General features: G+C 46.1%; 205 protein-coding genes, 2 tRNA genes, 1 riboswitch and 1 other annotated feature (2 of these 209 only partly in view). Of the genes, 114 read left to right on the top strand and 93 right to left on the bottom strand.

Going from position 1 to position 230,686, the window contains the following annotated elements:
* From AOT11_RS01225 to AOT11_RS01215, 3 genes are all read right to left on the bottom strand, one after another.
* Positions 1-1,206, bottom strand: the 5' portion of a protein-coding gene (locus AOT11_RS01225) for a Y-family DNA polymerase (protein WP_026060838.1). Its footprint begins 192 nt before the window's first position; only the first 1,206 of its 1,398 coding nucleotides appear in the window; it begins with the start codon at positions 1,204-1,206; its stop codon lies off the left edge, out of view.
* A gap of 2 nt (positions 1,207-1,208) precedes the next feature.
* The gene (imuA, locus tag AOT11_RS01220; RefSeq protein ID WP_017422293.1) at positions 1,209-1,892 is read right to left on the bottom strand and encodes a translesion DNA synthesis-associated protein ImuA; all 684 of its coding nucleotides are present in this window, start codon (positions 1,890-1,892) and stop codon (positions 1,209-1,211) included.
* Between the two features lie 128 nt (positions 1,893-2,020).
* Entirely contained in the window at positions 2,021-2,764 is a 744-nt protein-coding gene (locus tag AOT11_RS01215) for a YciK family oxidoreductase (RefSeq protein ID WP_013572058.1), read from the bottom strand.
* A gap of 130 nt (positions 2,765-2,894) precedes the next feature.
* Between AOT11_RS01215 and sohB the strand changes: the two genes are divergently transcribed.
* From sohB to AOT11_RS01145, 14 genes are all read left to right on the top strand, one after another.
* Positions 2,895-3,956 (top strand): protease SohB, encoded by a 1,062-nt coding sequence (gene sohB, locus AOT11_RS01210; RefSeq protein WP_017422291.1) that lies wholly within the window; start codon positions 2,895-2,897, stop codon positions 3,954-3,956.
* A 192-nt stretch (positions 3,957-4,148) separates the two neighbouring features.
* On the top strand, positions 4,149-4,829 hold the full coding sequence (cmk, locus tag AOT11_RS01205; protein WP_011080798.1) for a (d)CMP kinase: 681 nt from the start codon (positions 4,149-4,151) through the stop codon (positions 4,827-4,829).
* Positions 4,830-4,938: 109 nt separating this feature from the next.
* Positions 4,939-6,609 (top strand): 30S ribosomal protein S1, encoded by a 1,671-nt coding sequence (gene rpsA, locus AOT11_RS01200; protein WP_017422289.1) that lies wholly within the window; start codon positions 4,939-4,941, stop codon positions 6,607-6,609.
* A 250-nt stretch (positions 6,610-6,859) separates the two neighbouring features.
* Positions 6,860-7,141: an integration host factor subunit beta gene (gene ihfB / locus AOT11_RS01195; RefSeq protein ID WP_008078046.1), complete on the top strand. Its 282-nt coding sequence runs from the start codon at positions 6,860-6,862 to the stop codon at positions 7,139-7,141.
* A gap of 138 nt (positions 7,142-7,279) precedes the next feature.
* Entirely contained in the window at positions 7,280-7,546 is a 267-nt protein-coding gene (locus tag AOT11_RS01190) for a LapA family protein (RefSeq protein ID WP_011080795.1), read from the top strand.
* 15 nt (positions 7,547-7,561) lie between these two features.
* Positions 7,562-8,731 carry a lipopolysaccharide assembly protein LapB gene (lapB, locus tag AOT11_RS01185; protein WP_011080794.1) on the top strand — a complete coding sequence of 390 codons (1,170 nt, stop codon included), beginning with the start codon at positions 7,562-7,564 and terminating at the stop codon, positions 8,729-8,731.
* Positions 8,732-8,815: 84 nt separating this feature from the next.
* Positions 8,816-9,514, top strand: a complete 699-nt coding sequence (gene pyrF, locus AOT11_RS01180; RefSeq protein ID WP_017422288.1) for an orotidine-5'-phosphate decarboxylase — start codon at positions 8,816-8,818, stop codon at positions 9,512-9,514.
* Between the two features lie 542 nt (positions 9,515-10,056).
* Complete coding sequence (locus AOT11_RS01175) at positions 10,057-11,079, top strand: ABC transporter permease subunit (RefSeq protein WP_011080792.1); 1,023 nt, start codon at positions 10,057-10,059, stop codon at positions 11,077-11,079.
* Positions 11,079-12,122 carry an ABC transporter permease gene (locus AOT11_RS01170; protein ID WP_011080791.1) on the top strand — a complete coding sequence of 348 codons (1,044 nt, stop codon included), beginning with the start codon at positions 11,079-11,081 and terminating at the stop codon, positions 12,120-12,122. Before AOT11_RS01175 ends, AOT11_RS01170 begins: the two co-directional genes overlap by 1 nt.
* Positions 12,123-12,148: 26 nt before the next feature.
* Complete coding sequence (locus tag AOT11_RS01165) at positions 12,149-13,990, top strand: extracellular solute-binding protein (RefSeq protein WP_017422287.1); 1,842 nt, start codon at positions 12,149-12,151, stop codon at positions 13,988-13,990.
* Positions 13,991-14,008: 18 nt separating this feature from the next.
* Complete coding sequence (locus AOT11_RS01160; protein WP_011080789.1) at positions 14,009-14,875, top strand: ABC transporter ATP-binding protein; 867 nt, start codon at positions 14,009-14,011, stop codon at positions 14,873-14,875.
* Between the two features lie 2 nt (positions 14,876-14,877).
* Positions 14,878-15,708, top strand: coding sequence for an ABC transporter ATP-binding protein (locus AOT11_RS01155; RefSeq protein ID WP_011080788.1), 831 nt, complete (start codon positions 14,878-14,880; stop codon positions 15,706-15,708).
* Positions 15,709-15,937: 229 nt separating this feature from the next.
* Positions 15,938-16,804 carry a TonB-dependent receptor gene (locus AOT11_RS01150; RefSeq protein WP_026060837.1) on the top strand — a complete coding sequence of 289 codons (867 nt, stop codon included), beginning with the start codon at positions 15,938-15,940 and terminating at the stop codon, positions 16,802-16,804.
* Between the two features lie 29 nt (positions 16,805-16,833).
* The gene (locus tag AOT11_RS01145; protein ID WP_017422285.1) at positions 16,834-20,478 is read left to right on the top strand and encodes a zinc-dependent metalloprotease; all 3,645 of its coding nucleotides are present in this window, start codon (positions 16,834-16,836) and stop codon (positions 20,476-20,478) included.
* Positions 20,479-20,548: 70 nt separating this feature from the next.
* Here AOT11_RS01145 and miaE read toward each other — a convergent pair whose 3' ends face one another.
* Together miaE and AOT11_RS01135 are read right to left on the bottom strand one after the other, a co-directional pair.
* Positions 20,549-21,322 (bottom strand): tRNA isopentenyl-2-thiomethyl-A-37 hydroxylase MiaE, encoded by a 774-nt coding sequence (gene miaE / locus AOT11_RS01140; protein WP_017422284.1) that lies wholly within the window; start codon positions 21,320-21,322, stop codon positions 20,549-20,551.
* Positions 21,323-21,393: 71 nt separating this feature from the next.
* Positions 21,394-22,158 carry a hypothetical protein gene (locus tag AOT11_RS01135; protein WP_011149997.1) on the bottom strand — a complete coding sequence of 255 codons (765 nt, stop codon included), beginning with the start codon at positions 22,156-22,158 and terminating at the stop codon, positions 21,394-21,396.
* 336 nt (positions 22,159-22,494) lie between these two features.
* Between AOT11_RS01135 and cysB the strand changes: the two genes are divergently transcribed.
* Both cysB and AOT11_RS01125 read left to right on the top strand, forming a co-directional pair.
* On the top strand, positions 22,495-23,469 hold the full coding sequence (gene cysB, locus AOT11_RS01130; protein ID WP_011080770.1) for an HTH-type transcriptional regulator CysB: 975 nt from the start codon (positions 22,495-22,497) through the stop codon (positions 23,467-23,469).
* 58 nt (positions 23,470-23,527) lie between these two features.
* Positions 23,528-24,730: a methyltransferase gene (locus tag AOT11_RS01125; protein ID WP_017422283.1), complete on the top strand. Its 1,203-nt coding sequence runs from the start codon at positions 23,528-23,530 to the stop codon at positions 24,728-24,730.
* A gap of 115 nt (positions 24,731-24,845) precedes the next feature.
* Here the strand turns inward: AOT11_RS01125 and ald are convergent, their stop codons facing one another.
* Positions 24,846-25,970: an alanine dehydrogenase gene (gene ald / locus AOT11_RS01120; RefSeq protein ID WP_017422282.1), complete on the bottom strand. Its 1,125-nt coding sequence runs from the start codon at positions 25,968-25,970 to the stop codon at positions 24,846-24,848.
* A 155-nt stretch (positions 25,971-26,125) separates the two neighbouring features.
* Between ald and lrp the strand changes: the two genes are divergently transcribed.
* The 5 genes from lrp to serS all read left to right on the top strand — a co-directional run bounded on the left by lrp (position 26,126) and on the right by serS (position 33,146).
* On the top strand, positions 26,126-26,620 hold the full coding sequence (lrp, locus tag AOT11_RS01115; protein ID WP_011080767.1) for a leucine-responsive transcriptional regulator Lrp: 495 nt from the start codon (positions 26,126-26,128) through the stop codon (positions 26,618-26,620).
* A 144-nt stretch (positions 26,621-26,764) separates the two neighbouring features.
* Positions 26,765-29,722, top strand: coding sequence for a DNA translocase FtsK (locus AOT11_RS01110; protein ID WP_017422281.1), 2,958 nt, complete (start codon positions 26,765-26,767; stop codon positions 29,720-29,722).
* 72 nt (positions 29,723-29,794) lie between these two features.
* On the top strand, positions 29,795-30,391 hold the full coding sequence (lolA, locus tag AOT11_RS01105) for an outer membrane lipoprotein periplasmic chaperone LolA (protein ID WP_017422280.1): 597 nt from the start codon (positions 29,795-29,797) through the stop codon (positions 30,389-30,391).
* Between the two features lie 6 nt (positions 30,392-30,397).
* A complete protein-coding gene (locus AOT11_RS01100) occupies positions 30,398-31,747 on the top strand; it encodes a replication-associated recombination protein A (protein ID WP_017422279.1) in 1,350 nt (449 codons plus the stop codon).
* 91 nt (positions 31,748-31,838) lie between these two features.
* Positions 31,839-33,146 carry a serine--tRNA ligase gene (gene serS / locus AOT11_RS01095; RefSeq protein ID WP_017422278.1) on the top strand — a complete coding sequence of 436 codons (1,308 nt, stop codon included), beginning with the start codon at positions 31,839-31,841 and terminating at the stop codon, positions 33,144-33,146.
* A 60-nt stretch (positions 33,147-33,206) separates the two neighbouring features.
* Here the strand turns inward: serS and bioA are convergent, their stop codons facing one another.
* Positions 33,207-34,484 (bottom strand): adenosylmethionine--8-amino-7-oxononanoate transaminase, encoded by a 1,278-nt coding sequence (bioA, locus tag AOT11_RS01090; RefSeq protein ID WP_026060836.1) that lies wholly within the window; start codon positions 34,482-34,484, stop codon positions 33,207-33,209.
* Positions 34,485-34,624: 140 nt separating this feature from the next.
* Here bioA and bioB point away from each other — a divergent pair, with 140 nt between their 5' ends.
* The 4 genes from bioB to bioD are packed head-to-tail and all read left to right on the top strand — an operon-like array spanning position 34,625 to position 38,307.
* Positions 34,625-35,677 carry a biotin synthase BioB gene (gene bioB, locus AOT11_RS01085; protein ID WP_017422276.1) on the top strand — a complete coding sequence of 351 codons (1,053 nt, stop codon included), beginning with the start codon at positions 34,625-34,627 and terminating at the stop codon, positions 35,675-35,677.
* Positions 35,661-36,818, top strand: a complete 1,158-nt coding sequence (bioF, locus tag AOT11_RS01080) for an 8-amino-7-oxononanoate synthase (RefSeq protein ID WP_017422275.1) — start codon at positions 35,661-35,663, stop codon at positions 36,816-36,818. The genes bioB and bioF overlap by 17 nt, the downstream gene beginning before the upstream one ends.
* Complete coding sequence (bioC, locus tag AOT11_RS01075; protein ID WP_017422274.1) at positions 36,818-37,627, top strand: malonyl-ACP O-methyltransferase BioC; 810 nt, start codon at positions 36,818-36,820, stop codon at positions 37,625-37,627. The genes bioF and bioC overlap by 1 nt, the downstream gene beginning before the upstream one ends.
* Positions 37,624-38,307 (top strand): dethiobiotin synthase, encoded by a 684-nt coding sequence (gene bioD, locus AOT11_RS01070; RefSeq protein WP_017422273.1) that lies wholly within the window; start codon positions 37,624-37,626, stop codon positions 38,305-38,307. The genes bioC and bioD overlap by 4 nt, the downstream gene beginning before the upstream one ends.
* Positions 38,308-38,357: 50 nt before the next feature.
* Here bioD and AOT11_RS23555 read toward each other — a convergent pair whose 3' ends face one another.
* Positions 38,358-38,525 carry a hypothetical protein gene (locus AOT11_RS23555; RefSeq protein ID WP_013572034.1) on the bottom strand — a complete coding sequence of 56 codons (168 nt, stop codon included), beginning with the start codon at positions 38,523-38,525 and terminating at the stop codon, positions 38,358-38,360.
* Between the two features lie 352 nt (positions 38,526-38,877).
* On the opposite strand from AOT11_RS23555, the gene htpX reads away from it, so the two are divergent.
* From htpX to AOT11_RS01020, 9 genes are all read left to right on the top strand, one after another.
* A complete protein-coding gene (htpX, locus tag AOT11_RS01060; RefSeq protein WP_017422272.1) occupies positions 38,878-39,744 on the top strand; it encodes a protease HtpX in 867 nt (288 codons plus the stop codon).
* A gap of 241 nt (positions 39,745-39,985) precedes the next feature.
* Positions 39,986-40,405: a nuclear transport factor 2 family protein gene (locus AOT11_RS01055; RefSeq protein WP_017422271.1), complete on the top strand. Its 420-nt coding sequence runs from the start codon at positions 39,986-39,988 to the stop codon at positions 40,403-40,405.
* The gene (locus AOT11_RS01050) at positions 40,402-41,127 is read left to right on the top strand and encodes an SDR family oxidoreductase (RefSeq protein ID WP_017422270.1); all 726 of its coding nucleotides are present in this window, start codon (positions 40,402-40,404) and stop codon (positions 41,125-41,127) included. The genes AOT11_RS01055 and AOT11_RS01050 overlap by 4 nt, the downstream gene beginning before the upstream one ends.
* A gap of 16 nt (positions 41,128-41,143) precedes the next feature.
* Positions 41,144-42,436 carry an NAD(P)/FAD-dependent oxidoreductase gene (locus AOT11_RS01045; protein ID WP_017422269.1) on the top strand — a complete coding sequence of 431 codons (1,293 nt, stop codon included), beginning with the start codon at positions 41,144-41,146 and terminating at the stop codon, positions 42,434-42,436.
* Positions 42,437-42,438: 2 nt separating this feature from the next.
* On the top strand, positions 42,439-43,206 hold the full coding sequence (locus AOT11_RS01040) for a DUF1365 domain-containing protein (RefSeq protein WP_228745971.1): 768 nt from the start codon (positions 42,439-42,441) through the stop codon (positions 43,204-43,206).
* Positions 43,207-43,241: 35 nt separating this feature from the next.
* The gene (locus tag AOT11_RS01035; RefSeq protein WP_017422267.1) at positions 43,242-44,498 is read left to right on the top strand and encodes an SAM-dependent methyltransferase; all 1,257 of its coding nucleotides are present in this window, start codon (positions 43,242-43,244) and stop codon (positions 44,496-44,498) included.
* Positions 44,499-44,502: 4 nt separating this feature from the next.
* Positions 44,503-45,018, top strand: coding sequence for a DUF2878 domain-containing protein (locus tag AOT11_RS01030; RefSeq protein WP_017422266.1), 516 nt, complete (start codon positions 44,503-44,505; stop codon positions 45,016-45,018).
* Positions 44,975-45,538, top strand: a complete 564-nt coding sequence (locus tag AOT11_RS01025; RefSeq protein WP_017422265.1) for a chalcone isomerase family protein — start codon at positions 44,975-44,977, stop codon at positions 45,536-45,538. Before AOT11_RS01030 ends, AOT11_RS01025 begins: the two co-directional genes overlap by 44 nt.
* 1 nt (position 45,539) lies before the next feature.
* The gene (locus AOT11_RS01020; RefSeq protein WP_017422264.1) at positions 45,540-46,073 is read left to right on the top strand and encodes a DUF3833 domain-containing protein; all 534 of its coding nucleotides are present in this window, start codon (positions 45,540-45,542) and stop codon (positions 46,071-46,073) included.
* A 209-nt stretch (positions 46,074-46,282) separates the two neighbouring features.
* On the opposite strand, the gene purB is transcribed toward AOT11_RS01020, so the two are convergent.
* The 3 genes from purB to mnmA form a co-directional block, all read right to left on the bottom strand.
* On the bottom strand, positions 46,283-47,653 hold the full coding sequence (gene purB, locus AOT11_RS01015) for an adenylosuccinate lyase (RefSeq protein ID WP_017422263.1): 1,371 nt from the start codon (positions 47,651-47,653) through the stop codon (positions 46,283-46,285).
* Between the two features lie 148 nt (positions 47,654-47,801).
* Positions 47,802-48,419, bottom strand: a complete 618-nt coding sequence (hflD, locus tag AOT11_RS01010) for a high frequency lysogenization protein HflD (RefSeq protein ID WP_011080746.1) — start codon at positions 48,417-48,419, stop codon at positions 47,802-47,804.
* A 10-nt stretch (positions 48,420-48,429) separates the two neighbouring features.
* Complete coding sequence (mnmA, locus tag AOT11_RS01005) at positions 48,430-49,554, bottom strand: tRNA 2-thiouridine(34) synthase MnmA (protein WP_017422262.1); 1,125 nt, start codon at positions 49,552-49,554, stop codon at positions 48,430-48,432.
* Positions 49,555-49,743: 189 nt separating this feature from the next.
* On the opposite strand from mnmA, the gene AOT11_RS01000 reads away from it, so the two are divergent.
* On the top strand, positions 49,744-50,013 hold the full coding sequence (locus AOT11_RS01000) for a hypothetical protein (RefSeq protein WP_017422261.1): 270 nt from the start codon (positions 49,744-49,746) through the stop codon (positions 50,011-50,013).
* Between the two features lie 116 nt (positions 50,014-50,129).
* Complete coding sequence (locus AOT11_RS00995) at positions 50,130-51,434, top strand: inosine/guanosine kinase (protein WP_011080743.1); 1,305 nt, start codon at positions 50,130-50,132, stop codon at positions 51,432-51,434.
* Positions 51,435-51,479: 45 nt separating this feature from the next.
* Here AOT11_RS00995 and AOT11_RS00990 read toward each other — a convergent pair whose 3' ends face one another.
* Positions 51,480-51,887, bottom strand: a complete 408-nt coding sequence (locus tag AOT11_RS00990; protein WP_017422260.1) for an H-NS histone family protein — start codon at positions 51,885-51,887, stop codon at positions 51,480-51,482.
* A 489-nt stretch (positions 51,888-52,376) separates the two neighbouring features.
* Positions 52,377-52,556, top strand: a riboswitch (Lysine riboswitch).
* Positions 52,557-52,662: 106 nt separating this feature from the next.
* Here AOT11_RS00990 and tet(35) point away from each other — a divergent pair.
* From tet(35) to hisIE, 9 genes are all read left to right on the top strand, one after another.
* A complete protein-coding gene (gene tet(35), locus AOT11_RS00985; RefSeq protein WP_017422259.1) occupies positions 52,663-54,264 on the top strand; it encodes a tetracycline efflux Na+/H+ antiporter family transporter Tet(35) in 1,602 nt (533 codons plus the stop codon).
* A gap of 180 nt (positions 54,265-54,444) precedes the next feature.
* Positions 54,445-54,581 (top strand) — a sequence feature (His leader region).
* Positions 54,582-54,624: 43 nt separating this feature from the next.
* A complete protein-coding gene (gene hisG, locus AOT11_RS00980; protein ID WP_017422257.1) occupies positions 54,625-55,521 on the top strand; it encodes an ATP phosphoribosyltransferase in 897 nt (298 codons plus the stop codon).
* A gap of 5 nt (positions 55,522-55,526) precedes the next feature.
* Positions 55,527-56,822, top strand: a complete 1,296-nt coding sequence (gene hisD, locus AOT11_RS00975) for a histidinol dehydrogenase (RefSeq protein WP_017422256.1) — start codon at positions 55,527-55,529, stop codon at positions 56,820-56,822.
* Between the two features lie 10 nt (positions 56,823-56,832).
* On the top strand, positions 56,833-57,873 hold the full coding sequence (gene hisC, locus AOT11_RS00970) for a histidinol-phosphate transaminase (RefSeq protein WP_017422255.1): 1,041 nt from the start codon (positions 56,833-56,835) through the stop codon (positions 57,871-57,873).
* A gap of 69 nt (positions 57,874-57,942) precedes the next feature.
* On the top strand, positions 57,943-59,016 hold the full coding sequence (gene hisB, locus AOT11_RS00965) for a bifunctional histidinol-phosphatase/imidazoleglycerol-phosphate dehydratase HisB (RefSeq protein WP_017422254.1): 1,074 nt from the start codon (positions 57,943-57,945) through the stop codon (positions 59,014-59,016).
* A 26-nt stretch (positions 59,017-59,042) separates the two neighbouring features.
* Positions 59,043-59,657 (top strand): imidazole glycerol phosphate synthase subunit HisH, encoded by a 615-nt coding sequence (gene hisH / locus AOT11_RS00960; RefSeq protein WP_017422253.1) that lies wholly within the window; start codon positions 59,043-59,045, stop codon positions 59,655-59,657.
* Between the two features lie 12 nt (positions 59,658-59,669).
* Complete coding sequence (gene hisA / locus AOT11_RS00955; RefSeq protein WP_017422252.1) at positions 59,670-60,407, top strand: 1-(5-phosphoribosyl)-5-[(5-phosphoribosylamino)methylideneamino]imidazole-4-carboxamide isomerase; 738 nt, start codon at positions 59,670-59,672, stop codon at positions 60,405-60,407.
* Positions 60,389-61,162 (top strand): imidazole glycerol phosphate synthase subunit HisF, encoded by a 774-nt coding sequence (gene hisF, locus AOT11_RS00950; protein ID WP_017422251.1) that lies wholly within the window; start codon positions 60,389-60,391, stop codon positions 61,160-61,162. Before hisA ends, hisF begins: the two co-directional genes overlap by 19 nt.
* A complete protein-coding gene (gene hisIE, locus AOT11_RS00945) occupies positions 61,159-61,794 on the top strand; it encodes a bifunctional phosphoribosyl-AMP cyclohydrolase/phosphoribosyl-ATP diphosphatase HisIE (RefSeq protein WP_017422250.1) in 636 nt (211 codons plus the stop codon). The genes hisF and hisIE overlap by 4 nt, the downstream gene beginning before the upstream one ends.
* 189 nt (positions 61,795-61,983) lie before the next feature.
* On the opposite strand, the gene AOT11_RS00940 is transcribed toward hisIE, so the two are convergent.
* The 4 genes from AOT11_RS00940 to AOT11_RS00925 all read right to left on the bottom strand — a co-directional run bounded on the left by AOT11_RS00940 (position 61,984) and on the right by AOT11_RS00925 (position 65,169).
* Positions 61,984-62,487: a YchJ family protein gene (locus AOT11_RS00940; protein ID WP_039467871.1), complete on the bottom strand. Its 504-nt coding sequence runs from the start codon at positions 62,485-62,487 to the stop codon at positions 61,984-61,986.
* A 75-nt stretch (positions 62,488-62,562) separates the two neighbouring features.
* Entirely contained in the window at positions 62,563-63,777 is a 1,215-nt protein-coding gene (locus tag AOT11_RS00935; RefSeq protein WP_017422248.1) for an EAL and HDOD domain-containing protein, read from the bottom strand.
* Positions 63,778-63,884: 107 nt separating this feature from the next.
* Complete coding sequence (lpxH, locus tag AOT11_RS00930) at positions 63,885-64,616, bottom strand: UDP-2,3-diacylglucosamine diphosphatase (protein WP_017422247.1); 732 nt, start codon at positions 64,614-64,616, stop codon at positions 63,885-63,887.
* Between the two features lie 58 nt (positions 64,617-64,674).
* Positions 64,675-65,169, bottom strand: a complete 495-nt coding sequence (locus AOT11_RS00925; protein WP_017422246.1) for a peptidylprolyl isomerase — start codon at positions 65,167-65,169, stop codon at positions 64,675-64,677.
* Between the two features lie 205 nt (positions 65,170-65,374).
* On the opposite strand from AOT11_RS00925, the gene cysS reads away from it, so the two are divergent.
* Positions 65,375-66,757, top strand: coding sequence for a cysteine--tRNA ligase (cysS, locus tag AOT11_RS00920; protein ID WP_026060834.1), 1,383 nt, complete (start codon positions 65,375-65,377; stop codon positions 66,755-66,757).
* A gap of 79 nt (positions 66,758-66,836) precedes the next feature.
* Positions 66,837-67,415 (top strand): thymidine kinase, encoded by a 579-nt coding sequence (locus AOT11_RS00915; protein WP_011150030.1) that lies wholly within the window; start codon positions 66,837-66,839, stop codon positions 67,413-67,415.
* A gap of 101 nt (positions 67,416-67,516) precedes the next feature.
* Here AOT11_RS00915 and AOT11_RS00910 read toward each other — a convergent pair whose 3' ends face one another.
* From AOT11_RS00910 to AOT11_RS00900, 3 genes are read right to left on the bottom strand one after another with little or no spacing between them, the layout of a single operon-like run.
* A complete protein-coding gene (locus AOT11_RS00910) occupies positions 67,517-68,155 on the bottom strand; it encodes a YdcF family protein (RefSeq protein WP_017422244.1) in 639 nt (212 codons plus the stop codon).
* A complete protein-coding gene (locus AOT11_RS00905) occupies positions 68,152-68,982 on the bottom strand; it encodes an SDR family oxidoreductase (protein ID WP_017422243.1) in 831 nt (276 codons plus the stop codon). Before AOT11_RS00905 ends, AOT11_RS00910 begins: the two co-directional genes overlap by 4 nt.
* Before the next feature lie 2 nt (positions 68,983-68,984).
* A complete protein-coding gene (locus AOT11_RS00900) occupies positions 68,985-69,860 on the bottom strand; it encodes a LysR family transcriptional regulator (protein WP_017422242.1) in 876 nt (291 codons plus the stop codon).
* An 89-nt stretch (positions 69,861-69,949) separates the two neighbouring features.
* Here AOT11_RS00900 and AOT11_RS00895 point away from each other — a divergent pair, with 89 nt between their 5' ends.
* Positions 69,950-70,375 carry a PACE efflux transporter gene (locus AOT11_RS00895; protein WP_026060833.1) on the top strand — a complete coding sequence of 142 codons (426 nt, stop codon included), beginning with the start codon at positions 69,950-69,952 and terminating at the stop codon, positions 70,373-70,375.
* A 137-nt stretch (positions 70,376-70,512) separates the two neighbouring features.
* Here AOT11_RS00895 and AOT11_RS00890 read toward each other — a convergent pair whose 3' ends face one another.
* Positions 70,513-70,746 (bottom strand): TIGR02647 family protein, encoded by a 234-nt coding sequence (locus AOT11_RS00890; RefSeq protein WP_013572011.1) that lies wholly within the window; start codon positions 70,744-70,746, stop codon positions 70,513-70,515.
* A gap of 360 nt (positions 70,747-71,106) precedes the next feature.
* Here AOT11_RS00890 and AOT11_RS00885 point away from each other — a divergent pair, with 360 nt between their 5' ends.
* Entirely contained in the window at positions 71,107-72,495 is a 1,389-nt protein-coding gene (locus tag AOT11_RS00885; RefSeq protein ID WP_026060832.1) for a DNA repair protein, read from the top strand.
* A gap of 299 nt (positions 72,496-72,794) precedes the next feature.
* Entirely contained in the window at positions 72,795-73,637 is an 843-nt protein-coding gene (gene focA, locus AOT11_RS00880; RefSeq protein ID WP_011080720.1) for a formate transporter FocA, read from the top strand.
* 417 nt (positions 73,638-74,054) lie between these two features.
* Here the strand turns inward: focA and AOT11_RS00875 are convergent, their stop codons facing one another.
* Positions 74,055-74,849 carry an ABC transporter permease gene (locus AOT11_RS00875; protein ID WP_026060831.1) on the bottom strand — a complete coding sequence of 265 codons (795 nt, stop codon included), beginning with the start codon at positions 74,847-74,849 and terminating at the stop codon, positions 74,055-74,057.
* A 578-nt stretch (positions 74,850-75,427) separates the two neighbouring features.
* Here AOT11_RS00875 and torE point away from each other — a divergent pair.
* From torE to AOT11_RS00850, 5 genes are all read left to right on the top strand, one after another.
* Entirely contained in the window at positions 75,428-75,607 is a 180-nt protein-coding gene (gene torE, locus AOT11_RS00870; protein WP_011080718.1) for a trimethylamine N-oxide reductase system protein TorE, read from the top strand.
* Between the two features lie 50 nt (positions 75,608-75,657).
* Positions 75,658-76,842, top strand: a complete 1,185-nt coding sequence (torC, locus tag AOT11_RS00865) for a pentaheme c-type cytochrome TorC (RefSeq protein ID WP_017422237.1) — start codon at positions 75,658-75,660, stop codon at positions 76,840-76,842.
* Between the two features lie 24 nt (positions 76,843-76,866).
* On the top strand, positions 76,867-79,329 hold the full coding sequence (gene torA / locus AOT11_RS00860; RefSeq protein WP_017422236.1) for a trimethylamine-N-oxide reductase TorA: 2,463 nt from the start codon (positions 76,867-76,869) through the stop codon (positions 79,327-79,329).
* A gap of 271 nt (positions 79,330-79,600) precedes the next feature.
* Positions 79,601-80,170, top strand: coding sequence for a DUF6795 domain-containing protein (locus AOT11_RS00855; RefSeq protein ID WP_017422235.1), 570 nt, complete (start codon positions 79,601-79,603; stop codon positions 80,168-80,170).
* A gap of 364 nt (positions 80,171-80,534) precedes the next feature.
* Positions 80,535-81,524 (top strand): porin, encoded by a 990-nt coding sequence (locus AOT11_RS00850; RefSeq protein WP_017422234.1) that lies wholly within the window; start codon positions 80,535-80,537, stop codon positions 81,522-81,524.
* 89 nt (positions 81,525-81,613) lie between these two features.
* Here AOT11_RS00850 and AOT11_RS00845 read toward each other — a convergent pair whose 3' ends face one another.
* Positions 81,614-82,531 carry a sulfotransferase gene (locus AOT11_RS00845; protein ID WP_017422233.1) on the bottom strand — a complete coding sequence of 306 codons (918 nt, stop codon included), beginning with the start codon at positions 82,529-82,531 and terminating at the stop codon, positions 81,614-81,616.
* Positions 82,532-82,767: 236 nt separating this feature from the next.
* Between AOT11_RS00845 and AOT11_RS00840 the strand changes: the two genes are divergently transcribed.
* Positions 82,768-84,507, top strand: a complete 1,740-nt coding sequence (locus tag AOT11_RS00840; protein ID WP_017422232.1) for a glycoside hydrolase family 36 protein — start codon at positions 82,768-82,770, stop codon at positions 84,505-84,507.
* A gap of 101 nt (positions 84,508-84,608) precedes the next feature.
* On the opposite strand, the gene AOT11_RS00835 is transcribed toward AOT11_RS00840, so the two are convergent.
* The gene (locus AOT11_RS00835; RefSeq protein WP_017422231.1) at positions 84,609-85,823 is read right to left on the bottom strand and encodes a putative manganese transporter; all 1,215 of its coding nucleotides are present in this window, start codon (positions 85,821-85,823) and stop codon (positions 84,609-84,611) included.
* Between the two features lie 178 nt (positions 85,824-86,001).
* On the opposite strand from AOT11_RS00835, the gene AOT11_RS00830 reads away from it, so the two are divergent.
* Both AOT11_RS00830 and AOT11_RS00825 read left to right on the top strand, forming a co-directional pair.
* A complete protein-coding gene (locus AOT11_RS00830; RefSeq protein ID WP_026060830.1) occupies positions 86,002-86,907 on the top strand; it encodes a manganese-dependent inorganic pyrophosphatase in 906 nt (301 codons plus the stop codon).
* A gap of 131 nt (positions 86,908-87,038) precedes the next feature.
* Positions 87,039-87,428 (top strand): DUF2750 domain-containing protein, encoded by a 390-nt coding sequence (locus AOT11_RS00825; RefSeq protein ID WP_017422229.1) that lies wholly within the window; start codon positions 87,039-87,041, stop codon positions 87,426-87,428.
* A 101-nt stretch (positions 87,429-87,529) separates the two neighbouring features.
* Here the strand turns inward: AOT11_RS00825 and AOT11_RS00820 are convergent, their stop codons facing one another.
* The 7 genes from AOT11_RS00820 to pspF all read right to left on the bottom strand — a co-directional run bounded on the left by AOT11_RS00820 (position 87,530) and on the right by pspF (position 94,825).
* On the bottom strand, positions 87,530-88,312 hold the full coding sequence (locus AOT11_RS00820) for a DUF2927 domain-containing protein (protein ID WP_017422228.1): 783 nt from the start codon (positions 88,310-88,312) through the stop codon (positions 87,530-87,532).
* Positions 88,313-88,381: 69 nt separating this feature from the next.
* Positions 88,382-89,167: a peptide ABC transporter ATP-binding protein gene (locus AOT11_RS00815; RefSeq protein ID WP_017422227.1), complete on the bottom strand. Its 786-nt coding sequence runs from the start codon at positions 89,165-89,167 to the stop codon at positions 88,382-88,384.
* The gene (locus AOT11_RS00810) at positions 89,164-90,159 is read right to left on the bottom strand and encodes a peptide ABC transporter ATP-binding protein (RefSeq protein ID WP_026060829.1); all 996 of its coding nucleotides are present in this window, start codon (positions 90,157-90,159) and stop codon (positions 89,164-89,166) included. Before AOT11_RS00810 ends, AOT11_RS00815 begins: the two co-directional genes overlap by 4 nt.
* A complete protein-coding gene (gene sapC / locus AOT11_RS00805) occupies positions 90,159-91,046 on the bottom strand; it encodes a putrescine export ABC transporter permease SapC (RefSeq protein ID WP_017422226.1) in 888 nt (295 codons plus the stop codon). Before sapC ends, AOT11_RS00810 begins: the two co-directional genes overlap by 1 nt.
* The gene (locus AOT11_RS00800) at positions 91,033-91,995 is read right to left on the bottom strand and encodes an ABC transporter permease (protein ID WP_026060828.1); all 963 of its coding nucleotides are present in this window, start codon (positions 91,993-91,995) and stop codon (positions 91,033-91,035) included. Before AOT11_RS00800 ends, sapC begins: the two co-directional genes overlap by 14 nt.
* Complete coding sequence (locus tag AOT11_RS00795) at positions 91,995-93,611, bottom strand: ABC transporter substrate-binding protein (protein ID WP_017422224.1); 1,617 nt, start codon at positions 93,609-93,611, stop codon at positions 91,995-91,997. The genes AOT11_RS00800 and AOT11_RS00795 overlap by 1 nt, the downstream gene beginning before the upstream one ends.
* Positions 93,612-93,787: 176 nt before the next feature.
* The gene (gene pspF / locus AOT11_RS00790) at positions 93,788-94,825 is read right to left on the bottom strand and encodes a phage shock protein operon transcriptional activator (protein ID WP_026060827.1); all 1,038 of its coding nucleotides are present in this window, start codon (positions 94,823-94,825) and stop codon (positions 93,788-93,790) included.
* A gap of 230 nt (positions 94,826-95,055) precedes the next feature.
* On the opposite strand from pspF, the gene pspA reads away from it, so the two are divergent.
* The 7 genes from pspA (at position 95,056) to AOT11_RS00755 (ending at position 102,370) form a co-directional block, all read left to right on the top strand.
* Positions 95,056-95,727 carry a phage shock protein PspA gene (gene pspA / locus AOT11_RS00785; protein WP_017422223.1) on the top strand — a complete coding sequence of 224 codons (672 nt, stop codon included), beginning with the start codon at positions 95,056-95,058 and terminating at the stop codon, positions 95,725-95,727.
* Between the two features lie 15 nt (positions 95,728-95,742).
* Positions 95,743-95,976, top strand: a complete 234-nt coding sequence (gene pspB / locus AOT11_RS00780) for an envelope stress response membrane protein PspB (RefSeq protein WP_011080700.1) — start codon at positions 95,743-95,745, stop codon at positions 95,974-95,976.
* Positions 95,939-96,358 (top strand): envelope stress response membrane protein PspC, encoded by a 420-nt coding sequence (gene pspC, locus AOT11_RS00775; RefSeq protein WP_017422222.1) that lies wholly within the window; start codon positions 95,939-95,941, stop codon positions 96,356-96,358. Before pspB ends, pspC begins: the two co-directional genes overlap by 38 nt.
* Positions 96,359-96,521: 163 nt before the next feature.
* Positions 96,522-97,553, top strand: a complete 1,032-nt coding sequence (locus AOT11_RS00770) for an efflux RND transporter periplasmic adaptor subunit (protein WP_026060826.1) — start codon at positions 96,522-96,524, stop codon at positions 97,551-97,553.
* Positions 97,525-98,640 carry an efflux RND transporter periplasmic adaptor subunit gene (locus AOT11_RS00765; RefSeq protein WP_017422220.1) on the top strand — a complete coding sequence of 372 codons (1,116 nt, stop codon included), beginning with the start codon at positions 97,525-97,527 and terminating at the stop codon, positions 98,638-98,640. Before AOT11_RS00770 ends, AOT11_RS00765 begins: the two co-directional genes overlap by 29 nt.
* A complete protein-coding gene (vmeI, locus tag AOT11_RS00760) occupies positions 98,633-101,740 on the top strand; it encodes an efflux RND transporter permease subunit VmeI (RefSeq protein ID WP_017422219.1) in 3,108 nt (1,035 codons plus the stop codon). Before AOT11_RS00765 ends, vmeI begins: the two co-directional genes overlap by 8 nt.
* 60 nt (positions 101,741-101,800) lie before the next feature.
* Positions 101,801-102,370, top strand: a complete 570-nt coding sequence (locus AOT11_RS00755; RefSeq protein WP_017422218.1) for a DNA-3-methyladenine glycosylase I — start codon at positions 101,801-101,803, stop codon at positions 102,368-102,370.
* Positions 102,371-102,441: 71 nt separating this feature from the next.
* Here the strand turns inward: AOT11_RS00755 and AOT11_RS00750 are convergent, their stop codons facing one another.
* Both AOT11_RS00750 and cls read right to left on the bottom strand, forming a co-directional pair.
* The gene (locus tag AOT11_RS00750; protein ID WP_026060823.1) at positions 102,442-103,650 is read right to left on the bottom strand and encodes a cystathionine beta-lyase; all 1,209 of its coding nucleotides are present in this window, start codon (positions 103,648-103,650) and stop codon (positions 102,442-102,444) included.
* A 124-nt stretch (positions 103,651-103,774) separates the two neighbouring features.
* Complete coding sequence (gene cls, locus AOT11_RS00745) at positions 103,775-105,229, bottom strand: cardiolipin synthase (protein WP_017422217.1); 1,455 nt, start codon at positions 105,227-105,229, stop codon at positions 103,775-103,777.
* A 352-nt stretch (positions 105,230-105,581) separates the two neighbouring features.
* Here cls and AOT11_RS00740 point away from each other — a divergent pair, with 352 nt between their 5' ends.
* From AOT11_RS00740 to AOT11_RS00725, 4 genes are all read left to right on the top strand, one after another.
* A complete protein-coding gene (locus tag AOT11_RS00740; RefSeq protein ID WP_026060822.1) occupies positions 105,582-107,009 on the top strand; it encodes a sodium-dependent transporter in 1,428 nt (475 codons plus the stop codon).
* Between the two features lie 127 nt (positions 107,010-107,136).
* Positions 107,137-108,753, top strand: a complete 1,617-nt coding sequence (locus AOT11_RS00735; protein ID WP_017422215.1) for a methyl-accepting chemotaxis protein — start codon at positions 107,137-107,139, stop codon at positions 108,751-108,753.
* Positions 108,754-108,856: 103 nt separating this feature from the next.
* A complete protein-coding gene (locus AOT11_RS00730; protein ID WP_017422214.1) occupies positions 108,857-109,552 on the top strand; it encodes a TIGR01621 family pseudouridine synthase in 696 nt (231 codons plus the stop codon).
* 20 nt (positions 109,553-109,572) lie between these two features.
* Positions 109,573-110,505, top strand: a complete 933-nt coding sequence (locus tag AOT11_RS00725) for a class I SAM-dependent methyltransferase (RefSeq protein ID WP_017422213.1) — start codon at positions 109,573-109,575, stop codon at positions 110,503-110,505.
* A gap of 71 nt (positions 110,506-110,576) precedes the next feature.
* Here the strand turns inward: AOT11_RS00725 and AOT11_RS00720 are convergent, their stop codons facing one another.
* From AOT11_RS00720 to AOT11_RS00685, 8 genes are all read right to left on the bottom strand, one after another.
* A complete protein-coding gene (locus AOT11_RS00720) occupies positions 110,577-111,620 on the bottom strand; it encodes an FAD-binding oxidoreductase (RefSeq protein ID WP_026060821.1) in 1,044 nt (347 codons plus the stop codon).
* 61 nt (positions 111,621-111,681) lie between these two features.
* A complete protein-coding gene (gene hcp / locus AOT11_RS00715) occupies positions 111,682-113,343 on the bottom strand; it encodes a hydroxylamine reductase (RefSeq protein ID WP_017422212.1) in 1,662 nt (553 codons plus the stop codon).
* A 202-nt stretch (positions 113,344-113,545) separates the two neighbouring features.
* Complete coding sequence (gene norR, locus AOT11_RS00710) at positions 113,546-115,075, bottom strand: nitric oxide reductase transcriptional regulator NorR (RefSeq protein WP_017422211.1); 1,530 nt, start codon at positions 115,073-115,075, stop codon at positions 113,546-113,548.
* A gap of 105 nt (positions 115,076-115,180) precedes the next feature.
* Positions 115,181-115,804 carry a CDP-alcohol phosphatidyltransferase family protein gene (locus tag AOT11_RS00705; RefSeq protein WP_026060820.1) on the bottom strand — a complete coding sequence of 208 codons (624 nt, stop codon included), beginning with the start codon at positions 115,802-115,804 and terminating at the stop codon, positions 115,181-115,183.
* Positions 115,794-116,444, bottom strand: a complete 651-nt coding sequence (locus AOT11_RS00700; RefSeq protein WP_017422209.1) for an ATP-binding cassette domain-containing protein — start codon at positions 116,442-116,444, stop codon at positions 115,794-115,796. Before AOT11_RS00700 ends, AOT11_RS00705 begins: the two co-directional genes overlap by 11 nt.
* Entirely contained in the window at positions 116,410-118,110 is a 1,701-nt protein-coding gene (locus AOT11_RS00695) for an ABC transporter permease (RefSeq protein WP_026060819.1), read from the bottom strand. Before AOT11_RS00695 ends, AOT11_RS00700 begins: the two co-directional genes overlap by 35 nt.
* A gap of 38 nt (positions 118,111-118,148) precedes the next feature.
* Positions 118,149-119,294, bottom strand: coding sequence for an ABC transporter substrate-binding protein (locus AOT11_RS00690; RefSeq protein ID WP_017422207.1), 1,146 nt, complete (start codon positions 119,292-119,294; stop codon positions 118,149-118,151).
* A 277-nt stretch (positions 119,295-119,571) separates the two neighbouring features.
* The gene (locus tag AOT11_RS00685) at positions 119,572-120,018 is read right to left on the bottom strand and encodes an META domain-containing protein (protein WP_017422206.1); all 447 of its coding nucleotides are present in this window, start codon (positions 120,016-120,018) and stop codon (positions 119,572-119,574) included.
* A 196-nt stretch (positions 120,019-120,214) separates the two neighbouring features.
* Here AOT11_RS00685 and AOT11_RS00680 point away from each other — a divergent pair, with 196 nt between their 5' ends.
* Positions 120,215-120,463 carry a DUF1289 domain-containing protein gene (locus tag AOT11_RS00680; protein ID WP_011080680.1) on the top strand — a complete coding sequence of 83 codons (249 nt, stop codon included), beginning with the start codon at positions 120,215-120,217 and terminating at the stop codon, positions 120,461-120,463.
* Positions 120,464-120,530: 67 nt separating this feature from the next.
* Here the strand turns inward: AOT11_RS00680 and AOT11_RS00675 are convergent, their stop codons facing one another.
* Positions 120,531-120,752 (bottom strand): hypothetical protein, encoded by a 222-nt coding sequence (locus AOT11_RS00675; RefSeq protein ID WP_011150071.1) that lies wholly within the window; start codon positions 120,750-120,752, stop codon positions 120,531-120,533.
* Between the two features lie 691 nt (positions 120,753-121,443).
* Between AOT11_RS00675 and AOT11_RS00665 the strand changes: the two genes are divergently transcribed.
* Positions 121,444-123,042, top strand: a complete 1,599-nt coding sequence (locus AOT11_RS00665) for a diguanylate cyclase domain-containing protein (RefSeq protein ID WP_017422204.1) — start codon at positions 121,444-121,446, stop codon at positions 123,040-123,042.
* 14 nt (positions 123,043-123,056) lie between these two features.
* Here the strand turns inward: AOT11_RS00665 and AOT11_RS00660 are convergent, their stop codons facing one another.
* The 7 genes from AOT11_RS00660 to radD all read right to left on the bottom strand — a co-directional run bounded on the left by AOT11_RS00660 (position 123,057) and on the right by radD (position 131,185).
* The gene (locus AOT11_RS00660) at positions 123,057-124,370 is read right to left on the bottom strand and encodes a DUF1501 domain-containing protein (RefSeq protein ID WP_017422203.1); all 1,314 of its coding nucleotides are present in this window, start codon (positions 124,368-124,370) and stop codon (positions 123,057-123,059) included.
* Entirely contained in the window at positions 124,364-125,989 is a 1,626-nt protein-coding gene (locus AOT11_RS00655) for a DUF1800 domain-containing protein (RefSeq protein ID WP_017422202.1), read from the bottom strand. Before AOT11_RS00655 ends, AOT11_RS00660 begins: the two co-directional genes overlap by 7 nt.
* Before the next feature lie 509 nt (positions 125,990-126,498).
* Positions 126,499-126,777: a 50S ribosomal protein L25 gene (gene rplY, locus AOT11_RS00650; RefSeq protein ID WP_017422201.1), complete on the bottom strand. Its 279-nt coding sequence runs from the start codon at positions 126,775-126,777 to the stop codon at positions 126,499-126,501.
* Between the two features lie 180 nt (positions 126,778-126,957).
* Positions 126,958-128,307, bottom strand: coding sequence for an ATP-binding protein (locus AOT11_RS00645; protein ID WP_026060818.1), 1,350 nt, complete (start codon positions 128,305-128,307; stop codon positions 126,958-126,960).
* Positions 128,297-128,956: a response regulator transcription factor gene (locus tag AOT11_RS00640; RefSeq protein ID WP_011150077.1), complete on the bottom strand. Its 660-nt coding sequence runs from the start codon at positions 128,954-128,956 to the stop codon at positions 128,297-128,299. The genes AOT11_RS00645 and AOT11_RS00640 overlap by 11 nt, the downstream gene beginning before the upstream one ends.
* 11 nt (positions 128,957-128,967) lie before the next feature.
* The gene (locus AOT11_RS00635) at positions 128,968-129,357 is read right to left on the bottom strand and encodes a PepSY domain-containing protein (protein WP_026060817.1); all 390 of its coding nucleotides are present in this window, start codon (positions 129,355-129,357) and stop codon (positions 128,968-128,970) included.
* 85 nt (positions 129,358-129,442) lie between these two features.
* Positions 129,443-131,185: a DNA repair helicase RadD gene (gene radD, locus AOT11_RS00630; protein ID WP_017422199.1), complete on the bottom strand. Its 1,743-nt coding sequence runs from the start codon at positions 131,183-131,185 to the stop codon at positions 129,443-129,445.
* 73 nt (positions 131,186-131,258) lie between these two features.
* On the opposite strand from radD, the gene rsuA reads away from it, so the two are divergent.
* The 3 genes from rsuA to AOT11_RS00615 all read left to right on the top strand — a co-directional run bounded on the left by rsuA (position 131,259) and on the right by AOT11_RS00615 (position 134,060).
* Entirely contained in the window at positions 131,259-131,960 is a 702-nt protein-coding gene (gene rsuA / locus AOT11_RS00625; protein WP_017422198.1) for a 16S rRNA pseudouridine(516) synthase RsuA, read from the top strand.
* A 238-nt stretch (positions 131,961-132,198) separates the two neighbouring features.
* A complete protein-coding gene (locus AOT11_RS00620; protein ID WP_013571975.1) occupies positions 132,199-133,401 on the top strand; it encodes a Bcr/CflA family multidrug efflux MFS transporter in 1,203 nt (400 codons plus the stop codon).
* Positions 133,401-134,060: a DUF2913 family protein gene (locus AOT11_RS00615; RefSeq protein WP_017422197.1), complete on the top strand. Its 660-nt coding sequence runs from the start codon at positions 133,401-133,403 to the stop codon at positions 134,058-134,060. The genes AOT11_RS00620 and AOT11_RS00615 overlap by 1 nt, the downstream gene beginning before the upstream one ends.
* 28 nt (positions 134,061-134,088) lie before the next feature.
* Here the strand turns inward: AOT11_RS00615 and AOT11_RS00610 are convergent, their stop codons facing one another.
* Positions 134,089-135,519 carry a DUF2867 domain-containing protein gene (locus tag AOT11_RS00610; protein WP_026060816.1) on the bottom strand — a complete coding sequence of 477 codons (1,431 nt, stop codon included), beginning with the start codon at positions 135,517-135,519 and terminating at the stop codon, positions 134,089-134,091.
* A gap of 238 nt (positions 135,520-135,757) precedes the next feature.
* On the opposite strand from AOT11_RS00610, the gene AOT11_RS00605 reads away from it, so the two are divergent.
* The 7 genes from AOT11_RS00605 (at position 135,758) to fabV (ending at position 146,237) form a co-directional block, all read left to right on the top strand.
* Positions 135,758-136,429: an ABC transporter ATP-binding protein gene (locus AOT11_RS00605; protein ID WP_020480155.1), complete on the top strand. Its 672-nt coding sequence runs from the start codon at positions 135,758-135,760 to the stop codon at positions 136,427-136,429.
* Positions 136,410-138,863 carry an ABC transporter permease gene (locus tag AOT11_RS00600; protein WP_017422194.1) on the top strand — a complete coding sequence of 818 codons (2,454 nt, stop codon included), beginning with the start codon at positions 136,410-136,412 and terminating at the stop codon, positions 138,861-138,863. The genes AOT11_RS00605 and AOT11_RS00600 overlap by 20 nt, the downstream gene beginning before the upstream one ends.
* The gene (locus AOT11_RS00595) at positions 138,864-139,988 is read left to right on the top strand and encodes a lipocalin-like domain-containing protein (protein ID WP_017422193.1); all 1,125 of its coding nucleotides are present in this window, start codon (positions 138,864-138,866) and stop codon (positions 139,986-139,988) included.
* Positions 139,989-140,263: 275 nt separating this feature from the next.
* On the top strand, positions 140,264-141,409 hold the full coding sequence (gene nhaA / locus AOT11_RS00590) for a Na+/H+ antiporter NhaA (protein ID WP_017422192.1): 1,146 nt from the start codon (positions 140,264-140,266) through the stop codon (positions 141,407-141,409).
* Between the two features lie 470 nt (positions 141,410-141,879).
* On the top strand, positions 141,880-142,506 hold the full coding sequence (gene psrA, locus AOT11_RS00585) for a TetR family transcriptional repressor PsrA (protein ID WP_026060815.1): 627 nt from the start codon (positions 141,880-141,882) through the stop codon (positions 142,504-142,506).
* Between the two features lie 62 nt (positions 142,507-142,568).
* Complete coding sequence (locus tag AOT11_RS00580; RefSeq protein WP_017422190.1) at positions 142,569-144,854, top strand: acyl-CoA dehydrogenase; 2,286 nt, start codon at positions 142,569-142,571, stop codon at positions 144,852-144,854.
* Between the two features lie 180 nt (positions 144,855-145,034).
* Positions 145,035-146,237 carry an enoyl-ACP reductase FabV gene (gene fabV / locus AOT11_RS00575; protein WP_017422189.1) on the top strand — a complete coding sequence of 401 codons (1,203 nt, stop codon included), beginning with the start codon at positions 145,035-145,037 and terminating at the stop codon, positions 146,235-146,237.
* Positions 146,238-146,405: 168 nt separating this feature from the next.
* Here fabV and AOT11_RS00570 read toward each other — a convergent pair whose 3' ends face one another.
* From AOT11_RS00570 to AOT11_RS00555, 4 genes are all read right to left on the bottom strand, one after another.
* Positions 146,406-147,842, bottom strand: a complete 1,437-nt coding sequence (locus AOT11_RS00570; RefSeq protein ID WP_017428762.1) for an IS1182 family transposase — start codon at positions 147,840-147,842, stop codon at positions 146,406-146,408.
* Positions 147,843-147,962: 120 nt separating this feature from the next.
* The gene (locus AOT11_RS00565) at positions 147,963-149,645 is read right to left on the bottom strand and encodes an aspartate:alanine antiporter (protein WP_026050378.1); all 1,683 of its coding nucleotides are present in this window, start codon (positions 149,643-149,645) and stop codon (positions 147,963-147,965) included.
* Between the two features lie 163 nt (positions 149,646-149,808).
* Entirely contained in the window at positions 149,809-151,146 is a 1,338-nt protein-coding gene (locus AOT11_RS00560) for an IS4-like element ISVvu3 family transposase (RefSeq protein ID WP_011149570.1), read from the bottom strand.
* A gap of 111 nt (positions 151,147-151,257) precedes the next feature.
* A complete protein-coding gene (locus tag AOT11_RS00555) occupies positions 151,258-151,521 on the bottom strand; it encodes a GrxA family glutaredoxin (protein ID WP_011080656.1) in 264 nt (87 codons plus the stop codon).
* A 274-nt stretch (positions 151,522-151,795) separates the two neighbouring features.
* Between AOT11_RS00555 and AOT11_RS00550 the strand changes: the two genes are divergently transcribed.
* Entirely contained in the window at positions 151,796-153,043 is a 1,248-nt protein-coding gene (locus AOT11_RS00550; protein WP_017420183.1) for an iron-containing alcohol dehydrogenase, read from the top strand.
* 63 nt (positions 153,044-153,106) lie between these two features.
* Here the strand turns inward: AOT11_RS00550 and AOT11_RS00545 are convergent, their stop codons facing one another.
* The 5 genes from AOT11_RS00545 to AOT11_RS00525 form a co-directional block, all read right to left on the bottom strand.
* Positions 153,107-153,961 carry a MurR/RpiR family transcriptional regulator gene (locus AOT11_RS00545; RefSeq protein ID WP_011080654.1) on the bottom strand — a complete coding sequence of 285 codons (855 nt, stop codon included), beginning with the start codon at positions 153,959-153,961 and terminating at the stop codon, positions 153,107-153,109.
* A gap of 310 nt (positions 153,962-154,271) precedes the next feature.
* Entirely contained in the window at positions 154,272-155,933 is a 1,662-nt protein-coding gene (gene panP / locus AOT11_RS00540; RefSeq protein WP_026050252.1) for a pyridoxal-dependent aspartate 1-decarboxylase PanP, read from the bottom strand.
* 115 nt (positions 155,934-156,048) lie between these two features.
* Positions 156,049-156,561: a hypothetical protein gene (locus AOT11_RS00535; RefSeq protein ID WP_017420181.1), complete on the bottom strand. Its 513-nt coding sequence runs from the start codon at positions 156,559-156,561 to the stop codon at positions 156,049-156,051.
* A gap of 197 nt (positions 156,562-156,758) precedes the next feature.
* A complete protein-coding gene (locus AOT11_RS00530) occupies positions 156,759-157,664 on the bottom strand; it encodes a LysO family transporter (RefSeq protein ID WP_017420180.1) in 906 nt (301 codons plus the stop codon).
* A gap of 346 nt (positions 157,665-158,010) precedes the next feature.
* The gene (locus AOT11_RS00525; RefSeq protein ID WP_011150094.1) at positions 158,011-158,931 is read right to left on the bottom strand and encodes an HDOD domain-containing protein; all 921 of its coding nucleotides are present in this window, start codon (positions 158,929-158,931) and stop codon (positions 158,011-158,013) included.
* A gap of 359 nt (positions 158,932-159,290) precedes the next feature.
* On the opposite strand from AOT11_RS00525, the gene AOT11_RS00520 reads away from it, so the two are divergent.
* On the top strand, positions 159,291-159,878 hold the full coding sequence (locus AOT11_RS00520; RefSeq protein ID WP_011080649.1) for a TfoX/Sxy family DNA transformation protein: 588 nt from the start codon (positions 159,291-159,293) through the stop codon (positions 159,876-159,878).
* A 325-nt stretch (positions 159,879-160,203) separates the two neighbouring features.
* Here the strand turns inward: AOT11_RS00520 and AOT11_RS00515 are convergent, their stop codons facing one another.
* The 3 genes from AOT11_RS00515 to AOT11_RS00505 form a co-directional block, all read right to left on the bottom strand.
* Positions 160,204-160,752: a hypothetical protein gene (locus AOT11_RS00515; protein WP_011080648.1), complete on the bottom strand. Its 549-nt coding sequence runs from the start codon at positions 160,750-160,752 to the stop codon at positions 160,204-160,206.
* A 207-nt stretch (positions 160,753-160,959) separates the two neighbouring features.
* The gene (locus AOT11_RS00510) at positions 160,960-161,457 is read right to left on the bottom strand and encodes a response regulator (RefSeq protein ID WP_017420179.1); all 498 of its coding nucleotides are present in this window, start codon (positions 161,455-161,457) and stop codon (positions 160,960-160,962) included.
* Positions 161,450-163,393, bottom strand: a complete 1,944-nt coding sequence (locus AOT11_RS00505; protein WP_017420178.1) for an ATP-binding protein — start codon at positions 163,391-163,393, stop codon at positions 161,450-161,452. Before AOT11_RS00505 ends, AOT11_RS00510 begins: the two co-directional genes overlap by 8 nt.
* 189 nt (positions 163,394-163,582) lie before the next feature.
* Here AOT11_RS00505 and AOT11_RS00500 point away from each other — a divergent pair, with 189 nt between their 5' ends.
* Together AOT11_RS00500 and serC are read left to right on the top strand one after the other, a co-directional pair.
* Complete coding sequence (locus AOT11_RS00500; RefSeq protein ID WP_017420177.1) at positions 163,583-164,845, top strand: DUF945 family protein; 1,263 nt, start codon at positions 163,583-163,585, stop codon at positions 164,843-164,845.
* 123 nt (positions 164,846-164,968) lie between these two features.
* A complete protein-coding gene (serC, locus tag AOT11_RS00495) occupies positions 164,969-166,063 on the top strand; it encodes a 3-phosphoserine/phosphohydroxythreonine transaminase (RefSeq protein WP_026050253.1) in 1,095 nt (364 codons plus the stop codon).
* A gap of 126 nt (positions 166,064-166,189) precedes the next feature.
* Here the strand turns inward: serC and cydC are convergent, their stop codons facing one another.
* The 3 genes from cydC to trxB all read right to left on the bottom strand — a co-directional run bounded on the left by cydC (position 166,190) and on the right by trxB (position 170,758).
* Entirely contained in the window at positions 166,190-167,911 is a 1,722-nt protein-coding gene (gene cydC, locus AOT11_RS00490; RefSeq protein WP_017420175.1) for a heme ABC transporter ATP-binding protein/permease CydC, read from the bottom strand.
* Positions 167,904-169,691: a heme ABC transporter permease/ATP-binding protein CydD gene (gene cydD / locus AOT11_RS00485; protein WP_017420174.1), complete on the bottom strand. Its 1,788-nt coding sequence runs from the start codon at positions 169,689-169,691 to the stop codon at positions 167,904-167,906. Before cydD ends, cydC begins: the two co-directional genes overlap by 8 nt.
* 107 nt (positions 169,692-169,798) lie before the next feature.
* Positions 169,799-170,758: a thioredoxin-disulfide reductase gene (gene trxB, locus AOT11_RS00480; RefSeq protein ID WP_026050254.1), complete on the bottom strand. Its 960-nt coding sequence runs from the start codon at positions 170,756-170,758 to the stop codon at positions 169,799-169,801.
* 509 nt (positions 170,759-171,267) lie between these two features.
* Between trxB and AOT11_RS00475 the strand changes: the two genes are divergently transcribed.
* Complete coding sequence (locus tag AOT11_RS00475) at positions 171,268-171,927, top strand: 2OG-Fe dioxygenase family protein (RefSeq protein WP_017420172.1); 660 nt, start codon at positions 171,268-171,270, stop codon at positions 171,925-171,927.
* Complete coding sequence (locus AOT11_RS00470) at positions 171,911-173,155, top strand: cysteine desulfurase-like protein (protein WP_017420171.1); 1,245 nt, start codon at positions 171,911-171,913, stop codon at positions 173,153-173,155. Before AOT11_RS00475 ends, AOT11_RS00470 begins: the two co-directional genes overlap by 17 nt.
* A 109-nt stretch (positions 173,156-173,264) precedes the next feature.
* Here the strand turns inward: AOT11_RS00470 and AOT11_RS00465 are convergent, their stop codons facing one another.
* The gene (locus AOT11_RS00465; RefSeq protein WP_017428762.1) at positions 173,265-174,701 is read right to left on the bottom strand and encodes an IS1182 family transposase; all 1,437 of its coding nucleotides are present in this window, start codon (positions 174,699-174,701) and stop codon (positions 173,265-173,267) included.
* Between the two features lie 107 nt (positions 174,702-174,808).
* Positions 174,809-175,633: a DUF2797 domain-containing protein gene (locus AOT11_RS00460; protein WP_172840591.1), complete on the bottom strand. Its 825-nt coding sequence runs from the start codon at positions 175,631-175,633 to the stop codon at positions 174,809-174,811.
* A 329-nt stretch (positions 175,634-175,962) separates the two neighbouring features.
* On the opposite strand from AOT11_RS00460, the gene AOT11_RS00455 reads away from it, so the two are divergent.
* The gene (locus AOT11_RS00455) at positions 175,963-177,291 is read left to right on the top strand and encodes a GGDEF domain-containing protein (RefSeq protein WP_017419935.1); all 1,329 of its coding nucleotides are present in this window, start codon (positions 175,963-175,965) and stop codon (positions 177,289-177,291) included.
* Between the two features lie 321 nt (positions 177,292-177,612).
* Here AOT11_RS00455 and AOT11_RS00450 read toward each other — a convergent pair whose 3' ends face one another.
* From AOT11_RS00450 to AOT11_RS00440, 3 genes are all read right to left on the bottom strand, one after another.
* Complete coding sequence (locus AOT11_RS00450) at positions 177,613-178,983, bottom strand: SLC13 family permease (protein ID WP_017419936.1); 1,371 nt, start codon at positions 178,981-178,983, stop codon at positions 177,613-177,615.
* Positions 178,984-179,190: 207 nt separating this feature from the next.
* The gene (locus AOT11_RS00445; RefSeq protein ID WP_017419937.1) at positions 179,191-179,928 is read right to left on the bottom strand and encodes a SanA/YdcF family protein; all 738 of its coding nucleotides are present in this window, start codon (positions 179,926-179,928) and stop codon (positions 179,191-179,193) included.
* 133 nt (positions 179,929-180,061) lie between these two features.
* Positions 180,062-181,750 (bottom strand): NAD-dependent malic enzyme, encoded by a 1,689-nt coding sequence (locus AOT11_RS00440; RefSeq protein ID WP_026050251.1) that lies wholly within the window; start codon positions 181,748-181,750, stop codon positions 180,062-180,064.
* Between the two features lie 249 nt (positions 181,751-181,999).
* Here AOT11_RS00440 and AOT11_RS00435 point away from each other — a divergent pair, with 249 nt between their 5' ends.
* The 3 genes from AOT11_RS00435 to AOT11_RS00425 all read left to right on the top strand — a co-directional run bounded on the left by AOT11_RS00435 (position 182,000) and on the right by AOT11_RS00425 (position 185,943).
* Positions 182,000-184,345 carry a helicase-related protein gene (locus AOT11_RS00435; RefSeq protein WP_017419939.1) on the top strand — a complete coding sequence of 782 codons (2,346 nt, stop codon included), beginning with the start codon at positions 182,000-182,002 and terminating at the stop codon, positions 184,343-184,345.
* Positions 184,346-184,546: 201 nt separating this feature from the next.
* The gene (locus AOT11_RS00430; RefSeq protein WP_017419940.1) at positions 184,547-185,314 is read left to right on the top strand and encodes a phospholipase A; all 768 of its coding nucleotides are present in this window, start codon (positions 184,547-184,549) and stop codon (positions 185,312-185,314) included.
* A gap of 239 nt (positions 185,315-185,553) precedes the next feature.
* Entirely contained in the window at positions 185,554-185,943 is a 390-nt protein-coding gene (locus AOT11_RS00425; protein ID WP_017419941.1) for a hypothetical protein, read from the top strand.
* 93 nt (positions 185,944-186,036) lie between these two features.
* Here the strand turns inward: AOT11_RS00425 and AOT11_RS00420 are convergent, their stop codons facing one another.
* The 6 genes from AOT11_RS00420 to AOT11_RS00395 all read right to left on the bottom strand — a co-directional run bounded on the left by AOT11_RS00420 (position 186,037) and on the right by AOT11_RS00395 (position 191,337).
* The gene (locus AOT11_RS00420) at positions 186,037-187,140 is read right to left on the bottom strand and encodes a phosphoribosylaminoimidazolesuccinocarboxamide synthase (RefSeq protein WP_017419942.1); all 1,104 of its coding nucleotides are present in this window, start codon (positions 187,138-187,140) and stop codon (positions 186,037-186,039) included.
* 202 nt (positions 187,141-187,342) lie between these two features.
* Positions 187,343-187,735 (bottom strand): SulA-like leucine-rich domain-containing protein, encoded by a 393-nt coding sequence (locus AOT11_RS00415; protein WP_017419943.1) that lies wholly within the window; start codon positions 187,733-187,735, stop codon positions 187,343-187,345.
* Between the two features lie 311 nt (positions 187,736-188,046).
* Positions 188,047-188,724 carry an LrgB family protein gene (locus AOT11_RS00410; protein WP_017419944.1) on the bottom strand — a complete coding sequence of 226 codons (678 nt, stop codon included), beginning with the start codon at positions 188,722-188,724 and terminating at the stop codon, positions 188,047-188,049.
* Between the two features lie 2 nt (positions 188,725-188,726).
* Positions 188,727-189,098 carry a CidA/LrgA family protein gene (locus AOT11_RS00405; RefSeq protein ID WP_044666526.1) on the bottom strand — a complete coding sequence of 124 codons (372 nt, stop codon included), beginning with the start codon at positions 189,096-189,098 and terminating at the stop codon, positions 188,727-188,729.
* A gap of 45 nt (positions 189,099-189,143) precedes the next feature.
* Positions 189,144-190,565 carry an exodeoxyribonuclease I gene (sbcB, locus tag AOT11_RS00400; RefSeq protein ID WP_017419946.1) on the bottom strand — a complete coding sequence of 474 codons (1,422 nt, stop codon included), beginning with the start codon at positions 190,563-190,565 and terminating at the stop codon, positions 189,144-189,146.
* Positions 190,566-190,638: 73 nt separating this feature from the next.
* A complete protein-coding gene (locus tag AOT11_RS00395; protein ID WP_017419947.1) occupies positions 190,639-191,337 on the bottom strand; it encodes an oxidoreductase in 699 nt (232 codons plus the stop codon).
* A 537-nt stretch (positions 191,338-191,874) separates the two neighbouring features.
* Here AOT11_RS00395 and cobT point away from each other — a divergent pair.
* The 8 genes from cobT to btuD all read left to right on the top strand — a co-directional run bounded on the left by cobT (position 191,875) and on the right by btuD (position 199,847).
* Positions 191,875-192,903 carry a nicotinate-nucleotide--dimethylbenzimidazole phosphoribosyltransferase gene (cobT, locus tag AOT11_RS00390; RefSeq protein ID WP_017419949.1) on the top strand — a complete coding sequence of 343 codons (1,029 nt, stop codon included), beginning with the start codon at positions 191,875-191,877 and terminating at the stop codon, positions 192,901-192,903.
* A gap of 1 nt (position 192,904) precedes the next feature.
* A complete protein-coding gene (locus AOT11_RS00385) occupies positions 192,905-193,672 on the top strand; it encodes an adenosylcobinamide-GDP ribazoletransferase (RefSeq protein WP_017419950.1) in 768 nt (255 codons plus the stop codon).
* Positions 193,673-193,674: 2 nt separating this feature from the next.
* A complete protein-coding gene (cobU, locus tag AOT11_RS00380) occupies positions 193,675-194,235 on the top strand; it encodes a bifunctional adenosylcobinamide kinase/adenosylcobinamide-phosphate guanylyltransferase (RefSeq protein ID WP_026050249.1) in 561 nt (186 codons plus the stop codon).
* Positions 194,236-194,244: 9 nt separating this feature from the next.
* Positions 194,245-194,883, top strand: coding sequence for an alpha-ribazole phosphatase (gene cobC, locus AOT11_RS00375; RefSeq protein ID WP_017419952.1), 639 nt, complete (start codon positions 194,245-194,247; stop codon positions 194,881-194,883).
* A gap of 24 nt (positions 194,884-194,907) precedes the next feature.
* The gene (locus tag AOT11_RS00370) at positions 194,908-196,707 is read left to right on the top strand and encodes a M3 family oligoendopeptidase (RefSeq protein WP_017419953.1); all 1,800 of its coding nucleotides are present in this window, start codon (positions 194,908-194,910) and stop codon (positions 196,705-196,707) included.
* A 242-nt stretch (positions 196,708-196,949) separates the two neighbouring features.
* Entirely contained in the window at positions 196,950-197,978 is a 1,029-nt protein-coding gene (locus tag AOT11_RS00365) for a succinylglutamate desuccinylase (protein ID WP_017419954.1), read from the top strand.
* A 119-nt stretch (positions 197,979-198,097) separates the two neighbouring features.
* Positions 198,098-199,093, top strand: a complete 996-nt coding sequence (btuC, locus tag AOT11_RS00360; protein ID WP_026050248.1) for a vitamin B12 ABC transporter permease BtuC — start codon at positions 198,098-198,100, stop codon at positions 199,091-199,093.
* Positions 199,083-199,847, top strand: coding sequence for a vitamin B12 ABC transporter ATP-binding protein BtuD (gene btuD, locus AOT11_RS00355; RefSeq protein WP_017419956.1), 765 nt, complete (start codon positions 199,083-199,085; stop codon positions 199,845-199,847). Before btuC ends, btuD begins: the two co-directional genes overlap by 11 nt.
* A 54-nt stretch (positions 199,848-199,901) precedes the next feature.
* Here the strand turns inward: btuD and AOT11_RS00350 are convergent, their stop codons facing one another.
* The 4 genes from AOT11_RS00350 to AOT11_RS00335 form a co-directional block, all read right to left on the bottom strand.
* The gene (locus tag AOT11_RS00350; protein WP_011149570.1) at positions 199,902-201,239 is read right to left on the bottom strand and encodes an IS4-like element ISVvu3 family transposase; all 1,338 of its coding nucleotides are present in this window, start codon (positions 201,237-201,239) and stop codon (positions 199,902-199,904) included.
* Between the two features lie 155 nt (positions 201,240-201,394).
* Positions 201,395-201,970 carry a nucleoside triphosphate pyrophosphohydrolase family protein gene (locus AOT11_RS00345; RefSeq protein WP_013571938.1) on the bottom strand — a complete coding sequence of 192 codons (576 nt, stop codon included), beginning with the start codon at positions 201,968-201,970 and terminating at the stop codon, positions 201,395-201,397.
* A gap of 149 nt (positions 201,971-202,119) precedes the next feature.
* Positions 202,120-202,680, bottom strand: coding sequence for a DUF1415 domain-containing protein (locus tag AOT11_RS00340; protein WP_017422188.1), 561 nt, complete (start codon positions 202,678-202,680; stop codon positions 202,120-202,122).
* Between the two features lie 72 nt (positions 202,681-202,752).
* On the bottom strand, positions 202,753-203,961 hold the full coding sequence (locus AOT11_RS00335; protein ID WP_017422187.1) for an MFS transporter: 1,209 nt from the start codon (positions 203,959-203,961) through the stop codon (positions 202,753-202,755).
* A 94-nt stretch (positions 203,962-204,055) separates the two neighbouring features.
* Between AOT11_RS00335 and AOT11_RS00330 the strand changes: the two genes are divergently transcribed.
* Positions 204,056-204,925 (top strand): LysR family transcriptional regulator, encoded by an 870-nt coding sequence (locus AOT11_RS00330; RefSeq protein WP_017422186.1) that lies wholly within the window; start codon positions 204,056-204,058, stop codon positions 204,923-204,925.
* Between the two features lie 6 nt (positions 204,926-204,931).
* Here the strand turns inward: AOT11_RS00330 and AOT11_RS00325 are convergent, their stop codons facing one another.
* Entirely contained in the window at positions 204,932-205,162 is a 231-nt protein-coding gene (locus tag AOT11_RS00325) for a glutaredoxin family protein (RefSeq protein WP_011080612.1), read from the bottom strand.
* Positions 205,163-205,296: 134 nt separating this feature from the next.
* Between AOT11_RS00325 and AOT11_RS00320 the strand changes: the two genes are divergently transcribed.
* From AOT11_RS00320 to AOT11_RS00310, 3 genes are read left to right on the top strand one after another with little or no spacing between them, the layout of a single operon-like run.
* A complete protein-coding gene (locus tag AOT11_RS00320) occupies positions 205,297-205,809 on the top strand; it encodes a YgjP-like metallopeptidase domain-containing protein (RefSeq protein WP_026050708.1) in 513 nt (170 codons plus the stop codon).
* Positions 205,809-206,903 carry a 23S rRNA (adenine(1618)-N(6))-methyltransferase RlmF gene (rlmF, locus tag AOT11_RS00315; protein WP_017422184.1) on the top strand — a complete coding sequence of 365 codons (1,095 nt, stop codon included), beginning with the start codon at positions 205,809-205,811 and terminating at the stop codon, positions 206,901-206,903. Before AOT11_RS00320 ends, rlmF begins: the two co-directional genes overlap by 1 nt.
* Positions 206,904-206,959: 56 nt before the next feature.
* A complete protein-coding gene (locus AOT11_RS00310) occupies positions 206,960-207,175 on the top strand; it encodes a hypothetical protein (protein ID WP_017422183.1) in 216 nt (71 codons plus the stop codon).
* 92 nt (positions 207,176-207,267) lie between these two features.
* Here AOT11_RS00310 and pilW read toward each other — a convergent pair whose 3' ends face one another.
* From pilW to AOT11_RS00290, 4 genes are all read right to left on the bottom strand, one after another.
* Positions 207,268-208,002, bottom strand: a complete 735-nt coding sequence (gene pilW, locus AOT11_RS00305; protein ID WP_017422182.1) for a type IV pilus biogenesis/stability protein PilW — start codon at positions 208,000-208,002, stop codon at positions 207,268-207,270.
* 155 nt (positions 208,003-208,157) lie between these two features.
* Positions 208,158-209,099 (bottom strand): homoserine O-acetyltransferase MetA, encoded by a 942-nt coding sequence (gene metA / locus AOT11_RS00300; RefSeq protein ID WP_017422181.1) that lies wholly within the window; start codon positions 209,097-209,099, stop codon positions 208,158-208,160.
* 159 nt (positions 209,100-209,258) lie between these two features.
* Entirely contained in the window at positions 209,259-211,163 is a 1,905-nt protein-coding gene (locus AOT11_RS00295) for a bifunctional metallophosphatase/5'-nucleotidase (RefSeq protein WP_017422180.1), read from the bottom strand.
* Positions 211,164-211,395: 232 nt separating this feature from the next.
* The gene (locus AOT11_RS00290) at positions 211,396-212,502 is read right to left on the bottom strand and encodes a M20/M25/M40 family metallo-hydrolase (protein WP_026050707.1); all 1,107 of its coding nucleotides are present in this window, start codon (positions 212,500-212,502) and stop codon (positions 211,396-211,398) included.
* A gap of 410 nt (positions 212,503-212,912) precedes the next feature.
* Here AOT11_RS00290 and hppD point away from each other — a divergent pair, with 410 nt between their 5' ends.
* Genes hppD through AOT11_RS00265 form a run of 5 tightly spaced genes read left to right on the top strand, consistent with a single transcriptional unit; the run spans position 212,913 to position 217,701 of the window.
* Entirely contained in the window at positions 212,913-213,986 is a 1,074-nt protein-coding gene (gene hppD, locus AOT11_RS00285; protein ID WP_017422178.1) for a 4-hydroxyphenylpyruvate dioxygenase, read from the top strand.
* On the top strand, positions 213,979-215,115 hold the full coding sequence (locus tag AOT11_RS00280; RefSeq protein WP_017422177.1) for a homogentisate 1,2-dioxygenase: 1,137 nt from the start codon (positions 213,979-213,981) through the stop codon (positions 215,113-215,115). Before hppD ends, AOT11_RS00280 begins: the two co-directional genes overlap by 8 nt.
* A gap of 40 nt (positions 215,116-215,155) precedes the next feature.
* Positions 215,156-216,175 (top strand): fumarylacetoacetate hydrolase family protein, encoded by a 1,020-nt coding sequence (locus tag AOT11_RS00275; protein ID WP_026050706.1) that lies wholly within the window; start codon positions 215,156-215,158, stop codon positions 216,173-216,175.
* 7 nt (positions 216,176-216,182) lie between these two features.
* A complete protein-coding gene (gene maiA, locus AOT11_RS00270) occupies positions 216,183-216,851 on the top strand; it encodes a maleylacetoacetate isomerase (RefSeq protein ID WP_017422175.1) in 669 nt (222 codons plus the stop codon).
* Positions 216,852-216,885: 34 nt separating this feature from the next.
* Entirely contained in the window at positions 216,886-217,701 is an 816-nt protein-coding gene (locus tag AOT11_RS00265) for a substrate-binding periplasmic protein (protein WP_017422174.1), read from the top strand.
* 61 nt (positions 217,702-217,762) lie between these two features.
* Here the strand turns inward: AOT11_RS00265 and AOT11_RS00260 are convergent, their stop codons facing one another.
* Entirely contained in the window at positions 217,763-217,942 is a 180-nt protein-coding gene (locus AOT11_RS00260) for a hypothetical protein (protein WP_011080599.1), read from the bottom strand.
* A 238-nt stretch (positions 217,943-218,180) separates the two neighbouring features.
* On the opposite strand from AOT11_RS00260, the gene AOT11_RS00255 reads away from it, so the two are divergent.
* From AOT11_RS00255 to AOT11_RS00240, 4 genes are all read left to right on the top strand, one after another.
* A complete protein-coding gene (locus AOT11_RS00255; protein ID WP_011080598.1) occupies positions 218,181-218,846 on the top strand; it encodes a DUF2726 domain-containing protein in 666 nt (221 codons plus the stop codon).
* 65 nt (positions 218,847-218,911) lie between these two features.
* The gene (locus AOT11_RS00250; protein ID WP_017422173.1) at positions 218,912-219,703 is read left to right on the top strand and encodes a hypothetical protein; all 792 of its coding nucleotides are present in this window, start codon (positions 218,912-218,914) and stop codon (positions 219,701-219,703) included.
* A 147-nt stretch (positions 219,704-219,850) separates the two neighbouring features.
* Positions 219,851-219,927, top strand: a tRNA-Val gene (locus AOT11_RS00245).
* A 35-nt stretch (positions 219,928-219,962) separates the two neighbouring features.
* Positions 219,963-220,039, top strand: a tRNA-Val gene (locus AOT11_RS00240).
* Positions 220,040-220,159: 120 nt separating this feature from the next.
* On the opposite strand, the gene AOT11_RS00235 is transcribed toward AOT11_RS00240, so the two are convergent.
* Complete coding sequence (locus tag AOT11_RS00235) at positions 220,160-221,215, bottom strand: GGDEF domain-containing protein (RefSeq protein ID WP_223848421.1); 1,056 nt, start codon at positions 221,213-221,215, stop codon at positions 220,160-220,162.
* A 685-nt stretch (positions 221,216-221,900) separates the two neighbouring features.
* On the opposite strand from AOT11_RS00235, the gene cspE reads away from it, so the two are divergent.
* Complete coding sequence (gene cspE / locus AOT11_RS00230) at positions 221,901-222,113, top strand: transcription antiterminator/RNA stability regulator CspE (protein ID WP_011080595.1); 213 nt, start codon at positions 221,901-221,903, stop codon at positions 222,111-222,113.
* A gap of 122 nt (positions 222,114-222,235) precedes the next feature.
* Positions 222,236-222,586 (top strand): DMT family protein, encoded by a 351-nt coding sequence (locus tag AOT11_RS00225; protein WP_011150137.1) that lies wholly within the window; start codon positions 222,236-222,238, stop codon positions 222,584-222,586.
* 63 nt (positions 222,587-222,649) lie between these two features.
* On the opposite strand, the gene katG is transcribed toward AOT11_RS00225, so the two are convergent.
* The 7 genes from katG to AOT11_RS00190 form a co-directional block, all read right to left on the bottom strand.
* Complete coding sequence (katG, locus tag AOT11_RS00220) at positions 222,650-224,821, bottom strand: catalase/peroxidase HPI (RefSeq protein ID WP_017422171.1); 2,172 nt, start codon at positions 224,819-224,821, stop codon at positions 222,650-222,652.
* Between the two features lie 228 nt (positions 224,822-225,049).
* Positions 225,050-225,757: a glycerophosphoryl diester phosphodiesterase gene (locus AOT11_RS00215; protein ID WP_017422170.1), complete on the bottom strand. Its 708-nt coding sequence runs from the start codon at positions 225,755-225,757 to the stop codon at positions 225,050-225,052.
* Between the two features lie 25 nt (positions 225,758-225,782).
* Positions 225,783-226,556: a DeoR/GlpR family DNA-binding transcription regulator gene (locus AOT11_RS00210; protein WP_017422169.1), complete on the bottom strand. Its 774-nt coding sequence runs from the start codon at positions 226,554-226,556 to the stop codon at positions 225,783-225,785.
* Positions 226,553-227,734, bottom strand: coding sequence for a sn-glycerol-3-phosphate import ATP-binding protein UgpC (locus tag AOT11_RS00205; protein WP_017422168.1), 1,182 nt, complete (start codon positions 227,732-227,734; stop codon positions 226,553-226,555). The genes AOT11_RS00210 and AOT11_RS00205 overlap by 4 nt, the downstream gene beginning before the upstream one ends.
* A complete protein-coding gene (gene ugpE / locus AOT11_RS00200) occupies positions 227,724-228,566 on the bottom strand; it encodes a sn-glycerol-3-phosphate ABC transporter permease UgpE (protein WP_017422167.1) in 843 nt (280 codons plus the stop codon). The genes AOT11_RS00205 and ugpE overlap by 11 nt, the downstream gene beginning before the upstream one ends.
* Positions 228,567-228,575: 9 nt before the next feature.
* Positions 228,576-229,457 (bottom strand): ABC transporter permease subunit, encoded by an 882-nt coding sequence (locus tag AOT11_RS00195; protein WP_026050705.1) that lies wholly within the window; start codon positions 229,455-229,457, stop codon positions 228,576-228,578.
* 67 nt (positions 229,458-229,524) lie between these two features.
* Positions 229,525-230,686 carry the 3' portion of an extracellular solute-binding protein gene (locus AOT11_RS00190; RefSeq protein ID WP_017422165.1) on the bottom strand. The gene runs 143 nt beyond the window's last position, so 1,162 of the gene's 1,305 nt are visible here — the last part of the coding sequence; its start codon lies off the right edge, out of view; it ends in the stop codon at positions 229,525-229,527.

Here is a 230,686-nt window from a genome sequence, read left to right as displayed (position 1 = left end):
AAAACTTGGGCGTAGTAGCTGGCATTCAATCTCTTCGCTTGGAGCTTCCGTTAATGTTGATTGGTAACGGGTTGCTTTTTCTGGTCTAGGATCATGATTCAAGCTCAAAGTGGCTATGGAATCTGCGCCTAATTTTGCTTGCAACAGTGAGTACAACTCGAGGCGAGAGAGTTGCCCAGTTCGATGAGAAAAGAGATCCGTTGGGTGAGCGTTGGGCTCTCCTTCCCGGATGACCTCTAGTTGCAGACGTGTAACGGGAGCCTGAAGAACCGTGGATTCTAAAGTTAGAGCGGAGAGCTTTCGCCATTGTTGGCTACGATACTCACCTTGCGCGGAGTGAAGAGAAATAGCCTCGCTTAAGTCATTACGTTGGAATAAGGTGAGTTGCAGCTCATGCGCGGTTTTATTGCGTATGGTGAGGTAGCTCTCTAACTGCCTAAATAGCTTCTCTAGCGGCTTTTCCAGCCATTGGACATTGTCTAACTCAAACAGCAGTTCTAATTCCTGTTTAAAACGAGAAGGTGGATGATAAAAGTCCACTGGGTGCTTGAGTTGGCCAGTTAACTTTCCAATGTAATTAACCAGCTCGATATCGAAACGTCGAGCGAGCTCTTGTAAAGGAAGCGTCAGCAGTGCATCGAATGTATGAATACCAATACGTTGCAGTTTTTCGATAGTGGTGGCTTTCAATTCGCTAAATGTGAGTGGGTGTTTTTTTACTTTTGTGAGTAGATCCGTTTGGTTGTCGCTAATGATCGGATGTCCTGCCTTGGCAAGTAATTTCGCCGATAGGGGAGAAAACCCCGTCGAAGCGTGGTAGCTGACTGCCAGTGTCGCTAGGTGTTCACTGAGAGTGTGCCAGTAATTATCAAGCCCTTGATAGAGATTCAGCATATGGCTGACACGTACCCATATACCACTCGGAGGATCTAACACGAGGTCAGCCGTCATAAAATAGAGCCATTGTGCGATCTCTTTGAGTTTGCGATGTTCCAATTTTTCATCATAAACAATAACTTGTAGCTGGGAGCAAAGTGTGGCGGCACTGGCTAATCCCATACCGACAGCAAGACCCACATCTGAGGCCAAATCGTTTATTTGAACCACTTGGTGTGACTGAGGATGCACCACAGCAAGGGGATGTTGTGTCGCCAGCATAGAGTCTGTTTGCAGTCGAGGAAACGACAGATATAACCATAAGTGCATGTTCACCCCTGCATAACGGCAGGAAAAGGAATGACAGTGTGGTTTGGTATTTGGCTTGCCAGTGTCAGCTGGGGATACTGACGGTGGTAATCAATATCAACCGCTCCTTGTCCCCATCCCCCTCGGCGTTTTAAGAGTTCGACATGTATGCCGTGCTCAGTAGGCGAAAGACGCAAGCTTAAGGACAGTGGTAAAGAAAGGCGATGTGATTGATAAGGGCGGAATATAAACAGTACACAACCCCCTTGCTCGCTGGCCACTTGTAAGCGTTTGACTTGATGAATCTCCATCTCATCTTGCCAAAGGATAACGGTACGACACACTCCGCTTTTTAGGCATTGCTCGGTGGCCCATAATGCTTCTTTGGTTGACACTGAGTGGATCACGAGACAATTGGCTAAGGGAAAATCCATATTACGCCAAAAAGCGGCATTCAAAACGGCAGGGGGATGGATCAGCACGATCAGATCCTGCTGCTGTTTAAGATAATTAGCCAGTAAGCGCAATTCACCGATGCCGAGTGCAGATTCCATTTCCACCACACCATGCTGTGGGAATCCACCACCAAGCAGTTTATCTAACTCATCAATACCAGAAGTTTGGTAACGAGATTCATTAGCGCACCTTGTTGAATTTGCATGCCAAATCAACTGTTGGTTTTTTAAGGTCTGAATGATGTTCTGCATAATAAAATACCTGTATATACATACAGTATATTTAACTGCCAGAAAGGCGCAAGATTTTTATCGTACAGAAAATGAAAAAAGGCAGCGTTTGCTGCCTTTCTAATCAATGGAAGTAGCGAGAATCTGCGCTAGCGCTTTGGTTGTGCGTCAATGCATTGGCCATTCACGTCGGTGGTTGCTGGATCCATTAAATGGAGATAAAGCGGCATCAAATCTGCTGGTGTTTTCAGTGTATTTGCATCTTCACCAGGGTAGGCTTTTTCACGCATTCGTGTGCGTGTGGCACCTGGATTAATGGCATTAACACGAATTGGAGAATTGCTGAATTCGTCGGCTAGGATCTGCATCATACCTTCAACCGCAAATTTAGAAATGGCGTAGGTACCCCAAAATGCGCGGCCAGAATGGCCTACGGTGGATGAGGTGAATATGATGCGACCCGCTTGTGCTTTACGCAGCAATGGCAATAACGCTTGGGTCATCAAAAATTCGGATTTGACATTGATTTGTAAGATGTCATCAAAGTCTTCTTCGCTGATTTGATCGAAAGGACTTAAGGTGCCCAAGACGCCTGCGTTATGCAGTAAACCGTCCAAGCGACCAAATTGGCCCTCAATGGTTTCAGCCATATCGATGTAGTTTTGTTTGGTGGCACCTTTGAGATCAAGAGGGATGATTGCCGCTTGTGGGTAACCAGAGGCTTCTATTTCATCGTAGACGGATTCGAGGTTCTTAACGTTACGGCCTAAGAGAATTACGGTGGCACCATGTTTTGCGTAGGTCAATGCAGCTTGACGACCGATGCCAGCACCAGCACCCGTCACCAGTATAACTTTATCTTTCAGGGCATCTGTAGAGATTGAATAATCCACTGTGCTCAATCCTTATATTTCTATTTGTTCTATCCTGCGTTGCAAAATCAAACAGATATGCAACGGAAAGTCTTGGTAATCGTGACAAGATGGTTACAATACACCAATTCACACTCTAGGGGATATTACATTGGAATTTTTATTAGATTACGGCTTGTTTTTAGCGAAAGTCGTTACCTTTATTGTGGCCGTTGTCGTGTTACTCATACTGGCCAAATCTGTGAGTGGAAAATCTTCCGCAATCAAAGGCGAGTTAGAAATTACTGACTTGTCGGAGTTGCACAAGAGCAATGTTGAACACTTGGAGCATTATCTTCACGATGAGGCTTATCTCAAAGCACGTCATAAAGCTGAGAGGAAGGAAGAAAAAGAGAAAGATAAGCTGCGTGAAAAAGAGATAAAAAAAGCCGCTAAAGAAGGTAAATTGGATCACAAGCGTGAACCACATCTGTTTGTATTGGATTTCAATGGCAGTATCGATGCGAAAGAAGTGAAATCATTACGCGAAGAGATCACCGCCATTCTAGCCGTTGCAGGGGAAGGAGATGAAGTATTGCTGCGTCTAGAATCTGGCGGCGGCATGGTTCACGGTTATGGCTTGGCCTCGTCACAATTGGATCGTATTAAAGCCGCGAGATTACCGCTCACTATTGCGGTTGATAAAGTGGCAGCCAGTGGGGGTTACATGATGGCTTGTGTTGCGGATAAAATTGTTTCTGCCCCTTTTGCCATCGTTGGCTCAATCGGTGTCATTGCCCAGATTCCAAACTTCAACAAGCTATTAAAGAAGCATGATATTGAGTTTGAACAAATGACGGCCGGTGAATACAAACGCACCTTAACCATGTTTGGTGAAAATACCGACAAAGCTCGAGAGAAATTTAAGCAAGAATTGGAAGAAACGCATGATCTGTTTAAAGATTTTATTCGTGAACGTCGCCCTGAATTAGAGCTTGAAAAAGTCGCAACAGGGGAGCACTGGTTTGGAACGCAGGCCCATGCGTTAGGATTAGTGGATGAGATTGCGACTTCCGATGATCTCATTGTCGCGGCATGCAAAGAAAAAACCGTTCTGGCAGTACATTATGTACAAAAGAAAAAACTGGCAGATAAATTAGCCGGTAGCGCGGCACAAGTGGCAGACAGTGTGATTCTTAAACTGGCTGAGCGTGGACAAAAGCCAATCGTTTAATGCGTACGCGCAGGCAGCCATCATTACGGCGAAGGTTTTCACTTTCGCCGTTTTTCATTGTGGTCAATTAGATCGTCAATGTAATCGATTACTTAGGGATTTCTCCTCGCCCCAATTAGCGATTCCCTTTATAATACGCGCCTCTGAAACTGGGTATTAACCCGAGAAAGAAAACAAAAGGTGGAGAAAAACATGTCGTCTCAGACTCCGGTAGTGACCGTAGATGGACCAAGTGGTGCGGGTAAAGGTACCCTTTGCATGCTGCTGTCAAAGAAACTCGGCTTTCAATTATTAGATTCTGGTGCGATCTACCGCGTACTAGCACTGGCTGCTATTCATCATGGCGTAGACACAGAGTCTGAAGATGCATTAGTCCCACTTGCCACTCATTTGGACGTACAGTTTGTTGCTGAAGGCGACTTGGTTAAAGTGATTCTTGAAGGCGAGGATGTCTCTAAAGAATTGCGTAAAGAAGAAACGGGCATGGCGGCTTCAAAAGTGGCAGCATTGCCTCGTGTTCGTGAAGCTTTGCTGCGTCGTCAAAGAGCATTTGAAGCAGCACCTGGCCTGGTGGCCGATGGTCGTGATATGGGAACGGTTGTTTTTCCAAATGCCAAAGCTAAAATCTTTCTTGATGCGAGCGCGGAAGAACGTGCACATCGTCGCCTTAAACAGTTGCAAGATAAAGGGTTAGATGTTAGATTTGACGACCTTTTAAGCGAGATCCAAGAGCGTGACGATCGCGATCGTAACCGCCCAGTGGCACCATTACGCCCTGCAGAGGATGCGCTTGTGCTAGATTCTACCTCGATGAGTATCGACGAAGTGGTCGAAAAGGCACTACAATATATCGAATCTAAGCTGGCTGAGTAATTTCACTCAGGCAGGTAAGAACGTCGATCGCAAGGATGATGATTGGCGAATTTAATAACCCCATGCGGTAGGATACCCATGGAAGTTTAATTTTTTGAAGATTAAATAAATGACTGAATCTTTTGCTCAACTCTTTGAAGAGTTTCTAAACGAGACTGAATTCCAACAAGGTACTATCGTTAAAGGTACTGTAGTAGCTATCGAAAACGGCTACGTTCTTGTTGACGCTGGTCTTAAGTCTGAGTCTGCAATTCCTGCTGAACAGTTCAAGAACGCTGCTGGCGAACTTGAAGTTGAAGTTGGTTCTGAAGTAGACGTTGCTCTGGACGCTGTAGAAGACGGTTTCGGTGAAACTCAACTTTCTCGTGAGAAAGCGAAGCGTCACGAAGCTTGGATCGTTCTTGAGAAAGCTTACGAAGAAGCTGCAACTGTTGTTGGTATCATCAACGGTAAAGTTAAAGGCGGTTTCACTGTTGAACTAAACGGTATCCGTGCTTTCCTTCCAGGTTCTCTAGTAGACGTACGTCCTATCCGTGACACTGCTCACCTAGAAAACAAAGAGCTAGAGTTCAAAGTAATCAAGCTTGACCAGAAGCGTAACAACGTAGTTGTATCTCGCCGCGCAGTTATCGAATCTGAAAGCACAGTAGAACGTGACGAGCTTCTAGAAACTCTACAAGAAGGTTCTGAAGTTAAAGGTATCGTTAAGAACCTAACTGACTACGGTGCGTTCGTAGATCTAGGTGGCGTTGACGGTCTTCTACACATCACTGATATGGCGTGGAAGCGTGTTAAGCACCCATCTGAAATCGTTAACGTTGGTGACGAGATCCTAGTTAAAGTTCTTAAGTTCGATCGTGACCGCACTCGCGTTTCACTAGGTCTTAAGCAGCTAGGTGAAGATCCATGGGTAGCAATCGCTAAGCGTTACCCAGAAGGTCACAAACTATCTGGTCGCGTAACTAACCTAACTGACTACGGCTGTTTCGTTGAAATCGAAGAAGGCGTTGAAGGTCTAGTACACGTTTCTGAAATGGATTGGACTAACAAGAACATCCACCCATCTAAAGTTGTTAATGTTGGCGACGAAGTTGAGGTTATGGTTCTTGAAATCGACGAAGAACGTCGTCGTATCTCTCTAGGTCTGAAACAGTGTAAAGCTAACCCATGGCAGTCATTCGCTGAAGCTCAAGCTAAAGGCGATAAAGTAACTGGTAAGATCAAGTCAATCACTGACTTCGGTATCTTCATCGGTCTAGACGGTGGTATCGACGGTCTTGTTCACCTATCTGACATTTCTTGGAACGTAGCTGGCGAAGAAGCGGTTCGCGAATTCAAGAAAGGCGACGAAATCTCTGCAGTAGTTCTAGCAGTAGACGCAGAGCGTGAGCGTATCTCTCTAGGCATCAAGCAAATGGAAAACGACCCATTCAATGCTTACGTTGCTGACAACAAGAAAGGTGCTCTAGTTAACGGTACTGTAACTGCAGTTGACGCTAAAGGCGCAACTATCGAGCTAGAAGATGGCGTAGAAGGTTACATCCGCGCGTCTGAAGTTTCACGTGATCGCGTTGAAGACGCAACACTGATCCTAAGCGTTGGTGACAAAGTTGAAGCGAAATTTACTGGTGTTGACCGTAAGAACCGCGTAATCAACCTTTCAATCAAAGCGAAAGACGAAGCTGAAGAGCAAGAAGCAATGGCAAGCATCAACAAAGCAGACGATGCTGCGTTTGGTAATGCTATGGCTGACGCTTTCAAAGCAGCTAAAGGCGAATAATAGACGTCTTAAAAAAGGAGCCGAAAGGCTCCTTTTTTTTACACGAAAGTCTGCTATAAGTTTTAATGGTGACTGTAGTAGTAATTTCACTGAATATTGCCGCCTAGCTTTTGGCTGGGGCTTAAATGAAATTTCCCCAAAAGGATTACATCCAAGTAGCGGATTTTTCACTACAATTTGTAGCAAGTATTTGGTGTAATTGATATTACTTACTATAATAAGTGATAAAAATGACTCGAAGAGGGAAACTATGACTAAGTCTGAACTGATTGAAAGACTCTGCGCTGAACAGACACATCTTTCAGCCAAAGAGATAGAAGATGCTGTCAAAGATATTTTGGAGCATATGGCTTCAACCTTAGAAAGCGGTGATCGTATCGAGATTCGTGGTTTCGGTAGTTTCTCGCTTCATTTCCGTGAACCGCGTGTTGGTCGTAATCCAAAGACTGGCGATAAAGTGGAACTAGAAGGTAAATACGTACCGCACTTCAAGCCAGGTAAAGAGTTGCGCGAGCGCGTAAACATTGGCTGATTTACATAAATCGTGATTTAAAAGCGGCATACCTAGAGTATGCCGCTTTTTTATCGTCAGATAATTGTTATTATCCGTGGTCGGCAGGTGGGTTTTCCTGCATAATTGTATCGGCTGATATCTTCAAGGTGATGACAGATGAAAATTATAAAAATCATTGCTGTAATAGCTCTCTTTCTTATTGCACTGGCGTTAGGTTCTCAGAATCAAGAAGTTGTTACTTTCAACTACTTACTGGCAAAAGGGGATTTTCATTTGTCCACTTTGCTGGGTGGTGTGTTTGTCGCAGGCTTTGCATTGGCGTGGGCTATTTTTGCTAGCTTGCAGTTTAAGATGCGATTAAAAATCAGAAAGCTAAACAAACAGATCAAAAAGCAAAGCACACAGGTCGAAAAACAAGCGTAAGGGCGAATCGGTTTAATGCTTGAATTACTCTTCTTGTTACTTCCTATTGCCGCTGCGTATGGTTGGTATATGGGCCATCGCAGCGCACAGGATGACAAGCAGAAGCACTCCAATCAGATCTCTCAACAATATGTGACGGGGCTGAACTTACTGCTGTCTGATCAATCGGACAAAGCGGTAGATCACTTTATTGAGTTGCTTCAAGTCGATAACGACACGATTGATACTCATCTGGCGTTAGGAAATCTCTTCCGTTCTAGAGGGGAAGTTGATCGTGCCATTCGTATACATCAAAATTTGATTTCTCGTTCCGGCTTGACCATTGAACAAAAAAACATCGCGCTACAACAATTGGCGAAAGACTATATGGTGTCGGGTTTTCTGGACCGCGCGGAAAAAATATTCGAGCAGTTAGTTGAAGAGCCAGAACATCGTGATGCTGCTTTACAGCAATTAGTCTTAATCTATCAGCAGACACGAGAGTGGGACAAAGCGATTCACTATGCCCACCTTTTAGTGAAGACTGGAAAAAAATCGATCAGAAAAAACATCGCCCATTATTGGTGTGAGCTAGCGATGTTAGAACAAGCGGATGGCAATAAAACCAAGTCCATCAGCCATTTCAAAAAAGCACTGCAAGAAGATCCTAAATGTGTGAGAGCATCGATTTCTCTTGGGCGTATTTACCTCGAGATGGAAGAATATCGCAAGACGATCGAGTATCTAGAACATGTTCTAGAACAAGATGCGGATTTCGTTAGTGAAGCGTTGCCTATTCTTGCTGAGTGTTACCACCATCTAGGCCAAGAAGATCAACTTGTCGAATTTCTGCGCGCGTGTATTAGTAAAAAAGCAGGTGTGTCTGCTGAGCTAATGCTGGCCCAACTGGTTGCACATCACGAAAGTGTTGGTGCTGCCCAAGAGTTGTTAACAAGGCAATTAATTAAAAACCCGACGATGAAAGGTTTTTATCGATTGATGGACTATCATCTTGCAGAAGCGGAAGATGGAAGGGCCAAAGAAAGCTTAACAACGCTGCAGGCAATGGTCGGAGAGCAGCTTAAAATTAAGCCTCATTACCGATGTCGCAAATGTGGTTTTTCTACGCATTCCCTTTATTGGCATTGTCCTTCCTGTAAAGGGTGGGGGACGATCAAGCCAATCCGAGGATTGGATGGCGAATAGTTTCAATGCAGCTGACAGAGTTTCTGTTCGCTGCATTTTTTTAACCTTTTATTTAATAAGAACCAAAAACAGTTAGGAGATGAAATGATCGACCAAAAAGTTATTGTCGCACTGGATTACGATAATAAAGCCGATGCACTGGCCTTCGTAGATAGAATTGATCCTGCGTCATGTCGCCTAAAAGTAGGCAAGGAAATGTTTACGCTATTTGGTCCTGATTTCGTACGTGAGCTTCATAAACGTGGTTTTTCTGTCTTTCTAGATCTGAAGTTTCATGATATCCCAAATACATGTTCAAAAGCCGTTCGAGCAGCCGCTGAGTTGGGTGTCTGGATGGTGAATGTACATGCAAGTGGTGGCGAACGGATGATGACAGCATCTCGTGAGATTCTTGAACCTTATGGTAAAGATCGCCCGTTACTGATTGGTGTGACCGTACTTACCAGCATGGAGCAAAGCGATCTAGTAGGCATTGGTTTGAACGTTGCACCACAAGATCACGTGATTCGCTTGGCTACGTTGACGAAGAATTCTGGTTTGGATGGTGTTGTTTGTTCTGCTCAAGAATCCTCGCTTCTGAAGAATGCGCTGGGCAAAGAGTTTAAATTGGTTACGCCGGGTATTCGCCCACTCGGCTCAGAACAAGGTGATCAACGTCGTATCATGACACCACTTGAAGCGGTACAAGCAGGTTCTGATTATCTTGTTATCGGACGGCCAATTACGCAGGCAGTAGATCCTGCGGCAGTCTTGCAAGCTATAAATACAAGCCTAACCAAATAGCTTGAGCTCATAGATTGATACTTATGCTGTTTTTATTGTGATTCTTGTCGCAAAATAAATGGCGCGTTATGAAAATATTTATATTGAATTTTTATGCACTCTTTTTGACTATCAAAGAGTGCATTTTTATTTGGTAGGGCAAGTAAAATCAAATGAATTTTGGATTGTTGAGTTTTCTATTGGTTCGGTGAATGGGTTTGTTATGCGGTAAAGTGAATGGGAGTCGACTATCTATGCATGTTTGGAGCCGTAACGCGCTCTATATTAGAAAAGCCGAATTTGATATCACCCTAACATTTGGTTTTTAATTGATGCTTGTGTGTTAATTATTCGTAATCATAACCACACTTTCATACGTTTTACCGTGTGATTGACTAAAAAATATATGTAAGACTGAACGTTCAAATGTTGCGGATTGTAACTGAGAACGTACTTATTGATACTTTTGTGATTATATATCATCAAAAATTATCGTTTGGCCGCAACAAGGTCGTTGTGGTCTTAAGACAATCAATTTGTCACAGCATGGAGTTAGAGCGTAGGTGTTATCTTATATCCTCAGACGTATGGCGTTAATCGTGCCGACGTTTCTTGGCATTACCATCTTAATTTTTGCCATTACCCGTTTTGTGCCTGGTGGCCCTGTAGAGCGTATGCTGGCAAGTATGCATTCTGGCAGTGATAGCGCTACGGTCAGTGTCGCTGGCAACAATTCTGCCCTTTCCGAAGATCAAATGGCAGAGCTAAACGCTTTCTACGGTTTAGATAAACCGGTTGTTGAAGCTTATTGGGATTGGTTGACTCGTCTTCTTGTCTTAGATTTTGGTGAATCCACGCGCTATTATGAGCCTGTTGGGACTATGATCGCCGAGCGTCTTCCTGTTTCCTTATTTTATGGTGGCATGACGTTTTTTATCAGTTATTTTATTTCCATACCCTTAGGTTATTACAAAGCTATAAAGCACGGTTCTGTTTTTGACTCAGCATCATCGATAATGATTTTTGTTGGTTATGCTTTGCCTGGTTATGTTGTTGGCGTATTTTTGATCACCGTTTTCGCCTATAACCTTGAATGGTTTCCTATGGGTGGTTTTGTCGGCGATGACTTTGATGACTATGAAACCTTCTGGCTTCAATTTAAAGATATTATGTGGCACGCAGTCTTGCCGCTTATTTGTTATTTGATTGGCGACTTTGCAACGTTAACAATGACGATGAAGAATAGTTTAATGGAAAACCTTTCTTCAGATTATATCCGTACCGCGATTTCTAAAGGGCTGCCTTTTAAAAAAGCAGTTAAAAAGCATGCTTTGCAAAATAGCTTAATTCCAATCGCAAGTCATTTTGGTAATTCTCTATTGTTCTTTATGACAGGTTCATTTTTGATCGAAGTTATTTTTAATATTGATGGTATAGGGCTTCTTGGTTACGAATCTATTATTGAGCGTGATTACCCCGTTGTAATGGGTATTGTTGCTATTAATGCTGTTATGTTGATGGTGGGCAATATTCTTTCAGATCTTTGTGTGGCATTAACTGACCCACGAGTAAGGTTTGGTGCCTGATGTTTACTGTAAGTCCATTAACTCAAAAGAAAATTAAGGCATTCAAGAATATTAAACGTGGCTATTGGTCATTTATTGTTCTCGCGACTTTACTGGTTCTGTCTCTATTCGCTGAGTTATTAGTTAATAGCAAAGCTTTAATCGTAAAGTACCAAGGGGATTGGTTTTTCCCAGTGATTAGTGATGTGCGCTCAGGAACAGATTTCGGTTTGGATTATGCTAGTGAAGCAGATTATCGAGTGCTGCAGAAAAAGTTTGCCCAAGCGGATGAAGGCAACTTTGTACTCATGCCAATCGTTCCTTGGAATCCATACGAACAAGATTTCTCGGGTGACTTTCCTCCAACAGCGCCCAATGCAGAGACGAAGCATTATCTAGGAACTGATGTCATTGGACGAGATATTTTGGCGCGCTTGGTGTATGGCTTCAGAACTGCGATGGGATTTGCGCTGGTTACGATGGCGATATCCTATGCAATTGGCACCGTAGTCGGTTGTGCAATGGGATTCTTTGGTGGCAAGTTTGATCTGTTCGTCCAAAGGCTGATTGAAATATGGTCTATGGTGCCGTTCCTCTATGTCATTATGATTCTCGTTTCTATCACCCAACCAACCTTCGCGTTATTTGTCGCTATAAACGTGTTATTTGGCTGGATGGGGATGACTTGGTACATGCGCACCATGACATATAAAGAATCTGCTCGAGAGTATGTGATGGCTGCGAAAGCGCTAGGTGCCTCGACCATGCGAATTCTATTGCACCATATTTTGCCGAATACAATGGTGATGATAGTAACCCTAGCTCCATTCACTATTGCGGGTAACATTACAGCGCTAACCGCTTTGGACTATTTAGGGCTAGGCCTAATGCCACCAACGCCAAGTTGGGGTGAATTATTACAACAAGGTAAATCGAACTTAGACTCTCCTTGGATCGTGTCATCTGTCGTTACGTCTATCGTAGCGGTATTAGTTATGGTGACTTTTATTGGTGAAGCGATCCGCGCAGCCTTTGATCCAAAGAAATTTACTCGATACGTATAAGTATCAGTTTCAAGGAAGATACACAGATGCAATACACAAAAGTAAGTCTCGCTACATTAGCTGCTTTGTCTGCTTTTAGTTTTCAGACATTCGCACAATCTCTGCCTAGTGACCTTAATTGGTTAACGAATAAAAACGAGCCGCTATTTGCTTCAGAAGAAGCCAAACGTGGCGGTACGCTAACGACCTATATGGTGAGTTTCCCTCAGACACTGAGAAGTGTTGGTCCTGATGCCAACTCTGGTTTACGCCATTACTTTATGGATGGCGCGCCAAAACTCGCGCAGCGCCACCCTAATACAGGTAAGTGGATTCCTCAATTAGCAGACTCTTGGGCTTTTGATGCGGACAACAAAACTGTCTACTTTAAGCTGGATAAGAACGCAAAGTGGTCTGATGGTGAAGGTGTTACCGCCGACGATTATGTGTTTATGATGAAGTATTATCAGTCAAAGGACATCATCGACCCTTGGTATAACGATTTCTTCACCAACAGCATAAAAGAAGTCGTCAAGTATGACGACTACACCATTGCTATCAAAACGGCCACTGCGCAGAGTGATGATGCCTTGATGGTGCTGATCAACATGCCAAGTAATGGTGTACAGCCCCGTCCGGAGCACTTCTTTAAAGGCACTAAAGACGACAATAAAGATGGTATGCCAGACAACTTTGTTCGTGCATTTAACTTTAAGGCAGAACCCACTACAGCAGCTTATTACATGGAAAATGTAGAAAAAGGCAAACGCGTTACTTTTAAGCACGTTGGCGAGGATTGGTGGGGCTACAGTAATCGCTACTACCAAAACCGTTACAATGTTGACAAAGTTCGCATTAATGTCATTCGTGATCAAGATATTGCCTTGAAACATTTCGAAAAAGGCAGTCTTGATTTCTTCGATATGATTCTACCGGAGTATTGGCACAGCAAAGCCGATTCTGAAGGCTTTGAGAAAGGGTATATCCAGAAATTTTGGGGTTATAACCAAGCTCCACAGGGCGCTGGTGGTTTGTGGATGAATACTGCTATGCCGCTACTGGATGACATCAATGTTCGTAAGGGGATCATGCTTTCAACAGACTATGACGGTATGATCACGAACATCATGCGTGGCGATTATTCACGTAAGCCTCATGGTCTTGGTTTCGGTCACGGACAATATGACAAGCCAGACAATAAAGCGCCTGAATTTGATGCAGAAAAAGCCATCGCTTATTTTGAGAAAGCAGGCTTCGACAAAATCGGTGCTGATGGTATTCGCGTGAATGAAAAAGGGCAAAGATTGTCTTTTGCCATTACTTACGGCTACCAATCGTGGACTCCTCGAATCGCCTTCTTAAAAGAGCAAGCTAAACTCGCTGGCTTAGAGTTTACTTTGAACCTGGTGGATGGCTCTTCAGCGTTTAAATACATCCTTGAAAAGAAACATCAACTGGCATTTCTAAATATGGGCTCAGGTGAAATCCCTGCATATTGGGAGTATTTGCATTCAGACAACGCCAATAAACCTCAAACCAACGCTCATACCAATTACAGCAGTCCTGAGTTAGATAAGTTGATCGAAGCATACGATGCTGAATTTGACCAAGAGAAGCGTTTCGCACTTTCTCACCAAATTCAAGAGTATGTAGCAGACGCCAATATTATTGTCCCTGGTTATATGGTTCCTTACACCCGCGCAGTTCATTGGCGTTGGTTGAAAACACCTCAAACAGCAATGACTAAGGCGACAGAAAACATCTTCCACCCAATGGATATCGGCAATTTCTGGATCGACAAAGAGCTCAAAAAGGAAACTGAGAAAGCGATGAAGTCAGGTAAGACATTCCCGAAAGTTGCCGTTGTTGATGACAGATACAAGATGTAATTAAGTAGGATCAGGAAGATGAACAGTGAAGTAGTTCTAAGCGTTAAAAACTTAGAGACTGAGTTTCAAACGGATGATGGTGCTGTACAAGTACTCCATGGTGTCAGTTTTGATGTAAAAAAAGGACGTACACTAGGTTTGGTTGGCGAATCTGGATGTGGAAAAAGTGTCACGTCCATGTCTATCATGGGCTTGTTGCCTAAGCCGTACGGACGAGTTATTGGTGGCGAAATCCTCTATCGAGGCAAAGATCTCGTCACTCTTCCTGCGGATGAAATGTATGCCATGCGCGGAGATCGTATTTCGATCATCTTCCAAGATCCTATGACAGCACTCAATCCTGTCCATACGGTAGGTAAGCAGCTTATGGAAGTATTGAAGCTTCATCGACCTGATTTGGATAGAAAAGCCCGTCGTGAACAGGCGTTGGAAATGTTGAAAAAAGTTCGCATCCCAATGCCTGAAAAGCGTTTAGATGAGTACCCACATAATCTATCTGGTGGTATGAGACAGCGAGTCATGATTGCAATGGCGTTGGCTTGCAAGCCTGAGATTCTGATTTGCGACGAACCCACAACCGCTCTAGATGTTACCGTTCAGGCCTCAATATTGGAGTTAATTAATGAACTGCAAGAAGAGACAGGCATGGCGGTTATCTTTATTACCCATGACCTCGGTGTCGTAGCAGAGATATGTGATGATGTAGCGGTCATGTATGGCGGCAAGATAGTCGAATATGCCGATGTTTTTGAATTGTTTGATGCCCCTAAACACCCTTATACAGAGCGATTAATGGGATTGATGCCAAGTTTAGAGCATGAACCTAAACAATTGATCGAAATTAAGCCAATTGACGTTTCAAAATTTCCTGAATTTCGAGGTTAATTATGGATGAGATACTGAGAATCGAAGGATTGAAGCAGCACTTTGTTTCCGGGAAAAAACTTTTTTCCAAGGGATATACTGTAAAAGCCGTTGATGGTGTTTCCTTAACAGTGAAACGAGGAGAAACGTTAGGTCTGGTGGGTGAGTCGGGGTGTGGGAAAAGTACGCTTGGTCGCACTATTCTCAAGCTATTTGAGCCAACCGACGGAAAGATCTTCTTTGAAGGACGTGATATTACGAAACTCTCTGCAAAAGAGATGCGCCCTTTGCGTAAAGAGATGCAAATTGTCTTTCAAGATCCACTTGAATCGTTAAATCAGCGACATACGATTGGTATGATTTTGGAAGAGCCTTTCATTATTCACAAAGTAGGAACGCAGCAAGAAAGAAAGCAATGGGTATTGGAGTTACTCGAGAAGGTGGGACTCCCTGCGAACGCGATCAATCGGTATCCACATGAATTCTCCGGTGGACAGCGTCAACGTATTGGTATCGCAAGAGCGATTGCATTAAAACCAAAGCTGCTTATCTGCGATGAATCGGTTTCAGCGCTCGATGTCTCTGTCCAAGCACAAATCATTAACTTGCTTTTAAAATTACAGCAAGAAATGAATTTAGCCATTATCTTTATTTCACATGATTTATCAGTAGTGAGACAAGTGTCAGATAATGTTGCAGTGATGTATTTTGGTGAAATAGTGGAATATGGTAAATCAGTAGAGCTATACAATAATCCACAAAATGACTACACAAAAAAATTACTTTCGGCGATACCAATAACGCATCCAAAATACAGAGTTAAAAAAAGAGAAGTGACTCGAAAAATATCATAATTTGTTACATATAGGAAAAGTGAATTTTTTAGAATTTAATATTATTTTCCATAAAGTAGCACAAGCGTTAAATTGAAAAATAAATATGGATTTAACCGTAAAGAGAACTCTTTACGGTTAATAGGCTTATCGGAACAATTTGTTACGAAGGACACGTGCAAATGTAATTCGGTAAACCGTTTAACTTAAGTTTATTCAAATAAACTTAAATCTCATGGAAGTTAACAATATGCAGCACACAACAAAGTGGAAGATAACGCCGCTCGCTATTCTATTAGGTGCATTATTTTCTTCTTCTATATATGCAGAAGAAAATAGTCAAACTAATGGCGAAAGCAACACGGAATCGACCTCAGAAGCACAGTCTTCGTGTATTTGGTGTAATGTCAGCGGTTCAGCTTCACTTGCCTATGACAGTAATCTATACGACACGAATGATTATCGCTCGGTTAGAAACTTTTCATGGAATGGAACTCTTAACTACAAGTTATCAGATAAGACGGGGCTATATTTTTCTACAGGTGGCTATAGAGCCTTAGAAGATAAAGTCGGTACTTATGCAACAGACTCTGTTTTTGGAGCAAGTTACTCCAATATCTACGAGTTTGGTGAGACAGGTAAGATAGGGTTAAGTGGCCAGCTAACCATTCCTACGTCAGAAATATCACAAGACACCAAGCTATATACAGCGATTCGGATATCAACCCCAATTCGTTTTCAAATGCTAGGCGGAAATTATTCCGTTACGCCTAGAGTGAGAAAAAACTTTTACAAATATGAAACCATGAATGGCCGAGTTTTAACCGAATGGGTTTACTCCATATCTGTAGGCGGTAGTTATAGTTTTGATGATCTAACGATTGGAGCTTCGGCTTTAGGCGGTAATGGCATGAGTTACAAAGGAATTCGCAGTCGTCAGTTTACTTATGGGGCGTCAGCATATGCCTCATATGGGATTACGGATAACTGGTCTACGTCATTCACGGTCTCAACGGCAGGTTTCTATTCAGACGCAGAGCGAGGAACGCTAGGCAATATCGATTTGTTCGATACTGATAAAGCGACCTATATTGCACAACTAACGTTCTCTTTCTAGGGAAAAAAATATTATAACAGGACGATAATATGCATTTTAAAAAAGTAGCATTAGCGTCTGCAATAACAGCTATTTTAGCCGGCTGTGGCGCAGATGACCAAGCATATGACACACTAAGCAAACCAGAAAATTCGTTTGAAAAAACGAATGTAAAAACAGACCAAGTTTATCTTTATATGCCATCTATGGCGAATGCTCCTAAGTTTGCAGGCTCAATGGCCCCGTTTATGCAGGGACAAGAAAAGCTTGTAACTCTGGCGTTTGAAGCGAGCCAGGATAACTCGGGATCTGGTGAGTTGAAGGTACGAATGATTAGCCCTGATGTTATTAGCCAGGGAGAAATTGATAAAGGTCAATTAGGACGTTGGATCAATAATCCAGACGACACAAGTCTAGTTCTTTCCATTCCAGTTGACTACGTAGACTACCAATGTCGTGAAAATGACTACGGGGAGTGTACGAATAAAGAAGAAAAAGTAGATAACAATGAAGTGCGTTGGCAAGACCGCCGCTTTTTTGAACCTAGCTTTGATGATGTAAAAGTTGCTGAAGCAACATGGAACCAGTTATTCACATTCGCAAGTGGATGCTATACGAAAGTGGGTAGCCCTCGAGTTGCTGCAAACGCCAACACGGGTTGGAAAGGATACGAAGTTACAGCCGATGGCGTAATTAACTTTGAAGTTAAACAAGATTATCGTATCGCAAACAACTGGCGCTGCATGATTAACTCCCTAAGTAGTAACGGCTTTGACATGGATAAGTTGTCGTTTACGGCATCTCAATTCTATTCTCTTGTGCCTCTCGACCTTGTTCGCTCTTCATCGACAGAATATGAACCAGTGATGTATCTGAAAGGTGATGAGGATACTTTTGGCTTCTTTGCTAATGAAGTAGGCCGTCCTGATCCATCGTATGTAGATGGACAATTTGATCAGAAGTTTAGCTATCTTCACCGTTTTAACCCAAGCCTAGAATTTATTGATTACCATCTTTCGGACAGTTTTGACCAAAACGAAGAAACACGGTTCTTTAAGCAGGTCACGAAAGATGTTATTGACCGAATTAATCCACAGTTAGAGAAAGTGGGTGTTCCCAAAATTCGTCTTCACGAACCTTCCGGTAAGTTGTCAGGTGATTTGAGATACAATGTTATCAACTTGATTGATGAGCCGCTAGACAATGGTTTGGCTGGGTATGGCCCCTCAGCGGTTAACCCGTTGACAGGCGAAATTGTTCACGCACATGTAAACCAGTACTCAGGTGTTTTGCGTTCAATCTCTGATTGGCTATGGGATCGTATTGCTCAAGATTATAACAAAGGGCGAGTTGAATTAGTTGCAAAACCGGATGCGGGTTCTACATCTAACGCGACAAACAGCACTGGAGAATCAACTACATCAAACTCTGTCGCCTCTATTACTGAAGCGTCTCAGTCTACTGAAGTTGTTTCTTTGGGAGATATGGTTGCGTTTGAGCAATCTCCAATGGCGAATGAGTCTATGGCCGATGTCATTGCCGCTGTTAAAGAAGAACTTGAAGCCAATGATGAGAATGTTTCATTTGAAGATTTAAGTGCCATCAAAGAGTTGGAGCGTCGCCTGTGGGCTGAGAACAATATGTACCCAGTTTCAGCGCTTCGATCTGGTGCTACATTGAAGAGTCTGCCAAGTTCTATTGGTGGTATGAGCTTCAACTTCCAAGATGCATCTCTTTGGAGCAATGGTCAAATAGGCGAAGTTGGTAGCCTAAAAGAATGGGCTGATTTGACGGAGAAACAACAAGAAGAGCTGAGTCTGTTCATTGTTGGCGTATTCTATGCGAAAACGCTTGTACATGAGCTAGGCCATAACTTTGGTCTTCGTCACAACTTCAAAGGTAGTAATGATGCTTCAAACTACTTTAAAGATCATGAGCTTGCCGAGCACGGTCTGAAAGTAGTACCTGGGTATTCTTCGATCATGGATTACAACCCATCGCTATTAAATGCACTACCGGTTTTTGGTCCTTATGATTTGGCCGCTTTACGTTTTGGTTATAAGCGTCAAGTTGAAGCTACTGAAACGGTAGTGAATCAAGCAGACAATACCACGAGCGAGCAAACTGTTTATCTCGATGCTGGCCAGTATGATGCGCAGCTTCGCGAGGAGATTCTTGATCCTTACAAGGCTCCTTCGGATCTTCTAAGTGACGGTACAATCAAAGCACTAGTATCGGAAAACCCTGCGATTCCGATGAGAGACTTTGCGTTTTGTACTGACGGAAATGTAAGTTTAAATGATGACTGTAACCGTCATGATGAAGGGCGCAACCGTTCTGAAATTATGTCTTACAAGTTAGAAACTTACGATGACCTGTACTACAAACGTACAGTACGTGGCATGAGAGAGAACTTCTCTGAAGGGACGATGATGAGTTACACAGTTCGTCGAGTTCAAGAGTTCCAAGATTGGCGTAATGCCCTACATGTATACGATCGCTACCGTGAGTTAGTATTCTCTAGCCCTCTTTCACATATCCAAATGCAGGGCTTGCCAAAAGCACAGGAAGCGTTCTGTAGTGACGAAGCAAATGCAACTCGTTGGCCATTTGCCGTTTACTGTGGTGCTCCATTGGCTGTTGATAAAGCGCGTGATCAACTTGTAAACATCCTGATTACTCCAGACCATACGTGTGAGATTGAGAAAGCTGACGGTTCATTTACTTACAAGAAACTTGCAGAGATCATGGGCAATTATTCAATGCGTAATAATTTCCCTATCAACTTTGTCCCGACGACATGTTTTGATGACACTATCAAAGCGTCATTAGCAACAGGGGAAAAAGTTGTAGGTGAGATAGGTAAGTTCCTAAACAGTGGCAAGGCTCCACGTCCTGCTCCAGTAAATAACTACTCTAACTACATCGATTACATCGGTCATTGGCCAGATAAACTAGCGGCATCTGTGGCACTAGTTGATCGTGTTGGTATGCGTCGTTCAACTGATCGCTCTACGACATCACTGTTAGAACTACCAGAAACGACAGGCTTAGCAAATGGATTTTTCCAGTTCTATCCGAAAGGGGATCTCTTGCTAGATACTTTGATTTTGGGTGAAGAGTTTCTTTATCTGAACTTCAAAGATGAACAAGGTAATTACTCTCGACCAAAAGGTGACTTCACTGCAATAACATGGAACGATAAAATCGAAACTATGCCTTATTACGGTAGTTGGAGTGTACGTAATTACTTTGCACTTCCTCGTTTCGAAGAAGTTCCATTGACCAAAGCTATTTTGACGGCAATGGTTTGGCATTCAGCAGGAAATATGGTGGATCAGCGTGATGAAGTATTAGCTCGCAAGATCAGTATGCGAAGTGAACCTGTTGGCTCAATGAGCGATTTACGTACATTTAAACGCTCAAACGGCACTACTTACTACGCTACACCAGAAAACAGCTACGCTTGGAATATGATTGCATTCACGAATGACATTAAAGCGTTGCAAGAAGCTGAAGCAGCCTCTGTTGATTTGACAACGGTGACTTTAGAAGCTGTGGTGCTTGCAGATTATCAAGATGCTGAAAAACGAGCTGAGTTGCTTAAGAAGTATGCCTACCAGTTGAAGTCTCTGGAGAATTTACCAGTATATAACCGTACTAGTTACTTATCTGATGACTTACACGCACACTAATCATTGATAAATAACTCAAAGCCCGCTAACCAGCGGGCTTTTTATCATTTTAATCAATACACAATATTTTTCAGCGAGTAGGCACGCCACTATGAAACTTAAAGTCGTTGTCTTTTGAGCAAATCAGCTGTGCTTCTATTTGGCCAAAATAGGCGACTCGCTCGCTGATGTCTTTGCCAGCGATCTGCTCTGCGAGGGTGAGGTAATCTTGGTAATGCCGTGCTTCTGAGCGCAGCAGAGAAACGTAGAACTTGGCAATGTCATCGTCCATGTGAGGAGCGAGCTTTGCAAACCGCTCACAAGATCGTGCCTCGATATACCCTCCGACAATAAGCTTATCGATCAGTGTCTCAGGCTCATGTGTCTTCATGTGTGAGAGCAAACCTTTTGCGTAGCGGCTTGCGGTCACGTTTTCGTATTCAATCCCTCTGGAACACATGATTTCCAGAACTTGGTAAAAGTGGTGTAACTCTTCTTTAATGAGTAAGACCATTTTATCAATGAGCTCTTGGCTATAAGGTGAGTCTGACTTAGCCATAATGGCTTTAGAAAAGTTACTTTTGCCCTTTAGTGTCTCAATGGAGCCAATTCCACGATAGGCAAAATCTTCGTATGGCTTAAACCAATCGAGTAGGGTATGCGAGCTTTCTTTATCCACCGCATATTTACGGATCAAATACATCGCTGATTGCCCAGCTTTCAGCTCGCAAAGCAAATGATCTATCAAGATGGTGGGAAGATTTTCAGGCTTTTTGGCCTCTTCGACCCATTCACTAGGTGTTTCACATTGTAGAAAATGGTTAATGGGGCCAAGCAGATCTTGGTACGCTTCGAGAGATATCATAAATCAGTTTAACTAGTGATGAAAAAAGGCCGCGTTTGCGACCTTTACAAAGAGAATCGTAGTGGTAAATCTTACCACTTTTTCTTATCACCGAAGAGTGCATCCATGTCGTTGTTACGCTCTTTTTCTTCCATTTGCTGCAGTTCTACCGCGTTTTTATCTGAACGCTTCTTATCAACCTCATTAAGCATTGTTTCTAGCTTTTCTTTGGCTTGGACTGAGTAAGCATCGTTTTTTGTGCTCAGTACATCAATACCTTTACGAAGCAATTGAACCGCGGTGCCTGCTTGACCGCGAGCAATAGAATCATGCGCACGCTTGATGACGTTTTCAATGTTAATTCGAATCTGCATAGTCTCAAGGCGAGCATTTTCTTCAACGTAAGCTTGAGTATCAAAGCGACCTTTGTTGTGCTCGTTACGAATGGTGTCTCTCAGGCGTTTGACAAGTTTCAGCATCACAATCGCTTGCTTATCACTGTTCGGAACTTTAAAGGCTGTGCTTTCACCACCTTGGTAATTGTTTTTAAGGTGTTCGATTTGCTGCTTCATGGCTTCGACCCGTTGAGCAAGTTGCTTGCTCTTGGGATCAAGTGCCGCCATATTTTCTAAAGCATCTAGGATACGGTTATTTAAGCAGACGAGTAGGTCTTTACTGTAGGGGATATGGTGAGCGTGTCCGATCAACTCCTCTGTTGCATCTATAACGGCAACATAACGCGCTGACTCCTGTCTTTTCGCGGTTTCTGCCTTTACTTTGTACTGCAACATAACGTTGTAACCAATAACAAGTACAAGTAAAACGGCGACCAGAGCGATGATTAAACCAATATTCATATCTGTTTTGTCTGCTTTATTTATTAACGGCTAACGAGTAAGGATACACGATTCCTTTAATGACATGCACCTATTAATCATATTCTTAGTGATTATTGCTGTTATTTAAAGCTTTAATAATCAAAAGTTGCTAATCCGATTGAAGAATGAGGTATGCATTACAAAAACCATCGTTGATGAGATCTCCAGTTAAGTAATGACAGAGAAAACTATCAATTTCGCTGTTCATTTTTAACGTTACACGTTATAACTAATAATTATATTTGAGAACTTAGTATGCGCAAGTTCTGCTCAAATGAGTGAGATTTGTTATTAGTAACGGATTACGGGGCCAGTATGAAACTGCAACAACTGAAGTACATTGTTGAAGTCGTTAATCACAATCTAAATGTCTCGGCGACCGCCGAAAGCTTGTATACCTCTCAGCCAGGGATCAGTAAGCAAGTCAGGCTTTTAGAAGATGAGTTAGGCATTCAGATATTTGAACGAAGTGGTAAACACCTCACTCAAGTGACTCGAGCTGGGGAAGATATCGTGCGAATTTCGCAAGAAATTTTAGCTCGAGTTGAGAGTATTAAAGCTGTGGCAGGTGAGCATACTCATCCTGAGATGGGCACACTGAACATTTCTACCACCCATACACAGGCTCGTTATGCTTTACCGGATGTCATTAAAGGGTTTGTAAAGCGTTACCCGAAGGTCTCCTTGCACATGCACCAAGGGACGCCAAGTCAAATGTCCGAAGCGATTGCAAAAGGCACGGCGAATTTTGCGATTGCGACAGAAGCTCTGCATTTGTACCAAGATGCGATTATGTTGCCTTGTTACCACTGGAATCGTTCGATTGTTGTACCTAAAGAGCATCCATTGGCTAAGAAGGAAAAAGTGACTATTCAAGATTTGGCTTCTTATCCATTAGTGACTTATGTGTTTGGTTTTACCGGTCGCTCGGAGCTTGACACCGCATTTAATAGAGTAGGATTAACGCCGCGAGTAGTGTTTACTGCAACCGACGCTGATGTTATCAAAACTTATGTACGTATGGGGATTGGTGTGGGTGTGATTGCCAGCATGGCGGTAGATAAAGAGCAGGATAAAGATCTGGTATCGATCGATGCGAGCCACTTATTTGGCGCAAGTACCACCAGTATCGGCTTCCGACGAGGTACGTTCCTACGTTCATATATGTTTGATTTTATGGAAAGATTTGCCCCTCATTTGACAAGACCAGTAGTAGAACAAGCGATCTCGTTGAAATCAAATGCTGAGATTGATGAAATGTTTAAAGACATCGTTCTTCCCGTTCGTTAAAGCGCTTTCCTCCACCGCTTCTTCCCCCTAAAATAGCGTCGCAATTTTAGGGGGATACATGCAAAAACAATTTCAATTGCTCGATGAATGGCTTACTGAGCACCAAGGATTCTGGCGTTTTGAACCATTTCATCAAAGTTTGCATGAACAACTTCCTTGGGTAGACACGCATCCTGACATGTGTGCGTGGTTAAACTCTCTCTCAGTGCAAGAGTTATCACAATACAAACTCGATCCCACTAGTTTGATTACAGATCTTGGCAGGTTTATTCCAGATAGCAAAACGGTATTAGCGAACATTGCACTGACACCACACTCGACAACGACCATAAAACTCGCTGAGCGTTTTGACGTCGGAATCCCAGGACGAAAACTTAAGCAAATTGAAGCAATGGGCTCTTATAGCCTAACTCGTCATCAAGGGAGCGAATGGCTAGAATGGTGCTCGGGGAAGGGATACCTAGGCCGAGTTCTTTCTTCTCAAACTAGGCAACGCGTGACGAGTTTTGAGTATCAGTTACCCTTGTGTCAAAGTGGTCAATCCGAAGCGGATGCACTGAATCTGCCCATGCATTTTGTTCAAGGCGATGCTCTTGAATGTGAATCTAAACAATACTTTAAGCCAGAACAGCATGCTGTCGCCTTACATGCCTGCGGAGATTTACATGTTCGAATGATGCAGTATGGTTGCGAGAAAGGCGTAGCAGCGATGACGATTGCTCCTTGTTGTTACCACCTCATTCAGAGCGACGCTTACCAAGTATTGTCGAGTGTGGCCAAGCTCTCGAGAATACGTCTTAGTCGAAGTGAACTGCGAATTCCATTGCAGCAGACGGTGACTGGTGGAAGCCGGGTTCAGCGACATCGACAATTAGAGATGACTTTTCGTCTTGGTTTGGATCTGCTACTAAGACAAGAATGTGCTTTTAAAGAGTATGCGCCTGTACCGAGCATTAAAAAGTCACAGCTTTCGCTAGGCTTTGAGGCGTTTTGTCGTTGGGCTGCGGAGCTAAAAGAATGGAGCTTGCCTCAAGTGAACTTCGAGCTGTATGAGGCTGAAGGGGCGAAACGTTTTTGGCGTATGGAAATGCTAAGCTTGGTGCAGCAAATCTTTCAACGTGCAATTGAAATGTGGCTTATTTATGACAAAGCCATGTATCTCCAAGAACAAGGGTATCAAGTATCGCTAAGTGAATTTTGCGATCGAGATATTACTCCGAGAAATATTCTTATTCACGCATCTGACAGAAAGAACACCTAAGAAATACTTATTTGGGAGTGTTACATATAGAATTTGTTGTTATAACTTAGATTATTTTGTAATAAAAAGCTCGCGTTTATGCGAGCTTTTTACTGAGAGCATAAGAATCTGCAGCTTAGTTAAACATGCGAATGGCTTCTGCTGGATCTACGTATTCTAGGTTAAAGCTTTCTGCAACCTCTTTGCAGGTCACTTTACCGTGAATCACATTTAGACCCAGTAGGAAGCCTTTATCTGCCGTCAATGCTTCACGATATCCTTTGTTTGCAAGCTTCACAATGTAAGGTAGAGTCGCGTTATTAAGGGCAAAAGTAGAAGTGCGAGCGACGGCACCTGGCATGTTAGCAACACAGTAGTGTACGACATCGTCAACAATGTAAGTCGGCTCTGCGTGTGTGGTTGCGTGAGAAGTTTCGAAACAACCGCCTTGGTCGATTGCAACGTCAACAACTGCAGCACCAGGCTTCATCTTCGCGATGTGCTCTTTTGTGACCAGTTTTGGTGCTGCTGCGCCTGGGATAAGCACCGCACCGATGACAAGATCGGCTTCTAGAACGTGCTTCTCGATCGCATCTTCTGTAGAATAAACGACTTTAGCGCGGCCTTGGAATTCTTCGTCTAATTTACGAAGCGTATCCACGTTACGGTCAAGGATAGTAACATCAGCACGTAAGCCAACAGCCATACGAGCAGCGTTAGCACCAACGACACCGCCGCCAATAACAACGACTTTAGCTGGTTCAACGCCCGGTACACCACCAAGAAGTAAACCACGGCCACCGTGAGATTTCTCTAGAGTTTGTGCACCAGCTTGGATAGACATACGACCAGCAACTTCAGACATTGGAGCAAGTAGTGGTAAGCGACCCATATGATCTGTTACAGTCTCATAGGCAATGCAGACAGCTTTGCTCTTGATTAGCTCTTCAGTTTGTGGAAAATCTGGAGCTAGGTGTAAATAAGTAAATAATATTTGCCCCTCTTTGAGCATGGCTCGCTCAACAGCTTGAGGTTCTTTTACCTTTACAATCATTTCTGCTTTCGCGAAGACGTCAGCAGCAGTAGGAAGAATGGATGCGCCTACAGCGATGTAATCATCGTCTGAAAAACCGATGCCTGCACCGGCATTAGTTTCAACAAAAACTTGGTGACCATGTGAGATAAGCTCTCTCACACTGGCTGGGATCATACCAACACGGTATTCGTGGTTCTTGATTTCCTTTGGAACGCCAATAATCATCCTGACTCCTCGTTTTATTCTGGTTGTATTGACTATGTGTAGGGTGTAATGTCGAATTTGTGCCTAGTATAGATGTGATGTGGCAAAATTTGATACTGAATATTAAAAAGTTGTAGTATATTTTTTTGCAAGGAAGTAATAAGGTGGAATAAAAAATGGTAGATAACTACAAAAAGCCGTCCAAGGATCTAGACCGTATCGATCGCAATATTTTGAATGAATTGCAGAAAGATGGTCGAATTTCAAACGTTGAACTCTCTAAACGCGTGGGGCTTTCTCCAACTCCATGTTTAGAGCGTGTTCGTCGCTTAGAGCGTCAAGGATACATTACGGGTTATACCGCATTGTTAAACCCTCAGTACCTAGATGCCTCGTTGCTCGTGTTTGTTGAAATAACGTTAAATCGTGGTGCGCCCGATGTATTTGAACAGTTTAATGCCGCGGTTCAAAAACTGGATGATATCCAAGAGTGTCATCTTGTTTCTGGTGATTTCGACTATCTATTAAAAACGCGTGTATCTGATATGGGTGCTTACCGTAAATTGCTCGGTGATACCCTGCTTCGTTTACCAGGTGTAAATGACACTCGAACCTACGTTGTAATGGAAGAAGTGAAGCAAACCAACCAACTTGTGATTAAAACACGTTAAATTCTTGTAAGGAAAGCGGCTTATATCGCTGCTTTCACCTTCCAAGCGTTGGGTTTTTCCTTTCGATATGGTTAAATCGACTTATGAATCCGAGCGGCACAGGCCGCTCGGAATGTTTCAGTTACTGTTGATTCAAGTTGATTTATGTTCAAAGAGAACGCTAAAAAAGTACAAACCATTATTAAAACAAGCGAAGAGGCTCAGTCTTCTCGTCTGAACGGTTTTCAACGTCTCAAAGAGTGCTGCCTTATTCTAGGCGTACTGACTTCTGCTTTCCTTTCAATTGCCCTAATAACCTTTAGCCCAGCTGACCCTTCTTGGTCTCAAACCTCATGGGGTGGAGACATCAGCAATGCAGGTGGACAATTTGGTGCTTGGGTAGCGGACACTCTCTTGTTTACATTTGGCTTGTTGGCTTATCTGTTGCCAGTGCTATTGGTGATTGTGACATGGGTCTTTTTCCGAACCAGAGACGAAGATGAACGCATTGACCTCATGTTGTGGGGAACGCGTTTGCTCGGTCTGGTGATACTAATTTTAACCAGTTGTGGTTTGGCGGACATCAATTTCGACGATATCTGGTATTTCTCTTCTGGTGGTGTGCTTGGTGATGTTCTTAATAGTCTAGCGTTACCCACACTGAACCTACTGGGTACAACGTTGGTTTTGCTGTTTGCTTGGGGGGCGGGTTTAACTCTACTTACCGGCATCTCATGGCTCTCGATTGTCGAATGGATCGGTAGCTTGTTTCTCGATGTTTGTCAGTGGGCGCTTAATCGTCTTCGCGGTGAAAAAACAGAAGTTATCGCACCAGAATTACAACCAATGGCATTGTCTGACGATGAGCCTAAAGCTCAGCCACAAATAGAAGCACAACAAGATGAGATTGTTGAGGAAGAGCGTATTCCTGATCCGCTACCAATGGAGCCTGTGGTTCAAATACGCAGAGAATACCCGATCCATATGCCACAGACAGTGAGCTACCAAACGGTCGCTGACGAGCTGGATGAACTGGAGGATAGCTCCTTTGAGCGAGCGAAAAAGCTTAACGCCACAATTGAAGAGTTAGAGCAAGAAGCACTGTCGGTGAATGACCTGCCTGATGACGCCATGAGTGCAGAACGTGCACGTTATAATGTTGCCGACATCGCTCAAGTTTCTGCAGAACACTCTCAAACAACACAAGTTGAACATGCGCAAGATTTCAGTGTAGATGTGGAAGAGTTTGATCACGTTATCTCACTTTCCGAACTGGATAAGATATCAGAAGAAATCGATGAGCCTGTCATGGTCGGTTTTGCTGAAGAAGCACCATTGCATCGCAATGAGGCGCAGAGCGTTGCAATCGCAGAGTCGAGAGAGCCAATGTTCTCTCACCCAGGAGTAGAATCAACTACTCAACATACTACTCAAGAAGAGAGCGTGGAGTTGCCTGCTGCTGACAGTGTGGGTGATGTGAATCCAGAAGTGGAAGATTATGTGGAAGAGAATGAAGAGCAAGATCAAGATGTCACCGCCTTCCAAAACATGGTCTCCAAAGCGCAGCAAAATATGGCGGCGACACAAAATCCGTTCTTAATGAAGCAAGATACAACGCTACCAGTCCCTAAAGAGCCGTTACCAACGCTTGAGCTACTTTATCACCCTGAAAAACGCGAGAATTTCATCGATAAAGAAGCACTAGAACAAGTAGCAAGATTGGTCGAATCTAAACTGGCCGACTACAAGATCACCGCGGAAGTGGTTGGGATCTTCCCTGGTCCTGTGATCACCCGTTTTGAACTTGATTTAGCGCCGGGTGTGAAAGTAAGCCGTATTTCGAGCTTATCCATGGACTTAGCGCGTTCACTTTCCGCCATCGCTGTTCGAGTCGTGGAAGTGATCCCTGGTAAACCCTACGTGGGGCTTGAGCTGCCAAACATGAGCCGTCAAACGGTTTACCTTTCAGACGTAATTGATAGCCCACAGTTTAAGAATGCAACGTCACCGACCACGGTGGTTCTAGGGCAAGATATTGCTGGTGAAGCATTGGTCGCAGATTTGGCGAAAATGCCTCACGTGCTGGTGGCAGGTACCACGGGCTCGGGTAAATCTGTTGGGGTAAACGTCATGATTCTTAGCATGCTCTATAAAGCAAGCCCAGAAGATGTGCGTTTTATTATGATCGACCCGAAAATGCTGGAGCTTTCGGTGTACGAAGGCATTCCACACCTATTAGCGGAAGTGGTTACTGACATGAAAGATGCCTCCAACGCGTTGCGCTGGTGTGTCGGGGAGATGGAGCGTCGTTACAAACTGATGTCTGTGATGGGCGTGCGTAACATTAAAGGTTTTAATGAGAAACTGAAAATGGCGGCAGACGCGGGCCATCCTATTCACGATCCCTTCTGGCAAGAAGGGGATAGCATGGATACGGAGCCACCATTATTAGAAAAACTGCCGTATATCGTTGTCGTTGTGGATGAATTTGCGGATCTCATGATGGTGGTCGGCAAAAAAGTGGAAGAGTTGATCGCACGCTTGGCGCAAAAAGCGCGTGCCGCGGGTATCCACTTGATCCTAGCGACACAACGTCCATCGGTAGATGTCATTACCGGTCTGATCAAAGCGAACATTCCAACACGAGTCGCATTTACCGTATCCACCAAAACCGACTCTCGTACCATCCTCGATCAAGGTGGTGCTGAATCGCTATTGGGCATGGGTGACATGCTTTACCTTCCTCCGGGTTCGAGTCACACCATCCGAGTGCATGGTGCCTTTGCCTCAGATGATGACGTGCATGCAGTTGTGAACAACTGGAAAGCGCGTGGTAAACCAAACTATATTGACGAGATCATCAGTGGCGACCAGGGGCCAGAAAGTTTGCTGCCAGGTGAACAAATGGAGAGCGATGAAGATCTTGATCCCCTTTTCGATCAAGTGGTTGAACATGTTGTTCAGTCACGTCGTGGTTCGGTTTCTGGTGTTCAGCGCCGTTTCAAAATTGGCTACAACCGTGCGGCGCGTATTGTAGAGCAGTTGGAAGCTCAAGGTATTGTGAGTGCACCGGGCCATAATGGCAACCGAGAAGTGCTGGCTCCTGCACCTCCAAGAGAATAATGAACTTTCGTTTAGAAGGAGGAGTCAAAACGTGCAACTCCTTTTAAACCTTAGCCGTGAATAGGTATAAAAATGAAAAAATGGTTAGTTGTATTTTTCCTTAGCGCGTCAGCATTGGCAAATCCACAGCAAGAGCTGAATCAGAGATTAGGCATGAATGATGGCTTTAGCGCAAACTTCAACCAAACGGTGACAAGCCCAGATGGTGAAGTCGTGATGGAAGGGGAAGGCAGCGTTGATATTGCCAGACCAAGCCTGTTTCGCTGGAGTACCTCTTTACCGGATGAAAACCTGTTGGTTTCGGATGGAAAAACCTTATGGTATTACAGCCCATTTATTGAACAGGTGAGTATTTACTGGCAAGAACAAGCCGTACAACAAACACCGTTTGTTTTACTCACTCGTAATCAGTCCAGTGATTGGGAAAACTATCAAATCACGCAAGATGGTAGTGTATTCACTCTCGTGCCGAAAGCGGCAGACTCTACCCAGGGGCAGTTCCAAATTGATATTGATGAAAAAGGGATTGTGCATGGTTTTAATGTCATTGAACAAGATGGGCAAAAAGGCATCTTTAAGTTTACGGATATCAAGTTAGGAAAGCCTGCTGCTGCCCGCTTCACCTTTAACGTCCCAGAAGGGGTTGAAGTGGATGACCAAAGGAACTAATCGCCAGTGTCAAATTACACCTTAGATTTTTCAGGGGACGAAGATTTTCGTCCCCTTGCTGCTCGTATGAGACCGGAAACGATCGAACAGTACATCGGTCAGCAGCATATTTTAGGGCCTGGTAAGCCATTGCGTCGCGCGCTTGAGGCCGGCCACATTCATTCAATGATTTTGTGGGGACCGCCAGGTACAGGCAAGACAACGTTAGCAGAAGTGGCTGCAAACTACGCCAACGCGGAAGTTGAACGCGTGTCTGCGGTCACGTCTGGCGTCAAAGAAATTCGTGCCGCAATTGAAAAAGCACGCGAGAACAAAATGGCGGGTCGTCGCACCATCTTGTTTGTGGATGAGGTACATCGCTTTAATAAATCACAGCAAGATGCCTTCTTACCGCACATTGAAGATGGAACAGTGACCTTTATCGGCGCGACCACAGAAAACCCATCGTTTGAACTGAACAACGCATTATTGTCACGTGCTCGTGTGTATAAGCTTACGTCACTCAACAAAGAAGAAATCTCACTGGCATTAAACCAAGCGATCAACGATAAACAACGTGGTCTGGGTAATACACCAGCACACTTTGCTGATAATGTCTTGGATCGTCTGGCTGAGCTCGTCAATGGTGACGCTCGAATGTCTCTGAACTATCTTGAGTTGCTGTATGATATGGCAGAAGACAATGCTCAGGGCGCAAAAGAGATCACACTAAAGTTACTGGCGGAAGTGGCGGGGGAGAAGGTCTCTCGCTTTGATAATAAAGGCGATATTTGGTACGACTTAATCTCTGCCGTGCACAAATCCATTCGTGGATCAAACCCGGATGCTGCGCTTTATTGGGCAGCGAGAATGATCTCTGCTGGTTGTGATCCACTCTATATCGCGCGACGTTTACTGGCCATTGCCTCTGAAGATGTGGGCAATGCGGATCCGAGGGCAATGCAAGTGGCACTTTCCGCGTGGGATTGCTTTACCCGTGTTGGGCCTGCAGAAGGCGAACGCGCAATTGCACAGGCGATCGTTTACCTTGCGTGCGCACCGAAAAGTAATGCGGTCTACACCGCTTGGAAGCAAGCGCTGTCGGATGCGCATAATCTTCCAGAGTTTGAAGTGCCTTTCCATTTGCGTAATGCGCCGACCGGATTGATGAAAGATCTCGGTTATGGGGAAGGTTATCGATACGCTCATGATGAGCCTGGAGCCTACGCCGCTGGTGAACAATATTTGCCTGCCGAAATCGCTGATCGCAAGTACTATCAGCCAACAAATCGAGGCTTAGAGAGCAAAATCGCTGAAAAGTTAGATTACTTGGCTAATTTAGACGCAAATAGCCCACAAAAGCGCTATGAAAAGTAGGCATTTTTGGATACATTTGTTCGGTTAATTTTTTCAACGTGCTCGACAGGATTGGGTGCGTACCTTCACAACAAAAAGCATAGGATTAACAATGCTGGATTCTAAATTACTTCGTACAGAGCTGCATGAAACAGCTGCTAAACTGGCACGTCGTGGCTTTAAGCTAGACGTAGAGACAATCGGTAAACTTGAAGAACAACGTAAGTCCATTCAAGTAGAAGTTGAAAATTTACAATCCACGCGTAACTCCATCTCCAAGCAAATCGGTCAACTGATGTCGGCTGGTGACAAAGAAGGTGCAGAAAAGATCAAGCAACAAATCGGGTCATTAGGCTCTGATTTAGATGCGAAAAAACTCGAACTTGACGCACTGATGGCGCAGTTAGATGACATCATCCTTTCTGTTCCAAACATTCCTGCGGATGAAGTGCCAAATGGCAAAGACGAGAACGATAATCTTGAGATTTCGCGTTGGGGTGAGCCAAAGTCTTACGACTTCGAATTAAAAGATCACGTTGACCTAGGCGAAATGGGTGACGGTCTAGATTTCGCAAGCGCAGTTAAGATCACTGGTGCACGTTTCATCGTGATGAAAGGTCAATTTGCTCGTCTACACCGTGCCATCGCTCAGTTTATGCTTGATCTTCACACTGAAGAGCATGGCTATACGGAAATGTATGTGCCTTACCTTGTGAACGCAGACAGCTTGTTTGGTACGGGTCAACTACCAAAGTTTGGTAAAGATCTTTTCCACACAGAGCCACTGACAGAAAAGGCAAGTGATGAAGAGCCACGTAAACTGTCTCTTATCCCTACAGCCGAAGTACCAGTAACGAACTTAGTTCGCGACACGATTTCTGATGAAGCAGATCTGCCGCTTAAGATGACCGCTCATACGCCATGTTTCCGTTCAGAAGCTGGCTCGTACGGTCGTGACACTCGAGGTCTGATTCGTATGCACCAGTTTGACAAAGTCGAGCTGGTACAAATCACCAAACCAGAAGATTCAATGAATGCACTAGAAGAGCTGACTGGCCATGCTGAGAAAGTGCTTCAGCTTCTAGAGTTGCCTTACCGTAAGGTGCTATTGTGTACAGGTGACATGGGCTTTGGCTCGCACAAAACTTACGATTTGGAAGTGTGGGTTCCGGCTCAAAACACTTACCGCGAAATCTCATCTTGTTCAAACATGTGGGATTTCCAAGCGCGTCGTATGCAAGCGCGTTTCCGTCGTAAAGGCGAGAAGAAACCTGAACTTGTACACACACTAAACGGTTCTGGTCTAGCGGTAGGTCGTACCATGGTTGCTATCCTAGAAAACAACCAAGAAGCAGATGGCCGCATTGCCATTCCGACCGTACTTCAGAAGTACATGGGCGGCGCAACGCACATCGGTTAATTGATTAACCATAAAAATATCAAAACCCAGCCACTGCGCTGGGTTTTTGTTATCTCGTGGCTAAACAAAACACTCTGGACGCTGAAGTGCGGTTTCAATGGCGTTTACCAATTGTTCTATATGATCCGGCTCGCTGATAAATGGCGGCATCATATAGATCAGTCTACCAAAGGGGCGAATCCACACGCCTTGCTCAACAAACAGGGCTTGGATGGTTTCCATATTCACTGGGCGATGTGTTTCTACGACGCCAATCGCACCTAACCAACGGGTGTTTTTCACCAAGTCGTGTTCTTCAAGTTTTGGCAGTAACTCAGAAAACAGCGATTCGATTTGCTTGGTTTGCTGTTGCCATTGGCCTTGCTCTATCAACTCTAAACTGGCGGTCGCGACGGCGCAGGCGAGTGGATTACCCATAAAGGTTGGGCCGTGCATGAAACAACCTGCTTCACCGCCACAAACCGTATCGGCGACGTGTTTGCTGGTTAAGGTCGCGGAAAGGGTCATGTATCCCCCAGTCAGTGCTTTACCCACACACAGAATGTCCGGTTGGATATCGGCATGCTCGCAGGCAAACAGCTTGCCAGTACGGCCAAAACCAGTCGCGATTTCGTCTGCTATTAGCAGTAGACCATACTTATCACAAAGTGCTCGAACGCCTTTCAGAAACTCTGGATGATAGATACGCATTCCTCCCGCACCTTGAACGATGGGTTCGAGAATCACTGCCGCTAATTCTTGATGGTGCTGCTCAATCTTCTGCGCAAAGTCAGTGAGATCTTCTTGCTTCCACTCATCCCAAAAACCACCAGTCGGCGACTTCGCGAAGATGTGCTCTGGTAAAAAGCCTTTGTAGAGTGAATGCATCGAGTTATCGGGATCGGTGACCGACATGGCTGCAAAGGTATCGCCATGGTAGCCATGTTGTAATGTCAAAAATTTCGGCCTGCGCTCACCTTTTGCGTGCCAGTATTGCAAGGCCATCTTTAAGCTCACTTCAACGGCTACTGAGCCCGAATCAGCGAGAAAGACATGCTCTAGGTTGTTTGGCACCAAGGACAGTAATTTTTTACACAAACTGATCGCTGGCTGATGAGTGATACCACCAAACATCACATGGGATACTTGATCAATTTGACGATGTGCCGCTTGATTCAAATGAGGGTGATTGTAGCCATGAATGGTCGACCACCATGAAGACATGCCATCGATGAGCGTGGTTCCGTCTTCGAGTTTGATATACACACCACTTGCGGAGTTCACGGGGTAGCAGGTCAGAGGTGTCAGTGTTGAAGTGTACGGATGCCAGATGTGCTGGCGGTCGAAGGCCAAATCCATAATAAAATCCAAGTGAGAATAGATTAAAAATAAACCAGATGTAAACTTTGAATTACTTATCAATGTTGACAGTTTATCGGGACTCGGTAGACTGTCAACAAAACAAAAATAGCAAGTTAACTATTACGCAAGGAATACACGTGGAAGTACGTCATAACTGGACTCATGCGCAAGTTCGTGAGTTGATGGAAATGCCTTTTATGGATTTGTTGTTTGAAGCGCAGCAAATCCATCGTCAATACCACCCTAAGAACTATGTGCAAGTGAGCACCTTGCTTTCGATTAAAACCGGTGCTTGTCCAGAAGATTGCAAATACTGCCCGCAAAGCGCTCGTTATCAAACGGATGTTGAAAAAGAGCGATTAATGGAAGTGGAGCGTGTTCTGGACGCCGCGCAAAAGGCTAAAAATGCCGGTTCGACTCGTTTTTGTATGGGAGCAGCTTGGAAGAATCCGAAAGAACGCGACATGCCGCTGCTGACTGACATGATCAAAGGCGTCAAAGATATGGGGCTGGAAACCTGTATGACTCTGGGCATGTTAACTCCAGAACAAGCTAAGCAACTGGCAAGCGCGGGTTTGGATTATTACAACCACAACCTCGATACCTCACCGGAGTATTACGGTAACATTATTACCACACGCACTTATCAAGATCGCCTAGATACCTTATCTCATGTACGTGACGCAGGCATGAAGATCTGCTCTGGCGGCATCATCGGTATGGGTGAAAGCGCTAATGACCGCGCTGGGTTGCTTGTTGAGTTGGCCAATCTGCCTACTCATCCAGAAAGTGTTCCTATCAACATGCTGGTTAAGGTGAAAGGGACACCTTTGGAAACGGCTGAAGAGGTTGACCCGTTTGACTTCATCCGTTTAATTGCCGTTGCTCGTATAATGATGCCGACCTCAGCCGTTCGTTTGTCGGCAGGGCGTGAAAACATGAATGAACAAATGCAAACCTTGTGTTTTATGGCGGGAGCCAATTCTATCTTTTACGGCTGTAAGCTGCTCACAACACCAAACCCTTCTGAAGATAAAGACATGCAGCTGTTTAACAAGTTGGGCATTAACAGTCAGCAAGTCTCACAAAAACCCGATGAAATTACAGAAAACGAATTGTTAGATCGTGTAGTCGAAAGCGTGGCTGCTCGCCCAACAAAAGACGATCTGTTTTATGACGCAAGCCTTTAACGAAAGAATAGCACAAGCCCTGAAGCAGAGACGCAAACAGGGCTTGAATCGCCAAAGTGAAGTGATTTTCTCGGGAAATCAAGCGGTTTTAGAACATCAAGGGAAGCGCTATCTCAATTTTTCTGCCAACGACTATTTGGGATTGGCGAACGATCAATCTTTAGTTCGAGCTTGGCAGCAGGGTTTGAGTTTATATGGTTGTGGCAGCGGGGCATCTCCATTGGTGACGGGTTACACCCCTGCGCACAGCAATCTCGCGGCTTCCTTATGTGATTGGCTAGGGTATGAAAGTGCCACTTTGTTTGGATCGGGATTTTCGGCCAATCAAGCGCTGTTGTTTGCACTGCTTGAAAAAGGTGATCTCCTAGTGCAAGACAAATTAAATCACGCTTCTTTAATCGAGGCGGGGCTTTTTTCTCCTGCAACTATGAAGCGATTTAAGCATAATGATCTTAAAGCACTAGATACGATTTTAAACCGAGCTGATTGCCCAAGTTTGGTGGTGACGGAAGGCGTATTTAGCATGGATGGTGATTGTTCACCATTAGCTGAAATGCACGCACTCACCCAACGCCATTCGGCAAGCTTAATGGTGGACGATGCACATGGCGTTGGCGTACTGGGTGAAGAAGGTCGCGGAAGCTGTGCGCTCGCTAATGTGAAGCCAGATTTTTTGGTGGTCACTTTTGGTAAAGCATTCGGCTTATCGGGGGCTGCACTTCTAACGGATAAATCCAGCGGTGATTTCCTTGCTCAATTTGCTCGTCACCACGTTTACTCTACCGCGCTTCCGCCAGCACAAGCTTTCGCGTTGACGCATGCGGTAGAGCTGATTCGAACGCAGCAGTGGCGACGAGACAAACTTAATGAGCTGCAAACCCTTTTTGCGGAATATTTGGGGGAGCATGATAGTTATGTATCCACTCAAACGCCGATCAAACCGTGGCTCATTGGAGAGACACAACAAGCCGTGACGGTTGCACAGCGTTGCCGAGAACAAGGCATTTGGTTGACAGCGATCCGTCCGCCGACGGTACCCCAAAACACCGCGCGCCTGAGAATAACCTTGTCTGCTAATCACACCAAAGAACAGATGCACACACTGGCACAAGTACTGCTGACAGTCACAGGAGAGCACTAATGGAAATGGCTAAAGTATCCTTTACTGTGGAAGAAGCGTATGTGGATAAGCTGGCTATTGCTCAAGCATTCGGTAAGGCAGCAAAAAGCTATGACCAGCATGCTGCATTTCAACGAGAGGTTGGACATAAGTTATTAGATAAACTGCCCCAAGATTTATCGGGTCTGCGTGTTTTGGATCTTGGTTGTGGCACGGGGTATTTCTCGTGGCAACTTTTGCAACGAGGCGCTGCAGTCGTATGTGCCGACTTGTCGCATGAGATGCTTGAGCAGGCAAAGGCGCGTTGTGGGCAAGAGTCGGTGTCGTATCGCGTTGCCGATGCGGAGTCTCTGCCATTCGAGCAAGATGAGTTTGACATTGTCTTCAGTAGCTTAGCCTTGCAATGGTGCGAGGATTTATCGCGGCCTTTACGTGAAATGAACCGTGTTGTAAAACCGCATGGGCAAGTGCTGTTTTCCACATTACTAGATGGCTCACTCAATGAGCTAAAGCAAGCCTGGGCAAAAATTGACTCATATCAACACGTCAACCGTTTTATCTCTGCCAATCAGGTAAAAATTGCGTTAGCGCAATCTCATAGTCATAACCATCATCTAGACTTGACCGATATCACAGTCTGGTACGAGTCTGCGTTTGCTGTTATGCGTGATCTTAAGGGTATAGGTGCGAACCATGTAAGCGGGCGCTCACATGGTTTAACGACAAGACAAGCATTAAAACGAGTGGAAAGAGAGTACCAGACATTTCAGAACCATTTAGGTCAAGTACCGGCAAGTTATAAGGTTTGTTTAGGGGTTATACAGTTATGATGAAAGCATTTTTCATTGCAGGTACGGATACCGATGTGGGCAAAACCGTGGCATCTAAAGCGATTCTTCACGCATTAGCGGCCAAAGATCTACGTACTATTGGTTATAAACCAGTGGCAGCAGGCAGCGATAAAACGCCAGAAGGTTGGCGTAACTCAGATGCCTTGCATCTGCAGAAGGCGGCAACAGTGGTCGTTGATTACGAGGACATCAATCCATATGCCCTTGAGTTGCCAGCGTCTCCGCACATTGCAGCAAAACATGAAAAAGTAGAGATTGACTATGCTGTGCTGAGCAGCAAACTTGCGCAGCACAAAGAGAATGCAGACGTCGTGCTGGTTGAAGGTGCGGGTGGTTGGCGAGTTCCAGTGTCAGACACTGACAGTCTGTCTACTTGGGTTAAGCAAGAAGATCTGCCTGTTGTGTTGGTTGTTGGTATCAAATTGGGTTGTCTCAGCCACGCGTTGCTGACCGCTGAAGTGATCAAAGCCGATGGCCTCAATTTGGTTGGATGGGTTGCAAACCGAGTGAATCCTGGCACGGAGCATTACGCAGAGATCATTGATATGTTGGAAGAGCGTTTGGAGGTTCCAAAGCTGGGTGAAATTCCTTATATCCCAAGCGCTAAGCGTAAAGACCTCGGTAAATACATCAATGCGGATGTGTTACTCGAGCTTTAAAACATCAAAAGGGCTGCCATTGGCAGCCCTTTCTTTATCAGGTCTTGTGCTTATTTGTCTTGAACTAAGCCCATAAGCGCCTGTTGAGTATCCGAGATTTGCTTTGCAACTTGCTGCTCAGTCGAAATGCCGAGCTGCTGTTTTGCCTCTTCTTCAGAAATCCCTAGGTGACAGCACAATAAATCAATAGCCATTTGATAGTTGTTAGCTTCTACCATGATCATGTCCTTTGTTAACATGGGTTTATTTCTGCTCTGTTTGAAACGCTTTTCGTTGGCACAGATAAGACGATTCGATCTAGTTCAGAGCAGTATTGAATATCTGAGACTGAAAATAGCACGAAGCCGAATAAGCACAATAAGACAAAAGTCTAACGCGTGAGAGGACGTTTGAAACAAAACGATGCAGAGAATTTCGATGGTGTTGATTTCTAACAGATAAGCAACTTGGTAAACAAATGTTGCAATTTATCGCTTAACCTTGTTTTTAAACAAATTAGACTATATCTATTAGCAAAAGAGGCCAGTGTTACTGGCGTTCAATATAAATAAGCTTCTTTGGAGAAAAGTAATGAAGCGAGTCATGTTGTTTTTGATTACCAACCTTGCTGTGGTTTTAGTCCTCAGTGTTGTGTTGAACATTGTTTATGCTGTAACTGGAATGCAGCCAGGAAGCCTCTCAGGTTTATTGGTAATGGCTGCGGTATTTGGTTTTGGTGGTGCATTTATCTCCTTGATGATGTCAAAGGGGATGGCACTACGCTCTGTCGGTGGAGTGGTGATCGAGAGCCCTCGTAACGAGACAGAGCACTGGTTATTGGAAACGGTGAGCCGCCAAGCTCAGCAAGCGGGTATTGGTATGCCAACCGTTGCTATCTATGATTCACCGGACATCAACGCATTTGCAACTGGTGCAAAGCGTGATGATTCACTGGTCGCGGTTTCGACGGGTCTGTTGCACAACATGACGCGTGATGAAGCAGAAGCGGTGCTGGCGCATGAGGTGAGTCATATCGCCAATGGTGACATGGTGACCATGACGTTGATGCAGGGTGTCGTGAACACCTTCGTTATCTTCTTATCTCGTTTTATTGCCAACATGGTGGCCTCTAATAACAGTGATGAAGAAGGTGAAGGTTCAAACATGATGGTGTATTTCGCGGTTTCTATCGCGCTTGAGCTGGTGTTTGGTTTCCTCGCGAGCTTCATCACCATGTGGTATAGCCGTCATCGTGAATTCCATGCCGATGCGGGTGCCGCCCGTCTAGTTGGTAAAGAGAAAATGATTGCGGCTCTAGAGCGTCTAAAAATGAGCCAAGAATCAAAACTGGATGGCACCATGATGGCGTTTGGTATCAACGGTAAGCAATCTCTGACTGAGTTACTGATGAGTCACCCACCGCTAGACAAACGTATTGCAGCGCTACGTAACTTCTAATGTTATTGATTAATCACGAGCGTGGATAATCGCTTCCAATGTGAGCAAACATCTTGTGAGTAATGATGAACGAAAGGCTTGGAGAAAACTCCAAGCCTTTTTTGTTGGTGGCATGATCCAAATAGTCTTAGTTAACGTATTACCGCATGATATACAAATTTAATTGTGTAACTGTTGTAGGCTAGTCTACGTTTTATATGTGGCTAATTTTTAATACTTTAACTCTTGTGGGATTGGCAATATGGATGTGATAGCGGTCAGCAATGTCTACCGGTCATTGAGTAAATCAAATTTAGAAATTTTAGCCGATGTCTATCACCAACAGGTCGTATTTGAAGACGCAGCGCATCGGCTTGAAGGTTGGTCTGCGCTTAAGGACTACTTCCAATCGTTGTATGAAAATGTCATCGACTGTCGCTTTGATATTCATGAACACCAGCAAGTCGACCAGTCAGGCTTTCTTACTTGGACGATGACCTTAAAACATCCGAAGTTGAAAAAAGGGGAGGCGGTAAGCGTGAAAGGCGTCTCCCATTTGAAGTTTCATGAGGGAAAAGTGATATACCACCGTGACTATTTTGATTTGGGTGAAATGCTGTATGAGCATCTTCCCATTCTCGGCTCGGTTGTTAGAAGCATTAAGCAGAGGCTAGGGCAATGAACTCGGTACTGATCACTGGTGCGACATCAGGCATCGGAAAACAGCTCGCGCAAGATTATGCTGACGCGGGTGCAAAAGTGATTGCATGCGGACGCAATCGTCAGGTTCTCCAAGAGCTAGAAGATTATTCCCCCGCCATAGCAACGATCAGTTTTGATGTCACCGATTACCAGCAAACGCGAGAAGCATTATCGGTGCTGCCCTTTATTCCAAACGTGTGGCTATTTAACGCTGGTGATTGTGAGTACATGGACGATGGCATCGTTGATGCCCAATTGATGCAACGTGTGTTCAGCGTCAATGTTTTTGGTGTGGTGAACTGTATCGAGGCGAGCCAAGCCCATTTTCAACCTGGACACAAAGTGGTGATTGTCGGCTCCATTGCTTCGGAACTCGCCCTGCCAAGAGCGGAAGCGTATGGCGCGTCTAAGGCCGCGGTTGGGTATTTTGCGCGTAGCTTGTCGCTGAATCTTCAGACCAAGGGCATTGATGTTGTCACTGTCTTTCCTGGTTTTGTTTCCACTCCGCTGACGGACAAAAACACGTTTGCCATGCCGATGATCATCACGGTTGAACAAGCCTCAAAGGCGATTCGGCAACAACTGGCTTCCGGGAAGCAGCACATCTATTTTCCCGCTCGGTTTACCGCGCTCATTCGGTTACTTGCGTTACTGCCTTACCGTTGGCAGAAGGCGTTAGCTTCAAAATTAATTGCCCAATAAATTCAAAGGATAATGTATGAAAATTGCAATTATAGGTACAGGCATCTCCGGATTAACATGTGGCTACCATCTGCACAAAGCGCATGACATTACGCTGTTTGAAGCCAATGATTACATTGGAGGGCATACGGCGACGATCGATTTTAAACTCAACGGTAAAGACTACTCGGTTGATACGGGGTTTATTGTCTATAACGATCGAACCTACCCCAATTTCATCAATATGATGGATGAAATTGGCGTGACCGGGCGAGCAACCCAAATGAGCTTTAGTGTTCGCAATGACAGCAATGGACTGGAGTACAATGGCCACACGCTGGCGACACTGTTTGCCCAAAAAAGAAACTGGTTTAAACTGCAGTTCTACGGTTTTATTTTTGAAATTCTGCGTTTTAACAAACTGGCGAAAGCGTCTGCACACGATGACCAGATTGCCCAACAAACACTTGGGGAGTTCTTAGATACGCATGGTTTTAGTGACTATTTTAGCGACAACTATATCCTGCCGATGGGGGCTGCGATTTGGTCATCGACCTTAGCGGATATGCGTGCATTTCCACTTACGTTTTTTCTACGTTTCTTTCTCAATCACGGCCTTCTTGATGTCACCAATCGACCACAGTGGTATGTGATTGATGGCGGCTCAAAAGCTTATATCCCGCCACTAACGAAGGGCTTCTCTGATCGCATTCGTTTGAACTGTCCCGTTGAAAAAGTGATCCGTGACTCAACGGGTGTCACATTATATGTGGCAGGAGAAGCACAACGTTTCGATCACGTTATTTTTGCCTGTCATAGCGATCAAACGATGTCGTTATTAGAGGATGCCTCCAGTGATGAAGCTTCGATTTTGTCGCGTATGGCATATCAAGCCAACGAGGTTGTTTTGCATACTGATGATAGCTTGCTGCCTCGTAGAAAGGCGGCTTGGGCGTCGTGGAACTATTTACTCGATGGTAAGGAAGGAGAAGAAACACGCCTACCTTCGTTAACCTACAACATGAACATTCTTCAACACATTGAAGCAGAACATACGTTTTGCGTGACGCTCAATAGCAGCGATAAGATAGACGAAAACAAAGTTATTCGTAAGTTTGTTTACCACCATCCGGTATTTACCACGGAGTCCATCGTGGCACAGCAGAGACGAGGTGACATTCAAGGGCGAAATCACACATGGTTTTGCGGCGCGTATTGGTACAACGGATTCCATGAAGATGGCGTTCGCAGTGCCTTGGATGTAGTGCGAGGCATCAACCTTGTGCAAGCGAAAAAAGATACGATCTCTTTTCACCAAGGGGCGGCGTGAGCATGGTCATCAGCAGTCGTTTGTTTGTGGGTAATGTTCGGCACCGCCGCTTCACCCCAGTAGAACATAGTTTGAATTATCAATTGTTCATGCCAGCGATCGATTTGGACGAGTTAGCACAGCTTGAAAAAGAAGTGTGGGGTTTTGGCACTCGCTGGTGGCATTGGGCGCGATTTAAACGCAGTGACTATGTGGGAGAGGGCTGCCTCAAACGCGCAGTGCAAGAGAAACTTACAGAGCTCACCGGAGAGTCAGTCAGAGGGAGGGTCATCGCGGTGTGCCACCTACGTTATCTTGGGCTCTACTTTAGCCCGGTTAATTTCTACTACGTTTTTGATGAGAAAGAACACTGGCGCTATTTACTGGCGGAAGTGAGTAACACTCCTTGGAATGAGCGTCATTATTACGCTATTTCTGCTGATGAACATGACTCGTCTTTTGGCTGGAAACAGACCAAAGCGTTTCACGTTTCGCCCTTTAACCCCATTGAACAGTCTTATATTTGGCGACTTAAACCGCTGAGTGAAAAGTTACATATTCATTTGGAATGCCACAAAGAAAATAAACAGTTTGACGCCACCATGGCGATGAGCGCAGAGCCATTTTCTAGTAACAATCTGCTAAAACGACTGATCGTAACGCCTATTCAAACAGTAAAAGTGTTGGTAGGGATTTACTGGCATGCGTTCAAATTATGGAAAAAAGGCGCACCATTTTACTCGCATCCCAAATACCGCTCTCCAGCCAACCAGACTGAGAATAACAACTAAACTGTGAAGAATAATAAATTTAGGGAGAATTCTGCATGTTAAATACCTCTTCGATGGCATTGACCTCTCCATTATCTACAGCACAAAAGGCGGCTAGAAACCTGATATTTAAGTGCTTACAGCATATGGAAATCGGCACTTTGACGGTCATTGAAAGTTTTCAAAGCGACACTCAAGAGCGTAGTGAACGCTTTGTCGGTACCAACAATCACAAGCCGGGTGTGGCCATTAGCGCAACAATAGAAGTCAAACACCCGGCATTTTATTCGCGTTTAATGCGGGGTGGCAGTATTGCAGCGGGTGAAGCCTATATGGATGGTTGGTGGGACAGTCCAGATTTAACTTCGTTAATGAAATTAATGGCGCTCAATCTGAATGCATTAGATGGATTAGAAAATCAAAGTAGCTGGGTCACCAAACTGCTTTACAAACTCAGTCATTGGAGCAATCGAAATACGCAGGAAAACTCGCGTAAAAACATTCATGCCCATTATGATCTTGGTAATGACCTCTACAGAGTATTCTTGGATGAGAGAATGTTATATTCGTCTGCCATTTATCACTCGGATAGTGAGTCATTAGAGCAAGCACAAATAAATAAAATGGATCGATTGTGTCAGCAATTGCAATTAAAACCCACTGATGAGGTGATTGAAATCGGCACTGGTTGGGGGGCGATGGCGATATACATGGCGGAAAACTATGGCTGCCGGGTGACAACGACGACGATTTCAGATGAGCAATATGACTACGCGCAACAACAGATTGCAGAAAGAGGTTTGACTGAGCGTATTCAGTTATTGAAGAAAGATTATCGAGATTTAACTGGGCAGTTTGATAAATTGGTTTCTATCGAAATGATAGAAGCGGTAGGTAAGCAATATTTACCGTCTTACATCAAAGTGTGCCAGTCGTTATTAAAACCTGGTGGTTTGATGGCAATACAAGCGATCACTATCGCCGACCAACGTTACGAATATTACAGTAACAACGTCGATTTTATTCAAAAGTACATTTTCCCAGGTGGATTTTTGCCGTCAGTGACTTCACTGGCTCAAGCCACGACCCAATACAGTGATTTAGTGATTAGGGATTTGTTTGATATTGGCATGGATTACGCAAAAACATTGCAAGAATGGCACCGACGTTTTAACCACGCTGAAGAGCAAGTAAAAAGACTAGGGTATGACGAGCGATTCATTCGTATGTGGCGTTACTACCTAAGTTATTGTGAAGGGGGATTCTTAGCTCGTAGCATCAGTACCGTACACATGACGCTTCAAAGAGCCTAATATCATGGCTCTTATTCTTGCCTCTGCTTGGTTCAATCTCGTTTGGTTTCTGGCGGTTATTGGCACTGAGCAGTGGCAATGGGTCACACTTTGCTTTGCCTTGATGACATTGGGGTATCAGCACCGAGTAGACCAAAAAACCTGGAAACCAACGCTTTTGATTGCCGTGGTCGGCTGCCTAGTCGACTCGCTTAATCAATATCTCTCAATTTTTCAGTTCACTTCGACTTTCTTACCCGTTTGGCTTTTAAGCTTATGGATAGTTTTTGCTTGGTACGCTTATCAACTGAAAAGAATTTTGCTCCGTTTTGCGCCGTTTTACGTATTAACGGTAGGGGCATTGGGGGGCTGCTTAAGTTACTACGCAGGTTATAAACTCAATGCGGTGGATTACGGTTACAGCGTGTTGATAACGGCATCGATTGTGTTTTTAGAATGGGCAATCATCACGCTCTTTATCATTAAGGTTCTTCGCCATGATGAGAAAAGCAAGTTGTGTCATTCGGAGTACGTTTCTTAGTATTTTGCTAGGCTTTTCGTCTAGCTCGCATAGTCAAACTGGAGCGGCAGACATCGAGACTTGGCAGCAGTGGCTGACCGTTGGGGAGGCACGATTGAGCTGGTTCGTCTTTGATATCTATGATTCGAAGTTGGTTACACCAAATGGAGAGTTCGAGGTGAATGCTGATGTTACGCCACATCCCCTCGCCTTGGAGATTCGATACTTACGCGATATTTCACGTGAGGATCTACTCAGTGCCACGGAAGAGCAGTGGCAAAAGATGGGGATCGCAGCGAAAAAACCGTGGAGAGACAGCCTCGAGCTAATTTTTCCGAACATCAAAAAAGGTGACAAGCTAACCTACATTACAGATGGAGAAAAAGGGCGTTTGCTTATTAATCGACATGACAGTGACAAAGCTGAAGTGGTGGGTAATGTGGCTGATCAGGAGCTTAACGATGCTTTCCTCGCGATTTGGTTATCGCCAAAAACTCAATATCCCTCTTTGCGAGCAAAATTAATCGGGTGGAATCAATAAGATGAATAAACATAATGTTTTTATCGTTTTGCTTGTTATGACATTGAACGCTTTGGTCGGCTGTTCGAGTGATCTTAAGGACTTCCAGCAAGCATCCCCAAAATTTGAACTGTTTGAGTATTTTTCTGGAAATGTGAAAGCTTGGGGTATGGTGCAAGATTATAGTGGTAAACAAACCAGACGCTTTGAGGTTGAGATTGTCGGTTCTGTTGAAAATAACACTCTGACTCTCGTTGAAGATTTTGTTTTTGACGATGGTGAGATTGATCAGCGCATTTGGCGGATTACCCGATTGGCCGATGGTCGCTATCAAGGTGAAGCTGACGACATCATTGGCGTCGCTGAGGGAATGGAACTGGGTAATGCACTGCAATGGCGCTATGATTTTGAACTGCAAATCGATGGTTCAAGCTTGACGGTGTCGTTTGATGATTGGCTTTATCGCCAAGATGAAAAGCATGTGTTTAATCTCACCAAGATTAAGAAGTTTGGCGTAGAGGTAGGGACGATAACGTTGTTTTTCCAGAGGCAATAAAACAGTTAGGAATGCTGCATTCCGAGATTCGGGAACGCTTCTCTCTAGGAGTCGAGCCTTATCTCTTCGCGCTCAAAAAGAAAGGGTTGACGCTTTCACGTCAACCCTAAAATTATTCGATTCTCGATTCTCGATTCTCGATTCTCGATTCTCGATTCTCGATTCTCGATTCTCGATTCTCGATTCTCGATTCTCGATTCTCGATTCTCTTACAGCTTGTCTGTCAGCTCGATTGCTTGACCGATGTAGTTTGCTGGCGTCATCTCTTTTAGACGTGCTTTCTCGTGCGCAGGAAGCTCAAGACCGTCGATGAAGTTACGCATTGCTTCGCCATCTACACGCTTACCACGAGTTAACTCTTTTAGCTTCTCGTATGGCTTCTCGATGCCGTAACGACGCATAACGGTTTGTACTGGCTCTGCAAGCACTTCCCAGTTCTTATCGAGTTCCGCAAGAAGCGCTTCACGGTTGACTTCAAGTTTGCTGATGCCTTTAAGCGTCGACGTGTAAGCGATGATTGCGTAGCCCACACCCACACCAAGGTTACGGAGAACCGTTGAGTCAGTTAGGTCACGTTGCCAACGAGAGATTGGCAGTTTTTGTGCTAGGTGACCAAACACTGCGTTTGCAAGACCTAGGTTACCTTCAGAGTTTTCAAAGTCGATTGGGTTAACTTTGTGTGGCATTGTCGAAGAACCGATCTCGCCAGCAATGGTTTTTTGCTTGAAGTGGCCTAGTGCGATGTAACCCCAAACGTCACGGTCAAAGTCGATCAGAATCGTGTTGAAACGTGCCACAGCATCGAATAGCTCAGCGATGTAGTCGTGTGGTTCGATCTGTGTGGTGTAAGGGTTCCAAGTAACGCCGAGAGATTCCGTGATGAACTCTTCAGAGAATTTGTGCCAATCTAGTTCTGGGTAAGCAGAGAGGTGTGCGTTGTAGTTACCTACCGCACCGTTGATTTTCGCTAGGATCTCAACGTTTTCGATTTGCTTGTATTGACGTTCCATACGGTACGCCACGTTTGCCATCTCTTTACCCATTGTTGATGGAGAAGCTGGCTGACCGTGTGTACGAGATAGAAGAGGGATGTCGCGGTATTCAACAGCAAGTGCTTTGATTGCGTCAATCAGGTTACGAATTTCTGGAAGAATGACCGTCTCACGTGCTTCTTTAAGCATTAAAGCGTGTGAGGTGTTATTAATGTCTTCAGAAGTACAGGCAAAATGGAAGAACTCGTTTACTGCGTGCAGTTCAGGAACGTCAGCGACTTTCTCTTTTAGGAAGTACTCAACCGCTTTTACATCGTGGTTAGTAGTACGTTCGATCTCTTTGATGCGTAATGCGTCTGCTTCAGAGAAGTTAGCAGCAAGATCGTCGAGGAAATGGTTTGCTTCTGCGCTGAACGCTGGCACTTCTGCAATTTCAGCAGTAGCAGCAAGCTTTTGTAGCCAGCGGATTTCAACGATAGTACGGTACTTTAGTAGACCGTATTCACTGAAAATTTCGCGTAACGCAATTGTCTTGCTTCCGTAACGGCCGTCTACTGGTGAAACAGCAGTCAATGCTGACAGTTCCATGATGTTCTCCTGAATTGGGTTTCAAAATTTCGCGAGCTTTATACCAATAACTGTGGCAATTGTCACGAATATTGCGCAAACGTTTGCGCTAAGGTGATTTTGACCAAAACAATTAGCTCGCGTCTGGCGCGAGCTAATGATGGTCGAATTACATTCTGGCCAGCAGGATCTGCGCCTGCTCAACCATTTTCTTTCTGCCGAAGATCAGATGGCGGCGTCGACCGCCAACTTGACGCCAAAGCACGGCACTGCGAATACCAGAAAGGAGTAACGCACGTACTTTGTGTTGATTCGATGTTTGTTGTAATACCGTCGGTGTACCTGTCACTTGGATTCGAGGGCCGATAGGGCTGATAACATCGAGATAAATACTGGCCACATTGCTGATCATCTGTTCTTCAAAAAGATCATAGTGTTCCGTCTGTCTTTGTACCATCTGGATACGATCGCCAAGCTGTGACATCGCATCATTCCTACCCATAAGTTTGCGCTCTAACGCCATCAAACTGATGAGGTAGCGAGTCACTTCGCTACCAGTGGGGGTACTATCAATCCCTTTTACTAAGCATTCTAAACCCAGTTTGAGTTGTGACTCATTGCCAAACACATCAAGTGTGTTGGCTGGATTGGTATTCAAAATTGCTTTAATAGAAGTTTCAAAGGCATCTTGATCACAATGTCCGTTTCTCGCGATTTGCTGAACTAACGCTACAGCTTGGCACATGCCAGCAAAAGCAATGGTACGGTCATAAAGTGTATTCGCCACGTAACGACTCCTAAGCTTGAGTGTATTTAATGCGTTTCTCGATGATACCACCGCCAAGACAAACATCACCTTGGTAGAAAACAGCGGATTGACCTGGGGTCACTGCGATCTCAGGTTCATCGAAAATCACTTTAATGTTTTCGTCATCAATAGGGATGATTGTACAAGGAATATCTTGTTGACGGTAACGAGTTTTCACCGTGCATTTCACCACATCGCGAATTGGCTCACGTTCTACCCAATGAAGCTGAGAAGCAATCAGGCCTTCGGACTTCAGCATCGGGTGATCTTGTCCTTGAACGGCAATCAACACATTGCGCTTAAGGTCTTTTTCTGCAACAAACCATGGTTCTTCGTTACCGCCACCGCCTTTACGGCCACCAATATGTAGGCCTTTACGTTGGCCTAGCGTGTGGTACATCAAACCCTGGTGTTGACCAAGCACTTCGCCTTCTGGTGACTCAATATTACCCGGTTGAGCCGGTAAGTAGCGGCTTAGAAAATCGGTGAACTTACGCTCGCCGATAAAACAGATACCGGTAGAATCTTTCTTTTTCGCGGTAATCAGACCTTGTTCTTCCGCAATGCGACGAACTTCAGGCTTTTCCAGCTCACCAACAGGGAAGAGGCTACGTGCCACTTGTTCGTGACTTAGCGTGTAGAGGAAGTAGCTCTGATCTTTATTGCCGTCTAAACCACGCAGCATCTGTGGCTTTTCACCATTTTCAGGGAAAGAACGACGGACATAATGACCCATCGCGATGTAATCGGCATCAAGTACTTCGTCAGCAAACTCTAAAAATGCTTTGAACTTAATTTCTTTGTTACAAAGGATGTCTGGGTTAGGGGTACGGCCCGCCTTGTATTCGGAAAGGAAATATTCGAATACATTGTCCCAGTATTCTGCCGCAAAATTGATCTTATGTAGGTGAATGCCAAGTTTGTCACAAACAGCCTGAGCGTCGGCGAGATCTTCTGCCGCAGTACAATACTCAGAATCATCATCTTCTTCCCAGTTCTTCATAAATAGGCCTTCAACTTGATAGCCTTGCTGTTTTAGAAGATAGGCAGAAACCGATGAATCAACACCGCCAGACATACCAACGATGACTTTCTTTTGGCTGTTATCAGACATTACTCAACACCCTTAAAATTAACTGGAGGCGAATTCTAACAGAAAGCAGAAACGGGTGACAGATCCGAGATCGCAATCACAATTCGTTTTCGCTGCTTTTTTCAGCAAAAGGACAAACGAAAAGAAATTCCGCGCGAGCTCTGAGTGGGAATGTGGCATAGTTGGAAAAAATCCTAATGAGAAAACATCATGACTGATGAAATGCAATTTATGCAAGAAGCGGATCTTATCGAGATCATTGAAAATCAACTTGAAGATGGAAATCCAATCAAGGTCAAAGAAACGTTGATGCGCCTAATGATGACAGGCACGCCTCGTGAAGATGCGGTGGCGATGATGGCGTGTTCAATGTCAATTGAGATTTTCGACGTGATGAAAAATGACGGCGAGTTCAATCTAAAACGTTACAGCGAAAACTTGGATTGCCTGCCAGATTTAAGCTTTATGGAAGGTGAATAGCGCCTCGCAAAATAAAAAGCACGTAGCAAACGTTTGCTATAATTGCCTTTATTGCCGCCTATGGGAGTGCGAGTTAGAATCCGCACTTCTTTTAACCCCGTACTCAGACAAACACTATGAAATTTCCCGGACAGCGCAAATCAAAACACTATTTTCCCGTACATGCACGTGACCCATTAGTGAGTCAGGCGCAGGAAAGCAAGAAAATGACGCGTACTCATATTATCGGTATTGATCAAACTTTGGTGGATATCGAAGCGAGAGTGACGTCGGAAATGATTGAAAAATACGGTTTGAGTAAAGGGCACTCACTGGTTATTGATGATGTGACGGCAGAAGCGCTATATCAGCAATTAAAGCAAGAAAATCTGATTACCAACGAATACGCTGGCGGTACGATTGGCAATACGCTGCACAATTACTCAGTGCTAGCAGATGATCGTTCGACATTATTGGGCGTGATGAGTCAAGATATTAAGATTGGTAGTTACGGATACCGTTACTTATGTAACACATCAAGCCGTATGGATCTTAATTATCTGCAAGGTGTCGATGGGGCGATTGGTCGTTGTTTCGCGTTGATTACCGAAGATGGTGAACGTACTTTTGCGATTAGTGAAGGTCAAATGAACCAACTTCATCCAGATAATATTCCGGAAAAGATCTTTAAAAAAGCCTCAGCTTTGGTGCTCACCGCTTATTTGATTCGTTGTAAAGAAGGTGATCCAATGCCTGATGCGACGATGAAAGCTATCGAGTACGCAAAAAAATACGATGTACCTGTTGTTTTGACGCTTGGTACTAAATTTGTGATTCAAGATGATCCAACTTTCTGGCAAGAATTTATTCGTGACAATGTGACGGTAGTTGCGATGAATGAAGATGAAGCAGAAGCATTGACTGGGGAATCCGATCCTTTAGCCGCTTCAGATAAAACATTGGATTGGGCAGACATGGTACTTTGTACTGCGGGTCCGCTAGGTCTATTTATGGCCGGTTATACGGAAGACAGCGCGAAGCGTGAAACATCTCTACCGTTACTTCCAGGCTGCATTGCTGAATTCAATCGTTATGAATTTAGTCGCCCAACGAAAAAGGCATCTTGTGAAAACCCGATTAAAGTCTATTCACATATTTCACCGTATATGGGCGGTCCTGAGAAAATTAAAAATACCAATGGGGCAGGTGATGCTGCACTTTCAGCGGTACTGCACGATATGGCGGCAAACAAATATCACAAAGAAAACGTGCCAAACTCAAGTAAGCACGTGTATGAGTTTTTGACGTACTCATCTTTTTCTCAAGTGTGTAAGTATGCTAACCGTGCCAGTTATGAAGTGTTGGTACAACATTCTCCGCGCCTATCTCGTGGCTTACCTGAACGCGAAGATAGCTTAGAAGAAGCGTACTGGGAAAGATAATAAAAAGGCTCCGAAAGGAGCCTTTTTACTGATATCTAAAATGTATTAGATTTCGAAATCTTCTAGAGATTTACCCGCATCTAATTGAGCTTGGATTGCAGAAGGTGTACGACCTTGACCAGTCCAAGTTTTTTCTTCACCATTGGTGTCAACGTACTTGTATTTTGCTGGGCGAGGAGCACGTTTACCTTTGCTCTTCACTTTAGTTTCGCCAGCAAGTGCGCTGATTAGTGCTTCGACATCGATACCATCTTTAGCAATTTGTTCTGCGATAGCCGCTAGTTTCGCTTCTTGTTCAGCTTTCGCTGCACGTTCTTTTGCTTCCGCTTCTTGACGCTCTGCAACAACAGTTGTCAATTTATCTAGAGCTTCTTCTAATTGCTCAAGAGTAAGTTCACGAGAAAACGCACGTAGGCTGCGAATGTTCAACAGAGTTTTTGTTAGTTCAGACATAACCTTTCCTATATATTCGCTAAGTCGATTGTCTAATAATAATACCGAGAATTAAATTAAACAAACTAGATTAATTCTTACGATGCTAATATTAACGTGCAATACAATATAAGCAATATTAAAAGTAAAAAAATTAAAAAAGAATGATTATAAAATTTCTAAGACAGACGAAAGTTGTAGAAGCAATTCCTTCAACGAACAAAAAGCTGTCTCAAAAATATTTGACGAATGATTAGATGGCTTTATAACAAAATGGTTCAATGAAAAGTGGTTTGTGATCTCATTTTTTCTATTATTAGTAGCATGACGTAAAGAGCATGGATTAATGAAATGGCAATAGAAAACCTGTCTCATATTGATTTTTCAAATTTAATCAACTTAAGACAGATCTGTTGCAATGAGGAGCGTCATGAGTACAATAGCCGCTACCTGATGCGATAAATTAGATTATTTGTTGTTTTTTTAATCGGCAGATAGTTAAGAATTTGTTATCGACGTAGAGGCGCAATGGTAAAGAGTAACTATTATTGGGGTGATGCCAATGAATAATAGTGAAAGGTATCCATTGCCGAAGTGAATTGCATATCAAAGCAGTTTGCTGGGGTTGCATCCGAAAGGAACAACACTGCCATAGTATTTAACTTATAACTATGGAGCGCTACTGTAGGTTGGGTGAAGTGCTCACTTCCCTGTCGCTTAGTTCAACATAAGTAACGGACATCCTGTTTACTTTGTCTGCAGTAGATCTCTAGCCAAACTTTGGTTTTTGAAGATCATGAATTTAATAGATTTTGCTACATCTCCCATCTCACTTTTACCGCCGATAGTGGCACTGACGCTCGCCATTTTAACGCGTAAAGTGCTTGTATCGCTTGGTGTCGGTATTCTTCTAGGTGCAGTGTTACTGAATGATTATTCGGTAGGCTCTGCGGCAGCTTATATTACAGATAAAGTTTCAGCTGTTTTTATTGAAGATGGTGGCATCAATACTTGGAATATGAGTATTGTTGGTTTCTTGTTGTTATTGGGTATGACCACTGCGCTACTGACTCTTTCTGGAGGCACTCGTGCTTTTGCTGAATGGGCACAGACTCGAGTGAAAAGTAAGCGAGGCTCGAAATTACTCGCAGCGTTTTTAGGCGTATTCATTTTTGTAGACGACTATTTCAATAGCCTAGCTGTGGGTGCGATTTCTCGCCCAGTAACAGACCGCTTTTATGTTTCACGCGCCAAACTGGCTTATATTCTAGACTCAACAGCCGCTCCAATGTGTGTGGTGATGCCTGCCTCGAGTTGGGGGGCGTACATCATGACCATTATCGGCGGTATTCTGGTGTCACATGGCATCACTGAATATTCCGCATTGGGCGCATATCTACGTTTAGTACCGATGAACTTCTACGCGATTTTCGCCTTGTTAATGGTGTTTGCGGTTGCTTGGTTTGGTTTAGACATTGGTAAAATGCGTGAACATGAAATTGCCGCTTCACAAGGCCGTGGCTTTGACAATGACGCTGATACCGACCTAAAAGAAGCGCATGAAATTGACGAAGAGCTTGATATCCGTGAAAGCGATAAAGGTAAAGTGACAGATCTTGTTATGCCGATCATTGCTTTGATTATTGCAACGGTTGCTTCAATGCTCTATACCGGTGGCCAAGCACTTGCGGCAGATGGTAAAGCTTTCGACTTGCTTGGTGCGTTCGAAAATACCAACGTAGGTACATCGCTTATTTATGGTGGTCTGGTTGGTTTGGCTGTGGCATTGTTCACTGTGTTCAAACAAGGTCTTCCAGTTGCAGAAATTGCTCGCACTTTATGGATCGGTGCTAAATCGATGTTTGGTGCAATCCTTATTCTGATTTTCGCTTGGACGATTGGTTCTGTTATTGGTGATATGAAAACAGGTAGTTATCTATCTACAATGGCACAAGGCAATATTACCCCGCATTGGCTACCTGTGATTCTATTCCTGCTTTCTGGTTTGATGGCGTTTTCTACCGGAACATCTTGGGGCACGTTTGGTATTATGCTACCTATCGCGGGTGATATGGCGGGTGCGACAGATATCGCTCTTATGCTTCCTATGCTAAGTGCAGTATTAGCGGGTTCTGTTTTTGGTGATCACTGTTCACCGATTTCTGATACGACGATTCTTTCTTCAACGGGGGCACGTTGTCATCATATTGACCACGTAGCGACTCAGTTACCTTATGCACTTGCAGTGGCACTGGTATCTTGTATTGGTTTCGTTGTATTGGGTATGACCGCTTCCGTTATGTTCTCACTAGCGGCTGCAACGATGGCATTCATCATCGTTTGTGCAATCCTCTCTTGGTTGTCAAAAGCAAAGATTGAGTCTTGCCAACAAGCGTAACATATTCATTTATATGAACTTTGAAAGGGTAGCTTCGGCTACCCTTTTTATTTGTCTTATACAAATTGATATTTTTTAAAATAAAGTGTTGCAAAATAAGAGAAGCTTAGTTAGTGTGGTTATCAACGAAGCAATCAAGCTAAGAGCCTATATAAGTATGCGTAATTTTGTAATGAACATTCATCACCATCATCACCCAATCTAGTCTTTCGGGAGATGTACGCATACCCGGGAGATAGGAAACTCCCGGAGGTGAAAATCATCAAATTCAGATTTTAAACCCTCGGGAGACCAACATCTCTCGAGGGTTTTTTAGTTTTTACTTTCATCATTTTCAAATTGAAGCACAGGGACAATGTCATGCAAACACAACGCTTAAGAATTGCAATTCAGAAAAAAGGCCGACTGAGTGAAGAGTGCCAAGGGCTCTTAAAAAAGTGTGGCGTTAAATTTAATATTATGGGTGAGCGTTTAGTCGTGCACTCAGAAAATATGCCAATTGATCTGTTATTAGTTCGTGATGATGACATCCCTGGGCTGATCATGGACGGCGTTGTCGACCTTGGTTTTATCGGTGAAAACGTGCTGGAAGAAGTGCGCCTAGAACGTAAAGCCACTGGTGATGCTTGTCAATTTGAAACCTTGAGTCGTTTAGATTTTGGTGGATGTCGTTTGTCCATCGCGATTGATAAAGATGAAAAATACAATGGCCCTCAGGATCTTGCAGGGAAACGTATTGCGACGACTTACCCACAACTGCTAAAAGCGTATATGGATCGACAAGGTGTGGCTTTCTCAACCTGTATGCTGACAGGCTCAGTTGAAGTGGCGCCTCGTGCTGGTTTGGCGGATGCAATCGCTGATTTGGTTTCAACAGGCGCAACACTAGAAGCCAATGGCCTAAAAGAGGCAGAGGTTATTTTCCAATCTAAAGCAACACTTATTCAACGTTCAGGTGAGTTTGCCCAAGACAAGCAAGCGCTTATCGAGAAGCTGTTAACGCGTATGCAAGGCGTTCAGCAAGCCAAAGAATCCAAATACATCATGCTACATGCTCCAGTCGATAAGCTAGAACAGATCAAAGCACTGTTGCCAGGGGCGGAAGATCCAACCGTGTTACCACTTTCTGCAGAGAAACAACGAGTGGCAGTACATCTGGTGAGTACAGAAAACCTATTCTGGGAAACGATGGAACAGCTCAAAGAACTTGGCGCGAGCTCTATTCTTGTTCTACCAATTGAAAAAATGATGGAGTAAGGCTCATGAGAACGGTTGTTTGGCAATCTCTTAGTGAGACGCAACAAGACGCTATTTTGGAACGTCCAGCGATAACTGAAGGTGCGAATATTACCGCTGCAGTGGCAGAAGTGATTGCGAAAGTCAGAGCAGAAGGTGATGCTGCTCTGATCGAGCTGACGGAGAAGTTTGATCGCGTTAAACCTGAATCGATTCGAGTGACAGAACAAGAAATCGAAGACGCTTCTGCTCGCTTAACTTCAAAAATGAAGCAGGCGCTGGAGCAGGCTTACGCCAACATCGCGAAGTTCCACAATGCTCAGAAACCGACGCCAATTAAAGTCGAAACACAACCGGGTGTGGTGTGTGAACAAGTCACTCGCCCGATACAAAAAGTGGGTTTATACATTCCTGGTGGCAGTGCACCGCTGCCTTCTACGGTATTGATGCTGGGTGTTCCTGCGCAAATCGCGGGTTGCCGTAAAGTGGTTTTATGTTCACCACCACCGATTGCCGATGAGATTCTCTATGTGGCAAAGCTTTGTAATATTGATGAAGTTTACAATGTTGGCGGTGGGCAAGCGGTCGCGGCGATGGCCTATGGGACAGAAAGTGTCACTAAGGTGGATAAAATATTTGGTCCTGGTAATGCTTATGTCACAGAAGCAAAACGTCAAGTGAGTAATGATTTTCGTGGTGCAGCCATTGATATGCCGGCTGGGCCATCAGAAGTGCTGGTGATTGCTGACGAAACAGCAGATGCTGATTTTATCGCCGCCGATTTACTTAGCCAAGCTGAGCACGGACCAGACTCGCAAGTGGTTTTAGTGACGCCATCTGTCTTGATTGCAGATCAAGTAACGGATGCTGTACAGAAACAGTTGAATCAATTATCACGCGCCTCTATAGCTGAAAAAGCACTGGCGTCGAGCTTGATTATTATTGCTGACTCCTTAACCCAAGCGGTTTCCATTTCAAATTATTACGGTCCAGAGCATTTAATTGTTCAAACCAAAAATCCTCGAGAGTTGTTGCCATTGCTGGATAACGCAGGTTCCATTTTCTTAGGTGATTGGTCGCCTGAATCGGCGGGCGATTATGCGTCAGGAACCAACCACGTATTGCCGACGTATGGGTACACCCGTACCTACTCAAGCCTTGGATTGGCTGATTTTTCTAAACGCATGACGGTACAAGAACTCTCTGCGGAAGGGCTGAAAAACCTTGCTCCAACGGTGGTGACGATGGCGGAAGCAGAAGGATTGGACGCACACAAACGAGCGGTCACAATTCGTGTTGAAAAATTAACTGCGCGTAGCTAAGGAAAAGACGATGGAAAAGCTTGCTCGTAAAAGTGTACAGAAACTGACGCCTTATCTTTCGGCGCGCCGCATCGGTGGAACCGGTGATGTGTGGTTGAATGCCAACGAATCGCCATTTGACAATGAATACCGCACAAACTTTGCGCGCTTGAATCGTTACAGTGATTGTCAGCCGAAAGCATTGATTGCTGCTTACGCTGCCTATGCAGGTGTTAAACCTGAACAAACTCTCACATCGCGTGGTGCGGATGAGGGTATCGAATTGCTGATTCGTGCTTTCTGCGAACCAAATGAAGATGCCATTCTTTACTGCCCTCCTACGTATGGCATGTATTCTGTTAGCGCTGAAACTATTGGCGTTGAGCGCAAAACCGTGCCGCTGACAGAGGATTGGCAGTTAGACCTTGCAGGTATTGAAGCCAATTTGGACAAGGTTAAGTTGGTGTTTGTTTGTTCACCAAACAATCCAACAGGCAACTTAGTGAAGCGAGAAGACATCATCGCCTTGCTAGAGATGACAAAAGATCGAGCCATTGTTGTGATGGATGAAGCGTATATCGATTTTTGTCCAGAGGCCTCAACCGTCGATTTACTTGCGCAGTACTCGAACCTTGCGATTTTGCGTACTTTGTCGAAAGCCTTTGCATTGGCTGGCTTGCGTTGTGGATTCACACTTGCGAATGAAGAGCTGATTAATGTACTTCTAAAAGTTATCGCGCCATATCCGGTACCCGTGCCTGTCGCGGAAATTGCGACACAAGCATTGTCAGAAGCTGGCTTGGCTCGTGCCAAGTTCCAAGTGCTCGACCTCAACGCGAATCGTGCCTATTTGCAGGTGGGATTATCAATGATTGCAGGCTTAGAAGTGTTTGAAGGGTGGGGTAATTATCTGCTGGTGAAATTCCCTAATGGTGACGAGCTATTTAAGGCGGCTTGGGAGTCCGGCATCATCTTGCGAAACTCGCCAATCAAAGATTGCGTAAGAGTCAGTGTTGGCAGCCGAGATGAGTGCGAGAAAACACTGGGTTTCATTAGAAACTACTACTCATAAGTAGAGAAAAAATGAATTGCTCTCGCTAAACAGCGAGAGCGCCAAAAGAATAGCAATAAGGAAGTTCGAGTGAGCAAACAACAAAAAATCCTTTTTATCGATCGTGATGGCACCTTAATTGTTGAGCCGCCAGTTGATTTTCAAGTAGACCGTTTAGATAAGCTAAAACTAGAGCCATTTGTTATTCCAAGCTTGTTGTCGTTGCAGGAAGCAGGATACCGTCTAGTGATGGTCACCAACCAAGACGGCCTTGGAACAGACAGCTATCCGCAAGAAGATTTTGATGCGCCACACAATATGATGATGGAGATTTTCGAATCTCAAGGGGTGAAATTTGATGATGTACTGATCTGCCCTCATTTTGAAAAAGACAATTGTTCTTGCCGCAAACCGAAATTGGGCTTGGTAAAAGAGTACCTTCAAGCGGGTAAAGTGGATTTCCAGAACTCATTTGTGATTGGCGATCGTCAAACGGATCTTCAACTTGCAGAAAATATGGCGATTCGTGGTATTCAATACAACCCAGAATCCATGGGTTGGAAACAGATCCTGAAAGACCTGACAGTGAAAGCGCGTGTTGCCGAAGTGATTCGTACCACAAAAGAAACCGACATCAAAGTGGTAGTGAACCTTGATGAGCAAGGCGGCAACGCGATCTCTACCGGCCTTGGTTTCTTCGACCACATGCTGGATCAAATCGCGACGCACGGTGGCTTCCAAATGGTGTGTCAGGTGGAAGGTGACCTGCACATTGATGATCACCACACCATTGAGGATACCGCTCTTGCGTTGGGGCAGGCGTTGAAAGAAGCATTGGGTGATAAGCGTGGTATTGGTCGCTTTGGCTTCAGCCTACCAATGGATGAGTGTTTGGCACAATGTGCACTGGATCTGTCTGGTCGCCCATACCTGAAATTCGATGCCGAGTTTAGCCGCGATCAGGTAGGCGATTTGTCAACAGAGATGGTGGTGCACTTCTTCCGTTCTTTGACAGATACCCTAGCGTGTACCCTGCACCTTTCTTCTGCGGGCGATAATGATCACCACATCATTGAAAGTCTATTTAAAGCGTTTGGTCGTACTCTGCGCCAAGCAATCAAAGTAGAAGGCACTGAGCTACCAAGTAGTAAAGGCGTACTTTAAGGCTAACGTTAGCAAGGAGAAAAACAGTGACAGAACAGAAAGTGGTCATTATCGATACTGGCTGTGCCAATGTCTCTTCGGTGAAATTTGCCATTGAACGCCTAGGCTATGACGTAACGATTTCAAAAGATCCACAAGTGGTATTGTCGGCTGACAAGCTATTCCTACCGGGAGTCGGAACCGCCAGTGAAGCGATGAAAAATCTAGAGGAACGCGATCTTATTAGCTTGGTAAAACAAGTAGAGAAACCGTTGCTCGGTATCTGTTTAGGCATGCAACTGTTGGGCAAAGTGTCTCAAGAGAAAGGCCAGAAAGCCGATGCGTTGGTGGAGTGTCTTGGACTTTGCGATGGTGAAGTGAAGTTGCTGCAAACCGGCGATTTGCCGCTTCCGCATATGGGCTGGAATACGGTATCGGCAAAAACAGGTCATCCACTATTCAAAGGTATTGAAGAAGGTGAGTACTTCTACTTCGTACACAGCTTTGCAATGCCAGTTGGGGATTACACCATTGCCGAATGTGAATATGGCAACCCGTTTACAGCCGCAGTGCAAAGCGGCAACTACTACGGCGTGCAATTCCACCCTGAGCGTTCTTCAAAAGCGGGCGCGAAGCTTATTCAAAACTTCTTAGAATTATAAAAGGGATTTAGTGTGATTATTCCAGCTCTTGATTTAATTGAAGGACAGGTGGTTCGCCTATATCAAGGTGATTACGGCCAAGTAACTGAGTACAAAGTCGACCCAGCAGAGCAGTTCAACTTGTACCACCAAGCAGGTGCCAACTGGCTACACTTAGTCGATTTAACGGGCGCAAAAGATACCACAGCACGTCAGCTTGATTTGATTGCAAAGTTACTGGCAAGCACGCCAGCGAATATCCAAATCGGTGGTGGTGTGCGTAGTGAACAAGATGTGGTTGATTTGCTAGAAGCCGGTGCTCAACGTGTTGTCGTTGGTTCGACCGCAGTAAAACAACCAGAGCTTGTGAAAGGTTGGATGGAAAAATACGGCGCAGAGAAAATCGTTCTTGCTCTGGATATCAACATCGATCAGGACGGCACGCGTAAAGTGGCGATCTCGGGTTGGCAAGAAGACTCTGGCGTGACCATTGAAGCGCTGATTAATGATTACTTAACGGTAGGTCTACAGCACGTGCTTTGCACGGATATTTCTCGTGACGGTACGCTAGAAGGTTCAAATGTCGAGCTTTACGTCGACCTATGTAAACAATACCCACAAGTGCAGTTCCAATCTTCAGGTGGTATCGGCTCTCTAGCGGATATTGAAGCATTGAAAGGCAGCGGTGTGGCGGGGGTGATTGTTGGTCGCGCACTGTTAGATGGCAAGTTCACAGCAGAGGAGGCATTTGCATGTTGGCAAAGCGAATAATTCCATGTCTTGACGTTCGTGATGGGCAAGTGGTGAAAGGCGTTCAGTTTCGTAACCATGAAATCATCGGTGATATCGTTCCTCTTGCTAAACGCTATGCGGAAGAAGGCGCTGACGAGCTGGTGTTCTATGACATTACTGCTTCCAGCGATGGCCGTGTCGTCGATAAAAGCTGGGTGGCTCGCGTTGCAGAAGTGATTGATATTCCTTTCTGTGTCGCTGGTGGCATTAAATCCGCAGAAGACGCAGCACGTATTTTGGAGTTTGGCGCAGACAAAGTCTCTATCAACTCGCCAGCGCTGGCTAATCCGCAGCTTATTACGGATTTAGCGGATAAGTTTGGTGTGCAATGTATCGTCGTTGGTATCGACTCATACTACGACAAAGAGACGGGCAAGTATCAGGTTTATCAGTTTACTGGTGACGAAGAACGCACCAAAGCGACCCAATGGGAAACCCGTGATTGGGTGCAAGAAGTACAAAAGCGCGGTGCTGGTGAAATCGTATTGAACATGATGAACCAAGACGGTGTACGTAACGGGTACGATATCGAACAACTGAATATGGTACGCGAAGTGTGTAAGGTGCCGTTGATTGCCTCTGGTGGTGCTGGTGCCATGGAGCACTTCGCGGAAGCCTACCAAAAAGCCAATGTGGACGGTGCGCTGGCTGCATCGGTCTTCCACAAACAAGTCATCAATATTGGTGAATTAAAGCAGTATTTAAAGCAACAAGGCATTGAGGTACGACTATGAGTTTTAAAACCGCCGAAGTCAGCTCTCTCGCTGAGCGAATCAACTGGGAGAAGGTGGACGGTCTGGTACCTGCCATCGTACAAGATTTCCAATCGAGCCAAGTGCTGATGATGGGTTACATGAACCAAGAAGCCTTGGTGAAAACGGGTGAAACTGGCCAAGTAACGTTTTTCTCTCGTACCAAAGAACGTCTTTGGACCAAAGGGGAAACGTCAGGTAACGTACTGCAATTGGTGAACATGTCGTTGGATTGTGATAACGACACACTGTTAGTGAAAGTCAACCCAATTGGGCCGACGTGTCATACGGGCACGACCACTTGCTGGGATGGTGACCCACAGGAAGAGTCACAAATGGTGTGGCTTCATCAACTTGAGCAGCTACTGGCTGCCCGCAAGAGTGCCGATCCAGATTCCTCTTATACTGCCAGTCTGTATGCTCGTGGTACCAAGCGTATTTCGCAGAAAGTGGGCGAAGAAGGCGTTGAAGTCGCGCTTGCGGCGACGTCGGGCGATAAGGCGGAGTTAGTGTGTGAATCGGCAGACTTGATTTACCATCTAATGGTATTGCTGCAAGACCAAGGCTTATCGATGAATGATGTGATCAATAAGCTTAAAGAGCGTCATAATTAAGATAGAGGCAAGGTCAAGGTTGATAGGGACTAGGGGCCTAGATAGTGAGTGCGCAGGGAGTCTGCGCACTTTATTTTTTTAGAAAGTGTTATGGAATACAGATGCTTCGCTTACGGAAAGGAAAGATCTAAGGTTTTTAGAACCTAGAACCTAGAACCTAGAACCTAGAACCTTGTTTTCCCTTGTTTCTTACCCACAACATTTCTTAAATTTCTTACCGCTGCCACAGATGCACGGATCGTTGCGGCCCACTTTCAAGCTACTGACGGATTGATTGAGACGCGGATCTTGCTCTGGCTCTTCTTCCGGAAAAGTGCCATCAATGTAGTACCAAAGCCCCTCTTCTTTCACAAAGCGAGAGCGTTCTGTCATACAGTAGCGTTTACCGTCTTCATTAAAGTAAGCGTTGAACTCAACAAAGCCTTCATTCTCGTTGCTTCCCGCTTCTGCTTTAACCACTTCAAGCTTGCACCAATCATTTTCAATGGATTCAGCGATGCCTTCGCGCTGTTCTTCAGCATGGCAGCTTGGGTGGTAGGTATTTACAACGTAATCGACCAACCCCAAGACGTGGGCACTGTAACGAGAACGCATCAGTTGTTCCGGTGTGATCACATCGGCATGATGCTTATGGGCAATTTCACAACACAGAGCATAGGTACGGTTTGATCCGCAAGGACAAGAAGCAGCCATAAATTGAAATCTCAGCAAATAAAGCGATAAAACAAACAACCCCACTGTTGTGGGGTTGTTTGTCATTATAACGAGTTACGGTGTCTGCGACAGCAATTCTTGTGTCCACTCGGTTGCTTTACTATATGCCATACACAACTGATGTTCGGAGATCCCCAGTTGTTGCTGATACTGACTCGCCAGTTCCCAATTTGCTTGTTCATAAGCCGTAATGGTAGACAGTATCGTCCCAAGTTGGCCAGAGCGCTCGCTGAGGGCCAGTTTGATCTCTTCATCAACAGGAATGTCTTCGATAATGTCACCGAGAGGCTGGTCTAGCAACGAATCAAGCAGAGAAAAAAGCCCGGTCAGGAAAGCTTGTCCAGGGTCGTATTTGGTTGACGTATGCCCTAATAGCAGTTCACAAGCGCGCGCGCGTTGAACGGCTAACGAGTAGAGTGAGTCTGGTTTATCTTCGTGAACGGATGCCACCGCGACGAGTGAAATAAATCGGCGTAGTTTTTCCTCACCCAAATAGATCAAAGCTTGGCGGAAAGACTTTATTTTCGCCGTAAGGGTGTAGCCTGAGTTCACGTAAGTCATCAACTTATAGGAAAGCGTGACATCAATAGAAAATAGACGTTCCACTTCATTAAAATCAATGGGCTCATCTGCAATCTCTTTACACAGCTGAACGACCGTTAAAAAAGAAGGGTTAATTCTTCTCTTTTGAATCATTTCAGGGCGGCTAAAGAAGTACCCTTGAAAATAATCAAATCCCGCTTTGATCGCTTGCTCAAATTCTTGGTAAGTCTCGACTTTTTCAGCCAAAAATTTGATTTTCAGTTTACGTAGTGAGGCAATAAACTGAGCGGCTTTTTCTATAGGAACGATGCGAATATCAAACTTAATGATATGGATATAAGGTAAGAAGCGTTTCCACGCGCGATTGGGAACGAAATCGTCCAATGCGATGTGGTAGCCCGCTTTGTGAAGTTTGATAATGGCTTCGTATAGCTCATCGGTTGGTTCACAATCTTCCAGGATCTCTATCACCAAGCTCTCTTTTGGGAAGAGCGTTGGTACTAAGTTAATGAGACTCTGGTATGGAAAGTTCACAAAACCGAGTTTGTTTCCAAGCGTATTGTAGTGCGTGGAAAGGAAATGATCGGAGAGTAAGCGACTGGTCGCTAACTCTGGTTCAACTTCGGGGAAGGTATTTTTTGGACCATCGCGAAACAGCAATTCATAACCAATGGTTTTTCTGTTTTGATCAAGAATGGGTTGTCTGGCAACGTAGGAATACTTCAATTTGCTGAACTCTGTTCTGTTAAAGTGCTTTAGATTTGATGATAGCGACTTTTTCCAAAAGATCTATGTCGATTGTTACAGTTTGCTAGCGATGTTGTAGTAATAATTCACTCAGTAAAAAAAGGGCGTTGTTCTAAGGAATATCCATCGGCAGTAACTTTTAAAACAGAGCCTTGGGAATACCAATCACCCAATACAATGCGTGTTAACGGGATATTATCATGTTCGAAGTGATGAATATTAGGGCGATGAGTATGGCCATGAATCATCAGCTTGACGCAAAACTGAGACATGACTTGCTCGACTTCTTGCTGGTTCACGTCCATGATCTCGAGCGACTTATGTTGCTTATCATCACGAACGCCAGACTGCACTTTGGCAACGATTCGTTTCTTAATAAACCAAGGAATCCGTTTGAAGATCCATTGCAGCCATGGCTGATGCACCGTTTTTCGAAACTCTTGATATTTTAAATCGTCAATGCACAGAGTATCACCGTGAAGGATCACGACTTTTTCGCCATAAAGGTCGATGGTGCAGATATCGTCTAAGAGTGTTATGCCCGTTTCATGACAGAATCGTCGACCCAATAAGAAGTCGCGATTGCCTTGAATAAAATAAACGGGAACACCAGCTGTAGTCAGCGCTTTAAATTCGTTGCGAATGCGTTCGGCAAAGGGAGTGCAATCTTCATCACCAATCCAAAATTCGAACAGGTCACCCAACACATACAGTGCTTCCGCGTTCACGGCTTCGTTACGCATAAATTGCACAAAACACTCAGTGATGTCTGTGCGAGAAGGAGTGAGATGTAAATCAGAAATAAAAAGTGTTGTCATAGAAACAAGGGGAGGCTTAGCCTCCCCATAAACCTATCTCAAAAGATGATGAGTAAGATTACTCTTCAATGGTTGCGCCAGTGATTACCACGTCTTCTAGTGGTACGTCTTGGTGCATGCCGTAAGAACCTGTGCTAACGCCTTTGATTTTGTTAACCACGTCCATACCTTCAACAACTTCACCGAATACGCAGTAACCCCAACCATCACGGCTTTCACTACGGAAGTCTAAAAATGTGTTGTTGTTTACGTTAATGAAAAACTGTGAGCTAGCAGAGTGTGGGTCCATAGTACGAGCCATCGCGATAGAGCCGACTTTGTTGCTTAGGCCGTTGTTCGCTTCGTTTTTGATTGGCTCGCGAGTTGATTTCTCACGTAGACCAGATTCCATGCCACCGCCTTGGATCATGAAACCATCGATAACACGGTGGAAAATGGTGTTGTCGTAAAAACCTTCGCGGCAGTACTGAAGAAAGTTTGCGCTCGTTTCTGGTGCTTTTTCTGCGTTTAGCTCAATCTTGATGTCACCAAAATTTGTGTGAAGGGTGATCATGCTGTTTTCCTTTGTGCTGTTTTGTTTAAAGTCAGAATTCTAGCCTAAGTTAAGGCTCATGCAAAATGAAGGACTAAGCAAATTACGCTTTTGTGTTGGAAGTTTAGTCGATTATCGTTTTTCAGCGGAATTGTTATTACCTAAAAACATTGTAGTTGGTATACTGCCGTTTCATTTTAGTTCAATCAATATACAGATAGAGATCATGTTGAAGATATATAACACACTGACAAGACAGAAAGAGGAATTCAAACCAATCACAGCCGGTAAAGTCGGTATGTATGTCTGTGGAGTTACCATTTACGATCTCTGTCACATCGGTCATGGCCGTACATTTGTCTCTTTTGACGTCGTATCACGTTACCTGCGCTATTTAGGTTACGATCTGACGTTTGTGCGCAACATTACCGATATCGATGACAAAATCATCAAACGTGCGGCGGAAAACGGTGAAACCTGTGATTCATTGACCGAACGTTTGATTGGTGAAATGCACGCTGACTTTGATGCGCTAAACATGAAGCGCCCAGATGTAGAACCGCGCGCAACACAATACATTCAAGAAATCATTGAGTTAGTGGAAAGACTCATTGATCGTGGTTTTGCGTATGTTGCCGACAACGGTGATGTGATGTTTGAAGTCAATAAATTTGACGAATACGGCAAGCTTTCAAAACAAGACCTTGACCAGCTTCAAGCAGGCGCGCGCGTCGATGTGGAAACAGCAAAACGCTGCCCTCTAGATTTCGTACTTTGGAAAATGTCTAAGCCGGGTGAGCCAACATGGGAATCACCTTGGGGGCCTGGTCGTCCTGGTTGGCACATCGAATGTTCTGCGATGAATTCGTCTATTCTTGGCAATCATTTTGATATTCACGGTGGTGGCTCTGATCTTCAGTTCCCTCACCACGAAAACGAAATTGCCCAGTCTTGCTGTGCTCATGACACCCAGTATGTCAACACTTGGATGCACAGTGGTATGGTGATGGTCGACAAAGAGAAGATGTCTAAGTCTCTAGGTAACTTCTTCACCATTCGCGATGTGTTAGGGCACTACGACGCAGAAACCGTACGTTACTTCTTGATGTCGGGTCACTACCGCAGTCAGCTAAACTACAGCGAAGAAAATCTCAACCAAGCTCGTGCGTCACTTGAGCGCCTATACACCTCTTTGCGTGGTTTGGATCTTGCGGCAGCGCCAGCAGGTGGTGAAGAGTATGTGTCGCGTTTCACTGCGGCAATGAACGACGATTTCAACACACCGGAAGCCTATTCTGTGTTGTTTGATATGGCGCGTGAGATCAACCGTTTGAAAACCGAAGATCTGGCCAACGCCAGTGCACTAGGTGCTTTGATGCGTGAGCTTGCGGACGTGATCGGCATTCTTCATCAAGATCCAGACGCGTTTTTGAAAGGTGACGCGGGCAATGATGATGAAGTGGCAGAAATTGAAGCGCTGATCAAACTGCGTAACGATTCTCGTGCGGCGAAAGATTGGGCAAACGCAGATATGGCGCGCGATAAGCTAAACGAGATGGGTATCGTACTTGAAGATGGTCCTGAAGGAACAACGTGGCGTCGCAAGTAATTGCATCTTTTTAAAGGGCTGTTGATTCAGCCCTTTTCTTTACATTTTTAAATTTCCAATTTTACTTAGGTAGTGCTCTGTGGCTCAGATGTATTTCTATTACTCAGCGATGAACGCGGGTAAATCAACGACTCTTCTTCAGTCTTCTTTCAACTATCAAGAGCGTGGTATGACGCCCGTTATTTTTACCGCGGCTTTAGATGATCGCTACGGTATTGGTAAAGTCAGCTCACGGATTGGTTTGCAAGCCGAAGCGCAATTGTTTAAAGCGGACACCAATCTCTATCAAGAGATCGCTGCTCTGAATGAAGTGGAGAAACGCCATTGTATTTTGGTGGATGAGTGCCAATTTTTATCGAAAGAGCAAGTGTATCAGCTAACGGAAGTGGTCGATAAGCTGCACATTCCGGTATTGTGTTACGGACTTCGTACGGATTTTCTGGGTGAGCTGTTTGAAGGCAGCAAATACCTCCTTTCTTGGGCCGACAAATTAGTCGAGCTAAAAACGATTTGTCATTGTGGACGTAAAGCCAACATGGTTATCCGCACCGACGAGCACGGAAATGCCATTAAAGAAGGTGATCAGGTGGCGATAGGGGGTAACGATCGTTACGTGTCAGTCTGTCGTCAGCACTACAAAGAAGCGTTGGGTAAATAACGGGTTCTTTGAATTATCCTGCTGACAAGAAAGCAATGAAGCCACTCACACAATGTGCAGTGGCTTTTTTCGTTGGTTACTGCATTAAACGTGTTCCGGCGTTAAACAAGCAGCGAAGTGAGCTTTTCTCGGATCTCTTGATAAGCGGTTTCAACATCATCGGGCAGCGGTTGCTCGGTTTGGAAGCCTTTTGCTGGATAATGTTTAATGCGCTCAAAGTCCTCAAGAAGCGCTTCAAGCACCAACATTAGAGGCATCTCTTCATTGATGTAATCAAAGAAGGCCTCTCCGGTGGAACTCACCAACAGGCGTGAGTAAGCCCCCTGCCATTGTTTCTCGAACGTCGCGAGGGCGCGTCTTTCCATAAAGGGTTTTTGGACCAAAATAAACGAGTCAAATACTAACCCCTTGTCGATCAAAAGTTGCTCGGAAAAACGGACGTTTTCCCCAGTATTGGAGGATTTTGTTTCGAGTAAGATCGCTTCTTCAGGCACGCCTGATGCTTTTGCGAGCTCGGCAAAAGTCTCCGCTTCGCTTTTTTCAAATCGCCCTTCAGTGAAACGCCCCTCACCGCCAGAAAAGAGGATATAAGGCGCGTACCCTTGTTTGTACAAATTCGCAGCGTGTTCAGCGACTCGAAGATCGTTACTGCACATTACGAGCAAGCAATCGGCGGGAGTTAAGTGATGCTGCAATTGCATGTATTGCCAGAGCTGTTCAATTTGACGAAAAAGTTTCATAAAGCATCCAGCGTTGATTGATATTGAAATTGAAAACCCGATTGCAGCAATTTGTCCACAACAATACGTTTGTCTTCAACGGCGACAACCGGTGGAAAATCAACCTTAAGTTGTGCAGATTCAAGCGCGGCTTGATAGAAGGTGGCTTTATCGACTGTCGTTGGCGTTGACACGTTGAGCACTTGCTGGTCGACGGCATGAATCGCAAACAAAAGCGCCTTGATTGCATCGTCAAGATGAAGCATGTTAGCGGGAGCACGGCTGCTGATTTGTTTTAGATGAGGGACGAAGCGGGCAGGGTGACGATGAGGCCCAAAGAGTCCGCTCAAACGTAAGATGGTAAAGTTTTTGCCTGAATCTAACAGTGATTGCTCTGCTTGCAACATCACGCGTGCTTTGTCACTGAATAAGGCATTCTCGCAGTTTGCTTTGGCGAGTGTTGCGTCGTCTTCCCTCATTTCACCGGGTTGATTTGGATAAACCGTCGTTGAGCTGACCATAATGACTTTTTGTACTGCGCTATCTTTGATGCCGTCGACGATTTTTTGCCACTGGTGAGCATATTCTTCACCGCTACCTTTTCGAAAGCCGGGGGGAAAACTGCCAACAACAATATCGATGGCATTGTTGTCTACGATCGCTCGCACCTTCTTTGCAGCATCATCATTGGCGAGATCGAGGACGGCTTTGTTTTCTAGCTCCAAAGGGACTTCACGAAGGCTGTCTGTAGAGCGTCGAGTGACAATTACCTGATGTTTTAACGCGGACAATTGTTGCGCAAAAGGTAACCCTAGCCAACCTGCTCCAATGATTAATATCTTTTTCATCGCTATTTCCCAAATAAGTTACGCAGCAATCTACGCGTTTCTAAATGCACTGGATCAGAGTGCCACTTCTGATGTTGTATCACATCGATATTGGCTTGCCAGCCAAATTGCAACTGAGGATTTTGTATTTTTACCAAGCCGTGTTGTTCTGCGCCAATGAGGTGTTCTGGTAACAAGCACCAGCCGAAGCCAGCTTTTGCCATCTCTAACAGCATAAAATAGTTATCAGCGTACCAAACGTCTGGGCCAAAGGCTTGATTAAGGGAACTGAACTGGGTGTTCTTAGACCGTATGACCAATTGCCGGTGCAACTTGAGTTGGTCGCTATGCGTTAATGACATCGAAGCCAAAGGATGTTCAGTGGACACGAACACATCAAACGCCACCGCGCCTAAGCTCGAAAAATCGATGGTCGATGGCAGTACGGTTTCACTCAAAATGATGCCGGTAGTCGCGCGCCCAGACTCTACCAACTCAATAATATCTGGGCTTGAAGCCGTTAAACACTCGATTTGTAGCTCTGGAAATGACGCCTCCAAGGTGCGAAAAACGTGTGGCAGTGTTAACAGAGGTACACCTTCGTCGACGGCAAGAATCAGTTGCGACGCGCTCGGTTCAAATAGCGAACTGGCTTTATTCGAGAGTCTCTCTAACTGTTCCAGCGTTGCTTTTGCGTATGGGAGAAGTGCTAAACCTGACGAATTGAGGACAGGGTATCGTCCTGTGCGATCAAAAAGATCCACCCCACAATCAAGCTCCATATTCATAATATGCTGGCTGATGACCGATTGCGCTTTACCAAGTGCCCTCGCAGCGGCAGAAAAGGAGCCTTTTTCAGAGGTAGTGACGAATGCTTGTAGTTGCTCGATAGTAAACATATCGTTTTGAAAGATGGTATCTAACTTTTATGTATCTTAATGGTAGATAGAATGTGTGTGATTGAAAAGCATCAGTAAGAGGTTTTGTGATGACACAAGGTGAACGACTTTTTCATGCCGTGGCGTTTGAACTTTTGGCATTGGCGATCATTGTACCAGCGACATCTTTGATGACTGGCAAAGGGGCTTCGGCACTGGCTATTGTCGGGATTGGGCTGAGTATCTTTACCGTCATTTGGAATTACATCTATAACCAATATTTTGATCAGTGGTTTGGTGCAAATCGAGCAGAGAGAGGATTAAAAATGCGTCTTTTGCATACGCTCGGATTTGAGGGAGGGCTGATCTTCATTACCATTCCAGTGATCTCATGGTTTCTCAGCATCTCGATATTACAAGCCTTGTTGCTGGAAGCGGGATTCTTGCTCTTTTTCCTATTTTACGCGACGGGGTTTAATTGGCTTTACGACCGCGTTCAACCCTATCAATGGATGAATGCCTTATTTTCTCGCTAGGTAATGCTCTGCGGGGTGCGTAATAGTCAACAGTTTGTTGTTTGCACGCTCCGTCACCAAGCTAGAGAAACAAAAAGACTCGCTTTTGAATGACCAAAAGCGAGTCTTTATTATTCTCAGTCAGTTGCGCTAAAACACTATGCGCTTAATACTCTCAATGTTTTTTCTGCGTGCTCTGCTACTTCAATACCTTCGTCAGTGAGGTAGCCTCCGTCGATTTGAGTACATAGGCCTTTATCAAATAAACGTTTTACCGCGGCCTGAGCCGATTCTGCCGCATCTTTGTGCACTTTTATCCCTGTTGCAGCGCTACTCAAGTCAAATTGTAGCAATAGGTTCATTTCAGCTAAGTGTTCTTCTGTAAATTTCATACTCATACTCCGACAAATCTTTCCGCTTCAACTTAGTACGCTTAGGCAATAGTTACAATCATAAAGAGCGAGAATTGTTAGCCAGTCGGTAAATTCGCAAATTCTTCTCTCTTTGTATCGAAGTGATTGATAAGAAACGCTGTTTTATTATTCATCTAACCAATGCCACATATCATTATTAAGACTTTTATAATATATTTACGTGTCTATTCGAGATAACAGAGCGTAAGAAAACGCTCGTTTGTAATGATATTTTTGCGAGTACTCCATTTCTTCATGTTTAGCCTTTTGGCTGTTGATGCGGAGGGGGGACGAAAAATGCTCGCGCGTCAATGAGCTAAGACATAAAAGGGTAACAGAATGAATAAAATGAAGTTGGTACTGACGGCATCAATGATGCTCTCCATTGTGGGTTGTCAGTCTACGCCAGAAGAAAAAGCCACCCAAGAGGTGACAAACGAAGTCGCTGAAAATGCGAGCACGCCGTTTGTTGGTATTCAACAATCGCACCAACAATGGTCTCAAGCTCTACAAGACAGCGGGAAGCTGGCGATCTACGCACCGGAAAACTTCAAAGATTTAACATCGGCTTGGAAAGAAGCCAGTGAGATCTACACAAAACTGGAAAAAGATCCTTCTCTAGCATCGAAAAGCTACTCTCTATTCTCTTCTGACACCTATGCACAAGCCTATCAAGAGCAAATTAAGTTGGTGGATCAAAATTTCGCAGCGTTAGAAAAACTGAAAGCGAAAGCAGACGTGATCTTGGCAGATTCTATTGCTCAGATGGATTACCTAGCAGAGATCAATGCCGCGAAACTCTACGCGAATGATTACAACAAGGTGCTTTCTCAGTATAAGAAGCTATTTTCTTACGTTGTGGTTGATGAGCTAGAAGAAGCGCAAGAGAAACAAGTTGTTTTCCTCAATACCGCGAAACAGCTTGAGGTGAAGGTAGTGCACAAAACGTTCATTCTACCGCTTCAACAAGAACTGAAAACTCTAAAGAAAGAAGATTTTAATGAAGTTGCGCCAGTGAGTTTTGCCACGGCGGAAAACGTTATTAATATTGCAGCAAACATTGCTCAAACTAATCCTCGTGATAAAGCCGCAATTGAGTTGGCAGTGGCGAGCGCTCAGTTTGAGATCGAACACGTTAAGCAAGTCACGCATCAGGTGAAACTGTTGGCTTCTGTCGAAGACGATGCTTTTGAAAACTCAGTTTTAGAAATTGAAAACAAGTTGCTTGCCATCTCTAAAGCAGTCGATGGTTCTGATTACCGTGATGTGATGCTAAGAGAGCAAAGCGAGAAGATTCTTGCAAGCGTGAAACGCATGCACGAAGCAAACAAAACCACCGATTTGTCTCAGCAGGTGACAGAGCTTAACAGTAAAGTGAAAGTGCTCGAAACCAAGGCGGCTGAGCAAAAAACAGCATTGGAAAAAGCCAATCAACGTGAGCTGGCGTTAAATGCTCACATTGAACGTGAAGCTGCGCATATCAAGAGTTTGGAAGAGTTGGTCGCGAATCTGAAACTTCAGTTAGCGGCAAAAGATCAGCCTGTGGCTACTGTGGCACAAGCGGAGCCAGTGCAAGAGGGGATTACATCAGAAGAGCAAGTTCCTCAAGTAGAAGAGGCAGCCCCAGAAGCCGAAGTGACTGAAACTGAAGAGGCGGCAAGCGACGGTGAGGCGAGTAGCGAAACCGTATCGCCAGAAACGCAGCCAGAGATTGCAGCAGCAGAATAATCTCAGAGCTTCGCTAACACTAACTCAAAAATGCCTCAACCATATGAGGCATTTTTTGTTTCTTCGGTTTGCGACAGCACGTTTGAATATCGGTTTCTCGTTGGCGTATTGGTGAGCCGTTTTTAACGTCAGCACAGAAACTGAAAGCAGAAGATGCTAATAGGTAGTGGCAATCTGGTATTGCTTTCCAACTCACTAAAACAACATTTTTTGTAAACATAAAAAATACCCCTTGAAAAACTCTGGAAAAGGAGAGATTATCCGCGCCACTCGAAATTGTTTCCAAATGTTAACCTGCAATGAACTTCAATCAATTTGACTCGCTATTACCACCACAGGCCGCGGAAAGAGCGGCAGAGATCGGTGAAGGGAAAGCGACCAAGGACCCGGTTAAATCATTTTTACTTGCTATTTCAGCCGGTATTCATATCGGTATCGCCTTCGTGTTTTATACCACGGTAACAACTGGTGGGGCGGACTTGCCTTGGGGAATCACACGCCTGATCGGTGGCCTAGCATTTAGCTTAGGTTTAATCCTTGTTGTTGTGACTGGTGGTGAACTGTTTACGAGTTCAGTGCTGACATTAGTTGCGCGTGCCAGCGGTAAAATCTCCTGGCGTGTTCTGATCAAAAACTGGTTTGTGGTTTATGTCGGTAACTTAGTTGGCGCCATTTTGCTGGTGGTTTGCATGTTGATCACTAAGCAGTACATGTTTGACCATGGACAGGTTGGTCTAAACGCGATGGCGATTTCACAGCATAAGATGCACCACAGCTTTTTCTCTGCCGTAGCTTTAGGCATCATGTGTAATGTGCTGGTTTGTATCGCTGTGTGGATGACGTTCAGCGGTCGTACACTAACGGATAAAATAGCGGTGATGATTCTTCCTGTTGCGATGTTTGTCTCGGCAGGTTTTGAGCACTGTATTGCCAATATGTTCCAAGTGCCGATGGCGATTGGTATCAAAAACTTTGCCCCAGCTGAATTTTGGCAAATGACGGGGGCAAACATTGCCGACTACGCCGACCTGAACATGATGGACTTTCTGCTGAATAACCTACTGCCCGTTACGCTTGGTAATATCATCGGTGGTGGTGTGTTTGTTGGCATGTGGTACTGGCTAATCTACCTGCGCGATTAATCGCTGAGTGACACGATTAACCGCGATTCTTAGATAACGAAAAAGCAGACGTCAAGTCTGCTTTTTCGTTTTTCATACACTTTAGAAATCACTTGAGTGTGCTCAGAACTCTGCTGGTTGCGGAGGCAATTCAAAGGGCCTATCAATTAGCCACTCTCGACAATCTTGCTCCAGCTCATCATGGTATTGCAGTGAATCGTCCATAGTCTTCCTCTCCATTGGATGCTTTATAGGCAAGTTACGTCTCAATCATGACGGCCGTGTGACGATCTTCCTGCGTTTTTAAGACACCGACTGATGGGGACTGAACGAGGTTATCCACATTTTCTGTGGATAACCTGTCGTAAACTTCGTGGGTATCTCATTTCAGCTAAAAGTGATTAGAAAAGAGGTGGTTAGAAAAATAGATAAAACTGCTTATTTTGTGTCCAGTGTGTTTGTTTTCACTTGCCCGTTTCTATCTAAACAGCGATGTAGCGCCAGTTCTAAGGTGATGACAACAGAAAGGGTGAGGGTGACAAAAATCGCGATCATAATGATCAGTTGATATTTAATCGCCACCATTGGACTTGCGCCCCCCAAGATTTGTCCTGTCATCATTCCAGGTAATGTCACTAGCCCTGTCGCCGCCATTGAGGCAAGAATAGGAGCAAAAGACTTTTGTATCGCTTGCCTAACAAACAGAAGTGACGCATAACGTGGCGACGCACCGAGGGCGATCGCAGCTTCGTATTCATTCTTTCGATTACGATAGCAATCAAACAGATTTTGCAAAGCGACAATATTGCCACTTAAGCTGTTGCCCAGCAGCATACCAGCCAAAGGAATCATATATTGTGTGTGATACCAAGGTGTTGGCTTGATGATACCAACAAGCAACACTGAGAGTATTGGCAACATACCTCCAGCGAGCCCGAATAAGGTAGGCAAGAGCAGCTGAGTTTGTGGCAAGTGGGCTTTGCTGACAATGGAAGAAGCGCCAACAGAGAGCATCACCAATAACCAAAGCACATTGATGCGCCAGTCATTCAGGGTAAACAGGTATTCCAAATAGAAGCCCACTAAAATCAGTTGCAGTGCCATACGGCCAACACTCAGCATAGCTTCTTTTGCGATCGCCAACTGATAAAAGTGGCTAATGATTAGCGGGATAATAAGGAGGCTAGAAAACGCCAAGAGAGCCCCCCAAGTGAGGTCAATAACTGAATCCATACCTATCTCTTTCCATTCGTCATTTCGGGATTGAAACGAATCTAAGGTGGTATGGGAAGGCGTCTGATGCATTTTCTTGTCAGAAGTCACACTGTGTAAATCACGAGCGGTGAGTCGTAACGTATGTATCTCTTGAATTGCTTACTTGCTGCAATGTTGAACGATTTTTGCTCTGAGATAGCCACTTTAAACTACTATTTTTCTCTTTAAATATTCACACCTTGATAACAATAAAATAAAACAATCGCCATTGTGATTGTTTTATTTTTGAGAGAATAAGAATCAGTCCGGCTAAAAAATGTCACTCTGCTAGCATTTGTGTTACGTGGTTGTTTTTCTTTTAACAATAATGCAAAAGACTTATTTCTTCATATCTATTCACAACTTTACACATGGAATATCAATCCGACACATCTCTGGATGAGCTCAAAAAAGTGTTGAATAACAAGGGTAGGCCGTAGGGAATTGATTGAACCACACATTGTGTATGGTCTAATATTTTGCATTAGATAGTGTTAAAAGTTTCATCCTGTTGGGGTGGGGCAACTGAAATTACTAAATACAAAATAGGCAAATGTATGAGTGATGTTAACAAAATTGAGAGTGCTGAAAAGCGCTCATTGGAGTGGAAATCTTTCCTCTTCATTACCGTCGTCCTCTTTCCAATCTTGAGTGTGGCGTTCGTTGGTGGATATGGCTTCATCGTTTGGATGTTGCAAGTTTTCTTCTTCGGACCTCCAGGTGCTCACGGCATGTAAGCCTGTGAACTTATCCCCACACTTTTGAAAAGATTTTAAGAGAGCAGACAATGAAATCATTGATCATTAAATTGTGGCGTACTGTAACGCGCCCAGCAGTTCATATCAGCCTTGGTGTGCTGACCGTGGGCGGCTTCATTGCCGGTGTGATTTTCTGGGGTGGTTTTAATACCGCGTTGGAAGCGACCAACACCGAAGAGTTTTGTGTCAGTTGCCACACCATGCGTGACAACGTGTACCAAGAGCTGCAAGACACAGTGCACTGGAAAAACCACTCAGGTGTTCGCGCGACCTGTCCTGACTGTCACGTACCACACAACTGGACGGACAAAATTGCACGTAAAATGCAGGCGTCTAAAGAAGTTTTTGCGCAAGTCTTTGGTAACTACGATGAACCGGGCGTTTTCGAAGCTCGCCGTATCGAGCTAGCAAAACACGAATGGGATCGCTTCTCAGCCAACAAATCCCTTGAATGTAAAAACTGTCATAACTACGACTCGATGGACTTCACGCAAATGTCTCCAACGGCTCGTATCCAAATGAAGCAAGCGGCAGAGAAAGATCAAAGCTGTGTTGACTGTCACAAAGGCATCGCGCACAAATTACCGGCAGGTATGGATAGCATTGGTGGTATCGTTGGTGACTTAGAGCAAATGGCTTCAAGCACCGATTATTCTGTGGGTAAAGAGCTTGTGAGTGTTCGTCACCTACCGATCTACTTTGATGCACAAGGTCAAACCGAAGCGGGTCTATTGAACCCTGCGTCTACCGTAAAAGTAGTGGAAGACAAAGGTGATTATGTCGAAATCGAGATCGATGGCTGGCGTAAAGCGAAAGGTTTTGGTCGCGTAATTCAAGAAGACTTCGGCAAAAACATCGCTGTGGCTTCGCTGCTAAAAGAAGCGTCTATGGATGACAAAATTGTCACCACTGGCGAAGAGAAAGTGGATGAGCTAACTGGTCTTCCATGGGAAAAAGTGGCGGCGAAAGTTTGGATCAAGAAAGAGTCAATGCTGAACGACATCAACCCAGTGTGGGAAAAATCTCGTGAAGCATACAAAACAAACTGTTCAGTGTGTCACACACAGCCTGCAGAAGCGCACTTCGATGCCAATACTTGGCCAGGCATGTTTGACGGCATGCTAGCGTTCGTGAACCTTGATACGGATAGCGAAGCCCTTATCTTGAAATATCTACAGAAGCACTCTTCAGATTATGCTGAAGGTCATCACTAATAAGCATTGGATGGAGTAATTTAAATGGCTATTACAAGAAGAAGTTTTCTTAAGGGCGTAGCAACCACAAGTGCTGCCTCTGTTATCGGTCCTAGCTTATTGGCGTCGGCTTCTGCAAACGCAGTAGAAACAACAGGAACATGGAAAGTATCCGGTTCTCACTGGGGCGCGTTCCGCGCCCACATCTACGCGGGTAAAGTTCAAGAGATCAAACCGCTAGAGCTAGACCAAAACCCAACTGAGATGCTAAACGGCATCAAAGGCATCATCTACAGCCCTTCACGTGTGCGTTACCCAATGGTGCGCCTAGACTGGCTGAAAAAACACAAGTACAGCGCAGATACGCGCGGCAACAACCGTTTTGTACGTGTGACTTGGGATGAAGCGTTGGACCTGTTCTACCGTGAGCTAGAGCGCGTACAAAAAGAGTATGGCCCTTGGGCGCTACACGCAGGCCAAACAGGTTGGAACCAAACGGGTTCATTTAACAACTGTACAGCGCACATGCAGCGCGCTGTGGGCATGCACGGTAACTACATCACCAAAGTTGGTGACTACTCAACCGGTGCTGGCCAAACGATTCTGCCATACGTGCTAGGTTCTACCGAAGTGTACGCACAAGGTACGTCTTGGTCTGAGATTCTAGAAAACGCAGACAACATTATTCTTTGGGCGAACGACCCAGTGAAAAACCTCCAAGTGGGCTGGAACTGTGAAACGCATGAATCTTACGCTTACCTTGCGCAACTAAAAGAGAAAGTGGCAAAAGGCGAAATCAACGTGATTTCGGTTGACCCGGTTAAGAACAAAACACAGCGTTACCTAGAGAACGATCATCTGTATGTCAACCCAATGACAGATGTACCGTTTATGTTGGCGATTGCGCATGTTCTCTACACTGAAAATCTATACGATAAGAAGTTCATCGACACTTACTGTCTTGGTTTTGAAGAGTTCATCAACTACGTTCAAGGCAAAACGAAGGACAAAGTTGAAAAAACACCAGAATGGGCTGCGCCTATTTGTGGCGTGAAAGCAGACAAAATCCGTGAATTTGCCCGCATGCTTGTGAAAGGCCGCACTCAGATCCTGATGGGTTGGTGTATCCAACGTCAAGAGCACGGTGAGCAGCCTTACTGGGCAGCCGCGGTTGTTGCGGCAATGATCGGTCAAATCGGCTTGCCTGGCGGTGGTATCTCTTATGGTCACCACTACTCAAGTATCGGTGTGCCTTCAACCGGTTTTGCTGGCCCTGGTGGCTTCCCTCGTAACCTTGATGCGGGCATGAAACCAAAATGGGACAACAATGACTTCAATGGCTACAGCCGTACTATCCCTGTTGCGCGTTGGATCGACTGTCTGCTAGAGCCAGGTAAAGAGATCAACTACAACGGTGGCAAAGTGAAGCTGCCAGACTTCAAGATGATGGTTATTTCGGGCTGTAACCCATGGCACCACCATCAAGATCGCAACCGCATGAAGCAAGCGTTCCAGAAACTACAAACTGTCGTAACGATCGACTTCGCGTGGACAGCGACGTGTCGCTTCTCAGACATCGTGCTACCAGCATGTACCCAATGGGAACGCAATGACATCGACGTATACGGTTCATACTCAAGCCGTGGTTTGATTGCGATGCATCGTTTGGTGGATCCTCTGTTCCAATCTAAGCCAGACTTCCAAATCATGAAGGAACTGACTGAGCGCTTTGGCCGCAGTGAAGAATACTCTCGCGGTATGAGTGAAATGGATTGGATTCGCAGCCTATACAACGATTGTAAGAAATCGAACGAAGGCAAATTCGAGATGCCAGAATTTGATGAATTCTGGGAGAAGAGCGTACTGGACTTCGGCCAAGGTCAACCTTGGGTTCGTCACGCGGATTTCCGTCAAGACCCTGAAATCAACCCACTGGGTACACCTTCAGGCTTTATCGAGATCACGTCTCGTAAGATCGGTCGTTACGGCTACGAACACTGCCAAGAGCACCCAATGTGGTTCGAAAAATCAGAACGTTCACACGGCGGACCAGGCTCAGACAAACATCCGTTCTGGTTGCAATCTTGTCACCCAGACAAACGCCTGCACTCTCAGATGTGTGAGTCTGAAGAGTTCCGTGCGACTTACGCAGTAAAAGGTCGTGAGCCAGTCTACATCAACCCACTTGATGCAAAAGCAAAAGGCATCAAAGAGGGTGATTTGGTACGCGTGTTTAATGACCGTGGTCAGCTTCTAGCAGGAGCTGTGCTAACGGACAGCTACCCACGTGGCGTGATTCGTATCGAAGAAGGTGCGTGGTACGGTCCTCTAAGCGAGAAAGTGGGAGCTATCTGTACTTACGGTGACCCTAACACACTGACTCAAGATATCGGCTCATCTGAGCTGGCACAGGCGACTTCTGCGAACACCTGTATCGTAGACTTCGAGAAGTTCACTGGCAAAGTTCCACCAGTGACCTCATTTGGTGGCCCAATCGAAGTGGCGTAATCGCAGCTTGATAATGAACGAGAAAAGGTCTGGCATACATGCCGGACCTTTTTTTGTTTCGATAACGCAAAAATAGCATCATCCATTACATATTCCTTCGAGTTCCTTCCCACAAATTATTTTCTTCTAGCGAAACACGTTCGCTGTTTTGTCGTTTTCCATATGATCTCAACTGGATGTACTCAATAAAGTGGGGCTATGGCTTAAAGAGTCACGCTGCTATTGGTTTTGTGCGGTTTCGTTAGGGGCTTTTTCGTCAGGAGCAAATGCCATGTTTTGGCCATTTAAAAAATATGATGTTGAGATGTCTCCAGAAGTGCATGGGGTGATCACGCTTGAAAGAGTGCCACAGGAAGGAATGACGGTTGTTCGAGAGTTGTTTTACGAAGGGTATAACAAAGGGAAAGCGATATTGGATGAGACTCAAACCAATGAACAAGGGGAGTTTTCTTTTCCCTCTATGACCATTCGTTCGAGATTGCCAGGAGATATTTTTGGTCAAAATTTCCATGTTAACCAGTTCCTTTTTGTTCAATGGAAGAACAAGAAGCTCAAACTATGGGGTGCCACATTACCGATACAAAGCGGTAGAGAAGTCTCAGAGATGCTCAGCTCTATCAGTTGTGAGTTAACTAATGTTCCCCGTATTCACGCAGTGGAAACAAGCTCAGATGAGCGTTTGCCAATATCTGTTCACTCCATTTGCGACTGGAACAGTCCGAGCATAAACACATACGTATATGATCAAAGTACAGATACCTATGTACGTTATAAGAAGACGCCGCAGCCCTTGGAAAGTATTTTTAACGCTAAACACAGAGTTAAGTTAGACGCTGAGTAATAGGTTGGTTTGTGCACTTTGTGAGCGTTGTTGTGCTTGTTTTTTCGTCAGTGCTTGGTGGGGTGTCATTGAAAGTGATTAAAACTGAAAAATTATATGCTGATTTAATATTTATGCTTTTTTGTGAATTGTTGGCTGTTTTTGTGATTACGTTCGCTAAAAATACAGTTAATCGATTAAATAGAGCGCATTTTTTATTGTTTTTTAGGAAATTTTCCTTGCCTTACTGTTTGTAATTTATATCTATTTGTAATGTTTTATTAGGAAAGTTTTGTCTTTGAGAATAATTTCGCCGCAACGGCTGGCGCTTACGGGCTAAGTCGAGTGGTGAAAAAATCTATAAAATTGATAGGACAAAATAAAAATGAAAAAAACAGTATTAGCGGTGGCGCTATCTCTTGTTGCTGGTTCTGCGATCGCAGCAGACGTAAACCAAAACGTTTCTGAGCGTGCTCGTGAGTCAATGATCGACCTAATCCTTTCTGGTGAAGAATTCTCTGTTGGTGGTCAAGTGGCTGTCGGTGGTTACTATGAAGAAGGTCGTCCTGATAGAGAGTTTTACAACGACGGTGTGACTGGTTTTGACCTATTCATCAACTACCAAAAAGGCAACGTAGTTGGTCAGTTTGCTGGTGAATTCGACCTTGCAGACAACTACTCTTCAATGGATGCTAAGTTCACTGTGATCGACACTTGGGTTGGTTACAAAACCGGTTTCGGCGTAGCGTCTATCGGTTACGCAAACGACTCTGCACTTGATGCAGTAGACGGCGCAGCTGACTTAACTATTGAGTTTGGTGCATCTGCATCTGACGCTTCTGACGTAAACCAAGTGATCAAATTTGAAGGCATGAAAGAAGGCTTCAAATACGGCATCGCTTACTACGGTGACCGCGAAGCAGACGCATCTGGTCAACGTGGTTTCAACGGTTATGTTGGTTTCAAAAATGAACAGTTCCAAGTAAACGCAGGTTACGAGAAGAACGATGAGAAAAACCATAAACCAGCAGTAGAAGGCGGTGATCTAGTTGAACAACTGTACTTGGTTAATGGTGTGATTACTCTGGGTGATATAGCGTTCGGTGCAAATGTAGCACAGCACGATACCTTTAACAGTGATGATTTTATCCTATACAGTGCATCAGTAGGCTACACTATCGATAAACTATACCTAGCAGCCGGTTACGCAGCTAAAGATTATGATCATTCAGCTAGCAAAGAGTCAGTAAACTTCGGTGGTTCTTACCAGTTCACTAACAAGTTATCTGCGCTTGTCGATATCAAAGTTGATCTGTCTGATGACAACAACAGCGATGATCTAGCAGCATTCTTCAAAGTTGCTTACGACTTCTAAGAACTTCCTTAGCAATTTATGGCCTGCGTCGCGGGCCATTTAAAGCAGGACGCTTTTTTGGCGATAATCCACTGCCTTTTCTTTGACCCTCAGGATTCGAGGGTCTTTTCGTTTTCACACCAAGTGGATACTCTTTTCGCGATACCACTCACTTTTGCTGCTTTGTTTTGATCCCGAATTGGACTGTTCCTCAGTTTGTTGCGCATTCTTTCGCAAGGGGGAAGATGACAAAAGTGCATGATTTGATGGACGATAAACTGTGGATCTCGAACAAAGTCCTCGTAATGAACCGTCAACGATTTTACTTTTGTTCGTGAGATTTCCTCCTCGGTGGTTTTAAGAATTTTATTCAGTTGAAATGCGGTGCTGCAGACCGGGTCGTGACGAATTCGCTGATAGGTTTCGAGTTCATGGTTGCTGTAGGCGCCTTGCCACCATAATTGATGTAACCCCTGAGCTTGCCAAAATGGCACCTTGAGCAGTGAATTGACGGTGGCGACGGGCTCGCGAACGACATTAATAAACAACGCATCTGGAAATATACTGGACAAATACTCCACACGTCCCGGGCCAGTAAATTTCATCGCTAAACGCGTCTTTCCTTGCGCTCGCAAATGCTGATTTAAATAAGTACGAATCCGTTGTTTTTCCTCTGTACTGGCTCTCTGGTGAAGCAAGAATCCCCGGCTGAAATCGATCTCATCACGAGTGATCTTTTGCCAAAAAGGCCATGCTTCAGCGGGTCTCGGTAGCAAGTTATTGAGTGGTAACGTGTGATTAAGCTGCGCTTTTTCGCCGGATACGTACCAAAGTGAGTTATTGGTGAGTCGGGTGAGCCAAGCAAGTGATGGTAGAGATGGAAACCACTCGCAGTAGTTGTCTGGCCAGCCCAAACTATGATGAGCCATAACAAACTCAGAAATAACGGTTGAGCCTGAACGGCCGGGACCGATAAAAATGATCGGTGCTGATAATCGAGTTTGATGATTGGGTTTGCTTGTCATCATGTTATCGTCCCATCTTAGTGTCGATTTTGTGCTTGCTTTTAGATTGAGAGCAAAGCTTGTGCCAAACGAAATTTTTATAAATAACAATTCGTTAGAGAAAACTCACTCTTAGGCGTTGAGTTCTTCTCAATTTGATAGGCAATTTGAAAATTTTTGCCAGTAAATCGTGATGAAGATAACGATTTGTAGTGCTGCTATTGATTGATAATACAAGAAAAATACAGTGAGCAGATTTCATGAAAAGCCCTTATATCTTAGGCAATCACATCCCTTTCGAGGTGAATGATGATGAACTGGAAGTGACGATAAATAACAATGAAGTTCACTTCTGCTATCACGGTATGCACAACCGTACCATCGATTATCGATTTGAACTCTTTCGTACTCCTTTCAATTTTGAAGCTCAGGCTCAGCTCTTGGGGGATGGGTTTCAAATGTTGGCGCAGACCACAGGCACTCGAGACCAAGTGACCGACATCGGTCGCTGTCCTGACAATAACCCACAATATCGCCTTTATTCACAGCATGCGTCTAAGCGTTACTATAACTACTTAGTGATTGAGGAATCACAAGGTTACACCTTGTTTGGTTTTACCTCTTGTCGGCGCTTCGCTGGCTATTTTGAGCTGGAACAGACGGGCAACCACTGGCATGTTGTCGCTTATCTTGATGGCGAACAGACGGAAATCCAAGATTGGGAAACCAATACGCTGGAATCCGTGGTGCTGTTGGAAGGAGAGTCTTTGTCTGAGCTCTATGCTGAGTTTGCACAACACATTGCAATTCATCATCCGATCAGAGCAGGGGTGAAGCAGAATGCGCCAGTAGGTTGGTGCTCTTGGTATGCCTATTATGCCGATGTGAGTCAGCAAAATATCTTGGCCAATGTCGAGCAGATGCAGGGCAGCTTAGAGTCGCTGGAGTGGGTCTTACTTGATGACGGCTATCAGGCATTTATGGGTGATTGGCTTACTCCTTCTGACAAGTTTTCAGGGGGAGTCAAACAACTGATTGCGCAGATTCGTGCGAGCGGCAAAAAACCAGCGATTTGGCTGGCGCCTTTTATTGCCCAGCCTGAATCAGAGATCTTTCGTAAACATCCTGAATGGTTTGTCAAACATGAGGATGGCTCGCTGTTAAAAGCGGAAGATATTACTTATGGCGGTTGGCGCTGCACACCATGGTATATCCTTGATACGTCAAATCCTGAAGTGCAGGAGCATCTAACTCATGTGGTAAAAACCATGCGAGAAGAGTGGGGCGTAGAGCTCTTTAAATTGGACGCTAACTATTGGGGTACGCTAAAAGGGCAGCGTTACCAAAAAGGCATAACAGGTGTTGAAGCGTATCGACTCGGAATGGAAGCCATTGCTCAGGGAGCGGGGGACGCGTGGTTGTTAGGCTGCAATGCACCGATGTGGCCTTCTTTAGGTTTGGTTGATGCCATGCGCGTTTCGGATGACGTTGAGCGCCATGCACATCGCTTCGAACAAATCGCCAAAGAGACCTTCTACCGTAGTTGGCAGCATCGAAAACTGTGGCAGATTGATCCTGACTGCGCAACGTTCACTTCGCTACCTAACCAAGGTGCACAAAGGCAAGAATACGAATTTCATCGTAATGTCCTGCTAGCGTGTGGCGGGCTATTGCTGTCGGGCGATCCACTTCCTGAGATCACGCCATTCGCCAAATCTTGTCTTGCCAAATTGATGGTTCGTCAAAAGCACAATCAGAATGCGGCGAAATTTACCGCGTTCAGTCTCAACCACGCCTTCTTGAAGCTGACCGAGAAAAACGATCTACACTGTTTGTTCAATTATGATGGCCAGCAAGACAAAGAGTTTACGTTGATCTCTGATACGCCAGTGCATTGGTACGACTACTGGACACAAGAACGCTTAAGTGATGAGCCTTGCCAGCTATTTGTGACTCAATTAAATCCTGGCTTGAATGCAAAAGCCATCGTCACAGCGTAAATTCGGTTGATCGCAAGCCTATCCAGACAAGAGCCTCACTTTATAGAGTAGAGGCTCTTTTTTTGAGATGATGGGGCGTTTGACGGCTTGTCGTGTGCAAACTAATACTCAAACAGGAAGAAGTAACCATAACCCACAATAAACGCAGGAATGGCGGAGTAAATCGTCGCGACCAAGGCCGCCTTCGGTGCCATTGCAATGGCAGGGAAGAGCGCGTCACCATCGTTTGAAATCGCATTGGCGAGCTGCGCGGAGAGCGGCGCGGCGCCTGAGAGGTATAAGCTGGTCATGAGAATTTGTGGCCCACACCCGGGCAGCATTCCCACGGCAACCCCGATGAGCGGCATCCATACCCCCAATCCCGAGAAAGTTGCATGCAAATTCAGCCCAGAAAAATAGTGAGTCAGCTCAAAAGCAAGAAACGCCAAAATCACCCAAGCACTGACGAAATTCGTGTCTTGTGCGGCTTTTTGAATTGGGTGGGAATCGATGATCTTTTCGTCTTCAGAGACGGCAGATTGATAGCTTCCGAGCTCTTTGGTTAATGCCCAAAGGAACATACTGGTGACGGCGAAGATCGCACCCATCCATTCGATGGTGTTTTCCTCAAGACCAAGCAGCAAATTCACATCCACTTGAAACGAACCAAGCAGAGCGATGACCGCAGCGGGTATCAGAAGCCATTTCCAAAATGCGCCTTGCAAGTTAATAGCTCGCTGTTCAAATGGGGTATGTGCGTCTGGCTTGTTTTGGCAACAATGTGGTTGGTTAGGTTCATCGCTCACTTTGGGCCGTAAAAAATCGTCGCCATGGAATGCGTTCACCACCATGCCAGAAAGGGTTCCGACTGCAATGCCCAACGCAATAACGCCGAGTCCAGTCACGGGTTTGGCGGCGAGCAGCAGAAAGGCGGCGTCGCCCATGGTTGAGGTTAGCACGGCGACAATCGCTCCAAAGCCAACTCGGCCACTGATGAACTGCGTTGTGACAACAATGGCTCCGCCACAGCCGGGCAGAGCGCCAAGTAAAGCGGCAAAAAAGACTTGGTAGTGGCGTGATGCGCGATAAAGTTGTGTCACTCGATTGGGGCGCGACATAAAGCCAGATAAATAGTGATAAATGGCGAGCGTGGCCGCGACGTAACAGGAGACCGCCCAGAAAGAGTCAGACAGAGTGGTCACGGTTACTTGTCGAGTCGTGTCACTGAACAGCAACACCAAAAGGGCAACAGGCAATATCAACCGTTTATGAGCGAGACGAAACTGCGTCGGTTGCAGCAATGGGTGCGTTGAGCTAAAAAATTTCGTTGCGTTCATTGTTGTCTCTAATGCAAATAAGAATGATTATCATTATATTAAAGTGAGAATTATTCGCAATAGCGAGAGGTCACTTTTCTTGATGTCAAATCCGCTCATTTCAGGTAAAGTATGCCCCTTTGTGAGCAACCCTGCTTTTTGGTTAAGCAGGAATAACGAGACTTGGATAGGAAAGATAATGATTCTAGTTGTAGGTCATAAAAACCCAGACAGTGACAGTATTTGTAGTGCCATCGTAGCCACTGAGCTGCTAAAAGCGCGTGGCGTTGAAGCGATGCCGATTCGTCAAGGCGAAATCAACCGCGAAACACAGCACATTCTTGAAGTGGCTGGTGCAGAGGTTCCTGAGCTACGCACATCTGTAGCCGGTGAAACAGTTTGGTTGGTGGATTACTCAGATCTTGCGCAAGCGCCTGATGATATCGCTGAAGCTGAAGTTGCGGGTATCGTTGACCATCACCGTCTTGGTGACGTCATGACCGTAAACCCAATGGAAGCATGGATCTGGCCTGTTGGTTGTACTAACACCGTTCTGTTCAACATGTTCAAGATTGAAGGTCACGCGATCTCTGAAAAAATCGCTAAGCTAATGATGTCTGCAATTCTGTCTGACACCGTTGGTTTTGCTTCTCCAACTTGTACGCAAAAAGATAAAGATGCAGTAGCAGAGCTTGCGCAAATTGCGGGTGTTACTGATATTGATGCGTTCACTAAAGATCTACTGATCGCGAAAACAAACATTGAAGGTCTGTCTGCGGCACAACTTGTAGAGAAAGATCTGAAAGGTTACCCATTCAATGGTCGTGACGTGGTTGTAGGCCAAGTTGAACTGGCAACGCTTGAGCAAGTTGACGGCATGATCGAAGCACTAGAAGCAGACCTACAACGTCGTTGTGATGAAGATGGCCTTGCTTTTGCCGCTGTGATGCTAACTGACATTACGACAGCTTGGACTCGCTTGATCTACAAAGGTGAGTGGTCAGACAAACTGACTAAGCATGAAAAAGATGGCCTGTTGATGATGGAAAACACGCTAAGTCGTAAGAAGCAAGGCTGGCCTTGGCTTCAAGTTGAGCTTGCGTAATCAGTCGCACAGAGTGAAAGAGTCTCGCTGGTACTAGGTGAGACTTTGCACCATAATGGAAACGCCCATTTGCCACGGCAAGTGGGCGTTTTTAATTGAATGTCGCCAAAAGGCAAAAGTGGAGAGGCGCAATGACCACACCATTATCCCAAGATCAAATTCGTACCATTAATAGTTACGATCAAGAGCAGCGTTTACGTTACTGCGTGAAGGAAATTGTCGCCCAGCGCCAAGTTTGGATCCTCACTGATGAGCACGGCTGCGTGATGCTCAACACCGAAGAGGAAGAGTGCGTACCGGTTTGGCCAAATAAAGAATTTGCCGAAGAGTGGGCCACGGGCGATTGGCAAGAGTGCCAAGCGGAATCGATCTCGCTAAACAAGTGGCACAGCCGCTGGACTCGTGGCTTAGAAGATGACGAGCTATCGGTTGTCGTGTTTCCGAGCATTAATGAGGAAGGGGTAGTGCTGTTCCCTGATGAGTTTGATTTTGAACTGAAAAAACAGGCGGCGAAGAGATAAAACGCTTTGGCCAATCACAGAAAGTAACGGTGCTATTCAGCGCCGTTTTTTCATCGCCGAATAGCAACTTGAACCTTGTTGAACCCCTCAAAGGCTACCGCTCAATAACCAATAAACTGAAACAGCTCGGTTTGTGTTGCTACATCGACGGATTGAGATAGGGTGCCATTGTCGGCAAAACGCGTGAGTAGCGTATTCAGCACGGGTTTGACTTCCGCCTCCGACATACCGGCTTTAATCTCCGGTTGATAAAGCAACTTGAGTAGGACGATATCGAGTGGTGAGAGTAGCTCTTCTGGGGAGTTGTCATTAAAAATAGAAGGGTAAGCTTGATCTGAATCGTTAGGCAGGCCAAGAACCTGCGTGACTTCTTCCACAATACAAGCGACTAATTTTCCGTGCTCGCGCGCTTTGTCGACAGGAATAACAATCGCAGCATAATAGATGGCACTTTGGCGAGTTTTAAAACCCGCTTTGCAAACCGCGCTGCCTAGATTGTTGGCAGATTGGCGTCCCATGAGACGTTTGACTTCACTTTGATAGTTCGATTCTTGGGTGAATACCCAAACAACGTTGGCTTGTGTTTTGTCGCTGGTGGTCTCAATTGAGAGGCCAGTGATGGCGGACAAGTCACGCAGGTGCATCTCTAATAGCGATTTATGTAGCGCTTTATCAGCAACCTGATGTTCAACGTACACACGTATCGGCGAGTTCCATTTGCGAACTTTCTTTTCCCCTGGACTGTATTCATTGCGCAATGCTACTTGAATGAATGCGTTACTGACAAAGGCGGGTTGAAGCCACGTTTTTTCCAGTGCATGAGTGCTTGATGTCAAGAGCATGAGAGCAATGCCAATCAGTGGTTTCACCCAAACGTTATTCATGCATTGCTCCTTGCTTCGTTGACGATTTTCTCATCGCGCTTGCAGATGGCTTCTACTTGCAGATGGCGTCTAGTAGTGAGAAGGGGTTTTGTAGAAATGGTTTTCGACCAAGCGTTGTGTAAGAGGATGCTGTGGATCGCTCAACACGATTTGCGTATCACCAGATTCCACCACTTCACCATCATGCATCACCATCACTTTATCGGTGATGTGTTTAACGATACCGATGTGCTGTGATACATAAACAAACGATACCCCCATCTCTTCTTGAAGCTCTAAAAAGAGATTGATGATCTGTGAACGCATTGCCATGTCTAAGCCGTTGAGCGCTTCGTCGGCAACGATGATAGACGGTTGTAGAATCAAGGCTCGTGCTAAGCAGACACGCTGTTTTTGCCCGGTTGCGAGCATCTGCGGATAAAAATAGGCGTGTTCGGGTAACAGGCCAACCCGCAATAGCGTGTCTTTAACACGTTTTAGGCGCGCTTCTGGTGGCATGTTGGTGTTTCGCTTGAGTGGACCTTCCAAAATACGCCCGATTTGAATACGTGGATTCAATGAGGTATTGGGATCTTGGAAAATCATCCGAATCAGTTTGCAGCGTGTGGCGTAATCTCGGTGCTCGAGTCGCTCACCGTTGACACGAATTTCGCCTGAGGTCGGTTCCACCATGCCCGCCAGCATGCGGGCTAGCGTTGATTTTCCTGAACCATTTTGGCCAATAAAACCAATGGTTTGACCCGCTTCAAGCGTAAAACTGACCGGTTTCACCGCTTGTTGTACTCTGCGCTTAAACAAGCCCGAGCGAGTAACAAAATTTTTCGACAGGTTTTCCACCTCTAACAAGGCACTCATGAATCTTTCTCCGTGTTAAGAGGGAAATGACAGCTAAACTTATGATTTTTAATGCGGCGTGCATAAGGGATCTCCACACACTGGCGCTGTGCATAAGGGCAGCGTGGTCCCAAACGGCAGCCAATAGGCAAATGCTGCAATGGCGGGATCGACCCCGGTAGAGACTGCAACTTTTGTTTGTGAGGAATCCAGTGACTAAAATCAGGCATCGCTTTCAATAGCGCAGCGGTGTATGGGTGCTTTGGCGCCTCCAAAATACTATCTGTATCAGCAGACTCTACTGATTGCCCACAGTACATTACCGTAATACGGTTAGCCCATTGGGTAATATTGGTTAAGTCGTGTCCGATGAGCAGAATCGTGGTGTTGTTCAACTGATTCATACGACTTAGTAAACGCAGAATCTGGTTCTGAGTGATTGGATCTAAGTCATTAGTGGGTTCATCGGCAATCAAGAGCTTAGGTGCAGTGGCTATTGCCATCGCAATCATCACTTTTTGACATTCACCATCTGTAAGCTCATAAGGATAGCTCTTCATTAAGCGCACATGGTCTTTAATCCCAACTTTATGGAGAAGGGCGATCGCGCGTTTCTTACGCCATTTGAAACGTTCCCACCATTTTCCGTCAAAAGTGCGCCACGGAATAGACTCAATCAACTGTTTACCCACTTCTTCTGAAGGATCGAGACAGGTCGATGGCTCTTGGAAAATCATCGCGATGTCGCGAGCAATCACCCGTCGACGTTCACTTGGTGTGAGTTGCAGCAGGTCAATGTTGCCCAATCGCATGCGGTCGGCGGTGACTTTCCAATTGTCTTTGCATACCCCAACGATGGCTTTGGCGACCAAGCTTTTACCTGAACCTGATTCTCCCACCAGACCGCGAATTTCACCTTCATTTAGTGTGAGGCTCATGCGATCAACGGCTTTTACAAGCCCTTGAGGGGTCTCAATTTCGATCGTCAAATGACGAATATCCAATAATGGCATTATTCGATCCCCGCATTGAGAGCTCGTCGCACGCCATCACCGACAAGGTTGATAACGACAACGGTAAACATGATGGAAAGGCCCGGCAGGGTAACGGTCCAAGGCGCTAGATAGATAAGTTCCACTGAATCGCCAAGAATTGCGCCCCATTCGGTGCTCGGAGCTTGAGCGCCAAGGCCGAGAAAGCCGAGAGCCGTAATATCTAATATGGCCACGGAAAGGGCTAAGGTTATCTCAGTAGCAATGACAACCAACACATTGGGTAAAATCGAGTTCCAAAGCAGGTAAAAATTGTTGGCGCCATCAAGACGTGCCGCCATCACGTAGTCTTTCTCTACTTCAGTATGTACTGCGATATAAACCGAGCGAATAAAACGCGGAATAAGCGCCAGCCCAACCGCTAACAACACGGTGAACTCGCCGACACCAAAGAATGCGACAAAGATGATCGCTAAAAGCAGCGATGGAATGGACATGACCGTATCGAGTAAGTGGTTCAACGTACTGGAAAGGAGTCCCCGTGTCATCCCGGCAAGAACACCGATGAAACAGCCAATAATCGCGGCGATGGCGGTGATGATAATCGATGCACCTAAGGTAGGTTGAGCTCCCATAATGAGGCGCGAAAGGATGTCTCGCCCCAAATCATCAGTGCCGAGGAAATATTCGACCGTCCCTGCAGGGCTCCAGGAAGGAGGGACCAGTAATTGTGCGGTTTGCTGCTGAGGATCATGCGGAACCAGCCAAGGTGCGCTGATGGTCACCAGCAACAATAAGACTAAACACCACAAGCCAAACATGGCTAAATTATTACTGCGAAAACTGCGCCAAAAACGCTCAAACTGAGTCGGAATATGCTCTTCCTGGTAAACACTATCGGTTAGCATACCATTCCTTCCTTACCAGTGGATTGATCATCGCGCCAATCAGATCGGACAAAATGTTGGCCGTGAGCACCAATGTCGCCACGACCATCACGCCCGCTTGAATCGATACATAATCTCGATTCGAGAGCGCATCTAGTAGCCAGCGGCCAATGCCCGGCCAGTTAAAAATCGATTCCGTAATGATGGCCAGCGTTAGCATGCTGGATAGCTGTACGCCAACTTTAGGAATAATGGGCGGAATCGCGTTGCGTAATACATGTTGGGTGACGATTTCTCGCGTGGTTAAACCTTTGATTCTGGCCGCACGGATGTAGTTTTGACTCATGACGTCGGCCACAGAAGCTCGCATCAAACCGATCACTTGCGTGGTTGGCGCCAGCGCCAAGACCAAACAGGGCAGTACCATATGTTCAATGACGCTCTGCAGTGCATGAGCTTTGTAAGGCCCTTTCGCAAGAAACGCATCGATGATGGCAAAACCGGTTACGTGTTGGATTTCATAAAGTAGATCGTAGCGCCCAGAGACAGGAAATATCTCGAAATGGAGAGAGAACACCATCAGCATCAATAGAGCGACCCAAAAGAGAGGGGCAGAGTAGCCGGACATAGAGACAAAAGAGATGGTGGTATCGACCCACTTTCCTTGTTTCATGCCTGCGATCGTGCCAAAAGGAATGCCGATCAAGAGCGCAACCAAAAAGGCAAAAAAACAGAGTTCCAATGTGGCGGGAAACACCACGGCTAACTCATCATAAATGGCGGCACCGCTCTTACTGACGCCAAAGTTAAGTTGCGCGAGTTCGGAGAGATAAATACTCCAACCATGCCAATATTCGGCTCGAGCCCAGACAGATTCAGGGTCTAAGCGTAAGATCGAAAAACCAACCATGGTTAAAATGGCCAGTGTAATGACAAATAAGTTAAGGCGTCTTACTGCATACCAGAACATCAATAAGCTCTCTCTACCGTGTCGAAAGGTTGGGAATTGAATGGACTGGATTTGAAGCCAATCAGCGATTTGTCATGAGCACGGAACTGAACACCGTGTGCCAAAGGAATCACAGGGAATTCCTCATTGAGAATATTTTGCGCTTGACGATATAAGTTTAAGCGATAACGATTCTTTTCGGTTTCTAACGCGAGATCGAGTAAGAAATCAAAATCACTGTTACACCACATGGCAACGTTAATCCCCGCTCTTTCAGAGCTGCAAGAAAGCAGTGGGCGTAAGAAATTATCAGGGTCGCCAGTGTCTCCCACCCAACCCGTTAGTGAAAGATCGCCTTGTGTGTGATCGGTGGTCACTCGTTCGTTTCTCTCATCGGTAATAAGGGCTAAATCGATGCCAATATCCGCAAGATTAGACTGAATCAACTCCGCAGTTTTTCTCGGGCTTGGGTTATAGACACGAGGCTCTAGTGGTACCCACATCGTTAGTGAAAGCCCCTTCTCGTAACCCGCTTCACGCATTAGCGCAAGTGCGTAGTTACGATCAAAACGCACTTTGACGCTGTCTTTTTGGTATGCCCATGAGTTAGGAGGCAACAAGGTGTAGGCCTTTGTTCCTGTTCCATAATAGACGGAATCGAGGATATTTTGTCGGTTGATCGCGAGGTTCAATGCTTGGCGCACACGCACATCTTTTAGCGCAGAATGGCTGGTATTGATGGCGATGAAAGCAACGTTCATGGCCGGCGTTGCCGTCAGTTCCATATTGGGGTTGTTTTCAATAATCGGGATCTGGCTGGAAATGGGTGAGCGCAACACATCGCACTCGTTACGCAGTAGTTTGGCAAGCGTGCCTGTACCACGTTGTGAAATATCGAACACCACCTGTTCCATTTTTACGGGGTTACGCCAATAGCCTTCGTGGCGACGTAAACGAACCAAATCGTTAATTTGATACTCGTCTAACAAAAACGGGCCGCTGCCAACGGGGTACATATCGATACGCTCTTTGGCATCTTTTGCTGCCAGTTGATTGGCGTATTCGGCAGACAGGATCACCGAGTGCGCAGTCGCAAGATTAGAAAGAAACGCAAAATTCGGACGGCTGAGAATAAACTTCACTTGGTCATCGGCAAGTGGTACCACATCCACCAAAAGGTTGGCAAAGTCTATGCCAGCAAACCAAGGGTAATTCCCGCCTCCCACGAGATGATAAGGGTGACTAGGGTCGATAATACGACGGAAACTAAACACCACGTCTTCTGCGTTAAGGGGGCGTGAAGGGGTAAACCAGTCTGTGGTTTGAAAAGCGACATTTTTGCGTAGGGTAAACGTGTATTCTGTGCCGGTTTTATTGACTTGCCAACTTTCAGCAAGGCTCGGAATGGGCTGATGCGTTTGTGGGTCAAGCGTCAAAAGGGTATCGAAAATCTGTGGGCTGAGAGTGTCTGCCGTAATACCGCTATCAATCAACTGGGGGTTGAAGGTTTTGAGATTGGTTTGCCCACAAAAAACAAAGCCAGTTTGGCGTACTTCTTTGTGGTCAATGTCTTTGCCACACCCGGTTAGTAAGCTAAAGCCTAATAATCCCAATGTGAGTTGTATTAGTGTTTTCATAAAATGAAACGTATCGTATGGATGTACGCCTTTGTCAGCGCCAAAAGATCCGGCTAATTTACCATTTTATTTACCTTGCTCCAAACAGAAATTCTTTTTTCAGCAAAGCGTTAATAATCAAAATTCCTTTGTGCTAAGTGTAACACTTAGGCGACAGTTTGCTGCTGAATCGAGCGCTAGTTTTGTCCGACCAGGGCGTACTTTCTTACCATACCTCGGAACTGATGATAGCTGAGTCCTAAAAGGTCGGCGGCTTGGCGCTGGTTAAATTTACTGGCTTCCAAGGCCTGATTGAGTAGCTTGATGTCTTGCTCTTCTTGCCACTGTTTGTAATCAATGGGGAACGAAAACTCGGTCGTTGCTGGTGGAGAGACTTGATCGTCGTTTGCCGAAATGGATGAAGTACTTGATGCATTCGGTTGGTCTTGTTCGGCCTTTTCGCTCTCCCAACCGGTAGCAAAGGGATTAAAAATCAACTCATCAATCGGATCTGGGTTAAGGCCGTGACGATAAATGGCCCGTTCTACGACGTTTTTCAGCTCTCGAACGTTGCCCGGCCAGCGGTATTGAGTCAACTGTTGATTAGCATAGGAAGTAAAGCCAACAAAATAGTCGAGTTTGAGTTCGCGGCACATTTTTATCGCGTAGTGTTCGGCGAGCAATAGAATGTCCTCTTGGCGCTCTCGCAATGGCGGTAGTGTAATAACATCAAACGCGAGTCGATCGAGCAAGTCAGCGCGAAACTGACCTTCGTCGGCCATTTTTACCAAGTCCGCATTGGTGGCACACACCAAGCGAACGTCCGCGGTCAGCGGTTGATGGCCACCCACGCGTTCGTATTCTCCGTATTCGATTACGCGCAGTAACTTCTCTTGCACCATCAAAGGGGCGGTTGCAAGTTCATCAAGAAACAGAGTGCCACCTTCTGCACGTTCAAATCGCCCTTTGTGTTTTCCCTTAGAGCCAGTAAAAGAACCGGATTCATGGCCAAACAACTCGGAGTCGATCAGACCTTCTGATAATGTGGCACAGTTTAAAGATAGGAGCGGTTTATCCCAACGTTTAGACAGGTAGTGCAAGCGCTGAGCGATCAGTTCTTTACCTGTGCCTCGTTCGCCAATAATCAAGATTGGACGCTCAATTGGTGCCAGTTTTGACACTTTGTCGAGCACAGATAGAAAGGCAGGTGATTCTCCGATCAAGTTTTGCTTCATAAGTTCCTTCTTAGTGAGCGTTTAGGGAACGAAATTGGTTAAATTCACCAATATTTGGTGAAAATCATCATAGCATAGGTTCGGTGAGAGACAAGTTGAATTATATGTTATTGAAAAATAAAGAAAATCAACTTTGGCATGCTTCTTGTTATAACGTTAATAACTAGAACACTGACTGAGTGCATTTTTAGACAAAAGCACGATATCGAGACTAATAGAGGAGTTCCATCATGGGTATTTTTTCTCGTTTTGCAGACATCATCAATTCCAATATCAGTGCGCTGCTGGATAAAGCAGAAGATCCGGAAAAAATGATTCGTCTCATCATTCAAGAAATGGAAGACACGTTGGTTGAAGTGCGTACCAACTCGGCGAAAGCCATTGCGGATAAAAAAGAGCTCGCTCGTAAAGTAGAAGCAATGGAAAGCCAAATTTCGGATTGGCAACAAAAAGCGACATTGGCGCTGACTAAGCAACGTGAAGATTTGGCGCGTGCAGCATTAATTGAAAAGCAAAAGCTACAAGACTTGATCAAAGGTTTGCATACAGAGCAAACTCTTGTGGAAGAAACCATCGAGAAACTGACTGGCGAAATTGGCAAATTGGAAACCAAAATTGCCGAAACGCGCGCGAAGCAGCAAGCTTTGATGATCCGCAATCAAACGGCTTCCAACCGTCGTGATGTTCAGCGTCATTTGAGCTCTGGTCGCACGAATGAAGCGATGGCAAAGTTTGAGCAATATGCCCGCAGAGTGGATGAGCTTGAAGCTGAAGCGGATGTGTATGCGAATACTGGCTCTGCCAAGTCGTTAGAACAGGAGTTTGCTGAACTTCAAGCCCAAGATGAAATCGAAAAAGAGCTAGCAAAGCTAAAAGAACAAGTGAACTCGGATAAAAAATAAGCTAAGGAGCCATCTATGACGACATTTATGATTGCAGGGCCATTAATCGTATTTTTGATTTTTGTCGCACCACTGTGGCTATTTCTTCACTATCGCAGTCAGCGCAAAGTAGGTAGCGGTTTGTCGGACATAGATTTGCAGAAGTTGGAGTCTTTGTCCGGTCAAGCGGAAAAACTTCAATCACGCATAGACACCTTGGAACGTATCCTCGATGCGGAAAACCCAAATTGGAGACGTCGCTATGAATAGTCGAGAGCTTTATCGTGACCCAATCAACGGCAAATTGAGTGGTGTCTGTGCGGGTATTGCGAACTACTTGGCCATTGAAGTTTGGTTGATTCGGATTCTCGTGATTTCTGCGGCGCTGTTAGGCGGAAGTTTTCTGGTTATTCTGGCGTATCTTGCCCTGACATTTATGTTGGAAAAGCAACCAATCCAGTACCAAGAAGATTTAAAAATGCGCCATGATCATAAGCTCAAAGCCAAGCCTTGGCAGCAAGGGCAAACGGCGGAATCCTTGTTGGCGATCCTTGAAGCGGATTTCAATCGAATTGAAAGCAAAGTGCGTGATATGGAAGCGTATGTCACTTCCGATACCTTCAAAGTGAACCGAGAATTTAACAAACTTTAAGTTTGTTTTAGTAAAAATAACCCTTCTTGGATAATTTTCATGAGAGCAAGGTTTAACCTTGCTCTCATTTTATTAAATTTCATATATTTACAAAGCTGTTAACTGGAACAAAATCATAGTTTCATCTAAGGTATAGAGAACATTTTCTAACAGGATGATAACCATGAGAAAAGCATTGGTTTTTCTTGCTGTCGCCACGGCATTGGGAGGATGTGGTCGAGAGCTTCCTCCTATTCCCGAGCCTGATTCGCGGCCTGCCAAGTTATTCACGGTGTCGGTGGGTGACGCCAGATTTGAGCGAACTTTTCCTGCGGTTTCTGAAGCGGGTGATAAGGCCGTTTTAACATTTCGTGTTCCCGGACAATTGCAGACCATTGACGTAACTGCAGGCCAAAGAGTGGCAAAAGGTCAGGTTTTAGCCACCTTGAACCCTGATGAATACGCTTTGCTGGCAAAACAAGCGAGAGCGAATTTTAAACTGGCGGATGTGCAATATGAGCGCTACAAAAAGCTTCGCGCCGATAAAGTGGTTTCAGAGCAAGACTTCGATCAAGCGCAAGCTAACCACAACTCTGCGCGCGCTACGTTAGAGCAAGCTGAGGCCAACCTTCGTTACACTAAGCTGATTGCACCTTATGATGGCACCATTTCTCTTATTCCAGCTGAAAATCACGAATACGTTGCGGCCAAACAAGGCGTAATGAATATCCAAACCAATCAATTGATGAAGGTGATTTTCCAATTGCCAGATCATCTATTGGGTCGCTTCTCTCAGGGGGTTGAGCCGAATGCGGTGATGCGTTTTGATGCATTCCCAGGGAGCGAGTTCCCACTGCGCTTTCAAGAAATTGATACCGAAGCGGATACCAAAACCGGCAGTTATAAAGTCACTATGATCATGGAGCGTCCTGCCGATATTGGCGTGCTCCCCGGCATGGCTGGCAGTGTCCACGTCAGTGGCAAATCTCAATCTGCCACACAAATTCCAACCTCTGCCATCTTTAAACAAGATGAGAAAAAGTATGTTTGGCGCGTGAATGATCAGAGCATTGTAGAGCTCGCGGAAGTAGAGCTTAACGACAAGCGCGAAGTGGTTAATGGTCTCAATGATGGTGACCAAATCATTATTTCTGGTGTCAGTGGTATCGAGTCAGGCATAAAAGTTCGTGAATGGGTTAAAGAGCGAGGGCTATAACGTGAACAAATGGATTGGTTTAACCGCGTTGTCCGCCGCTTTACTGTTAGCCGGATGTGGGCAACAAAATCAGCCAGCCGCTCTGGCTGACCCAAATGTCAAAATTGTCTCGTTGACTGATGAAGAGATGATCGACAGCCTCTATTTCCCCGCTGTAGCAAATGCTGCAGAACGTTCTCACCTCAGTTTTCGAGTTTCTGGGGAAGTAAGGAACTTATACGTCAAAGAAGGGGATAGGATTAAAAAAGGCGATGTGATCGCGGAACTTGATCCCACAGATTACCGCTTAGACGTGGATAACGCCCAAGCAAGGTTCTCTGTAGTGGATAGCCAGTTTAAGCGCTCGGAGCCGCTGGTGAAAAAAGGGCTACTGGCAAAATCTCAGTTTGATGAGATTGCCGCACAGCGCCAAATTGCACTGGCTGAACTGGAATTGGCAAAACTGCGCCTCTCTTTTACACAGTTAAAAGCCCCTGTTGACGGCATTATTTCACGGGTCAGTGTTGACCAATTTGAAAACGTTCAAGTTGGGCAGCAAGTGGTCAACATTCACAGTGTTGATGAAGTCGAAATCTTAATTCAGCTTCCCGATCAGCTGTATGTTAATCAGCCCACCAGAGAAAAGCTTGAGCAAGTTGATGCCTTAGTTCGCGTTCGCAGTGGGAATGAGTACTCAGCAAAAATCAAAGAGTTCACCACAGAGCCCGATCCGAAAACTGGCACTTTTACTGTCACGCTGACCATGCCGATGCCGGAAAACGAGTACATCTTAGATGGGATGGCCGTTGAGGTGACTTCACGAGGAGAAGGTGTTGGACTGGAGTTGAATTCTGGTATTCGTGTACCGATTGAGGCCATTTTTAATGCCGATGGGGATGATCTGAATCGAGAGGATAAGTTTGTTTGGGTGTTAAACGCAGACAACAGTGTTAGCAAGCGTCAGGTTGTTGTGGGTAAAGCCTCGAAAGAGAGTGCGCAAATTATTGAGGGGTTAACGCATTCAGAGCAAGTGGTGGTGGCGGGTATCGCACGACTGCGCGACGGCATTAAAGTGAATGTGATTTCTCAGGAGGCGAATAATGAGTGATAAACCAGTAGTGTCGCCTCAAAGCGATGATGAAGTAACGGGCATCGCAGCGTATTTCATTCGAAATCGTGTGATTAGTTGGATGATTTCGTTGATCTTTTTGATTGGTGGGGTGGCTGCGTTTTTTGGCTTGGGTCGTTTAGAAGATCCTGCATTTACCATCAAAGACGCAATGGTGGTGACCTCCTATCCGGGGGCCACACCTCAGCAGGTTGAAGAAGAGGTGACTTATCCGCTTGAGAAAGCGATTCAGCAATTAACTTATGTGGATGAAGTTAACTCCATTTCCAGCCGTGGGTTATCTCAAATCACCGTGACGATGAAAAACAATTATGGTCCGGATGATCTGCCACAAATCTGGGATGAATTGCGTCGTAAGGTCAATGATTTAAAAGGTCAACTGCCGCCAGGGGTGAATGCTCCTCAGGTGATAGACGACTTTGGTGATGTTTATGGCATCTTACTCGCTGTCACCGGTGATGGTTACAGTTACAAAGAACTGCTGGATTATGTCGATTATTTAAGACGTGAGCTCGAACTGGTCGATGGCGTCAGCAAAGTTTCCGTCACTGGACAACAGCAAGAGCAAGTGTTTATCGAAATTTCGATGAAGCGATTGAGTTCATTAGGCTTATCACCAACGACAGTCTTTAACCTGCTGTCAACGCAAAACGTGGTGTCTGACGCTGGTGCGATCCGAATAGGCAATGAATACATTCGCATCCATCCTACGGGTGAGTTCCAAAACGTCGATCAGTTGGGCGATCTCATTATCACCGAGAGCGGTGCTCAGGGATTGATCTATCTAAGAGATGTGGCCGATATCAAACGTGGCTACGTGGAAGTGCCGAACAACATCATCAACTTTAATGGCAAATTGGCGTTGAACGTCGGCGTTTCTTTTGCACAAGGCGTTAACGTGGTGGAAGTGGGTAAATCCTTCGACCGTCGCCTAGCAGAACTGAAATATCAGCAACCCGTTGGCATTGATATCTCCGAGATTTATAGCCAACCGAAGGAAGTGGATAAGTCGGTCAGCGGATTCGTGGTGAGTTTGGGGCAAGCAGTCGCGATTGTCATTATCGTCTTGTTGTTCTTTATGGGCTTACGCTCTGGCCTGTTGATCGGTTTGATTTTGCTGCTAACGGTACTGGGCACCTTCATCTTCATGCAGTATTTCAAGATCGACTTGCAACGTATCTCTCTCGGCGCGTTGGTTATTGCGCTAGGGATGCTGGTGGATAACGCCATAGTGGTAGTTGAAGGGATATTGATCGGCACACAAAAAGGCCGAACCCGTATGCAAGCTGCGACCGACATTGTCACGCAAACCAAGTGGCCGCTCCTTGGAGCGACGGTCATTGCGGTGACCGCATTTGCGCCTATCGGTCTGTCTGAAGATGCGACGGGTGAATACTGTGGCACTCTCTTTACCGTGTTGCTGATTTCTCTCATGCTGAGTTGGTTCACTGCGATTTCACTGACGCCTTTCTTTGCGGACATGTTCTTTAAAGGCCAGAAAGTGAATGTGTCAGAATCGGGTGAAGAAGTGGACCCGTATAACGGCATGATCTTCGTGGTATACAAGAACTTCTTAGAGTTCTGTATGAAGCGAGCTTGGTTGACCATGATTGTGCTGGTGGTGGGTTTAGGCGTCAGCTTGTACGGTTTCACACTGGTGAAACAGGCATTCTTTCCATCGTCGACCACGCCAATGTTCCAAGCCGATATCTGGCTGCCAGAGGGGACGGACATTCGAGCCACCAACACTAAGCTTAAAGCGTTGGAAAGCTGGTTGTCACAACAAGACGATGTCGAGCACATCACGACCACTGCGGGTAAGGGTTTGCAGCGTTTCATGCTGACCTACGCACCGGAGAAAAGCTATGCCGCGTATGGGGAAATCACCACGCGTGTCACCAGCTATGAAGCCCTTGATGCTTTGATGGCGAAATTCCGCCAGCACGTCAAAGAGAACTTCCCTGAGATCAACTACAAGTTAAAGCAAATTGAGTTAGGTCCAGGCGGTGGCGCGAAAATCGAAGCGCGTATCATCGGTTCGGATCCAACGGTATTACGTTCAATTGCCACTCAGGTGATGGATATCATGTATGCCGATGCAGGGGCAACCAACGTTCGCCACGACTGGCGTGAACGTACCAAAGTGCTTGAGCCACAGTTTAACGAAAGCCAAGCGAGACGTTACGGCATCACAAAGTCGGATGTGGACGATTTCCTCGCGATGTCGTTTTCGGGAATGGCGATTGGTATTTACCGTGATGGCACGACGTTAATGCCGATTGTGGCGCGCTTACCCGATGAAGAGCGTGTGGACATTCGCAATATCGAAGGGATGAAAATTTGGAGCCCGGCGTTAAGCGAGTTCATTCCTCTTCAACAGGTGACGTTAGGCTATGAATTGCTTTGGGAAGATCCCATTATTGTACGTAAGAACCGCAAACGCGTGCTGACGGTGATGGCAGACCCTGACATTCTTGGTGAAGAGACCGCGTCAACGTTACAGAAACGTTTGATGCCACAAATCGAAGCCATTCAACTGCCGCCGGGTTACTCTCTGGAGTGGGGTGGGGAATATGAATCCTCTCGTGATGCACAAGCGTCACTCTTTACCACCATGCCGATGGGTTACCTGTTTATGTTCTTGATCACTGTGTTCTTGTTTAACTCGGTGAAAGAGCCATTGATCGTTTGGTTAACAGTACCTTTGGCGGTGATTGGGGTAACAACTGGCTTGTTAGCGCTCAATACGCCATTTGGTTTTATGGCGTTACTCGGCTTCTTGAGCTTGTCTGGCATGTTGCTGAAAAACGGCATCGTACTGCTTGATCAAATCGAAATAGAGATGAAGTCAGGCAAAGACCCGTATGTTGCGGTTGTGGATGCAGCATTGAGCCGTGTTCGTCCGGTATGTATGGCGGCGATCACGACGATTCTTGGCATGGTGCCACTCTTACCCGACATTTTCTTTAAGCCGATGGCAGTCACCATTATGTTTGGTTTGGGTTTTGCGACAATCCTGACACTGATTGTCGTGCCTGTGTTGTATCGTCTTTTCCACAAGGTGGCGGTGCCGAAATAATTAATTGGCTTAGGAATCTAAACGCCTTCACTTTGTGAGGGCGTTTTTATAAGGAGTTAGATGATGTCAGAACAAAAAACATGTGCGTGGGCGATGAATCACCCTTTAGAGCGTGAATATCATGACGCGGAATGGGGTAAGCCTGTTTACGATGACACCATACTTTTTGAGTTCATTACGCTAGAAGGTGCACAGGCAGGATTGAGCTGGATTACGATCCTGAAAAAGCGCCAAGGTTATCGAGAGGCATTTGAAGGCTATGACCTCAAACGACTCGCGCAACAGGGAGAGCAAAGAGTTGAGGCGATCATTGCTCAGTACGATGTGGTGAAACATCGTGGGAAAATTGCGTCGGTGTTTAGTAACGCACGCGCGGCATTGGCGCTTCAAGAAGAGTTTGGTTCACTGTCTAACGCTTTGTGGCCGTTTGTCGACCATCAGCCGATTGTCAACCAATGGCAATCCATGGATGAAGTGCCTGCGGTCACGGAGCAATCCAAAGCGCTCAGTAAGTTTCTTAAAAAGCGGGGCTTCAAATTTGTTGGAGAAACCATTTGCTATGCCTTCATGCAAGCGGTCGGGATGGTCGATGATCATTTAATTGATTGCCCCTGTAAAGCACACCGATAAAAAACAGCCCCGCAGAGATGAGGGGCTGTTTTATATGCATAGCGGGGAGCGCCTAACGAGGTAAATCGCCGCTAGCTAAGAGAGGTTTCTCTTTCAAGAATCAATGCGTTATAACGTTCAAAACCCGCTTCGAGATCAGCAATCAGGTCTTCGACATTTTCTAAACCAATGTGCAGGCGGATTAAGGTGCCTTCAAAGTTCGGATTGGCGACAGTCCGTAAGCTTGAGAAACTCTTTGGTTCATTGGCCAAAATCAAGCTTTCAAACCCACCCCACGAATAGCCCATGTTGAAGTGTTTCATTCCATCGAGCAGCGCTGTGGTTGCTCGAGGGTATGAAGTCTTCAATACAAAGGAAAACAGGCCATTACCGCCAGTGAAATCACGGTTGAAAAACTCGTGACCAGGGCAGCTCTCCAATGCTGGGTGGCGAACATGGTCCACTTCTGGTCGGGTTGCTAGCCATTGCGCGACTTTGAGGCTGGCTTGTTCGTGTTGACGCAAACGTACGTCAATTGTTCTTAGACCACGCAGACCAAGGTAGGCATCATCCGGTGAGACGCATTGTCCCATCAAATAACTTTGCTCGCGCAACTGATCCCAGTAGGGCTCGCTCGCGACCGCGGTTCCTAGCATCACATCCGAATGGCCGACGATGTACTTCGTTGCTGCTTGAATCGAGATATCTACACCATGCTCGAAAGGCGAGAAGTTAACACCAGCCCCCCAAGTATTGTCGAGCATGACGATGATTCCGTGCTCATGCGCAATACGTGCGAGGGTAGGAACATCTTGCACTTCCATCGTAATAGAGCCGGGAGATTCCAAAAACAGTATTTTGGTATTGGGTTTGATAAGCTCACGAATGCCTTCTCCAACCATTGGATCATAATAGGTGGTTTCCACCCCCATTTTTTTCATGATCTTATCGCAGAAATCACGAGTTGGTTCGTAGCAGGTATCGACCATTAGAATGTGATCGCCGGTTTCGACGAAGGAAAGAATGGCGTTGGAAATGGCGGCGGTGCCACATGGGTAAAGTGCGCAGCCGGCACCACCCTCAATTTGAGTCATCGCTTCTTGAAAGGCGAAGTGGGTATGAGTGCCGCGACGGCCGTAAAAAAGTGTCTTGTTGGCTCGATTGACGGTCGCGTGGTGTTTGTCTGCCACAGTGTCAAAAACCACCGTCGACGCACGCTGAATTGGCGGGTTTACCACGCCATTTGTCCATTTTTTATCGCGTCCAGCGGTGACCAATTTGGTTTGCTTGCCTTCCGACATGTCAATTCCTTGTCCTATTTGAGATTTCTCTATTTAAAACACGGAGGGCATAGGCTTGGCAAGGTTTCTAAAGCAAAAACATCCCCGAATTGGGGATGTTTCATGATGCCGACTTTTGGGAAACTTATAACAGCGGATTGAACAAGTAATAGAGTCGTTCAAGAAAACGAGAATAGAGTGAGCGCTTATTCCAGTCACTTCGTTTTACTGCGTGGGATTGAGATTTGTAGTGTTGTTGTAATTGATGCATTTGTTGGGTGAAATGCTCATCATCTACCGCCAGTGTGACTTCAAAATTGAGCCACAAACTGCGCATGTCGATGTTGACCGTCCCGACGAGACAAAACTCTTGGTCGATCACAACGGATTTGGTATGCAGTAAGCCCCCATAAAACTCAAAAATTTTGACCCCAGCTTCCATCAATTCACTATAGAACGACCGCGATGCCCACTGAACCATTAAAGAATCATTCTTATGAGGAATGATCAACTGAACGTCGATGCCACGTTGGGCGGTCATTTTTAAGGTATCCAGCAAATTAAGGCTAGGTACGAAGTAAGGAGTGGTGATGGTAACCGAGTGATTTGCTTGGTTGATGGCGAGAATCAACACTTGAGAAATCAAGTTCTCCGGCATGCCGGGGCCCGATGGAACTACTTGAATTGGGTTTTGGTATTGCGTCGAGTCTAATGGGCATTCAGGTAACCGGGGGAGTTGGCGCGCCCCAGTTTCCACTTCCCAGTCCCAGCAGTGGATTGCAGATAGCACGTTCACCGTTGGGCCAGTCAAACGCACCATGATATCCACCCATTGTCCAACGCCGCTGCTTTGTTTGAAGTAGGCGGGGTCGACCAAATTCATTGAACCTGTGTAGGCAATCTCATCGTCGATAACGATGATTTTTCGGTGCTGTCTTAAATCGAGGCGACGTAGGAAAATACGCCACGGACTGACTTCTAAAGCTTGTACTACCTGAATGCCCGCATTGACCATCATCTGATGCCAATGGCTGCGGAAAAATCGTGGGCTGCCAGCGGAATCAAGCAACAGTTTGACATCCACTCCTCGTTTGGCGGCTTGGATAAGCGCGGAAGCGACAGAATCCGCTAAACCACCGGGATGCCAGATGTAAAACACCATACGAATCGAGCTTTGCGCCTTTTCAATATCACGAATAATAGAGTGAAGAATTTCTTCAGGTGAACGTTGCAGTGAAAGCGTGTTGCCACTCAGCGCTGGCAAACCAAGACGGGTGTTGCACAACTCGTCAATACGATAGATATGGCGTCCCATCGACTCAGGTGTGTGAGCTTGACAGTCATTTAATTGAGAGAACCAAGTGGCGAAAGGAGTGAACATTTCTTTTGCACGCTCGGCTCGTTTTCGGCCGAGATTGAGCTCACCAAACAGAAAATAGCAGGCGACGCCAAGCACTGGGAGAATGTAAATGATCATTAGCCATGCGAGCGAAACGCTCACGGCACGACGCTTTAACACGACACGGAACGTCACACCAGCAATCAGAACCCAATAAAGTCCGATCCCTGCGAGGGTGAGAAAATGGTAGAACTTGTCCATCGCTATCTCGTAGAAACTAGTAAACGATTCAGATAGTAAGCTTAAATAGAGAAATTAGAAATAGCAGCCTCAATAGAGAACCGAGTTCATATAGCGAAAAGTTGTAAATATTTTGTAAAATTAAGGTTGATGAGGTGTTTGTGGCGAAAAAATCAGCACTTAATCGCGATAATGAAAGATAAGGTGGGAAAATAGACTGTTCGGGCTTCCAATTTTATTCTTAAACTGTTTTACTTGCTAGCAGGATGACGTCAAGCGAACAATGTTCGTGTGTAAAAAATTTTGTACATAACCTATTTAGACGCTCATCTGGATGCAAACACAACATATTTTTTGGAGATAGAGCGTGGATATGAGTAATACAAGTGCAGCACCACGTGACACGTGGGGGTCTAAACTAGGCTTCGTGATGGCAGCCGCAGGCTCTGCGGTCGGTTTAGGCAATATATGGAAGTTCCCTTACACAGCAGGTGAGAGCGGCGGCGGTGCATTCGTTGCGATCTACCTATTTTTCGTTATTTTTATCGGCTTTAGCGTAATGCTCACTGAGTTTGCTATTGGTCGTAAGACAGGTCTTTCTGCGGTTGGCGCATTTAAGTCAACGGATCGTCGTTGGACGTTTACAGGCGTATTGGGTGTCTTCAGTGGTCTATTGATCATGGGTTTCTACCCAGTGGTTGGTGGCTGGGCACTGGCCTACATCTTCAAAGTGGGTGGTGGTCTATTAAGCACACCAGACACCATTGGTTCGAGCTTTGGCGCGTTTATTTCCGATCCGGTTCAACCTCTGCTTTGGATGGGTATCTACCTGCTACTGAACATCGTAATTGTTATGCGTGGTGTTTCTGGCGGTATCGAGAAAGCGGGCAAGGTCCTAATGCCACTGCTATTTATCATCCTCATCATCGTATCGGTGAAAGGTCTGATGTTGCCAGGTGCGATGGCAGGTCTTGAGTTCCTGTTTATGCCGGACTTCTCAAAAGTAGACAGCAATGTTGTGCTCGCAGCTCTGGGTCAAGCGTTCTTCTCGTTAAGTTTAGGTATGGGTTGTATGATGACTTACGGCTCTTACTTGAAGAAGCAAGAAAACCTTGTACAAACCACGGGTATGGTTACCGCGATGGATACCGGTGTCGCTATCCTAGCCGGTGTGGCTATGTTCCCAGCGATGTTTGCTTTTGGTATGGAGCCAGCAGCGGGCCCTGGTCTTGTATTCGTGGTTGTGCCTCAGTTGTTCTCTGAAATGGGTGGTGTTATTGGTCTCGTTCTGGCACTCCTGTTCTTTATCGGTTTGACTGTAGCAGCACTGACTTCTTCTGTTTCTCTTCTTGAAGTGGTGGTTTCTTACCTCATCGATGAGAAAGGCATGAAGCGTTCAACGGCTGTTATCTCATCAAGTGTTGTGATGGCGTCTTTGTGTATCTTCGCTTCACTGTCGCTAGGTGGTGTGGGTCCAAAACTGTTTGATACTGGTGCATTTGATATCTTCGACTTGCTCACTGATAAAATCTTCCTTGCAGTGGGTGGTATGTTGGTATGTATCTTTGCCGGCTGGCGTTTGAGCCGCGAAGATCTTGAAAAAGAGATCACCAACGACGGCAAAGTCTCTTTCCCACTGTTTGGTGTTTGGTACAACCTAGTCAAATACATTATTCCAGTAGCAATCGCGATTGTTGCGGTGATGGGTATTAAGTCTGGCTTTGATAGCGGTAAAGGCGAGATCATGGTGCTAGGTATTTCCATCTTCGTCTTCGCTGGATTACTTTCGAAGAAGCTGTAAAACCGTTGAATAAACATCAAAAACCTCCCTTTTGGGAGGTTTTTTTTTGCGAGCTACAACACTCAACTATTTGATAATGTAGTCGATATACTTTACGTGAGAAAGATTCATCGTAAGGAAGTTTAGAGTGAAGATGTCAGTAAGAAAAAAGTTATACGCCGGTTTTGGCAGTGTATTGGCCATTATGCTGGTGATGGTGGCAACAATATGGGTAGAGGTAACTGAATCACATGCGGTGGCCAATGAAGTGCGTCAAGACGATGTACCTGAAGTGGTTTTCTACTTAATTTTGGTGGATGAAGCGGGAGACGTCTACCGTGATGCTATGGGGGTTGTGACAGGCGTAGAAGGCGCAGCACAAGACTATCGAGACAATAAAGGTGAATTTGCCGCTGCACTACGCGAGGTGCGTAAACTCGAAACGCCAGGGGGAGAAGATGATCGCCGCCTTGAGAAAATTGAATCGTCCATGAAGCAGTTTACTGACGCGTTTGAAGCTCAAATCTTGGCGAAAAATGGACAGGGAGACATTGATGAATCTCTGATTGTGGCTTTACGCAAGTTGTATCAAACCCACTTGATTCCAATTGAAAACATGCTTGATGAGGCATCAGAGGAAGAAATTGCTGGTGCAGATGGGGCCATGGGGGCCTTAGAGGACTCTCTGTCTAATATTGAGCGTACCATCATGATACTCACAGCGATTGGTATCGTCCTAACGTGTACCATTGCTTATCTGCTTTCGAATTCGATTACCGTCCGTTTAAGTAAGCTAGATGAAGTCGCTCAGCGTGTTGCCAGTGGGGATCTGACAGCAGAAGATATTGAAGACCAATCTGGTGATGAGTTGGCGAATTTAGCCACCTCCGTTAACAAGATGCAGCACTCTTTGGTTAACCTTATCAGTTCAATTTCCTCAGTGACTCGGGAGGTGCAAGTGGTCACGGGGGATCTCAATAAAGTAAGCCGAGATATTGTGCAGGGTGCATCCGCGCAAGCTGACAAAGCCAATTTGATCGCAACGGCGGCCGAAGAGCTGAGCCTCACCATCTCGGAAGTGGCGCAGCAAGGCAGCTCAACGTTTGAAGAGGCGAAACGCTCAGAAGCGTCGGCGGAAGAAGGGCGCAACGTCATCGTAGAAATGGTGGCGAGTATTCAGCAAGTCTCTCAACAAATGAGTGATATGTCGGTGCAAATGAACGAGCTTGGAACGCACAGTGAGCAAATTGGTAGTGTGATTAAAGTGATTGAAGATATTGCCGCGCAAACCAACCTATTGGCTCTCAATGCGGCGATTGAAGCGGCTCGTGCAGGTGAGTTTGGTCGCGGTTTTGCGGTGGTGGCGGATGAGGTTCGAGCTCTGGCAGAAAGAACCACTAAAGCAACTAAAGAAGTCGCAGGCATTATTCAAGCGATACAATCAGGCACACATGAAGCGGTCACTTACACCCAAGATAATTGTCGTTTGGTTGAAATTGGTGTTGAGCAGAGTCAAGGTGCCGTTTCTTCGCTAGAAGCAATTGTGGCGGGGGCTGCGAATGTGCAAAGCATGGTCAATTCCATCGCTACTGCAGCGGAAGAACAGACAGCGGTAACGAAAGAGATCGCGTCAGACATCACCGCTATTAGTGATATTTCTGAACAATCTTTGGCTCTTGCAAACCGCAGCTCTGAGAGCGTGGCTGGTTTGAGTGGTAAAGTGGCTCAACTGGACCAGTTGATTGGTAAGTTTCGCATTGCGTAAGCATTAGAGTTTGGCTGGTATTCATGACGATTACGGGTATACTTCGTCCTTGTCCATGAAACCAGCCAAATTCGCATGAAAATGGCTCAACTTGTGTTACGCCATGTTTGATATTCTCTTTACCCACCCTGATTTTCTGATCATCAACAAACATCCTAATGTTTCGGTTCACAAAGATGATGGCGATACCATGCTGTTACAAGAAGTGGCCAACGTCAGTGGTGATGAGCATCTATATCTTATTCATCGGCTCGACAAAATGACTTCTGGTATTTTGTTGCTGGGAAGAAACAGCACGGCGGCCAGCGCGCTTTCACAACGCTTTGCGCAACGAGAGGTAGAGAAGTTCTATCTCGCCATTGGTGCGAAGAAGCCAAAGAAAAAACAAGGTACCATTATTGGCGATATGGAGCGCTCACGACGGGCCAGTTGGAAGCTGGTCAACAGTAAGCAAAATCCCGCCATCACTCAGTTCTTTTCCCTTGCCGGAGAACCGGGAGAACGCGCCTTTTTGTGTAAACCCTACACGGGCAAAACCCATCAGATCCGCGTGGCGTTAAAATCGGTAGGATCGAGCATTGTTGGCGATCCCATCTACAATGCTGGCAGTGATTCCGATCGTGGTTACTTGCACGCGTTTTGTCTTGGTTTCCAATACCAAGGTGAGCAATACCACTTTGTGTGCGACCCGAGAAATCAAGCCGACCTGGGTGAGAAATGGAACAGCGAGGCGCTCAACCAAGCCATTGAACAATGGTTGACACCTTGGCAACTCAACTGGCCAACCATCAATAAATAAACAAATTAGTAGAGACACAGATGCAAGCATCACACCTAACGACATTTTTCCAGCATGTCGAATCGCAGTTACAGCAGGCTCCTGATGAGATTCGCCGTCTTTTTCATGGGCGTGGTCGACGCTTTGAAGGGCTAGAGCAAATTACCTGTGATTGGCTGCACGGCCAGTTGATCGTCAATCTCTTCAAACAAGTGGATGAGGCATTCTTACAATGCCTCAGAGAAGGCTTGTTAGCGCTAACGAACACACCATTGTGGCAAGAAAAGCTTGGCCGTTGTGTGGTGATTCAACACCGCTATGCCGATGGTGATCCAGCCGAAGTGTTGGTTGGCGAATTGGAAGCGCGCCCTGTGGTTGTCGAGAGTGGCCTGAAATATCAATTAGATATTGGCCGAAATCAGAACTTTGGCCTGTTTTTGGATATGCGCTATGGTCGCGATTGGGTACGCGAAAATGCCAAACAGAAGAATGTACTCAACCTGTTTGCCTACACCTGCGGTTTCTCTGTTGCGGCGATCGCGGGTGGTGCAGATAAAGTGGTGAACGTTGATATGGCCAAATCGTCATTGTCGAAAGGGCGTGACAACCACAAGTTAAATGAGCACAACATCAATCAGGTTAGCTTCTTGGGATACGACATCTTCAAATCTTGGGGGAAAATCAAAAAAGCGGGCCCTTATGATTTGGTGATTATTGATCCGCCGTCGTTTCAAAAGGGCAGTTTTGCGCTAACCAAGGATTACAAGAAGATTCTTCGCCGCTTGCCAGAGTTATTGACAGAGCAAGGTGAGGTGTTGGCGTGCGTTAACTCCCCTGCAGTGAGCAGCGATTTCTTGATTGAAAGCATGAAAGAAGAAGCGCCTCAGCTGACTTTCCGTGAGCGCTTGGACAATCCTCCTGAGTTTATGGATATCGACAGCGAAGCCGCGCTGAAAGTGCTGCGCTTCAATTAACAGCGTAGCCAGCGAACGTGAAAACGCCCTCAACATTGTGAGGGCGTTTGTTTATCAGGAGCGTCGCTTGTTTAGTGCAAGCTGACATCCAGATCCGATTCGATGTGCGATGAGCAAGCCAGAACATAACCTTGCGCAATTTCTTCGTCGGTGAGCGTTTCTTGGCTGATGGTGCGCACTTGGCCATTCGCCACTTTGCACTTACATGAGCCACAAATGCCACTGCGACAAGCGACAATCAACGGCAGACCCGCATTTTCAAGTACATCCGCCAACAACTGACCTTTCTGGGCGTTAATGGTTTGGGCGAAGTCAGGCACCGAAATGCAAACCGCTTCATCGCTCGCTTCCATAGCGTCGGCTTTCTCTGGGGTAAAACTTTCGTGATAAAAGTTATTCATGTTAAACCCCAAGACTTGCAAATAGTCTTGCGTATCTTGCATAAACTGATTTGGCCCACAGAGATAGATGGTACGGGTGGCAAAATCTGGCACCAAATCTTGTAGCCATTGCGCATTGAATCGCCCTTGTGGGTGCGTTGTACCTTGGGCATCTTTGAGCAGCAGCTTTAAGTGGAAATGAGCATAGGCCGACTGGTAGGTTGATAGGTGATCAAAATAGATCGTTTCTTGGGCTGAGCGGGCAATGTGAAGAAATTCAATATCGACATTCATCTCATTGCTCAGCCAATGTTTGGCCATGGCAAAAACGGGAGTGACACCACATCCAGCGCTGATCAAGAGCGCTTTCCTTTGTCCATCGAATTCACGTGGTGGGTGGTCAACACAATTAAACTCACCCGCAGGGGCGAGGGCTTGAACCGTATCTCCGATAAGCAGAGAGTCGATGATGAAGTTTGACACTTTACCCCCCTCAACTCGTTTGATGGTGAACTGAAGGTATTCATCACCAGCCAGCGAACTGATTGAGTAGGCACGAAATTCCATCTTGCCGTCGATCTCTACACCAAGGTTAACGAACTGGCCTGGCTTAAATTGAAAAAGCAGCGATTCAGTGAGATCAGCGAGACGGATGGAAACCGTGTCATCGGTTTCAAAAAACTTATCTACGCATTGCAACGTTGCGGGTTCGTTGCCTTGCCATTCAAAAAACATAGAGCACTCTTTGTTGGGATAGAAGGAAGATGAGTGCCCTCACGAAGGAGGGCACGAGTGATTAAGCAGCAAGAATGGTGTTCAGATCGTCCTGAACATTACCGATGCTGCGCATATCAAACTTCTCTTGAATGATGGCAATCAGGTTAGGAGTCAAAAACGCAGGTGCAGTTGGACCGGTGTAAATGCCTTTCACACCCAGAGCGAACAAGGTGAGTAGGATAACAATCGCTTTTTGCTCAAACCACGAAAGGACAAGCGTTAGTGGCAGCTCGTTGATGCCACAGTCAAACTCTTGCGCCAGCGCCAAAGCCAATTGAATCGCGGAGTACGCGTCGTTACATTGGCCAACATCGAGTAGGCGAGGGATGCCGTTGATGTCACCAAAGGTGTTTTTGTTGAAACGGAATTTACCGCAAGCAAGCGTTAAGATCAGCGTATCTTCTGGTGCGGCTTCAGTGAAGTCGGTGTAGTAGCTGCGCTCGGCCTTGTCACCGTCACATCCACCCACGAGGAAGAAATGTTTGATGTTGCCTTGTTTCACTTGATCGATCACCGCAGGGGCGGCATTCATCAGTGCGTTACGGCCAAAGCCGACGGTGATCATGTGCTCAATCTCATCGTGCTGGAAGCCCGGTTGTGCCAACGCAGATTCAATAACGGCACTGAAATCGTCACCTTCAATATGAGCGACACCCGGCCAGCCTACGATGCTACGCGTGAACAAACGGTCTGCGTATTGGCCCACATTGGGGTTCAGCAGGCAGTTTGAGGTCATCACAATGGCACCCGGGAAGTTAGCAAATTCTTTTTGCTGGTTTTGCCAAGCACTGCCATAGTTACCCACCAGATGCGGATATTTGTTCAGTTCTGGATAACCGTGCGCAGGTAACATCTCTCCGTTAGTGTAGACATTGATGCCTTTACCTTCGGTCTGTTGCAAGATTTTTTCTAAATCGTGTAAGTCATGGCCGGAAACCAAGATGCATTTGCCTTTGACTGGCTTGACGTTGACCGCGGTAGGAACCGGGTGGCCGAACGTCGCGGTTTCGCCATGATCGAGCATTTCCATCACTTTGTAGTTCATTAGGCCAATGCGCATTGAACACTCTAGCAGCTCGCCAAGATCGTCAGGATCGGTGCCTAACCAAGCCATGATTTCGTGGTACTCCGCATAAATGTCGTTGTTGGTTTGTTCCAACACGCGTGCGTGTTCCATATAGGCGGCGGCCCCTTTTAAACCATACAGGCAGAGTAAGCGCAAGCCAATGACGTCTTCATGAACACTTTCTTTGCCGCGATTGACCGCAACTTGTGGGGCGAAGGCGAGAATGGCTTGTGCGTTTTCTGGCAGTTCAAACTCAGCAACCGCAGGAACTTCTGACAGTGGTGAGTTTGCCAGTGAAGAGGCAGTGAGTACTTGGTCTTTTAGCTGTGCTTTAAACTGCGCAGCCTGAGAAGTTAATTGCAGAATACGTTCAGGATCGAAGTTAACGTTGGTCAGTGTGGAGAAAAACGCTTTTGGCGCCCATTGATTGATTTCATCGTTAATGATGCCGTATCGATGTGCTTGAGTCGCCCAGTAGGAAACCCCTTGCAATAAGTAGACAAGGACGTCTTGTAAATCGGACACTTCTGCGGTTTTTCCGCACATACCTTGAGCAAAAGAGCAGCCTTTTACGGCTGGGGTTTGAATCGTCTGTTCACATTGAATACAGAACATAGTGGCGTCTCCGGTGTCGTTATCCCTAAACGAAATGGGTTTAGGTTGTTGTTATTAGATTAAAAACGTTCACCTAAGAGCAGATTACGTGCCAATTTGTATCTCTATGAAATTAAAGGATTTATTTTTAAGATGCCTATGTCGGAGATGTAAAAAAGACACGCTGTTCGTGTCTTTTTTACATCAATAAATACCCAATTGCTTACACTTTAACCCCTAGTTTTTTCCCCATCCGGTACAAATTGCCTCTGTCCATCTGTAGAAACTCAGCGGCTTTCGCCCAAATTCCATCCGATTGGGACAAAGCGTGTTCAATCAATTGTTTTTGATAGGATTCGACCAACTCTCTCATCCCTTGAGCGTGTTCAGGAAAGAAGGTGGATGTATTTTTGACATCAGATTGATTTGTCAGTGTCCCGATATGGTCGCTTTTGATGGTGGTTTGCCCTTGTTGAATGGCGTGCAAGGCGGCGCGAGTGAGGGTGTGTTCTAGTTCACGAACGTTACCATACCAAGGTAGATGCTCTAATTGGTTTAAAAGTTTTGGGTGGACATGCAAGTTAGGCTCATTGAATTGATGGCGAACTTTTTCAAGCAGATAGCCTGCTAATACCGGAATATCGCCCTCTCGCTCACGCAAGGCAGGAACCTTGATTGGGAAAACATTCAGACGATGGAAAAGGTCGGCGCGAAAATGGCCCGTTTCGACTTCTTTCTCCAAATTTCGGTTGGTGGCGGCAATGATGCGTACGTTCACCAACAGGTGTTTATCACTCCCAACTCGCTGCAGTTCCCCTTGCTGAATCACGCGCAGCAATTTAGCTTGCAGCACCAAAGGCAGCTCGCCCACTTCATCGAGAAAAATAGTGCCTCCATCAGCCAGCTCAAATTTTCCCGCACGATGTTGATTGGCGCCGGTAAAGGCTCCCTTTACATGCCCAAACAGCTCACTCTCCGCCAACCCTTCCGGGAGCGCTGCACAGTTCACGTAGATCATCGGTTTGTCACTGCGATGCGATTGTGCGTGAACGTTATGCGCCACCAGCTCTTTGCCCGTGCCCGTTTCTCCCATGATCAATACCGCGTAATCTGAAGGAGCAACGGTGGTAATTTGTTTGCGCAGCTGATTGATTTGCGGGCTAAATCCCACCATTTCCCCTTGCTGAGATCGCGCTTGTTGGATCAGTGTTTGCGTGACGCTTTTTTGCTTTTTATTCTGCGCTTTCAAGGCCTTGAACTGGGCAATATTGCGCAAGGTGGCCGCGGTTAAGGCGGTAAAGGTTTCCACCATCACGGGGTCGAGATAATCAAAGGCGCCGACGGTCAGAGCATCCATCGTTAGTACACCAACCAATTGGCCGTCGACATAAAGGCTGCTGCCAAGGCAATCGTGCACATCGATGCATTGATCTTCGGTGAGCAGCGAACCATCAAAGGGATCGGGTAGAGCGCAATCGGCATCAAAGCGCACCGTGTGGCGACTTTGTAAAATACGTTCCAAACGGGGATGGGTAGCAGGAAAATAACGCCGGCCTAATACCGCTGGGGATAAGCCTTTAACTGCGACGGGCGTAAGAAAACCGTCTTGGTCAAACACAAATAACGCAGCAGCATCACAAGGAAATACCGAAGCGATGCCATCAATCAAGTGTTGGTATTGTTGTTCGCTTGATAGAGTGGAACTTAAATTCAGTGCGATTTTCAACACCGCTTGGTCAATCGTTTGGGACATAACCGCCTCTTCTTGGATTTTGAGCGGTTATGCTACCAAGGTGATGTCATTTGAACATCGCATTCAAGCAAAAGTTGATGTTCTATTGACGTCGATCAATTTGTCTTATTCCTCTTCATCGACTTGATTGAGGGTGTGGAAGCCAGAGTAGATACGTGTCCCTGTTGTGAACCAACATGCCGCGCCAAAGAGGTAAGCAAGTGTCGCGAAAGAGTGTGGGAAGAGGCAAAACAACACAAAACAGGCGATGGTTTCTGTGCCTTCGGTCAGACCACTCATGTAATAAAGAGATTTGTTTTGATAAACCGGGTTATCAATACCCCGTTTACCCGCCATCACCGCGAAAGCGAGAAAACTGCTGCCTGTTCCAATGAAAGAGAAAATCAAAAAGGCGCCAGCAATGGCGTTTTGTTCTGGGTTGGCCAAGACAAAACCAAAAGGAACGAGTGAGTAGAAGAGAAAGTCCAAGCTGATGTCGAGAAAACCACCGGCGTCGGTGATCCCTTGGATGCGTGCTAACGCCCCATCAAGCCCATCGCAGACTCGGTTCAGAACAATAAACGCCAATGCTAGTAGGTATTGCTCTGCCATCAGGGCGGGAAGGGCAAAACAGCCCAAGGCAAAACCGAGTATCGTGATCTGATTGGCGGTGACGCCATAATGGTTGAGCACTTGGGCACTTTGCGTCAGCGGCCAACGTATCACTTTAATGCTAAATCTATCTAACATTGCACTGCTCCCAAGGCCAATGCAGCACTCGGCTTCCCGGTGGCACGTCATCAATATCGTGGGTTACCATCAGCGCTGGAATATTGGCCTGTTGCAATTGGCTGATGACCCAGTCGCGAAATTGCACTCTCAGTTCCTTATCCAATTTGCTAAATGGCTCGTCAAGCAGCGCCATTTGTGGTTTGGCTAATAACATTCGTATCAAGCTGACCCGCGCTCGTTGCCCCCCAGAAATTTGCTCCGGATAAGAGTCGGCTAACTCAGACAAAGCGATTTTGTCGAGGGCATTGATAGCCTGCGTTTTTCGCTCTGTCCCTTTGATGTCGTTGGGCAACGCAAACGCCAAATTTTGCCAAATATTCAAATGAGGAAAGAGCATATCATCTTGAAACAAAATACCCACCTGACGCTGGTGGGGAGCCAAAGGTGCGAGATCGCGTTGGTTAAGCGAAAGTGTACCTGAGTACTTAAATTCGTCACTCAAATGACCGGCGATAAGGCTCAGTAGTGTGGATTTTCCGCAACCACTTGGGCCCATTAAGCTAACAATCTCACCGGCGTCAATCGTCAAATTGATGTCGGAAAACAGCGTCTCGCCCGAGCGTTTATGGATGGCGAGGTTTTCGAGACAAAACGTCATGAGTTTTAGTGTCCTTAACGCGAGCGTGACGACCGCGCGTTTGTAAATGTCCAATAAAGAGGGCAATAGAAAAGAAAACAAATGGCAGTATGGCTTGCCACAAAGCGTAAATGGCCGTCACGCGACGATCTGAGCCGCTCGAGAGCGCCACCGCTTCGGTGGTAATGGTGGTGATGCGGCCCGCACCGAGGATAAGCGTTGGCAAATATTGTGCAAGGCTAACGCTTGCCCCGACTGCCCAAGCATACAAAATAGCCGGCATTAGGATGGGCATCTTGATGCGAATAAAGACCCAAATCGGTGCTTTACCAAGACTGAGCGCGGCGCGCGTGTAGTTCTGGTTGTAGCTGCGCCAAGGGCCATCCAAAGCCAAATAAACGAGGGGAAAGGCAAAAAACACGTGTGACCACAACACCCAAAGCGAATAGGCATCTGACGAGAGATAAAGCGTCGCAATTTGCAATCCAAACAAGATAGAAAGCTGCGGGATCAACATCGGCAAGGCAATGACATAGCCAGGAAGATGAATTCGATGCTTATCGCGGTATTCATGTGCCACCAAAGCCAAAAGTACAGCAACACTGGCTGTTGCGAGGGCAAAAAGCAAACTCTGTTCCACGGTTGGCAGTACGTTTTGCCATTCGGCCTGCCAAAAGCGCAGGCTATAACGGCTGGGTAGAAGATCGGGGAATCGCCAGCGGTGGGCAAAGCTCCAGAGCAACATCAAAGGAAACATAGTCAGTGCCAGTAACGCTGAAAAAGCAAAGAGTGTTTTTCCTGGCAGCGAAAAACCAAATCGGCCGGAATACTGCCAGCGACCAAAATAACCCGTGACACTCTTTTCAAACAGCATGATAGCCGCCATAAGCAGACTGGCGATAACAAACAGAACCATCGCACCTGCGGCAGCTCTTGGTAATAGCTCTAACTCAGGATCACTAAACCACTGCCAAACCAATACGGCAAACGTGGCAGGATTGGTTGGGCCGAGGATCAAGCTGAGATCAACCACCGCAACGCCATACGCCATCACAGCAAACAGTGGAAAACGCATTTTGCTTAACCACTGAGGTAGGACGGTCTTCCACCAAAACTGTGCCGGTGAATAGCCCATAGATGCGGAGACTTGGCTGAGCTGAGCAACGTTTAACTGCTGCAACACTGGCACGCTCATGAGCAACAAAAACGGAATTTCTTTCAGTGCGAGGGCGATGGTCAGCCCCAACGCATACGGGTCGTTGACAAACCAAGCACTATCGTCAGTGGATAGACCAACATCCAACGTTTGCACCGCGACTCTCGCAACCAACCCAGTGGGAGAGAAGAGAAAGGCGAAACCGATAGCAAACGCCACATGGGGCATTGCAAGCAGTGGGGAGAGTAGCGACTCCACTTTTTTCCAATGGCGGTTTTGCCACAAGGCTTGCAAGATTGCGAAAGTAAATAAGCAAGCCAAGTAGGTACTGAAAAGGGCGCTAAACACCGTCAACGCGATGGACTTTTCCACACCAGTCCAATTGAATACTGCCTCAAATCCGACCGAAGACAGTTGGTGCAAGCCAACGGGAGGAATATAACCAAAAGACGAGAGCAACACGCCGAACAAGCCCGGAATAACCGGAGCAATGCACACTAAAATCAGTATCAAATAAGCGGCTCTAAACATCGTGCTCTCGTTTGTATTGGCTCTTGGTTGTGGTCGAATTAATTGCCGTAACGCTTTTGCCATTCGGCTTCAAGCGCGGTTTGCCAGCTTGGATGTGGCTCAGCCACCGATTTAAATAGGCGCGTGTTTTTAGCGCTGCCGGTGAGATACTGATTCTCCAATACAGATGGATCGCCCCAAATTGACAGGTCACCTTTGCGTGACTGCGCTTCTGGACTGAGCAAGAAGTTGATGGTGACCAGTGCCCCTTCCGTTGCGTTTGCATTCCAAGGAATGGCGAGAAAATGAATGTTTGATAGCGCGCCTTTGCTCATGGCAAATGTCTTGGTTGATTCTGCTAGCGTGCCATTCGCTTGGGCGGAGTAAACTGCATTTGGGTTAAAGGTGATGGCTAAATCCAACTGGCCGTCATCCAATAGTTGGAAAGACTCTGCGCTGTCCGTTGGGAATTGTTTTCCCTGACGCCAAGCAACACGATGAAATTCATCCAAATATTGCCAAAGTGGCTTAGTGATGAGTTGAAACTCTTGCTCGTTGACCGGTTTTGCTAATGCTGGGTCGTTATCGGTTAGCTCAATGAGCACCGCTTTCAGAAAACTGGTGCCGTGAAATTGAGGAGGGCGCGGGTAGCTGATGCGGTTAGGGTACGCTTTTGCATAGCTCAGCATTTCTGAAAACGAAGTGGGCGGATTGTTAAGTGTTTTTTCATCATGAATAAACACTAATTGACCCACGCCCCATGGCGCCTCGAGCCCAAGTGTGGGTTCTGAAAAGTCACTGTCTACTGGCAGCGTCTTATTGACGTATTGCCAACTTGGAAGCTGTTCAACAAAAGGTCCGTAAAGCAGATCATTGTTTTTCATCGACTTAAAGTTTTCACCGTTAATCCAAACCATATCAACGCTCCCGCCTTGGTTTTTTCCTGCGGCTTTTTCTGCGATGAGTCGAGTCGTGGTTTCGGCAATATCGGTGACTTTGACGTGCTTAAGCGTGACACCATAGCGAGTTTTCAGTTCGCCTCCCGCCCAGCGAAGATAGTCGTTGATCTCTTGGCTACCGCCCCATGCATGGAAAAAGACCGTTTGTCCTTGTGCTTTTTCTTCGATTTGTTGCCAAGAGGGTGTGGTAGCAAAAACGCTGGCAGAGAGTAGCGCGCCAGTCAGTAGTGTTGTCAGCCGTTTCATAGCATTCCTTTCATGTTGAGCTTTATGTGTTGCAACCAGAGACCGTGCTTGTCTCGGTTTTCTTTCATTATGAATGAAAAAATTGAATTTATTGAAATGTTTACGAGTTTTGTGCGCAAGTTGTTCAGTTTTTGATGCTTCTATGAACAGGTGCAGAGAACGAAAGTGAAAGCCACATGAAGCAAGATGAGAGAATGCAGGGGTAAAGCGATGTATGGAGTGGCGAGAGAATAAAAAGGACCGCGAGAAGCGGCCCTAAAAAATCAATCAAACTGGATTAGTTTTTCCAATCTTTCAGTGTGAATGTGAGCGTGTGGTTGCTGTTTTTCAACACTAGGCTGTCTTTTGTTAGGGTGATATCACTCCAGTCAGACAAAGTTTGAGAAACGGCTTGCTCAGTGCTCATCGCGTCATCGATACACATCTTCATTGTCATGCCCATTTTTTCAATGCGGAACTGGTTATCTTTCAGCTCGGCTTGACCAAAGAAGTTGTTACAACCCGCGTTACCATTAGCCATCATGTTTTCACCCACTTCAAGGCGAGGGGCTTGTTGATGCTCGTTGATTGTAATGGCGTTGCCATCAATGCTGACGAGTTCCCAATTATGGTGCTGTAAATCTTGAGCTGTTAATTGTTTCATGTTGTCACCGTTACTTACGCAAGCAGTCATTAGTAGAGGCATTGAAATAGCGGCAAGTAGGGTTTTTGAACTAAGCTTCATTATATTAACTCCAGATTTGGGGAATGAGGGAAGTATAGTTAATCGAACGCTGTATTTGTCAGAATACGGTCATAGTTTCGTATGAAAATTTGCCGTTTAAAGCAACCATGGTCATGTTTTTATTAGAGAATGCTTTCTTAGCTCATGGAGATACGATTAGAGTGAACAGTGAAAGCGATGAGCAGCAGGAGGCGGTATGGAACAATTGGAGTTTTTCACTGTACCCAGCCCTTGTGTGGGGGTTTGCAGTGTCGATGACAAAGGCTATTGCAACGGATGCATGCGTAAACGTGAAGAGCGTTTTAACTGGCTGAACATGACACCAAGTGAACAGCTGCATGTGATTAAACTGTGTCGTCAGCGTTATCGTCGTAAGCTTGCACAAGGTAAAGATCCATCAAGCACAAAAGAAGAAGTACAAAGCCCACAGCAAGATTTATTTTAACTCTCCCTAGCCCTAGTACACATTTGAGATGCGTTGACTAAGGAGAGTCAAATGCATGAGTTGATGACTATTTTAGCCCCCACTTATCGTTTACCCACCCCCCAGCATGTTCATCAAAATGGCTACCGACAAATTTATGATTTTGTTCAACATCATGCGTTGAATGCGTTTTGTCTGTCATCAGTTGATAGATGTAATTTGCCATAGGGTCGTTACTGGTTTGCAGCTCGCGTCGTGTCACCACTTCTCTTATGAGCTGTAGACGATAGGATTTGCTGGCTCGTTTCATATTTCTAACCTCCGTGAATACATAGCAGCAGTGTTTAAGGCGTAAACTGCTCTTACTCGTACGTTAGTGGTACGAATTCTCTGGAGGCCATTTGAAGTCAATCGCTTGGCATTAAATACATTGTCTCAGAGCAGATAGGCACGCCATCTTGTATCACGTATCTAACGGTTCTCAGAGACGTGAAATGAAACCTAAACGACATCGGTCTACACCTCAGTCGATAGCAACTTCCTCGTTTGGTTGCAAGCCAGCGACCTTGTCGAGGGTGGGTTGCTCAGGTACTGATCAAATTTAGAAGTGGGCCAACATCTCGTCAATGGTGTTTTGATTATTTTTTGTTCGTTTTTTAATTTTGAGTTTTTCTTATAGCAAAGCAATCGTTCAACCGAGCCTTGATAACCTTGCGTGATTTAGTTCGTTGGTGAATGGCGACGAAGGGACAAGACGGGATTATCGCGTTCATGAAATTTGTATCGAGCGCCGTTAGCGCTATTCTAATAAGTGAGATTATTGCAAATTTATTCATAAAAATTATGAATGGCGGACACGAACTACAGATGATGGCTTTTATACCACCTCTAAACGCCGTATCTTATAAATCATTATAATTTCTATAAATGACAGTTGGCGCAGGTTAACGTTAAGCACAGCTAAGGTGCTTAAGAACTTGTTGCGAATGTTTGGAACGCTTATGCCTGTATTGCGACCTTCTCTGCGTGCAATTTTGTTATCAGTGATGCTGTTAGTGTCTGTCGTGCCTATTGTGCTGTTTTCGTACTGGGCGGTTCAGCATGCGCTTGAGAAAGAGTATCGAGCCGTGCACGAAAAGCACTTGCTGCTCGCCAAAAACCTGAGCGCCGCTTTAGAACGCTACAGTGTCGATGTGCTCTCTGTGTTTGAATCGATCAGCGATGAGTTTGATAGCAATGAACTCTCTGCCCAACAAATCAACCTTCTCCAGCAGCTCAATTTACATGCTTTGGCACGTTATTCAAAAAACGCCATGCAACGTAGGGTGTTGTTTGGTGAGCCCGTCTATTTTCCCAAAACATTGGATGTCAACGCCGATCAAATCACGCGAGTTACCCCGGTTATTTCGCAGTTTCTTCCCCAACCAACAATTTATCTCTACCGTGAAGATAAATACGGACGAGTTTGGGTGGCGGCGATGGCGAATGAGTATGTTGTTCAGCTTCAAGAGGCGGTGAGTTTTGGCGAGAAAGGGCATGCCGCTATTGTCGATAACACCGGAAGCGTCTTGGCTCATCCAAACAAAGAGTGGCAAGCTCAGGCGAAAAATATTGCCAAAATCAGTGTGGTAAAACGGATGTTAAGAGGTGAAACAGGCGTGGAGCGCTTTTATTCACCAGCAATGAAGGCAGACATGATTGCTGGGTTTACTGTGACGCCGACGTTAGGCTGGGGCATTATGATCCCTCAACCCGTGAGTGAATTAGATGCGGCAATCAACGATTTTAAAAAAGTCACGTTGGTGGTGGCCATCGCCTGTTTTGTTATTTGCTTTATCTTAAGTTGGCAGCTCTCGGGTCTGCTAATGCGACCAATAAGAAAACTTACCAAGCAAATTCAAGGAATGACGGAGACAGAGAGCCGCATCTCTCATTTGGAAACCATCGAAGGTTTTACTGGTATTAAAGAGACTCAAGCATTGGTGGAAAGTTTCAATCTCATGACCAATGAAGTGAATCGCGGGCGAAAAGAGCTCGAATTTAGAGTCTTAGAAAGAACCAAAGAGCTGAAATCGGCAGAACGTTTTGCGCGTCATCTCGCATCACATGATTCTGTCACGGATTTGCCGAATCGTACTGCCGTGAGACAAGCGATAGCAAAATTCTTGGAGCGTAAGCAGCCGTTTTCGCTGTTATTTATTGACCTTGATGGCTTCAAAGCCGTCAATGACGAGTACGGTCACCAAACGGGCGACCTTCTATTGAAAGCGGTCGCTCAGCGGTTACTGGATACCGTGGGTCAGGAGGATATGGCGGCTCGCTATGCCGGAGATGAGTTTATCGTTTTGTTGAAGAATCAATCGACGCAAGAAGCGACCAAAATCGCTCAAGCATTGCTTGAGACGATTGCGATACCAGTGATTGTTGAGCGCAAAGCCCTCGTCATTGGCGCAAGTATTGGGTTAGTGACGGTTGACGTCGAGACGACGTCAACCAATGTGGATAGCCTCATTCACGAAGCGGATATCGCGATGTACCAAGCAAAATCTGCAGGTAAGGGAAGAGTTGTCCAAGTGCAAAAAGTCAATGAAAGCAGTTGATCATCCACAAGACATCATCCAGCAAGGAATCCTAAATCTTTTTGCGCAAAATGCTTAAGGTTGGGGAATATGTCGAGCAATTGCTGCTCAGTTTGAATACCCATCCACTTTGCCACGGTTGCACCGATTTGTTCGACAGAGGTGGTTGGAATCATTCGGCCACGATTAAAATCGTTTTCCCCATCAAGGACGAGGGAAGGCCATTGGCCATAAATCCGTCCAGATTGCAGAGCGCCACCCATGACCCAGTGGTTGCTTGCCCAACCGTGATCCGTTCCCGATCCATTGCTGGCAAGCCTTCGGCCGAAATCTGACATTGTCATGGTAGTGACTTGATGGGCGATCCCGGCATTTTCCAGCGAAGTGTTAAAGGCGTCGAGGGATTGGCTTAGCTCAGCCAGTAAGGTTTGATGGGCGACCAATTGGTTGGCATGGGTGTCGTATCCACCCATTCCAACGAAATACACCTGTCTTTGATGCCCCAGTTGTTCACTGGATTTGATCAATCTTGCAACGGTATGAAACTGTTGGCTCAGTCGGTTATCTGGGAAGTGTGGCTCCTCAGGAGAGGACGTTAGCGCGGCTGAAAGCTGATCTCGAATAGTAATAGAATCGCTTTTCACCTGATCAAAAGCTTGTGCAAATAGGCTGTCGGGTTGCAGCGCCAAAACTTGGTCAAAGCTTTGTTTCCTCAACGTATTGTTGTTTGCCCATAAAGTGGGCATGCCATCTGGGTTGATCAGGTTCGCGCGCTGCTTCTCACCATTCAGCCACTGCACATAGCCGTTGATGCTGAACGTTGGGCTCACTTCTAACTGCCCATTGGAAAGCACATCCATCATTCTGCCTGCCCAACCTAACGTGGAGGAACTGCCCGCCCAACCCCGTTGCCATTCAGCTTGTTGCGAGTTGTGTGAAAAAAGAAAGGGTGGTAGAGCGCGAGTGCCATTGAGAAGCTCTGCTTTGGTTGTGGGTTCTACGAGCACCCCACTGTTGACAATGGGGATGGCTTTACCGCGGTTAACTAATGCTTGCAGTTCATTCATGGCAGGGTGAAGGCCGAAAGAGAGCGTTGAACCAGTGGCCAACGTCAGCGGCAACAGCGATTCTTTGGCTAACGCAATGTCAGGCCGAGCACGTGCATATTCATCGTAATGGGCATCACTGGTCGGAACCAACATATTAAACCCATCATTGCCACCGAACAAAAACACGCACACAAGTGCTTTATAATCATTGGTGGGTAGAGCGAAGCTGGGTTTACTGCCTAGCATCGATACCAAAGGTGTGGCGGCGAGAGCAGAGATAAATTGTCGACGAGTCACCATACGTTGCTTACCTCGGTGTGAAATTCCTGACTGTTCAAAATGATATGCAGCGCATTACGCACTTTGGTGTTTTGCTGGTGATCTTTGAGCTGATTTAAGTTCTGCTCAATGATGACCGCAAGTTCTGGGCTGATTTGCTCGGAGAGAAAGCGTCGGCTCAGCTCGGCAATCAGCGCGGGATGATCATTCGCGAGCGCTTCTAACGGGGCGAGATTGACGACAATTTTCTTTGGGTTCTCTTCTGAATCGTATTGACTGTTTCCAGTAGCAGACCACATCTGGTTACTGATATTAATGAAGTTGTTCCAGCTTAGAATCTGAAATTCCGGTGCTACTAGGCCTTTTTCCTTCATTTGCGCATTTGGCGCGTAGTCCGGCGAGAAGAAATTGAACACACTTGGAGAAGAGAGAGGCGCTTGGCCAAAGGCGAAAAACGTGCCATTGCTGTTGTGATAACGCCCGGTTGGGTCGGCACTTTTGGCTTCGAGTGCACGGTAAAGATTGGTCATCGAAATGAGTGGCTCTTTTAAGCGCTCTGTTGAGCCATTGAGTGCTTCTGGGTCGAGCAAAATAGCTTGGATGACGGCTTTGAGATCGCCTCGTATGCCTTTGCCATTGTCATTAAAGGCCAGAGTGACGCGTTCAACATACTGAGGGGACGGATTGGACGTGACAAGCCTTTGGATAAGTAGACGAGCGATGAATGGACCGGTATTGGCGTGGTTGGTCAACATCGCCATCGCTTGAGCCATATCTTGTTCAATACTTTGCCCTGCTGGGAAGCGCTCACCCATAACGACTTTTTCATCGCTATCGTGTTTGTCAGCATAAGGTGCCATGGCTTGAAACCAATCTCCCTGCTTACTGGTCCAACTGCCATTACTTTTGTCCGCCAAGTGCCAACCGGTAAAGACTCGCGCTAAGTTTTCGATGTCATCTTGTGAATAAGTCGGGAGCAGCGCGCCGTTATTGAGTAAAGGGGTGCCATCTTGGTTGAGTTGGTACAGGCCTATGCTAAATAGCTGCATCACTTCGCGTGCGTAATTCTCATCTGGGAAACGGTTCTTTTGCGGATCGGCGTGCTGGTTTGCCATCATCGAAAGGTAGTCGCCCATGACGGGATGGCGAGTTACCGCTTCCAGCAGATCACGATAATTGCCAAAAGCGTGTTCCAACAGCATATCGTAATAGTGTGTGAGCTCTGGCGCACGGCCATTGAGGCTGGCGCCATAACGTGACACAACAAAGATCTCACTCAAGGCAAAGGCGACTCGTTGACGCAGTTGGTCGGGAGCGTGATTAGCCTGATGCCACCAGACTGCAACGCGATCTGATTGAGTGAGCGTATCGCCCTCAATCACATAACTTTGTAAGAGCGGAAGGTGGAATGAAGGGGGCATAGAAAATTGCTGATCCAACCAAGCTTGGTAGCCAACTGACGCCATTTGTTGATAACTATTCGGGGTTGGGCCAAAAGTCGCTCGATAAAGTAAATCGTAGCGTTGGTTCGGTTCTAGGTAGCTTGGTTGTGTCGGGGATGAGCTGCTGTCACTGCCGCATCCCGATAGTAGAGCACCCAAAATAGTGACGGGTAGAATGCGTATTTGCCAAAAATTCATAGAGTCCTTTCCTACTTGCTGGCGCAGTGATATCGGCCAAAAAAGCTCACCCTCGAAAGCGTTTCTCGTGATGCTTATCGAAGGAGGATTGCTGGCTGCTGAGCTGTCACACCAAGTAGTTTGTATATAAACGGTGATAGAGTAAAAAATTGAGCGGAAAGTAGCAGAAAGCGTCCGGTAATTAAAAGCGTCGATCAGGATTAATGTGCTGTTGCTTCAAGTTGCGTCGAAGCTGATTACAGAGAATGCGAGAGAAAATGCAAAGGCTGTGCAAATTATAGAATGAAAAGGAGTAAGCCTTTTGGAGTGTTTGCGTTTTGATGGTGCTTCTTAAAGAAGGCGCCTATGACGGAAAGGATATAAAACGTGGGAAAGGGCATAAAACGGTGAAACCCCAGAGGTGGTAAGTCTCTGGGGTTTCGAATTTTTTAGATTGTTCGGATGGTAAGGCCGAGAATCTTATATATGCAAAAGGTTGGATTAAATCCGATTAATTCCCTGGTAAGGAATTAGATACGGATGAAGTCCATGTGCTCAACTTTTGGCTTGAACGCGTGACGTTGAACGTCTTGTGGCTTAACCTTAACTTCTGCGCCGCCGATCACTAGAGTGATTGCTTCGTAGAATTCAGGCTTGTCCATTTGGTTTACGATGTCATCGTGGTTTAGTGCTACTGCAACTGGTGCTGCTTCACCACCGTAAACAACTGCTGGGAATTGGCCAGCAAGACGTAGGCGGCGGCTCGCACCTTTACCTAGTTCAGTACGTACTACTGCTTCAAATTTCATAGTTTTACTCTCAAATTAGTAAAAGTTAATTTCATACCCTGTAATGCGACCTTACAGAAGTAAGTATGGCTTCAACGGGAAGTTTCCTGTCAAAGCGAGCGCGGATACTACCACTCAACCGTGCTTTGAGCAACTGATATTCCGCCAAAAGCGCTGTTTTATAGTGGTTTCTTATCGTCGCTAACCCTTTGCTGCCAGCTTAAGGGTTAAATTGGCGCGTAAACCGCCAAGTTGGCTGTGCTCTAGCGTAAGATCGCCGCGATAGCTGTAGGCCATTTCCGCGACTATATTCAGTCCCAGGCCGGTACCTGGCGTGGTCTCATCAAGGCGAACACCCCGTTTCAGCACCTGAGTGAGGTGTTCCTCCGCAATTCCTGGCCCGTTATCTTCGATGATGAGAGTAAGCTGATCGTCGCTTGCCAGTGTGCTATGGACTCGAATTTGGCTGCGTGCCCATTTGTAGCTGTTTTCAAGTAAGTTACCCAACATCTCATCGAGATCGCTTTGATCGACGGCCACCTCCAGTTCACTGTCCAGCTCGTTGATCAGCAATAGCTCGCGCTCGGCATAGACTTTATCGAACGCCATGGAAATGGCATCGACACGCTCAGAAGGGTTGGATTTCACCGAAAGAATATTCATCGATCCTGCCATTCGAGCGCGACCAAGATGATAATCAATATGCTGCTGAATCTGTTCAACCGGTGGTAAGAGCTTGTGGCTTGATTCGACATCCAATTGGCTGATTTCGTTACGCAAAACAGATAGCGGTGTTTTTAAGGAGTGAGATAAGTTGCCCGCATGGTTGCGAGCTCGTTGCAACAACTCTTGATAATGGAAGAGGAGGGCATTGAGATCATCGATCAGCGGTGATACCTCCGTTGGATAATTGGCTTCGAGCTGTTGTTGGCTACCGGCTCTTAGCGCTTTGAGCTCGCGTTGTAATTTCCCTAATGGTCGGAACGACCAAGCGATTTGCAAGCCAATCACGGTCATGACGCCAACAAAGAGCAGACCGAGGATCATCCACAGTTGTCCAGTTAAATGGTCCAAGGTGGATTTCATCGGCGCTTCATCCATGCCAATCACAATGTGGACGGGTTTCACGTACTCAGGGAGAAACACATCCTGCTCTAACACAATTAAACGTTCGTTTTTCGCCCCAAGTACTGTTTTTCGGATGGCACCCTGCTTGATTTGAATGGTGCGATCCCAAAGAGAGCGAGAACGCAGAGTTTGGTTGTTGATGGTTGCCGTCCAATATAGGCCGCTGTATGGCTGACTGAAACGAGGATCGGAAAGCCGTGATGAAAGAACAATGCTCCCATTCTTACCGGCTTCGAGGTTGGCCGAAATTTCATCTAATGCTAAGCGCAGTTGGCTTTCCACATCACTGACTAAATACTCTTTGACCAGCTTGGGAATCCCGACACCAGCGGCAATGATCATTGCGGTCACCCACAGGCAAGCCGCCAAAAAAAGGCGGCTTTTTAAGCTAAGGTGTTTGTACAGCGGTCGCTTAGTTGGCATTGAGCTGATACCCAAGGCCGCGAACGGTTTTTATGATATTGGGCGCGATCTTCTTACGAATGCGTCCAATGAAGACTTCAATGGTATTGGAATCACGGTCGAAGTCTTGCTTGTAGATGTGTTCCACCAGCTCAGTACGTGAAATCACTTTATCGGCGTTATGCACAAAATAGGCAACCACTTTGTATTCAAGTGCGGTCAAACTCACCGCCTGACCCTGCCACATCACTTTTGATGTACGTGTGTCCAAGCTGAGGTCTCCGATTTGCATCACCGGTGATGCGTTACCGGAGGCTCGGCGCAGTTGGGCACGAATGCGAGCGATCAGTTCAACCATTTCAAACGGTTTGGTTAAGTAATCATCGGCACCTGCGTTTAAGCCTTCCACGCGCTGAGTAAGGGTATCTCGGGCACTTAAAATAACAACGGGTGTGTTGATGTTTTCGTCACGAATGCCTTTTAGTACGGTTAGCCCGTCTAACTTTGGTAGGCCCAGATCCAGCACCATTGCATCCCACTCTTCTGACGTCGCACGATACAAAGCATCGATTCCATCTTGAGAAAGCTCAGGCACCCAGCCCGTTTTTTCGAGGGATTCAATAATCTGTTCGCCCAAACGAGGGTCATCTTCCACTACCAAAATTTTCATATGATCTTTCTCTATTTCTTGATGACGTCGTGTAAATTTCGACCTTTTATCTCAATGAGTTCCAAGGTGGTGGCGTTGTACTCCACTTTAATGACGTGATTATCATGGACCAATTTTAACTCATAGATCCATTCATCATCATCTTCTTCTAACTCGACTTTGATCAGGCGACCATTGAGTTGTTTGTCGACGGTAGAATAAAGTTCAGAAAAAGGCTTGATCAACCCTTGCTGCACCGCTTGGTATACTTCGTTCTGATCTTCATCAAACTCGATTGCAGTGCCTTCTTTGTAGACGTCCTGTACAAGTCTGTGGCCATCTTGCTCAAGGTTTTGCGCCATAGCGGGCGCAACAAGGAGAGAAGAGAATAAAAGAGCGCAAGTGAGCTTACTATTTAACATGTTCTTACCTTGGTAAAGAGTGTGAGCCGAGTATAAATGAATAAAGATGAATCGAAAGTGAACCTTGCCGCTCTCCGAACTCTGGCTAGCGCTCTTGCAGTTCATCTTCAAAAATTTTATCGCGCATCTTCCAAAAACGGCCGCTTTTTCGGGCAATGACAAATTGTGGCGGTCGGAATCGATGCTGGTGAGCCACCACTTTAGTTGGCGAGGCCTCTTCGAAAGGACGATGTTTGTCCGCCAAGTGAGGTCGCACAAACTGATTCTTAAACAGCAATTTCTGTTTGGCGGTGGTTAAAGGCCAAAATTCATGCACTTGGGCTTGATTATCGCCAAGATAGCTGACTTTTAGCTGCGATTTGCCTTCAGGATTTTTATGCACACTCAACACCATCTCAAGACATTCAAACACCAACGCATCTTTGAGATTTAACGCCTCTTTGAGCTTTTTATCTGGGTCCACTAAAGTGGCATCGCATTCGTGGCAGATGCGCGCCGCAATGTCATTATCAGCGCCACATTCACCGCAATATTTGGCGCGAAAGCGATAACCGCAATGCTCTCGCTCTCCACTCTCTTCGTCAGTGAAATACCCTTGGCAGCGTCGGCCAAAGTGCTCCAACAAAAAGCCATTGCTGTCGAGCTTGCCCCAAAAGTTGTTATTAAAGCCGCAAGCAGGGCAGGGAATGGTGATGATCTCACTGTTTGAGTCTGGTTTGGGATCGCCGACTTCTGGTTGATAAAGGTCATAGCTGTTGCCCGCGTAGTCGAGCACTAAACATTCTTCTTTGCCGGGGGAGAGCCTCAAACCACGCCCAACAATTTGTTGATAAAGGCTGATGGACTCGGTAGGGCGCAGAATCGCAATCAGATCAACATGGGGCGCATCAAAACCTGTTGTGAGCACCGAGACGTTGACCAAAAACTTGATTTCACGCGCTTTGAAGCGACGGATGATCTCATCTCGTTCTGGAGTCGGAGTGTCGCCAATGACGATAGCGCTGTCATCTGCCGGCAATAAGCCGTGGATCTCCTGGGCATGACGCACCGTTGCTGCAAAAATCATCACACCTTGCTTGGTTTGGGCGAGATGAAGGATTTGCTCTACGATCTGCGGTGTCGCACGCTTGGCTTTATCGATCACCATATCCAGCTCTGCTTCTTTATAGCGGCCTGTATTGGCGGGTTTCAACTGTGAAAAATCGTACGCCAAGACGGGTGCGTCCATCATTCTGGCTGGGGTAAGAAAGCCTTCGTCGAGCAAATAGCGAATGGGCAATTCAAAAATACAATCGCGGAAAAATCGCGCTTCTTCGCTGCGAACTTGGCCACGAGTGTGATACTGGTAAATCCAGCCGATACCTAAGCGATAGGGTGTCGCCGTTAGGCCGAGGATTTTTATCCCCGGGTTGAGCTCCGTTAAATGGCTAATGACTTTTTGATAGCTGCTGCTTTTTTCTTCCGGAACTCGGTGGCATTCATCGATCACCAGTAGAGAGAATTGATTACGAAACTGCTCTAAGTTTCGGACGACCGATTGGACAGAGGCGAAAACCACCTGATGTTGGGTTTCTTTTCGTCCTAATCCTGCCGAAAAAATAGAACCTTGTAGACCATATCCTTCATATTTCGCATGGTTTTGTTCAACCAGCTCTTTCACATGCGCCAGAACCAATACGCGTCCTCTCGCCAATCGCGCCAATTCGGCAATCACTAAACTTTTGCCCGCCCCTGTCGGCAAGACAATGACTGCCGGCGTTGAATGGCGGCGAAAATAGTGCACAACGGCTTTGACTGAGTCTGCTTGATAAGGTCTGAGGGTGTACATGGAAACGATGAAATCACTCAACTATTCTTTGTGAGCTCGCTATAATACCCGACCTTAACCAGATGAGGTATTCATGCGTTTAGATAAATTTCTTTGCGATGCGCTTGGCGCGACGCGAAAAGAGGCCACTAAGATCCTAAAAAGTGGTGAAGTGACCGTTAACGAACAAGTGCAAAAAAGTGGTGCGGTAAAAGTAACGGAAGAGTGTGTTGTTGAATGGCAAGGGCGCGAACTGGTTACGCAAGGACCGCGTTACATTATGCTTTACAAGCCTGAAGGTTTTGTCTGCTCGCATGAAGATGGTTTCAACCACACTGCGTTTGTTCTATTAGACGAAGTAAAAATGGATGAGCTTCATTTTGCAGGTCGTTTGGATGTCGATACCACGGGGTTGGTGTTGATCACCGACGACGGTAAGTGGTCACACCGTATTACTTCGCCTAAGCATAAATGCGACAAGACTTACCGTGTTTGGTTGGCGGACCCGATAGGCAGTGATTATGCAGAAAAACTGGCTGCAGGCGTACAATTGCGTAACGAAAAGGAGCTAACACTTCCAGCGCAGATGACGATCGTCAATGCGGACGAAAACGAAGTGCTGTTGACTATCCATGAGGGTAAATACCATCAAGTGAAACGTATGTTCGCGGCATTGGGTAACAAAGTTGAGCAATTACATCGTGAGCGTATTGGTGCGATCGAACTGGATGAAAACCTTGAGCCGGGAGAGTACCGTTACCTCACTCAGGAAGAAATAGACTCTGTTTGGAAATGATTTAGTTCCTATAAGGAACTAGTGTTTCTGCCTAATCTGTATCACAATAATTCAGCCTGCTGACATTTCTTTAACCTCTTCACGCAGGCTGCTATGGCATCACGCCATCATTTCCCTCCCAGAATTTCTAGCAGAAAGGACAACGGCCAACGTTTGGCAAACTGTTGTGGAACATGGGCAACGAGATTGTATTGTGACCGGAGTGTTGCGACGCAATCGCAACCAAAACGGAGAATCAATGACGAATCAATCTCAAGCCGTTAGCCAATCACAAATTAGCCTCTTTTTGTTTGCTGTACTCGGTGCCATCGGTGCGTTGACACCCTTAGCCATCGACATGTATCTACCAGCGATGCCGACCATTGCACGCGATTTGGGTGTCGATGCTGGTGCGGTGCAGTTTACTTTAACCGCTTATACTGCAGGTTTTGCGCTCGGCCAACTGATTCATGGTCCATTGGCAGACAGTTTTGGCCGACGTCCGGTTTTGTTGCTTGGGGTGCTCTTTTTTGGCCTAGCGGCGGTGGTCAGTGCCACCACTAATGGCATTGATGCGTTAACGTATGTGCGCACGGCGCAAGGCTTTGCTGGTGCCGCGGCTGCGGTGATCATTCAAGCCGTGGTTCGCGATATGTTTGATCGCGAGGACTTTGCGCGTGCGATGTCGTTCGTCACATTGGTGATCACTATTGCGCCTCTTGTCGCGCCGATGATCGGTGGTCACCTCGCTATTTGGTTTGGTTGGCGTTCAATTTTCTGGGTGCTGGCGTTTTTTGCCGTTATCGTGATCGCCCTTGTTTGGTGGCAAATACCAGAAACACTCAAGGTAGAAAACCGACAGCCATTGCGCTTCAAAACGACCATGCGTAATTACTTAAAGTTATGCTGTAACAAAACGGCAATGGGGTTGATTCTGTCTGGCGCGTTCTCTTTCTCGGGAATGTTTGCTTTTTTAACCGCAGGCTCGTTTGTCTATATTGATATTTACGGCATTTCACCCGATCAGTTTGGCTATTTGTTTGGTTTGAACATTGTTGCGATGATTATCATGACCAGCCTAAATGGTCGAATGGTGAAGAAAGTGGGATCGCATTTCATGTTGCGTTTGGGTCTGACTGTTCAATTGATCGCCGGTCTTGGTCTATTTGTCAGTTGGCTACTAGACCTTGGGCTATGGGGCACGGTACCATTCGTGGTTCTATTTATCGGCACACTTTCTACCATCGGCAGTAACGCAATGGCGCTATTGCTTTCTGGCTACCCTAATATGGCAGGAACGGCGTCTTCTCTTGCGGGCACATTGCGTTTTGGCACTGGCTCTCTAGTTGGTGCTTTGGTTGCCATACTGCCATCAGGAGTGACTTGGCCTATGGTGCTAGTGATGTCTGCGTGCTCTGTGCTTTCAGCACTGTTTTATTGGATTTTCGGACGAAAAGCATAATGTCGAACTACACAAGTGAAATTCAGCGCTTAGTGAATACCGCGCTCGCTGAGCTGGCTGCGGAACATCAATCGGGCAAATTGGTCGACGCACCGATTGCCAACAACCACTTTTTGGTACGTTGGGTGACCAAAGCGCTGAAAGGTCAGCGTTTCGATCGTTGTGTTGTCGCGGACTTAACTCGCTGGCAAAAAGCAGGACGCTCGAAAGGAAACGACGCGGCGCTGTTGCCAACGTTCCAACGTATTTCTGCGTTTTATGCTTCGTTCTTTGCCCAAGAGGGCGCACCAAAAGCGATTACCGACAAACAGATCGAAGCTTTTCTCGATGAAATGGAAAACGCGGGCTGGGAAGTGTCGACTTCAGATCCGATTGTCGGCTGTGGCAAAGTGCAGATTTTCACGGAAGGACAGAACTCTTTGGCACTGTGCGCGCAGCAGTGCGAAAACTGTTTTGACGGCGAGCTATTAGTGAAACCGATGAGCTGGTTTGTTCGTGGTCACCATGCCGGTTTCGTTGAGAAAGCGAGCGCAGCTGGGTTTATGGTTCACAAGGTGACGGACTATAAATCTAACGTCAAATATCATGGTGAATATTTGGTGTTCCCGAGCAACCTCGGTAACCAATTGGCGGAGATCCCGCTGAGCTTTACTTGCTAGTGGTTAGGCAGACACTTCAGAGAAGGCGCTAATGGTTTAGCGCCTTTTTTACGATCGCTTTCACCATGCCATTAAAAATAAACAGGTGAGCAGGCATCATGGCGAACCAGTAAAGCAGGCCCGGAAAACCTTGCGGATGCCACCACGCGGTGACATTGAGCTCCCGATAATGGCCATGATCGTGGATGGTAAACTCGAGTCGACCTAAACCTGGTCCCTTCATACCGAAAAACAGCGAAAGAAATTGCTGCTTTTCACAGCGAATTACTTTCCAAGAATCGATGTAGTCGCCAACTTTTAGCTCGGGACCGAGTGGAGAGCGGCGAATAGGCCGAGAGCCACCAAAGAGCACATCGAGCCATTCTCGAGTGCGCCATAAGATATCGGCAAAAAAGTACCCCTCTTTGCGATTGCCAATTTTTTGCACCCACTTCCAAAGTGACTCTGCGCTTGCTTGGGTGCGTATGCTTGCTCCTGCCTGTTTGGCGTAGTAACCGTAGCCTGGCTGCCAACGTTGAAGTGCGGTTGGATCAAATCCCCAAACATTGCTCCTCACGAAAGTACCTTCATTTTTAACCGCTTGAGCCACAGCGTCTTGGTAACGAATCAGTGGCTGAGGGTATTTTTCTCTTATTGCTTGGGAGCTGGCAATGTAGTCGTGCTCTAAGCCTGCCAAAAGGGCTTTGCCGATATTGCTCGGTACAGATGTGACCAACCCTAGCCAATAGGAGGCCATTTTAGGCGTAAGTAGTGAGGTGGAAACCAAGCGAAAAGGGCGCTTAGTTGCCTGACAAATTAAACGAAACTGTTCTCTATATGAGAGGGTATCAGGACCACCAACTTCATACATGGCACTCTCTTTGACGTCTTCTTCTGCCAAACAGAGTAAGTAGTGATTCAAGTTTTCTAATGCAATAGGGTTGGCTTTTGAGTCGACCCACTTCGGTGCGATCAAAACGGGTAAGTGGTAAACAAAATCACGCATAATTTCGAAAGCGGCAGAGCCTGGGCCAATGATAACGCCTGCACGAAGCTCGGTGACGGGGATATTGGCTTTGCGAATCACATCCCCGGTCATTTTTCTCGCCAGTAAATGCTGCGAGCAGCCCGATTGGGGTTGGATGGCACTGAGATAAATGACGTGCTTAACATTGCTGCCCACAAGTGCTTGGTAGAAATGATCGGCAAGCGATAACTCGTAGTCGACAAAGTCGTGTCCATGCGCCATGCCGTGTACAAGGAAGTATATGAGCTCAAATTGGGGGATCAGTGCATGGGTTTGTTCTTGATCGGCCAGATTGAGGTAGTGAAAAGTCAGAGAAGGGTGGGGCAGCACTCGCGCTCGCAAATGATCTATGTGCCTTGCCGCCGCCGTGACCTGATAACCTTGTTCAAGAAGCTTTGGGATCAACTGTGAACCAACGTAGCCAGAGGCCCCTAACACCAGCACTTTTTTCATTCCGTTTTCCTTAACGAGTAATGCATCTGTCTGAGTATTTTCATGTTGTCGCATTTTCATTGTCGACTCAAGCGCTTGCTGTCTATTTTGTCGGTAAGTGACTTAAAAAGGAGGGGTTTTGATTCAAGGCAAAAGAAAACCAAAATAGCGTGATGTAGAGCTCAAAATACTTCCGGTTATCAGGTTTTTAGTGTAGATTCTGGTTCCAATTTCTCAAAGCAATAAAGTGATTAGATCAATGCTACAACTTTCAGACCTATGTAAAGGCTATGTGGATGGAGGCGAGTTTCATCCCGTACTACAAGGTGCTGAATTGTCCCTAAAGCAAGGGGAACAACTTGCTTTGATGGGGGAAAGTGGCTCAGGTAAAAGCACTTTGTTGAATTTGATTTCCGGTCTCGACATTGTTGATTCTGGCGAAATTATGTTTCCGGGATTTGCTATGAACGATGCTCCAGAGCATCTTCGAACTGCCTACCGCCGAAATAATATTGGGCATATTTTCCAGCAATTCAACCTGTTGCCAACACTCAATATTGCCGACAATATTCGTTTTTGCCGCCAATTAAAGGGCCTTCCTGATGATAAGGGGTTGTGGCGCCAAATTTTATCGGCTTTGGATCTCATGCCGCTTCTTGGGCGCTATCCGGAAGAAGTGTCTGGGGGACAACAGCAGAGAGCGGCCATTGCTCGTGCGTTGTATATGGAACCCAAATTGCTGTTGGCGGATGAACCGACAGGCAGCCTTGATGAACGCAATGCCGAAGCGGTTATGCGCTTACTCACCTCGCTTACCCGTCAGCTAAACTGCACCTTATTGTTGGTCACGCACAGTGAAAAAGTGGCCAAACACATGGAAGGGATGATTCGTCTGCAAGGGGGGCAACTGCATGTTATGGCCCGTAGTTAAGGCACTACTCGGTCACTACAGACGTTACCCGCTACAAATTTTATTGGTGTGGCTTGGCCTCACGTTAGGTGTGTCTTTATTGGTTGGCGTCACAGCTATTAACCATCATGCGCAAGAAAGCTATCAAAACGGCGAGAAACTCTTCAATAACCCTTTGCCATATCGCATTCGCCCAAAGCACAGCGCCAATAAGATTCCCCAAGGTTTTTATATTCAATTACGCCGAGCCGGTTTTCAGCAATGTACGCCATTTGATATGCACCATATCAAAACGGCAGATGGTATGGGGCTGACGTTGATCGGTATGGATCCGGTTGCCATGCTGCAGTTGGAGAAAGAGACCTCTTTAAATCGTGCCACTTCACTGGCGTTAATGAATCCACCTTATCCCATTCTTATTAGCCAAGATCTTGCTGAACACATGGCATGGCAAGATGGCGATTTTATTGCTTTAGAAGATGGCAGCCAGTTGGGGCCTTTACGTGTTGACCGTGAACAACGCTTAAATGGCAGCCGTATGGTCGCTGACATTTCATTGTTGCGCATGCTAAAACGCAGCTCTGGTTTATCGGTGATCGCTTGCGCAGAAATGCCACCAGAGAAGCTAGAGCATCTTAAACGTTATTTGCCCAATGGTTTGACGCTGGTTCGAAACAGCCAAGATGAACTGGAATCATTGACCAAAGCATTTCACCTTAATCTGACCGCGATGGGGATGCTTTCTTTCCTCGTTGGCTTATTTATTTTCTATCAAGCGATGTCGTTATCGCTTATCCAGCGTCAGCCGCTTGTGGGTATTTTGCGACAAACGGGTGTGACTGGCATGCAGTTAGCCAAAGCTTTATTGCTCGAGCTGACCATTTTGGTCTTAGTTGCTTGGGCTTGCGGAAATGTTTTAGGGCTGTTTTTGGCAAATGAATTGATCCCTGCTGTTTCTGCGAGTTTAGGGGATTTGTACGATGCTAACGTGGGCTTGTCGATTGGTTGGAGCTGGGAGTCGAGCTTATACAGCTTGCTTCTGGCGGTACTTGGCGCATTAATATCGTGCTTGTGGCCGCTCATTCGCTTGTTGAAATCTCAGCCCATTCGTCTGTCCGCTAAGTTATCGTTGGTGCGTTTTGCAGGCAAAGAGTTCGCTTGGCAAGCTCTCGCTGCTTGTGGTTTCGCCGTAGCGGCGATTGCCGTTTATCAAGCACCGAAGACACCAGAATCGGGCTTTACAATCATTGCACTGATGTTGATGAGTGTGGCGCTGTTCATGCCTTTTTTAATGTGGAAGGTATTTAACAGCTTCTCTTATACTTTGCGCTGGGTGAATTTACGTTGGTTTTTCGCCGATATGGCTGCCAGTATGAGTTATCGTGGTGTCGCTATGATGGCGTTTATGTTGGCGTTGGCGGCCAACATTGGCGTCGAAACCATGGTCGGCAGTTTTAGAGACACCACCGATAAGTGGTTAACTCAGCGTTTAGCTGCGGATCTTTACATTTATCCAACCAACAATTCCGCGGCGAGGTTGAGTAACTGGCTTGAAGCCCAACCGGAAGTGGATGAAGTTTGGTGGCGTTGGGAGAAAGAACTGGCGGATGAGCGTGATATCGTTCAAGTGGTCAGTACTGGCCCAAGCGACGGCGAATTGGAAGCACTAACCGTAAAATTGGGTGTGCCTAATTATTGGTATCATTTACATCACAGTAAAAGCGTCATGATCAGTGAATCGATGGCGTTAAAACTTGATATCAGACCCGGCGATTATCTTGATCTCGCTGCGCCATTAGGTGGAGGGTGGCTGGTCGTTGGGGTGTATTACGATTACGGCAATCCTTACAATCAAGTGCTGCTGTCTCATCGCAACTGGCTGTATGCATTTGCAGGCTCTGGCAACGTGGGCTTAGGCGTGTTGCTTAAAGACAACGTCAATGGCGAGGGCCTCAAGCATCGCTTGGAAAACATCTTTAGACTGACGTCTGAACGAGTGTTTGATAACAACAACATTTATAGTCAAGCGATGCGAGTCTTTGATCATACCTTTGCTATTGCCGATACCTTAGGAAATATCACACTGGTGATCGCCGTGTTTGGCCTTTTCTTCGCGACGTTAGCCGGAGAGATGAGCCGTCAAAAGAATATTTCTATTTTGAGATGTCTGGGTGTTTCGGGTAAAGAACTCATCATCCTTGGTGGTTTACAGCTATTTGTGTTCGGCGTGATTTCCGCCCTTATCGCGGTTCCACTCGGTATGGCGCTTGCCACGTTGGTGGTGGATATAGTGATTAAGCAGTCGTTTGGTTGGTCTTTGCAATTGCAAATTGATGTAATTGAGTATGGAGAGACCATTCTTTGGGCGATGATCGCGATTATGCTTGCTGGTGCATTACCCGTTATCCGTCTGGTTAAGAACACGCCAATGAAATCATTAAGGGATTCATTCTAGATGAAGTGGTTAGCTGGAAAATCCAATAATCTTGCATTAATGCTCATTTTTCTTTTGGCGGCTATGGTGACAGCTGCGATGGGCTTTTATTGGTCTCAATCTGGCACCAATGAGGCGCAAGAATATCGACTGAACAACTCTTTGGGCATACAGGACAAAACGATCTTTGAACCTGTATTACCCAATAAAAAAGTCTCTTTGCCGGAAGATTTCAAATTTCATGAGCAATACCAGCATGAATGGTGGCACTATTTTGCAACGCTGCAAGACGAATTTGGTCAATTCTACACTGTCCAGTTTAGCCTGATCCGTATCGCGACTGATGAAAGAGAAGTCAGCGGTTGGCAAAACCCTCAGCTTTATCTTGCTAACGTTGTTTTGACGGGGAAAGAAAAGATCTGGCGGGAGCAGCGTGTGGCTCGAGGAGGGATAGGCCAAGCAGGGGCAACCAATAAACCCTTTCGTATGTGGATCGATAACTGGACATGGCGCTCGTTGGGGACAACACCGTTTCCAGGAAGTCTAACAATAGCAACCGATGATTTTTCGCTGGAGCTGGCGACGAGGACGGCTGGCCCCTTTGTTCTCAATGGTGATAAAGGCTATCAACTTAAACACGATCTCGAGTCGGTTGCGTCATTCAGCATTAGCGCTCCGTTTCTCGATGTAAAAGGCAGTATGTTCTTAGAAGGGCGTCGTATTGAAGTGACGGGCAATGCGTGGCTACAAAAAGAGTGGGGTAGCAATCTTTTCGAAGAAGGGCAGCAAGGGTGGGATTGGTTCACCTTCAACCTCGACAATGACAAGGCACTGAGCATCAGCCGTTACCGTCATCAAAGTCGAGTTCCCTATATTTTTGGTACGCTATCAACGTCGTCTGGCAAAGTCATACCGTTAACGGAAAAGGATGTGACGGTTTATCCGATCCTCTACACAACGCTGGCGGACGGGAAGCGCATTCCATTGCAATGGGCGATTGAAATTCCAAGTCAAGACATCTACGTGCAAACGAAAGCGATACAGCAAGAGATGTGGTTACCCTTTTTGATTCCCTATTGGGAAGGGCCAATTAATGTGGCCGGTAGCAAGTCCGGAAGAGGCTTTATGCAATTAACGGGTTATTAAAACAATGGGCTCCTGATGGAGCCCATTGTTTTATCTGTTACGATTTATGAATAATCAATCGCTTTACTAACATCCGTTTAACGAATTGGCTATAATCTTTTCAATGGCTTGAATGTCGATGAACTAAGAATGTGGTTGGCTGAGGTAATTGCTTACATCGGAAATACCGAAGTGAAATATCCAAACAAGCGATTATTCCTACAAAATGGTTATATATACACTGCTTACATTCTTCAAAGTTCGTTGATTACGATTATAAATAAAAGGGTGAAATCATGAACGATGTCATTCGTGACTTTTTCAAAATGGAATCTGCTGGTGGCATTTTGCTTGTGATCGCCGCCGCGATCGCAATGGTGCTTGCAAACTCGCCTCTCAATGAAAGTTACCAAGCGATTTTGCATACTTATGTATTTGGTATGTCAGTATCTCATTGGATCAATGATGGCCTAATGGCCATTTTCTTCTTGCTTATCGGCTTGGAAGTTAAGCGTGAATTATTAGAAGGTGCATTGAAATCGCGTGAAACTGCGATCTTCCCAGCGATTGCCGCGGTGGGGGGAATGTTGGCACCAGCGCTTATCTATGTTGCTTTTAATGGAAACGATCCGGAAGCGATTAAAGGTTGGGCAATTCCAGCAGCGACCGATATTGCATTTGCGTTGGGTATCATGGCGCTGCTAGGTAAGCGCGTTCCTGTCAGTCTTAAAGTGTTCCTTTTGGCATTAGCGATCATCGATGACTTGGGCGTCGTTGTGATTATTGCACTCTTCTACAGTGGTGATTTGTCGACGCTTGCGTTGACGGTTGGATTCGCGATGACGGGTGTCTTGTTCATGCTAAACGCTAAGAATGTGACAAAGTTAATTTGGTATATCGTTGTCGGCTTTATCTTGTGGGTTGCGGTACTGAAATCTGGAGTCCATGCGACTTTGGCAGGTGTTGTGATTGGCTTCTCTATCCCATTACAGGGTAAAAAAGGTGAGCACTCTCCGTTGAAACACATGGAACATGCGCTTCACCCATATGTTGCCTTTGCTAACGCTGGTATCTCGCTTGAAGGGGTGTCTCTTTCTGGCTTGACTTCCATGTTGCCGCTAGGTATTGCGCTAGGGCTATTGGTTGGTAAACCACTGGGTATCTTTACGTTTAGCTGGGCAGCGGTGAAGTTTGGTGTGGCTAAATTGCCTGACGGTGTGAACTTCAAGCATATCTTTGCCGTGTCAGTGCTCTGTGGTATCGGTTTTACCATGTCGATCTTTATTTCATCGTTGGCGTTTGGTAGTGCAAATCCAGACTTCGATACTTATTCACGACTAGGTATCTTGATGGGATCAACGACAGCGGCTGTGCTTGGTTATTTCCTACTGCATGTATCGCTGCCAAAAACAGCGGCGGAAAGTGAGAAAGCAATCAGCTAAACGAGAGACTGCTAAACCATAGACTGATTCAATAAACTCAGAGGCCTCTGCGATTATCGCAGAGGCTTTTTGGTTTCTATTGGCTGTCTTAACTATTTGCCGTCTTAAATTGAGGCTGAACAGAGAGTGACAAACAAAAAAAAGCCCAGTACCAATGGGGTCTGGGCAGATACAAACATAGGAGTTAATAAGATAAAGCAGCAACGTAACAGAAAGTAAGAAACAAGTTTGACGGCCAGTAGAACTTTAAATTGCCCTTTTTGTTACATCTATTCAGACCCTGCCTTTTTTAAACAGTTCCCCATTTTTTTAAAAATTTTTTCTCCAGCAATTTTTAACAGAAAAACAGCCAGATAGAGTGAAGTGCTTGAATCTGGTCGGACCAATGTTGAAAAGTGTGATGTTAATTGCTTGTTAATTTATGGTGTCAAACGTATATTTCAAACAGTTGTTTGATACGGGTGATTAAAATGGCTCCAAGAAGCAGTACAAAAGAAAAAATCCTTGATGTAGCCGAAGGTTTATTTGCGGAATACGGTTTTAATGACACGTCGTTGCGCACCATAACGGGTAAAGCAGGCGTTAATCTTGCGTCCGTGAATTACCATTTTGGCGATAAGAAAACCTTAGTTCGTGCAGTACTGAACCGTTACTTGGAGGCTCTGATGCCTGCGGTAAAGCAATCCCTGACGCAGCTCAACAGTCAGGAGTGCTATACGATGGATGAAGTGTTTGAGTCGCTTCGATTGCCGCTGAGAGAGCTCAATGATGTCAGGCCCAATGGCACCAGCCTTTTCATGCTTCTCATTGGTCGAGGCTATACCGATGTGCAGGGCCATCTAAGATGGTTTATCACGACACGTTATGCCGAGGTGCTGGAGCTTTTTATCGCCTCCATCCTAAAAGCCAACCCAGCGTTGACGGAAGAAAAACTATTCTGGCGTTTGCACTTCACTTTAGGCACGTGTGTTTTCACCATGGCTTCTAGCCAAGCGTTGGTGGAAATTGCAGACAGTAAATTTAATCAACAGACCGACGTGAAATCTGTCGTTGATCTATTGATTCCCTATCTCTCAGCCGGCATGTCCGCTGAGTAGCTATTATTAAAAAACAAACAAGGACCAACAGGTTCCACCAAGTGAACAAAAGGATCTGAACTATGTGCTCTCTAAGAAAAAAATGGGTCAGCGACCCTGCATTTAAAATGTTCAAAAAAGTACTTCCTCCTTTGTCTGAAACAGAGAAGGAAGCAATGGAAGCGGGAAGTGTTTGGTGGGACGCGGAGCTGTTTTCTGGGAAGCCAGATTTCTCCAAACTGCATCATTATCCGAAACCGACCTTGTCGGCTGAAGAGCAAGCTTTCATTGATAACGAGCTAGAAACACTGCTTGAAATGCTTGATGATCATAAGATCGTGAAAGAAGATCGTGATTTACCGAAAGAGGTGTGGGAATACTTACGTAAAGAGCGTTTTTTCTCACTGATCATTTCGAAGAAATATGGTGGCCGTCAGTTTTCCGCACTGGCGAACTCAACCATAGTAACCAAAATTGCGACACGCAGTATCAGTACCGCCGTGACGGTTATGGTACCGAACTCATTAGGCCCTGGTGAGCTCCTTTCTCACTACGGTACACAGGCACAAAAAGATTACTGGTTACCTCGTCTTGCCGATGGTACAGACATTCCTTGTTTTGCATTGACGGGTCCAGAAGCTGGCTCGGATGCTGGTGGCATTCCCGATCAAGGCGTGGTTTGCTATGGCATGCATGAAGGCAAAGAAGTTCTTGGTATTCGTTTGAGTTGGAACAAGCGTTACATCACACTCGCCCCTGTCGCGACCGTACTTGGTCTCGCATTTAAACTTCAAGACCCTGATCATCTGTTGGGTGATAAAACCGATGTTGGGATTACTTGTGCCTTGATTCCAGCCGATCATGAAGGTGTGGTGATTGGTGAGCGTCACGATCCTCTAGGTCTGGCGTTTATGAACGGCCCAACTCGTGGCCACGATGTGTTCATCCCGATGGACTGGCTGATTGGTGGTGCGGATTACGCAGGTAAAGGCTGGCGCATGCTGGTGGAGTGTTTATCAGCTGGGCGTGGTATTTCACTTCCTGCGCTTGGCACGGCCATTGGTCATTTGACCACGCGCACAACGGGGGCATATGCCTATGTGCGTAAGCAATTTGGCATGTCTATCGGTAAGTTTGAAGGCGTTGCAGAAGCGATGGGACGAATTGGCGGTTTGACCTACTTATTGGAAGCCACTCGTACTTTGACCACAACATCACTCGATCTGAAGGAAAAACCTGGGATCGTAACCGCTATTGCTAAGTATCATATGACGGAGATGGCGAGAACGATTCTTGATGACTCTATGGATATTCACTCTGGCCGTGCGATTCAAGATGGTCCGATGAACTACCTAGCGACCCATTATCTTGGTATTCCAGTGGCGATTACGGTCGAAGGAGCTAACATCCTCACTCGTAACCTAATGATATTTGGTCAGGGTGCAACGCGATGCCATCCATACGTTTTGAAAGAAATGGAAGCCGCAGCGAACCCAGATGCCAAAGAAGGTGCGAAACAATTTGACGAGTTGCTGTTTAAGCACATTAAGCACGCCACGTTCAATACTCTCGGCGCTTTAGGTGCAGCGCTTACAGGCTCACGCTTTGTAAAAGCGCAAATGAGCGGCCCAACGCAACGTTACTATAAAGACATGACTCGTCTGAGTCGCGCCTTGGCGGTCAGTGCCGATTTTGCCATGTTAACGCTAGGCGGTGAACTTAAGCGCAAAGAGATGATTTCTGCACGCTTGGGTGATGGCCTTAGTTATCTCTACATGGCCTCTGCGGCATTGAAAAAATATGAAGATGAAGGTCGTCAACAATCGGATCTCAACTTCGTTCATTACGCAGTGCAGCACTGTTTGCATCACGCAGCGAAATCGTTGAACGAAGCCTATGCTAACTTCCCGGTGAAATATGTCGGCGGCGTACTCAAAGGGCTGCTATTCCCACTAGGTAATCACTTTGCCAAACCAAGCGATGAACTCTGTGTGGACATTGCGGAAGCGATGATGACCCCTGGCGTGCAGCGCGACCGATTGACTAACTTGTGTTACATCGGCAAAGAGAAAGACGACAGTGTTGGTTTGATGGAGCAAGCATTCCTAGCGATGTACGACATCAAACCGCTAGAGCGTAAGCTGATGAAAGCGGCAAAAGATGGCAAAGTGGCCCGTAAAGGCTTGCTGGCTGAGCGTCTGCAACAAGCGCTAGACGCCGATGTGCTAACGCAACGTGAAGTAGATAAAATCTTAGCCGCGGATAAGCTGCGTTACCAAGCGATCCAAGTGGATCACTTCAGCTTTGACTTCTCAAAGACGCTCACCAATGCGCCTGAGAAAAAAAAGAAGCTAACCAGCGCGGCGTAGCGCCATTGTAGTGAAGAGATGAACCAAGCACCTCAAACGAGGTGCTTTTCGTATGGTTTGCAATAGAAATTGGTGCATAGAGCTCCAACCACTTGCATTTTCAGCGCATTTTTACAGAAATTAGATGCGAATAGGCGACGAACCTTTTATCCTTACACAGTTTTTTAAAGGAAGTTGAATATGATCATCAAACCTAAAATTCGTGGATTTATCTGTACTACAACGCACCCAGTGGGTTGTGAAGCTAATGTAAAAGAACAAATTGCTTACACCAAAGCACAAGGCCCTATCAAAAACGCACCAAAACGTGTACTTGTTGTGGGTGCATCCAGTGGCTACGGCTTATCTTCTCGTATTGCAGCTGCTTTCGGTGGTGGTGCGGCCACTATCGGTGTTTTCTTCGAAAAAGAAGGCTCAGAGAAGAAACCAGGCACCGCAGGTTTTTACAATGCAGCGGCATTTGAGAAACTAGCTCGTGAAGAAGGTTTGTACGCAAAAAGCTTAAACGGCGATGCGTTTTCTAACGAAGCAAAACAAAAAACAATCGACCTAATCAAAGAAGATTTGGGTCAAGTGGATATGGTTGTTTACTCTTTGGCTTCGCCTGTTCGTAAGTTACCAGAAACGGGCGAACTTATTCGCTCGGCGCTAAAACCTATTGGCCAAACTTACACCTCAACGGCGGTTGATACCAACAAAGACATCATTATTGAAGCCAGTGTGGAACCTGCAACTGAGCAGGAAATCCAAGACACGGTAACGGTTATGGGTGGTGAAGATTGGGAACTTTGGATCAATGCGCTAGCAGAAGCGGGTGTGCTGGCAGAAGGTTGCAAAACCGTTGCTTACAGCTACATCGGTACTGAATTAACCTGGCCTATCTACTGGGATGGTGCGCTGGGTAAAGCGAAGATGGATCTCGATCGTGCAGCGTCTGCACTGAACGAGAAACTCTCTGCAACTGGCGGTAGTGCAAATGTTGCAGTGCTTAAATCTGTTGTGACTCAAGCAAGTTCAGCGATTCCAGTGATGCCTCTGTATATCGCGATGGTCTTCAAAAAGATGCGTGAAGAAGGCGTTCACGAAGGTTGTATGGAACAGATCTACCGCATGTTTAGCCAGCGTCTGTATAAAGAAGATGGCAGTGCAGCAGAAGTGGATGAGAAGAACCGTCTTCGTCTTGACGATTGGGAATTGCGCGATGATATTCAAGAACATTGCCGCAACCTATGGCCACAAATCACCACTGAGAATCTAAAAGAGCTGACTGACTACGTTGAGTACAAAGAAGAGTTCTTGAAGCTATTTGGTTTCGGTATTGATGGCGTAGATTACGAAGCAGACGTTAACCCAGACGTTGCAACGGATTTTATTGCTATCTAGTTTCTATTCCGTAGCGCAGCACCAAACAGGGTTGTGCTACTCTCAACGAAACAGAGAAATAGAATAAAAAAGGCGCTTGTAAGCGCCTCAGATTGATGACGAACCCCGCTTTTTAAGTGGGGTTCTTTTTTGGAAGCGACCGTAGGTCGCGATCGTGATTTTTTTTTGTTATATCGTGCGCAGAAGTTCCCATTCATTACATGGGTATACAGAAGCAAGTATCTGCCTTATTTCTGCCATATTTAAGCCCATTTTTCGTAGATAGTTCACCACCAACGCTATCTTCTTGATGTTTTGGGCTGCCGCTGCCAACCAACACTGCATTTGCACATTAGCTAGACCTCTGAATCGTGCATAACGATGACCATGATGTTGCTTAGCGTCTGCAAAGCTCCGTTCTACTGTTTCACTTCGACGTCGATAGGTCTTCTTACCATAGGAAGAAAGCCGCATTTGATTTGCTCTCTCTACGGCATCGCTATAGATATGCCGAGTAATCACTTTCTTCATGTTTTTGCTTTGAGTACAGTCATCCCTCATTGGACAGAACGCACACTCTTTCGGGTCTGAGTGGTATTCTCGGTAGGCATCGCGTGACGTGGTTTTATAAAGCAACGCCTGACCATTCGGACACTGGTAGCAGTCTCTTTGCGCATCGTAAGTAAAGTGTTTCTTTTTGAACGCATTTTTCGTTCTCGATGGACGTCGATAACCGAACACGCCAAGAATACCTCGACGTTCAAGTGACTCCGCCACTGGAGCGGTAAAGTAGCCCGCATCCAGTCCAACGGCTATCGGGTTCAATTGGAATGTAGCAAGCGTGTAATCTAAGCGTTGAACGTAAGGCTGTGAGTCATTGATGTTGCCCGCGGTGGTATAGGTATCGAGGATAATTCCATGTTGACCATCAACGGTTCGATGGTCGAGGTAGAAGAAGCCTTGTGGCTTATTATCACGAGTCATGAAGCCACTCTCTGGGTCAGTGGTGCTGGTTTTGGTATTCTTTGTTTTTGACTCTGATTCACGAGCCTTAAGAGGCTTCTTACCCGCTTTTTCTCGGTCTAACGCGACGTCGTCATCCAGCATATCAAGATAGGCACTCGCGCGAACCGCCGTGACTTTATTGGTGTGTTTATTCTTGTTGGCGTTCGCTTTGAGATGAGTACTGTCCGTAAAGAGCTCTTGACCCGCGACCAAGCCTTTCGTCATGGCTTGCTCTACGATATTGATAAAAATACGTTCGAATACATCCGTGCCATTAAAGCGACGAATGCGGTTTTGGCTTAGAGTCGAAGCGTGGATGACTTTCTCTGTTAATGACATCCGTAAGAACCAACGGTAAGCGACATTCACTTCAATTTCTTTAACGAGCTGACGCTCACTTTTTATACCAAAGATATAACCAAGCAAGATGATTTTGAAGAGACGAACAGGGTCAACAGGTGGACGCCCATTATCTTTACAATAAAGATGAGCGACTTCATCACGAATGAATTCAAAGTCGATAGCATTATCGATTTTGCGCACTAAATGGTTTTTAGGAACTAACTGTTCCATCGTCACCATTTCCAGTTCGTATTGTTGCGGAGTCGGTTCTTGAAGCATATCGGAGTATCCATATTTCGATACCCCTATTAGATCAAAGGTCTAGCTCGAAAGCTAGACCTTTGTCAGCAGTCTGAGGCGCTTGTAAGCGCCTTTTTTGTATCCAAAGAGTGTGTTTGGTTAGCTGAGTATGATCAAAATGGTGCCCGCTAAGGTCATTAAGATATTGGCAATTGCGTAAGTGCCGGCATAACCTAATGCTGGAATTGTTGATTTGGCGTACTCGTTAACAATGTCCATTGCGGGTGCGCATGTCCTCGCGCCGATGATGGCACCAAATAGCAGGGCTCGGTTCATTTTCAGTACATAAGCCCCAACCAAATAAGCGAAAAAGACCGGAACGACGCTGACCAAAAACGCGATGCCAATGATCTGCGGACCGACTTGTGTCAGATGCTCCGCCATTTTTCCACCTGCACTTAAACCGATGCCGACCATGAAGATCATCAGCCCCAAATCTTTGACCATGTTGAGTGCCCCTTGAGGTACATAACCAAATGTTGGGTGGTTTGCTCGTAAGAAACCTAAGGTAATACCTGAAAGTAGTAGGCCGACTGCGTTGCCCAAACTGAAAGAGACTTGACCAAATGTCATGGTAACCAAACCGAACATAATGCCTAAGATAAAGAAACTACAGAAGGCGAGTAGGTCGGCGATTTGACTGTGAATCGAGATAAAGCCGATTCGTTCTGCAAGGCCATGCACACGGCTCTTTTCACCACTGACCTGCAAAATATCACCTTTCGCAAGGACAATATCGAGGTCCATAGGCATCTCAATTTGTGCGCGGATGACTCGGTTTAGGAAACAGCCGTACTCAGAGAGATGGAGCTCTGACAGTCGTTTGCCGGCGATGGCATCACTTTTAACGACTATTTGCTCTTCAACAATACGAAGGTCAAGAAGGTTTCGGTCAAACACTTCCTTGCCGTTACGAAAGCTTGGATCGAGACGAGCGTGGCTGTCGGGAAAACCTACCAACGCAATTTCATCACCTTCTTGCAAAATAGCATCGCCATCTGGGTGGGCGAGGATGCCATGGCGTCGAATTCGCTCGATATAACAGCCAGTTTGACGATAAATGCCCAGTTCGCGCAGGTTTTTACCATCAGTCCAGTTGATCAGCTCTGGGCCCACTCGGTAAGCTCGAATAATCGGTAGGTAAACCTTACGTTGCCCTGAGCCTCCCAATCCACGCTCTTGAGCAATTTGCTGCGCTGAATCAGAGAGGTTTTGCTTTTGCAATCTTGGTAGCAATTTAGCGAACATAATCATGCTAATAAGACCAACAAGGTAAGCCATGGCGTAGCCGACAGACAAGTTTTCTAAAACCATTGAAAACTCCATGTTTCTCGGTATGGTTGCCAATCCTGAGTTGAGCGCATCTTGTGCGCCTACCAAGACCGGAGTCGCCGTTAAGGCGCCTGCCATCATCCCCGCAGAGAGACCAAAATCGAGGCCCATATAGTGGCTAGCAAAATAAGAAATAGACACCGCTGTCACCAACACCACCATACTCAGTGTGAAGTAGTGTTTTCCATCGCGGAAGAAAATACCAAAAAAGTTCGGGCCGGCCTCAATACCAACACAGTAAATGAACAGCATAAAGCCAATGGTGAGCGCTTCTGCATTAAACGAGAAGCCCAAGTGCCCCATGATGAGTGAAGTAATTAAGACACCAATTGAATTTCCTAATTGCATGTTTGCAATACGGACTTTTCCAAAGGCAAGACCAATAGCCAATACAACAAAAATCAGCAGTATTGGATTTTGTTGAAGAAGAAGTACGACGTCTATGTTCACGTTGTCGCTCAAAAGTTTGGTTCAGGAACAGGGTTAAACTCGGATTGTAACGAAATATCAATAAAAGATAAGTGAAATTTTTTAAGTTCTGTAATTAGTTATGTTGTTTTGAACCAGCGACAACAAAAAGTGATAAAAAACCCGCTTGGAAGCGCAATGTAGTTCACTTAAGAGGAGCTGCCTTGCGATTAACAGGATATCGGGTCTTTGATATTTTTACCGCCCTAGGCCGATTTGGCTTAGGGCGTTTGTCTATAAAAAGGATGGATAAGTCTCCGCGCAGACTTTTTAGACGCTTCGGTGTATTACCTGGAGATACCGCTTTGCTCATTACTTTCAGTTGACTAGCGATGAACTGACAAGCGTATTTAAAACTGATTTCATTGGCCATTCGACCATGTGCTACGGCCGCTTGACTGGCTTCTCGTCTTACCAAGTTATAACCAAGCAACAGCCCCCATAACTCTTGATAGACAAGCTCGACCGTCTTACTCCTCAGCACTAACGCGTTGTGCTGCATCGAACTTTTTATGTCTCTGTACCCTAACTCAATTTCCCATCTCTCATGGTAAAGCTCGGCTACTGATTCCGCATCGTACTCTTCCCTAGGCAAAGACGTAAACACTGTTTTGTGCTTACCTTGTACTTGATAAGTAACGGCTCTGACTTGCCATTTTTCAGGTAGGTTAGGATTTTTCTTGCGAGCCTGTGGAGAGACTTTCATTTCTACCAACATGTCGTCGCTCTCTTCATCGTCCAGAAGTCTGAATTTCACCCCTTTCTTCGCTGGTAACAACCAATGCCTGTTGGAGCCACTATTTTGGAGAGAAAGAAGTAAGTCTGCGCCATAAAACCCCTTATCTAGTAAAGTCACTGAGTTATCAGGTAGAGAGTCAATAAAGGGCATTGCAAGCGGTATTTCACCACGACGATAGGGGCTTATAGCTGCGTCTACAATGACATGTGAGCGAACATTCATCATGGTCACCACCCTAAGTACTGGATGAGGTGTCTGCCTCTCGCTGGATGTATTACCTGACCCAAAATGTTCTCTTAGTTCTGATGTATCAGCGGTTCGAAAAAGAGCCCCATCAATAGCGAAGACTTGTAAGCCTTGCCAAGTATCCTCGGGGTAACGCTCTAGACCCCATGTGTGACTGCATTGTCTAAACAACCATTCTGGAGCAGCTTTACCAAGGCGTTGCCTTGCTTGCGTTAAAGCACTTTTAGCTAGCAGTTCCTCATCGGCTAAGCCCTCGGCACAGACATTCATTCGCCGTGCGACTTCTGCAATAGACTCATTGCGGAAAAACGCCATTCCAACAATAAGCCAAAGAACCATATCACTAGGTAAACGACGTCGACGAATTGTCGCTTTATCGGAAAGTGTTGCCGCTTTAGCAACCCACTCATCAGGAATATGCTCGGAGAAGGTGGTTAGCTGAGCGACATCAACAGGACTCTCTTCAAGAAAGTCAGCAAAATAGTTTTGGATAGACATAAAAAATCGGAAACCTATAAACAGGTTTCCGATTGTCTCTCATCAGAAGGATCGGTCAACCGATCCTTATCTGATCTACATTGCGCTTGGAAGCGGGCTTTTTAGATTCGATTAATCGAACAGACCAAGATGCTCTTTTGCGTAAGCTTCGAAGTCGTCACAACCACCGATGTGCTGTTGATCGATGAAGATTTGTGGCACCGTTTCAACTGGTTTGCCAACGGTTTTTTCTAGGTCAGCTTTAGATATGCCTTCCGCTTGAATGTCAACGTAACGGTAGTTGAAATCGTCGCGCTTTGCTTTAAGAGTTTCTGCGTGTTCTTTTGCACGAACACAATAAGGGCATGCCGGACGACCAAAAATTACTACGAACATGTTCTTTCTCCTTTATTTTGATACCGCAACTATGCCCGATCCGTAAGCGGAAATAAAGAGACAAATGCCTGTTGCTTCGATAGGAAAAAACTATTGAATAAGAGTTAAACAGTTTTCCCAATCTACAGTGTGAGGCGGGCTATAAAGTCTTATAAAAATTAAGGTTATTGGCAACAAATTGCACTTGGTCAATTTTTTTACATACAAAGATAGGCAAAGTGAAACGACACGTAAGATTTTACTCGTAGTTTCTACTATTAAGAGGCAATGCAGTATGTTCCAGTTTATGACCGCAACACGAATTATTTTTGGTGAAGGCGCGTTACAGTCCTCACTCTCTATCCTCAGTCAGTTTGGTTACAGCGCTTTATTGGTCACAGGAAAAGATCTTGCAAGGGCGATGCCTATTATTGGCTATTTCAAATCACAGAATATTCGCTATCAGCATGTCGCGATCAGCGGTGAACCTAATATTACCATGGTGGAGGAAACGGCCATCATAGGTAGAAAGTTCAAGCCGGACATGGTTGTCGCTATTGGTGGCGGAAGCGTCATTGATATGGGAAAAGCGCTGGCTGCGATCATTCCCAATCAAGGTGATGTGTACGACTATGTTGAAGTGGTGGGTAGAAATGTGCCCTTAAAAACACAACCCATACATTTTATTGCCATTCCAACGACGGCCAGCACTGGCTCGGAAGTGACGAGAAATGCGGTATTAAAATCGGGCCAAGATAAAGTGAAAGTGAGCCTGCGCAGTCCAGATATGCTTGCCGATGTGGCGATAGTCGACCCGACACTCACCTATGGTACAGATGCCTATACATCCGGCCGTGGCGCGATGGATGCCTTTACCCATTTAATGGAAGCCTATGTCTGTGGTGAGCCGAATCCGCTCACGGATATGATATGTGAAGAAGGGCTACGACGACTAAGCCACTCTATCATTCCGGGTTGCTTACAAGATGATTACAAAGCGCGCTCAGACTTGGCATTTTCCGCAATGCTCGGTGGAATGGCGATCACCAATGCTAAATTAGGTGCAGCTCATGGTTTAGCTTCAGCCCTTGGTGGAAAGCTGGATGCACCACACAGTGTCATCACTGCGCAGCTAGCGCCACATGTGATGAACGAAAACATTATGGCGGCGCGAGAAGCGGGCAGAGCCGATGTGCTTTCTCGTTATAAGTCTTTGGCTCGATTGGTGACAAAAAGCGGTGAAGCGAGCGAGTTAGATGGCGTGGAATGGGTTAAAGGTGTCCTGGATAAGTTGCAACTTCCTGAGCTGAGTCAGTTCGGTGTCTGCTCGACATCGTTTGATGCGGTCGCGGAAGATGCCTTGCGCTCAGTTGCGATTAAAGGAAACCCGTTACCACTGACCAAAGCGAGGTTGATCTATATATTGGAGCAAGTTTGTCAGTGCCGTTTGCGTTCTGAACAAACCCAGCCAGAAGCCACTGGATGCGCACAGTTTATCGAGAGTGAAGATTACCATCTCGCAATGGGTAATGAGATAAAATAACGGAGCCGTCTGGCTCCGTGATTCGTATTGAGAGTATCGCTTTCAACTAGAATTGGCTTGCGATTAGAAATGCGTAAGTTTGTCGTATCGGCTGTCTTTCAACGCTTCTTTGACACGCTTGAGGTTTTCTCTAAAACCGGTTCCTCGGCGTAAAGTAAAGCCCGTCGCGAGGACATCGATGACGGTCATTTGAACCACACGACTCGCCATTGGCATATACACGTCGGTATCTTCTGGTACGTCGAGAGAGATGGCTAATGAGGCCGCTTTTTCCAAAGGTGAATCTTTTGCGGTCACTGCGATGACCGTTGCGCCATTCTCTCGAGCAAGATTTGCAATCTCCACCAAGCTCTTAGTGCGGCCTGTATGTGAGATGAGAACAAATACGTCATTGTCACTGCAGTTAATGCAACTCATGCGTTGCATCACAACATCTTCAAAACAGGTAATCGGAATATTAAATCGAATAAACTTGTTTTGCGCGTCTTTCGCCACGGCAGAAGAGGCACCCAATCCAAAGAAAGAGATGCGTTTTGCTTGAGTTAGCAAATCCACGGCACGATTCACTTGCATGGGATCTAAGCTATTTTTAGCAACATCCAAACACGCCATGGTCGATTCAAAAATCTTATGCGTGTAGGCATCAGGGCCATCGTCTTCTTCGACGTTACGGTTTACATAAGGGGTACCATTCGCCAGACTCTGTGCTAAGTGCAGTTTAAAGTCAGGGAAACCTTTCGTATCCAAGCGACGGCAAAAACGGTTAACCGTAGGCTCACTGACATCGGCCATTTTAGCCAATGTAGCAATGCTAGAGTGAATAGCTGTTTGTGGAGACGCCATGATTACTTCGGCAACCTTGCGTTCAGATTTACTGAAATTCTCCAGATTTTTTTGAATTTTTTCTAATGTGTTCATAGTGTTCACGAGGGCATAGAGAACAACTCGCTGATTTTATCATTGGGCAACAACTGCTCTTGGGCAAAGTGCATACCTCAATTGATAAACGGCTATCAGCGCCATGAAATGAGTATAAACCTATTACTCAATGGGTCTAAACCAAATAGCCATACTATTTGGTGAGAATTTGACAAGCCTCAAACAAAATTTTGTTTAAACTACAAAACTGAATGTTCAAGCGCGTAATTGCTCTTAGTCTGGCACAATATTGACGTTGAAGTTACAGCAAAACGAAAGAAAATTTCATTTTGCTGTTACTTGTTTGGACTCAGTTCAACTGAGTGCTGGTTAGAATCCCATCAGCCAACCTGTTGATTTTTGCCAACAGATTTGGTGCTTGATGAACAATGATATTTCTTTGTTCTTCCAACACTGATTCAAGGATGTCAAAGCCGGTCAGTGGGTTTGCCAACACAACGCGGAATACAATCGTGTTCATGCGAGACCACTGTGCGGGATTAAGGCGTGTACGCGATACAAATGAGCGACCTGTCTCGCGTTGGCGTTTTTGAGTGAACTTGGTCAGCTCATTCAGTAACTCGTTGAGTTCTAATTGCTGTTTTGCGTTGGCGGCAGCCAAGGCTTGTTTCACTCGTGCTGGGATATAGCGATAAGTGAGCAGACAAAGCTCAGGTTCAGAGATGAGTTCAAAATCATCCTGTTGTTTGATCAAATCAGCAAAGTATTTTGCTTTTTCAATACTTTGATTGATGAGCAGTTCGTAACCAGGGCGGCTGATGATATGCATGCTGGCATAAACCAACATTGCCATGCCTGAACGAGAGCCTTCTAGTGTGTGACTACCTAAGTCTTTAGACCCTTTTCGCAGAATATATTGAGCGTGATGCTCGATCGATTTCATGGCGTTAGGATCTTTGAATAGCACCATGCCTGCGCCCATTGGGATATACAGCTGCTTATGTGCATCAATCGTCACAGAGTCGGCAAGCTCAACACCATCGAGTAGGTAGCGATACTTGTTTGACATTAATGTTGCGCCGCCCCAAGCCGCGTCAACATGGAAATGACAGCCATATTTTTGGCAAATTTTTGCCATTTCTGCCAATGGGTCGACGCTACCCGTTTCCGTTGTTCCTGCTACACCGATGACGGCAAATGCTTTGATGTTTTGCGCTTGTAACTCTCTAATTTTCGCTTCGAGTGCATCGGGGCAAACACGATTGTTTTCGTCGGTTTTGATGGCAACCAAACCTGCTTGGCCAATACCTAGGACATCCGCGGCTTTTTTCAGGGAGTAATGACCGCGCTCAGACACCAACACGGCGAGGCCTTCGTAGCCATAGTGTTTCATAGCACGGAAAAGCCCTTCTTTCTCGACTCCTTTAAAGTTGCCTTGCGCACGTAACGCATTGTTGCGAGCTACCCAAAGGGCAGTGATGTTGGCAATGGTACCGCCTGAACAAAAAGCCCCTAAGGAGTGCTCTGCACTGTGCATCCAATGAGAGTAAAACGCTTCATCTTGCGAATAAATTAAGCGATGTAACATACCTAAAACCTGACGCTCTAGCGGCGTAAAGGCTTTAGATGTCTCGATTTTTACCAAGTTTTGGTTTAGCGCAATCATGATTTTTGATAGAGGCATCAAAAAGTATGGGAGCGCAGAAGTCATATGACCGATAAAACTGGGTGACGATGTATGCACAGAGTGCGATACCAAAGTATCGAGTAGGTGCTCAGTATGGTCTGAGACAAAGGACGGTCGCTCTGGGATCTGAGCAGAAGAAAAGTCTTTCTCGATTTCACGTAAAGGCTTTTCTTCTGCCACGATGTGTTCACCGAGGAATTTGTTTAAGTTTTGTGAGAGCTTTGCTTCGATTTGAGTCAGTGTTGAATCAGGACCCTCTGGGATAGTGAAGATCTTCAGTAGGCTATCAAAGCTGACATCAGCGGTTTTTTGTTCCATTGCCATATAACAAATCGATTTAATTATAGTAGTCGTTCGAGCGAGACAATCTAAACCAAAACGGGAACAATGTCCCGTTTTAATTAACAAATCATCGTTTACTGAAAAGAAAGGGAAAGGCTTATTGACACTTAACTTCGTCTACTTTTGCGATAGCTTTATTGTATCGCGACAAGGCAGTGTCGATCTGTTGAGGATGGCTCAATAGATCGGCGAAAGCAGAGCGAAGTTCGTAGTTTTTCTCATGATTTGCTGCTTGACGATCATTAAACGTGCGTTGTGCAATTTGACCAAGTTCATCGCTACGACTCGCCAACTGTTTAATATCACTCTGTTCAAGCTGAAGCCAACTTTCAATCGGTTTATCGACGGATACTCGGCTTGGGTCATGTTTAAGATAATAGTGAACGGCAGCTCGGTTGAGTTCGAAATGATGTTTTCGACCTTCTAAAAACCAGTTGCTGACTTCGGTTAAATCTGGGTATTTGCTGCTAGTGAGCTCAGCAAGATCTGAATACCAGTTTAGTGATGCATCGATGTACGCATCGTATTTTTGGGCCAAACATTGGTCATTCGCTGCCAATGCAAAAGATGATGTAGACGCTAGCATTAGAGCAACAACGAAGCGTTTCATAGTGATTCCTTTTTTGAGCGATATCCTTCCTACGTGAAGCTGCAGTGGATCGGGTCAAGTTCAATGACTCCACAAAAACAGTAATCTATCTGCATGGAAGTCCATTGGTTTACCGTCTACCTGCAAATCCCAGTAGTTTAGGTATGTTATTATTTTTGCTCGCTAGTGTAGCGGAAATGAATCCACTATCATGCGATCTAGCTAGCAAGTGACACAAAGAATAGCATCAATACCGGCACTAATAGGCTCAAAATAAAGCCACTTACAATAGCTATGGGAACACAACGTACTCCGCCCGTGGTTTGAATTACAGGCAAAGTAAAATCCATCGCAGTTGCGCCAGCGTAGCCAATTGCGGTGCAGGGGCGAGAACGGATCAATAAAGGGATGACCACCAGCGCTAACAATTCGCGCAGTAGTTCAATCATAAAGGATGCTCCGCCGAAGATAGGACCAAAGGCATCTCCCATCAAAATACCCGCCAGTGAGTACCAACCAAAACCCGATGCCATGGCAAGCGCCTGATAAGTCGGAATATCGAGAATTTTACCTGCAATTAGGCCACCAATCATTGAGGTACTTATGATGACTAAAGCGATGACCATACCTTGTTTGTTCAGGAGAATCTGCCTTAGAGTTAGGCCACTGTTACGCAGTTGAATGCCAATAAAGAAAAGTAAAACGAAAAGAATCCACTCACTGGCGGTGTCTACCCAATCTAAACTGAACGGCAACATTAAGCCAACAAGTAGGCCGCCACCGACAACAAAAATAAGCTTTAAGGACTCCATTGCCATGGCTGAAAGAGGTGGTTTTTTTTGTGAGGTATCTGTCTCTACGGGCAAAAGACGATCAACAAGAGGAAGCGCTGCTAAATTACACAAACCTAAGCAAAGGAAAAAAGTGCCAGTGTAAGTGAGGATGACCTGTAAATTGGCGCTTAGGTTGTCCAACGCAGCTAAACTTAATCCCATCAGCGATAAAATCACATAGATCAGATGTGATGTAATCTTATTGATCCTAGCCAGTGTAGAAGGATTAGCGATTGGTATTAAATACCCCACCACAAGTGGGGCGAAGATAAACAGCATCCCTGACAGCATGCAGGCTCCCGAGTAAAATTAGTAGTGCGAAATGTTAGATATGTACGTGGGACGTTGAGTCCATTCAACGGTGTAAAACTATCATGAAATTAATGTGAAGTAACCACCACATCTCAATAGAAAGCCTTAAATTTTAGAATGCTAAGTTGAGAGAGGACTCAGTGGCGTAAAATTTATTGAGTTGATGAATGATTTCTGGCGGGTGATATTTTTACGTGATTTCATCCCAGTTTTCGAAGAAATAACTGGGATGAAGAGTTTTCCTTAAAGAGAGACACGTCACCGATTGAAGAACATCAAAAGTGGTTTTTATAAAAGCTAATGCGATGTCTTAAAAAGGGAGGTATTAAAAGCCACTTGAATTAAGTACTTGATTCACCATTTCCTGGAATTCATCTTCTGACAAATTACTCAATTCAAATAACACCTCAGCACCCACTAAATTAAATTCCACTTCGTGGTCATCAATTCGTTCATCTTGGTTTCTAAACATTAATAAGTGGTTTGCGATACGCGCAATATCGAGATAAGTCACTTCCTGACGCTGAGAGCGATAAGCTTGATTGGAAGACACTTCAACAAAGTCACTATCAAACTCCCAGTTTTCCAAGACTAATTTACTGGTAGCCGCACAACGAGTTTGGAATATTTGTAGCGCGATTTGCTGGTCAAGGTAGTTTCCTTTATCCAGATAGAGGTGGTATTCATTGACCAAGCAAAACAGGCCGATATCCGCAAGTAGGCCAACCAACAAGGCTTTTTCAGGCTCTAAATAGTCATATTTTGCTGCCGCGTGTTTTCTAAAGGCATTGACGACCATTACCATTACAGCGCCCAATTGGCGAGAAACGGCGGCGCTGTTAATCAGTACCGCGTTGCACTCTTTGTTGAGATTGACAGAATGCTTCAACTGCTCGATGGCCTGTGCGGTGACAATGTCTCTGACTCTTAGAATGCCAAGTCTAGATACTGCCGTGGTCAAATCGGTACAGGTGATATTGCGGCGATTAAAAATGACCGAGTTTGCCACTCTAATTACAATGGCGGCTAGCCCGGGATCTTCTAAAAGACATTCAGCGACATCGTTGATGCCAGTGGATTCTTGGGTGCAAAGTTGTTGAATTTTTAAGACAACATCAGGGATTGGCGGTAGAGTGACTTTACCAGTAGCAAGCGACTGCTCGACCAGTTGAGCGAACTCAGTTTCCAACGCTTGAATCAGTAAGTCCTTATTATTCGGCAACCAGAAAAAAGATAAGTGTTCCATAGATATTTTGAGCCAAAGTGCTTTCGTACAGTGTACTAGTAGCGAGTTGTTCAGTGCAAGAAATTGCCATCATGACAATAGTTTAATTGCTGCTTTTTCGTCCGTAATGCTTAATGCAACGAAAAGTACAACATGCGCTATTGTTTGATAATGTGAATTGGATCTCATCAATAATGGAGAGGAAACTTTATTTGTGATGCGAATCCCGACTTATTTTTTTTCATTAAGTATGATTCGGGTTGCTGATAAAAATTACTTATAAATAATTTAAATACCTTTCTCTATCATTTTCGCTTAATTATAAAATGCTGCTATCTGGTGACATAACTAATCGGGGTTAATCTTTGAATTAGGAGTCAATGGATATGACAGAACAAGCTTTTTTTGACTACATCAACCAATTTGGTGATTTTCAGAAACGTTCAATGTTCGGTGGTATCGGCCTGTTTGCGGAAGATGCTATGTTTGCATTGGTGAGTAATGGTTGCTACTACCTTCGTGGTGGAGACAGTTTGGATGATACTTTCTGCCAATTGGGCTGTGAGAAGTATCGTCATGTCAAAAAGCAAACCACTGCTACTGTAAATTACTACGAAGTATCTAATCTACTTGATAATCGAGATGGTCAGTTGGATCGTTTGGTAAAGCAGTCTATAGCGTGCTCTGTAAAGCAACGTAATTTCCAAAAATCATCTGCCAGCCGTCGTTTAAGAGATTTACCGAACATGCAATTAACACTTGAACGCATGGTAAAAAAAGCAGGGATTGATGACGTTGAAACCTTTATGGAACTAGGAGCGATTGAAGTCTTTAATCGAGTTAAGCAAGCTTACGGTAATGACGTCGATGTCAAATTGCTATGGAAATTTGCTGGCGCGGTCGAAGGTATTCATTGGAAGTTACTTCAAGAGCCCCGTCGTAAACAACTTTTGGCTGCATGCTGTTAGTCATCTTTTTGCTCTCGAACTAAACCGCTGAGCGCTAAAATTGAAATCAAATGGTGGTTTAAAGCGCATAGGTTTGGTTCGAAGTACGCTTATTTTTGTTGTGATACACCTCGAAAGCGGGAGAGAAATCTTCTTGTCTATAAATGGTATGAAATAAAAAACCGAGACAATGTTGCCTCGGTTTTTTCATTTGTACTTGTTCTACTTAAAGCAGTGACAGTATCAGCTATCACTTTTACCGATCTGCTGCGCCAAATCCTTTACGTATATATCTACGTTAAAGGCTCAAGCTGCTCGCTCTACGAGAGCTTGAACTTCATCGCCTTTAGAATTTAAAACGCGTTGTAAACATCAATTGATCATCGTAGAAGTCATTGATACGTGCTTCAACACCCAACGAGAAAAGCTCAGTTGAATGGAAGCGAGCGTACACAGAACCAATCCAGTCATCGTCGTTATCAATGGAGACGTAACCAACTTTACCACCAACTTCAAGTTGAGGACCAAGCCATTGACGAATACCTAAGTTAAGTTCCATACCGATATCAGCACTGCTTGCTTTTGCTGGCTCTACAACACGCATGAGCATTGCACCAGTTAAGTCTGCCCAGTTATTGATAGGTGAGTGAAAACCAAAACCTGCAGCAGCGTCGAAGTCACTTTCAAATTCGGAATCGATACGGGCAATAATGTGCGCATTTGGGTGAACAGACTTGCTGTAGGCTGCGCCAAAAGTCATTGGGCTAGCGCCGATACGAGCTTCGATGTAGTCGTAACTAAAGTTGCTCATGGTTGCTGGACGGTTTGGGTCTTCCTTGGCCATCACTTGGCTAGAGGCAATCAGCAGAGCTGCAGCTAGAATTGTCTTACGCATAACTATGGTAAACCTTCTTTATTTTGTTACTTCCCGGTTGAGTCTGGGCTGCTCAACCCATTCATTTCATTGCGACATATTAATCAACTTGTAGACAAGTCACCAACAAAAAATGCCATTGTTTTGTCGTCTAGCCAATAATTAAGCAATTCTGATGCCATTTAATGTGAGTCGATTCGAGTTCACAAGTGCTTGGCAATGATTCAGTTATTCACCGAAAGAACTTCGTTTCTCCGCCATTGCGTTGAGAATTCTCTCTGGATCTAATATTGATGTCCATGACAATAAATTGTCGTCATTTGCGATCACGTAGGAGGTCAGCTGGTTTTTTATTGCGCTTCTCAGCTCGTCACCGTACCAAGGTTTGGCGATATAAAAATCAAGGCTCGCATGATTTACCGCTTCAACGGTATCTTCCAAACCGGCTTGCCCCGTCAAGAGTACTTTTCTCGCTTTGCGCGTCGTTTCGTCGCGACTGAGTTCAATGAGAAAACTGATCCCCGTTTGTTCCGGCATGATGTGGTCGCACAGAATTAATGCCAATGGAACGTCTTCATCGTCATACTCTTCGATGACATTTTTGGCTTCTGCTACTGACTCTGCGCCCTCGAGCACAAAATGATCTTCAAATGGCGATAAATCTTGAAGTACGCTATCGAGCACTTCTCGTTCGTCATCAACACATAAAATCAAGTATTTATTCATGGGATGCTCCTTCAGAAACCAGTGGTAACCAGATAGTCATACAGGTGTACTGCGCTGGAATCGAATCCACTTCGATCCATCCTCCGTGACTATGGATGATTTGATGGCAAATAGACAAACCAATGCCAAGACCAAAATTTCCCTCTTTTTTGGTGGTGTAGTTCAGTTCAAAAATCGTGGCTTGTTGCTCTGCAGGTATGCCACAGCCATTGTCTCTAAATGAAACCGTAACATAAGGTTTGTCATTGCGTGATTCAATTTTAGTGGTGATTTCGAGAGTACCATGTTCAGGCATGGCGTCGAGCGCATTTGAAATCATATTGGTCCACACTTGTTGCAGCGCGATAGGCTGGCAATAAATAGGGGGCAAAGAACAGTAATGTGTGGTCAGTTTATGCAGTTTGAGGCGATTTTCGAAAATCACTAACGTATCTTCAATGCCTTCGTGGATATCGGCAATATGCGTTTTTTCATCATCTGCACGAGCATAGCCTTTTAAGCTTTTGACCATATCAGCAATCCGACTGGCACACACATCAATCGATCGCAGCGAGTTGCCAATCAAAAAGTAGTGTTCAAGGTGATCAAGTTGACGGGCACCTTCCGTTGGATGCTGCTTGAGTTGCGTAAGCAGTTCGTCGTCCTGTTCCAGGCCGAGGGCGACTAATTTTCTCGCGATGTTTCGGTTGTCAACGCATGATAAGAGTTGGTTTGAGCGTTCTCTAAGCTCTGCGGTTGACATAGGTTTACTTGCTTTGGCACTTTCTAACACAGCTATTCCTTTCGTGGTTTGATTCGGCGCGCTGCTGGTTGAAAGTACCATTCCCAAATTTTGGTTGAGGTTTTCAATGCCTCTTAGAATCGCTGCGATGGGATTATTGAGTTCATGGGCAACCCCAGCGACCAGTTGACCGAGCATGGCCATTTTTTCTTTTTCGATCAATTGCTGGTGGGCAGATTCAAGCGATTCAAGGGTTTTCTGTAACTGCAGTTTTGTATTGATACTGCGTTGCAAACGCCGATTAAAGTGTCGTAGCAACAGGTTGGTAAACAGAGGCAAAAGGTTGGAATCGGATTGCATTACTTGGGCAAAAACGTTGCGATCTAATTTGATCACTTCCGTCTTGGTGAGAGTGAGGGCGGTTGAGAACGATTTCTCTCCGGTGACAAATGACATGCCACCAACGAGATTGCCCTTTTTGTGTCGGACCACTTCACGTTGCATGCCCATATCATCGCGTTTATAGAGCGCGACTTCTCCTGAGGTGATGAACCAGAGAAACTTGTTCGCCTCTCCTTCGACCGTCAACAGATGTTCTGGTGAATACGTTCGACAGGCTCGTGTTTCATCTTTTTCTTGGAAAAAATTTTGCAGTGCATTGGTGAAACGTTCCGTTAGCTCTGCGTCAGACAAGGTGTGATAATCGTGGATAAAGCCTGCTTGGTAGTGACGCATCTGATTTTCAATATGTGCACGTAGCAAGCGATTTTGATCAAGTACGCTGCTAAAACCAAGCAAATCTTCTTTTTCAAACTTAAGAATAAACTGAGTCAGCTCTTTTTGAACGGTTTGAAAAAGGACGTGATCGGGTAGGGGCTTGGTTAAACAGTGATCCAATCGACCTTCATTGACCGCAGTGATGATCGCGGCAATGTCCGTCGAGCAGCTAATTAGAATGCGTCGGGCGTCTTCTGTTCTGGGGTTGTTGTCTAAGCCAATCAAGAAGTCAACGCCATTCAATTCACTGTGATGGCTTGCAATGACCAGCGCCATGGTTTGGTTTGCCTGCTCTAAGTAGTCAATCGCGTGATGTGCTTCCTCAACTGAGTCTGCAGTAAATACATCAAATTTATGAGAAAACGTCGCCAACTCTTGGCGAAACTGCTCGATACTTATCGGATTGTTGTCCAAACACAAAATAGCGTAACGGTTCACAAAGCCTCATCTTTTAGCATAAACAATGACTAAGATAAGGTAACAGGAAGTGCGAGATCTGGTTGAGAGCTAAGTTTCAATTTCGTGAGTCATTATAGTGTTCTTAGCAATAGTCTGATTTATCTCAATGTTTTCACCTGTGTATAGATAGGGTAGACTCACTCAAAACATTCACAAATAAGTGACATTATGAACAACTTAAAGAAAATCGGTGCAGTTGGTGGTGCTATCTCATTGGCATTGTGTTGGCCATTGGCGGTGGGGCAGATTGGTCAAAATGTAATTGAAGATGCCGTTGCCAAGTTAAATAGTGCGCAACTGCAAGCGGAAATTGTCAAGTACGACCGAGGTTATCGCACATCGGAAGTCACCACGCGTTACACCATTGTTGACCCAGTGTTAGTGGAGCAATTTGAAACGGATGGACTTCCTTTAGTTTATGAAATGCAATCGACATTAAAGCACGGGCTGACTTCGCTTGATTCGGTTTCTGATTTAGTGGGGGAGCAGGCGCTACCTCTGCATATTGAAGCCACCACACAATTGAATGGAAACACGGATTTTGTTGCTACGATTGATAGCTGGAATTTTGTCAGTGACAGTGAAGGTGTTGCGGTTTCTACCGCACCGATGAAGCTGTCTGGCAATGCCACGGTGCTGGGTGATGTCGATTTTGTGCTTGATGTACCCTCGATTCAGTTTGATTTCAGTAGTGGTGAATCGCTGCATGTTGGCAATTTGACAGGCAATGGCAAAGGCAAACACAAGAACGGTTACTGGTTAGGGCAACAAGATATTCGATTGGGCGAGTTTCAAGTCGCAGATGCCTCTGCTCAACCTTTGTTTGGCTTGTATGACGCTCAATATCTTGGTGATACTAAGCCGGACGCCAAAGGGGAGCGTTTGGCGAGCGTGTTCAGTTTTAAGTCGAAAAAGCTGTTGATGTCTGATGGCAGTGAAGTCAAAGATCTTAATCTGGACTTCTCTCTGACGAATCTGGATATGCAATCTTTCGATAAGTTGATGGATGTGTACCAAAACGCTGCGTCTCTAACGCCAGAAGAGGTGCAATCACTGATGCCACATATCGATGCCTTGTTTGAGAAGGGCTTTGATGTGGCAGTGAAAAACTTGTCTCTAAAATTGGGTGAAGGGATATTTGAGAACACTTGGAATCTGTCGATGCCTCAAGGCACTGCGCAAGTAACGCAAGATCCAATGAAAATCATGACATCAATGACGGGGGATCTCAGTACCTATTTCAGTGATGAGTTGGTGGCGGAATACCCATTTATCCAAGAAGGGGTGGATGAGTTGATGGTGATGGAAATTCTGCAACAAGTCGAAGGTGGCTATACCTTGAAAGCCAAAATCGCTGAAGGCAAATTGATGTTTGATAACGGACAGCAGTTCCCGCTACTGGCGCTATTGATGCCTGCGCTAATGCAATAATTGCGAATTCATCCGCTTAGAATAAAAAAGAGGTCTTAAGACCTCTTTTCTTGTTTTTCAACAGCGAAAAACGTGATATTACTTGCAGAGTTTTTATTACATCTAGCAGGAGCAAAGAGCGTCATGGAACAAAATACGGATAACGTATTTAACTTTAGTGCCGGACCAGCAGCACTACCGAAGCCTGTTATGCAGCAGGCGCAACAAGAATTGTTGAACTGGCAAGGGCTAGGCACTTCCGTTATGGAAATCAGCCACCGTAGCAAAGAGTTTATTGCAGTCGCAGAGCAATCTGAGCAAGATCTCCGCGATTTACTGAATATCCCTGATAATTACAAAGTTCTTTTCTGCCAAGGTGGTGCGCGCGCTCAATTTGCGGCAGTGCCGCTGAATCTGCTAGGTGACGCGACGACGGCGACCTACATTGATGCGGGTTACTGGGCGGAAAGTGCTGTGCAAGAAGCGAAAAAATATTGCACGCCAGATGTATTCAATGCGAAAGCAGAAAAAGAAGGCAAGCAAGCGGTACTACCTGCCTCAGAATGGCAAATTCATCCTGACGCTGCTTACGTGCATTTTTGTCCAAATGAAACCATTGATGGTATTGAAATCAACGATCTGCCAATCACGGATAAACCGATTGTTGCCGATATGTCTTCAACCATTCTGTCGCGCGAAATCGATGTATCAAAATACGGAGTGATTTACGCGGGCGCACAGAAAAACATCGGTCCTTCAGGTATCGCGATTGCTATCGTGCGTGATGATCTGCTTGGCCTTGCCAAGGAAGTGCTGCCGACGGTGCTTAATTACAAAACGTTGGCTGAACAAGATTCCATGTTTAACACGCCACCTACCTTTGCTTGGTACCTATCTGGTTTGGTCTTTAAATGGCTGAAAGCACAGGGTGGGGTGAAAGCGATCGAGCAGGTCAATCGTGAAAAAGCCGCCATGCTTTACAACTACATCGATCAATCAAACTTCTACATCAATAACGTTCATTCAGATAACCGCTCTTTGATGAATGTTCCATTCCAAATGGTGAAACCAGAGCTAGACGCGAAATTCTTGAAAGAAGCAGAAGCGTTGGGTTTGAAATCACTAAAAGGTCACCGTGTGGTCGGTGGTATGCGTGCTTCTATTTACAACGCAATGCCAATTGAAGGGGTGCAAGCGTTAGTTGCCTTTATGCGTAAATTTGAGCAAGAAAACGCGTAATTTTAGTGTGATAGATGAGAATAACAAAGGGAAGTGCGTAAGCACTTCCCTTTTTCTTGTTTGCCATTTTTCTATAGATGGCTGAGCAATACTACCCAGCCATTTAAGAGGCGATAGCGGTGCAATTTACAGCGTTTGGTTGAGTTCGAAATAGCGACCACGAGCGGCTAAAAGTGCTTGATGGTGACCATATTCGACAATCTCGCCTTGTTCGATTAGGCAAATGCTGTCCATTTTGTCGAGGTTTACCAAGCGGTGTGTAATGAAGAGCACGGTTTTCCCGTCAAAGTGCGCTTCAAGTAACTGCATGATTTGTTGTTCCGTCTGCTTATCTAAGCCCTCTGTTGGTTCATCAAGCAGTAAGATTGGTGCATTGTGAAGCAAGGCTCTTGCAATGCCGATACGGCGTTTTTCACCACCAGATAACTGGCGACCACCTTCACCAAGCCATGCTGATAGCCCATTATCGTCGAGCAGTTTTTCTAGCCCGACTTTGGTGAGCACGTCAGACAATTGCTCGTCAGTTGCACTCGGGGACGCCATCAATAAATTGTCTCGTAATGATCCGTTTAAGATATCTACACGTTGACTGACAACACTGATGGAACGGCGCAACTGGCTTTCACTCCACTCGGTGATCGGTTTTCCTGCGAGCAGGATAGAGCCTTGATTGACATCCCAATAACGATTGAGCAGTTGCAGCAAAGTTGATTTTCCTGAGCCCGTTTGGCCGACAATGGCCACTTTGTGCTGGGCTGGAATCGTCATGCTAACATTGCTCAATGCCATACTTTGGCTATCCGGGTATTTGAATGATACGGCCTGATAGTCAATAGAGTATTCACCAGAGTGAGCCACATCCTCCATGGCAAAATGGACTTCAGGTTCAGCCAGAATGACCTCATTAAGGCGACGGGCGGAAGTTAAGGTTTGACCAAGGTGCTGGAATGCGCCCGCAATTGGCATGAGCAGTTCTACGCTTGCCATGGTGGCGAACGCCACTAGCGCAATCATAGGATCTGGTGCATTACCACCAACGCCATCTGCAGCAAGCCAAAGCATCAATACCAAGGTCCAACCGTTTGCGAGCATCAATAATGCTTGTGCTAAACCAGAAAAATGGGCGTTGAAGTATTGGTTTTTCAGTAATTTCTCTTGTGCGTGCAAAATAGCGTTGTGGTAGCGTGATTCGGCACCAAAGAGAGTCAGTTCACTGTAACCTTGCAACCAGTCTAAAGTTGCAACACGCAGCTCTGCTTTATTGTGGGTTAGCGCTTGTCCATTGCTTTTTCCTAGCTTGTAGAAAAGGACAGGCCAGAGTAGCAGTAACAGAGTAAGAATGGCACCCAGTGTCAGGCCCAATGTCATATCAAACCAACACAACACGGCCGTTAAGCCCAGTATGCCAAGCGTGCCGACGACCATAGGGCTGATTAAACGCAAATAAACATGATCCATTGCGTCAATGTCTGCTACCAAGCGGTTAAGCAAATCAGCGTCACGAAGATTGGAGACTCGTCCTGGGATCAGCGGCGCTAACTTAGAGAAAAAGAAAATACGCAGATCAGTCAAGAGCTTGAAGGTCGCGTTATGGCTGACCACTCTTTCACCCCAACGTCCCGCGGTTCGTCCCATCGCAAAACCACGCACAAACGCTCCTGGCAGCATGTAGTTGAACGTTTCACGAGCAATGGTCAATCCGGCAATGGCTGCGGCAGAAAGAAACCAGCCTGACAAAGTCAGCAGGCCAATAGAAGCGAATAGAGTCAAAAACGCCAGTAGCATCCCAAGAGAGAGGCCAAACCAATGTTTCTTATACAGTTTTAGGAAGGGAATTAAATCACGCATCAAGATTCCCCTTATCAAGTTGCTTGAGGGCTTGGTTAGCCAATAACATTTCTTGGAACAAGCCTTCTTGATGAGCAAGTTCGTCATAACTGCCTGCTTGAACGATCTCACCAGCACGCATCACAAGGATGGAATCGACTTGTTTAAGTGGCGTTAATTGGTGAGTAACCATCAATGCTGTTTTGCCCGCGATTTGCCCTTCGAGGCCTTGCATCACCAAACGTTCGCTGCGAGCATCGAGGCTGGCTGTGGGTTCATCGAGGAGCCAAAACTGGCCGTTTTGTACCATAGCTCGGGCAAGAGCAAGACGCTGTGCTTGGCCGACAGATAAGCCCCCGGAACGATCAGAAATGGCGTAATCTAATCCGTGCTGGCTTACAAACTCGGCAGCAAATGCATTGTCAAGTGCCACTTGGATATCGGTATCACTGATATCCGACTTGCCCAAACTGACGTTGTCGCGAATAGTGCCGTGGAGGAGCAACGGATTTTGGCCCACCCAACTGATCTGGCTGCGCCACTGAGCAAGGTCAAGTTCAGTTCTTTCGATGCCATTGATGGTTAATGAGCCTTGATAAGGCAAAAATCCCAATAAAGCGTTAATCAAGCTGGTTTTCCCCGCACCACTGGGACCAACAAGCGCCGTAGTTTGTTGAGCGGCAATGTCAAAACTCACGGGGCCAAGTAGCTTTTTCCCTTCTGGTGAAAACACTTCTAATTGTTCTGCTTTGATGGCGATGGGTTGACCTTGTTCAATTTGTTGGTCGCCGCTGCGTACTGTGCTGACATCCGTTTCCAAAAACTCAACGATGCTCTCTGCTGCACCCACCGCTTGCTGCTTGGCGTGGTAGAAAGTGCCCAAGTCACGAAGGGGTTGATAAAACTCTGGAGCGAGGATCAAAATAAACAAACCCGAAAATAGAGTGACGCCTGCACCATAGTCGCCGAAGTTAAGCTCGCCGATAAAAGCAAAGCCAAAGTAAACGGCAGTGAGAGCAATAGAGATAGAAGTAAAGAACTCGAGCACTGCCGAAGACAAGAAAGCGATTTTCAATACGTCCATCGTACGAGTACGGAACACTTCGGATGCACCACGCATCACTTCGACTTCTGCGTGAGTGCGATCAAAAAGACGAATCGTCGTCATCGCTTGTAAGCGATCATAAAAATGACCAGACAGACGTTGCAGCGCTTTGAAATTTTTTCTGTTTGCGTCGGCAGCTTTAATGCCCACCATCGCCATAAATAGAGGGACCAATGGCGCGGTAATCAAGAAAATGAGCCCCGCAGCCCAGTTGACAGGAAAAACAACAATAAGAATCACAAACGGCACCAGCACGGCTAAGGACATTTGCGGCAGATAGCGAGCAAAGAAATCCTGCATATTCTCAACCTGTTCAAGAACCAAGGTTGCCCATGCGCCAGCAGGCTTACCTTTGATGTAGGCCGGGCCGAGCTCTCGCAGCTTATCGAAGATCAACTGACGGATGTAGACGCGAATTTGCTCGCCACAACGGTAGCCAGCAATTTCTCGGCCCCATGAGCAAAGAGCACGCAGGCCAATCAGCGCTACAAGAGCGATGAAGTGAATAATGAGCTGATGTTTGTCGACTTTCTCAATGATTAATTGATGAAGAATGGTGGCGAGCAAGGCGGCTTGTGCCAACAAAAACACACTTGATAGTACGCCAAGGCCAACCGCAATCATCAACCAGCGCTTTGCTAGTTTGCTTTGCTGTTTGAGCCACAGATTCAAGCTGCGTTGTTTCTTTTTATCCATCTTGAAGGCTTAATGATAATTGTTTTACTAAGAGGGGGCCTAGTATACAAAAGAAAGCCCGGCGGGAATACCGCCGGGCTGTAAGGATATGACACAAATGTGAAAAGTTATTTGTCGTTTAGCGAATCCAAGTAACGTTCTGCATCTAATGCTGCCATACAACCAGTACCAGCAGATGTGATTGCTTGGCGATAGTTGTGGTCCATCACATCACCCGCAGCAAAAATACCTTCGATGCTGGTTTGCGTTGCGTTTCCTTCAAGGCCTGACTTGACCAAGATGTAACCATCTTTCATTTCAAGTTGGCCTTGGAAGATTTGCGTATTTGGCTGGTGGCCAATCGCGATAAATGCGCCCATGACGTTGAGGTCTTCGAGTTCACCTGATTTTACATCTTTCAAGCGTACGCCGGTGACACCCATCTCATCACCCAATACCTCTTCCAGTACACGGTCGGTATGAAGAATGATATTGCCGCTCGCCACTTTATCCATCATACGATTGATAAGGATTTTTTCTGCACGGAAACCGTCACGACGGTGAATTAGGTGCACTTCTGAAGCGATATTGGATAAATAAAGTGCTTCTTCAACCGCGGTATTACCGCCGCCTACAACCGCCACTTTTTGATTACGGTAGAAAAAGCCGTCGCAGGTTGCACACGCTGACACGCCACGTCCTTTGAATGCTTCTTCAGACTCCAAGCCAAGGTATTTTGCAGACGCACCCGTAGAAATGATCAGTGCATCGCAGCTGTAACTGGCGGCATCACCTTTAAGGACAAATGGGCGTGTAGAGAAATCCACTTCATTAATGTGGTCGAATATGATCTCGGTTTCAAAACGCTCCGCATGCTCTTTCATGCGATCCATCAAACCTGGGCCGGTTAATCCTTCAGGGTCACCTGGCCAGTTTTCAACTTCGGTTGTGGTGGTTAACTGACCACCTTGTTGCATGCCTGTAATTAGCACAGGGTTGAGGTTTGCTCTCGCCGCGTAAACTGCTGCGGTATAACCCGCAGGGCCAGAACCTAGAATTAGTAATTTACTGTGTTTAATGTTGCTCATTCGCACTCCCTAGCGGGCAGTTAAGTTTGTTGAGATTGTATGGAAAATTTGGCGCTAATAAAAGAATAAACCAAGAGCTTATAACGAATTTCTGGTTATAGGTTATACCCTCCGACTCGAAGTTATCGAACGGTTGGTTAAGTCCGGGTGATCATTCTCATTTCATGGTTATTTTTCGTTAGAGGTTGCTCTTCCTCCTACCGTATATGATGTCAAATTATTGGTTTTTTTGATCTTGTGTAAAGTGATCATAGAGATAAAGTGACTTCTATCTATTTGATTTTTATGATGTGGCATTCATGACTAGCAGACTGAACTGCTTTTTTTAAATGTTAAGTTTTTGTTTTGGTCTTATCGGTTGCATTTTTTGCCTTTATTGGTTTTATATTCTTTGTTGGGCTGTTTTGTGGAGTTTTTTGTGGTAAAAAGTTGATCTTGCAGTGTTTTGGCGTATTCTACATTTGTTTGTGTTAACAATAAAATAACAAATGTATCAATCAAAGGAGTGAATGATGCTGCATTCGCACGAGAGTACCCTACATTTAACTCAACTCAGCCGTCGCGCCATCGAACAGTTGTCGCCATCTTTTTCCAAGTTACCTCACACGGAGCATGCGGATGGCAAATTCCGTTTAAGACGCTATTCCGTCGTCTCCTTGCATCAAGGTCGTGTGATTGAACTGGACAAGCATGACTTTGTACAGACTTCAGATATCAACCGTTTCCAAGGTGATGTGGTTCGACAGTTTTCTCCGATTGAAGAGAGCACACTCAATAGCGAAGGTTTTCGTGAGATGTGTCAGTTGTTTGCTGTGAAGAATGACCTGAGAGATGGACAGGAAATCGAAGTGCATCAAATCCGCATTACCGCAATATATGATGAGACGCAGGTCGCCCCTGAAGGTGTGCACCAAGACGGATTTGATCATATTGCGATTGTTGGTGTTGGCCGCAATAACATCGAAGGGGGGGATATCATGCTGTACAGTGATTTTCACTCTGAGCCGTTTTTTAGAAAAGTGTTGAATAATGGTGAAATCGCGATGCTGGCAGACAGCAAGTTGTGGCACAACGCCAAACCCATTCGCACCATTGAGCAAGAGCGTGAAGGTCATATGGATGTGTTTGTGTTGACGGCAAAAGGAATGGCACATGAATTGGTCGCCTAATCAAGTTCGAGCGCAGTTTTCTGCGTTGGCACAGTACCATAACCAAAGGCCAGTAACGTTTTTTGATGGGCCGGGCGGATCGCAAGTACCGCAATCTGTGTTGGATGCCATGGTCGGCTACCTTGGGCATTTTAACTCGAACTTAGGCGGGCACTATTTTTCCAGTCATAAGACGGTTGAGGTAATGAAGCAAGCGCGCCAATCTGCGCAAGCATTACTCAATGCGCCATCGCAAGACAATATTGTCTTCGGTGCGAATATGACCTCTTTGACGTTTCAGTTAAGTCGAGCCATTAGCCGAGATTGGCAGGCGGGGGATGAAGTCATTGTCACCGCGTTGGATCACTATTCCAATGTCTCGAGCTGGGAGCAAGCTGCAGAAGACAAAGGCGTGACCGTTCACCAAGTGCGGGTTAACCCTGAAGATTGCACCTTGGATATGGAACACTTCAAACAGTTGCTCAATGCTCGCACTAAATTAGTGGCCGTCACCTTTGCCTCGAATACCACGGGCACCATTGTTGATATTGCGTCAGTGGTGAAGTTAGCGCGAAGTGTGGGCGCTTTGGTGTATGTGGATGCGGTGCACTATTTGCCGCACCACTTAGTGGATGTGCAAGCCTTGGGTTGTGACTTTCTGGTCTGCTCGGCATACAAGTTTTTTGGTCCTCATGTGGGCATTGCTTATGTCGCTTCCCCTTGGTTAGAGACGCTGCGCCCTTATAAAGTGGAGCCTGCCACGAACATTGGGCCGGGCCGTTTTGAAACAGGTACGCAAAGCTTTGAAGGCTTAGCGGGGGTGTCTGCAGCCATTGAGTACCTCGCTCAGTTCGGAGAAGAAGGTGCTAGTTTGCGCCAGCGGCTAGAGCAAAGTTACGCGCTTTATGCTCAACATGAGCAAACATTAAGCCAACATTTTTTGCAGCGTTTGTCGGCACTTGATGGGGTCACGTTATACGGTATCAATGACGCCTCAAGTGATAAGCGAACCCCGACATTTGCGATGACAGTGGAGGGCTATTCTCCAGAGTTTATTGCAAAAACATTGGGTGAGCACAACATCTGTGTCTGGAATGGCCACTTTTATGCCCTTGGCCTGATTCGGCAATTAGGGTTGGAGTTCAGCGGCGGAGTGATTCGGATTGGTTGTATGCATTACAACACAGTCGAAGAGGTCGACTTGTTGTTTAATGTTTTGGAGAGCATTATCGATCAACGAAACGCATAGTACGAAAAGAGCCAGCGAATGCTGGCTCTCAGATTGATGACGAACCCCGCTTTTTAAGTGGGGTTCTTTTTTGGAAGCGACCGTAGGTCGCGATCGTGATTTTTTTTTGTTATATCGTGCGCAGAAGTTCCCATTCATTACATGGGTATACAGAAGCAAGTATCTGCCTTATTTCTGCCATATTTAAGCCCATTTTTCGTAGATAGTTCACCACCAACGCTATCTTCTTGATGTTTTGGGCTGCCGCTGCCAACCAACATTGCATTTGCACGTTGGCTAGACCTCGGAAGCGAGCATAACGATGACCATGATGTTGCTTGGCATCTGCAAAGCTCCGTTCTACTGTTTCACTTCGACGTCGATAGGTCTTCTTACCATAGGAAGAAAGCCGCATTTGATTTGCTCTCTCTACGGCATCGCTATAGATATGCCGAGTAATCACTTTCTTCATGTTTTTGCTTTGAGTACAGTCATCCCTCATTGGACAGAACGCACACTCTTTCGGGTCTGAGTGGTATTCTCGGTAGGCATCGCGTGACGTGGTTTTATAAAGCAACGCCTGACCATTCGGACACTGGTAGCAGTCTCTTTGCGCATCGTAAGTAAAGTGTTTCTTTTTGAACGCATTTTTCGTTCTCGATGGACGTCGATAACCGAACACGCCAAGAATACCTCGACGTTCAAGTGACTCCGCCACTGGAGCGGTAAAGTAGCCCGCATCCAGTCCAACGGCTATCGGGTTCAATTGGAATGTAGCAAGCGTGTAATCTAAGCGTTGAACGTAAGGCTGTGAGTCATTGATGTTGCCCGCGGTGGTATAGGTATCGAGGATAATTCCATGTTGACCATCAACGGTTCGATGGTCGAGGTAGAAGAAGCCTTGTGGCTTATTATCACGAGTCATGAAGCCACTCTCTGGGTCAGTGGTGCTGGTTTTGGTATTCTTTGTTTTTGACTCTGATTCACGAGCCTTAAGAGGCTTCTTACCCGCTTTTTCTCGGTCTAACGCGACGTCGTCATCCAGCATATCAAGATAGGCACTCGCGCGAACCGCCGTGACTTTATTGGTGTGTTTATTCTTGTTGGCGTTCGCTTTGAGATGAGTACTGTCCGTAAAGAGCTCTTGACCCGCGACCAAGCCTTTCGTCATGGCTTGCTCTACGATATTGATAAAAATACGTTCGAATACATCCGTGCCATTAAAGCGACGAATGCGGTTTTGGCTTAGAGTCGAAGCGTGGATGACTTTCTCTGTTAATGACATCCGTAAGAACCAACGGTAAGCGACATTCACTTCAATTTCTTTAACGAGCTGACGCTCACTTTTTATACCAAAGATATAACCAAGCAAGATGATTTTGAAGAGACGAACAGGGTCAACAGGTGGACGCCCATTATCTTTACAATAAAGATGAGCGACTTCATCACGAATGAATTCAAAGTCGATAGCATTATCGATTTTGCGCACTAAATGGTTTTTAGGAACTAACTGTTCCATCGTCACCATTTCCAGTTCGTATTGTTGCGGAGTCGGTTCTTGAAGCATATCGGAGTATCCATATTTCGATACCCCTATTAGATCAAAGGTCTAGCTCGAAAGCTAGACCTTTGTCAGCAGTCTGAGAGCCAGCGAATGCTGGCTCTTTTGTCTCATTAGGCTTCAAATTCCACTTCATAAGAAGTGAATTTGCGAACATTAATCACGCCCGTATCCAAAATCAGATACTGCCCCTTTATGCCTTGAAGTACGCCACTCACCACCGGATTTTTATCAAAGTTGTGCGACTTGATTTTGCTTGGATGTTGCTCCACTGGGTATTGGATGCTGGTGGTTGCGTCCTGAAGAATCTCGATACTGTCATCGCCGTACTTGGCACGAATTTCACTGATTTTTTCTTCAATCAATGGCAGCAATTGTTGCGCTCGCTCTTCAAGCGGAAGAGGTGTGCCATCCCCTTTGAGTAACGCTTGCCAATTGGTTTTATCAGCAATGTGTTTTGCCAGCTCGACTTCAATCAGACCGGAGATTTGGCGAGTCTTCACTTTCAGAATCGGTAAGCCTTGCGTCGCACCTTGATCGATCCAGCGGGTTGGGATCTGCGTATGACGTGTAATGCCGACTTTTAAGCTTGATGTATTAGAAAGATAAACATAGTGATCAACCATGCAGTGCGTGTCTGCCCATTCAGGCTCACGACAGGTTCCTTGCTCATAATGACAGGTTTCTGGCTTCATGATGCACATGTCGCAGCTCGCCAGTTTACTCATACAGACGTAGCAGTGACCTTGCGCATAGCTCTTCTTGGTTTTTTTACCGCATGAACAACAAAAAATGTTGCCTGTGTGGGTAAGGGTGATGCTCTGGCCGATAAAAGGCGTCAACGAAATTTCAGTGTCTCCAACAGGCAGTCGGTATTGCACCACACCCTCTAAAGTTGCACGCATTTTGTCCAGCGTGCCTTTCGCATTTGTAGTCATGACATTACTCATTATTTGTTTTTGCGGAAGTATATACCCAAACGGTAACAAAATGCAGGTTGCGAGTCGGTTCGCGTTATCGCGATTACCATCCCCCATTGAGGTGATAGTGGTTATACAGTGGTTTCGTTATTGTTATAAAACTTATTTAACGTCGTGAACCAGGTCGCATTTGCTTACATAATTGAACGCTAATTTATATTGGAATTAACATCACATTTATTCTGCATGGTATAGTGTATCTCTATTGAGAACAGGTAAAAAATAACAATAAAAATATTGACATTTAGTTTTAATTGGTGGGTTGAGTTGTTTTTTGGAGGCTGATGATGAAATGGATACATAAACTTATTTTTGCTCTCGCAATATGTACCATCAGTTTAATAGCGCTTTATAGTGTGTTAGGTGACACAAGAAAACTTGTCATCACACCAGAACGTTTTGCTTATTTTGCCACCGATGATCGGGCAGCAGGCGGTATTACGACGACGGAAATGGCGATTGATGGCCAAACGATCGATTTAAGCTGTAACATGCAAACGGCGAGCTACCCGTGGCCTTACTGTGGTATTTCGATTTTTACTGACACACTTGAAGCGACGAAAGGTATCGACCTTTCCAACTACCACACGATCCGTCTCAAGCTCAGCTACGACAAAACGGGCGAATCCGATGGTCGATTGCGCTTTTATTTGCGTAACTTTAATCCGGCTTACTCCACCGCAGATAATGAGTACACTTACAAATACAACGGCATGGAGTTCACACCGAGTGCCAGCGTGGAAACCATTGAGATCCCCCTCGCGAACTTGCAAGTCATGACTTGGTGGCTAGCCGACAATAAGATTCCGATTGAACATTCTGCACCAGAATATTCCAACGTGACACGAATTGAGTTGGCGACAGGCTCAGGGGCGGCAAATGGAGAGCACCATATCCGTATCGAACGCATTGAGTTTGAAGGTGCGTATTTGGCACAGGAAACCCTGTTGTTTGCTTTGTTGCTTTCTTGGGTATTATTGGGACTGGCTTTTTCTTTGAATGAACTACGTAAAAGTAAGCACAACCTAGCTGAGTCTCGTTTTCGCCAAGAGCATTTAAGAAAGATGAATGCGGATCTTCGCGCGCAGAATTACGAGTTTGCTGAACTTGCTCACCGCGATGCGCTGACTGGTGCGATGAACCGTCATGCGGTTCGAACTTGGTTGGAGAAAAAAGCGCGTACGGTACGTTGGGGGCAAGAACAGCTGTCAGCTCTCTATCTGGATCTGGATAAGTTCAAGCGCGTTAATGACCGCTATGGCCATCAAATGGGGGACGACATCCTACGTGAGTTCGTGTTGGTGGTCGCCAGTTCTTTAGAAGAAGGTGAACGCCTGGTTCGATGGGGCGGTGAGGAGTTTATCGTCTTTCTTCCAGAAACCACGCTGCAACAAGCCGTAGAAAAAGCAGAAATGATTCGTAAAAATGTTTCCAATCATCTTTGGGTGCATGGTGGCATGCTCACTTGTAGCATCGGCGTGGCGCAGATGCAGGAAGAACGAGTAACGGAGTTTCTCGCTCGTGCCGATGACGCACTCTATCAAGCCAAACATCGCGGACGTAACCGAGTCGAAGTGAACTACGGTATGCAGAAGACAACCAGCGAATGTGGTTAGAGCTCGGCAATTGCCTTGAACAGACGAAGCCATCCAGATTCGGGTGGCTTTTTTGTCGCTTGTTTTTGTATTGCTTATTTTTTACGTAGCAAACGTGTCACTGAGATGTTTTTCTCAAGCTCGTATTTAGATTGAGGGTTCTGAGAGGCGTATAGATAGCGCTTACCGTGCTCAGCAACAAGTGAGACACCCTCTGGAGAACTAACATTCGAGCGATAAAAAAGGTGGCCGAAAGGCCACCAACGCGAAACTACAGATCCACCCGGGGGAAGTGAGGGTGCAGAGTATTCTCTAACCTGCAGTTGTAGTGCTCATTGATGTTTACCAGAACATCGTTGCGAATAGAGTCAGAGCGGCGATACATACGATGTTTAGTACCATACCAATACGCATCATCTCTTTTTGCTTGATATGCCCTGTCGCAAAAACAATGGCGTTTGGCGGTGTCGCCACAGGCAACATAAAGGCACAAGACGCAGAGATGGCGATCAAGGCAGACAGTACAACAGGTGATAGTCCTAGAGCTTCTGCAATCGTGGCAAATACAGGTACCAGAAGTGCAGCGCTGGCGGTGTTACTTGCAAACTCTGTCAGGAAAACCACAAAGGTGACAACAGCAAGAATGGTTAACAAGATGCCAGCTTGCTCAAGGAATGCACCTAGGCCTTCTGCAAGGAATACACTGGTGCCTGTTGCTTTTAACACGTTGCTCAAACAAAGGCCGCCACCAAACAGAATGAGTACGCCCCAATCGGTTGTTTTCTCGATGTCTTTCCATTCCACCGCACGCGAAACACCCAGCGCGACAATGGCACCGATAGCCACAAGGGTATCAAAGCTCTTGAAGCCACCTAACATCGCATTGACTGGTTTAGAGAAAATCCACAGTGATACCGTTACAAGGAAAATCGCAAGGGTGATTTTCTTACCGTTGGTCCATTCCACTGGCGTGTGGTCCAGCTCAAAAGAGTGCTTAAGGTTCGGCTTGGTCATTGAATACAGTACAATCAATGCAATAGGCAGTAACAAGATGGTGATAGGGAGACCGAGTTTCATCCAGCCAGTGAAATCAAGGCCAACTTCAGCTGCGGCAATGGCGTTTGGCGGGCTACCTACTAGTGTGGCGATACCACCAATCGAGGCGCAGTAAGCAATACCAAGTAAAACGAATAGGTAAGTGCTGTGACTTTTCTCTCTATCAAGTTTGCTCATGACCCCTAATACAAGCGGTAACATCATGGCGGTAGTCGCTGTGTTCGAAATCCACATCGAAAGCCCGGCGCTAACACCAAAAAGCATAAACACCGCAGTCGACATCTTGCCTTTCGCTAGGATCAGCACTTTATCTGCGATGGCTTGATCCAATTTCTGTTTATGTAGTGCGGCGGCAAGAGCAAAACCACCCAAAAACAAAAAAATGATCGAGTTGGAGAAGTTATTCAGCGCTGCTTGTGTATCAAAAACGCCCATGAAGACGGCGAGCATCGGGACGAGCAGCGCGGTGATGCTAACGTGAATGGCTTCTGTAAGCCAAAGTACCGCGACAAAGGTAAGGATACTGAGTCCAACGACTACTTTAGGATCAAAAGGTAGAGTGGTCATGAGGGTAATAAACAACAAAATATTCGCGATGAATATCATGCTGTTTCTGGTGAGTAACCAGTTCTTTAACGTAACAGCGAGTGCGGTCATAGCATGTGCTCCTTTTGCTTCGCCTCTGTAGGGTTATTGTTTTGTCTTTCCTGAGTGGCTATGCCACTTAAAAAGAGATGTGAGGCGTAAATACTGACTTGCGTTACGTGAATGTTATGAGTTTTGTGGGTGTTGTGTTGGTGATAATTAACGTTGTAATAACAAACTGTGAGGTTTAAAAAGTAAAAGGTGTAGATTTCTACCCATTTATTGAGAAAGGGAATCGGACCCTTCTGCTGGTGGCTGAGAAAGAGGCGTTTCTAATGGTTCGAGCGCAATGGGTTCTTGTGGACCAAGGAAGCGAGGTTGCGTGTTAATGACGTAAAGATCGATAAACGCTTTGACGCGAGCCAGTACTTCTCGACTGCGCATCGACCAAATTTGCTTGCTGTTACTTGGGCCGGAAACGGCTAAACAGCGTGCATTGATCTGATAAGCATTGGCAATAAACAAGGCTCGTTCACAGTGAAAACGTTGTGTGACGATGAGGAAATGATCGGAAGCAAAAATTTTCTTTGCGCGAACAATGGAGTCTAAGGTGCGAAAGCCTGCGTAGTCGAGGTGGATGTTCGTTTCGGGTACGCCTGCTTTGAGTAGATCACGTTTCATGGTCCACGGTTCATTGTACGAGCGATGGGCGTTGTCGCCACTCAGCAGCAAGTGTTGCACTTTGTTTTGTCGGTAAAGCTCAATGGCGGCATCAATGCGATGTGTGTAGTAAGTATTGAGTGTGCGGCCAATGTATTTACTGGTTCCTAGCACCACGGCGACATCAAAACCTTCCACTTGATCATAGCTGGTGATGATTTTGTCGGAGGCCTGCAAGCTTACCCAGCGGTCCACGATAATGACAAATAATATCGCGCAGAGTATTGCAACGAGTGATCCCCCAATCAGCCGTTTTAAACTTATCCAACTTTTCAAACCGGCTAGGCGATCAAACACGACATATCACTCCATCTCTTTCTAAGTCCACATCTTAACGGAAAGTCACAGAAGAGTTGAAGTCAATTTCTGGTGAAATCTCTCATTTTTGCTGTCAAAAAAGCCCTCGCGAAGAGGGCTGTTTTGGCTAGGATTAAAACGCTGTGCGCTTGTAACGGCGGTATACCGGTTGCCAGAAATGTTGTTCAATAGCGACTTGCAGCGCATCGTCAGCAATTTCCAACGCCACCCCTTGTTCGATGGCTTTTTTCGCCACTGCGTAAGCAATGCGTTTTGATACGGTGTGGATCTCTTCCAGTGGTGGCAGGAGCGCGCCTTTGCCATTGATTGCCAACGGAGAACACGTCGCCAATGCGCGGCTTGATTCCATCAACATTTCGTCTGTAACACGTTTGGCGTTGACGGCCAAGACACCCAAACCGATACCCGGGAAGATATAACTGTTATTGCATTGTACGATTGGGTAGGTTTTGCCTTCATGAATCACAGGATCGAACGGGCTGCCAGTGGCTACCAATGCGTCGCCGTTTGTCCAGCGAATGATATCCGCAGGCACCGCTTCCACTCGGCTAGTTGGGTTAGATAGTGGGAAGACGATTGGACGAGGGCAGTGCTTGTGCATCTCTTGAATGACTTCTTGAGTAAACAAGCCAGGAGCGCCAGAAACCCCGATCAATACGGTTGGTTTTGCGTTCTTCACCACATCAAGTAGCGAGAAGCCATTGGCTTCGGTTTCCCATTTCGCCGTCACGGTCTGTTTTTGTACCAGACGTTGTTGGAAATCAAGCAGGTTTGGCATGCCTTCTTGCAATAAACCCCAACGGTCAACCATGAAAACTTGAGAGCGCGCTTGCTTATCTGAAATACCTTCCGAGACCATTTGTGCAATGATCGCTTCGGCAATACCACAGCCGGCAGAACCTGCGCCGAGGAAAGTAATGCGTTGCTCAGAGAGCTTGCTGCCAGCCGCTTGACACGCTGCCATCAAGGAGCCAACCGTTACTGCCGCGGTGCCTTGGATATCATCATTGAAGCAACAAATGCGGTTTTTGTAACGCTCAAGTAGCGGCATCGCGTTTTTCTGTGCGAAGTCTTCAAACTGAATAAGTGCATCTGGCCAGCGGCGTTGAACCGCTTGGATGAACTCTTCAACAAATGCGTCGTAATCTGCACCCGTAATGCGCGGGTGACGCCAGCCCATGTACATTGGGTCAGCAAGACGTTGTGGGTTATTGGTACCGACATCCAATACGATAGGCAAGGTGTAAGCTGGGCTGATCCCGCCACAAGCGGTGTAAAGAGAAAGCTTACCGATAGGAATGCCCATGCCGCCGATGCCTTGGTCACCCAGGCCAAGAATACGCTCACCATCGGTCACCACAATCACTTTCACGTTGTGGTTAGAGGCGTTGTTCAGAATATCGTCAATACGATCACGGTTTGCGTAAGAAACGAATAACCCACGGCCACGGCGGTAAATATTGGAGAAGTTTTCACACGCCGCACCCACGGTCGGGGTGTAAATGATCGGCATCATCTCAGTGATGTGATTTTGTACCAAGCGATAGAACAAGGTTTCGTTGGTATCTTGGATATTGCGCAGGTAGATGTGCTTATCCATGTCACTCTCGAACGCTTTGTACTGCATGTATGCGCGTTCAACCTGCTCTTGAATCGTTTCCGTTGTTTCAGGAAGCAGACCTTCAAGGTTAAAAGAGATGCGTTCTTCCGCTGAAAAAGCGCTGCCTTTGTTTAGTAATGGGGTACTCAGTAGCGCCGGACCCGCGAACGGGATGTAGAGTGGGCGTTTATCGTTATTCATTGGGTGCCTTAGTAGGGTTTTTGAGGAAACGCTAAAAATGATAACGGCTTCACTAATTGGTTGTAAATAGCGCTTGATATACATCAAATCAAACGCACAAAAAAAGTTGCTTAATGCGCGAAATATCAGCATTCAAACATCCACGTCCGAGCGTTTTAATACTGAATCAGAGAGAAATGACCAGTGTACGCCCCTGTGATGAAAGTTTAAGGGTATACTCCGAAACAAATTTAAACGCAGTGAAATTTTATGTCCGCACTTCCTATCGACGCCATTAAAGCGCAATTTGATCATCACCTTGGCCAAACTCATCTTGTGGTGGAAGCTGAAACTGGCTCAGGAAAATCCACTCGCTTGCCATTGTGGGCGGCAGAGCACGGTCGAGTGCTGGTGATTGAACCAAGGCGAATTGCTTGTACGTCATTAGCCGAGTTTTTGGCTGAGCAATCTGGTCAGCCTTTGGGGAGTAACGTCGGGTATGCGATCAAACTTCAGGCCGCTTATGACGCGCAGACCAATATCGTGTTTGTGACTCCGGGTGTGGCATTACGTTTGTTAGCGGAAGATGGCCTGAGTGCGTTTGATATCGTTATTATTGATGAATTTCATGAGCGTCGATGGGACATGGATCTCCTCACCGCGATGCTCAAAGCGCAAAATAAGCATCGGTTGGTTTTAACCTCAGCGACGTTGGCGGGTGAAAAACTGGCGAAATATCTCAATGCCGAACGTTTGCAATCTCAAGGCCGCTGTTACCCAGTTAGCATTGAATACCGAGCCAAAGAGAGCCACCTTTTGCCCAGCAAGAAACAGTGTGAGCAAGACGTGATGGCCGCGATCAATGAAGTGTTACAAACCGAAGGGCAAGATATCTTAGTTTTCTTACCCGGCAGGAAAGAGATTTCAAACATTGCCAGTCAGTTGCAAGCGCAACCCTCTTTGGTTGTGGCAAAGCTGCATGCCTCCGTTTCAGATGAAGAGAAACGCATAGCTTTAAGCGTGCAAACCCAGCGTAAAGTGGTTTTAGCGACCAATGTGGCGGAAACCTCGCTGACGATACCGAACATCACCACCGTGATTGACAGTGGCTTAGAGCGACGCACCATACAACGAAATGGTCGAACAACCTTGATCCTTTCCCATATTTCCAAGGCCAGTGCGGCACAAAGAGCAGGGCGTGCTGGTCGTGTTATGGCTGGCCAATGTTTGCGTCTGTACGGTGAACACGCGCCACTTGAACTTGCCACGCCCCCCGAACTGCAGCGAGAAGAACTCAGCGAGCCGATGTTGGCAGCAGCCTGTTGTGGCTATCGCTTGGCCGAGCTTGAGTTTTTAGATGGTTTGCCAGAGAAATCCCTTGTGCAGGCACACAAGATACTCAATGACATGCAGGCCATCACAGCCGAAGGCAAAGTGACCGAGCACGGACAAAAGCTCTATCCTCTACCTGTTGACACGCTATACGCTGACCTTGTCACTCGCATGCCAACCAAGGCACTCAAAGAGGCCATGATTGATCTCGCCGCTGGTCTCTCTGTCCCTGCGGCGCTCTATCAAATCAAAGGGGGAGAAGAAGCTGAGAAGCTACGTGAACAAGAGCCGCAACAGTGCGACGCCACGTTAATGATTCAGCTCATTCGGGGTCAGCGCTTTAGTGGTGTGATCGTAGATGACGGGGCGTTAGACGAAGCACGAGGCTTGTCTCAACAAATGCGCGACCTCTTTGAACTGCCTGATCTTGAGGTGAGTTCGAGATACACGCGTGTTGAACTGGTCACGGCCATCGCTCGTTTGCATCCAGAGTTGGTCTTTATCCGCCGAGCCAAACGACGTGAGGCGTTGGGGAATGGAAAGATGGAAATGATGGTCGGTCGCCAAAGCCGATTTTCTGACAAACACGAGCTAGCGCTTGTGTTAGATAGCCATAGCTTGCCGGGGAAAGGCGTGAAACAGACGCTCAATTTAGCCAGTGTGATCATGCCCGCTCCGTTGACCTTGATTAACGAGCTCGAGCTAGGGGAGTGGCGACAAGGGGAAACTCGCCCATCAAACGATGCGGTCGAAGTGGAGATGCAACTGGTTTACGCAGGTCGAGTGGTGGAGAGCAGGCTGGAACAACCTCAAGGAGAGGATGCCATTGAAACCATCGTCGCTCTGGTAAAAACAGGCCAGTTGCTGCCGGATCTCTATGCGTTTGTCACGACACAAATGACGCATTGGCACTTGTATTGCGCGTTGGGCTTAAATGAAGAACAACGCCCCATCGGATTGTTGGATTTTGACCAATGGTTGCGCGAGCAGCTTCATGCCATGGGAGTGAACGAAGTGGATGAAATGGCACTGTTTGAAAGCTGTGATTTCCCGTATCGAGGTATCCCAGATTGGCAATACAAGGATTTTGCTGAGCAATTTCCGTTATCGCTCTCTTTGCCAGATTTACAGCTGACGGTGGAATATTTTCCTGCTGGCAAATTGGTGCAAGTGGTCTTCGCTGGTGGCAACCGCAAAGGCGATCCTAAGCGTTGGGAACTGCCTCGTTTTTCCGGTTGGCGAGTGCAATATCGTAAAGCGAGTCGAGTGATTGATGTTCGTTAAAATAAGGGTGGTGTTATGTTAATGGTGGGTGAGAGACATTTTGCTTTGAAATGATTGGGTTGGAATAATATTTGCTTTATTGAGCGATGAATGTTTTCATTTGCCGCTTTATGGCAACTTGCTCAAGCCCTTGTTTAGTGTTTGAAAGAGAAACAACGGTTCTCGAACAAATAGCTAAGCGTCAATCACTGAAGGAACACAATGAAGTTTAAAGCGCTCGCATTGCTCTTAACCGCCCCTTTGTTTGCTCAGGCGAAAAGCCTCAATACCATTTCCAGTTATGAAGATAACTATGCGATTGGCACTTATACCTCCGATATCAATGATGAAGCCTATGAAGCCAGTGGTTCTGGTATGGATAATTTGCAGCACTTCGAAGTGAAGTTTCAGCTCTCGGTTTCGGTTCCTCTCTATCGATTCAGTAAAGCCACTGCCGTCGTTGGTTCCTATACGCAAAAATCTCTTTGGCAGTTGGCCAATTCAGATATTTCTTCTCCCTTTAGAGAAACCAACTATAAACCACAGCTGTTTATTGCTCATCAAAGCAATATGCTGATCTTTAACCATTTGGAGGCGGGTTATAAGCACGAGTCTAATGGTCGTTCATCGGCGTTATCTCGTAGTTGGGATCGTCTCTACCTTGCTGCAGAGCGTTTGGATGGACCGTTGGAATACGGTGTGCATCTTTGGTCTGTGGTAGGGGATACATCGGAAAACCGAGATATTGAAGATTACTACGCGCCGTATGAAATTTGGATGAAGCTGTACAGCGCGGCAGGCATATTTAATGCGCGAGGATTCTACAATTGGGATGACAGCCGTGGTGGCGTAGAAGTGGGCTATACCTTTTACTTTAATGATCTGATTGGCATCTACATTCAGGCATACCATGGTTATGGTGAAACTCTGATTGATTATGACCACAATCAAACTCGGATCGGTGCCGGTTTCAAGCTGGTACGCTGGTAAGTACAAACGATGCTCTCCCTCTCTATAAATGGGAGGGTATTTGTTTTAAACGCAAAATATTAATCAATCCGACGCATATCGTTAAAGGGTGTGAGTGACGATTGTTACAACTCTGGTTTTAATATTTCTTTTCCTCTCGAAACTAGGGCATAAAAGACCATTGTTTTATATCCTATTGCTATATCAAAACACTTGACTGATATTGAGTATGTTGTGTTGCCAATCTGTCGGGGGACAAAATGGAAAAACAGGGAAAGAGACACGTCGAATTTGACTACACCAGTTTTCTAGGGGCTTCATGCAGTAAAAAATGGACGTTTTTAGAAGCCTTAACCACCTTTGCTCCAGTCTTTGGTGTGATGTGGAAGAACAGTATCGCAGAGCTGTCAGAACCAGAAGATCGACTTTGGGACGCCGCCTTAAAGAGCATGTCTTCACGCCGTAGCGATGAGTCCAACTTGGTAACGCTACTCAAACTGGCAAAACTGGAGGGGATAGACGAGCTGACGGTGGTGATGCCGTATGCGCTAGAGCCCACCCAGATCGACTTCATTCAAAATCGCAGCGAAAGCAAAATTGACTGCCGAGAGCAAGATGTGTTCGTGATCCGCTTGAAAGATCTCAGTTAACCCAGTTTGATGAAGTAATGTGAAGTAATGAAAAAAAACGCCTGCAGTATGAAGTGATGCAGGCGTTTTTTGTTTTTAATCGCTGGTTTAGGCTTAGTCAATCAAACCGTATTCGCGGCCAAGAATATCGATGATTTCTTGCTTTGGATTGTCGCTTAAGACGATCTCTTTTCCGGTAATTTTCTCTGCGATGTTGATGTAAGTACGAGAAACGGCCATTAGTGCTTCTTCAGGCAGTTCGTTGTCTCGTGCGAGCGCTTCACGCTCAGGCATACGGTCTTTATTCAGTAAAATATCTGGGTCAGGGAAGTAGTTGAGTAAGAATTGTCTAAAGCCTTCTTTTGAATTCTCGACAATTTTGCCTGCTTGATACGCTTGGGCATCCCAAATTCGTGACGAATCTGGCGTACCTACTTCATCCATGTAAATCAGTTTTTCATTTCCAGCCGCGTCCGTGACATAACCAAATTCAAATTTGGTATCGACAAAGATTTGATCCACGTTCGCCAATGCTTCACTGATCACTCCAAAGCCGTCTTTTAGCAGTTTTTCGTAAAGCGCGATATCGTCAGCACTCGAGAAATTAAACGCGGCAAAGTTATCGGCGATATTTTGGCGAGTAATATTAACGTCGTCTGCTTCTGGAACACCTGGGATGCCCTTCAAAATGCCTTTTGTTGATGGCGTCATGAGCAGATCCGGCAATGCTTTGTCTTTTTCCAAGCCTTCAGGTAGCTGAATACCACAGAATTCACGCTCCCCTTTTTCGTAAGCACGCCACATTGAACCAGTAATGTACTTGCGGCAAATTGCTTCGATTTTCACCGGTTTGGCTTTTTGTACGATCCAGACAAAAGGATGTGGAATATCCAAAATGTGGCTGTCAGCCAGACCATTTTCTTTGAACAAGCCAAACCAATGGTTTGAAATGGCATTGAGCGCTGCGCCTTTGCCCGGCACGCCGTTCAACCCGTACTCTCCATGCCAAATGCAATCAAAAGCGGAAATACGGTCGCTGATCACCATGATCGCCAATGGGGCGTCAGGGGCAACATTGTATCCTTTCTCTTTAATCAGTCGGGCACTGTCTTCTTCGGTCAACCAGTAAACAGAACGAACTTTTCCACTGTGTACAGGTTTATCGGTGCGGATGGGTAGGTCATCGTTGACGGCAAGTACTTGGTCAGCAAGGCTCATTTTGACATTCCTATCATAATTTCAAACGTCATGCGGGAAATGAATCGGACAACAAAATCTAACGGATTCATCGATTACCGGGGCATGATACCAGAACTATTTGAAGTCGCCAGAGAAAAAGCAAACGTTTGCTTTGTTTTTGCCAAACAAAAAATACCTCCCATTTGGGAGGCGAGATGCAGGATGGATAACGTTGAACTTGTTAGTGATACTTGTGTGCTCTGCCTTCAACGAAAAACACTTCACAGCCATACTCACGAGCGAGATCGCTAAGCAAAGATTGGTTAATCAAATCGATTTGATCGGAAGCGACAACCGCAGCGGCATTGCCTGAGCGAATTGCTTTCATCACGATCTCCATTTCAGTCATCGTCTGAGAAGCTTTCATTTGGATGACATTCTGGCAGCGGATATTGGAAGCAGTAAGTTGTGCAAAGTCAGGTCTTGGGCACTCAGCTGTAAACAAAATCCACTGATTTTGAGCGGAAAGATTAGCCAGCTTTTGCAACAACTGATCAGAAACATTCATAGGTACGGTTGGCTGAGCTAACACGTTAAAACGAGAATAGAGTCGAGTTTGAGTTTGAATCTGCATCTTACTGTTCCTTTATACATGCTGTATGTGTATACAGTAGTTTTTTTAAGGCGATTGATCAACTCTTTTTGTTGGATTTTTCACCTAAACCGATCGTTTATTGAAAAAGAAATATTTTTATCTAATTGATTTTTAATGGTTTGTCTTTCATTTGGTACGTAGTGATAAGTATGGGAATTTGTGACGAATATCACTGGTAGGTGAGTCAGTTGGTAAGAGGAACAGTAAAACCACTGTATAGCACTGTATAAACGCGTGAATAAAAAACGCCCTCAGCATAAGCAAGAGGGCGTCTTAGTCAGAATTCGGTGTTAAGCGTATAGCCAAACAGCGAGTGCGAAAAAGCTGGGTGCGAGAATAGAGGTGATGATGCCACACAGTACTAACGCTAAAGAAGAAAAGGCGGCGTCACCCGGCGCTTTCTCCACGCAGGTCGCGGTACCGAGCGCATGCGAAACTGTCCCCATGGTGAGTCCGCGTGCGATAGGGTGTTTAATGCCAAGCAAATTATAAATTGGGTAGGCAAGGATTGCCCCAAACAGCCCAACGAGCAGCACCAGAATCGCAGCAACAGCGGCTTCGCCTCCTAAGTGGCTTGAGATTTCCATTGCAATCGGCGTGGTGACTGACTTACCAAGCAGGCTGGCAATCAAGCTAATGTCAGCCTTGAAGGCGACGGCAATGAGCATGGCGGTGAGCATTGACATGATGCTGCCTAGGGTACAAGCGAAGGCAATGATACGCCAATTGGCTTTGATTTGTGGAAGCTGTTCATACAGTGGATAAGCAAGCGCGACCACCGCAGGCTGTAGCATGTAGCTGATCCACTCATTATCGGAGTAATAGGTCTCAAAAGGGACCTTCAATACCGTTAACATCGGAATCAAAATAGCGATACTGATCAGTAGCGGGTTAGCCAAAGGATTGTTGATTTTGATGGCAAGCCAACGAGCAAATAAGAAAACGATGATAGTGACGAGTAACCACATGATTATGCTTCCTCACCAAGAATTCGTTGAAGTAACCAGCCTAAACTCACCAACACAATCAAAGAGCCGCCAATGGCCGCTGCGATAATTGGCAATGCGTTTGCGATGAGCATATCGAAGTGCTCCATTAAACCAACACTGATCGGAACGAACAGCAAGATCATATAGCGAATCAATAAGCTGGCACCGGGTTTGACCCATTCGACTTTGACGATGCCGATCGCCATCGATAAAAACAGTACCAACATCCCTATTACACTTCCTGGCACTGAGGTTCCTGTCCAGTGCTGTATGCCTGAGCCAATCGTCAAGGCTAGGAAAATAAGGCCAAATGAAACAACGAGGCCAAATAAATCTTTAAGGGAGAATTTCATAGTTTGGGAGTCATTCTTAATGTGGGAGCGTTTCGCTCCCGGCAATTATGAGATCAAGCTCTCAGTATAGCGGTACACGGATTTTAATATCGCCATTTTCTTTTCGTCACTTTCATGTTCGTGAACTAAGTTTTCCAAATTAAGCATGTACTCTTCAATTCGACTTTCGAAGTATTCGCGGCAATGATTCGCCCAACGGCGCTGTTCGTTCTCATCCAACGTCCATGGGTAATTGCGCGCACGGTAGCGAAACAGCAGCGGTTCGATGCGTTTATCGTTGAACGTGATGTCCAAAGCGGCAAGGTGAGTTGGATCGGTTTGGCGGATAATGTCCATCGAGGCTTTGTCGGCAGGCGAGAAGAAACCGTCGTACAACAGGGTATCGACATCATGACTTTTCTCAAACTCGCGTTCAATTGAGAACAGCTGCACCAACTTTTCTCGCACTTCTGGGTGCTGGCGAATAAGGGCTAAGTTTGCCAAACATTGTTCTCGGTCGATGCCAATATTGGTGGCGTTCTCCGCTGTGAGGGTTTTGGCGGGTGCTAAAATCGGGCACTTATTCAAATGCACCAGTTTAACTGGCACAGGCAGTAAGTCACCCAGCTCATCATGACGTGTGTAAAGACGCTCATGCAGCGCATCGGCATCCAAATCGAAGAGGGGTTGAGGATCTTTGGCTAAGTCGACCACAATCACCGCATTGTTGTTGGTCGGGTGCCAAGCTAATGGCACAATCCAACTGGTGTATTGGCATTCACGGCCTAACATGCCAGAGACATGCATCAAAGGGGTCATGTTAACAATATCGATCAACTCATTGAGCTTACGCTTATGGCGCATGCTAAAGAAGTAATCAAACAATTTGGGTTGCGCGGCTTTGACTTTTTTCGCCATTTCGATGGTGGCGATTACATCGGCCATCGCATCATGCGCGTTACTGTGTTCAATGCCATTCGCTACCGAAAGGTGCTCCAGTTTAAAGCTGGTAAAGCCTTCTTCATTTTCCGGCCATTCCACCCCTTCCGGTCTTAATGCGTGACAAGCTCGCATCACATCAAGCAGATCCCAGCGTGAATTGCCGTTTTGCCAGCTCCATGAATAGGGATCGAGGAAATTGCGATAGCAGGTGTAACGCGTGACTTCGTCATCGAAGCGAATACTGTTGTAGCCGAGGCTCGTGGTGTTCGGGCGCGACAACTCTGCGTGGATTTTAGCGATGAATTCTGGCTCTGGTAAGCCTTCTTTCTGCGCTTTTTGCGGCGTAATTCCGGTAATGAGCGCGGCTTCGGGGGCCGGTAAATAATCGGCAGGTGGGCGACAATAAATTACCAATGGTTCGCCGATGATATTGAAGTTGTCATCGGTACGAACGCCAGCAAATTGCGATGGGCGATCTTTTGCTGGGCTGGTTCCCCAAGTCTCATAGTCAAAAAAGAAGAAAGTGGGCTGATTGTCTTGCTGCATTCGGCTTACCTAGCGTTCAAACGAAGCGTGTATTAGACCATTGTGAGCCCTTGCTGGCAATGAGTTCCCGTGTTTAGCGGTATTGTTCGAGCAATTTAACCATTTCGTTTTTATGCAAAATTTCCACTTTCTGTGGATGAGGTGCAAAAACACGATAGAGCATGGCTAGCGCGACCTCTTTGGCATCGATAGGCGTGTAATTGCGGAGCTTGCCGCGCATGAAGGGAATAAACGGGCGCATCAGGCGTTGCAACCATTTTTCATCACTGCGCGAGGCGTGGCGTTGGCCCTTGAGTGGGCCGGGACGAACGATAACAAGCTGTTCAAAGCCCATATTCATCAGAGCACGTTCCATCTGTCCTTTACATTTGAGGTAATGGAAGCGCGATTGTGCGTCTGCGCCAAGGCTTGATACCACCGCGACTCGCGTGACACCAAGCAGTTTCATGGTTTGAGCGACTTGGCACACCAGTTCAACATCAATCTGACGCAATTGCTCTCGGCTTCCGGCTTGCTTTTTGGTTGTTCCTAAACAGATGAAGCCTACCGTGGGCCTCGCTCTTTCATCTGGCCAATCGGAGATGAGCAGATCGGGCTCAATCAGATTAACGAGTTTGATCGCTTGGGGAATGTTGACGGTAATTTGGCGGCGAGTTAAGGCGTAAAGTGTACTGATTGCCTCATGCGGTAAGATCTGTTCAATCAATTGCGACCCCACAAGGCCAGTTCCGCCAGCGACTATGACTGCTGTGTTTTCACCACGAATCGTCATCGTGTTGCTCCTAAAACCATCAAGAGGGTTATCTTGTTGAACTCTCTTGAGTTTAGCAATGGAAAGCGTTCGAGGGTTTGATGGCGGTAACAAAAGAAAAGGCCCGAAAGGGCCTTGTGTGGGAGTTAGGTCATCGACAATGGAACTTGTCGATTGCTCTGAGGGCGCTTCGCATCGCCACCCGATTTCTTCGGTTTACGGCTTTGATTGGCAAACATAGTGTGTACCTCAGTGTTGGAGACGAGAACATCACTGCATATCTTATGCCATCATCTGAACGCCATTTAGGGGATGTTGAATGCTGAAACCGCCCGCTTTGTGCAAAAAATGCGGTTTTGATTCGCAATTTGAGAAAATCGATGCGCACAGATGGCCACGGTTAAGTCGTGATCAGCAAAATGGGCGCTCAGCAGAAAATGGTTCTCGACCACCATTTCTCTCGATGAAGCGTATCTTGACTCTTTCTCCCCGATTCCTTCACCTGTACACTAAAGAACTTCTTGTTTTTACGCCACTTCGACACCAACAGGGACCGTTATGCTAGAGCAACAATTTGCCGCTGAGATCCAGCACATCATCGACAACAAAACCAAACCGCTAGGCGCACTGGGGCAACTCGAGCAAGTTGCTTTACAATTGGCACTTATCCAGAGCCAAGGTAAAGAGCAAGCGGCGACGCATATTGAGATCAAGCAGCCGCAGATGCTGCTTTTTGCTGGAGACCACGGTGTCGCCGATGAAGGGGTGAGCATCGCACCGAGTGCGGTGACACAACAAATGGTATTGAATTTTCTCGAAGGTGGTGCGGCGATAAACTGCTTTTGCGCGCTTCATAACATCGACCTGACGGTGGTTGATTGTGGCATTTTGTTGCCTGTCGACAGTGATGCACCGAATCTCATCTTACGTCGTTTGGGCTCTCGCACCGCCAACTTTGCCATTGAGTCGGCCATGACGGCGGATCAAGTCGAACAAGCTTTGCACAATGGTCAACAAATAGCGGCAGAGAAAATTGCTCAAGGTGCGGATTTATTGATGTTTGGAGAAATGGGCATTGCCAACACCAGCTCTGCCGCGGCACTGCTCAGTGCATTATCTGGCCGCGAAGTGGATCACTGTGTTGGCCGAGGTACAGGCATCAGTGAAGAGCAGTTGTCGCACAAAATTAAAGTCGTGGCGCAAGGCGTGGGGCGCTGTGAAGGTCAATCGGTTAATGCGATTCTCGCTGAAGTTGGCGGGTTTGAGATCGTGACCATGGCTGGCGCGTTTATCGCTGCTGCTGAGCATAAAACCCCAGTGCTGGTGGACGGTTTTATTGTTTCGGTTGCGGCCTATATCGCGACGTTGCTGAAACCGGAGGTGAGAGACTATTTGTTGTTCGCTCATCGCTCCGAAGAACAGGGGCACCAAATTGTTTTGTCACTTCTTGAAGCTAAGCCTTTGCTGGATTTGGGGCTGCGTCTTGGTGAAGGAACAGGAGCCGCGCTGGCGTACCCACTATTAAAAGCGGCGGCGCAGTTTTATAACAATATGGCAAGCTTTGAAAGCGCAGGAGTAACGGTTTGATATGAAAACCTGGCAGTATCAGTATCAATTGTTTTGTTTGGCGGTGAGCTTTTTTAGCCGCCTGCCCGTGCCCAAATCAACACCGTATAGTGATGAAAGAATGAATCAGGCTGGGCGTTACTTTGCTTTAGTCGGTACATTGCTTGGCTTACTGTGCGTACTGATTTATGCGTTTGCATCGCTGTTTTTCCCTTATCAGGTGGCGATTGTCCTGATGATGGCGTTTAGCTTACTGCTGACAGGCGCCTTCCATGAAGATGGACTCACTGACATGGCGGATGGCATTGGTGGGGGGATGACGCTCGACAAACGCCTCACCATCATGAAGGACAGCCGCATCGGAACCTATGGCAGCGCCACATTGACCATGGCGCTTATTGGTAAGTTCGTTTTTCTCACCACGTTGGCACGTCAACCCGACTTTGGCTTGATGATTGTTGTCGCCTACACCTTGAGCCGAGCTGTTGCCGCCACACTGATTTACGACATGCCCTATGTCTCTGACAGCGATACCAGTAAAAGCAAGCCATTGGCGAATGCACAATCCTCCACGGAGCTGGCGATACTGATCCTAACGGGGGTATTAGCGGCGATCAGCTTAGGGCTGGGTGTCGGTTTACTATTGATTTTATTTGCGATCCTCTTCCGCTGGGCATTTAAACGTTGGCTGCTAGCGCGTTTGGGCGGCTTTACCGGAGATTGCTTGGGTGGGGCTCAACAATTGATGGAACTAGGCATCTATTTAGTTCTGATTGCGGTGGTGCAGTGACGATGAGTTGTTCAACCAATAAAGCGCTGGTGTTGGGTGGGGCGCGCTCGGGTAAATCTCGTTTTGCTGAACAGCTTGCGCGGCAATGGTCTCAACAACATGATGCCAAATGCCACTACGTCGCCACGGCGGTGCCTTTTGATCAAGAAATGGCAGAGCGAATTTACCATCACCAACAGCAACGTGGACAAGGTTGGTGTGAATATGAGGCGCCGCTGTACTTAGCAGAGCGGCTCTCGCAGTTTGGTGCTGACGATGTGGTGCTGGTGGATTGTTTAACGGTGTGGCTCAATAACTGGCTGTTTGAGTTTGGCGAGCATGCGAGCAATGAAAAACTGGAGCAAAAGGTTGCCCAGTTGGCATCCGTTGTGAAAGAAAGCCCGGCACAGATCATTTTGGTCTCTAATGAAGTGGGGCTAGGCGTGGTGCCTTTAGGGCAAATCAGCCGTCTATTTGTGGATAATGCAGGTCGTATGAATCAGTCACTTGCTCAGGTGTGTGACAACGTCACTCTGGTCGCGGCGGGGTTACCCCTTGTATTGAAATCGAGTGGTCATCAATAGGGAAAAGCGATGGAAGTGATCTTACTGCGTCATGGCAAAACGGCAGCGGAAGCGGGTTTATTTGGTCGAACCGATGCCAAGGTACCGGCGGCTCGTCAGCAAGCGATTGCCGAGGCGTTGTTCGCTCAGCATGATGATGTTGAACTCATCGTGAGCTCGCCTCTCTCGAGATGCCATGAGTTGGCTGAGTTGCTTGGTCAACAGCACGATTGGCCAATTCGATTGCAAGCAGACTTACAAGAGATGGACTTTGGTCTGTTAGACGGAGTGCCTTTTGCTACTCAAGACTATCCGTGGCCTCTCCTCAACGCCTTTTGGCAAGATCCTGCCAATGCCTCTTTGCCAAAGGGCGAGACATTGGCGGAATTTCAGAAAAGGGTAGTGCAGTGCTGGTCGCAAATCATCAGCACAGAACATCGCAAAGTGTTAATCATCACTCATGGTGGTGTAATTCGACTTATCTTAGCTCACCTTTTGGGTGTAGACTGGCAACGCCCTCACTGGTATCAAACCTTGGCCATTGAGAACGCAAGTCTGACACACATAACGATTTTTACCGATAGTGACCAAACGCAGTTTCCGACAGTCAAAATGATCGGGATGCCTCTCTCTATCAGGGAAGAACAGACGAATCATCCAGTCGATTAGTCACAGATTCATAAGGAACACAGAATGACCGCGCCAAGCTGGGATCTTTCTATTGCCTATGCAGATTTAAACGATGTTCGTATCGAACAAGATATCGAACTGATCGAGCAGTGCATCAAACTGCTCAATACACAAGCGTCACAGCGTGAAGTGGTGAGCGTGATGCAAAATGCCATCGTCACCCGAGAAGCCGCAGGGCGTTTACTTTCGACGGTTTACACCTTTGCCAACTGTTATACCTCGGTGGATGTGACTCATCCTCAAGCCAAAGCTTTGGTTGGACGCATGGCCAAGCTAAGTTCTGAAATGGAACAGGCATTTAGCCCATACCAACTGGCGCTAATGCACGCAGATGACGATTTCATCGCCGACGTTTTAGAGAGCAATAATCCCGATGTAGCTGGTCAGGTATTTTCCATTGCTCAGCTGCGTAAGCTGGCGGATCAAAGCTTGAGTGTGTCTGAGGAACAACTGCTTTCTGCGATGCAAGTGGACGGGCGCGATGGTTGGGGCCGTCTCTACGACAACCTAACTGGCACCTTAAAAATCTCCCTAGATACCGAAGACGGTAAACAAGAAACGCTTGGATTTTCTCAAGCCGCCAGCTTGCTTTATGGGGCAGAATTCTCTCGTCAAGAACCTGCGTGGCGTGGGATTCAAAACGCGATGGCGACACACCGTGAAACCTTTGCGGCAATTTTGAATGCCCTTTCTGGCTGGCGTTTAACCGAATATCAAAAGCGCTCGCACCAACGCAAGATCCACTTCTTAGAGCCGAGCCTCTATGAGAGTCGTATTGAGGCACAAACCTTAGAAACCATGATCTCCGTGGCAAAGGAAAGTCGCTCGGTTGGCCAGAAAGCTGGGAAGCTAATGGCGCGAGTGCACGGCTTAGAGGCGATGAAGCCTTGGAATCACTTGGCTGCAATGCCGGCGTTTGACGGCGAAGCCAAAGTGTATGGCTTTGATGAAGCGATTGAGGTAATCCGCAATGCGTTTGCACAAGTCAACCCAGAAATGGCAAGCTTTGTTGACCTCATGGTGGAAAATGGCTGGATTGATGCCGCGCCTTCGGAAAACAAACGCCTCGGTGCGTATTGCACTAAACTAGCAGCCACCCGTACACCGCTGGTGTTTATGACTTGGTCGGGCAGCCGTTCAGATCTGCTGACTTTGGCCCATGAACTCGGGCACGCGTTCCACAACTGGGTGATGAAAGACATGCCCCTTTGCCAAACGCGTTACCCAATGACACTGGCAGAAACCGCGTCTATTTTTGCGGAAAACATTGTTCAGGATTATTTGATTGCACAAGCTGCCACCGCTGAAGAGAAATTGGAAATGTTGTGGGAAGAGCTCTCTTCTGCTTACGCGCTCACCATCAACATTCCTGTGCGTTACGAATTTGAAAAAGCGTTCTATGAGCGTCGTGCCAGCGGTGAATTGTCGGCGGATGATATTTGCCAGTTGATGAGTGAAACTTGGCAAGCCTGGTATGGCGATTCAATGTCAGAATCCGACCCCTATTTCTGGGCCAGCAAACTTCATTTCTCGATTTCAGAAATCAGTTTCTACAACTACCCCTATTTGTTTGGTTACCTTTTCTCGAAAGGCATCTACGCTCAGCGCGCGGCAAAGGGAGAGTCATTCTATCGTGATTACGTCGCTTTGCTGCGAGATACAGGGGCAATGATGGCGGAAGATGTGGTCGCGCAGCGTCTGCAAATGGATCTGACGCAAGCGGATTTCTGGCAACAGAGCATCGATCGTATCCGTGAAAAAGTGGATGAATTTGAACAACTGTTAGCGCAGATCGGAAAATAAAATTCCGTGATCTTGTTATAACGGAAAGGGTTAGGGATGTGGTAGAGTTCACTCCCTAACATACTGTTATTGTTTAAAAAGTGTTCGGTGATGACGGTCTCAATCTGCAAATCGTCCGGAATGAACGCAATTCTTGGTTTTTTGCGGTGAAAACTTCGATTTCTCTTGATAAGTGAGATCCTAGCAACATAAATGTTGTGAACATTTTATTAACATACCGCCGTGCAATTAAGGAGTAACGCATGACGAATTCTCTCTTTCGCCAATCGTTTTTGTCAGACACCCTAAATATGCAGCAATCTGTCGCGGCGAAAGCGACGACGTTAAGCAATGGGGTAAGATTGCAGCTGCATCAGCGTGGTGTGTTAGAAGTCATTCCGGCAAACAACAGCGCGGAAACGAAAAATATCATTTTATCGTCAGGGATCCACGGTGATGAAACTGCACCGATGGAACTGATTGACAAGATTGTTCACGATATCGAAACGGGCTTTCAAGATGTGCAAGCGCGTTGTCTATTTATCATTGCTCATCCAGAAGCGACCAATGCGCATACGCGTTTTATTGAAGAAAACCTCAATCGTCTGTTTGATGAAAAAGAGCATCAGCCAAGCAAAGAGTTGGTGATTGCCGATCAACTGAAGTTATTGGTGAAAGCATTTTTCGATAACACGCCGGTAGAGAGCCGTTGGCACTTAGATTTGCATTGTGCGATACGAGCGTCGAAGCACTACTCGTTCGCGATCAGTCCGAAAACGCGTCATCCGACTCGCTCTAAAGCGTTGGTGGATTTTGTCAACCACAGCCATGTTGAAGCGTTGCTGCTCTCTAACTCACCATCCAGCACGTTTAGTTGGTTTAGTGCAGAATACTATTCTGCTCAAGCACTGACGATGGAGTTAGGCCGAGTCGCTCGCATTGGTGAGAATGAGTTAGAGCGCTTTACCGCGCTGGATTTGACCATGCGTGATTTAATCGCAGAAGTGACCCCAGAGCATTTGCCTAAGCCTGCGATTACCTACCGAGTGAGCCGCACTATCGTGCGCTTACATGAGGATTTTGATTTCCGCTTTGATGATAGCGTGGAAAACTTTACCTCATTTATGCACGGTGAAGTGTTTGGTCATGATGGCGATAAGCCGTTGATGGCGAAGAACGACAATGAAGCGATTGTTTTTCCCAATCGTAAAGTCACTATTGGCCAGCGCGCGGCCTTGATGGTCTGCAAAGTCAAAACTCGTTTTGAAGATGACCAACTGGTTTACGATTAATCATTTCCCGCTGTCCTCTTACGAAAGTTCAGTTGTGGCAAGCGTTTAACGGTTTATTTTTGAAAGGCTTAACGTTAGAGTTAAGCCTTTTGTTTAGCGAGCGAGTTGAATCATTGCCCATGGAACTGCACCAACTGATAGCCCACAAAGAGAAGCGATGGCGAGCCACCTTATTGGTGATGGTGGCTGTACTTTTGATTCTCTCTGCTCTCTATTTGATGGTGGGGGAAGTCTTTCTTTCTCCGTTTTCTTCCTTGAGCAGTTTTGAACATAAGCTGTTGGTTGATCTGCGTCTGCCGCGACTGGTGGCGGCAATGGTGATCGGCGCGGCATTAGCTGTCTCGGGGGCGACATTACAAGTCTTACTTGGCAATGTGCTTGCTGAACCTGGTGTGTTAGGCATCTCCGGTGGGGCGAGTTTGGCCATGGTGATTGCGCTCTTTTTATTACCCGTGATGCCGACGCCAACGGTGTTTATGCTGGCAGCGATCATTGGTGCCTTGGTCTTTACGTTGATTTTGGTGGGGATGACAAGAGCGATGCACTTGTCGACCTCGAGAATGCTCCTTGTGGGGGTGGCACTCGGTATTTTATCGGGCGCGTTTGTCACTTGGGCCTTTTATTTCAGTGATGATCTCAGCTTGCGTCAACTGATGTATTGGTTAATGGGGAGCATTGGTGGGGCAAGTTGGCACCATCATCTGGTGACACTTGTATTGCTTCCGGTCTTGGTTTGGCTCTGTCTGCAAGGGCAAACGTTGGACAAACTGATGCTGGGTGAAACGCACGCCGCGCAACTGGGCGTTGATGTGTACAAGGTACGTTGGCGGCTGATTTTGGCGGTCTCCATCTTGATCGGCTGCGCGGTGGCTCTTGGCGGTATTATCAGCTTTGTTGGTTTAGTCGTGCCTCATTTGCTGCGCATGGCGTTTGGCTCAGAAAACCGATTCTTGTTGCCGATGTCGGCGTTTGCCGGGGCGACGTTATTGGTTTTTTCTGACATTTGGGCAAGAACCTTATTGGATTCGGCAGAGCTGCCGCTGGGGGTGATGACCACCACCATTGGCGCACCCATCTTTATCTGGATGCTGATAAGGAGCCACGATGCGCATTAATCATATTAGTGTCGGCAATCGGCTTTTACCCCTGTCTTTTCAATGTGCTGCAGGTGAAAAAGTGTATGTGGCGGGGCCAAATGGTTCTGGAAAAAGCACTCTATTGTCAGCGATTGCAGGCACGCTGAGCTCGCGTGAAGGCGCCAAGGGGGAAGTGTTGATCAACGAGACCTCTTTACTCACGTTGCCTTTAGCGGAACAAGCGATTTATCGGGCTTACCTTTGTCAGCAATCGAGACCGGCATTTAATGTCGATGTGTTTCAAATGTTGGCGCTCTCGTTACCGACAGGAAGGCATGTGGCTGAGCCAGAGGTTCAAGCAGCTGTGCGTAGAGTGGTGGAGTTGGTGCAGTTGCAAGACAAGTTGCATCGTAGCGTGCAGGCACTCTCGGGTGGTGAATGGCAACGCGTGCGTCTGGCAGCGGTGTGCTTGCAAGTGTGGCGCTCGTTAAATCCTTACTCGCAATTGCTGATCTTGGATGAGCCAGCCGCGCCACTGGATGTGGCCCAAGCGAAGTGGTTGTATCAGCTTATCGATGAGATGGCCGCGCAAGGCTTGGTGGTCTTGGTGGCCAATCATGATCTCAACCGAGTCTATCGGCACGCCGACAAAGTGTTGCTGCTCAACCAAGGTGTGCTCGCTGCATATGGCTCTGCAGAAGAAGTGATGAGTGTGGAAAATCTACAGCAAGTATTTGAAACGCCAGTGAAAAAAGTGGCCGTTGATGGGCAGCCGTATTTGATTTTTACTTAGCATTGCAACAAAACGCACCACGATAAAAAAGCCCGCACTTAGGCGCAATGTAGTTCACTTAAGAGGAGCTGCCTTGCGATTAACAGGATATCGGGTCTTTGATATTTTTACCGCCCTAGGCCGATTTGGCTTAGGGCGTTTGTCTATAAAAAGGATGGATAAGTCTCCGCGCAGACTTTTTAGACGCTTCGGTGTATTACCTGGAGATACCGCTTTGCTCATTACTTTCAGTTGACTAGCGATGAACTGACAAGCGTATTTAAAACTGATTTCATTGGCCATTCGACCATGTGCTACGGCCGCTTGACTGGCTTCTCGTCTTACCAAGTTATAACCAAGCAACAGCCCCCATAACTCTTGATAGACAAGCTCGACCGTCTTACTCCTCAGCACTAACGCGTTGTGCTGCATCGAACTTTTTATGTCTCTGTACCCTAACTCAATTTCCCATCTCTCATGGTAAAGCTCGGCTACTGATTCCGCATCGTACTCTTCCCTAGGCAAAGACGTAAACACTGTTTTGTGCTTACCTTGTACTTGATAAGTAACGGCTCTGACTTGCCATTTTTCAGGTAGGTTAGGATTTTTCTTGCGAGCCTGTGGAGAGACTTTCATTTCTACCAACATGTCGTCGCTCTCTTCATCGTCCAGAAGTCTGAATTTCACCCCTTTCTTCGCTGGTAACAACCAATGCCTGTTGGAGCCACTATTTTGGAGAGAAAGAAGTAAGTCTGCGCCATAAAACCCCTTATCTAGTAAAGTCACTGAGTTATCAGGTAGAGAGTCAATAAAGGGCATTGCAAGCGGTATTTCACCACGACGATAGGGGCTTATAGCTGCGTCTACAATGACATGTGAGCGAACATTCATCATGGTCACCACCCTAAGTACTGGATGAGGTGTCTGCCTCTCGCTGGATGTATTACCTGACCCAAAATGTTCTCTTAGTTCTGATGTATCAGCGGTTCGAAAAAGAGCCCCATCAATAGCGAAGACTTGTAAGCCTTGCCAAGTATCCTCGGGGTAACGCTCTAGACCCCATGTGTGACTGCATTGTCTAAACAACCATTCTGGAGCAGCTTTACCAAGGCGTTGCCTTGCTTGCGTTAAAGCACTTTTAGCTAGCAGTTCCTCATCGGCTAAGCCCTCGGCACAGACATTCATTCGCCGTGCGACTTCTGCAATAGACTCATTGCGGAAAAACGCCATTCCAACAATAAGCCAAAGAACCATATCACTAGGTAAACGACGTCGACGAATTGTCGCTTTATCGGAAAGTGTTGCCGCTTTAGCAACCCACTCATCAGGAATATGCTCGGAGAAGGTGGTTAGCTGAGCGACATCAACAGGACTCTCTTCAAGAAAGTCAGCAAAATAGTTTTGGATAGACATAAAAAATCGGAAACCTATAAACAGGTTTCCGATTGTCTCTCATCAGAAGGATCGGTCAACCGATCCTTATCTGATCTACATTGCGCACTTAGGCGGGCTAGCTTCATCAAACGGTTGGTTTGCTAAAAACGGATGACCAACTGAGAACAAATGGCTTACTGAGTCAGTGGAACTAAGTCTGCAGGGCGGTAGTAAACCGATTTCAATACCTTACCAGCACGAATCGTTTTGCCTTCGCCTTCAAAATCCTCGGCACATTTGGCAATCAGGTAATCACCTTTTTGCACCGCCATCAACTTAACACCTTGCTCTGCATAGAACTTCTCAGTGTCGGCATATTCTTGTTCATTGCGACACACTTTGCTCATGTTACTTGAGTGCACTTCATCCCAGCATGGAATAAAGTCGATGCCACGGTTTTTTGCGACGTTTAGCAGCAGATCAATCAAGTAGCTGATAGCAAGATTGTCTTCAACGTTTGCCGCTCCAAGGTGGACTAGGCGACCCATAAGCACGTAGACCGAATCAACAATCGCATCTGCTTGTTCTGTTTTGCTATCCGCTTCCGCCAACTCCGTCATCTCTTCGATGATCAAAGAAGTGTGTAGCGTGTCCGCTTTTTCATCTAGGCTTTCAGGTGCAGCCACCGGCAAATCAAACGTGCTACGGAACTCAGTGATGTCACGGTACAGGTGATCAAAAATGTCTTGGGTAAGTTGAGACAATTGCATGTGTTTTTCCAATAGTTTTACGTAAGGGCGAATGATACCAGAGCCGAGAGGTAAGCTCTATCCCCTTGCCAATTGAAGCAGCGGCACTTGTGGCACAGTGCGCATGGTCGCTGCCTCAGGTTTGGTTGATGCTCTTTGCCCTATGCTGTTTAGCGAAAAAGATAAGGGAACAGCTTTTTACGCTCTTCTTCATTGAGCGCTGAAACACGAGCAATGTTGGTATCTGGGATCGATTCAGGATCTGGATAGTGGCGCAGTACCTTTTCCATGCTTTCTTCTCGAATGAGATGAAAAATCGGATAAGGTGAGCGATTGGTGAGGTTTTCATCGTCTTCTGGCTCGGCACCACCAAAACAGTAGTCCGGATGGAAGGTGGCCACTTGGAAAACGCCTTCCCAATCTTGTTGTTTGATCAAGGCTTCCACCCAATCGATGAAAAGATTGTAATCCCAAAAATCGCTGAGCATGTTAGGGATAACAACCAGCGTGGTTTCTAACTCACTGGGCTCCGTTTGATCGAGCTCCATCAGCAAGCTGAGAATATCTTGCAGCAACAACTCTTCATTGTCGGCCTCACTGACGTGGATTTTGATTTGCTGATTGCGCTGCGGTTTGGCGGCGAATGGGCAGAGATTTAAACCAATCACCACATCGTTGAGCCATTGGTTCACTTCTTGATGAATGGTTTGTTGTGTTGAGCTTTGAGTCATGGTCGTATTCTATTGCGTGTTGAGGGGGCAGTATAACCACTCGTGGGGTTCAATCCTATCCCCTTTGACGACTCAAGGATGCTTGACCAAGCTCTCTTCTATGCACGCGTATTTGGGCTTTTTCAGTTGCAGTATCACCGCAAACAGCAACACATACATACTCGACGCCGCGATGATCACGCCATTCCATTGCCAATGTTGCCAGCAATAGAGCAAGAAGAACCCGCCAAGGCTACCGCCCACATAGTAGTGCACCAGATACATCGCGGTTGCCGTTGCTTTCGCGTGAGTGGCTTTTTGTCCAACCCATCCATACGCCAAAGTGTGCGTGAAAAAAGCGCCGAAGGAAATCAGCACTAAACCGATAAACATGGCGGCTAAGTGTTCAATCGAGGTGATTAGCATGCCAAATAAACTGATCGCCGCACCCAGTAACATGCCGCTGACCGGATGAAAATGTTGATTCCATTTGCCGGTGTATTTGGAGCTGATGGTACCGCCGAGGTAACACAAAAAAATCAATGAAGCGAGGCCAACGGGTAGGCCATGCGGCTCTGCCACCAGGCGAAATCCCATCACGGAATAGAGGTTAACGAAAAGGGCAAAATTGAGTCCGCCGATCACCATCGCCAACCAAACTCGGGTGTGACGCAGGTGCTGGACGATGGTCTGATTGTGTTGCCATAAGCTGTGAGTGCTGGGGGAGAAATGTTTCTGCTTGGGCAGCAAAAAGCTCACCGCAATCACGCCCAGTAGCGTGAAGAGCAGCATCACCTCAATCGCGACCGTGGTACCAAACCAGTCGGACATCAAACCGCCACTGATTCGTCCGCTAATACCGCCAAGTGAATTGGCGGCGATATAACCACCGATCGCGTGGCTAAACGCTTTTGGGTGTAACTCTTCCGCCATATACGCCACCGCAACAGCGGCAAAGGCTGCGAGCGCAACGCCAAGCAGGGCTCGACACAGAACCACAAATAAGAAAGAGTCATTGAGCAACAGTGCTGCGCTACAAAGAGGGATGGTGAACAAGCCTGCTAACATGACCGTGCGTCGGCCTATTTTTTCAGACAACACCGCCATGGGAACAAGGCTGAGGGATAAGCCCAGTGTGGTGGCGGCAAAGACCCAGTTTACCTGTGTTTCCGATACCGCGTATTCCAAGGCCAATTTGGGCAGCATGGGTTGAAAGAGGTAAAGATTACAGAAAACTAAAAACGAACCGAGTGCCAAGGCAATGGTGATATGGCGATACTGAGAGCTGCCGAGTTCGTACATCTTAATTCTCCTACTGATTTGTGAGCACAGTATCAGTCACATCGTGATAAACAAAATATATTAAAAATATGATGACGATATATTTTTGATCTAGATGGAATCGAAACAACTCAAACAATTTTTGGCGGTGGCCGAAGAGAAAAATTTCACTCGTGCAGCTCAGTCTCTGCATATCGCGCAGCCTGCCTTGAGTGTCTCAATCAAAAAGCTCGAACAAAGCCTCGGTGTGACTCTATTTAAACGTGATGACAAACAGATCGCACTGACAACGGAAGGGCAAACCTTGTATGAACATGCCAAACGAGTCGTACAGCAACTGCATGATGCGGAGTTGGCGATGAATGAACTGAAGGGGCTTGAGAAAGGTGAGGTGCGCCTCGGTGCGCCAAGCATGATGGGCAGCTATTTCTTTCCAGAAATTTTAATGGCCTTTAAAAGCCATTATCCCAACCTCAAACTGACACTGATTGAAGCGGGGACGCAGTCGATTCGTAAGATGCTGCTTGATGGGGATTTGGACATTGGTGTGATCACGGAAAACGACGTACCGGACGATTTAGAAATCGACCACCTATTCTCTAGCCAGATGATGGCGGTTGTCGGCAGCGAGCATCCGTTATCGCAACGAGCATCACTCACCTTTGAAGAATTCTTTCAACATGAACTGGTGATGTTCAAATCGGGTTATTTCCACCGCGATTTTCTCGATCATTTTAGCCAGCAGCATGGCATTGAAATGCAGTATTCTTTTGAAACCAATCTATTGCCATTGATTTTGAAGATCGTAAAGCGAGAGTTTGCCATTACAGCATTGCTTCAACTGGTGACCGAGAATGAGAGTGGCGTGGTCGGCGTGCCATTTTCTCCGCCCGTCACCCTCAACCTAGCACTGGCTTGGCGACGTGGCGGCTATCTTTCGGTGGCGGATCGCACCTTTATCGAATTTATAAAGCAGTATGTTTAGCTGTGATCACTTATCGCCATACATGCGTTCAAAGTTCTTCGGGTTCCAACCAATCATCAAGCGGTCACCGATTTTAAGTACTGGCACAGAGCGCGCACCAATCGCGTCGAGCTCTTTACGGCCGCGATGCATCTTGGCATTACACAAGCGGTATTGAATGCCTTTGCTATCCAGATAGCGCTGCGCATCTTTGCAGTGTGGACATTTGTCTTTGATATAGAGGACGACACGTTTCATCTTGTCTTGCCATGTAATGAAAAGGGGCGCAAGTGTAGCCAATTTCGCTGCGGACGAAAAGAAAAAGCGATGAATCAAGGGGCGGAGTCAGGTAAACTAGCGCGCTTTGAAAAATGATCAGGTCTGATTCCATGATGCATCCGTCACTTCGCTACATTCAGGGTTACCCGCAGCATATCGTGCAGCAAGTGGCCCAATTGATTGAGTCGCAACGTTTAATTCCTTGGTTTGATAAACGCTACCCAGCACGTCACGACATTCGCAGCGAAAAAGCGTTGTTTGACTACGCGATGCAGATCAAAAACCAGTTTATGAAGAAAACGGGCCCCATCAGTAAAGTGGTGTACGACGGAAAAATTCATCTGATTAACAATGCCCTCGGCTTGCACAGTGTCGTGTCTCGCAACCACGGCGGAAAACTAAAATCGAAAAATGAGATTCGCATTGCCAACGTATTTAAAGAGGCGCCGGAGCCTTTGCTGCGCATGTTGGTTGTGCACGAACTGGCGCACATTAAAGAGAAAGAGCATGATAAAGCCTTTTACTCTCTTTGCTGCTACATGGAGCCGGACTATCACCAACTGGAGCTGGATGCTCGTCTGTTTATGATTTACCTCGATTTAAAAGCTCAGGAAGCAAAAAAATAATGACGAACAAACGAAAATCAGCCAAACCATTAGAGTCTGCGAAACGAGCCCCAACACCGCACAAGAAAAAAAGTTGTGATCTCAATATGTCTGAATCGAGTTGTGATTTTGTCAAAGTCACGCGTGCTGGGCTGCATTCGCGCAACAAACATCAAGGGCGTTACGATTTTGCTAAGTTAACGCAGGCGCTGCCATCGCTTGCTCCTTTTGTGATCAAAAATCCTAAAGGGGAGGCGAGTATCTCTTTTTCAGATTCAACTGCGGTAAAAATGCTCAATAAAGCGCTGCTCAGTGCTTACTATCAAGTGGCAAATTGGGACATCCCAGCAGGCTACTTGTGCCCACCAATCCCAGGGCGTGCGGATTACATCCATCGTCTAGCGGAGCTCTTGGAAGGAGAGGTGAAAGGTAAATTTCCTCATGAGAAAGTTCAGGCGTTGGACATCGGTGTTGGTGCAAACGCCATCTATCCCATTATTGCGATTTGTGACTATCGTTGGTCTTACACCGGTAGTGATGTTGACCCTAAATCGATTGAGTCCGCGCAGCGTATTGCCGACTCTAACCCTGTACTGCAGGGGCAGCTTGATCTCAAATTGCAAGACCAGTCTCAGCATATTTTCCAAGGCATTATTGGCCCCACAGACTACTTTCATGTGACGACATGCAACCCGCCATTTCACGCTTCGGCGCAGGAAGCGGCGTTTGGCACACAACGAAAATTAGACAACCTCGCTGCCAACCGTTTGAAAAAAGGTGTAACAGCAAAAGCTGGTTCACAAAAAATCTCGAAAAACAAACCTATACTTAACTTCGGAGGTCAAAATTCTGAGTTGTGGTGCCAAGGTGGAGAATCCTCCTTCTTGAAGCGCATGGCGAACGAAAGTGAGCGTTTTGCCCATCAGGTTTTGTGGTTCAGTACGCTCGTTTCGAAGAAAGACAACGTAAGACCTCTACGTAAACAGTTGGAAAAATTAGGTGTACGCAGTATTCGTGTCGTCGAAATGAGCCAAGGACAAAAGGTCAGTCGCTTTGTTGCTTGGTCATTTATGGACAAACAACAAAGAGGGGAGTGGATAAAACTGCGAGGGTGATGGAGACCATTATCCCGAGTTAAAAACGAATAGGTTGCGTAATAGGAGGGCATGCGATGGATTTTGAAATTTATCTACCCTGTCAGCCAGATTGGTTGTGTGAAAGCTTCCTGAGCGTTTTTACCATTCTGCTCATCATTGGCTTAGTTGCGTTTATTCGGATTATTTACCGTGAATATCTGACGATTAAGAGAAAAACGAAGGTGCGTAAGTTACGCAATACGCACCGAAAAGATCGCTACAAAATCCGCAACTCAACGTCAAGACGTTGAGTAATGTGGGCGGTAAAACCATAAAAAAACCTCTGCTTTTTGGGCAGAGGTTTTTGTTGGTCGCGCCTTTTGATTTCACACGCCAGCACTCGTTAGCCTTGGCGGGCCGTCAATTTGTCCAATTCACTCTGATACTTTTTCACCAACGCCACATTACCTGCTTTGTCTTCTAAATCGATCATCAGTTTAAGCGAGGGGATTTGCAGCCCATAGCTTTGGTGGAAGCGCATCAAACGTAGGCGTGCTTGGGTGTAGTTACCAGCATCCACTTCCAGCTTCGCTAGGTTCAAAATGGATTTAGGGCGGTGTGGGTCGTAGTCAATTGCACGAGTAAAATAGGTTTGCGCTTTTACATTTTCTCCCGCCTTCAGAGCACAAAAAGCGGCGTTTTCATAGCTGGCAGGAATCAAGTAGTAGTATGGCTGCTCAATAGCACGATTAAACAAACGATCCGCTTTGTCATACTCGCCCTTTTTGCATAAAAACGTGCCGTAGTTGTTCAATACGTTGCCGTTTTTGGGGTGCTGACGAGCCGATTTTTGATAAATATCTTCAGCTTTGCCGTTTTCACCGACACGCTCGTAGTAGTGGGCCATGGAAAGCTGTGCTCGGTAATAATCAGGAGCGTGTGTCAGGGCTTGTTGTAAGTTGTCATGGGCTTTGATCATCGCGCCATTTTCGAGATAGCCAAGCCCCAAGGCAATGCGAGATTCTGCCATGCCAATTGGGTCCGGATCTTTTTGTGCTTGGCCTTCAGTGACTGTGACACACCCGGTCAAAAGGGTAAGTGCTACCAATTGCGGCAAAAGAAGAGTTTGTTTTTTCATCGTTTTCGTTCTTTTTAATGTGGCCTGAAGAGATGATAAATCCTTGGGGTCTATTGCCTATCAATCGACATCGACAATGCGAGTCACTTTGCATAAACGACAACAGGCCGCCTCAAAGGCGACCTGTTGTAAAAAAGGTTTGATATCGTGTGGCGCTATTCGTCTTTGGTGAACGCGTCTTCGCTGAAATGATCGAGATCGTAAGGCGTTTGTTGGTAAACGCAATAGTTCAACCAGTTCGAGAAAAGCAGGTGTCCGTGGCTACGCCAGCTTGCAATTGGCGGATTATCTGGGTTGTCATTGGGGTAGTAGTTAACCGGAATTGCCGGTTCCATGCCTTCACCCAAATCGCGAATGTATTCATTGTGCAGCGTGTGCGGGTCATATTCTGGGTGGCCAGTAACAAAGACGTTGCGCTTGTCTTTGGTGGTGGCTAGGTAAACGCCTGCATCGTCAGACGTCGCGAGAATATCCAAATCGGTGTGTTCTGCGAGATACTCTGGCGAAAAATCGGCGTAGCGAGAATGGGGGGCCAAAAAGGAATCATCAAAGCCACGTAAAACCGGATGATAAGGTTTGTGAATACGGTGGTGATACACGCCAGAGAGCTTCTCTTTACGTGTCTGCTTTGGCAAATTGTAAAGCAATTTCAGGCCTGCTTGCGCAGCCCAACAGACATACAGAGTTGAGGTAACGTGTGATTTCGCCCATTCCATGATGGTTTTGAGGTGATCCCAATAAATCACATCTTCAAACTGCACCAAGCCTAGCGGCGCACCTGTGATGATCAATCCATCAAAGTTACGGTTTTTCACCATCTCGAATTGACGATAAAAATTGTCGAGATGTTCAGTCGGGGTGTTTTTGCTCGGGCGATCGTCAATACGCAGCAGCTCGACATTGACCTGGAGAGGGCTGTTAGAGAGCAGGCGTAAAAACTGAGTTTCTGTCTCAATTTTTTTCGGCATCAAATTGAGAATCAGTACCCTCAGCGGACGAATTTCTTGCTTGGCGGCACGAGTTTCACTCATGACGAAGATGTTTTCAGTTCGCAAAACATCTGCCGCTGGTAATTGATCTGGAATACGAATAGGCACAGCTTTCTCCCTAAGCTAATCTCTTTTGGACGTCTATACATCTAAACCTATCCTATTTTTTTTGTGATGTCGACAGGCAAAAGGGGGCGAAAGGAAATTTTATTGTGACAATTTTGCGAGAGAAAAATGTGCACCTACTAAGAGGTGCACAGACGTGGTTTATGGGTTCAGGGCTTCGATGAGGATCAACTCGCGTTTAAGATGTTGTTTCTCAGCAGGATATGCTTCCTCAATTTTAGCAAGGCGAGAAGTAATGGCTTCGTTTTTAGCCTGTGGATTAGTGAACACCAGTGCTTTGACATTTATTGAAGCAATGTTGGTGTAGCGGCCATCTTCACTGGCAGGTACATCGATTTTGCCTTTGTTGATCAACTGTTTGACGATCGCCCCTTCTTTCTCAAACCCCTGCAAACCAGAGAGTTTCCAGCGTTGCATCGGTTGGCCAACGTATTGTCCTTGTTTCTGCTCGGTGAGGTAGCGGATGGTGAGATTTCGGATGGTGCCTTGTTCCTCTCCATATTTTGCTTCGGTATCAAACAGAACAGGGAAAGTTTGGCCCTCTAACACACCGCCTTTTTGGGTCAAATGGCCCATACGGTAGCTGTTCATGCCGAGGCGAATCTCGCTGTCGTCTAACACGGGTTTGCCATCGGCAAACTTGAGATCAGTAATGCGCTGGCCTGCTGGCTGAGTTAAGTCGATGGTGTAGGTGACGCCCGCGAAGAAGTCGTTGGTTGAGTACTTTGAGGCGCGTCTTTCAGGATTGAAGCTGTATGTCACATCCCCCGGTTGCACCGAATTGAAGTAACCAGCAGACCACTCCATGTACTGTTTCAACTCTTTGCCTGTCATTTGGTAAACCGTGATCTCACCGCCTGCATATTGGTAGTTGTACGCGATGTCTTTAGCTTTGATTGGGCCTACGTCCAGCTTGGCGTTGTCATTGTCAATTTGCAGTGCAATGACGTTGGCTTGAGGTGCATAGAAAAAACTTGCTTCTTGGAAAAGAGCGCTGATCCCTGTGTCTTGAATATGCACTTGCGGGATACCGCGAATGTCGTTTTCTGGTACTAAGTTGACGCCAGTTAGCTGCGCTACTTCGCGGTTGGCCATTTCACGCAGACGCTTGTGATACGGTTCGTAGAGTGATTCCATTTTGTCATCCGAATCGATGCCCTTGATCTTGTAGGTGTAGCTGTCTTTGTTGATCAAGGTGAATTGGCCATTTTGCTCTTCAAACTGCAAGTCAATGCGTGACAGCGCGCGGCCATATTTGTCGGGCTCGGTGATGATGACGCCATTGACCACGGCTTTATCAATGCGCGTATGCATGTGGCCGGCCACAATGGCATCAAGCTCTGGATTTCCGTTGGCAATGTCGGTGACACCGGTGTCTGCGATGTCGTTTTCATTGTCTAGGCCCATGTGGGCAACTAGTACAATCGCATCGACTTTGCCCTCAATCTGCTTGACGATTTTTTTCACTTCCAGCGTCGGGTTGGTGAAGGTCATCCCTTCAAGGCGATTGGTTCCTTCAGCGAAGACTTGCGTCATGGGCGTGTCCATTCCGATCACGCCGATTTTTATCCCACCACGCTCAATGATGGTGTAACCCGGCAAAAACGGGTTGCCATCAGGGCGTTGAATGTTGCCTGCCAGAGAGGTGCCTTTGAATTGGGTGAGAGAGCGATTAAGCACGTTCAAGCCAAAATCAAACTCATGATTGCCTAATACCCAAACGTCATAGTTCATCTCATTGAAGCCGAGCATCATTGGATCGATCGGCTCTTCTTTAAACGTTTCGACAAAGTTGCCTTGAATGGTGTCACCTGCGTCGACCAAAATGACGTTATTTTGTTCTTGGCGAATCGCTTTTACTTTGGTGGCGATTTGGCTCAGGCTGCCGCTCATATTGAGTTTGTCCGCGGCGTAGTCCCAAGGCATAAAATGGCCGTGAAGGTCAGATGTGCCGAGAATAGTGACGTTATGGATATCGCCATTCGCGGCGAGGGCTGGAAAAGTCAGGGAGAGCGCAATTGCACTGGTTAAAAGGGTCTTTTTCATTTGATTATCACGTTATTAATTAAAACTAAATGCATAGTAATCATTTGAATAGCAACTAAATGTGATGATTATCGATAAATCCATGAAAGATAAACTCTCGTTTCATTGCTTTGCGAGATCTAAAGAACTTTCAACGGAATGGGTGATCAGACTTTGGGTTTAAGAGGAAACTAATATGAGAGGAAACAAATAACAGAGAAAACGCACTGGCAGGGCCAGTGCGTCAAAGGGATTACTTGGCTAAGTAGTGAGTCAAAAATTCGGTGATTTTGACCATGTCCGCAATGGCAATGAACTCTTCTGTTGTGTGTACTTTTGACATGCCGGTCGACAGATTGACCGTCGTTAAACCCTTGGCATTGAAGTTATTAGCATCACTACCGCCTCCAGTGCCTTTGGTTATGGCGTCTACACCAATGTCCGCAAAAGCTTGCTTAATTTCCACGACGTGAGGATGGTCATCGCTAAGCACAAACGCGTTGTACGCGCGGCTCGATTCAATCTCCACTTTCGCACCATGTTCTTCGGCGACACGCTCAAAAGTCGTGATCATGTGCTCGACTTGTGCATCGAGCTTTTCTGCATTGAGCGAGCGAGCTTCCGCAACAATTTTCAACTCTGGCATGACAATGTTTGTCGCCTGACCGCCGTGAACCGAACCAATATTGGCAGTCGTTTCCGAGTCAATACGCAGCAGTTTCATTTGATTGATGGCATCGGCGGCTACCATAATGGCACTGATGCCTTCTTCTGGCGCCAAACCTGCGTGAGCAGGGCGACCTTTAATCGTAGCGACGATTTTCTGTTGGCCAGGTGCTGCCGTGACAATAGAGCCAATTGGGCCACCTGTATCCAGTACAATCGCTTGCTGAGCCGTGACGTAGCTCATATCAAAATATTCGGAACCAAACAGGCCGCCTTCTTCATGCACAGTAAAGGCAAGCTCTATGGTTTTGTGCTGTTGATTTTGCTCTTTCAGCAGACGCACGGCTTCCATAATGGCAGCGATGCCCGATTTGTCATCACCACCAAGAATGGTGTTTCCTTTTGAACGGATAATGCCATCTTCAATCACAGGTTCAATGCCATTGCCCGGCGCCACGGTATCCATGTGACAACTTAATAAGATGGAACCTTCAAGCTCACCCTCTAAGCGTGCATAGACGTTAAAGCCATTCGAGATGTGTTCTGGCACAGGCAGTTTGTGCACGCTAAAGCCCATGTCGCCGAGCTGTTCAGCCAGCGCTTCGGCAATTGCTTTTTCATTCATCGACTCACTGTCGATGCGCACTAACTGACAAAAATGCTCGATAAGACGTTCTTGGTTTACTGGAATCATTCGGCTGATCTCTCTTTTGCTGTGGGCAGCGCCCGTGTAGGAACAGAATGCTCTATTGTGCATAGTTGGCAGACAATAAAACTGCGTTGAATCAAATAAACGGACGGACTGACACAATAATGACGTTTGAAACAACGGGAAAATAATCATTACTCAGTGGTTAACATAAAATTTACATTTACGATTGGTCTGTAAATTGGCTCGTACAACGCAAAGGGGTAATCGAAGAGGGAATGGCACGCTTTTGTGTCAAATTATGGTTATTCGCTTTTGGTGTAACAAATGCTTTACATTTTGGCGTGTGGATTGAGTTTTTCTCCAGTAGACAGGCGCTATTCCAATTCTTCTGACTCTGGTTCAAGTTAACAAAGTGTTAACCAAAATAAAACGCAGTCTAAAAGGAGAAAGTCATGGTGGATGCAATCAACCCACTGGGCACAGACGGATTTGAGTTTGTCGAATACACCGCCGCCGATAACACAGGTATCGAGCAGCTTAAGCATTTGTTTTCCTCGCTGGGCTTTGCGGAAGTCGCCAAGCATCGCTCGAAAGAAGCTTGGTTATATCGCCAGGGCGATATCAACTTTGTCGTTAATGCTCAGCCGCACAGTCAGGCTGAGGAGTTTGCAAACGTTCATGGACCTTCAGTATGTGGGATGGCATTTCGAGTGCAAGATGCAGCGTCAGCACTTAAGCACGCATTGACCAATGGCGCAGAAGAATACAAAACAGAAATAGGACCGATGGAACTGAGTATCCCTGCTGTGCATGGCATTGGTGGCAGTTTGCTCTATTTTGTTGATCGCTACGGTAAGCAGAGTATCTACGATGTCGACTTTCGTTTTTATGACGACTCCGCTCAGCGCCTGGCGAACTCGGATGTCGGCTTGTATGAAATTGACCACCTTACCCACAACGTAAAACGCGGCAACATGGATACTTGGGCGGGATTTTATGAGCGTATTGGTAACTTCCGTGAAATTCGTTATTTCGATATTGAAGGGAAACTCACTGGTCTGGTGAGCCGAGCCATGACCGCACCGTGTGGCAAAATTCGTATCCCAATTAATGAATCATCAGACGATAAGTCACAAATCGAAGAGTTCATTCGTGAATACAATGGCGAAGGTATTCAGCACATCGCGCTCACCACCGATGATATCTACCAAACGGTTCAAACGCTGCGCGAGCGCGGTATGGACTTTATGCCAACGCCGGATACTTACTACGATAAAGTGGATACGCGTGTGGAAGGGCACAAAGAAGATGTCAACCGACTACGAGATCTGCGCATTCTGATCGATGGTGCTCCTTTGAAAGATGGCATCTTATTGCAGATCTTTACCCAAACAGTGATTGGCCCAGTCTTCTTTGAAATCATTCAGCGTAAAGGCAATGAAGGGTTTGGTGAAGGCAACTTTAAAGCCCTTTTTGAATCGATTGAAGAAGATCAGATTCGTCGCGGAGTATTGAACGATGCATAAATGGATCACCTTTCCTCATCGGGAAGGTGTCTGCTCCAAGCAGGCACACGCCGATTTTCCTGAAGAGGCGATTTACGAACGTGAAGCGGGGCGCAGTGGGTTCTTTGGCCCTGCTGCGCATTTCCATCATCAACATGCGCCAACAGGTTGGGTCGATTGGCAAGGCGATTTAAGACCGAGAGCGTTTGATTTCACTCGCGTGACCAGCGCTAATCAAGCCTCTCCTTGGAGCGTGCCGCATTTGCTTCACAATCACGAATGCAAAGTCCGGGTCTGGAAAACCCAAACCAAGATGGAGTTTCTGGCGCGAAATGCGGATGGCGACGAACTGCTCTTTATTCATCAAGGAAAAGCGGACCTTTATTGTGACTATGGCCATTTGGCAGTGGGGGAAGGGGATTACGTGATGATCCCGCGTTCCACTAACTGGCGTTTGGAGCCGTCAGAGGCGATGTTTATTTTGATGATTGAAAACACCGATGCCGCGTATTCACTGCCAGAGAAAGGATTAGTTGGTAATCATGCGGTGTTTGACCCTGCGGTACTTGAAACGCCGTCGATCAACGATCAGTTCAAAGCGCAATACTCAGAGCAAGAGACGCGTGTGGAAGTGAAACGCCACGACAATGTGAGCGTGATTACCTATCCGTTTAATCCATTGGATGCCATTGGTTGGCATGGTGATCTCTCCGTAGTGAAACTGAACTGGCGCGATATACGCCCTTTGATGTCTCATCGTTATCACTTGCCACCATCGGCGCACACCACCTTTGTTGGTAACGGCTTTGTTGTTTGCACCTTTGTTCCGCGCCCGATCGAAAGTGACCCTGGTGCGTTGAAAGTGCCGTTTTATCACAACAACGACGATTATGATGAAGTGTTGTTCTACCATGCAGGGGATTTTTTCAGCCGCGACAACATTGAAGCGGGTATGGTGACGTTCCACCCAGCAGGCTTTACCCATGGGCCACATCCTAAGGCATTCAAAGCAGGCCAAGAGTACAAGAAAAAGTTCACCGACGAAGTCGCGGTGATGATTGATACGCGTCATGCATTAACGTTTGCACAAGAACTCGACAGTGTAGAAAACAAAGAATACGTCTACAGTTGGCGTGAAAACCAAAAATAACACGGACGACAGAACAGCAAGGTTTGAGAAGGGAAGAGAGATGAAATTAGCAACGAAAAAGAATGCGCATCGTGATGGTGAGTTGATCGTCGTCAGCCGCGATTTGAGCCGTTATGTTTCCGCGGCCGACATCGCGCCGACATTGCAGCTTGCATTGGATCATTGGTCTGTGTGCGAACCCAAGTTGAAAGAGCTTTATCAAGCGCTCAATCAAGGCGAGGTAGCGGGAAGTTCACCATTTGAAGAGACCTTGGTTCATTCACCGTTACCGCGTGCTTATCAGTGGGCCGATGGCTCTGCGTACGTCAATCACGTGGAGTTGGTGCGCAAAGCTCGTGGTGCTGAAATGCCAGAAAGCTTTTGGACAGATCCGCTCATGTACCAAGGGGGATCCGATTCCTTTATTGCCCCTCGAGACAACATCGAGTTTGCCAGTGAAGAGTGGGGTATTGATTTTGAAGGCGAAGTCGCGGTGATCACGGGAGACGTGCCAATGGGGGCGAGCATTGCGCAAGCGCAAGAGTCAATTCGTTTGGTGATGCTGGTTAATGACGTTTCGTTGCGTGGCCTGATCCCTGCTGAATTAGCCAAAGGCTTTGGCTTTTTTCAATCCAAACCCTCTTCTGCGTTTTCTCCCGTCGCGGTGACTTTGGATGAACTGGGCGATGCTTGGTATGAGAACAAGCTTCATTTACCACTGATTTCCACCTACAACGACAAGCCTTTTGGTAAGCCGAACGCAGGGGTTGATATGACCTTCGATTTTGCCGATCTGATTGTGCATGCAGCGAAAACGCGTCCACTGTCTGCAGGGGCAATCATAGGCTCTGGTACTGTGTCGAATAAACAAGGAACCGATCACGGCACTTCGATTGAAGAAGGTGGTGTGGGTTACTCGTGTATTGCCGAAATTCGCATGATTGAAACGATTCGTGATGGTCAAGCCAGCACGTCATTTATGCGTTTTGGCGATTCTATCCGCTTAGAAATGTTCGATGCGCAAGGGCAATCTATTTTTGGTGCGATTGAACAACAAGTGAGTCGTTATCAGCATAAATGAGGTTGGTATGGAGACAAGTCTTAAACTCTACGGTTATTGGCGATCGTCTGCCGCCTATCGCGTGAGGATCTGCTTAAACTTGAAGCAGCTCTGTTATGAAAACCATTCGATTCATTTAGTGAAAAATGGCGGAGAGCAGCATCTAGCACAGTACCATGCACTCAATCCCAATGAGCTGGTGCCCGTGTTGGTGGATGGGGAGCTGGTTCTCAATCAGTCATTGGCGATCATTCAGTATCTCGATGATAACTATTCATCGACTCAAGTGATCCCGTCCATTGGGCCACTCAAGTATCAAGCGTTGGCGTTGGCGCAAGACGTTGCGGTTGATGTTCATCCTCTGAATAATCTTCGGGTCTTGCAGTATCTCGAAGGGACCTTGGAGGTGGATGAAGAGCAAAAGCGCTTGTGGGTGCATCATTGGATTCACATGGGTTTTAAAGCAGTGGAAGAAAAGCTATTAGCTCACCGTAAACACTATGGCGAGTGCGTTTTTAGCATCAGTTCTAGTCCAAGTATCGTCGATATATGTTTGGTCCCTCAGGTTTATAACGCCCTCCGTTTTGGCGTAAACATGACACCGTATCCAACCATCAATGCCGTCGTCGCCGCTTGTAATCAACTGCCTGCATTCGATCTCGCTAAGCCCGAAAATCAGCCTGACGCTCAACTTTGAATTTGCCGATAGCGTTGTGATTCCTTGTTGGTAGATGTGTCAATTCAAGACTACATTTACTTGCAAGGGATCAAAATTAGGGGGCGTTATGTTCCGTTCAGTTCTGTTTCTACTTGCATCCTTGTTGGCAACAGTCACGATAGCGAAATCGGATCTTCAATCGATCACTTATCTGACCGAAGAGTACCCGCCTTATAACTTTACCGAAAATGGTGAACTGCATGGTATCGCTGTGGACCTGTTAGTAGCGGCAACGGCAAGGGCAACGCAACCTGTCGCTAAAGAAGACATTTCCGTTCAGCCTTGGGCTAGAGCATACCGTACCGTGCTGATCAATAAAGACACGGTGCTTTTTTCGACCACACGCACCAAATTGAGAGAGAACTTGTTCAATTGGGTAGGGCCGATCAGTGCCACTCGTATTGTTGTTATGGCTAAGAAAAGCGCGCAGATTTCTATTAAGCGCCCCAATGACTTGATTCAATATCGTATTGGTGTCATTCGTGATGATGTTGGTGAACAGCTCCTGCTTGAATTGGGCGTCCCGCGGAACTCAATGCAAGAGAGCTCCTATGCAGCCACCTTGGCGGAGCAACTTTACAAAGGGCGGATCGATCTTTGGGCGTATGAAGAAAATGTCGCAAAATGGTGGATATCCAAAGGTGGATTCAACTCTGAAGATTTTGAACCTGTGTATGTTCTGCAAGAAGGGGAGCTCTATTATGCGTTTAACAAAGACGTTGATGGCGCCTCAGTGAGAGCATTACAGCAAGCCATTGATGCACTAAAACACACCAGCGATGATGAGAATCAAACCTTCTATCAAAGCATTGTGAGTAAATATCGCTAGCAGAGTGGGATTGGTGTTTATTGGCCAATGTTTAACGACGCCCAACAGAGGCGTCGTTCAATCATCTCATCATTAATAGCTCAATTAGCTCACTTTCGGTGCTGGGTTCACGCGATAGCTGAATCTCTTCTGAACAACCCCCCTTCAGCATATACGCCGTGGTGCCGCAATGATCGTAGTGATACCACTTTCCTTCGATACACACATCGGTGTAACAGCGTGGGTCTTGTTTCAACTCCATGATTTATCTCCTACATCCTTGTTATTTATCTGAGTGTGTTTTTGGTTAACAATTCATTAACCAAATTCACTCTAATCAGTGCTGCGCCATGATTGTTTGATCTAAATCAATCTGAAACGTGAACTCTACCAAAGTAGTAGCATCGACGTGTGCCAACGGCGGGTTTTCACTTGTCATCAACCCGGTTTACACATAGTGTATTCAACAAGTAAGGCTATGTTTTGAGTGTAATTAACCGATGACGAATATCTTTATTATTGTCGCGCTACTGATTTTGTTTTTTTTCGTAATACAGAAATACGTCGTCAAACAGGATGATACCAAGGAATATGCCTATCGCTCGAAAGGCTCGGTGTTGAAAGGGCATGAAGTGGCATTTTTCAATGCGCTGAAAACCGCGGTTGGCGAACATGGCGTGGTGTTTGCCAAAGTGAATATGAGTAATGTGGTTGCGCCACGCGACATCAATAGCAAAAAGCAGTTGTTTATCGCCAGCAACCGTATTTCACGTATGTATTTTGACTATGTCATCTGTGACCCGCGCACGTTTGAACCGCGTGTGATCATTGAATTGGATAACGGCAAAGAGCTCAACAAAGTCAAAGTTGAACGGGAAAAGTTACTGATGCAAGTGTGCAAAACCGCCAATATCCCTCTAATTGGTACGTCGATTAAGCACAGTTATCAAGTGGGACGACTAAGACGCTTGCTCGCTGCGCATATCGACTTGATTGAACCAGACAAAGAAGTACGCTTTTGTAAAAAATGCGGCAGTCCGATGATCATCAAAATTGCTTCCCAGGGAGAATTTAAAGGGCGGCGCTTTTTTACCTGCAGCCGTCAGCCAAACTGTACCTACACCGAAAACTACAATGTAGTGTTCGATGTGGACGAGGATGATTGATCTTTCATCCCTATACCGCCCAAAACGACCTATATTGTATATAAGGATAAGAATGAGGGCGTTCTATGAGATGGTTTGCAATAGCGTTGTTTGTGTTTCACTTTTCCGCCGTGGCAGCTCAGCCTAAAACCTTGACTTTAGTTCTCCCCACTCAACTCGATGGTTCCCATCTTTTTTACCATGAATTATTACGCCAATCGCTCGACAGCATTGGCGTAAAGCTAACCATCAAAACGCCTTTTGAGCATATTCCGCAAAAACGCTTAGTCAAGATGGTGGAGAATAACCAGCTCTCTTTGATGTGGTTACTGCAAACAAAAGAGAGAGATGCACAATACCCTTATGTGAATGCGCCCGTTACCAATGGCTTGATTGGTCAGCGCGTTTTGCTTATTCCCAAAGGCGCTCAGCCCCAATATGACTCAATCAATAGCCTTGATGAGTTACGTCAAAGTGGGTTAACGGCTGGGCTTGGTTATGCGTGGTACGATGTCGATGTGTGGTTGCAAAATGATTTGCCATTTTATGAGCAAGATGGTGAGTGGCGAATGCTGTATCACAAACTCTCAACTCAAGGCTCTATTAACTATTTCCCGCGTGGTGTGAACGAGGTAATGGCCGAATCGAGACTCAATCCTCAGTTGGAAATCGAACAACACTTACTGCTCATTTATCAGCGTGATTTTCGTTTTTACTTAAGTGAAGGAGCAAAGCAGCACAAAGCGTTGCTGGAGAGAGCGCTGCTCAAAGCGGAGAAAAGTGGCTTATTGCAGCGGTTGATCGATCAATATTGGGCGACAGAGATCACTCAGCTCCAATTGAACAAACGTAAAGTGCTCAAGCTTGTCACGCCATGAAATGTGAATTAGATCAAATCGCTACAAGTGAAAAAGGCTAAAAACAGAGCAAAAAGATTAGGAATAGAGCAAATGGCACTAAAAGGGCAAAAATATGCTTGCGCCTAACACCGTCACTGGGTAATATCCTCCTCGTTCTCAAGGAATGCGTCCGTAGCTCAGTTGGTTAGAGTATCGCCTTGACATGGCGGGGGTCGGTGGTTCGAGTCCACTCGGACGCACCATTCAAACGAATGGTTAGTTGAGAACAGTGCGTAAAGCGTCCATAGCTCAGTTGGTTAGAGTACTACCTTGACATGGTAGGGGTCGGTGGTTCGAGTCCACTTGGACGCACCATATTCGTTCTTTTAGAACAAACACAAAGCCCGCTCAAATGAGCGGGCTTTGTCGTTTCTATCTTCTATCTACTCTTTATCTTCTGATATTGATTTGTGCGTATAGCCTATGACAGAAGCGTTACATCGCATTTGCCACTACCTGATTTCGACCTTGAGATTTCGCCAAATAGAGCGCCTGATCGGCACGTTTAATCAAATTATCAATGTGATCTTCTGGGTGCAAATCTGTCAGGCCGATACTCAACGTTAGGCTTCTACCTGATAGCATTGCCAGTTGTTTAGCCTCAATGGTTTGGCGAATTGTCTCAGCCAACTTCTGCGCTTGTGAAAGGTTGCAGCTCTTCAAAATGACAAGAAATTCTTCTCCACCGTAGCGAAAAGCCAGATGTTCAGTTGGCAGAAGCGATTGAATCTCTTCAGCGCAACGTTTCAAAATGTTGTCGCCTTCTAAATGGCCGTAAGTGTCATTGATCAACTTAAAATGGTCGATATCAAGCATCAGTGCCGAGAGTGGCTGCTGTGATTCTTGCGAGGTGTGTACGAGTTGTGGCAGCTGTTGTTCAAGCCCGTGACGGTTAAAGAAGCCCGTCAGGTTATCCTTGAAAGACATTTCTTGTAGCGAGGAGATCAAGCGCTCGTTGATCAGCCAAACCAGCCCAAACGTGGTAATCGCAATGTTGAGTGTGCCAAACAAATACGACATTTGCAGTACGAATAGACTAGCATCTGACGCATTGAAGTATTGATCCTCTGGCCAAATAGAAAAGTAGATTGCACGAATCAACTCAATAGTGCCGATGATACTGAACGACGCGGCGATGATGTTAACAGGTACGGGAGAGTCACTTGCGAGGCCCTTACGAACGTTATACGCCGTCATATAGAGCGTGAGGGACATAAAAGCGGCCACAACGACAATGCGAGTGCTGAGTGAAGGGGCAACATAGGTGAAATAAACAAAACTCAGCGCAAGGGGAATAAGAAGAGAGAAAGAGATTTGTGCAAAGCGATTGTGGATTTTACGGAACTTGCTGTAACCGTGGAGGAAGCACGAGAACCCGGCACTAATCATAACATTGGCAATAACGATAGAAACGAAGTCTGGTAGGAGACCTCTCAGTGCTATCAATCCCGTTGATGAGCCTACCAGCATCAGTGCGAGGACAAACGTCATTAAGTTATGGTGTTTGATGTGTGCACGGTTAAAAAGCGCAAGCCCAATGCCATAAGATAAACAAATACACGATGTAACTATACAAAGTGTTCTGAGGTCGAGTGTAAGTGTCATTCTCTCTAAACTAATTCCTTTTAGTACAGTGAAAAGAGTCTATGTTATCGCCTGGTTAGCAGCAAGTTAATGTGGCGAATGTCTTGATTTCGATACCCTTTAACAGAGTTTTTCGTGGATTAATTGTTCAACATGTGGAAAGAATGAACAATTGATGGGTTATCTCGTCAACATAGAAGGTTATTTCTACGAATTATATCTATGCGCATGGTTTTATGTGATTGTTTTTAAATTACAATTTTATCGACTTGTAATGAATGAGAGTCATAGTTGAAAAATGGGAGAGAACAACTTGGTAAGAGAACAAATCAAGAATTTTCTTTACCTAGCTAGGAGATAGAAAAAAGAAAACGATTTCATTTTTTTGTTAAAAACACTTGTTCTTTTCTAAGAACCAAGTATAGTGTTGCTCAGCTCTTACAAAGAGTGCATGTGTTAGATTAAGTAAAAGTTCCTTCTCAGTTAGTTCTCGATATACCTCGTTAAACCTGCGTAAACTTTCTCTCGATAGACCATTCATGCACTTGTAATAGCCAGAAATGTTTAATGTAAATTTTTAATAGAGGTCACTATGTCTGGTAAAATGACTGGTACAGTAAAATGGTTCAACGAGACTAAAGGTTTTGGTTTTATTTCTCAAGACAACGGCGGCAAAGATGTATTCGTACACTTCCGTGCTATCGTTTCTGAAGGCTTCAAAACTCTTGCTGAAGGTCAGAAAGTAAGCTTCAACGTTGAAGAAGGTCAAAAAGGCCCACAAGCTTCTAACGTTACAGTTATCTAAGCTTGTTTTACTTGTGGTTTAACCACGAGAAGAATATTAAACGGGTGCTCGAAAGAGCACCCGTTTTTCGTTGGTATTTAGAGAAAGTTTGCCTAAACGAATTTTTGTGAGTGAGAGTAGAAGTGAACCCTATTGTTGTTAGTGTTGGCTTGTTAATTTGTAGCAATGTTTTTATGACATTTGCTTGGTACGCCCATCTCAAAGAGTTGAACAATAAACCATGGATTATTGCAGCATTGGTGAGTTGGGGGATCGCACTTTTTGAATACCTGCTCCAAGTACCTGCGAACCGCATTGGATACACGGCACTCAATGTAGGCCAGCTTAAAATTCTACAAGAAGTGATTACCTTGATGGTGTTTGTGCCGTTCTCTGTGTTCTATTTACGTGAACCACTGAAACTAGATTACCTGTGGGCTGGTTTGTGTTTGGTTGGCGCCGTCTATTTTGCGTTTCGCAGTAAGTTTTCATAAAAAAGCCCCCTAGCGAGCATGTAAGCTAAGGGGCTTTGAGTGCAAGTTTAATCAGTGATTCGATTAGATATCGAAGCGATCCGCATTCATTACTTTAGTCCAAGCGGCCACAAAGTCTTTCACGAACTTCTCTTTATTGTCATCTTGAGCGTACACTTCAGCGTAAGCACGCAAGATAGAGTTAGAACCAAACACTAAGTCAACACGAGTTGCCGTCCATTTCACATTGCCACTGTTACGCTCAACAATATCGTAAGAGTTGCGACCAGTTGGCTTCCAGGTGTAGCGCATGTCTGTCAAGTTCACAAAGAAGTCATTACTTAGTGCACCAATATTATCGGTAAACACACCGTGCTTCGTATCACCATGGTTCGTACCAAGTACACGCAAACCACCAATCAATACCGTCATCTCTGGGGCGCTTAAACCCAACAACTGAGCTCGATCCAGCAGCAACTCTTCAGGATTGACCGCATAGTGTTGTTTCTGCCAGTTGCGGAAGCCGTCTGCAATCGGTTCAAGGACTTCGAAAGATTCCACATCGGTTTGCTCGATAGTGGCATCACCGCGACCTGCTGCAAATGGAACGGTGATTGCAATACCAGCGGCTTTCGCTGCTTGCTCTACACCCACATTACCTGCAAGCACGATGGTGTCTGCCACACTGATGTTGAACTCAGAAGCAATTGCTTCAAGGACATGAAGCACTTTCGCGAGTTTTTCTGGTTCGTTGCCTAGCCAATCTTTCTGTGGCGCAAGTCGAATACGAGCACCGTTAGCACCACCACGTTTATCTGAGTTGCGGAAAGTGCGTGCGCTATCCCACGCGGTTGAAACCAATTCACCAGTACTCAAACCACTTGCGATGATCTTCGCTTTCACTGCATCTACGTCGTAGTCTTTACGACCAGTCGGAACAGGATCTTGCCAAATCAACTCTTCCGCAGGGACATCTGGGCCAAAGTAGCGTGCTCTTGGTCCCATGTCGCGGTGAGTCAGTTTAAACCAGGCGCGAGCGAAGGTTTCAGAGAAGTAAGCAGGATCTTTGTGGAATCGCTCAGAAATCTTACGGTACTCTGGGTCCAATTTCAGCGCCATATCCGCATCGGTCATGATTGGGTTGTGGCGAATCGTTGGATCTTCCACATCAACCGGTTTGTCTTCCTCTTTGATGTTCACTGGTTCCCATTGCCATGCACCAGCAGGGCTCTTCTGTAACCACCAATCGTAGCTAAATAGCAGATGGAAGAAGCCGTTATCCCATTGTGTGGGGTTTGTCGTCCATGCGCCTTCAATACCACTGGTCACCGTGTCGCGGCCAATACCACGTGACTTGTGGTTGTTCCAACCTAGGCCTTGTTCTTCCAAATCGGCACTTTCTGGATCGGCACCTAAGTTTGCTGCGTTGCCGTTACCGTGTGCTTTACCAACCGTGTGACCACCCGCCGTCAGTGCAACAGTTTCTTCATCATTCATCCCCATGCGAGCAAACGTCACACGCATGTCTTTGGCTGTTTTTAGCGGGTCAGGATTACCATCCACACCTTCAGGGTTAACGTAAATAAGGCCCATCATCACAGCAGCAAGCGGGTCCTCTAGGTCACGTTCACCAGAGTAGCGGCTGTTTTCTGCACCAGATGGCGCCAACCATTCTTGCTCTGCACCCCAGTAAATGTCTTTTTCTGGATGCCAGATGTCTTCACGACCGAAGGCAAAACCAAAGGTTTTCAAACCCATTGATTCGTACGCCATGTTACCTGCAAGGATCATCAAATCAGCCCAGCTAATTTTGTTGCCGTACTTTTGCTTAATTGGCCAAAGTAGACGTCTCGCTTTATCGAGGTTGGCGTTATCAGGCCAAGAGTTCAACGGAGCAAAACGTTGGTTTCCGGTATCCGCACCACCACGGCCATCACCCACACGATAAGAACCTGCAGAGTGCCACGCCATACGGATCATCAAACCGCCATAGTGTCCCCAGTCTGCTGGCCACCAATCTTGGCTGTCAGTCATCAGCGCTTTGAGATCGCGTTTCAGTGCTTCGACATCCAGTTTTTTGAGCTCTTCACGGTAACTGAAATCGGCACCCATTGGGTTGGATTTACGGTCATGTTGATGAAGGATGTCGAGATTGAGGGCCTTTGGCCACCAAGCAACATTAGATGAATTTGAAGAAGTGGCGCCGCCATGCATTACTGGGCATTGGCCGCTGGTGTGGGTAGGTTTGTGTTCCATGTGTTGCTCCTTGTCGGTCGCATTATTCTAAGGGAGGTGTCAACACGCCGAAGAATCAGTTGACGACGAACGCTGCACCTTGATGAAACTAATCCTATGTCTTATGTAGGGTTTTATCTAATTCGTTGTCTCTATTCCTTTGATAGGTAAATTCTGTTTAAACGTTCGAAATAAGGTCATGTTTTGAAACCACTCATCCGAAAACGAGTGGTTCGATAGGGGAGAACGCTAGATAAAACGTTCTGGATGGTCAGAGAAGATGGCATCCACTTTGTCGAGATAGCGGAACTTATCTGCCTGATTAACGGTATAGCACCAAATTTGATATCCGCTTGTTTTTAAATCGCGAATGTGTTTTTCTGTGATCCAGCGATAGTTGAGGTTGCAGCTAAATGCGTTGACTTCTTTGAGTACTTGTCGGTCTCGTTGAGATAAGCGCTCGCTGAGTACGCCCAGCTTATAACCAGGACAGTGTTGATGAAGTTGTAAGATGATGTCGTGGCTAAAACTCGATAGCAGAATTATATCAGCGGTTAGTGGGCTCTTGTCCAAGAGGTTTTTCAGATTCAAAGCCACTTTTCCCACATCGTGGTTGTCGACTTTCACTTCGATATTGAGCCCTAAATCGTATTCTGCCGCTAGATTGAGCAACGATTCCAAGGTCATAATTTGTTCGCCAGCAAACGCTTCATCGAACCATCCTCCAAAATCGAAGGCTTGCAGTTCCTTCAAACTGTAGGCATCGACACGGCCTTTGCCGTTACTACAGCGATCGATCGTATGATCGTGGCAGACGACCAACACATTATCTTTGGTCGGTTGTACATCTATTTCAACCCAGCTTAGGCCAAGATCAATCGCAGCTTGGACGCTAACTCGGGTATTCTCAGGGTAAGAACCAGCCACACCACGGTGGCCGACAATCATTGGAGGCATTGGGTTTCCTTAATTCAATCACACCTCATCGAGAAGGGATGAGCGTAACTTGGTGATCCTGACACAGCTGAAGAAACTCGGGTGTGATTTCATCCACAAAAAGCTTTTGCATTTCAGACAGTTCACCACTTACTACTGGAGCATAGCGTCCTAATTTGCTTTTGTCTGCAACCAACCAGCATTGCTCGCTGCATTCGATAATGGCGCGAGTGAGGTTAGCTTCTTCCGGGGTGAAGTCGAGCAGTTGCCCATTATGTGTCATGCCACCGACGCCGAAAATGCCAATTTTGATGTTGAAGCGGCGATAAAAGCGAGTGGTCACTTCGCCAACCGTATCTTCGTCAGAGTGTCGCACCAATCCTCCTGCAAGATGCAAGGTAATATTGGGGTTGCGACTGAGTGTTAGTGCTGCGTTGAGGTTGTTGGTCACCACTGTTAAACCAGGGTGATCCAACAAGGCTTGTGCGACTTGTTTAGGTGTGGTGCCAATGCCTAAGAAAATGCTGCTGCCTTCTGGTAATTCAAGCGCCACTTTTTGCGCAATACGCTGCTTCGCTGAGAGATTGAGCAGATCGCGATTGGTAAAAGAGAGATTGTCATTGGCGCTGGGGAGTGAGATGCCTCCGTGCACACGACGCACCATGCCTTTATCGCTCAAGTCATTCATATCTTTACGAATGGTTTGCACCGACACATCAAAGCGTTCAGAAAGCAGGGTACTGGAAAGTACCCCGTGGGTTTGCTGCAAATACGCGAGGATCTGTTTTTGTCGAGTGGATAAGCTCACTGCCAGCCTCATTGCTGCTGTCTCTGTTGCTGACGCGCATCGACGGATGGAGATTGAGCCGAGAGTGGAATGCGTTTCTCTTGTTCATCAAAGAGATGCAACTGTTCAATACGTACCCAAATTGGTAGATTTTCACCGATGGTCAGCGGCATTTCTGCGGTAACCGCAATAAAATCGCCCTCACCATACTCACCTTTAATTTTGCCATGCACCAATTGATTTGGTCCCAAGGGTTCAACCACTTGAATGTTGAGACTCAGCTCGATGGCATCGTCGATGGGGTGCAGTGAGGCATGCTCGGGGCGAATGCCCAACGTGAGTGTGTTGCAGTTTAAGTCGGCATCGTATGGCACTGGCCACTGTTTTCCCGCCAATTGCAGTTTCCCATTACTGATTGAGGCAGTTAGGAAGTTCATCGCAGGGCTACCAATGAAACTGGCGACAAATGTGCTAGCAGGTTGGTGATACACTTCTGCGGGTGTGCCAATTTGTTCAATTTCACCTTGTTTAAGAACCACGATACGATCGGCAAGGGTCATGGCCTCCACTTGATCATGGGTGACGTAGACGCTAGTGACGCCAAGCTCTCGCTGCAATTTTTTGATTTCCAGACGCATGTGTGCCCGCAGCGCAGCATCGAGGTTGGAGAGGGGCTCGTCAAATAAGAACAGTTGCGGATCGCGAACAATCGCTCGTCCCATCGCCACACGCTGACGTTGGCCACCAGAGAGTTTGGCGGGCTTACGGTCGAGATACTCCTCAATCTTGAGCGTTTTGGCGACTTTGGCAATTTTTTCTGCAATGGTGCTTTTGCTGACGCCCCGATTTTTCAGTCCATATGCCAAATTGTCGTACACACTCATATGCGGATAGAGCGCATAGTTTTGGAACACCATGGCGATATCACGGTTGGCGGGCTTTTCGTTATCGACGCGTCGTCCTGCAAGGTGAATTTCTCCTGAGGTGATCGCTTCTAGTCCCGCGATAGAGCGCAATATTGAGGATTTTCCACACCCTGATGGGCCAACTAAGACAATAAATTCGCCTTGATGGATCGCCAGGTCAACGCCTTTTACCGCTTGGTGGCCATTTTCATACGTTTTTACCAGTTGTTGAATGTCTAACATGATCGGCTCCGCAGAGATTGAGCGGCGAATCGGATGAATATTGGAGTTCTGATTATTTTTCACTTTCTACTAATCCTTTAACAAACCAGCGTTGGAAGATGACCACCACCAAAACAGGCGGCAGCATAGCGAGAATCACCATGGCAAAGGCGTAGTCATAGCGAGGTAAGCTGGTTTCATTGATGTTATTGAGAATCTGTTTGATGCCCATGACGATGGTGTTGTACTGCTCATCGGTGGTCATCATGATTGGCCAGAGATATTGATTCCAACCCACAATAAACATGATGATGAAGATGGCGGCCATCATGGTTTTGGACAGAGGGAACAAAATATCGATAAAAAATCGTATCGGCCCTGCGTTGTCGAGTTGCGCCGCTTCAAGCAGTTCATCCGGGATGGTTTTAAAAAACTGACGAAAGAAAAACGTGGCAGTGGCGGAGGCGATAAGAGGCAGTACCAAACCGGTGTAGCTATTGAGCATACCTAAGCGAGAAACCACCTCATAAGAAGGGATGATGCGCACTTCCAGAGGCAGCAGCAGCGTAACGAAGATCAGCCAAAACCACGCGGTGGCATACGGCAAACGGAAATAGACCAAAGCATACGCCGCCATCATCGAGATAATGATTTTACCAATCGCAAAACCCAGCCCCATGATGAGAGAGTTCACGATCATGGTATGAGCGGTGACATTACCAGCAAAGCCCAAACTTTTGTTCCATGCCTCGGCGTAAACCGCTTGCAGATTGTCTCCTAGCGTCCATTGCAATCCTTCCGAGACGATGGTGTTTGGGTTGTGGGTGGAGCTGGCGAAGATCAGCCAAAGTGGCAGCAACATAAAGAGTGCGCCAGCGATCAAAATCAAGTGATCAGAGAGTCGATTACTTTTCATACTTGCCCCCTAGTAATGAACGCGTTTTTCGACAAAACGAAATTGCAGCCATGTCAGTAGCAGCACCAATACCAGCAGCACGACCGATTGTGCGGAGCTACCGCCAAGGTCTGCACCGACAAAACCATCGCGATACACCTTGTACACTAATGATGTGGTGCTGCCGCCCGGACCACCATTGGTCATGGTGTCAATCACGCCGAAGGTTTCGAAGAAGGCATAGGTTAGGTTGATCACCAAAAGGAAAAAGCCCGTTGGCGCAAGCAGCGGAAAGGTGATGGTCCAAAAACGTTTGTTGTCGCTTTGGCAGTCCAACAGTGCGGCTTCTCGCACGGCGTATGAGATGGACTGAAGGCCCGCTAAGAAGTAGACAAAATTGACGGAAACCTGTTTCCACACCGAAACCAGAATTAAAGCAATCGTGGCGTCGACCGGATCGGTTTGAAAACTAAACTGCCAACCAAGACGCTCGAACAGATCCGTTAATACGCCAATATGAGGGTTAAACAGAAATCCGCCAATGATCCCTGCGACTGCAGGTGCGACAGCGTAAACCCATGTTAAGGTGATGCGATAAGGACCTTGGCCATGAATGATGTTGTCTGCTTTCACCGCCAACAACAACGCGAGCGCGAGTGAAAGAAACGAAACTAACAGGGAAAACAGCAAGGTAAAGCCTAAGGATTCCAAATAGTCGCTCGACGTGAACAGCAGTTGATAGTTTTCAAACCAAACAAAAGTGGAAGAGAGGCCCCATGGGTCTTCCAACATAAACGAGAGGTAAATGGCTTGTGCGGCAGGGTAGATAAAGAACACCCCGATGATCACGATCTGCGGCGCAAGCAGCAGATAGGGGAGTGGAGTGTGGGAAAAGTGTTGTCGGCGTTCCACGGTCATTCTCTATGTAAAACGGAAATAAAAAAATGCCGCCGGCTCCAGAGAGCCGACGGCAAAGGGGTTATTGCACGGTACGAGCAAAGCGGTTAAGCAGTTTTTCGCTTTCGTTTTCCACTTTGTTTAAGCTATTTTCTACCGTCGAGCGGCCAGAGAAAATGTTGTCAAACTCACGGTGCATCACTTCACGAACTTGTGGGTAGTAGCCTAAACGGTAACCTTTGGTCCACTCGCCATCGGGCAGGCTAAGCTGTTTTACCCCCACTTCTGCATCTGGGTTTTCTTGGTAGTAGCCAGATTGCTTCGTCAGTTCATAGGCGGCTTGCGTGACAGGGACGTAACCGGTGGTTTTGTGCCAGTACATTTGTGTTTCTGGCTTGGTGAGGTAATCAAAGAAAGCGGCAACGCCTTTATCTTGTTTGGTGCTATGGCCGTTTAAGGCAAACAGCGCTGCGCCTCCAATAAAGGTGTGCGTCGGCTTTTGTGTGATGGATTGCCAGTAAGGCAGATAGGTTGTGCCCAAGTTAAACTTCACGCGATTACGCAAGCCACCAAATGAACCAGAAGAGCCCATCCACATTGCCACTTCACCACGCTCAAATGGGGTTTGGTTCGCATCCCAATCACTGCCGTAATACTTGTAGTAGCCTTTGTCTGACCACTCTTTCAACTTCTTCACGTGCATCAGCATGTCGTCGGTGCTGAACATGATTTTGGTAGAAAGGGCTTGGTAGCCGTTTTGCTTGTCGGACAGAGGCAAGTTATGGCGAGACTTGAAGTTCTCAAACATGATCCAAGGCGTGAGCGATTGAGAAAAGCCAGCTTTGCCTTTTGAGGCCAACTTCGCGGCGACTTGCTCGAGCTGCTCATAAGTTTGCGGTGCTTTGGCGTTTACTTCTGCCAGCATGTCTTTGTTGTAATACAGCACAGGGGTTGAGCTGTTGAAAGGCATACCAATCATTTTGCCTTGACTATCCGCATAAAAGTTACGTACGCCAGCAATGTAATCGTGTGCGCTGAATGGGTAGCCTGACTCAATCATTAGCGTTTGGACAGGTTTGGCTACTCCTTTACTGTTGATGATGGTCGCAGCTCCCGCATCAAACACTTGCAGAATGTTGGGCGCTTGACCGGCACGAAAAGCGGCAATGCCCGCAGTGAGTGTTTCGGTGTACGAACCTTTGTAAACCGGTGTCAGTTTGTATTCATCTTGTGAGGCGTTGAAC

Source organism: Vibrio vulnificus NBRC 15645 = ATCC 27562, from assembly GCF_002224265.1.
Classification (GTDB): Bacteria; Pseudomonadota; Gammaproteobacteria; order Enterobacterales; family Vibrionaceae; genus Vibrio; species Vibrio vulnificus.
The sequence above is the reverse complement of the archived record's forward strand: the minus strand, read 5'-3'. Positions and strand labels throughout refer to the sequence as shown.

Bases quoted from the DNA above. Each gene is read 5' to 3' on its own strand.
- AOT11_RS00210 (WP_017422169.1), bottom strand. From the start codon at position 226,556: ATGAGGCTGGCAGTGAGCTTATCCACTCGACAAAAACAGATCCTCGCG.
- AOT11_RS00335 (WP_017422187.1), bottom strand. From the start codon at position 203,961: ATGTACGAACTCGGCAGCTCTCAGTATCGCCATATCACCATTGCCTTG.
- AOT11_RS00345 (WP_013571938.1), bottom strand. From the start codon at position 201,970: ATGCAATTGTCTCAACTTACCCAAGACATTTTTGATCACCTGTACCGT.
- AOT11_RS00405 (WP_044666526.1), bottom strand. From the start codon at position 189,098: ATGAAATTCTCCCTTAAAGATTTATTTGGCCTCGTTGTTTCATTTGGC.
- ihfB (WP_008078046.1), top strand. From the start codon at position 6,860: ATGACTAAGTCTGAACTGATTGAAAGACTCTGCGCTGAACAGACACAT.
- AOT11_RS00685 (WP_017422206.1), bottom strand. From the start codon at position 120,018: ATGAAGCTTAGTTCAAAAACCCTACTTGCCGCTATTTCAATGCCTCTA.
- maiA (WP_017422175.1), top strand. From the start codon at position 216,183: ATGGAGACAAGTCTTAAACTCTACGGTTATTGGCGATCGTCTGCCGCC.
- AOT11_RS00455 (WP_017419935.1), top strand. From the start codon at position 175,963: ATGAAATGGATACATAAACTTATTTTTGCTCTCGCAATATGTACCATC.
- AOT11_RS00675 (WP_011150071.1), bottom strand. From the start codon at position 120,752: ATGAAACGAGCCAGCAAATCCTATCGTCTACAGCTCATAAGAGAAGTG.
- AOT11_RS00820 (WP_017422228.1), bottom strand. From the start codon at position 88,312: ATGAATAACGTTTGGGTGAAACCACTGATTGGCATTGCTCTCATGCTC.
- AOT11_RS01125 (WP_017422283.1), top strand. From the start codon at position 23,528: ATGCAAAAACAATTTCAATTGCTCGATGAATGGCTTACTGAGCACCAA.
- AOT11_RS01160 (WP_011080789.1), top strand. From the start codon at position 14,009: ATGAACAGTGAAGTAGTTCTAAGCGTTAAAAACTTAGAGACTGAGTTT.
- cydD (WP_017420174.1), bottom strand. From the start codon at position 169,691: ATGGATAAAAAGAAACAACGCAGCTTGAATCTGTGGCTCAAACAGCAA.
- AOT11_RS00600 (WP_017422194.1), top strand. From the start codon at position 136,410: ATGTTATGGCCCGTAGTTAAGGCACTACTCGGTCACTACAGACGTTAC.
- focA (WP_011080720.1), top strand. From the start codon at position 72,795: ATGAACTTCAATCAATTTGACTCGCTATTACCACCACAGGCCGCGGAA.
- AOT11_RS00340 (WP_017422188.1), bottom strand. From the start codon at position 202,680: ATGACTCAAAGCTCAACACAACAAACCATTCATCAAGAAGTGAACCAA.
- btuD (WP_017419956.1), top strand. From the start codon at position 199,083: ATGCGCATTAATCATATTAGTGTCGGCAATCGGCTTTTACCCCTGTCT.
- pspA (WP_017422223.1), top strand. From the start codon at position 95,056: ATGGGTATTTTTTCTCGTTTTGCAGACATCATCAATTCCAATATCAGT.
- AOT11_RS00855 (WP_017422235.1), top strand. From the start codon at position 79,601: ATGTTTTGGCCATTTAAAAAATATGATGTTGAGATGTCTCCAGAAGTG.
- pyrF (WP_017422288.1), top strand. From the start codon at position 8,816: ATGATCGACCAAAAAGTTATTGTCGCACTGGATTACGATAATAAAGCC.
- AOT11_RS00740 (WP_026060822.1), top strand. From the start codon at position 105,582: ATGAGTAATACAAGTGCAGCACCACGTGACACGTGGGGGTCTAAACTA.
- lolA (WP_017422280.1), top strand. From the start codon at position 29,795: ATGAAAAAATGGTTAGTTGTATTTTTCCTTAGCGCGTCAGCATTGGCA.
- AOT11_RS00925 (WP_017422246.1), bottom strand. From the start codon at position 65,169: ATGATCACCCTTCACACAAATTTTGGTGACATCAAGATTGAGCTAAAC.
- AOT11_RS00620 (WP_013571975.1), top strand. From the start codon at position 132,199: ATGACGAATCAATCTCAAGCCGTTAGCCAATCACAAATTAGCCTCTTT.
- AOT11_RS00895 (WP_026060833.1), top strand. From the start codon at position 69,950: ATGACACAAGGTGAACGACTTTTTCATGCCGTGGCGTTTGAACTTTTG.
- AOT11_RS01000 (WP_017422261.1), top strand. From the start codon at position 49,744: ATGACTGATGAAATGCAATTTATGCAAGAAGCGGATCTTATCGAGATC.
- AOT11_RS00320 (WP_026050708.1), top strand. From the start codon at position 205,297: ATGCATCCGTCACTTCGCTACATTCAGGGTTACCCGCAGCATATCGTG.
- AOT11_RS00905 (WP_017422243.1), bottom strand. From the start codon at position 68,982: ATGAAAAAGATATTAATCATTGGAGCAGGTTGGCTAGGGTTACCTTTT.
- AOT11_RS00310 (WP_017422183.1), top strand. From the start codon at position 206,960: ATGGATTTTGAAATTTATCTACCCTGTCAGCCAGATTGGTTGTGTGAA.
- AOT11_RS00695 (WP_026060819.1), bottom strand. From the start codon at position 118,110: ATGTTTAGAGCCGCTTATTTGATACTGATTTTAGTGTGCATTGCTCCG.
- AOT11_RS00610 (WP_026060816.1), bottom strand. From the start codon at position 135,519: ATGAAAAAAGTGCTGGTGTTAGGGGCCTCTGGCTACGTTGGTTCACAG.
- AOT11_RS00520 (WP_011080649.1), top strand. From the start codon at position 159,291: ATGGATATGACAGAACAAGCTTTTTTTGACTACATCAACCAATTTGGT.
- AOT11_RS00265 (WP_017422174.1), top strand. From the start codon at position 216,886: ATGTGTCAATTCAAGACTACATTTACTTGCAAGGGATCAAAATTAGGG.
- AOT11_RS00770 (WP_026060826.1), top strand. From the start codon at position 96,522: ATGAGAAAAGCATTGGTTTTTCTTGCTGTCGCCACGGCATTGGGAGGA.
- hisD (WP_017422256.1), top strand. From the start codon at position 55,527: ATGAGAACGGTTGTTTGGCAATCTCTTAGTGAGACGCAACAAGACGCT.
- AOT11_RS00435 (WP_017419939.1), top strand. From the start codon at position 182,000: ATGTCCGCACTTCCTATCGACGCCATTAAAGCGCAATTTGATCATCAC.
- rsuA (WP_017422198.1), top strand. From the start codon at position 131,259: ATGCGTTTAGATAAATTTCTTTGCGATGCGCTTGGCGCGACGCGAAAA.
- sbcB (WP_017419946.1), bottom strand. From the start codon at position 190,565: ATGCAGCAAGACAATCAGCCCACTTTCTTCTTTTTTGACTATGAGACT.
- AOT11_RS00255 (WP_011080598.1), top strand. From the start codon at position 218,181: ATGACGAATATCTTTATTATTGTCGCGCTACTGATTTTGTTTTTTTTC.
- AOT11_RS00850 (WP_017422234.1), top strand. From the start codon at position 80,535: ATGAAAAAAACAGTATTAGCGGTGGCGCTATCTCTTGTTGCTGGTTCT.
- AOT11_RS01145 (WP_017422285.1), top strand. From the start codon at position 16,834: ATGCATTTTAAAAAAGTAGCATTAGCGTCTGCAATAACAGCTATTTTA.
- AOT11_RS00280 (WP_017422177.1), top strand. From the start codon at position 213,979: ATGCATAAATGGATCACCTTTCCTCATCGGGAAGGTGTCTGCTCCAAG.
- trxB (WP_026050254.1), bottom strand. From the start codon at position 170,758: ATGAGCAACATTAAACACAGTAAATTACTAATTCTAGGTTCTGGCCCT.
- AOT11_RS00705 (WP_026060820.1), bottom strand. From the start codon at position 115,804: ATGTTAGATAGATTTAGCATTAAAGTGATACGTTGGCCGCTGACGCAA.
- AOT11_RS00940 (WP_039467871.1), bottom strand. From the start codon at position 62,487: ATGGCTGCTTCTTGTCCTTGCGGATCAAACCGTACCTATGCTCTGTGT.
- ugpE (WP_017422167.1), bottom strand. From the start codon at position 228,566: ATGAAAAGTAATCGACTCTCTGATCACTTGATTTTGATCGCTGGCGCA.
- bioA (WP_026060836.1), bottom strand. From the start codon at position 34,484: ATGGATTTGGCCTTCGACCGCCAGCACATCTGGCATCCGTACACTTCA.
- AOT11_RS00385 (WP_017419950.1), top strand. From the start codon at position 192,905: ATGAAAACCTGGCAGTATCAGTATCAATTGTTTTGTTTGGCGGTGAGC.
- AOT11_RS00810 (WP_026060829.1), bottom strand. From the start codon at position 90,159: ATGCCATTATTGGATATTCGTCATTTGACGATCGAAATTGAGACCCCT.
- btuC (WP_026050248.1), top strand. From the start codon at position 198,098: ATGGAACTGCACCAACTGATAGCCCACAAAGAGAAGCGATGGCGAGCC.
- bioC (WP_017422274.1), top strand. From the start codon at position 36,818: ATGGAAATGGCTAAAGTATCCTTTACTGTGGAAGAAGCGTATGTGGAT.
- miaE (WP_017422284.1), bottom strand. From the start codon at position 21,322: ATGATATCTCTCGAAGCGTACCAAGATCTGCTTGGCCCCATTAACCAT.
- cspE (WP_011080595.1), top strand. From the start codon at position 221,901: ATGTCTGGTAAAATGACTGGTACAGTAAAATGGTTCAACGAGACTAAA.
- bioD (WP_017422273.1), top strand. From the start codon at position 37,624: ATGATGAAAGCATTTTTCATTGCAGGTACGGATACCGATGTGGGCAAA.
- AOT11_RS00415 (WP_017419943.1), bottom strand. From the start codon at position 187,735: ATGCAGATTCAAACTCAAACTCGACTCTATTCTCGTTTTAACGTGTTA.
- AOT11_RS01150 (WP_026060837.1), top strand. From the start codon at position 15,938: ATGCAGCACACAACAAAGTGGAAGATAACGCCGCTCGCTATTCTATTA.
- AOT11_RS00815 (WP_017422227.1), bottom strand. From the start codon at position 89,167: ATGAGTGCCTTGTTAGAGGTGGAAAACCTGTCGAAAAATTTTGTTACT.
- AOT11_RS01050 (WP_017422270.1), top strand. From the start codon at position 40,402: ATGAACTCGGTACTGATCACTGGTGCGACATCAGGCATCGGAAAACAG.
- hisG (WP_017422257.1), top strand. From the start codon at position 54,625: ATGCAAACACAACGCTTAAGAATTGCAATTCAGAAAAAAGGCCGACTG.
- AOT11_RS00515 (WP_011080648.1), bottom strand. From the start codon at position 160,752: ATGCGTAAGACAATTCTAGCTGCAGCTCTGCTGATTGCCTCTAGCCAA.
- AOT11_RS00425 (WP_017419941.1), top strand. From the start codon at position 185,554: ATGGAAAAACAGGGAAAGAGACACGTCGAATTTGACTACACCAGTTTT.
- AOT11_RS00885 (WP_026060832.1), top strand. From the start codon at position 71,107: ATGAATAAAATGAAGTTGGTACTGACGGCATCAATGATGCTCTCCATT.
- AOT11_RS00750 (WP_026060823.1), bottom strand. From the start codon at position 103,650: ATGTCGGAAGGCAAGCAAACCAAATTGGTCACCGCTGGACGCGATAAA.
- hisC (WP_017422255.1), top strand. From the start codon at position 56,833: ATGGAAAAGCTTGCTCGTAAAAGTGTACAGAAACTGACGCCTTATCTT.
- AOT11_RS00290 (WP_026050707.1), bottom strand. From the start codon at position 212,502: ATGATTCCAGTAAACCAAGAACGTCTTATCGAGCATTTTTGTCAGTTA.
- AOT11_RS00595 (WP_017422193.1), top strand. From the start codon at position 138,864: ATGAAGTGGTTAGCTGGAAAATCCAATAATCTTGCATTAATGCTCATT.
- AOT11_RS00755 (WP_017422218.1), top strand. From the start codon at position 101,801: ATGATGTCAGAACAAAAAACATGTGCGTGGGCGATGAATCACCCTTTA.
- AOT11_RS01190 (WP_011080795.1), top strand. From the start codon at position 7,280: ATGAAAATTATAAAAATCATTGCTGTAATAGCTCTCTTTCTTATTGCA.
- cobT (WP_017419949.1), top strand. From the start codon at position 191,875: ATGCTAGAGCAACAATTTGCCGCTGAGATCCAGCACATCATCGACAAC.
- radD (WP_017422199.1), bottom strand. From the start codon at position 131,185: ATGTACACCCTCAGACCTTATCAAGCAGACTCAGTCAAAGCCGTTGTG.
- rpsA (WP_017422289.1), top strand. From the start codon at position 4,939: ATGACTGAATCTTTTGCTCAACTCTTTGAAGAGTTTCTAAACGAGACT.
- AOT11_RS00635 (WP_026060817.1), bottom strand. From the start codon at position 129,357: ATGTTAAATAGTAAGCTCACTTGCGCTCTTTTATTCTCTTCTCTCCTT.
- htpX (WP_017422272.1), top strand. From the start codon at position 38,878: ATGAAGCGAGTCATGTTGTTTTTGATTACCAACCTTGCTGTGGTTTTA.
- AOT11_RS00645 (WP_026060818.1), bottom strand. From the start codon at position 128,307: ATGCCAACTAAGCGACCGCTGTACAAACACCTTAGCTTAAAAAGCCGC.
- AOT11_RS00465 (WP_017428762.1), bottom strand. From the start codon at position 174,701: ATGCTTCAAGAACCGACTCCGCAACAATACGAACTGGAAATGGTGACG.
- AOT11_RS00700 (WP_017422209.1), bottom strand. From the start codon at position 116,444: ATGACGTTTTGTCTCGAAAACCTCGCCATCCATAAACGCTCGGGCGAG.
- AOT11_RS00680 (WP_011080680.1), top strand. From the start codon at position 120,215: ATGGAACAATTGGAGTTTTTCACTGTACCCAGCCCTTGTGTGGGGGTT.
- AOT11_RS00605 (WP_020480155.1), top strand. From the start codon at position 135,758: ATGCTACAACTTTCAGACCTATGTAAAGGCTATGTGGATGGAGGCGAG.
- AOT11_RS00410 (WP_017419944.1), bottom strand. From the start codon at position 188,724: ATGTGGTTACTCGTCACTATCATCGTTTTCTTATTTGCTCGTTGGCTT.
- AOT11_RS01055 (WP_017422271.1), top strand. From the start codon at position 39,986: ATGGATGTGATAGCGGTCAGCAATGTCTACCGGTCATTGAGTAAATCA.
- AOT11_RS00640 (WP_011150077.1), bottom strand. From the start codon at position 128,956: ATGAAAATTTTGGTAGTGGAAGATGACCCTCGTTTGGGCGAACAGATT.
- AOT11_RS01020 (WP_017422264.1), top strand. From the start codon at position 45,540: ATGAATAAACATAATGTTTTTATCGTTTTGCTTGTTATGACATTGAAC.
- bioF (WP_017422275.1), top strand. From the start codon at position 35,661: ATGACGCAAGCCTTTAACGAAAGAATAGCACAAGCCCTGAAGCAGAGA.
- cobC (WP_017419952.1), top strand. From the start codon at position 194,245: ATGGAAGTGATCTTACTGCGTCATGGCAAAACGGCAGCGGAAGCGGGT.
- vmeI (WP_017422219.1), top strand. From the start codon at position 98,633: ATGAGTGATAAACCAGTAGTGTCGCCTCAAAGCGATGATGAAGTAACG.
- lrp (WP_011080767.1), top strand. From the start codon at position 26,126: ATGGTAGATAACTACAAAAAGCCGTCCAAGGATCTAGACCGTATCGAT.
- serC (WP_026050253.1), top strand. From the start codon at position 164,969: ATGGAACAAAATACGGATAACGTATTTAACTTTAGTGCCGGACCAGCA.
- AOT11_RS00325 (WP_011080612.1), bottom strand. From the start codon at position 205,162: ATGAAACGTGTCGTCCTCTATATCAAAGACAAATGTCCACACTGCAAA.
- AOT11_RS00900 (WP_017422242.1), bottom strand. From the start codon at position 69,860: ATGTTTACTATCGAGCAACTACAAGCATTCGTCACTACCTCTGAAAAA.
- AOT11_RS00510 (WP_017420179.1), bottom strand. From the start codon at position 161,457: ATGAATAAATACTTGATTTTATGTGTTGATGACGAACGAGAAGTGCTC.
- AOT11_RS00370 (WP_017419953.1), top strand. From the start codon at position 194,908: ATGACCGCGCCAAGCTGGGATCTTTCTATTGCCTATGCAGATTTAAAC.
- torE (WP_011080718.1), top strand. From the start codon at position 75,428: ATGAGTGATGTTAACAAAATTGAGAGTGCTGAAAAGCGCTCATTGGAG.
- hcp (WP_017422212.1), bottom strand. From the start codon at position 113,343: ATGTTCTGTATTCAATGTGAACAGACGATTCAAACCCCAGCCGTAAAA.
- sapC (WP_017422226.1), bottom strand. From the start codon at position 91,046: ATGCTAACCGATAGTGTTTACCAGGAAGAGCATATTCCGACTCAGTTT.
- torC (WP_017422237.1), top strand. From the start codon at position 75,658: ATGAAATCATTGATCATTAAATTGTGGCGTACTGTAACGCGCCCAGCA.
- AOT11_RS00215 (WP_017422170.1), bottom strand. From the start codon at position 225,757: ATGCCTCCAATGATTGTCGGCCACCGTGGTGTGGCTGGTTCTTACCCT.
- AOT11_RS00500 (WP_017420177.1), top strand. From the start codon at position 163,583: ATGAACAACTTAAAGAAAATCGGTGCAGTTGGTGGTGCTATCTCATTG.
- AOT11_RS00430 (WP_017419940.1), top strand. From the start codon at position 184,547: ATGAAGTTTAAAGCGCTCGCATTGCTCTTAACCGCCCCTTTGTTTGCT.
- cobU (WP_026050249.1), top strand. From the start codon at position 193,675: ATGAGTTGTTCAACCAATAAAGCGCTGGTGTTGGGTGGGGCGCGCTCG.
- AOT11_RS00525 (WP_011150094.1), bottom strand. From the start codon at position 158,931: ATGGAACACTTATCTTTTTTCTGGTTGCCGAATAATAAGGACTTACTG.
- cydC (WP_017420175.1), bottom strand. From the start codon at position 167,911: ATGCGTGATTTAATTCCCTTCCTAAAACTGTATAAGAAACATTGGTTT.
- katG (WP_017422171.1), bottom strand. From the start codon at position 224,821: ATGGAACACAAACCTACCCACACCAGCGGCCAATGCCCAGTAATGCAT.
- AOT11_RS01170 (WP_011080791.1), top strand. From the start codon at position 11,079: ATGTTTACTGTAAGTCCATTAACTCAAAAGAAAATTAAGGCATTCAAG.
- AOT11_RS23555 (WP_013572034.1), bottom strand. From the start codon at position 38,525: ATGGTAGAAGCTAACAACTATCAAATGGCTATTGATTTATTGTGCTGT.
- AOT11_RS01045 (WP_017422269.1), top strand. From the start codon at position 41,144: ATGAAAATTGCAATTATAGGTACAGGCATCTCCGGATTAACATGTGGC.
- purB (WP_017422263.1), bottom strand. From the start codon at position 47,653: ATGGAACTGTCAGCATTGACTGCTGTTTCACCAGTAGACGGCCGTTAC.
- AOT11_RS00535 (WP_017420181.1), bottom strand. From the start codon at position 156,561: ATGAAACGCTTCGTTGTTGCTCTAATGCTAGCGTCTACATCATCTTTT.
- hisF (WP_017422251.1), top strand. From the start codon at position 60,389: ATGTTGGCAAAGCGAATAATTCCATGTCTTGACGTTCGTGATGGGCAA.
- norR (WP_017422211.1), bottom strand. From the start codon at position 115,075: ATGTCCCAAACGATTGACCAAGCGGTGTTGAAAATCGCACTGAATTTA.
- AOT11_RS00365 (WP_017419954.1), top strand. From the start codon at position 196,950: ATGACGAATTCTCTCTTTCGCCAATCGTTTTTGTCAGACACCCTAAAT.
- serS (WP_017422278.1), top strand. From the start codon at position 31,839: ATGCTGGATTCTAAATTACTTCGTACAGAGCTGCATGAAACAGCTGCT.
- AOT11_RS01155 (WP_011080788.1), top strand. From the start codon at position 14,878: ATGGATGAGATACTGAGAATCGAAGGATTGAAGCAGCACTTTGTTTCC.
- AOT11_RS00450 (WP_017419936.1), bottom strand. From the start codon at position 178,983: ATGACCGCACTCGCTGTTACGTTAAAGAACTGGTTACTCACCAGAAAC.
- AOT11_RS00580 (WP_017422190.1), top strand. From the start codon at position 142,569: ATGTGCTCTCTAAGAAAAAAATGGGTCAGCGACCCTGCATTTAAAATG.
- hppD (WP_017422178.1), top strand. From the start codon at position 212,913: ATGGTGGATGCAATCAACCCACTGGGCACAGACGGATTTGAGTTTGTC.
- AOT11_RS00890 (WP_013572011.1), bottom strand. From the start codon at position 70,746: ATGAAATTTACAGAAGAACACTTAGCTGAAATGAACCTATTGCTACAA.
- AOT11_RS01030 (WP_017422266.1), top strand. From the start codon at position 44,503: ATGGCTCTTATTCTTGCCTCTGCTTGGTTCAATCTCGTTTGGTTTCTG.
- AOT11_RS00295 (WP_017422180.1), bottom strand. From the start codon at position 211,163: ATGAAAAAGACCCTTTTAACCAGTGCAATTGCGCTCTCCCTGACTTTT.
- AOT11_RS01110 (WP_017422281.1), top strand. From the start codon at position 26,765: ATGTTCAAAGAGAACGCTAAAAAAGTACAAACCATTATTAAAACAAGC.
- AOT11_RS00995 (WP_011080743.1), top strand. From the start codon at position 50,130: ATGAAATTTCCCGGACAGCGCAAATCAAAACACTATTTTCCCGTACAT.
- pspB (WP_011080700.1), top strand. From the start codon at position 95,743: ATGACGACATTTATGATTGCAGGGCCATTAATCGTATTTTTGATTTTT.
- AOT11_RS00800 (WP_026060828.1), bottom strand. From the start codon at position 91,995: ATGTTCTGGTATGCAGTAAGACGCCTTAACTTATTTGTCATTACACTG.
- AOT11_RS00725 (WP_017422213.1), top strand. From the start codon at position 109,573: ATGCAAGCATCACACCTAACGACATTTTTCCAGCATGTCGAATCGCAG.
- AOT11_RS00395 (WP_017419947.1), bottom strand. From the start codon at position 191,337: ATGACGATTCGTGGTGAAAACACAGCAGTCATAGTCGCTGGCGGAACT.
- AOT11_RS00550 (WP_017420183.1), top strand. From the start codon at position 151,796: ATGTTCCAGTTTATGACCGCAACACGAATTATTTTTGGTGAAGGCGCG.
- AOT11_RS00660 (WP_017422203.1), bottom strand. From the start codon at position 124,370: ATGGTGACTCGTCGACAATTTATCTCTGCTCTCGCCGCCACACCTTTG.
- pspC (WP_017422222.1), top strand. From the start codon at position 95,939: ATGCGGAAAACCCAAATTGGAGACGTCGCTATGAATAGTCGAGAGCTT.
- AOT11_RS00475 (WP_017420172.1), top strand. From the start codon at position 171,268: ATGATGCTGCATTCGCACGAGAGTACCCTACATTTAACTCAACTCAGC.
- AOT11_RS00830 (WP_026060830.1), top strand. From the start codon at position 86,002: ATGATTCTAGTTGTAGGTCATAAAAACCCAGACAGTGACAGTATTTGT.
- rlmF (WP_017422184.1), top strand. From the start codon at position 205,809: ATGACGAACAAACGAAAATCAGCCAAACCATTAGAGTCTGCGAAACGA.
- AOT11_RS01040 (WP_228745971.1), top strand. From the start codon at position 42,439: ATGGTCATCAGCAGTCGTTTGTTTGTGGGTAATGTTCGGCACCGCCGC.
- AOT11_RS00655 (WP_017422202.1), bottom strand. From the start codon at position 125,989: ATGAATTTTTGGCAAATACGCATTCTACCCGTCACTATTTTGGGTGCT.
- AOT11_RS00840 (WP_017422232.1), top strand. From the start codon at position 82,768: ATGAAAAGCCCTTATATCTTAGGCAATCACATCCCTTTCGAGGTGAAT.
- cysS (WP_026060834.1), top strand. From the start codon at position 65,375: ATGTTGAAGATATATAACACACTGACAAGACAGAAAGAGGAATTCAAA.
- AOT11_RS00570 (WP_017428762.1), bottom strand. From the start codon at position 147,842: ATGCTTCAAGAACCGACTCCGCAACAATACGAACTGGAAATGGTGACG.
- imuA (WP_017422293.1), bottom strand. From the start codon at position 1,892: ATGCAGAACATCATTCAGACCTTAAAAAACCAACAGTTGATTTGGCAT.
- ald (WP_017422282.1), bottom strand. From the start codon at position 25,970: ATGATTATTGGCGTTCCAAAGGAAATCAAGAACCACGAATACCGTGTT.
- AOT11_RS00250 (WP_017422173.1), top strand. From the start codon at position 218,912: ATGAGATGGTTTGCAATAGCGTTGTTTGTGTTTCACTTTTCCGCCGTG.
- AOT11_RS01165 (WP_017422287.1), top strand. From the start codon at position 12,149: ATGCAATACACAAAAGTAAGTCTCGCTACATTAGCTGCTTTGTCTGCT.
- AOT11_RS00260 (WP_011080599.1), bottom strand. From the start codon at position 217,942: ATGGAGTTGAAACAAGACCCACGCTGTTACACCGATGTGTGTATCGAA.
- AOT11_RS00665 (WP_017422204.1), top strand. From the start codon at position 121,444: ATGCCTGTATTGCGACCTTCTCTGCGTGCAATTTTGTTATCAGTGATG.
- AOT11_RS00720 (WP_026060821.1), bottom strand. From the start codon at position 111,620: ATGTTTTTTGAATGGCAAGGCAACGAACCCGCAACGTTGCAATGCGTA.
- panP (WP_026050252.1), bottom strand. From the start codon at position 155,933: ATGGCAATGGAACAAAAAACCGCTGATGTCAGCTTTGATAGCCTACTG.
- AOT11_RS00835 (WP_017422231.1), bottom strand. From the start codon at position 85,823: ATGAACGCAACGAAATTTTTTAGCTCAACGCACCCATTGCTGCAACCG.
- AOT11_RS00330 (WP_017422186.1), top strand. From the start codon at position 204,056: ATGGAATCGAAACAACTCAAACAATTTTTGGCGGTGGCCGAAGAGAAA.
- AOT11_RS01135 (WP_011149997.1), bottom strand. From the start codon at position 22,158: ATGAATATTGGTTTAATCATCGCTCTGGTCGCCGTTTTACTTGTACTT.
- torA (WP_017422236.1), top strand. From the start codon at position 76,867: ATGGCTATTACAAGAAGAAGTTTTCTTAAGGGCGTAGCAACCACAAGT.
- AOT11_RS00545 (WP_011080654.1), bottom strand. From the start codon at position 153,961: ATGAACACATTAGAAAAAATTCAAAAAAATCTGGAGAATTTCAGTAAA.
- AOT11_RS01025 (WP_017422265.1), top strand. From the start codon at position 44,975: ATGATGAGAAAAGCAAGTTGTGTCATTCGGAGTACGTTTCTTAGTATT.
- AOT11_RS00910 (WP_017422244.1), bottom strand. From the start codon at position 68,155: ATGAAACTTTTTCGTCAAATTGAACAGCTCTGGCAATACATGCAATTG.
- AOT11_RS00690 (WP_017422207.1), bottom strand. From the start codon at position 119,294: ATGAAACGGCTGACAACACTACTGACTGGCGCGCTACTCTCTGCCAGC.
- AOT11_RS00460 (WP_172840591.1), bottom strand. From the start codon at position 175,633: ATGACTACAAATGCGAAAGGCACGCTGGACAAAATGCGTGCAACTTTA.
- cls (WP_017422217.1), bottom strand. From the start codon at position 105,229: ATGGACAAGTTCTACCATTTTCTCACCCTCGCAGGGATCGGACTTTAT.
- lapB (WP_011080794.1), top strand. From the start codon at position 7,562: ATGCTTGAATTACTCTTCTTGTTACTTCCTATTGCCGCTGCGTATGGT.
- cysB (WP_011080770.1), top strand. From the start codon at position 22,495: ATGAAACTGCAACAACTGAAGTACATTGTTGAAGTCGTTAATCACAAT.
- AOT11_RS00350 (WP_011149570.1), bottom strand. From the start codon at position 201,239: ATGTCTATCCAAAACTATTTTGCTGACTTTCTTGAAGAGAGTCCTGTT.
- AOT11_RS00615 (WP_017422197.1), top strand. From the start codon at position 133,401: ATGTCGAACTACACAAGTGAAATTCAGCGCTTAGTGAATACCGCGCTC.
- AOT11_RS00420 (WP_017419942.1), bottom strand. From the start codon at position 187,140: ATGAGCCTTGCTGACCAAGTACTTGCCGTCAACGATGACCTACCCATC.
- AOT11_RS00795 (WP_017422224.1), bottom strand. From the start codon at position 93,611: ATGAAAACACTAATACAACTCACATTGGGATTATTAGGCTTTAGCTTA.
- fabV (WP_017422189.1), top strand. From the start codon at position 145,035: ATGATCATCAAACCTAAAATTCGTGGATTTATCTGTACTACAACGCAC.
- AOT11_RS00560 (WP_011149570.1), bottom strand. From the start codon at position 151,146: ATGTCTATCCAAAACTATTTTGCTGACTTTCTTGAAGAGAGTCCTGTT.
- mnmA (WP_017422262.1), bottom strand. From the start codon at position 49,554: ATGTCTGATAACAGCCAAAAGAAAGTCATCGTTGGTATGTCTGGCGGT.
- pilW (WP_017422182.1), bottom strand. From the start codon at position 208,002: ATGAAAAAACAAACTCTTCTTTTGCCGCAATTGGTAGCACTTACCCTT.
- AOT11_RS00555 (WP_011080656.1), bottom strand. From the start codon at position 151,521: ATGTTCGTAGTAATTTTTGGTCGTCCGGCATGCCCTTATTGTGTTCGT.
- psrA (WP_026060815.1), top strand. From the start codon at position 141,880: ATGGCTCCAAGAAGCAGTACAAAAGAAAAAATCCTTGATGTAGCCGAA.
- cmk (WP_011080798.1), top strand. From the start codon at position 4,149: ATGTCGTCTCAGACTCCGGTAGTGACCGTAGATGGACCAAGTGGTGCG.
- rplY (WP_017422201.1), bottom strand. From the start codon at position 126,777: ATGAAATTTGAAGCAGTAGTACGTACTGAACTAGGTAAAGGTGCGAGC.
- lpxH (WP_017422247.1), bottom strand. From the start codon at position 64,616: ATGACAACACTTTTTATTTCTGATTTACATCTCACTCCTTCTCGCACA.
- AOT11_RS00730 (WP_017422214.1), top strand. From the start codon at position 108,857: ATGTTTGATATTCTCTTTACCCACCCTGATTTTCTGATCATCAACAAA.
- AOT11_RS00990 (WP_017422260.1), bottom strand. From the start codon at position 51,887: ATGTCTGAACTAACAAAAACTCTGTTGAACATTCGCAGCCTACGTGCG.
- pspF (WP_026060827.1), bottom strand. From the start codon at position 94,825: ATGAAGCAAAACTTGATCGGAGAATCACCTGCCTTTCTATCTGTGCTC.
- AOT11_RS00470 (WP_017420171.1), top strand. From the start codon at position 171,911: ATGAATTGGTCGCCTAATCAAGTTCGAGCGCAGTTTTCTGCGTTGGCA.
- hisIE (WP_017422250.1), top strand. From the start codon at position 61,159: ATGAGTTTTAAAACCGCCGAAGTCAGCTCTCTCGCTGAGCGAATCAAC.
- AOT11_RS00825 (WP_017422229.1), top strand. From the start codon at position 87,039: ATGACCACACCATTATCCCAAGATCAAATTCGTACCATTAATAGTTAC.
- AOT11_RS00845 (WP_017422233.1), bottom strand. From the start codon at position 82,531: ATGATGACAAGCAAACCCAATCATCAAACTCGATTATCAGCACCGATC.
- AOT11_RS00235 (WP_223848421.1), bottom strand. From the start codon at position 221,215: ATGACGTTTGTCCTCGCACTGATGCTGGTAGGCTCATCAACGGGATTG.
- AOT11_RS00530 (WP_017420180.1), bottom strand. From the start codon at position 157,664: ATGCTGTCAGGGATGCTGTTTATCTTCGCCCCACTTGTGGTGGGGTAT.
- AOT11_RS01035 (WP_017422267.1), top strand. From the start codon at position 43,242: ATGTTAAATACCTCTTCGATGGCATTGACCTCTCCATTATCTACAGCA.
- AOT11_RS00275 (WP_026050706.1), top strand. From the start codon at position 215,156: ATGAAATTAGCAACGAAAAAGAATGCGCATCGTGATGGTGAGTTGATC.
- AOT11_RS00875 (WP_026060831.1), bottom strand. From the start codon at position 74,849: ATGGATTCAGTTATTGACCTCACTTGGGGGGCTCTCTTGGCGTTTTCT.
- AOT11_RS00440 (WP_026050251.1), bottom strand. From the start codon at position 181,750: ATGAATAACGATAAACGCCCACTCTACATCCCGTTCGCGGGTCCGGCG.
- nhaA (WP_017422192.1), top strand. From the start codon at position 140,264: ATGAACGATGTCATTCGTGACTTTTTCAAAATGGAATCTGCTGGTGGC.